This is a genomic window from Alphaproteobacteria bacterium HT1-32 (assembly GCA_009649675.1).
In the GTDB taxonomy this organism is placed as follows: domain Bacteria; phylum Pseudomonadota; class Alphaproteobacteria; order Rhodospirillales; family HT1-32; genus HT1-32.
This window is the reverse complement of sequence record WJPL01000001.1, coordinates 1,501,188-1,731,873: the sequence shown is the minus strand read 5'-3', so window position 1 is coordinate 1,731,873 and position 230,686 is coordinate 1,501,188. Positions and strand designations below refer to the sequence as shown.

The 230,686-nt window shown below is 59.5% G+C and carries 225 protein-coding genes and 1 riboswitch (2 of these 226 only partly in view); of the genes, 114 read left to right on the top strand and 111 right to left on the bottom strand.

Features of this window, described 5'->3' with window-relative positions:
- The 5 genes in view from addA to tsaE are tightly spaced (at most 53 nt apart) and all read right to left on the bottom strand, a layout consistent with a single transcriptional unit that may run on beyond the window.
- Positions 1-939: the start of a double-strand break repair helicase AddA gene (gene addA / locus GH722_08230; protein MRG71753.1), read on the bottom strand. 2,505 nt of this gene lie to the left of the window's left edge; the window shows 939 of its 3,444 coding nt (coding positions 1-939); the start codon lies at positions 937-939; the stop codon falls past the left edge of the window.
- On the bottom strand, positions 936-3,935 hold the full coding sequence (gene addB, locus GH722_08225; GenBank protein MRG71752.1) for a double-strand break repair protein AddB: 3,000 nt from the start codon (positions 3,933-3,935) through the stop codon (positions 936-938). Before addB ends, addA begins: the two co-directional genes overlap by 4 nt.
- A complete protein-coding gene (locus GH722_08220; GenBank protein MRG71751.1) occupies positions 3,932-4,609 on the bottom strand; it encodes an NTP transferase domain-containing protein in 678 nt (225 codons plus the stop codon). The genes addB and GH722_08220 overlap by 4 nt, the downstream gene beginning before the upstream one ends.
- Positions 4,610-4,662: 53 nt before the next feature.
- Positions 4,663-5,664: a phosphotransferase gene (locus GH722_08215; GenBank protein ID MRG71750.1), complete on the bottom strand. Its 1,002-nt coding sequence runs from the start codon at positions 5,662-5,664 to the stop codon at positions 4,663-4,665.
- Positions 5,657-6,256, bottom strand: coding sequence for a tRNA (adenosine(37)-N6)-threonylcarbamoyltransferase complex ATPase subunit type 1 TsaE (tsaE, locus tag GH722_08210; GenBank protein MRG71749.1), 600 nt, complete (start codon positions 6,254-6,256; stop codon positions 5,657-5,659). The genes GH722_08215 and tsaE overlap by 8 nt, the downstream gene beginning before the upstream one ends.
- 37 nt (positions 6,257-6,293) lie before the next feature.
- On the opposite strand from tsaE, the gene GH722_08205 reads away from it, so the two are divergent.
- From GH722_08205 to GH722_08165, 9 genes are all read left to right on the top strand, one after another.
- Complete coding sequence (locus GH722_08205; GenBank protein MRG71748.1) at positions 6,294-7,319, top strand: ferredoxin--NADP(+) reductase; 1,026 nt, start codon at positions 6,294-6,296, stop codon at positions 7,317-7,319.
- Positions 7,319-8,491: an aminotransferase class V-fold PLP-dependent enzyme gene (locus tag GH722_08200; GenBank protein ID MRG71747.1), complete on the top strand. Its 1,173-nt coding sequence runs from the start codon at positions 7,319-7,321 to the stop codon at positions 8,489-8,491. Before GH722_08205 ends, GH722_08200 begins: the two co-directional genes overlap by 1 nt.
- A 234-nt stretch (positions 8,492-8,725) precedes the next feature.
- A complete protein-coding gene (locus GH722_08195) occupies positions 8,726-9,583 on the top strand; it encodes an EamA family transporter (GenBank protein ID MRG71746.1) in 858 nt (285 codons plus the stop codon).
- Positions 9,584-9,621: 38 nt separating this feature from the next.
- Positions 9,622-10,485, top strand: a complete 864-nt coding sequence (locus tag GH722_08190) for an EamA family transporter (GenBank protein ID MRG71745.1) — start codon at positions 9,622-9,624, stop codon at positions 10,483-10,485.
- Between the two features lie 81 nt (positions 10,486-10,566).
- On the top strand, positions 10,567-11,772 hold the full coding sequence (gene coaBC, locus GH722_08185) for a bifunctional phosphopantothenoylcysteine decarboxylase/phosphopantothenate--cysteine ligase CoaBC (protein MRG71744.1): 1,206 nt from the start codon (positions 10,567-10,569) through the stop codon (positions 11,770-11,772).
- A gap of 18 nt (positions 11,773-11,790) precedes the next feature.
- On the top strand, positions 11,791-12,246 hold the full coding sequence (locus GH722_08180) for a dUTP diphosphatase (protein ID MRG71743.1): 456 nt from the start codon (positions 11,791-11,793) through the stop codon (positions 12,244-12,246).
- Positions 12,247-12,250: 4 nt separating this feature from the next.
- Positions 12,251-12,706 carry an Rrf2 family transcriptional regulator gene (locus GH722_08175; protein ID MRG71742.1) on the top strand — a complete coding sequence of 152 codons (456 nt, stop codon included), beginning with the start codon at positions 12,251-12,253 and terminating at the stop codon, positions 12,704-12,706.
- A gap of 21 nt (positions 12,707-12,727) precedes the next feature.
- Entirely contained in the window at positions 12,728-13,678 is a 951-nt protein-coding gene (gene cysK, locus GH722_08170; GenBank protein MRG71741.1) for a cysteine synthase A, read from the top strand.
- A 12-nt stretch (positions 13,679-13,690) separates the two neighbouring features.
- Positions 13,691-14,320, top strand: a complete 630-nt coding sequence (locus GH722_08165; protein MRG71740.1) for a LysE family translocator — start codon at positions 13,691-13,693, stop codon at positions 14,318-14,320.
- A 211-nt stretch (positions 14,321-14,531) separates the two neighbouring features.
- On the opposite strand, the gene pnp is transcribed toward GH722_08165, so the two are convergent.
- The 20 genes from pnp to GH722_08065 form a co-directional block, all read right to left on the bottom strand.
- Entirely contained in the window at positions 14,532-16,649 is a 2,118-nt protein-coding gene (pnp, locus tag GH722_08160) for a polyribonucleotide nucleotidyltransferase (GenBank protein ID MRG71739.1), read from the bottom strand.
- 119 nt (positions 16,650-16,768) lie between these two features.
- On the bottom strand, positions 16,769-17,038 hold the full coding sequence (gene rpsO, locus GH722_08155) for a 30S ribosomal protein S15 (GenBank protein ID MRG71738.1): 270 nt from the start codon (positions 17,036-17,038) through the stop codon (positions 16,769-16,771).
- 19 nt (positions 17,039-17,057) lie between these two features.
- Complete coding sequence (truB, locus tag GH722_08150; GenBank protein ID MRG71737.1) at positions 17,058-17,984, bottom strand: tRNA pseudouridine(55) synthase TruB; 927 nt, start codon at positions 17,982-17,984, stop codon at positions 17,058-17,060.
- Positions 17,974-18,393: a 30S ribosome-binding factor RbfA gene (rbfA, locus tag GH722_08145; protein ID MRG71736.1), complete on the bottom strand. Its 420-nt coding sequence runs from the start codon at positions 18,391-18,393 to the stop codon at positions 17,974-17,976. Before rbfA ends, truB begins: the two co-directional genes overlap by 11 nt.
- Positions 18,394-18,468: 75 nt before the next feature.
- Positions 18,469-21,036, bottom strand: coding sequence for a translation initiation factor IF-2 (gene infB / locus GH722_08140; GenBank protein MRG71735.1), 2,568 nt, complete (start codon positions 21,034-21,036; stop codon positions 18,469-18,471).
- Complete coding sequence (locus tag GH722_08135; protein ID MRG71734.1) at positions 21,036-21,659, bottom strand: RNA-binding protein; 624 nt, start codon at positions 21,657-21,659, stop codon at positions 21,036-21,038. Before GH722_08135 ends, infB begins: the two co-directional genes overlap by 1 nt.
- A 15-nt stretch (positions 21,660-21,674) precedes the next feature.
- Positions 21,675-23,234, bottom strand: a complete 1,560-nt coding sequence (gene nusA / locus GH722_08130) for a transcription termination/antitermination protein NusA (GenBank protein ID MRG71733.1) — start codon at positions 23,232-23,234, stop codon at positions 21,675-21,677.
- Between the two features lie 4 nt (positions 23,235-23,238).
- Positions 23,239-23,736, bottom strand: coding sequence for a ribosome maturation factor RimP (gene rimP, locus GH722_08125; GenBank protein MRG71732.1), 498 nt, complete (start codon positions 23,734-23,736; stop codon positions 23,239-23,241).
- A 132-nt stretch (positions 23,737-23,868) separates the two neighbouring features.
- Positions 23,869-24,594 carry a tRNA (guanosine(46)-N7)-methyltransferase TrmB gene (gene trmB / locus GH722_08120; GenBank protein MRG71731.1) on the bottom strand — a complete coding sequence of 242 codons (726 nt, stop codon included), beginning with the start codon at positions 24,592-24,594 and terminating at the stop codon, positions 23,869-23,871.
- Between the two features lie 79 nt (positions 24,595-24,673).
- Positions 24,674-25,840, bottom strand: coding sequence for a methionine adenosyltransferase (locus GH722_08115; protein MRG71730.1), 1,167 nt, complete (start codon positions 25,838-25,840; stop codon positions 24,674-24,676).
- Between the two features lie 225 nt (positions 25,841-26,065).
- Positions 26,066-26,533 (bottom strand): helix-turn-helix domain-containing protein, encoded by a 468-nt coding sequence (locus tag GH722_08110; GenBank protein MRG71729.1) that lies wholly within the window; start codon positions 26,531-26,533, stop codon positions 26,066-26,068.
- 100 nt (positions 26,534-26,633) lie between these two features.
- A complete protein-coding gene (gene lnt, locus GH722_08105; protein ID MRG71728.1) occupies positions 26,634-28,199 on the bottom strand; it encodes an apolipoprotein N-acyltransferase in 1,566 nt (521 codons plus the stop codon).
- A gap of 3 nt (positions 28,200-28,202) precedes the next feature.
- Complete coding sequence (locus tag GH722_08100) at positions 28,203-29,123, bottom strand: CBS domain-containing protein (protein MRG71727.1); 921 nt, start codon at positions 29,121-29,123, stop codon at positions 28,203-28,205.
- 1 nt (position 29,124) lies between these two features.
- On the bottom strand, positions 29,125-29,622 hold the full coding sequence (gene ybeY, locus GH722_08095; GenBank protein ID MRG71726.1) for an rRNA maturation RNase YbeY: 498 nt from the start codon (positions 29,620-29,622) through the stop codon (positions 29,125-29,127).
- Positions 29,606-30,625: a phosphate starvation-inducible protein PhoH gene (gene phoH, locus GH722_08090; protein ID MRG71725.1), complete on the bottom strand. Its 1,020-nt coding sequence runs from the start codon at positions 30,623-30,625 to the stop codon at positions 29,606-29,608. The genes ybeY and phoH overlap by 17 nt, the downstream gene beginning before the upstream one ends.
- On the bottom strand, positions 30,616-31,974 hold the full coding sequence (gene miaB, locus GH722_08085; GenBank protein ID MRG71724.1) for a tRNA (N6-isopentenyl adenosine(37)-C2)-methylthiotransferase MiaB: 1,359 nt from the start codon (positions 31,972-31,974) through the stop codon (positions 30,616-30,618). Before miaB ends, phoH begins: the two co-directional genes overlap by 10 nt.
- Before the next feature lie 185 nt (positions 31,975-32,159).
- Positions 32,160-33,011, bottom strand: coding sequence for a 1-acyl-sn-glycerol-3-phosphate acyltransferase (locus tag GH722_08080; protein ID MRG71723.1), 852 nt, complete (start codon positions 33,009-33,011; stop codon positions 32,160-32,162).
- Positions 33,008-33,817, bottom strand: coding sequence for a GNAT family N-acetyltransferase (locus GH722_08075; GenBank protein ID MRG71722.1), 810 nt, complete (start codon positions 33,815-33,817; stop codon positions 33,008-33,010). Before GH722_08075 ends, GH722_08080 begins: the two co-directional genes overlap by 4 nt.
- 151 nt (positions 33,818-33,968) lie before the next feature.
- Positions 33,969-34,394, bottom strand: a complete 426-nt coding sequence (locus tag GH722_08070) for a transcriptional repressor (protein ID MRG71721.1) — start codon at positions 34,392-34,394, stop codon at positions 33,969-33,971.
- A gap of 103 nt (positions 34,395-34,497) precedes the next feature.
- On the bottom strand, positions 34,498-34,917 hold the full coding sequence (locus GH722_08065) for a MucR family transcriptional regulator (GenBank protein MRG71720.1): 420 nt from the start codon (positions 34,915-34,917) through the stop codon (positions 34,498-34,500).
- A 115-nt stretch (positions 34,918-35,032) separates the two neighbouring features.
- On the opposite strand from GH722_08065, the gene GH722_08060 reads away from it, so the two are divergent.
- Positions 35,033-35,302 carry a sulfurtransferase TusA family protein gene (locus GH722_08060; GenBank protein MRG71719.1) on the top strand — a complete coding sequence of 90 codons (270 nt, stop codon included), beginning with the start codon at positions 35,033-35,035 and terminating at the stop codon, positions 35,300-35,302.
- A 9-nt stretch (positions 35,303-35,311) separates the two neighbouring features.
- Here GH722_08060 and GH722_08055 read toward each other — a convergent pair whose 3' ends face one another.
- Positions 35,312-36,202 (bottom strand): LysR family transcriptional regulator, encoded by an 891-nt coding sequence (locus tag GH722_08055; GenBank protein MRG71718.1) that lies wholly within the window; start codon positions 36,200-36,202, stop codon positions 35,312-35,314.
- A 117-nt stretch (positions 36,203-36,319) separates the two neighbouring features.
- On the opposite strand from GH722_08055, the gene GH722_08050 reads away from it, so the two are divergent.
- The 4 genes from GH722_08050 to GH722_08035 all read left to right on the top strand — a co-directional run bounded on the left by GH722_08050 (position 36,320) and on the right by GH722_08035 (position 40,528).
- Positions 36,320-37,654, top strand: coding sequence for an FAD-dependent oxidoreductase (locus GH722_08050; protein MRG71717.1), 1,335 nt, complete (start codon positions 36,320-36,322; stop codon positions 37,652-37,654).
- Between the two features lie 3 nt (positions 37,655-37,657).
- Positions 37,658-38,935, top strand: a complete 1,278-nt coding sequence (locus GH722_08045; protein MRG71716.1) for a TRAP transporter large permease subunit — start codon at positions 37,658-37,660, stop codon at positions 38,933-38,935.
- A 39-nt stretch (positions 38,936-38,974) separates the two neighbouring features.
- Positions 38,975-39,967: a hypothetical protein gene (locus GH722_08040; protein ID MRG71715.1), complete on the top strand. Its 993-nt coding sequence runs from the start codon at positions 38,975-38,977 to the stop codon at positions 39,965-39,967.
- Between the two features lie 72 nt (positions 39,968-40,039).
- Positions 40,040-40,528, top strand: a complete 489-nt coding sequence (locus tag GH722_08035; protein MRG71714.1) for a TRAP transporter small permease subunit — start codon at positions 40,040-40,042, stop codon at positions 40,526-40,528.
- A gap of 14 nt (positions 40,529-40,542) precedes the next feature.
- Here GH722_08035 and rimI read toward each other — a convergent pair whose 3' ends face one another.
- Positions 40,543-41,001: a ribosomal-protein-alanine N-acetyltransferase gene (gene rimI, locus GH722_08030; GenBank protein MRG71713.1), complete on the bottom strand. Its 459-nt coding sequence runs from the start codon at positions 40,999-41,001 to the stop codon at positions 40,543-40,545.
- Positions 40,998-41,702, bottom strand: a complete 705-nt coding sequence (gene tsaB, locus GH722_08025) for a tRNA (adenosine(37)-N6)-threonylcarbamoyltransferase complex dimerization subunit type 1 TsaB (GenBank protein ID MRG71712.1) — start codon at positions 41,700-41,702, stop codon at positions 40,998-41,000. Before tsaB ends, rimI begins: the two co-directional genes overlap by 4 nt.
- Before the next feature lie 59 nt (positions 41,703-41,761).
- Here tsaB and GH722_08020 point away from each other — a divergent pair, with 59 nt between their 5' ends.
- The gene (locus GH722_08020; GenBank protein ID MRG71711.1) at positions 41,762-42,793 is read left to right on the top strand and encodes a polysaccharide deacetylase family protein; all 1,032 of its coding nucleotides are present in this window, start codon (positions 41,762-41,764) and stop codon (positions 42,791-42,793) included.
- Positions 42,794-42,804: 11 nt separating this feature from the next.
- On the opposite strand, the gene GH722_08015 is transcribed toward GH722_08020, so the two are convergent.
- Positions 42,805-43,323, bottom strand: coding sequence for a L,D-transpeptidase family protein (locus GH722_08015; protein MRG71710.1), 519 nt, complete (start codon positions 43,321-43,323; stop codon positions 42,805-42,807).
- Between the two features lie 45 nt (positions 43,324-43,368).
- On the opposite strand from GH722_08015, the gene GH722_08010 reads away from it, so the two are divergent.
- From GH722_08010 to xth, 3 genes are all read left to right on the top strand, one after another.
- Entirely contained in the window at positions 43,369-43,989 is a 621-nt protein-coding gene (locus tag GH722_08010) for an outer membrane lipoprotein carrier protein LolA (protein MRG71709.1), read from the top strand.
- Entirely contained in the window at positions 43,907-44,740 is an 834-nt protein-coding gene (locus GH722_08005; protein MRG71708.1) for a gamma-glutamyl-gamma-aminobutyrate hydrolase family protein, read from the top strand. The genes GH722_08010 and GH722_08005 overlap by 83 nt, the downstream gene beginning before the upstream one ends.
- 288 nt (positions 44,741-45,028) lie before the next feature.
- On the top strand, positions 45,029-45,820 hold the full coding sequence (gene xth, locus GH722_08000) for an exodeoxyribonuclease III (GenBank protein ID MRG71707.1): 792 nt from the start codon (positions 45,029-45,031) through the stop codon (positions 45,818-45,820).
- Between the two features lie 35 nt (positions 45,821-45,855).
- On the opposite strand, the gene GH722_07995 is transcribed toward xth, so the two are convergent.
- Positions 45,856-47,151, bottom strand: coding sequence for an MFS transporter (locus GH722_07995; GenBank protein ID MRG71706.1), 1,296 nt, complete (start codon positions 47,149-47,151; stop codon positions 45,856-45,858).
- A gap of 100 nt (positions 47,152-47,251) precedes the next feature.
- Here GH722_07995 and GH722_07990 point away from each other — a divergent pair, with 100 nt between their 5' ends.
- From GH722_07990 to GH722_07940, 11 genes are all read left to right on the top strand, one after another.
- A complete protein-coding gene (locus GH722_07990; GenBank protein ID MRG71705.1) occupies positions 47,252-49,549 on the top strand; it encodes a bifunctional salicylyl-CoA 5-hydroxylase/oxidoreductase in 2,298 nt (765 codons plus the stop codon).
- Positions 49,546-50,310 (top strand): SDR family NAD(P)-dependent oxidoreductase, encoded by a 765-nt coding sequence (locus GH722_07985; GenBank protein MRG71704.1) that lies wholly within the window; start codon positions 49,546-49,548, stop codon positions 50,308-50,310. The genes GH722_07990 and GH722_07985 overlap by 4 nt, the downstream gene beginning before the upstream one ends.
- A gap of 2 nt (positions 50,311-50,312) precedes the next feature.
- Positions 50,313-50,807 (top strand): MarR family transcriptional regulator, encoded by a 495-nt coding sequence (locus GH722_07980; GenBank protein ID MRG71703.1) that lies wholly within the window; start codon positions 50,313-50,315, stop codon positions 50,805-50,807.
- A gap of 5 nt (positions 50,808-50,812) precedes the next feature.
- The gene (locus GH722_07975; protein ID MRG71702.1) at positions 50,813-51,616 is read left to right on the top strand and encodes an enoyl-CoA hydratase family protein; all 804 of its coding nucleotides are present in this window, start codon (positions 50,813-50,815) and stop codon (positions 51,614-51,616) included.
- Positions 51,617-51,618: 2 nt separating this feature from the next.
- The gene (locus tag GH722_07970; protein ID MRG71701.1) at positions 51,619-52,815 is read left to right on the top strand and encodes an acyl-CoA dehydrogenase; all 1,197 of its coding nucleotides are present in this window, start codon (positions 51,619-51,621) and stop codon (positions 52,813-52,815) included.
- The gene (locus tag GH722_07965) at positions 52,812-54,452 is read left to right on the top strand and encodes an AMP-binding protein (protein ID MRG71700.1); all 1,641 of its coding nucleotides are present in this window, start codon (positions 52,812-52,814) and stop codon (positions 54,450-54,452) included. Before GH722_07970 ends, GH722_07965 begins: the two co-directional genes overlap by 4 nt.
- A gap of 18 nt (positions 54,453-54,470) precedes the next feature.
- Complete coding sequence (locus GH722_07960) at positions 54,471-54,860, top strand: RidA family protein (protein ID MRG71699.1); 390 nt, start codon at positions 54,471-54,473, stop codon at positions 54,858-54,860.
- 13 nt (positions 54,861-54,873) lie between these two features.
- Positions 54,874-55,728 carry an alpha/beta hydrolase fold domain-containing protein gene (locus GH722_07955; GenBank protein MRG71698.1) on the top strand — a complete coding sequence of 285 codons (855 nt, stop codon included), beginning with the start codon at positions 54,874-54,876 and terminating at the stop codon, positions 55,726-55,728.
- A gap of 7 nt (positions 55,729-55,735) precedes the next feature.
- Positions 55,736-56,071 (top strand): tRNA-binding protein, encoded by a 336-nt coding sequence (locus GH722_07950; GenBank protein ID MRG71697.1) that lies wholly within the window; start codon positions 55,736-55,738, stop codon positions 56,069-56,071.
- A 75-nt stretch (positions 56,072-56,146) separates the two neighbouring features.
- On the top strand, positions 56,147-57,130 hold the full coding sequence (gene speB, locus GH722_07945) for an agmatinase (protein MRG71696.1): 984 nt from the start codon (positions 56,147-56,149) through the stop codon (positions 57,128-57,130).
- Positions 57,127-58,758, top strand: coding sequence for an AMP-binding protein (locus GH722_07940; GenBank protein MRG71695.1), 1,632 nt, complete (start codon positions 57,127-57,129; stop codon positions 58,756-58,758). Before speB ends, GH722_07940 begins: the two co-directional genes overlap by 4 nt.
- Before the next feature lie 22 nt (positions 58,759-58,780).
- Here GH722_07940 and GH722_07935 read toward each other — a convergent pair whose 3' ends face one another.
- Positions 58,781-59,962 (bottom strand): FAD-dependent oxidoreductase, encoded by a 1,182-nt coding sequence (locus tag GH722_07935; GenBank protein MRG71694.1) that lies wholly within the window; start codon positions 59,960-59,962, stop codon positions 58,781-58,783.
- A 109-nt stretch (positions 59,963-60,071) separates the two neighbouring features.
- The gene (locus GH722_07930; protein MRG71693.1) at positions 60,072-60,590 is read right to left on the bottom strand and encodes a hypothetical protein; all 519 of its coding nucleotides are present in this window, start codon (positions 60,588-60,590) and stop codon (positions 60,072-60,074) included.
- A gap of 121 nt (positions 60,591-60,711) precedes the next feature.
- Here GH722_07930 and GH722_07925 point away from each other — a divergent pair, with 121 nt between their 5' ends.
- The gene (locus GH722_07925) at positions 60,712-61,350 is read left to right on the top strand and encodes a hypothetical protein (protein MRG71692.1); all 639 of its coding nucleotides are present in this window, start codon (positions 60,712-60,714) and stop codon (positions 61,348-61,350) included.
- The gene (locus tag GH722_07920; GenBank protein MRG71691.1) at positions 61,347-61,796 is read left to right on the top strand and encodes a hypothetical protein; all 450 of its coding nucleotides are present in this window, start codon (positions 61,347-61,349) and stop codon (positions 61,794-61,796) included. The genes GH722_07925 and GH722_07920 overlap by 4 nt, the downstream gene beginning before the upstream one ends.
- Positions 61,797-61,823: 27 nt before the next feature.
- Here GH722_07920 and GH722_07915 read toward each other — a convergent pair whose 3' ends face one another.
- From GH722_07915 to cobS (GH722_07875), 9 genes are all read right to left on the bottom strand, one after another.
- Positions 61,824-62,381: a hypothetical protein gene (locus GH722_07915; GenBank protein MRG71690.1), complete on the bottom strand. Its 558-nt coding sequence runs from the start codon at positions 62,379-62,381 to the stop codon at positions 61,824-61,826.
- Positions 62,382-62,455: 74 nt separating this feature from the next.
- Positions 62,456-63,922 carry a cobyric acid synthase gene (locus tag GH722_07910; GenBank protein MRG71689.1) on the bottom strand — a complete coding sequence of 489 codons (1,467 nt, stop codon included), beginning with the start codon at positions 63,920-63,922 and terminating at the stop codon, positions 62,456-62,458.
- A gap of 100 nt (positions 63,923-64,022) precedes the next feature.
- Positions 64,023-64,721 (bottom strand): hypothetical protein, encoded by a 699-nt coding sequence (locus GH722_07905; protein MRG71688.1) that lies wholly within the window; start codon positions 64,719-64,721, stop codon positions 64,023-64,025.
- An 81-nt stretch (positions 64,722-64,802) separates the two neighbouring features.
- Positions 64,803-65,411, bottom strand: coding sequence for a cob(I)yrinic acid a,c-diamide adenosyltransferase (cobO, locus tag GH722_07900; protein ID MRG71687.1), 609 nt, complete (start codon positions 65,409-65,411; stop codon positions 64,803-64,805).
- On the bottom strand, positions 65,404-69,138 hold the full coding sequence (gene cobN, locus GH722_07895; protein ID MRG71686.1) for a cobaltochelatase subunit CobN: 3,735 nt from the start codon (positions 69,136-69,138) through the stop codon (positions 65,404-65,406). Before cobN ends, cobO begins: the two co-directional genes overlap by 8 nt.
- Positions 69,139-69,161: 23 nt before the next feature.
- On the bottom strand, positions 69,162-70,193 hold the full coding sequence (gene cobW / locus GH722_07890) for a cobalamin biosynthesis protein CobW (protein MRG71685.1): 1,032 nt from the start codon (positions 70,191-70,193) through the stop codon (positions 69,162-69,164).
- Complete coding sequence (gene cobU, locus GH722_07885; protein ID MRG71684.1) at positions 70,190-70,807, bottom strand: bifunctional adenosylcobinamide kinase/adenosylcobinamide-phosphate guanylyltransferase; 618 nt, start codon at positions 70,805-70,807, stop codon at positions 70,190-70,192. The genes cobW and cobU overlap by 4 nt, the downstream gene beginning before the upstream one ends.
- A gap of 24 nt (positions 70,808-70,831) precedes the next feature.
- Positions 70,832-71,473: a histidine phosphatase family protein gene (locus GH722_07880; GenBank protein MRG71683.1), complete on the bottom strand. Its 642-nt coding sequence runs from the start codon at positions 71,471-71,473 to the stop codon at positions 70,832-70,834.
- Positions 71,470-72,213, bottom strand: coding sequence for an adenosylcobinamide-GDP ribazoletransferase (gene cobS, locus GH722_07875; GenBank protein ID MRG71682.1), 744 nt, complete (start codon positions 72,211-72,213; stop codon positions 71,470-71,472). The genes GH722_07880 and cobS (GH722_07875) overlap by 4 nt, the downstream gene beginning before the upstream one ends.
- Before the next feature lie 195 nt (positions 72,214-72,408).
- Here cobS (GH722_07875) and cobT (GH722_07870) point away from each other — a divergent pair, with 195 nt between their 5' ends.
- The 6 genes from cobT (GH722_07870) to GH722_07845 all read left to right on the top strand — a co-directional run bounded on the left by cobT (GH722_07870) (position 72,409) and on the right by GH722_07845 (position 76,837).
- Positions 72,409-73,434, top strand: a complete 1,026-nt coding sequence (gene cobT / locus GH722_07870) for a nicotinate-nucleotide--dimethylbenzimidazole phosphoribosyltransferase (protein MRG71681.1) — start codon at positions 72,409-72,411, stop codon at positions 73,432-73,434.
- Positions 73,431-74,159, top strand: coding sequence for a hypothetical protein (locus GH722_07865; protein MRG71680.1), 729 nt, complete (start codon positions 73,431-73,433; stop codon positions 74,157-74,159). The genes cobT (GH722_07870) and GH722_07865 overlap by 4 nt, the downstream gene beginning before the upstream one ends.
- Positions 74,156-74,497: an AzlD domain-containing protein gene (locus tag GH722_07860; protein ID MRG71679.1), complete on the top strand. Its 342-nt coding sequence runs from the start codon at positions 74,156-74,158 to the stop codon at positions 74,495-74,497. The genes GH722_07865 and GH722_07860 overlap by 4 nt, the downstream gene beginning before the upstream one ends.
- 154 nt (positions 74,498-74,651) lie before the next feature.
- A complete protein-coding gene (gene comD / locus GH722_07855) occupies positions 74,652-75,155 on the top strand; it encodes a sulfopyruvate decarboxylase subunit alpha (protein MRG71678.1) in 504 nt (167 codons plus the stop codon).
- Positions 75,152-75,706 carry a sulfopyruvate decarboxylase subunit beta gene (gene comE / locus GH722_07850; protein MRG71677.1) on the top strand — a complete coding sequence of 185 codons (555 nt, stop codon included), beginning with the start codon at positions 75,152-75,154 and terminating at the stop codon, positions 75,704-75,706. Before comD ends, comE begins: the two co-directional genes overlap by 4 nt.
- Before the next feature lie 12 nt (positions 75,707-75,718).
- Positions 75,719-76,837, top strand: a complete 1,119-nt coding sequence (locus GH722_07845; GenBank protein MRG71676.1) for an alpha-hydroxy-acid oxidizing protein — start codon at positions 75,719-75,721, stop codon at positions 76,835-76,837.
- Here the strand turns inward: GH722_07845 and dusA are convergent.
- Entirely contained in the window at positions 76,799-77,851 is a 1,053-nt protein-coding gene (dusA, locus tag GH722_07840; GenBank protein ID MRG71675.1) for a tRNA dihydrouridine(20/20a) synthase DusA, read from the bottom strand. The two genes, GH722_07845 and dusA, sit on opposite strands and share 39 nt — an antisense overlap.
- Before the next feature lie 189 nt (positions 77,852-78,040).
- Here dusA and napE point away from each other — a divergent pair, with 189 nt between their 5' ends.
- Genes napE through GH722_07810 form a run of 6 tightly spaced genes read left to right on the top strand, consistent with a single transcriptional unit; the run spans position 78,041 to position 82,435 of the window.
- A complete protein-coding gene (napE, locus tag GH722_07835; GenBank protein MRG71674.1) occupies positions 78,041-78,187 on the top strand; it encodes a periplasmic nitrate reductase, NapE protein in 147 nt (48 codons plus the stop codon).
- A 29-nt stretch (positions 78,188-78,216) separates the two neighbouring features.
- A complete protein-coding gene (locus tag GH722_07830) occupies positions 78,217-78,504 on the top strand; it encodes a 4Fe-4S dicluster domain-containing protein (protein ID MRG71673.1) in 288 nt (95 codons plus the stop codon).
- Positions 78,494-78,865: a hypothetical protein gene (locus GH722_07825; protein ID MRG71672.1), complete on the top strand. Its 372-nt coding sequence runs from the start codon at positions 78,494-78,496 to the stop codon at positions 78,863-78,865. The genes GH722_07830 and GH722_07825 overlap by 11 nt, the downstream gene beginning before the upstream one ends.
- On the top strand, positions 78,862-81,360 hold the full coding sequence (gene napA, locus GH722_07820; GenBank protein MRG71671.1) for a nitrate reductase catalytic subunit NapA: 2,499 nt from the start codon (positions 78,862-78,864) through the stop codon (positions 81,358-81,360). The genes GH722_07825 and napA overlap by 4 nt, the downstream gene beginning before the upstream one ends.
- 2 nt (positions 81,361-81,362) lie before the next feature.
- Positions 81,363-81,806, top strand: a complete 444-nt coding sequence (locus GH722_07815; GenBank protein ID MRG71670.1) for a nitrate reductase cytochrome c-type subunit; periplasmic nitrate reductase electron transfer subunit — start codon at positions 81,363-81,365, stop codon at positions 81,804-81,806.
- Between the two features lie 11 nt (positions 81,807-81,817).
- Positions 81,818-82,435 (top strand): cytochrome C, encoded by a 618-nt coding sequence (locus GH722_07810; protein MRG71669.1) that lies wholly within the window; start codon positions 81,818-81,820, stop codon positions 82,433-82,435.
- Positions 82,436-82,499: 64 nt separating this feature from the next.
- On the opposite strand, the gene GH722_07805 is transcribed toward GH722_07810, so the two are convergent.
- On the bottom strand, positions 82,500-83,174 hold the full coding sequence (locus GH722_07805) for a TetR family transcriptional regulator (protein MRG71668.1): 675 nt from the start codon (positions 83,172-83,174) through the stop codon (positions 82,500-82,502).
- 163 nt (positions 83,175-83,337) lie between these two features.
- On the opposite strand from GH722_07805, the gene GH722_07800 reads away from it, so the two are divergent.
- From GH722_07800 to GH722_07780, 5 genes are all read left to right on the top strand, one after another.
- A complete protein-coding gene (locus GH722_07800; protein MRG71667.1) occupies positions 83,338-84,195 on the top strand; it encodes a shikimate dehydrogenase in 858 nt (285 codons plus the stop codon).
- Positions 84,196-84,232: 37 nt separating this feature from the next.
- Positions 84,233-85,246 carry a DctP family TRAP transporter solute-binding subunit gene (locus tag GH722_07795; protein ID MRG71666.1) on the top strand — a complete coding sequence of 338 codons (1,014 nt, stop codon included), beginning with the start codon at positions 84,233-84,235 and terminating at the stop codon, positions 85,244-85,246.
- Positions 85,247-85,312: 66 nt separating this feature from the next.
- Positions 85,313-85,831, top strand: coding sequence for a TRAP transporter small permease subunit (locus tag GH722_07790; protein ID MRG71665.1), 519 nt, complete (start codon positions 85,313-85,315; stop codon positions 85,829-85,831).
- A 3-nt stretch (positions 85,832-85,834) separates the two neighbouring features.
- Complete coding sequence (locus GH722_07785; protein ID MRG71664.1) at positions 85,835-87,109, top strand: TRAP transporter large permease subunit; 1,275 nt, start codon at positions 85,835-85,837, stop codon at positions 87,107-87,109.
- Between the two features lie 4 nt (positions 87,110-87,113).
- A complete protein-coding gene (locus tag GH722_07780) occupies positions 87,114-88,997 on the top strand; it encodes a TIM barrel protein (GenBank protein MRG71663.1) in 1,884 nt (627 codons plus the stop codon).
- Positions 88,998-89,015: 18 nt separating this feature from the next.
- Here GH722_07780 and GH722_07775 read toward each other — a convergent pair whose 3' ends face one another.
- From GH722_07775 to GH722_07760, 4 genes are all read right to left on the bottom strand, one after another.
- Entirely contained in the window at positions 89,016-89,378 is a 363-nt protein-coding gene (locus tag GH722_07775) for a DUF1850 domain-containing protein (protein ID MRG71662.1), read from the bottom strand.
- A 2-nt stretch (positions 89,379-89,380) separates the two neighbouring features.
- Positions 89,381-91,492 (bottom strand): TRAP transporter fused permease subunit, encoded by a 2,112-nt coding sequence (locus tag GH722_07770; GenBank protein MRG71661.1) that lies wholly within the window; start codon positions 91,490-91,492, stop codon positions 89,381-89,383.
- 194 nt (positions 91,493-91,686) lie between these two features.
- Positions 91,687-92,613, bottom strand: a complete 927-nt coding sequence (locus GH722_07765) for a TAXI family TRAP transporter solute-binding subunit (protein MRG71660.1) — start codon at positions 92,611-92,613, stop codon at positions 91,687-91,689.
- Positions 92,614-92,851: 238 nt separating this feature from the next.
- Positions 92,852-93,613: a methyltransferase domain-containing protein gene (locus GH722_07760; protein ID MRG71659.1), complete on the bottom strand. Its 762-nt coding sequence runs from the start codon at positions 93,611-93,613 to the stop codon at positions 92,852-92,854.
- A 170-nt stretch (positions 93,614-93,783) separates the two neighbouring features.
- On the opposite strand from GH722_07760, the gene GH722_07755 reads away from it, so the two are divergent.
- The 4 genes from GH722_07755 to GH722_07740 are packed head-to-tail and all read left to right on the top strand — an operon-like array spanning position 93,784 to position 98,753.
- Entirely contained in the window at positions 93,784-95,052 is a 1,269-nt protein-coding gene (locus tag GH722_07755) for a peptidase (protein MRG71658.1), read from the top strand.
- The gene (locus GH722_07750) at positions 95,053-96,576 is read left to right on the top strand and encodes a c-type cytochrome (protein ID MRG71657.1); all 1,524 of its coding nucleotides are present in this window, start codon (positions 95,053-95,055) and stop codon (positions 96,574-96,576) included. It abuts the gene before it with no gap.
- Positions 96,576-97,652: a hypothetical protein gene (locus GH722_07745; protein MRG71656.1), complete on the top strand. Its 1,077-nt coding sequence runs from the start codon at positions 96,576-96,578 to the stop codon at positions 97,650-97,652. Before GH722_07750 ends, GH722_07745 begins: the two co-directional genes overlap by 1 nt.
- Before the next feature lie 3 nt (positions 97,653-97,655).
- A complete protein-coding gene (locus GH722_07740) occupies positions 97,656-98,753 on the top strand; it encodes a DUF1513 domain-containing protein (GenBank protein ID MRG71655.1) in 1,098 nt (365 codons plus the stop codon).
- A 3-nt stretch (positions 98,754-98,756) separates the two neighbouring features.
- On the opposite strand, the gene GH722_07735 is transcribed toward GH722_07740, so the two are convergent.
- Positions 98,757-100,358 carry a benzoate-CoA ligase family protein gene (locus tag GH722_07735; protein MRG71654.1) on the bottom strand — a complete coding sequence of 534 codons (1,602 nt, stop codon included), beginning with the start codon at positions 100,356-100,358 and terminating at the stop codon, positions 98,757-98,759.
- Positions 100,355-101,485 (bottom strand): NAD(P)-binding protein, encoded by a 1,131-nt coding sequence (locus tag GH722_07730; GenBank protein MRG71653.1) that lies wholly within the window; start codon positions 101,483-101,485, stop codon positions 100,355-100,357. Before GH722_07730 ends, GH722_07735 begins: the two co-directional genes overlap by 4 nt.
- A gap of 65 nt (positions 101,486-101,550) precedes the next feature.
- Between GH722_07730 and GH722_07725 the strand changes: the two genes are divergently transcribed.
- A complete protein-coding gene (locus GH722_07725; GenBank protein ID MRG71652.1) occupies positions 101,551-102,318 on the top strand; it encodes a helix-turn-helix domain-containing protein in 768 nt (255 codons plus the stop codon).
- A 23-nt stretch (positions 102,319-102,341) separates the two neighbouring features.
- Here the strand turns inward: GH722_07725 and GH722_07720 are convergent, their stop codons facing one another.
- From GH722_07720 to GH722_07685, 8 genes are all read right to left on the bottom strand, one after another.
- Positions 102,342-103,271 (bottom strand): SMP-30/gluconolactonase/LRE family protein, encoded by a 930-nt coding sequence (locus GH722_07720; protein ID MRG71651.1) that lies wholly within the window; start codon positions 103,269-103,271, stop codon positions 102,342-102,344.
- Positions 103,268-104,122, bottom strand: a complete 855-nt coding sequence (locus GH722_07715; protein MRG71650.1) for a citryl-CoA lyase — start codon at positions 104,120-104,122, stop codon at positions 103,268-103,270. The genes GH722_07720 and GH722_07715 overlap by 4 nt, the downstream gene beginning before the upstream one ends.
- A gap of 35 nt (positions 104,123-104,157) precedes the next feature.
- Positions 104,158-104,706, bottom strand: coding sequence for a hypothetical protein (locus tag GH722_07710; GenBank protein MRG71649.1), 549 nt, complete (start codon positions 104,704-104,706; stop codon positions 104,158-104,160).
- Between the two features lie 26 nt (positions 104,707-104,732).
- On the bottom strand, positions 104,733-105,263 hold the full coding sequence (locus GH722_07705) for a hypothetical protein (protein ID MRG71648.1): 531 nt from the start codon (positions 105,261-105,263) through the stop codon (positions 104,733-104,735).
- Between the two features lie 116 nt (positions 105,264-105,379).
- Positions 105,380-105,862: a hypothetical protein gene (locus GH722_07700; protein ID MRG71647.1), complete on the bottom strand. Its 483-nt coding sequence runs from the start codon at positions 105,860-105,862 to the stop codon at positions 105,380-105,382.
- 190 nt (positions 105,863-106,052) lie between these two features.
- Positions 106,053-107,255, bottom strand: coding sequence for a CoA transferase (locus tag GH722_07695; protein ID MRG71646.1), 1,203 nt, complete (start codon positions 107,253-107,255; stop codon positions 106,053-106,055).
- A 5-nt stretch (positions 107,256-107,260) separates the two neighbouring features.
- The gene (locus GH722_07690) at positions 107,261-107,959 is read right to left on the bottom strand and encodes a methionyl-tRNA formyltransferase (GenBank protein MRG71645.1); all 699 of its coding nucleotides are present in this window, start codon (positions 107,957-107,959) and stop codon (positions 107,261-107,263) included.
- Positions 107,960-108,022: 63 nt separating this feature from the next.
- The gene (locus GH722_07685) at positions 108,023-108,754 is read right to left on the bottom strand and encodes a transporter substrate-binding domain-containing protein (protein ID MRG71644.1); all 732 of its coding nucleotides are present in this window, start codon (positions 108,752-108,754) and stop codon (positions 108,023-108,025) included.
- Positions 108,755-108,973: 219 nt separating this feature from the next.
- On the opposite strand from GH722_07685, the gene GH722_07680 reads away from it, so the two are divergent.
- Positions 108,974-109,945 carry an NAD-dependent epimerase/dehydratase family protein gene (locus GH722_07680; protein MRG71643.1) on the top strand — a complete coding sequence of 324 codons (972 nt, stop codon included), beginning with the start codon at positions 108,974-108,976 and terminating at the stop codon, positions 109,943-109,945.
- 16 nt (positions 109,946-109,961) lie between these two features.
- Here GH722_07680 and GH722_07675 read toward each other — a convergent pair whose 3' ends face one another.
- Positions 109,962-111,146: an aminoacetone oxidase family FAD-binding enzyme gene (locus GH722_07675; GenBank protein MRG71642.1), complete on the bottom strand. Its 1,185-nt coding sequence runs from the start codon at positions 111,144-111,146 to the stop codon at positions 109,962-109,964.
- A 140-nt stretch (positions 111,147-111,286) separates the two neighbouring features.
- Here GH722_07675 and GH722_07670 point away from each other — a divergent pair, with 140 nt between their 5' ends.
- Positions 111,287-111,688: a DUF1801 domain-containing protein gene (locus GH722_07670; GenBank protein MRG71641.1), complete on the top strand. Its 402-nt coding sequence runs from the start codon at positions 111,287-111,289 to the stop codon at positions 111,686-111,688.
- Here GH722_07670 and GH722_07665 read toward each other — a convergent pair.
- The 3 genes from GH722_07665 to murJ form a co-directional block, all read right to left on the bottom strand.
- On the bottom strand, positions 111,682-112,302 hold the full coding sequence (locus GH722_07665; protein ID MRG71640.1) for a pyridoxamine 5'-phosphate oxidase family protein: 621 nt from the start codon (positions 112,300-112,302) through the stop codon (positions 111,682-111,684). The two genes, GH722_07670 and GH722_07665, sit on opposite strands and share 7 nt — an antisense overlap.
- Positions 112,303-112,407: 105 nt before the next feature.
- The gene (gene trpS / locus GH722_07660) at positions 112,408-113,406 is read right to left on the bottom strand and encodes a tryptophan--tRNA ligase (protein MRG71639.1); all 999 of its coding nucleotides are present in this window, start codon (positions 113,404-113,406) and stop codon (positions 112,408-112,410) included.
- Between the two features lie 69 nt (positions 113,407-113,475).
- On the bottom strand, positions 113,476-115,023 hold the full coding sequence (gene murJ, locus GH722_07655; GenBank protein ID MRG71638.1) for a murein biosynthesis integral membrane protein MurJ: 1,548 nt from the start codon (positions 115,021-115,023) through the stop codon (positions 113,476-113,478).
- Between the two features lie 62 nt (positions 115,024-115,085).
- Here murJ and GH722_07650 point away from each other — a divergent pair, with 62 nt between their 5' ends.
- Positions 115,086-115,982 carry an EamA family transporter gene (locus tag GH722_07650; GenBank protein MRG71637.1) on the top strand — a complete coding sequence of 299 codons (897 nt, stop codon included), beginning with the start codon at positions 115,086-115,088 and terminating at the stop codon, positions 115,980-115,982.
- A 6-nt stretch (positions 115,983-115,988) separates the two neighbouring features.
- Positions 115,989-116,267, top strand: a complete 279-nt coding sequence (locus tag GH722_07645) for a hypothetical protein (GenBank protein ID MRG71636.1) — start codon at positions 115,989-115,991, stop codon at positions 116,265-116,267.
- Positions 116,268-116,297: 30 nt separating this feature from the next.
- On the opposite strand, the gene GH722_07640 is transcribed toward GH722_07645, so the two are convergent.
- Positions 116,298-117,755 (bottom strand): chloride channel protein, encoded by a 1,458-nt coding sequence (locus GH722_07640; GenBank protein ID MRG71635.1) that lies wholly within the window; start codon positions 117,753-117,755, stop codon positions 116,298-116,300.
- A 47-nt stretch (positions 117,756-117,802) separates the two neighbouring features.
- Here GH722_07640 and GH722_07635 point away from each other — a divergent pair, with 47 nt between their 5' ends.
- Both GH722_07635 and GH722_07630 read left to right on the top strand, forming a co-directional pair.
- Positions 117,803-118,609 carry a methyltransferase domain-containing protein gene (locus GH722_07635; protein MRG71634.1) on the top strand — a complete coding sequence of 269 codons (807 nt, stop codon included), beginning with the start codon at positions 117,803-117,805 and terminating at the stop codon, positions 118,607-118,609.
- A gap of 52 nt (positions 118,610-118,661) precedes the next feature.
- A complete protein-coding gene (locus GH722_07630; protein ID MRG71633.1) occupies positions 118,662-119,594 on the top strand; it encodes a diguanylate cyclase in 933 nt (310 codons plus the stop codon).
- 4 nt (positions 119,595-119,598) lie between these two features.
- On the opposite strand, the gene GH722_07625 is transcribed toward GH722_07630, so the two are convergent.
- The gene (locus GH722_07625) at positions 119,599-120,363 is read right to left on the bottom strand and encodes a tetratricopeptide repeat protein (GenBank protein ID MRG71632.1); all 765 of its coding nucleotides are present in this window, start codon (positions 120,361-120,363) and stop codon (positions 119,599-119,601) included.
- A gap of 48 nt (positions 120,364-120,411) precedes the next feature.
- On the opposite strand from GH722_07625, the gene GH722_07620 reads away from it, so the two are divergent.
- On the top strand, positions 120,412-121,284 hold the full coding sequence (locus tag GH722_07620; GenBank protein MRG71631.1) for an SDR family NAD(P)-dependent oxidoreductase: 873 nt from the start codon (positions 120,412-120,414) through the stop codon (positions 121,282-121,284).
- Here the strand turns inward: GH722_07620 and GH722_07615 are convergent.
- The gene (locus GH722_07615; protein MRG71630.1) at positions 121,266-122,057 is read right to left on the bottom strand and encodes an alpha/beta fold hydrolase; all 792 of its coding nucleotides are present in this window, start codon (positions 122,055-122,057) and stop codon (positions 121,266-121,268) included. The genes GH722_07620 and GH722_07615 overlap by 19 nt on opposite strands.
- Before the next feature lie 15 nt (positions 122,058-122,072).
- Here GH722_07615 and GH722_07610 point away from each other — a divergent pair, with 15 nt between their 5' ends.
- Positions 122,073-123,266 (top strand): glycosyltransferase, encoded by a 1,194-nt coding sequence (locus GH722_07610; GenBank protein MRG71629.1) that lies wholly within the window; start codon positions 122,073-122,075, stop codon positions 123,264-123,266.
- Positions 123,263-124,198: an ADP-heptose--LPS heptosyltransferase gene (locus GH722_07605; GenBank protein ID MRG71628.1), complete on the top strand. Its 936-nt coding sequence runs from the start codon at positions 123,263-123,265 to the stop codon at positions 124,196-124,198. The genes GH722_07610 and GH722_07605 overlap by 4 nt, the downstream gene beginning before the upstream one ends.
- Before the next feature lie 27 nt (positions 124,199-124,225).
- On the opposite strand, the gene GH722_07600 is transcribed toward GH722_07605, so the two are convergent.
- From GH722_07600 to GH722_07570, 7 genes are all read right to left on the bottom strand, one after another.
- Positions 124,226-124,480 (bottom strand): flagellar motor switch protein FliN, encoded by a 255-nt coding sequence (locus GH722_07600; protein ID MRG71627.1) that lies wholly within the window; start codon positions 124,478-124,480, stop codon positions 124,226-124,228.
- A gap of 54 nt (positions 124,481-124,534) precedes the next feature.
- Positions 124,535-125,041, bottom strand: a complete 507-nt coding sequence (gene mobB / locus GH722_07595; GenBank protein MRG71626.1) for a molybdopterin-guanine dinucleotide biosynthesis protein B — start codon at positions 125,039-125,041, stop codon at positions 124,535-124,537.
- A 9-nt stretch (positions 125,042-125,050) separates the two neighbouring features.
- Positions 125,051-125,776, bottom strand: coding sequence for a sel1 repeat family protein (locus tag GH722_07590; protein MRG71625.1), 726 nt, complete (start codon positions 125,774-125,776; stop codon positions 125,051-125,053).
- Positions 125,777-125,847: 71 nt separating this feature from the next.
- Positions 125,848-126,096, bottom strand: coding sequence for a hypothetical protein (locus tag GH722_07585; protein ID MRG71624.1), 249 nt, complete (start codon positions 126,094-126,096; stop codon positions 125,848-125,850).
- Positions 126,097-126,183: 87 nt separating this feature from the next.
- Positions 126,184-127,185 carry an acryloyl-CoA reductase gene (locus GH722_07580; GenBank protein ID MRG71623.1) on the bottom strand — a complete coding sequence of 334 codons (1,002 nt, stop codon included), beginning with the start codon at positions 127,183-127,185 and terminating at the stop codon, positions 126,184-126,186.
- An 87-nt stretch (positions 127,186-127,272) separates the two neighbouring features.
- Positions 127,273-128,151 carry a mechanosensitive ion channel gene (locus GH722_07575; GenBank protein ID MRG71622.1) on the bottom strand — a complete coding sequence of 293 codons (879 nt, stop codon included), beginning with the start codon at positions 128,149-128,151 and terminating at the stop codon, positions 127,273-127,275.
- Positions 128,152-128,181: 30 nt separating this feature from the next.
- Positions 128,182-128,982 carry a tetratricopeptide repeat protein gene (locus tag GH722_07570; protein ID MRG71621.1) on the bottom strand — a complete coding sequence of 267 codons (801 nt, stop codon included), beginning with the start codon at positions 128,980-128,982 and terminating at the stop codon, positions 128,182-128,184.
- 344 nt (positions 128,983-129,326) lie between these two features.
- On the opposite strand from GH722_07570, the gene GH722_07565 reads away from it, so the two are divergent.
- The 4 genes from GH722_07565 (at position 129,327) to rlmJ (ending at position 133,281) form a co-directional block, all read left to right on the top strand.
- The gene (locus GH722_07565; GenBank protein ID MRG71620.1) at positions 129,327-130,793 is read left to right on the top strand and encodes a succinate-semialdehyde dehydrogenase; all 1,467 of its coding nucleotides are present in this window, start codon (positions 129,327-129,329) and stop codon (positions 130,791-130,793) included.
- Between the two features lie 101 nt (positions 130,794-130,894).
- Entirely contained in the window at positions 130,895-131,386 is a 492-nt protein-coding gene (locus GH722_07560; protein ID MRG71619.1) for a hypothetical protein, read from the top strand.
- 158 nt (positions 131,387-131,544) lie between these two features.
- On the top strand, positions 131,545-132,474 hold the full coding sequence (locus GH722_07555) for a methyltransferase domain-containing protein (protein ID MRG71618.1): 930 nt from the start codon (positions 131,545-131,547) through the stop codon (positions 132,472-132,474).
- 3 nt (positions 132,475-132,477) lie between these two features.
- A complete protein-coding gene (gene rlmJ / locus GH722_07550; protein ID MRG71617.1) occupies positions 132,478-133,281 on the top strand; it encodes a 23S rRNA (adenine(2030)-N(6))-methyltransferase RlmJ in 804 nt (267 codons plus the stop codon).
- Between the two features lie 25 nt (positions 133,282-133,306).
- Here the strand turns inward: rlmJ and GH722_07545 are convergent, their stop codons facing one another.
- Together GH722_07545 and GH722_07540 are read right to left on the bottom strand one after the other, a co-directional pair.
- Complete coding sequence (locus GH722_07545; protein ID MRG71616.1) at positions 133,307-133,801, bottom strand: GNAT family N-acetyltransferase; 495 nt, start codon at positions 133,799-133,801, stop codon at positions 133,307-133,309.
- A gap of 62 nt (positions 133,802-133,863) precedes the next feature.
- Entirely contained in the window at positions 133,864-135,066 is a 1,203-nt protein-coding gene (locus GH722_07540; protein MRG71615.1) for an aminotransferase class I/II-fold pyridoxal phosphate-dependent enzyme, read from the bottom strand.
- A 197-nt stretch (positions 135,067-135,263) separates the two neighbouring features.
- Here GH722_07540 and GH722_07535 point away from each other — a divergent pair, with 197 nt between their 5' ends.
- Genes GH722_07535 through GH722_07525 form a run of 3 tightly spaced genes read left to right on the top strand, consistent with a single transcriptional unit; the run spans position 135,264 to position 138,896 of the window.
- The gene (locus GH722_07535; protein ID MRG71614.1) at positions 135,264-137,495 is read left to right on the top strand and encodes a marine proteobacterial sortase target protein; all 2,232 of its coding nucleotides are present in this window, start codon (positions 135,264-135,266) and stop codon (positions 137,493-137,495) included.
- A complete protein-coding gene (locus GH722_07530) occupies positions 137,492-138,067 on the top strand; it encodes a class GN sortase (GenBank protein ID MRG71613.1) in 576 nt (191 codons plus the stop codon). The genes GH722_07535 and GH722_07530 overlap by 4 nt, the downstream gene beginning before the upstream one ends.
- 52 nt (positions 138,068-138,119) lie before the next feature.
- Positions 138,120-138,896, top strand: a complete 777-nt coding sequence (locus GH722_07525) for a hypothetical protein (protein MRG71612.1) — start codon at positions 138,120-138,122, stop codon at positions 138,894-138,896.
- 4 nt (positions 138,897-138,900) lie between these two features.
- On the opposite strand, the gene GH722_07520 is transcribed toward GH722_07525, so the two are convergent.
- Positions 138,901-139,827 (bottom strand): 2-dehydropantoate 2-reductase, encoded by a 927-nt coding sequence (locus GH722_07520; GenBank protein ID MRG71611.1) that lies wholly within the window; start codon positions 139,825-139,827, stop codon positions 138,901-138,903.
- A 113-nt stretch (positions 139,828-139,940) separates the two neighbouring features.
- Between GH722_07520 and GH722_07515 the strand changes: the two genes are divergently transcribed.
- On the top strand, positions 139,941-141,299 hold the full coding sequence (locus GH722_07515; protein ID MRG71610.1) for a PDZ domain-containing protein: 1,359 nt from the start codon (positions 139,941-139,943) through the stop codon (positions 141,297-141,299).
- Complete coding sequence (locus tag GH722_07510) at positions 141,296-142,609, top strand: PDZ domain-containing protein (GenBank protein ID MRG71609.1); 1,314 nt, start codon at positions 141,296-141,298, stop codon at positions 142,607-142,609. Before GH722_07515 ends, GH722_07510 begins: the two co-directional genes overlap by 4 nt.
- A gap of 15 nt (positions 142,610-142,624) precedes the next feature.
- Here GH722_07510 and GH722_07505 read toward each other — a convergent pair whose 3' ends face one another.
- Positions 142,625-143,389, bottom strand: a complete 765-nt coding sequence (locus GH722_07505) for a competence/damage-inducible protein A (GenBank protein ID MRG71608.1) — start codon at positions 143,387-143,389, stop codon at positions 142,625-142,627.
- A 101-nt stretch (positions 143,390-143,490) separates the two neighbouring features.
- Here GH722_07505 and GH722_07500 point away from each other — a divergent pair, with 101 nt between their 5' ends.
- Positions 143,491-143,667, top strand: coding sequence for a hypothetical protein (locus GH722_07500; protein MRG71607.1), 177 nt, complete (start codon positions 143,491-143,493; stop codon positions 143,665-143,667).
- 93 nt (positions 143,668-143,760) lie between these two features.
- Positions 143,761-144,723, top strand: coding sequence for a GAF domain-containing protein (locus tag GH722_07495; protein MRG71606.1), 963 nt, complete (start codon positions 143,761-143,763; stop codon positions 144,721-144,723).
- Here the strand turns inward: GH722_07495 and mutT are convergent.
- Positions 144,720-145,118, bottom strand: a complete 399-nt coding sequence (gene mutT / locus GH722_07490; protein MRG71605.1) for an 8-oxo-dGTP diphosphatase MutT — start codon at positions 145,116-145,118, stop codon at positions 144,720-144,722. The genes GH722_07495 and mutT overlap by 4 nt on opposite strands.
- Positions 145,119-145,276: 158 nt before the next feature.
- Between mutT and queG the strand changes: the two genes are divergently transcribed.
- Entirely contained in the window at positions 145,277-146,326 is a 1,050-nt protein-coding gene (gene queG / locus GH722_07485; protein ID MRG71604.1) for a tRNA epoxyqueuosine(34) reductase QueG, read from the top strand.
- Here queG and GH722_07480 read toward each other — a convergent pair.
- The 4 genes from GH722_07480 to GH722_07465 form a co-directional block, all read right to left on the bottom strand.
- On the bottom strand, positions 146,308-146,688 hold the full coding sequence (locus tag GH722_07480; protein ID MRG71603.1) for a hypothetical protein: 381 nt from the start codon (positions 146,686-146,688) through the stop codon (positions 146,308-146,310). The two genes, queG and GH722_07480, sit on opposite strands and share 19 nt — an antisense overlap.
- A 14-nt stretch (positions 146,689-146,702) precedes the next feature.
- Positions 146,703-148,547 (bottom strand): cobaltochelatase subunit CobT, encoded by a 1,845-nt coding sequence (gene cobT, locus GH722_07475; protein ID MRG71602.1) that lies wholly within the window; start codon positions 148,545-148,547, stop codon positions 146,703-146,705.
- 4 nt (positions 148,548-148,551) lie between these two features.
- Positions 148,552-149,520: a cobaltochelatase subunit CobS gene (cobS, locus tag GH722_07470; GenBank protein ID MRG71601.1), complete on the bottom strand. Its 969-nt coding sequence runs from the start codon at positions 149,518-149,520 to the stop codon at positions 148,552-148,554.
- Positions 149,521-149,601: 81 nt separating this feature from the next.
- On the bottom strand, positions 149,602-150,192 hold the full coding sequence (locus GH722_07465; protein MRG71600.1) for a DnaJ domain-containing protein: 591 nt from the start codon (positions 150,190-150,192) through the stop codon (positions 149,602-149,604).
- 116 nt (positions 150,193-150,308) lie between these two features.
- Here GH722_07465 and GH722_07460 point away from each other — a divergent pair, with 116 nt between their 5' ends.
- Genes GH722_07460 through GH722_07450 form a run of 3 tightly spaced genes read left to right on the top strand, consistent with a single transcriptional unit; the run spans position 150,309 to position 155,511 of the window.
- Positions 150,309-150,578, top strand: a complete 270-nt coding sequence (locus GH722_07460) for a BolA/IbaG family iron-sulfur metabolism protein (protein MRG71599.1) — start codon at positions 150,309-150,311, stop codon at positions 150,576-150,578.
- A 22-nt stretch (positions 150,579-150,600) separates the two neighbouring features.
- Positions 150,601-152,268, top strand: coding sequence for a tetratricopeptide repeat protein (locus tag GH722_07455; GenBank protein MRG71598.1), 1,668 nt, complete (start codon positions 150,601-150,603; stop codon positions 152,266-152,268).
- A 30-nt stretch (positions 152,269-152,298) separates the two neighbouring features.
- Positions 152,299-155,511, top strand: a complete 3,213-nt coding sequence (locus tag GH722_07450) for a tetratricopeptide repeat protein (protein MRG71597.1) — start codon at positions 152,299-152,301, stop codon at positions 155,509-155,511.
- 54 nt (positions 155,512-155,565) lie between these two features.
- Here GH722_07450 and GH722_07445 read toward each other — a convergent pair whose 3' ends face one another.
- The 4 genes from GH722_07445 to GH722_07430 form a co-directional block, all read right to left on the bottom strand.
- Positions 155,566-156,999: a sulfatase-like hydrolase/transferase gene (locus tag GH722_07445; protein ID MRG71596.1), complete on the bottom strand. Its 1,434-nt coding sequence runs from the start codon at positions 156,997-156,999 to the stop codon at positions 155,566-155,568.
- 95 nt (positions 157,000-157,094) lie between these two features.
- Positions 157,095-158,072, bottom strand: a complete 978-nt coding sequence (locus GH722_07440; GenBank protein MRG71595.1) for a hypothetical protein — start codon at positions 158,070-158,072, stop codon at positions 157,095-157,097.
- A 39-nt stretch (positions 158,073-158,111) separates the two neighbouring features.
- Positions 158,112-159,623: a C4-dicarboxylate ABC transporter permease gene (locus GH722_07435; GenBank protein MRG71594.1), complete on the bottom strand. Its 1,512-nt coding sequence runs from the start codon at positions 159,621-159,623 to the stop codon at positions 158,112-158,114.
- Positions 159,624-159,635: 12 nt separating this feature from the next.
- On the bottom strand, positions 159,636-160,124 hold the full coding sequence (locus GH722_07430; protein MRG71593.1) for a hypothetical protein: 489 nt from the start codon (positions 160,122-160,124) through the stop codon (positions 159,636-159,638).
- A 182-nt stretch (positions 160,125-160,306) separates the two neighbouring features.
- On the opposite strand from GH722_07430, the gene GH722_07425 reads away from it, so the two are divergent.
- Positions 160,307-161,134: a GntR family transcriptional regulator gene (locus GH722_07425; protein MRG71592.1), complete on the top strand. Its 828-nt coding sequence runs from the start codon at positions 160,307-160,309 to the stop codon at positions 161,132-161,134.
- Here the strand turns inward: GH722_07425 and GH722_07420 are convergent.
- The 6 genes from GH722_07420 to GH722_07395 all read right to left on the bottom strand — a co-directional run bounded on the left by GH722_07420 (position 161,131) and on the right by GH722_07395 (position 170,186).
- Positions 161,131-165,948 (bottom strand): PAS domain S-box protein, encoded by a 4,818-nt coding sequence (locus GH722_07420; GenBank protein ID MRG71591.1) that lies wholly within the window; start codon positions 165,946-165,948, stop codon positions 161,131-161,133. The genes GH722_07425 and GH722_07420 overlap by 4 nt on opposite strands.
- A 45-nt stretch (positions 165,949-165,993) precedes the next feature.
- Positions 165,994-166,953: a 2OG-Fe(II) oxygenase gene (locus GH722_07415; protein ID MRG71590.1), complete on the bottom strand. Its 960-nt coding sequence runs from the start codon at positions 166,951-166,953 to the stop codon at positions 165,994-165,996.
- A gap of 28 nt (positions 166,954-166,981) precedes the next feature.
- Positions 166,982-167,566 carry a peroxidase-related enzyme gene (locus tag GH722_07410; protein MRG71589.1) on the bottom strand — a complete coding sequence of 195 codons (585 nt, stop codon included), beginning with the start codon at positions 167,564-167,566 and terminating at the stop codon, positions 166,982-166,984.
- 86 nt (positions 167,567-167,652) lie between these two features.
- The gene (gene grpE, locus GH722_07405; GenBank protein ID MRG71588.1) at positions 167,653-168,402 is read right to left on the bottom strand and encodes a nucleotide exchange factor GrpE; all 750 of its coding nucleotides are present in this window, start codon (positions 168,400-168,402) and stop codon (positions 167,653-167,655) included.
- Between the two features lie 27 nt (positions 168,403-168,429).
- The gene (hrcA, locus tag GH722_07400) at positions 168,430-169,482 is read right to left on the bottom strand and encodes a heat-inducible transcriptional repressor HrcA (GenBank protein ID MRG71587.1); all 1,053 of its coding nucleotides are present in this window, start codon (positions 169,480-169,482) and stop codon (positions 168,430-168,432) included.
- Between the two features lie 68 nt (positions 169,483-169,550).
- Positions 169,551-170,186, bottom strand: coding sequence for a malonic semialdehyde reductase (locus GH722_07395; protein MRG71586.1), 636 nt, complete (start codon positions 170,184-170,186; stop codon positions 169,551-169,553).
- A 131-nt stretch (positions 170,187-170,317) separates the two neighbouring features.
- Here GH722_07395 and GH722_07390 point away from each other — a divergent pair, with 131 nt between their 5' ends.
- From GH722_07390 to GH722_07380, 3 genes are read left to right on the top strand one after another with little or no spacing between them, the layout of a single operon-like run.
- Complete coding sequence (locus tag GH722_07390) at positions 170,318-170,530, top strand: hypothetical protein (protein ID MRG71585.1); 213 nt, start codon at positions 170,318-170,320, stop codon at positions 170,528-170,530.
- The gene (locus GH722_07385; protein MRG71584.1) at positions 170,527-171,939 is read left to right on the top strand and encodes an Asp-tRNA(Asn)/Glu-tRNA(Gln) amidotransferase GatCAB subunit A; all 1,413 of its coding nucleotides are present in this window, start codon (positions 170,527-170,529) and stop codon (positions 171,937-171,939) included. Before GH722_07390 ends, GH722_07385 begins: the two co-directional genes overlap by 4 nt.
- 25 nt (positions 171,940-171,964) lie before the next feature.
- The gene (locus tag GH722_07380) at positions 171,965-172,810 is read left to right on the top strand and encodes an alpha/beta hydrolase fold domain-containing protein (GenBank protein ID MRG71583.1); all 846 of its coding nucleotides are present in this window, start codon (positions 171,965-171,967) and stop codon (positions 172,808-172,810) included.
- Between the two features lie 157 nt (positions 172,811-172,967).
- Here the strand turns inward: GH722_07380 and GH722_07375 are convergent, their stop codons facing one another.
- The 6 genes from GH722_07375 to mdh all read right to left on the bottom strand — a co-directional run bounded on the left by GH722_07375 (position 172,968) and on the right by mdh (position 181,918).
- Positions 172,968-174,389: a dihydrolipoyl dehydrogenase gene (locus GH722_07375; GenBank protein MRG71582.1), complete on the bottom strand. Its 1,422-nt coding sequence runs from the start codon at positions 174,387-174,389 to the stop codon at positions 172,968-172,970.
- A gap of 36 nt (positions 174,390-174,425) precedes the next feature.
- Complete coding sequence (odhB, locus tag GH722_07370; protein MRG71581.1) at positions 174,426-175,736, bottom strand: 2-oxoglutarate dehydrogenase complex dihydrolipoyllysine-residue succinyltransferase; 1,311 nt, start codon at positions 175,734-175,736, stop codon at positions 174,426-174,428.
- Between the two features lie 46 nt (positions 175,737-175,782).
- Complete coding sequence (locus tag GH722_07365; GenBank protein MRG71580.1) at positions 175,783-178,761, bottom strand: 2-oxoglutarate dehydrogenase E1 component; 2,979 nt, start codon at positions 178,759-178,761, stop codon at positions 175,783-175,785.
- A gap of 53 nt (positions 178,762-178,814) precedes the next feature.
- Entirely contained in the window at positions 178,815-179,690 is an 876-nt protein-coding gene (gene sucD, locus GH722_07360; protein ID MRG71579.1) for a succinate--CoA ligase subunit alpha, read from the bottom strand.
- Positions 179,690-180,886, bottom strand: coding sequence for an ADP-forming succinate--CoA ligase subunit beta (gene sucC, locus GH722_07355; protein ID MRG71578.1), 1,197 nt, complete (start codon positions 180,884-180,886; stop codon positions 179,690-179,692). The genes sucD and sucC overlap by 1 nt, the downstream gene beginning before the upstream one ends.
- Before the next feature lie 69 nt (positions 180,887-180,955).
- Positions 180,956-181,918, bottom strand: a complete 963-nt coding sequence (mdh, locus tag GH722_07350; GenBank protein ID MRG71577.1) for a malate dehydrogenase — start codon at positions 181,916-181,918, stop codon at positions 180,956-180,958.
- 240 nt (positions 181,919-182,158) lie between these two features.
- Between mdh and GH722_07345 the strand changes: the two genes are divergently transcribed.
- The 3 genes from GH722_07345 (at position 182,159) to GH722_07335 (ending at position 184,531) form a co-directional block, all read left to right on the top strand.
- Entirely contained in the window at positions 182,159-183,103 is a 945-nt protein-coding gene (locus tag GH722_07345; protein MRG71576.1) for a GNAT family N-acetyltransferase, read from the top strand.
- Positions 183,104-183,168: 65 nt separating this feature from the next.
- A complete protein-coding gene (locus GH722_07340; GenBank protein ID MRG71575.1) occupies positions 183,169-184,002 on the top strand; it encodes an EamA family transporter in 834 nt (277 codons plus the stop codon).
- Positions 184,003-184,216: 214 nt separating this feature from the next.
- Positions 184,217-184,531: a hypothetical protein gene (locus tag GH722_07335; GenBank protein ID MRG71574.1), complete on the top strand. Its 315-nt coding sequence runs from the start codon at positions 184,217-184,219 to the stop codon at positions 184,529-184,531.
- 248 nt (positions 184,532-184,779) lie between these two features.
- Here GH722_07335 and GH722_07330 read toward each other — a convergent pair whose 3' ends face one another.
- The 5 genes from GH722_07330 to GH722_07310 all read right to left on the bottom strand — a co-directional run bounded on the left by GH722_07330 (position 184,780) and on the right by GH722_07310 (position 190,022).
- On the bottom strand, positions 184,780-186,294 hold the full coding sequence (locus GH722_07330) for an aminotransferase class V-fold PLP-dependent enzyme (protein ID MRG71573.1): 1,515 nt from the start codon (positions 186,292-186,294) through the stop codon (positions 184,780-184,782).
- Positions 186,291-187,634 (bottom strand): aminomethyl-transferring glycine dehydrogenase subunit GcvPA, encoded by a 1,344-nt coding sequence (locus GH722_07325; GenBank protein ID MRG71572.1) that lies wholly within the window; start codon positions 187,632-187,634, stop codon positions 186,291-186,293. The genes GH722_07330 and GH722_07325 overlap by 4 nt, the downstream gene beginning before the upstream one ends.
- Complete coding sequence (gcvH, locus tag GH722_07320) at positions 187,634-188,005, bottom strand: glycine cleavage system protein GcvH (GenBank protein MRG71571.1); 372 nt, start codon at positions 188,003-188,005, stop codon at positions 187,634-187,636. Before gcvH ends, GH722_07325 begins: the two co-directional genes overlap by 1 nt.
- A 10-nt stretch (positions 188,006-188,015) precedes the next feature.
- A complete protein-coding gene (gene gcvT, locus GH722_07315) occupies positions 188,016-189,125 on the bottom strand; it encodes a glycine cleavage system aminomethyltransferase GcvT (protein MRG71570.1) in 1,110 nt (369 codons plus the stop codon).
- Between the two features lie 170 nt (positions 189,126-189,295).
- Positions 189,296-189,384, bottom strand: a riboswitch (glycine riboswitch).
- 107 nt (positions 189,385-189,491) lie between these two features.
- The gene (locus GH722_07310) at positions 189,492-190,022 is read right to left on the bottom strand and encodes a hypothetical protein (protein ID MRG71569.1); all 531 of its coding nucleotides are present in this window, start codon (positions 190,020-190,022) and stop codon (positions 189,492-189,494) included.
- A gap of 180 nt (positions 190,023-190,202) precedes the next feature.
- On the opposite strand from GH722_07310, the gene rnhA reads away from it, so the two are divergent.
- Positions 190,203-190,640, top strand: coding sequence for a ribonuclease HI (rnhA, locus tag GH722_07305; GenBank protein MRG71568.1), 438 nt, complete (start codon positions 190,203-190,205; stop codon positions 190,638-190,640).
- A 7-nt stretch (positions 190,641-190,647) separates the two neighbouring features.
- Here the strand turns inward: rnhA and GH722_07300 are convergent, their stop codons facing one another.
- Positions 190,648-191,538, bottom strand: coding sequence for a taurine dioxygenase (locus GH722_07300; protein MRG71567.1), 891 nt, complete (start codon positions 191,536-191,538; stop codon positions 190,648-190,650).
- Between the two features lie 180 nt (positions 191,539-191,718).
- The gene (locus tag GH722_07295) at positions 191,719-192,705 is read right to left on the bottom strand and encodes a LysR family transcriptional regulator (GenBank protein ID MRG71566.1); all 987 of its coding nucleotides are present in this window, start codon (positions 192,703-192,705) and stop codon (positions 191,719-191,721) included.
- A gap of 84 nt (positions 192,706-192,789) precedes the next feature.
- Here GH722_07295 and GH722_07290 point away from each other — a divergent pair, with 84 nt between their 5' ends.
- Complete coding sequence (locus tag GH722_07290) at positions 192,790-193,179, top strand: 4-carboxymuconolactone decarboxylase (protein MRG71565.1); 390 nt, start codon at positions 192,790-192,792, stop codon at positions 193,177-193,179.
- A gap of 69 nt (positions 193,180-193,248) precedes the next feature.
- Here the strand turns inward: GH722_07290 and GH722_07285 are convergent, their stop codons facing one another.
- Together GH722_07285 and ettA are read right to left on the bottom strand one after the other, a co-directional pair.
- Entirely contained in the window at positions 193,249-193,722 is a 474-nt protein-coding gene (locus GH722_07285) for a hypothetical protein (protein MRG71564.1), read from the bottom strand.
- Positions 193,723-193,908: 186 nt separating this feature from the next.
- Complete coding sequence (gene ettA, locus GH722_07280) at positions 193,909-195,588, bottom strand: energy-dependent translational throttle protein EttA (GenBank protein ID MRG71563.1); 1,680 nt, start codon at positions 195,586-195,588, stop codon at positions 193,909-193,911.
- 144 nt (positions 195,589-195,732) lie between these two features.
- On the opposite strand from ettA, the gene GH722_07275 reads away from it, so the two are divergent.
- The 10 genes from GH722_07275 to GH722_07230 all read left to right on the top strand — a co-directional run bounded on the left by GH722_07275 (position 195,733) and on the right by GH722_07230 (position 207,070).
- Positions 195,733-196,398, top strand: coding sequence for an MBL fold metallo-hydrolase (locus GH722_07275; protein MRG71562.1), 666 nt, complete (start codon positions 195,733-195,735; stop codon positions 196,396-196,398).
- Positions 196,367-196,849, top strand: a complete 483-nt coding sequence (locus GH722_07270; protein ID MRG71561.1) for a YaiI/YqxD family protein — start codon at positions 196,367-196,369, stop codon at positions 196,847-196,849. The genes GH722_07275 and GH722_07270 overlap by 32 nt, the downstream gene beginning before the upstream one ends.
- Before the next feature lie 94 nt (positions 196,850-196,943).
- On the top strand, positions 196,944-197,213 hold the full coding sequence (locus GH722_07265; protein ID MRG71560.1) for a hypothetical protein: 270 nt from the start codon (positions 196,944-196,946) through the stop codon (positions 197,211-197,213).
- Positions 197,143-198,105 carry a TauD/TfdA family dioxygenase gene (locus tag GH722_07260; protein MRG71559.1) on the top strand — a complete coding sequence of 321 codons (963 nt, stop codon included), beginning with the start codon at positions 197,143-197,145 and terminating at the stop codon, positions 198,103-198,105. The genes GH722_07265 and GH722_07260 overlap by 71 nt, the downstream gene beginning before the upstream one ends.
- A gap of 226 nt (positions 198,106-198,331) precedes the next feature.
- Positions 198,332-198,745, top strand: a complete 414-nt coding sequence (locus GH722_07255) for a GFA family protein (GenBank protein ID MRG71558.1) — start codon at positions 198,332-198,334, stop codon at positions 198,743-198,745.
- An 88-nt stretch (positions 198,746-198,833) separates the two neighbouring features.
- Positions 198,834-199,733, top strand: a complete 900-nt coding sequence (locus GH722_07250) for a glycine--tRNA ligase subunit alpha (protein MRG71557.1) — start codon at positions 198,834-198,836, stop codon at positions 199,731-199,733.
- Positions 199,733-201,802: a glycine--tRNA ligase subunit beta gene (locus tag GH722_07245; GenBank protein ID MRG71556.1), complete on the top strand. Its 2,070-nt coding sequence runs from the start codon at positions 199,733-199,735 to the stop codon at positions 201,800-201,802. Before GH722_07250 ends, GH722_07245 begins: the two co-directional genes overlap by 1 nt.
- Before the next feature lie 16 nt (positions 201,803-201,818).
- Positions 201,819-204,482, top strand: coding sequence for a pyruvate, phosphate dikinase (locus tag GH722_07240; protein MRG71555.1), 2,664 nt, complete (start codon positions 201,819-201,821; stop codon positions 204,480-204,482).
- Positions 204,374-205,429: a methylmalonyl Co-A mutase-associated GTPase MeaB gene (locus tag GH722_07235; GenBank protein ID MRG71554.1), complete on the top strand. Its 1,056-nt coding sequence runs from the start codon at positions 204,374-204,376 to the stop codon at positions 205,427-205,429. The genes GH722_07240 and GH722_07235 overlap by 109 nt, the downstream gene beginning before the upstream one ends.
- A gap of 12 nt (positions 205,430-205,441) precedes the next feature.
- A complete protein-coding gene (locus tag GH722_07230; GenBank protein MRG71553.1) occupies positions 205,442-207,070 on the top strand; it encodes a diguanylate cyclase in 1,629 nt (542 codons plus the stop codon).
- Between the two features lie 12 nt (positions 207,071-207,082).
- On the opposite strand, the gene GH722_07225 is transcribed toward GH722_07230, so the two are convergent.
- Entirely contained in the window at positions 207,083-207,949 is an 867-nt protein-coding gene (locus GH722_07225) for a folate-binding protein (GenBank protein MRG71552.1), read from the bottom strand.
- Between the two features lie 114 nt (positions 207,950-208,063).
- On the opposite strand from GH722_07225, the gene GH722_07220 reads away from it, so the two are divergent.
- From GH722_07220 to GH722_07190, 7 genes are read left to right on the top strand one after another with little or no spacing between them, the layout of a single operon-like run.
- Positions 208,064-209,113: a glycosyltransferase gene (locus GH722_07220; GenBank protein ID MRG71551.1), complete on the top strand. Its 1,050-nt coding sequence runs from the start codon at positions 208,064-208,066 to the stop codon at positions 209,111-209,113.
- Positions 209,110-210,069 carry a glycosyltransferase family 9 protein gene (locus GH722_07215; GenBank protein MRG71550.1) on the top strand — a complete coding sequence of 320 codons (960 nt, stop codon included), beginning with the start codon at positions 209,110-209,112 and terminating at the stop codon, positions 210,067-210,069. The genes GH722_07220 and GH722_07215 overlap by 4 nt, the downstream gene beginning before the upstream one ends.
- Positions 210,066-210,821 (top strand): glycosyltransferase, encoded by a 756-nt coding sequence (locus GH722_07210; GenBank protein MRG71549.1) that lies wholly within the window; start codon positions 210,066-210,068, stop codon positions 210,819-210,821. Before GH722_07215 ends, GH722_07210 begins: the two co-directional genes overlap by 4 nt.
- 3 nt (positions 210,822-210,824) lie before the next feature.
- On the top strand, positions 210,825-211,859 hold the full coding sequence (locus GH722_07205; protein ID MRG71548.1) for a glycosyltransferase: 1,035 nt from the start codon (positions 210,825-210,827) through the stop codon (positions 211,857-211,859).
- A 14-nt stretch (positions 211,860-211,873) separates the two neighbouring features.
- Positions 211,874-212,896 (top strand): glycosyltransferase, encoded by a 1,023-nt coding sequence (locus tag GH722_07200; GenBank protein ID MRG71547.1) that lies wholly within the window; start codon positions 211,874-211,876, stop codon positions 212,894-212,896.
- Positions 212,896-214,665 carry an asparagine synthase (glutamine-hydrolyzing) gene (asnB, locus tag GH722_07195; GenBank protein MRG71546.1) on the top strand — a complete coding sequence of 590 codons (1,770 nt, stop codon included), beginning with the start codon at positions 212,896-212,898 and terminating at the stop codon, positions 214,663-214,665. The genes GH722_07200 and asnB overlap by 1 nt, the downstream gene beginning before the upstream one ends.
- Positions 214,666-215,997, top strand: a complete 1,332-nt coding sequence (locus tag GH722_07190) for a dihydroorotase (GenBank protein MRG71545.1) — start codon at positions 214,666-214,668, stop codon at positions 215,995-215,997. It begins immediately after the preceding gene.
- Between the two features lie 37 nt (positions 215,998-216,034).
- Here the strand turns inward: GH722_07190 and GH722_07185 are convergent, their stop codons facing one another.
- Positions 216,035-216,733: a glutathione S-transferase gene (locus GH722_07185; protein MRG71544.1), complete on the bottom strand. Its 699-nt coding sequence runs from the start codon at positions 216,731-216,733 to the stop codon at positions 216,035-216,037.
- Between the two features lie 111 nt (positions 216,734-216,844).
- On the opposite strand from GH722_07185, the gene ltaE reads away from it, so the two are divergent.
- The gene (gene ltaE / locus GH722_07180) at positions 216,845-217,912 is read left to right on the top strand and encodes a low-specificity L-threonine aldolase (protein MRG71543.1); all 1,068 of its coding nucleotides are present in this window, start codon (positions 216,845-216,847) and stop codon (positions 217,910-217,912) included.
- 48 nt (positions 217,913-217,960) lie between these two features.
- Here ltaE and GH722_07175 read toward each other — a convergent pair whose 3' ends face one another.
- The 3 genes from GH722_07175 to GH722_07165 are packed head-to-tail and all read right to left on the bottom strand — an operon-like array spanning position 217,961 to position 220,347.
- A complete protein-coding gene (locus tag GH722_07175; protein MRG71542.1) occupies positions 217,961-218,599 on the bottom strand; it encodes a carbonic anhydrase in 639 nt (212 codons plus the stop codon).
- Between the two features lie 36 nt (positions 218,600-218,635).
- Entirely contained in the window at positions 218,636-218,803 is a 168-nt protein-coding gene (locus tag GH722_07170; GenBank protein MRG71541.1) for a DUF2256 domain-containing protein, read from the bottom strand.
- Positions 218,803-220,347, bottom strand: a complete 1,545-nt coding sequence (locus GH722_07165; protein ID MRG71540.1) for a deoxyribodipyrimidine photolyase — start codon at positions 220,345-220,347, stop codon at positions 218,803-218,805. Before GH722_07165 ends, GH722_07170 begins: the two co-directional genes overlap by 1 nt.
- Before the next feature lie 70 nt (positions 220,348-220,417).
- On the opposite strand from GH722_07165, the gene GH722_07160 reads away from it, so the two are divergent.
- From GH722_07160 to GH722_07140, 5 genes are read left to right on the top strand one after another with little or no spacing between them, the layout of a single operon-like run.
- Positions 220,418-221,281, top strand: a complete 864-nt coding sequence (locus GH722_07160; GenBank protein MRG71539.1) for an N-formylglutamate amidohydrolase — start codon at positions 220,418-220,420, stop codon at positions 221,279-221,281.
- Positions 221,282-221,339: 58 nt separating this feature from the next.
- The gene (locus GH722_07155) at positions 221,340-223,121 is read left to right on the top strand and encodes an SLC13 family permease (protein ID MRG71538.1); all 1,782 of its coding nucleotides are present in this window, start codon (positions 221,340-221,342) and stop codon (positions 223,119-223,121) included.
- Positions 223,121-223,579, top strand: coding sequence for a hypothetical protein (locus tag GH722_07150; GenBank protein ID MRG71537.1), 459 nt, complete (start codon positions 223,121-223,123; stop codon positions 223,577-223,579). Before GH722_07155 ends, GH722_07150 begins: the two co-directional genes overlap by 1 nt.
- Positions 223,580-223,594: 15 nt before the next feature.
- Complete coding sequence (locus tag GH722_07145; protein ID MRG71536.1) at positions 223,595-224,590, top strand: sodium-dependent bicarbonate transport family permease; 996 nt, start codon at positions 223,595-223,597, stop codon at positions 224,588-224,590.
- Between the two features lie 17 nt (positions 224,591-224,607).
- On the top strand, positions 224,608-224,919 hold the full coding sequence (locus GH722_07140) for a transcriptional regulator (protein ID MRG71535.1): 312 nt from the start codon (positions 224,608-224,610) through the stop codon (positions 224,917-224,919).
- A gap of 22 nt (positions 224,920-224,941) precedes the next feature.
- Here the strand turns inward: GH722_07140 and GH722_07135 are convergent, their stop codons facing one another.
- Positions 224,942-227,137: a primosomal protein N' gene (locus GH722_07135; protein MRG71534.1), complete on the bottom strand. Its 2,196-nt coding sequence runs from the start codon at positions 227,135-227,137 to the stop codon at positions 224,942-224,944.
- Positions 227,138-227,214: 77 nt separating this feature from the next.
- Between GH722_07135 and fsa the strand changes: the two genes are divergently transcribed.
- The 5 genes in view from fsa to GH722_07110 are tightly spaced (at most 54 nt apart) and all read left to right on the top strand, a layout consistent with a single transcriptional unit that may run on beyond the window.
- Positions 227,215-227,874, top strand: coding sequence for a fructose-6-phosphate aldolase (gene fsa / locus GH722_07130; GenBank protein ID MRG71533.1), 660 nt, complete (start codon positions 227,215-227,217; stop codon positions 227,872-227,874).
- Positions 227,875-227,893: 19 nt separating this feature from the next.
- Positions 227,894-228,637, top strand: a complete 744-nt coding sequence (locus GH722_07125; GenBank protein ID MRG71532.1) for a DUF484 family protein — start codon at positions 227,894-227,896, stop codon at positions 228,635-228,637.
- Complete coding sequence (locus tag GH722_07120) at positions 228,616-229,560, top strand: tyrosine-type recombinase/integrase (protein ID MRG71531.1); 945 nt, start codon at positions 228,616-228,618, stop codon at positions 229,558-229,560. Before GH722_07125 ends, GH722_07120 begins: the two co-directional genes overlap by 22 nt.
- 54 nt (positions 229,561-229,614) lie before the next feature.
- Positions 229,615-230,406, top strand: coding sequence for a molybdopterin-synthase adenylyltransferase MoeB (gene moeB / locus GH722_07115; protein ID MRG71530.1), 792 nt, complete (start codon positions 229,615-229,617; stop codon positions 230,404-230,406).
- Between the two features lie 24 nt (positions 230,407-230,430).
- Positions 230,431-230,686, top strand: the 5' portion of a protein-coding gene (locus GH722_07110; protein MRG71529.1) for a hypothetical protein. It continues 170 nt past the right edge of the window; 256 of the gene's 426 nt are visible here — the first part of the coding sequence; the start codon lies at positions 230,431-230,433; its stop codon lies off the right edge, out of view.

The window sequence follows — 230,686 nt, the reverse complement described above, 5'->3', positions numbered from 1 at the left end:
ACAGAGCTTTGCCCGAATCTCGTCCTTGCCGGTAAGATAGATACCCAGATAATCGTCAGTCATCGACCGCCGGGCAACGGGGTCGGCAGACAACCAGCGGGCCAGAACAGGCTGGTTTTTCTGATCCGTCTTGCCACCCTGATCCAGCACATCCAGTGCCCGGCGTAACCCCGCATCATCAAAACTGGCGCTGGCGCAGAACTGTTGTTCCAGCCCTTCCGACGTCGTAGCAGGGTCAAGACCGAGAACATCACAGACCGCATCATGCAGCGATGTCGCATCAGCATGGCGTTCGAGTATCCGGGCTATCCGTCCCCGTTCACCCATCAGGGCCGAGATCAGATCAGGAAATGTCGTCTCATGGGTGCGGCGGGTCAGCACCGCCATGGCCTCACCCAGCACCGGGTCGCCACCGGAACCGGCCAGCGCGATCAGATCATCAATGGCAGATTTCAGCAGCACCCGGGCATCACGTTCATCCAGCACGACAAAATTCGGGCTGATCCCGGCTTCCAGCGGAAACCGCTGCAACACGGACTGGCAGAAAGCGTGAACCGTCTGGATTTTCATACCGCCCGGCGTATCCAGCACCGTTGCAAACAGGCGGCGGGCGCGAATCTGTTCGGCGTCCGTCGGCGCACGACCAAGGAGTTTTGTCAGGTCAGCAATCAGCGCCGCATTGTCCGGCAGCGTCGACCATTTGCCGAGCTGAGCCGAGATGCGGTTCGACATTTCCGCCGCTGCCGCCTTGGTAAAGGTAATGCAGAGCACCCGTTCCGGGGCAGAACCTGTCAGCAACAGGGTCAGCACCCGGTCGGTCAGAACCTTGGTCTTGCCCGACCCGGCAGAGGCCGACACCCAGACCGACGCCCGGGGGTCCGCCGCCTTGCGCTGCTGTTCGTTCGGATTGGGGGCACCCGGTGGCAGAATGCTGTTCATTCACCGCCCCCATTGTCACTGACCGACCATTCCCTCACCCGCGACAGATGTTCATAGTCGCTGTATTTTGGCGCGAAGGCAGGATAGGGCCGGGCGATATAGGGCGTTTCCGGACGGGCAAATTCAGCAATCCGGTCGGTCAGACCCTCAAGAGCATCTGTCGCGAGATCACCCGCTGCTCCCTTCGCCACATCAATGATCTTTCCTGCCTCTTCACCGCCGGACACCCGCCAGTATTCAAGGTCGGTCACTTCCACCGGCCCGAGACCGGGAAATCCCCCGGCCCGGGCAATCGCAGCCTCCAGGGGTAGTTGTGGCGCAAACCCGGCTTCGACTTCCTTGCGGGGCGGCGGCGCACCGGTTTTGTAGTCGATAATGGTGGCCCCGCCACCGACCAGCCGGTCCAGCCGGTCTGCCGTGCAGGTCAGCAGAAACGTGCCCGCAGGCGACGCGATGGCCAATTCGCCCCGTAATTCCACCAGCGCATTTTCGATGCCGGTCCAGCGGCTCTGTTCGGTCAGGACAAACCATTCGGCAATCCGTTCGAACCGGGGTTGCCAGAATGCCATCACCGCAGGGCGCGCGGCCTGTGCGGCAAAGATATCCCGGCCGATCCGCAGCAACTGTTCGATTGCGTCCGGCGGAATATTGCCCTGATAAATCTTTGTGAACTGTTCCAGCGCCGCATGAATGGCAGTGCCGTAATCCGCCGCGCTCGGATCTTCCTCCAGCTCCGGCAAGGCCCGCAGACCCAGTATTTTCTCAGCATAAATCGCATAGGGATCGCGCATCCAGGTCTCAACCCGGGTGACGGACAACTGGGTCGGACGGGCTGCAACAGGCGGGCGCGGTGCCGGTGCCGTGACCGGCACTACCGCAAGGGGACGGTCCATGATGCGCAACCAGGCGAGGTAAGTTGCAGTCTGTCCCTTGATGGACAGTGCCATCTGTCCATCGCTGTCGTGGAAGCCATCCAGCAGATTGGTCAGCCGGTCGATCCAGCGCGACGCCACCGTCGGCGCACCGTCGCGGCGGTCGGCACGGGTCATGATAACATCAGGCTGACTTGCCAGCTGGGCAAAATCATGTGCGGCCAGCCCGACCCGGCGGTCCGCCGTGGGCAAACCGAAATCCCGCCGCATCGGGCGGCTCATCCAGGGATCGGCACGGTCTGCCGGAGGCCAGACCTGTTCATTAAGGCCACCCAGAATGACCTGATCGAACTGTTGCAGACGGGCTTCCATCGGACTCAGGATCGACAATCTGGGATGCTGCCCGAACCGCCGCCGGACAGTCGACCCGGCCAGCAAGACGGTCAGCAGTTCCGACCAGTCATCCGCCACGATCGGAGGAAGATCATCCGCCGCGTCACGCATATCCTCCAGAAAGGCCGAGGAGGCTTCACCATCATCACCCCGCCAGAGACGCGCCGCACCGGTTTCTTCATCTGTTGCTGCCAGTGCTTCCATCGCTGCGATATGGGCGGTCAGCATGGCGCTGATATCGCCACCGCCGGAGACCAGTGCCGCATATCCGCCCAGCGCCTGTTCCAGCCGGTCGATTATCTGTTCAATGCGCGCCCGTCGATCCGGCTTCAGCACCGAGGCCACCACGCGCAGGCCGTCAAAACCTTCTGCCGGGGCAGGGCCACGCAGGACCGCGACTTCCAGTGCCCGCACATCCCGCCGGAACCGTTCCGGTGACAGGCCGAGCGCCGACAGCGGATGCTTCAGCAGGGACAGCAGTGGCACCGGCGCAAAGGCAGCATCCGCCGCTTCTGCCAGCAACAGCAGAAAACTGCCGACCGGGGTCGATGCCAGCGGCTGCCCGGCAGAATCATCAACCTCCAGATCCCAGCGCTCCAGCAGACTGGAAACCCGTCGGGCCAGTGTACGGTCCGGCGTGACCAGCGCCACGGTGCGCGCCGGTGTCTCCAGCGCCTCACGCATCAGCAGGGCAATAACCCCTGCTTCTTCCTGCGGCGTCGGACAGGTCAGCAACTCAAAGCCCAGCAGGGCATCAGCCCGCGGTGGCTTCAGGTCCCGCCACCGTTCCGTCGTCTCTGCCGGGCGCAGTGCTTCACTGATCAGCCTGCGGCGGTCCATATCCGCTGCTTCCGCAACCGCACCGGGCCAGAGTTCTACCTGATCCGGGGCAACCCCCATATGATCGACCAGCCGCAACATACCGTACTGGGGATGGGTCTCACCCACCACACGGGCTTCTGCGGCCTCCATTTCACGGTCAAATCCCGGCAGCACCACCCGGCCCAGCGGCAGCCCGGCAATCACCCGCAGCAAATCCGCCGTCGCCGGTACCGACCCGGTCGAGCCGGCAGCAATCACCGGATAGGGTGGCGGGGTCGCCGCCCAGGCATTTGCCTGATTTTCAATGATCCGGTTCCGGCGAACCGCCCGGTCCAGCAAACCGCTGTCCTTCAGAATCTCCGGCCAGGAGGCGGTGACGATTTCGAGAAAAGTCAGGGTCTGCTGCCAGTGCCCGGCATAGCTGTCCGGCGCCAGTCCCGCGAGATTGGCAAAATCCAGCCGTTCCGTCTGTGTCTCGTCGAGCAGTCGCGCCAGTTCGCGGGCCAGTTCAACCGATTGCGCCGGTGTCTGCGGCCCGGTGCCCCGGCGTTCGGCAAAGGCCCGGATCAGCGTCGACAGAATCAGAATACGCCGCAGTTCGGCAATCGCCGGTGGCGCGGCCAGATCGCTCTCTCCGTCTACAGGAGCCGCATCCGATAACAGTGCCTCATCTTCATCCAGATCACCCAGCGGGGTCATCCGGGGTAACAGCATTGCCGTGCCGCCGCCAAGCCGCAGGAAGGCTTCCCGCAGGGAACGGCAGGCACGGCGCGTCGGCAGAAATATCCGGTAGCTGCTGAGGACAACCGGGTCACCCCCGGTTTCCTCCAGCACGGCGCTGGCAAGCAGATCAACAAAAGGCTGTCCCGCCGGGATTGTATAGAGACCGGGGCGGAACAGCTCCGTCATTTGCCGCTGGTCGGGGCGTTGTCGCCGAATCGCAGATTGGCATCTGCAAGCTGTTCGGGAGTGCCCACATGATGCCATTCACCGTCATGGACGATGCCATAAAGGCGCTCGTTCTCAATCACACGGTCGAACAGCAGGTTCATGGAAAACGGCCCGTCCGGTGTGTCGGCAAACAGGTCCGCCGTCAGAATTTGCACGCCGGTATAGACGAAAGGGGCGACCAGGGTTTCCTCGCGCCGGGCGATCTTGCCATACTCATCCATGGTGAAATCGCCGACACCTTCATAGCCCCAGGCCGCCGCGCCGGAATGCAGCATCAGCAATGCATCCATGATATCCGGATTCCATTCATCGGCCATCCGTTGCAGGGCCTCTGTCGGGCCATCCAGCCAGACCGTATCGGAATTGGCCGCGATGAACGGTCCGTCACCAAGCAGCGGCAAGGCCTGTTTGATCCCGCCCCCGGTTTCCATCAGCTCCGTTTCTTCGGAAAACAGAATCTCCACGTCCTTCCGTCCGGCAAGGTGATCGCGGATCATCTCTCCCTTATAGAACAGATTGACGACAACCCGCTCCACCCCCGCATCAATCATGCGGTCCAGCGCACGGTCCAGCATGGCACGGCCACCAACTTCGATCAGCGGCTTCGGGCGCTCGCTGGTCAGCGGCTGCATGCGTTTGCCGTAACCGGCGGAAAGCAGAATGGCAGTTCTAGGTATTTCAGATGTCACGGGCTTCTCGGTATGATTCTGTCTTGTTTCTGAATATGGGTATCGAACCAGCGGGCCACAGGGTCAAGGGCAGGATGCACCAGAGCTGATTCGAGCAGCCGCCAGAGACGCGGCATATGACGAAGATAGTCCGGTTTTCCGTCACGGACACAAAGCCGGGTGAAGATGCCGATAACCTTGGTATGGCGCTGTGCCGCCAGTACCGCGTAGGCGGCTTCGAAGGCGGTGCGGTCGGTATCCGGAAAGGCTGCAAGATAGCGGTCCAGACAAAGTCTCTGGACGTCAGGTGCCACGTCCCTCCGGGCATCCTGTAACAGGCTCATCAGGTCATAGGCCGTCGGGCCATGCACCGCATCCTGAAAATCCAGCAATCCGCATTGCCCGATATTCGGGCGGTCCGGCAGCAGCAGCAGATTGTCGACATGGTAATCACGCAGGACCAGCGACCAGGGTGCCGCATCTGTCACGGCGGAGACCTGCCGCCACGCCGCCTCGAATGCATCCCGGACAGAGGCATCGGTTTCCCTGCTGAAGACGGCCGGCATATACCAGTCGGTCAGCAGGGAGGCTTCACGCCACAGCAGATCAGCATCATAGGCCGGTAAATCAGGAATGACGGCATCCGCCCGGCGATGCAGATGGATCAGGACATCGGTCGCCAGCTCATAGAGCGCCGCCTCATCTGCACCCGGTTCCGTCAGCAGCCGGGTGTAGGTCGCGTCGCCCAGATCTTCGAGCAGCAGAAAACCGTCGCCGGTATCCTCTGCCAGTATTTCCGGCGCGCTCAGTCCGAGTGACCGGAGATGCCGGGCAATCCGCACGAAAGGCCGCACATCTTCCTGCGGCGGCGGGGCATCCATGAGCACCGTTATCTCGTCCGCCCTGCGGACACGGTAATATTTCCGGAACGAGGCATCCCCGGCGAGCAGCGACACGGCGGCTCCTGACCGGCCGGCCCGCTCAAGAAACGGTGCGTGAAGCGCCAGACGGTCAGCCATCACCGGGCAATCCCTTCAGGCGGTCAGTCCAGGACGGGCCACCGGACAGGCTGGCCAGCCGCGCTTCATCCGGCTGAATTGTCAGAGTGATGGTCAGCCGGTCCGCAGGGATGGCGCTGCCGCCATTTCCCGGCCATTCAAACAGGCTGATGCCTTCATCAAAGGCATCCTCCACCCCCAGTTCCCAGATTTCGTCGGGGTCTTCCAGCCGGTAAAGGTCGAAATGCCAGACCACGGCAGTAGGTGTTTCATAAGTCTGCAACAGGGTGAAGGTCGGGCTTGGGACATCGATATCCTGCCCCGCCAGCGCCCGGATAAAGCCACGTGCCAGCACAGACTTTCCGGCACCAAGATCACCGACCAGCGCGATGACATCGCCGGGCCGGGCCAGTGCGGCCAGATCAGCACCCAGATTTGTGGTGTCAGATTCAGTATGGAGCAGGCGTGAAAACAACGGGAACCGATGCGTGATGAAATGATAAACAGAGCGACCCCGGAAGGTCTGACAGGCAGAGTCTACAGGGCCGGATATCTGTCGCAAAGCGTCAAATCCGCTATCGCCAGCCTTGCAATGCTCTGCCGCTGACGCCATCACTGCCGTCAGTATTGCCGCTGAGAGGGATTCTGCCATGACCACCACACCCCATCAGACTGATGTCGCGATTATTGGCGCAGGCCCGGTCGGACTGTTCGCCGTTTTTGAATGCGGCATGGTCAGGCTGAAATGTCATGTCATCGATGCGCTGGATGCGGTCGGCGGGCAATGTGCCGCGCTGTATCCGGAAAAGCCGATTTATGACATACCGGGCTTCCCTTCAATTGATGCCGCTGACCTGATCGGCAATCTTGAACAGCAGGCAGCCCCCTTCGATCCGGTTTATCATCTGGGCCAGCAGGTTACCGGGCTGGACTCTCTGCCTGACGGTCGCTGGCGGCTGACCACATCAAAAGGCACGGTAATCGAAGCGACGGCGGTCATTCTCGCTGCCGGTGTCGGCGCCTTTGGCCCGAACCGCCCGCCGATGGACGGGCTGGAATCCTATGAAGGTGGCGCAGTGCAATATCTGGTCAAACGCCGCGCCGACTATACAGACAAGCGTGTGGTCATCGCGGGCGGCGGGGATTCCGCTGTGGACTGGGCCATCTCGCTGGCAGAAGTCGCCCGGAAAATCTACGTCGTCCATCGCCGTGACAAGTTCCGCGCCGCGCCGGAAAGCGTGGAGCGGATGCGGGCACTCGCCACGGCCGGGGGCAAGGTCGAGATGGTCATTCCCTACCAGCTGCACAGCCTGCAGGGCGATGGCACGACACTGACCGGTGTGGTCGTTCAGACACTGGAAGGGGAAGAACGGGTGCTGGAAGCCGACAGCCTGCTGCCCTTCTTCGGGCTGTCCACCAATCTCGGACCGATTGCCGACTGGGGTATGGAAATGGCACGCAAACATGTCACCATCGACCCGGCGACCAGTCAGACCAGCCTTCCCGGTATCTTCGCCATCGGTGATATCGCCACCTATCCGGGCAAGCTGAAGCTTATCCTCTGCGGCTTTTCCGAAGCTGCCATGGCCGCCCATGCCATCTATCCCCTCGTCCACCCGGATGAGGCGCTGCATTTTGAATATTCGACCACCAAGGGACTGCCGGGAGAAGCCTGATCATGGATATCGAACGCCTGCGCCGGGACACACCGGGGACCGGACATGTGCTGCACTTCAACAATGCCGGTGCCGCCCTGATGCCGCAGCCGGTGCTGGATGCCGTGAACACTCATTTCCAGCGTGAAGCCCTGACCGGCGGGTATGAGGCAGCGGGCGAAGCTGCCGCACAGCATGCTGCTGTCTACTCCTCCATCGCCACGCTGATCGGCGCTCAGGCCAGTGAGATCGCGCTGGTGGAGAATGCGACCGTTGCCTGGCAACTGGCCTTCTATGCCTTCGCCTTCCAGCCCGGCGACCGTATCATCACGGCACAGGCGGAATATGCGGCAAACTATGTCGCCTATCTGCAGGTTGCCCGTAAATATGGCGTCAAAATCGACGTCGTCCCGAACGATGAAAGCGGCGCCCTGTCTGTCGAGGCGCTGGCCGGGATGATAAGCAAACGCACGAAACTGATCAGCATTACCCATGTGCCGACCAATGGCGGGCTGGTCAATCCGGCTGAAGAAATCGGCAAGCTGGCAAAGGCTGCCGGTATTCCCTACCTGCTGGATGCCTGTCAGGCCGTCGGTCAGTTACCCATCGATGTTGACCGGATTGGCTGTGACATTCTGACTGCGACCAGCCGGAAATATCTGCGCGGACCGCGCGGTGCGGGCTTCCTGTATGTCCGGGACTCGCTGCTGCAAACGCTGGAACCGCCCATGCTTGACCATCACGCCGCCCCCTGGGTGGCTGCCGGGGAATACCGGGTCCGCCCGGATGCCCGCCGGTTCGAGAACTGGGAGAACAATATTGCCGGTCAGCTGGGGCTTGGTGCCGCCGTCGATTATACGCTGGCGCTGGGGCAGGATGCGATCTGGGAACGCATTCAGCATCTTGCCACCCGGCTGCGCCAGCGGCTTGGGGACATTACCGGCGTGACCATCCGCGACCTCGGCCCGAATCCCTGCGGAATCGTCACCTTCACACTGGATGGCACGGACCTGCCGAAGCTGAAGACAGACCTGCGGGCAGAACAGATCAACATCACCGTCAGTGACGCCGCCTCAACCCGGCTGGACATGGAAGCCCGCGGCCTGGCCAAACTCGGCCGCGCCTCTGTTCACTGCTACAATACGGAAGATGAGATCGAGCAGTTCTGCACCGCTGTGGATCGCCTGAAATAGGACTTAATGCCAGACCAGTGTTGCACCCTTCTAGACGCCGCGTTGCTGCTCCTCAGGGTGCGGCTGTTGTTATCCGATGCCTCAGTCTGAGTAAGCATCTGGCGCTGCCTTGAAGGATTATAACAAACCCCCGGTCAGTGAGATGTTGCCAGCCTTCCCCTCACTGATAGTCTCGGGATCACCTTCCACCTCTTTTGGTACTGCCTCTTGCGCCCCATTCATATCCTCCTTGTGTTGGCTATCTGCGCGATCTGGGGCGGAAATTTTGTCGTAACGAAGCTGGGGCTGGTCCATTTTCCACCAGTTTTCTTTTCGTTCCTGCGGTTTGCCGTCCTGATACTGGTGCTGTTTCCCTTTCTGAAAATCATTCCCGGACGCATGCGCCGGTTACTGCTCTTCGCCTTCACGCTCGGCGTCCTGCATTATTCAACCATCCTGCTGGCGATCAGCTGGACCGGTAACACCGCCTCGCTGGCGATCATCAATCAGATCCATGTGCCGTTTTCGGTCATTCTGGCTGTCGTTATCCTGCGTGAACAGGTCGGCTGGAAACGCTGGTTTGGTATCGGCCTCGCCTTTTCCGGCGTGATGGTCATGGGTTTCGATCCGGAAGTCCTGAAATACCCGGACGCCCTGATCATGATGATCGTGACATCCTTCATTCTGTCCTGCGCCAATGTCATGGCCCGCGGGCTTGCCGACATCAGCCCGATGACCATCAATGCCTGGGTCAGTCTGGTTGCTCTGGGTCCGTTGCTGGGGCTGAGCGCCATACTGGAGACAGGACAGGTGGCCGCCCTCACCGGTTCCGGGCCCTGGCAATGGGCTGCGATTGCCTATACCGCCCTTCTGGTCACCCTCGTCGGACATGGCTCGTTCTATTATCTGCTGCGCCATTACGGTGTCGCACAGGTCACACCCTGGTTTCTGCTGCTGCCGTTCTTTGCGGTCGCACTTGGCGTTGCCATTCTGGGTGATGTGCTGACCCTGCGTATTCTGGCCGGCGGCGGCATCCTTCTGGCGGGAGTCGCGGTCATCACCTTCAGATCGGCAAAAAAGGGCGCTGTCCACGCGCTGCCGAAAGCGCAATAATCCGGACATATCAACGCGCATTCGCGCCGGAGAATTCAGTGACCCTTCCCCATCTCATCCTCATCCTCTCTATCAACGTGATCTGGGGCATGATGTATGTCGCGGGAAAACTGGGGGTCGATCAGTTTGAACCGCTGTTCTTCACCGGCCTGCGATTTGCCCTGCTGACTGTCTGCCTGCTGCCGTTCCTGCGTATCGTCCCCGGTCGCATGAAACGCCTGCTGACCTTCTGCCTTGTCATGGGCGTGCTGCATTACACTTTCATCTACTACGCCATCGACCATGCAGAGAATGTCGGCTCCATCGCCATCCTGTCGAAGCTGTCGGTCCCCTTCTCGGTCATTCTCGCGATCATCTTCTTTGGCGAGCATGTCGGGCCCTGGCGGGTTGCCGGTATCGGCACCGCCTTCATGGGGGTGCTGGTCATCGGCTTTGATCCGGTTGTGTTCAATAATCTGGATTCCGTTATCATGGTGCTGGCGGCAGCCCTGATGTTTTCCATCGCTGCCCTGATCGTCAAATCACTGAAAGACGTCAATGTCTTCACCATCAATGCCTGGATATCCGCAGTCTCTTTCGGGCCCTTGCTGGGCCTGTCCTTCCTGTTTGAAGAAGGTCAGATCAACTCACTGGTAACAGCGGACTGGTTCGACTGGTCCATGCTGGTCTATTCCGCCGTACTGGTATCCATCTTCGGGCATGGCGGGGTTTATTACCTGCTGCAACGCTATCCCGTTTCACTGATCACACCCTGGCTTTTACTGGTGCCGATCATCGGTGTTGCCGGCGGCATTCTGTTCCTCGGCGATGAAATGACCTGGCGGCTCGGGATTGGTGGCATCCTCACCATCAGCGGCATTGCCATTGTCTCGCTCCGGGAAGCGCAGAAAAAAGCCATTTAAAGGCTGCATTAGAAAATCTAGACCTATCCACAAACTCATTACGTAATTTTGATTGTTCTACGAAATGGAAACGCTAAACTTATGTCCATGAACGGCAAACGTATCCTGCTCATCATTTCCGGCGGCATTGCCGCCTATAAATCGCTCGAACTTATCCGTGAGCTGAAACGCCGCCGTTATGCGGTCCGGTGTGTGCTGACCAGGGGCGGTGCCCAGTTCGTCACACCGCTGTCCCTGTCCGCCCTGAGCGAAGACAAGGTCTATCAGGATATCTTCTCGCTGACCGATGAAGCCGAGATGGGCCATATCCAGCTTTCCCGCAATGCCGACCTTCTGGTCGTCGTTCCGGCCAGCGCCGATATTCTGGCCAAGATGGCACAGGGTCTGGCCAGCGATCTGGCGACCACCGTGCTGCTGGCCACAGACAAGCCGGTCATGGCGGTGCCTGCGATGAATGTCCGGATGTGGGAACATGCGGCGACACAGGCCAATGTGGCAACCCTCGGCAGCCGTGGTGTAAAAATGCTGGGCCCCGTCGACGGCGATATGGCCTGTGGTGAATTTGGCCCCGGAAGAATGATCGAGCCGGTGCAGGTTGCCGACGCCATTGATGCCCATTTCACGACCAGCCAGCCGCTCGCCGGAAAGCGTGCGCTGGTGACCAGCGGCCCGACCCATGAGCCGATTGATCCCGTGCGCTACATCGCCAACCGGTCTTCCGGCAAGCAGGGGCATGCCATCGCAGCCGCACTGGCACGGCTGGGGGCAGAAACCGTGCTGGTCAGCGGCCCGACCAGTCTGGCCGATCCCGCCGGGGTCAAAGTGCATCATGTAGAGACCGCCAGCGAAATGCTGGATGCCTGCCGGGCGGCCCTGCCCGCAGATATCGCCGTTTGCGCCGCTGCCGTGGCCGACTGGCGTGTCGCCAACCGGCAGGACGAGAAGGTCAAGAAAACCGATGGTGCCGCCGTCCCCGCACTGGAACTGACACCAAACCCGGACATTCTGGCGGAACTGTCAGCGCCCGGTAAGCAACGGCCCCCGCTCGTCATCGGCTTCGCCGCCGAGACCGAAAATGTGATCGACAACGCGACCGCCAAACGGGCGCGCAAGGGATGCGACTGGATCCTGGCCAATGATGTATCCCCCGCAACCGGCACCTTCGGCGGTGACCGCAACAGCGTGCATCTGATTGATGCGGCTGGTGTCGAAAGCTGGCCCGCGCTGGCAAAAACCGATGTCGCCGACCGTCTCGCCGACCGCATTGCCGACAAACTGACCTCATAAATTCCGGAACAGCTGCTGATGACCACCACGACCAACATTCGCGTTACCCGCCTGCCTCACGGGGCCGATCTCGACCTGCCGGCCTATGCCACGGCACAGTCGGCGGGGATGGACCTGCTGGCCGCCATCAGCGAGCCGAAAACACTGCAACCGGGTGGCCGCGCCATCATCCCCACCGGCCTTGCCATCGCACTGGAGCCGGATTTCGAAGCACAGGTCCGCCCCCGTTCCGGCCTCGCCGCAAAGAATGGTGTGACCGTCCTCAACAGCCCCGGCACCATCGATGCGGATTATCGTGGCGAAGTCGGGGTCATCCTGATCAATCACGGTGATCAGGCTTTCACCATCGAACGCGGCATGCGAATTGCCCAGATGGTCATTGCACCGGTGACACAGGCCCGCTGGCAGGAAGTCGCCAGCCTGGATGAAACCGCACGTGGCGCGGGTGGTTTCGGATCAACAGGAACCGCGTGATCCCATGCTGAAGCTTTCCCGGAAAATGCTGTACGCCATCGAATCCATGGTTGATATCGCCTACCATTCGGGCGGCCAGCCGGTACAGTCGAAGGAAATCACACGGCGACAGGGCATCCCCAGCCGCTATCTGGAACAGACCCTGCAACAGCTGGTCCGTGACGAGATTCTGATCGGCATGCGAGGCCCCCGTGGCGGCTATCGGCTGGCCCGCGAACGCCGTCGCATCACACTCGGTGATATCGTCCGGTCCGTTGCCGCCATCGAAACCGCCGAAGATCCCATCGAATCCCCCACCGCGTCAGAGATCGCAAAGAATGTCGTCCGCCCACTCTGGCAGGGCCGTCAGCAATCGCTGATGGCGGAACTCGACGCAATCACCGTCGAGGAACTCTGTATCAACGCACACAAATCGGGCATCCACAGCGAAGCCCGTGAACGTCTCGACTATACCATCTAACTCAACAGAAGGACTTCCCCCATGTCCGGCGAATTCAGAGGCAAAGTCTACGATTCCATTCTCGATACCATCGGCGCAACGCCGCTGGTAAAGCTCAACCGTATCGCAGAGGAAGCTGGCGCAAAGGCGACGGTGCTCTGCAAATGCGAATTCTTCAATCCGCTGGCCTCGGTCAAGGACCGTATCGGCTTTGCCATGATCAAGGCGCTGGAAGATGCCGGCAAGATCGGCCCGAATACGACCATCGTTGAGCCGACTTCCGGCAATACCGGGATCGCGCTGGCCTTTGTCTGCGCCTCGCGCGGGTACCGGCTGATCCTGACCATGCCCGAAAGCATGTCGGTGGAACGGCGCAAGATGCTGGCTTTCCTTGGTGCAGAGCTTGAACTGACACCGGCCGAGAAAGGCATGAAGGGTGCTATCGCACGGGCTGAGGAACTGGTCAGCGAAATCGGCGATGCCGTCATTCCCCAACAGTTCCAGAACCCGGCCAATCCGGCAATTCATGATGTCACCTCGGCAGAGGAAATCTGGGCAGATACCGGTGGCAATGTAGATGTCATCATCTCCGGTGTCGGTACTGGCGGAACCATTACCGGTATCGGCCGGACGCTGAAGCCGCGCAAAGCCGGTCTGAAAATGATCGCTGTAGAACCGGAAGACAGCCCCGTCCTGTCCGGCGGCCCTCCGGGACCGCACAAGATTCAGGGTATCGGTGCCGGGTTCATTCCCGACATTCTGGACCGTGACCTGATTGATGAAGTGCTGGTGATCGCCAACGAAACCGCCTTTGCAACCGCCCGGAAGGCCGCCCGCCTGGAAGGGCTTCCGGTTGGGATTTCCTCCGGGGCGGCTATTTCCGCCGGTCTGGAGGTTGCCTGCCGTGACGATATGGCGGGTAAGACAATCGTCGTGATTGTTCCGTCTTTCGCCGAACGATATCTTTCCACAGCTCTGTTTGACGGACTGTAAGGAAGCAACATCATGGCGACTGAAGTCTGGCTGGCCTATGTCGCGGCAACCACCTTGCTGCTCATCATTCCCGGCCCGACAATCATGCTCGTCATCTCCTACGCCATCGCCGAAGGCCGTCGTGCAGCTTTATCGACGGTGATCGGCGTTGGCCTCGGTGATTTTGCCGCCATGACCCTCTCTCTGGCAGGCCTCGGGGCGATTATGGCGACCTCCGCCGAACTGTTCACCCTGCTGAAATGGATCGGTGCCGCCTATCTGGTCTGGCTTGGCATCAAACTCTGGCGTGCCCCTGCCATTCTGCCGTCCTCCGACGGATCGGAAACCGAGGGGAAATCAGGCCGGGCCATGCTGACCCACGCTTTCCTTGTCACCCTGCTGAATCCCAAGGGCATCGCCTTCTTCATTGCCTTTACCCCGCAGTTCCTTGATCCGGCAGCCCCCCTGCTGCCGCAGCTTGCGATTATGGAAGCGACCTTTGTCACCCTCGGCGTCGCCAATGCCGCAGCCTATGCCTGGCTTGCCAGCTCCGCCCGCGACCGGATCCGTCGCCCGGCCACCCTGCGGACCATCAACCGCCTCGGCGGCACCGTCCTGATCGGCGCCGGCCTGGCCACCGCCGCCATCAAACGGGCCGCCTGATCAGATTCCGGGAGACCATCAGCCTTATCCTGAGGAGCGCTGAAAGCGCGTCTCGAAGGATGGCAGGAGACCTTTGACTGTCACCGAATGTCGCCACGTCCTTCGAGACGGCGCATAGCGCCTCCTCAGGAAGAAGCTGATGTCGTAGTTTCCCAACAAAAAAGGCGACCCCGAGGGGTCGCCTTTTCCGTTTATCGGGATGAAAGACCGATCAGTCTTCAGCTTCCCCGGCAATTTCCTTGCCGGTTTCCTGATCGACGACCTTCATCGACAGCTTAACCTTGCCGCGATCATCCAGGCCGATGCACTTGACCCAGACTTCCTGACCTTCGGACACCACGTCACTGACTGCCTTGACCCGTTCCGGGCGCATTTCAGAGATGTGGACGAGGCCGTCACGCGGACCGAGGAAGTTCACGAAGGCGCCGAAATCGACACATTTCACGACCTTGCCACGGTAGATCGTACCAACTTCCGGCTCAGCGGAAATCGCCATGATCATATCAACGGCTTTCTGTGCGGCATCATTGTCAACAGCAGCAACCTTGACGGTGCCATCATCATCAATATCAACCTTCGCACCGGACACTTCACAGATTTCACGGATCATCTTGCCACCCGGGCCGATGATTTCGCGAATCTTGTCTTTCGCAACATGGATCACGGTGATCCGCGGTGCATTGTCCGAGACGCCCTCACGGGAGTTGGTAAGTGCCTTGGCCATTTCGCCGAGGATGTGCAGACGCCCACCCTTTGCCTGACCGAGTGCGATCTGCATAATTTCTTCGTTGATCGAAGTGATCTTGATATCCATCTGCAGGGCGGTAACACCGGCTTCGGTACCCGCAACCTTGAAGTCCATGTCGCCGAGATGATCTTCATCACCAAGAATGTCGGACAGAACGGCGAAGTCGTCGCCTTCCTTAATGAGACCCATGGCGATACCGGCCACCGGACGTGCCAGAGGCACACCGGCATCCATCAGCGACAGCGAGGTGCCGCAGACAGTCGCCATTGAAGACGAGCCGTTGGATTCAGTGATTTCGGAGACAACCCGGAGCGTATACGGGAAGGCTTCCTTCGACGGCAGCAGCGGGTGAATGGCCCGCCAGGCAAGCTTGCCGTGGCCGATTTCGCGACGTCCCGGCGATCCCATGCGACCGGCTTCGCCGACCGAGTAAGGCGGGAAGTTATAGTGCAGCATGAAATGCTCGCGATATTCGCCTTCAAGCGCATCAATGATCTGCTCGTCCTGACCGGTGCCGAGGGTGGCAACAACCAGGGCCTGGGTTTCGCCGCGGGTAAACAGGGCGGAACCATGGGCACGCGGCAGAATGCCGACTTCGGAAACGATCGGGCGAACGGTTTCAAGATCGCGGCCGTCAATGCGGCTTTTGGTCTTGATGATATCGCCACGAACCACGTCTTTTTCGAGCTTCTTGAACATCGCGCCGGTGAGGCCTTCGTCGAAGCCTTCCTCGACAACCGTGTCGATGGTGCTCTGACGAACAGCGGCAATCGCGTCCTGACGTTCCTGCTTCGCCTTGATGGCATAGGCATCACGCAGGCCGGCTTCGGCCAGTTCGCCAACGCGCTTCTTGACCGCGTCGTAATCGGCAGGCTGTTCAGCCAGCGGCCACGGGTCTTTGGCACAGGCTTCGGCGAGATCGATGATCGCGTCGATGACCGGCTGGAAACCACGATGACCAAACATCACCGCACCCAGCATGACTTCTTCCGACAGCTCTTTCGCTTCGGATTCAACCATCAGCACACCGTCCTGGGTACCGGCAACGACGAGGTCGAGCTCGGACTTTTCCAGATCGGAAGCTGTCGGGTTCAGCATGTATTCGCCATCGGCATAACCGACACGTGCCGCGCCAAGCGGACCCATGAAGGGAATACCGGAAATTGTCAGGGCAGCCGAAGCGCCAACCATGGCAGCGATGTCCGGATTGTTATCCAGGTCATGGGCCAGCACGGTGCAGACAACCTGTGTTTCGTTACGGAAACCGTCAACAAACAGCGGCCGGATCGGTCTGTCGATCAGGCGGGATGTGAGGGTTTCTTTTTCCGTCGGACGACCTTCACGTTTGAAAAAACCGCCGGGGATTTTACCGGCGGCGAAGGTCTTTTCCTGATAATTGATGGTCAGCGGGAAGAAATCGATTCCCGGTTTCGGCTTCTTTGCGCCGACTGCGGTGCAGAGAACCTTCGTATCGCCATAGGTCACCATGACGGCGCCATCGGCCTGGCGGGCAATCTTGCCCGTCTCAAGGACGAGCTTGCGGCCGCCCCAGTCGAGTTCCTTACGATGAATTGTAAACATGTACTCTCTTTCTTTTCCATACAACGGATCAGCCCTATGCCATCCGCCGGCCTGCGGTCATTCCGCAGGGCTTGCAGCGGCCGCAGCACGGGCTGCGGCCGCCGGAGCAAGGCTCGCCCTTAGCGGCGAATACCCAGCCTTTTAATCAGCGACGTGTAACGGTCGTCGCTTTTCTTCTTGAGATAGTCGAGCAGACGACGGCGCTGGCCGACGAGGATCAGAAGTCCACGGCGTGAGTGGAAGTCCTTCTTGTGTTCCTTGAGATGCTCGGTGAGGTTCGTGATCCGTTCGGTCAGGATAGCAACCTGTACCTCGGGAGAACCGGTATCGCCTTCAGCCTGGGCGTACTCGGAGATAAGCGCTGTCTTGCGCTCTGCAGTAATCGACATCGTGTTTTCCTTCCTTGATCTAGAGGTTCAACACGCGCACCGGAAGGACGTTTCCGCCTTCAACCCGGGCCAATGCCACCGGTACATCGCCGGTAATTGCACAACAAACCACATCAGGACCAATCGGTCCCAGGTTGGATCTGCCGGCAACCTTGAGCCAGGACACTGCCTGACCACAACGCATTCGTCGGGCTTCCTCGTCAGTCAGGGCCAGAGCCGGGATGTCGTCCAGCGCGGTCTTGACCGGGAGCAAGTGCTCGCTTGCGGCGGGAATATGGTCGAGTTCTTCAAGTTTTTCCAGCGGAATTGCGTCTTCTATCGTAAATCCGCCAACCGCCGTCCGCCGCAGCGCAGACACATATCCGGCTGACCCAAGCGCACGGGCAATATCACGGGCCAGCGCCCGCATATAGGCACCCTTGCCACAGGTCACATCAAAGGAGGCATGATCCGCGTCAGGACGCTCCGCCAGCCGAACCTCATCAATCCGGACAATCCGCGATTTCATCTCGACATCTTCATTCGCCCGCGCCAGATCATAGGCGCGTTTTCCGTCAATCTTGATCGCCGAATAAATCGGCGGAACCTGCTCTATTTCCCCGGTAAACTGCGACAATACCGCTTCAATTTCACTGTCTGAAGGCCGCACGTCAGAGCGGGCAGAAACCTCTCCCTCAGCATCGTCCGTGGTCCGTTCCTCACCAAAGCAAAGGGTGAAACGATAGGATTTTGTTCCGTCCATGACGATGGAAATGGTCTTGGTCGCCTCACCCAGCGCGATGGGCAGCAGACCTGTCGCCAGCGGGTCCAGGGTTCCGGCATGGCCAACCTTCGCGGCGTTGGTCAGCCGGCGGATCCGGCCAACCGTCTGGGTCGATGTGACGCCAAGCGGCTTGTCGATGATAATCCAGCCATGGATCGGCAGGCCGCTTTTCTTACGCCCCATTATCATCGTCCTCGTCGTCATCCTTGCCGAGATCCCGGATAACGTCGGGCTGGCGCAGCAGATTATTCATGTAATCCGCATTATCGAAGCTTTCGTCAGCCTTGAAGCTGAGATTCGGTGCGGTCCGCAGCTTGACGATCGCAGCAATGCGCCGGCGCAGATAAGGCTTGGCCCGCTGCAGGGCCTCCAGCATGGGTGTCGGATCACCGCCGCCAAGCGGCGTTGCGAAAACCGTCGCATTTCGCAGATCCGGGCTGACCCGGACCTCGGTGATGGTCACCGGTGTCTGTTGCAGCACGGGCTGATGCAGTTCGCCGCCTTCAAGAATTTGCGCCAGCGTGTGACGGATCAGTTCTCCGACACGAAGCTGACGCTGATTCGGCGCACGGTCATTACGTTGTTTGGCCATAATTTCGACTCCTGTCGTAACGCGGACCGCATGGCCCGCGCCGGGGTGTCGCCCCTGGGTTGAGGATACGCCCGCTTAAAGCTGGGTCGCAATTTCCTCGACATTGTAACATTCGATGAAATCACCGACCTGGATGTCGTTGTAACGCTCGAACGCCATACCGCATTCGTAGCCTTCCTTGACCTCCTCGACCTCATCCTTGAAGCGCTTGAGGGTGCTCAGTGTGCCTTCATGAATCACCACATCGTCGCGGAGCAGGCGAACCTTGCCGCCACGGCGCACCAGACCTTCGGTAACCTCACAACCTGCAACCTTGCCAACCTTGGTGATGTTGAAGACTTCCTTGATCTTGGCGTAACCCAGCAGGGTTTCCTTGATCGTCGGCGCCAGCATGCCGGTCAGCATCTGTTTCACATCATCAGCAACGTCATAGATGATCGAGTAATAACGGATATCGATGGCATTCGCCTTGGCGAAGTCACGGGCCTGCGGGTTCGCGCGGACATTAAACCCGATAACCAGCGCCTGCGAGGCCTGCGCCAGTGTCATATCCGATTCATTGATACCGCCGACGCCGGAGCTGAGCACCCGGACATTGACCTCATCATTCCCCATGGCTTCCAGCGCACCGACAATGGCTTCTGCGGAACCCTGCACGTCTGCCTTGATGACCACCGGCAGCTGCTTGACGTTGCCTGCATTCGCGCTGGCAAAGAAGGATTCCAGTGTCCCCGGCCGCGCCAGATTGGTCCGCGCCGTGCGGGCCTTTTCCTGACGGTAGCTGGTGATTTCACGTGCCCGGGCTTCATCGGCAACAACGATAAGATCGTCACCGGCCATCGGCGTGCCCTGCATACCCAGAACCTCAACCGGATCAGACGGACCCGCCTCGGCAACCTGATCGCCACGTTCGTTGATCATGGCGCGGACACGCCCCCATTCGTCTCCGGCGACAAACACGTCACCGACACGCAGCGTACCGCGCTGGACCAGCACAGTGGCGACAGAGCCACGGCCCCGTTCCATCTTCGCCTCGATCACCACGCCTTCGGCAGGGCGATCCGGGTTGGCACCCAGTTCCAGAAGTTCAGATTGCAGCAGAATGGTTTCTTCGAGCTTGTCCAGACCGGTTTTCGCTTTGGCAGAAACTTCCACGGCCAGCACATCACCACCGAACTCTTCGAGGATGATTTCATGCTGCAGCAGTTCGCTGCGGACCTTCTCCGGATTGGCATCTTCCTTGTCGATCTTGTTGATGGCGACAATCACCGGCACTTCGGCTGCCTTCGCATGGTTGATCGCTTCAACCGTCTGCGGCTTCACACCATCATCGGCTGCGACAACCAGCACGACAATATCTGTCGCCCGGGCACCGCGCGCACGCATGGCCGTAAAGGCGGCGTGACCCGGCGTATCGATGAAGGTGATCCGCTGACCACCTTCAAGCCGGACCTGATAAGCGCCGATATGCTGGGTAATGCCCCCGGCTTCCCGACCCGCCGTGTCGGTTTCCCGAAGTGCATCAAGCAGCGAGGTTTTGCCGTGATCGACATGACCCATGATGGTGACAACCGGCGGACGCGGCTGCTTGTCGGTATCATTATCCGCTTCTGCCACCAGTCCGATTTCAACATCGGATTCGGAAACACGGCGCAGTTTATGGCCGAATTCAGCAACGACCAGTTCGGCCGTATCTGCATCAATCGTCTGATTAATCGTCGCCATAACACCCAGTTTCATAAGAGTTTTGACGACTTCTACGCCACGTTCGGCCATACGGTTGGCAAGTTCCTGAACCGTGATGGTTTCCGGCACAACAACATCACGGACCTGTTTGCGGTTTTCACCACCGGACTGCTTCATCTGACGCCGGCGCTCACGTTCACGGGCGCGGCGAACCGCCGCATCAGACCGGGCGCGCTGACCATCCTGATCATCCAGCGCGCTGGTGACGGACAGTTTGTTCTGGCGACGACGCGGTTCACCCTTACGGCTTGGTGCCGGGCGTTTGGTATCCAGCTTCACCTTGCCGCTGCGCTCGTCATCAGGCTCGGTAACCGCTTCCGGTGCCCGGACACGGGTTGCGACGGCCACCTTGACGGCTTCGGCTTCTTTCTTTGCCCGGTCGAGAGCAGCCTGCTTGCGGGCGGTCTCTTCTTCCTTCTGACGGGCCTGTTCCTCAGCAGCCTTGCGGGCAGCCTCATCAGCATCCCGACGCTGACGGTCTTCCTCTTCCTGCAGGCGCTTCTTCTCTTCTTCGGCGCGGCGGGCAGCAGCACGCGCAGCCTCTTCCTCACCACGGGCGCGGGCTTCGATTTCCATCTGCTGCGCCTGCTTCAGGGCGCGCATCCGGACTTCCCGTTCCTGTTCGGTCAGGCGGCGTTCTTCCGTTGATACGGCAGGTGCGGACACAGCTTCTTCAAAAGCCTGATCACCCTGCCTGACTTCTTTCAGCCGTCCGCTGGTGCCACGTTCAAAGGTGCGCTTCTTCTTGACCTCAACGGTAACCGCCTTCGAGCGGCCGTGCGAAAAGGACTGACGAACCGTTCCGGTCTCGACGGTCTTGTTCAGCGTCAGCTTGCCGGGCTTCGACAATCCGAGCGTCTTTTTGCCGTCGTCAGTATTATCTGTTTCGTTCGTCATTACCTGTCGCTTCCTTCAGGGGCATCGATTGCCCCGTTCTCTCTGAATCCTGCAAGCTTGCGCGATGTCAGCACCAGCCGGTCGGCAAAGGTGCTGCGTTCGATAAAGGCATGAACCAGGCCGTCACGACCAAATGCCATGCCAATTTCCGCATCATCCAGCAGATCGATTTCTGCGGCGATACGGCTACGGTTGAGTTTCCGCCTGCCACCGGCGGGAGCGCCGCTGGCGGTCAGCAACACACCTTGTATGCCGCCATCCAGCTTTATCTTCACCTTGGCAAATCCGCCGACGGCACGATTGGCCCGGCGCGCCAGTCCGATGATGCTGATGCATCTGGAGACCAGCAGTTTCTCGACCATATTGTCGAGATTGTCCGGCACATCAACCCGGCGACGGGCGCTGCGCGCGAACATGTTCTTCTTCATGGCGATCCGCAGACTGCTGCGGTCCGGGCAAAGCCAGATACCACGACCGGGCAAGCGGCCGTCAACATCTGGCACAATTCCCCCTTCAGGCCCGACGACGAATCTGATCAGATCGTCACGGGGCGCTGTTTTACCCGTCGCGATGCATCTTCGCTCGGGCGTCAGTTGGTCGAACTCGGGGGAAGCGTATCCCATTAAAATTCCAGTACCTCACCCTTCCGACGCCGTCGGCTGGTCGGCGCTTTCCTCACCGTCTGCCGTCTCTTCGTCGGCAAACCAGTGAGCGCGCGCGGCCATAATGATCGCATTGGCGTCGTCTTCAGTCAGTTGCTCGCCACCGACAATCTCGATCAGCTCATCACCGGCAAGATCGGCCAGGTCATCGCGGGTTTTGACACCCGCATCACCAAGAGCCACCAGCATGGCGCTGGTCACACCTTCGACCTCGCCAACTTCATCCTCGACGCCAAGCTCAACCCGGCGGGCTTCCTGTTCGGCAGCAACCGTTTCGAGATGGACACGGGCGCGGTTACGAAGCTCTTCGGCGATGTCTTCGTCAAAGCCTTCGATTTCAGCCAGGTCAGCGACCGGCACAAAGGCAACTTCCTCGACCAGGCGGAAACCTTCGGTCACCAGCAGATGCGCGACAACTTCGTCGACATCCAGGGCTTCAACGAACATTTCCGACATCGACAGGAATTCACGGTTGCGACGCTCGGATTCGACTTCTTCCGTCAGAATATCGATTTCCCAGCCGCTCAGCTGTGAGGCAAGGCGGACATTCTGCCCGCGCCGGCCAATTGCCAGACTGAGCTGCTCGTCCGGCACAACGACTTCAATGCGGTTGGCTTCTTCATCCAGGACCACCTTGCTGACTTCTGCCGGGGCAAGGGCGTTGACGATGAAGGTCGCCGTATCCGGGGAGAACTGGATGATATCGATCTTCTCACCCTGCAGTTCACCAACAACGGCCTGAACGCGGGAGCCGCGCATACCGACACAGGCACCGACAGGGTCGATGGAATGATCATGTGACAGAACGGCAATCTTGGCGCGCGATCCCGGATCACGGGCAACCGCCATGATGTCGATGATGCCGTCATAGATTTCCGGCACTTCCTGTGCGAACAGCTTGGACATGAATTCCGGGCGTGTCCGTGACAGGAAAATCTGCGGGCCACGGGGCTCTTCGCGCACGTCATAGATATAGGCGCGCACCCGGTCTCCCTGACGGAAATTCTCCCGGGGGATCATCTCATCGCGGCGGATGATACCTTCGGCACGACCCAGATCGACCATGACATTGCCAAACTCGACCCGCTTGACCAGACCGTTGACGATTTCGCCAACCCGGTCCTTGTATTCCTCGTAATGACGCTTGCGCTCGGCATCGCGGACATTCTGCACGATGACCTGCTTGGCGGTCTGTGCGGCAATACGTCCGAAATCGATCGGCGGCAGCGGATCAACCAGAAATTCGCCAATCTCGGCGTCGGCCTTCTTGCGGCGCGCCTTGGCCAGCGAAATCTGGGTTGCTTCGTTTTCGATTTCCTCGGCGACCTCAAGATAGCGGGCAAGCCGGATTTCACCGTTCTTCCGGTCGATGGTCGCACGGATATCGTGCTCCTGACCATATTTCGACCGGCCGGCCTTCTGGATTGCCATTTCCATGGCTTCGATGACTTCCTCGCGCTCAATTCCCTTGTCGCGGGCCACCGTGTCAGCGACCGTCAGAAGCTCCGGGCGTGGATGTGTTGCCACTTGTTCCATCTCGTTATCCTTCAACCTGCCTGTTTTTTGTCGTCCAGGCGATCAGTTCGTCCGTCAGCAGCAACTTCGCCTTGGCTATACCGGCAAAGGGAAGTGCCACCTGCTCATCTTCGACATCGATCTTCACGACATCACCGTCTGTACCTCTGAGGCGACCGGAAAACCGGCGCCTTCCGGCAATCGGTTCCGCCATCTCAACACGCGCTTCAAACCCTGACCACTGATCGAAATCCTTGATCCGGGTCAACGGCCGGTCGACGCCCGGGCTGGAAACCTCAAGGCTGTAGGCTTCCTTGATCGGGTCTTCAACATCCAGCAGGGCCGACACCATCCGACTGACCTTGGCACAGTCATCAATGCCCATATCCCGACCGTCAGACGGATCAGCCATGATCTGCACCGTCAACTGGCGTTTGCCGTTGATCGTGACGCGCACGAGGTCATACCCCATGTCCGTCATCGACGGTTCAATCATCCTGCTTATGCGTTCCGTCAGATCCATGCCTCTACCCGCCGGTTTCAAATCACCTGTCATACAAACAAAAAAAGCGGGCCGGCGGGCCCACTTTAATTACTCCCGAAAGAGCACGCCGAATTAAAGTGCGAGCGGAATATACCCGGAAACGCCGTGGTTTCAAGCAGCTTCCCGTCGACGGAAGCAGAGATAGACCGAGCTTCGCCCGGCGCGACGCGCTTTCGCCTCATATCGGCTCTCCGGCCAGTCACTCGGACGGACCCGCCAATCATCCCGGGATTGCGCCATCCATTCGAAAGCCGGATGCCGCAACAACAACGGCAGGCTCCACCTGATATATCCCATATCGTCACTGCCGAGCCGGAATTCACCCCCCGGCTTCAACAAACGTGCGATAACATCCAGTGTCCGGGTCTGCACAAACCGGCGGCTGGCATGGCGGGTCTTCGGCCAAGGGTCCGGAAACAGCAGAAAATAGCGCTCGATACAGGCATCCGGCAGGGCATCCAGCACAACCCGCGCATCATCCGGGTGAATACGGACATTCGTCAGGTTACGGTCTTCAATGTAGGAGAGCAGCCCGGCAACGCCGTTGACGAACGGTTCGCAGCCGATAAAGCCCACATCCCTGTTCTGCTCGGCCTGCCAGGCCAGATGCTCGCCGCCGCCAAACCCGGTCTCCATCCAGAGCGCCCGAACATCCTGATCAAACAGGCTTTTCGGATCGGCCATCATCTCCGCGTCATCCACCGGCAGCGAAAGATGCGGCAGCAGGCTGTCCATCAGCCCGGCGCGACGGGGGCGCAGGGCACGACCCTTCCGGCGGCCCTTGAAGCGATCACCCGGCCCTTCAATCAGGGGCTGTCTGTCAGTCTTCTGTGTCATATCCCATGTCCGGATTGCAGATGACAGAAAGCCCGCCCCGCCGGAACGGCAAGACGGGCTTTCAGGGTCATTTGTCAGATCAGAAACGGCTCTTCAGCTCGTCGACCAGGTCCGTCTTCTCCCAGGAGAAGCCGCCATCAGCTTCCGGCTTGCGGCCAAAGTGACCATAAGATGACGTCCGGCGATAAATCGGCTGATGCAGTTTCAGATGCTCGCGGATACCACGCGGGCTCAGATCCATGACATCCTGAAGCACATTACACAGCTTGGCCTCGTCAACCTTGCCGGTGCCATCGGTGTTTACATAGACCGACAGCGGCTTGGAGACGCCGATCGCATAGGCGACCTGAATCGTGCAGCGGTCTGCAAGGCCGGCGGCAACCACGTTCTTTGCCAGATACCGCGCACCGTAAGCGGCCGAGCGGTCAACCTTCGACGGATCCTTGCCGGAGAACGCACCACCGCCATGCAGGGCGGCGCCACCATAGGTATCGACGATGATCTTGCGACCGGTCAGGCCGCAATCGCCGTCCGGACCACCAATGACGAAACGACCGGTCGGATTGACGTAAAACTCGTCTTCATCACACATCCAGCCTTCCGGCAGAACCTGCTCAACGAAGGGACGCACGATTTCCTTGATTTCAGCCTGTTCCAGACCTTCGACATGCTGGGTGGACACAACCACAGAAGTCGCCTTCACCGGCTTGCCGTTTTCATACAGCAGGGTGAACTGGCTTTTCGAGTCAGGCAGCAGTTCCGGGGTCTTGCCGGCATGGCGTGCTTCGGCCATCAGGCGCAGCACTTCATGAGAATAATGAATCGGAGCCGGCATCAACTCTTCTGTTTCGTTACAGGCAAAACCAAACATGATGCCCTGATCACCAGCGCCTTCATCCTTGTTGCCGGCGGCATCGACGCCCTGTGCAATGTCGACGGACTGGCTGTGGACATGCACCTGCACTTCGGAATTGGCCCAGTGAAAGCCATCCTGCTCGTAACCGATCTCGCGAATACATTCGCGGGCCAGTTCTTCCATCCGGGCCTTGCTGACTTCTTCCGGTCCGCGGACCTCACCCGCCAGCACCACCAGATTGGTTGTGCAAAGCGTCTCGCAGGCAACCCGCGATCCCGGGTCTGCCGCCAGGAACGCATCGACGATGGAATCGGAAACCCGGTCGCTGACCTTGTCAGGATGACCTTCGGATACGGATTCGCTGGTAAACAGATAGCTGGAATTGGTCACGGAGCACCTCGTTCGATCAAATTTCGGACGCCGGACCGGGATTACATCTGTGCAACATTTCTGTCGCCGGGGGAAATCTCCGCTTAGCCCTTCAATTATCGTGGCGGCAAGCGGATGAAATCAATCCACGGAACCCTCGGGTCCGATCTGCCCGGCTTTTGGCAACACAGACCCGTACTGTCAAGGATATTCGATTTCATCCCGTCGCAGTCATGAGGAATCTGCTCAGCTGTTGTTCTCTTCTTCCGAGACAGCGATGGATTTTGCCATTTCGAACAGACGGCGGCGGACATTGACATCCGGAATCCGGTAATAGGCGCGGACCAGTTCCAGTGTTTCCCGCCGGGTCAGGGGGTCACCTTCAAGTTCGAATTCCGGGTCTGCCTTCAGGCCTGCGATCTTGCGCGGGCTGGAGTCGGCGACATTCTCGGGCATGTCTTCAAAGAAATAGGCGACCGGAACATCCAGCACCAGGCTGAGGTCAAACAGGCGGCTGGCCCCGATCCGGTTCGCGCCGCGTTCATATTTCTGAACCTGCTGAAACGTCAGACCGATGGACTCACCCAGTTTTTCCTGGCTCATTCCAAGAAGTGTGCGGCGTTGGCGAACGCGGCTGCCAACATGAACATCAACCGGATTCGGTTGACCTGTGGCGGTGCGTCCGCGACGGGACCCACGACGTGCTGCTGCCATAACAATATCCTCCGAAAAGGGTTTGAGCGGACCCGGGATGCCACGGCATCAGCGCTATAACGCTGCAGTCAGGGCCCCAAAGGGTCTGCACCTGCTGTAATCAGTCTCCGCTCGCGCTCCGCCGTCTCGACTGAAGAACAGACCCGATCGCAACCAAAACGATAAGACCCGCCAACAGAACGGGGACGACATTCCCGAACAATGAAAAAATCGTAGGCGACGATGCCGGTTTTGGCAAGCGAAGGTCAAGCGTTCCGCGCCGATCAAGATCAAGTCTTTGAAGTTCTCGCCCAAACGGGTCAAAGGCGACTGTAATCCCCGTATTCGTTGCCCGGATCAGGGGTAATCCTTCCTCAATCGCACGCATTCGTGATGACGCGAGATGCTGATGCGGACCGGCACTGACTCCAAACCAGGCATCATTGCTGATGTTCAGAATCCACTCCGGACGATCTGATGCGTCAACCGCAACGCCCGGAAAAATTGCTTCATAGCAAATCAGGGGAGAAAAAGATGGCAGTCCGGGGAGGCGAAGCGTGCGCGGCCCCGGACCGGCTGTGAAGTCTCCCCGCCCGGCCACAATCCGGTCAATCGGCAGCCAGTCCCGCAATGGCACATATTCCCCGAAGGGCACGAGATGGGCCTTGTCATAGCTTGCCAGTATCTCGCCCGCTCCGCTGATCGCCTGCAGACTGTTGTAATAGACCGGCAAACCATCCCGTTTCGCCTGACGCGGCGCGCCCGTCAGGACGGCACCGCCCGATGGGGCAACACTGGCAATCGCACGGACGACTTCCGGGTTTTCGGACAGAAAAAATGTTGCCGCCGTCTCCGGCCAGATCACATGCGTTACCCAGTCCGGCCGCTGGTCTGTCGATAAAGCCAGCAGACGGGTCAGATTCGGCACCCGCAAGTCCCGCCGCCATTTATCACGCTGGTCAATATTCGCCTGCACCAGACGCAGCCCGACATTCTCCACAAGAACTGTCGGATTCTGCTGCAACCGGTAATAGCCACTGCCCGTCCATCCGGCCATGCCGACCAGTGTGATGGCAATGATTGCCCCCCGCACCGCACCGGAGGTCGTGACCAGAAGCAGCGGCAGACCCGCCAGCAGCAGCGTCAGCAGGCTGAGACCAAAGACACCGATGACCGATGCCGGCTGCACCATGATATCGGCAAACCCCCAGACCGACCCGACCGGATTCCAGGGGAATCCGGTGAAGGCCCAGTTCCGGCACCATTCCAGCAGCGTCCAGCCCCCCGCCAGTGCCAGCAGGGCAGATATCCAGCCACCGCCCAGCTTCCGGACTGCCCAGGCCGGCAGACAGGCAACTGCACTGAACACAGCCAGTATGGCAGCTATACCGAACACAGCGACGGGCAGCAGCCAGGCAAACCGTGCGGCTTCGACCAGCAGAGCAAAGCCAATCCAGTACAACCCGATTGCATAGAAGCCAAAGCCGAAGGCAAAACCGGTCAGCAGAGCCTGTCGGGGTCTGGTGCAGCTGCCGAGCAGCAACAGCAGAACGGGAAAGGCGATCAGGAATACCGGCAGAATATAAGCAGGCGGCAATGCCAGCGATGCCAGCCCGCCGGCGGCGAGAGCGGCCAGAAAGCGCCGCCAGCCCCGCAGGCCGGCAATCAGATCGAAAGGACGGGGCACTGCCTAGTCTTCGCTCTGCTCATCGGCTGTATCCTGCACCGGAAGATTGCGAATCCGCAGTCGCCGGACACGACGGGGATCGCCATCAACAACTTCAAACACGAGACCGCTCTCATGTTTTATCAGCTCACCCCGGACCGGTACCCGGCCTGCAAGCGCGAAAACAAGACCACCGAGCGTATCGACATCTTCCTTGTCGTCTTCACTGAAAATTTCGCCGAACCGGTCTTCGAATTCTTCCAGTTCCACCCGCGCATCCGCCAGCAGCGCCCCGTCCGGACGCTCCACCATCTGGGGTTCCGGTTCGTCGTCATGTTCGTCCTGAATTTCGCCAACGATTTCCTCAACCAGATCTTCAATCGTCAGCAGACCGTCGATGCCGCCATATTCATCCACCACCAGCGCCATATGCGTGCGCTTGACCCGCATCTCCAGCAGCAGGTCGAGCACCCGCATGGACGGGGCAACAAAAATCACCGGGCGAACGATGTCCGACAGGCGAAAGGCGCCATCTTCTGCCGTGCTGCCAAAACTGACGCCCAGCACATCACGGATATGGACCATGCCGATGCAGTCATCGAGGCTGTTGCGATAGACCGGCAGGCGGGAATGGTTCTCTGTCTTGAAGCGGACAATCAGGTCATCAATGCTGGTTTCAGTATCGACGGACACGATATCAGCACGGGGTACCATCACGTCGACAACCGTGAGATCGCGCAGATTCAGCACATTGTTCAGGAGCAACCGCTCCATTGGCTCAACCGGCGCCTCATCCTCATCGAAATCCTCGATCAGTTCCTCAAGGGTATCGCGCACCGTCGCTTCGCCGGGTCCACGACGCCGCAGTGCCCGCCAGACCCCTTTCCACGAAGGTCCCCGACCGTTCGAGCCATTGGTTCGTGATGTCTTACTGTCGTCGTCCATATCAGATCTCGTTGCGGGCATAGGGGTCACTGATCCCCATTTGCGCCAGTATAGCCGTTTCCAGGGCCTCCATCTCAACTGCCTCATCTTCGATCTCGTGATCGTAATGCAGCAGATGCAGGGTGCCATGCACGATCATGTGGCTGGTGTGATCGGCAAGCGAAATGCCAGCGCTCTCCGCTTCGCGCTGAACTGTCTCAAAGGCGACGACGATATCGCCCAGCGGCAGGGCTTCACCTTCCGGCACCGTCGTTTCGTCATCCGACGTGGCAAAGGACAGCACGTTCGTCGGTTTGTCCTGATGCCGGTAATCACGGTTCAGAGCCTGCACATCCGTATCGGAGGTCAGCAGGATACTGATTTCCACATTATCGTCATCCCATCCAGCCGCCGACAGAGCCGCCCGGGCCGCCGTCTGACAAAGTATGTCGGGGTCGCCGGGCAGTTGCGCCCAGTGGTCGTCATCGATGCGAACCAGAATGTCAGCCCTGTTCACCATCGATCCTTCTGCCGGAGTTATAGGCGCTGTAGGCGTCATAAGCCTTGACGATATCCGCCACCAGCTTGTGACGGACCACATCCTTGTCGGTAAACCGCACTGTTGAAATCGACTCCACGTCCCGCAGGACTTCCAGTGCTTCGGCAAGACCGGACCGCTGATTTCCCGGCAAATCGACCTGACTGAGATCGCCTGTAACCACCATGCGGGAGTTTTCGCCGAGCCGGGTCAGGAACATCTTCATCTGAACCGCGGTGGTATTCTGCGCTTCATCCAGAATGACGAAGCTGTTCTTCAGGGTCCGTCCGCGCATGAAGGCCAGGGGTGCGACCTCAATCGCGCCACTTTCCATACGCTTTTCCAGTTCACCCTCGCGCAATGTCTCGCGCAGGCCGTCATACAGGGGCTGGAGATAGGGATCGACCTTCTCTTTCATATCGCCGGGCAGGAAGCCCAGACGCTCTCCCGCCTCAACCGCCGGGCGGGACAGAATGATCCGGTCAATATCGCCGGTCGACAGCATCTGAACCGCCATCGCAACCGCCAGATAGGTCTTGCCCGTCCCAGCCGGTCCGACACCGAAGACCAGATCATTCGCCTGCATGGCCCGGATATAATCAGCCTGTAACGGGGTGCGTGGTGAAACCGGCTTCCGGCGCGTGCGAATGGTCAGTCCGGTCGCGGCTTCCGCTTCAACCGGATCGTGATCGATCAGCCGCACCATGGCATCCACATCACCCGGCTCGATCTCTTCATTACGTTCCAGGCGGGCATACAGGCTTTCAAGGGCAGCACGCGCCACCTCGACCTCACCGGCGGCACCGGCGATGGTCACCTCGTTGCCACGGGCGTTGATTGCCACATCCAGCCGTTGTTCGATCCGGGCCAGATTGCGGTTATGAGCACCAAACAAGGGCACCAGCAACCTGTTGTCAGCGAAGGCAAGGGTAACCGAGTCGCCGGCCTGGTCTGCCCGGCGTACAGTGCCTCTGGTCAAGCGCATGCCCTCTCTTGGTCGGGTCCGGCCAACTGACCGGACAGGGAATTTGGATTGGCTGTCGTAATCTCGATATTCAGGATGTCACCGATATGGGAGGCATCCATATCTGCATAAAGCGGCTGCAGAAATGGTGTCCGGCCAACCAGCTGACCCGCATGGCGTCCCGGCTTTTCAAACAATACCGGCATGACTTTACCAACACAGGACTGGTTGAAAGCTGTCTGCTGGCCGAGCAGTTCTTCCTGCAGCGCCGCCAGCCGCGCGGATTTGACCGCCTCATCAACCTGAATTTCATCCGCCGCCGCCGGTGTACCGGGGCGCGGGCTGTATTTGAACGAGAAAGCCTGCACGAAACCGACATCGCGGATCAGTTTCAGGGTCTGCTCAAAATCGCGGTCACTTTCACCGGGATAGCCGACAATAAAGTCCGAAGACAGGACCATGTCGGGCCGTGCGGTCCGCAACCGGTCAACGATACGGCGATAGTCATCTGCACTGTGACGGCGGTTCATCGCCGTCAGAATGCGGTCTGATCCTGACTGTACCGGCAGATGCAGGAAGGGCATCAGGGCATCAAGATCACGATGCGCCGCGATCAGTTCATCATCCACATCACGGGGATGCGACGTGGTGTAGCGAATTCGCTGTAACCCGTCGATATCCGCCAGTGCCCGCAGCAGACGACCCAGCCCCCACTCGCTGCCATCCGGCCCCACGCCATGATAGGCATTGACGTTCTGGCCAAGCAGCGTGATTTCGCGCACGCCCTGACCGGCCAGCGCCTCGGCCTCCGTGATTACCTGGCTGGCAGCACGGGAATATTCACCACCCCGGGTATAGGGCACGACACAGAAGGTACAGAACTTGTCACAGCCTTCCTGAATGGTGAGGAATGCCGTGACGCCTGATGCTTTCGGGGCTGCCAGTTCGTCAAATTTCGGGTCTGCCGGGAAATCCGTATCCAGCACGCCGCCGCCCTGACGGGCAGCACGCGCCACCATTTCCGGTAGACGGTGATAGGTTTGCGGACCAAAAACCATATCGACCCAGGGGGCGCGACGGAACACTTCCGCACCTTCAGCCTGAGCGACGCAACCGGCAACGGCGATCATCATGTCACCGGCCCCGGAGTCATTTCGTTCCTGTCGCATGTCGCGCAGGCGACCCAGCTCGGAATAGACCTTATCCGCCGCTTTTTCCCGGATATGACAGGTATTCAGAATCACCATGTCAGCGTCTGCCGGGGTATCGACAGCCGCATAGCCCAACGGGGCCAGCAGTTCCGTCATACGATCTGAATCGTAGACATTCATCTGGCAGCCGTAAGTTTTTACGAACAACTTCTTGGTCAACGCACCATCCTGCGACAAAACACGGCGTTGAATACGTCCCGATTACTGGACATGGACCGGTAGCGGCCTCTCAAATCTTCAGTGATCCTCGATAACTAGCATTGCCCGCTACCCTGTCAAGCAAACTGCCGTTTTTCAGGTAATTTTCGGCATTCGACCGGACTTATTCAGCCGTCCCGCCGGACTTACCGTCCTGTCAGTGATTTCCGCAGGCCATCAGCGACCGACTGACGACAGATTGCGGCCAGCTGTTTGCGGTCACCGGTCTGCTCTGGCCGGACCGGGTCATGCAGGGTCACTTCAACCGTGGCACGGCCGATATGCAGCAACTGCCAGAGATGCGGTGCCAGGTCCATATCGCCATACCAGGCGAATAATGGCCGCTCAACCAGTGACATCGGCACATTATACAGATGGGTATAGGCAATGGTTACGGGCTGGACGATCCGGGTCATGCCCTGGGAACGCCCGACCGCAGCGAACAGGGAGCTCTTGAAAGGCAGCACCCGGTTGCCATCGGTGCTGGTACCTTCCGGAAACAGAATGATGGACCGGCCTTTTTCAAACTGTCCGGTCATCTGGCGGGTCTGTTCGCCGCTGCGTGCCGGGCGGCGTTCAAAAAACAGGGTGCCGGTCATCCGGGCCAGCGGCCCCAGTACCGGCCAGCCGGACACATCATGGCGGGACACAAAGGTTGCATCCAGAATTGCCCTGAGGACCGGAATATCGAGATAGGAGCAATGATTGGCGACATAAAGGCATCCCGGCCCGCCAGCCGGTGTTCCCCGGATCACCAGTTGCAAGCCGCAGATCCGGCAGACGATCGCCGCCCATAACCGGTAGATCCGGTCTGGCAGACGGCGCAGGCGCAAACCGGTGACCGGCAGATAGATCGCCGCCAGCAGGGCGGTAACGATCAGGATCAGTCCCAGCCGGGTAATCGCCAGCAGGTGCAGCGGCAGGCTGGCAAGACGACCGCGCGGTGCGCCACCGGCAAGCCAGCCCGCATCGTCCATTGCCTCAGCGGCGGGCGTCATTCGCCACCCCGGTCGAGATAGTGGTTGCGATAGCGTTGGGTAATGGTGGCCGTGCGGACAATCAGACAGACATCCGTGGTGTTGAAATCATGATCCAGCACTGCCCCTTCGCCCACTTCACCGCCAATCCGCAGATAGCCCTTCAGCAGGGGCGGCAGCGCGGCAAAGGCGCGTCTGGCATTCAGTTCGCCCGCATCAAGCGGCGTGAAGGGTGCCCTGACATGATCTCGGGCAACCGGGCACCAGTCAGCCGGGGCCAGATGGTTGTGGTGAAGATATGACAAGGCCGGTGCCAGCCTGATGATATCCGTTCCCGGCAGGCTGGCGCAGCCAAACATCACATCAATCCTGTGTTCGGCAACATATCCGGCAATTCCCTGCCACATCATCTGCATGACAGCGCGGGTACGATGTCCGGCACCAACACAGGACCGGCCAAGCTCAAGCTGGTTGCCGCCCTGCCGGATCAGACCATCAATGTCGAATTCGGTCGCGGTGTAGAAACATCCGACCCGTTCTGCCACATGCCGGCGAATCAGCCGGTAGGTCGCCACAATGCCCCGGTTCTCAGGCCATGCCGGATCGATGGCGACAAGATGGTCGCAATCCGCATCATAAGCATCCACATCAAGTTTCCGGCGCCGGACCAGATCTCCGGAACGGGCACCCATTTCTTCGTGAAACACCTGATAACGCAGCGCCTGACAGGCTTCGACTTCAGCGCGGCTTTCAGCCAGCCGGACCGTGAGGCCGGCGGCGGCAGGTTGCAACTGACCGGCGACCGACTGTGCCAGTTCCTTGACCATGACATTTCCTTCCGGTTACAGGCAGCCGACCTGTAAAACAGGCGGCGAACAAACCGGAAGATAGGCCCGTCAGACGACAGTGCCGTGACGGGTAAATGTCAGATCAGTGAAAGTTTGACTGCATCATGATGACAGCCGCCAGTACTCAGAATTACTTCTTGAGCGGGATGCCATAAAGTTCGAGCCGGTGATCGACCAGCTTGTAGCCATGCTTGCGGGCGATCTCGATCTGAAGACGCTCAATTTCGTCATTGAAGAACTCGATGACATCACCGGACTTCAGATCGATCAGATGATCGTGATGATCATCGGAAGCTTCTTCGTAGCGGGCACGGGTCTGGCCATCGCCGGTGCGGAATTCATGACGTTCCAGAATACCGGCTTCCTCAAACAGGCGGACCGTGCGGTACACGGTCGCAATCGAGATGTTCGAGTCGTGGCTTGAAGCACGACGATAAAGCTCCTCGACATCAGGATGGTCTTCGGATTCCGACAGGACACGGGCGATAATCCGGCGCTGGCCGGTCATCTTCATGCCTTTTTCGACACAAAGCTGCTCAATTCGATCTGATTGCATGCCGGTTCTCCCTTGCTTCAACCGCCATCCCGTAGCGTTGCCTCACCATAAACAAAAAACGCCGCGGCTCCAAGCCGCGGCGCAGATGTTTATTGCAACGAAATCAGCGCCGGGCTTTACGGTTCTTCGGCTTGGTGCCCAGGCCGATCTGCTTTGCCAGATTACTGCGGTGCGCGGCATAGTTCGGCGCAACCATCGGATAGTCTGCGGGCAGGCCCCAGCGTTCCCGATAGTCTTCCGGTGTCATGTCATAAGATGTCTTGAGGTGGCGTTTCAGCATTTTCAGCTGCTTGCCGTCTTCCAGACAAATGATGTAATCGGGCGTGATCGACTTCTTGATGGGCACCGCCGGCTGCGGGCGCTCCGGAACCACCGGTGTGCTGCCTACGCTTGAAAGGGTTTTGAATACTTCCTGAATCAGCGTCGGCAGATCATTTACTGCAACCGTATTGTTCGACACATGTGCCGATACGATATCAGTGGTCAGAGTCAGAAGTTCACTTGAATTATTTTCGTCAGTCATTCACGTTCGTCCGGATATTTGGATTTCTGTGAGAAGATATATAGATGGACCCTGTGTTCTGCAATACAAAAGCCCTGCATTTACTTTAATATCCTGTTCAAAGCAGCTCATTTTCATGACAAACAACGTAATACAGCAGAACAGTAACCCGGTTGTGAACGAACAAATAGATATTACCGGCGACATTTGCCCCATGACATTTGTCAGAACCAAGCTCCGGATGGAACGGATGTCTGTCGGGGAGGTGCTGGAGGTTATCCTGAATGAAGGTGAACCGCTGGAAAATGTCCCGCGTTCCGCCCGTGAAATGGGCTGGGAAGTTCTGGCCATCGAAGAGATGCCGGCACGGCCGGGGCAACGACGGATACTTATTCGTAAAACCTGAAACCTGTCTTCAGCTTTTTGATGCTGCCAGATCGCTGACAATATTCAGAAACCGCTCTGCATTGAATGACACCGGCGCTTCCGGCGCATGAACAACATTCAGCGAAATGGGAATGTCTTCGACCAGCGGAATAGCCACGACACCCGGCACCACATCACCTGTGATGGTAAAGCTGTCCATCAGGGTGACACCGAAACCCTGACGCACCAGAAAACAGGCGGTCACGACCAGCCGCACCCGGACATCAATGGACAGCCGGACACCGGTCTCTGTCGCCAGCCGCTCGATCAGCTGCTGCTGAAACGCCCGTTCTTCAAAGCCGATGAACGGATAGGCAGCGAGATCAGCAAAAGCGACCACTGCCCGGTCAGCCAGAGGATGCCCCTGCGGCACCAGCGCCATCATCCGTCCCTGCCCCAGCCGGGAGACTGTGACCCGCGGGTCCTGCATGTCAAAAATCGTCAGTGCAAGATCTACCCGGCCAAGCAGCAAGCCCGGGACAATTTCATCGAGATGCAGGGTATCCACGAACAGCCGGAGGTTCGGCGCCGCCTGATGCAGCCGCCGCAGGGCTTCGGGTGCCACCGACAGGCCAAGGCCGGGCGAGGTACCAATCGCCAGTCGCTCATCAGTTGCCTCGCCAACACCTTCAATCCGGCGGTTGATGCGGAGGATACGGTCATGGATTTCTTCCAGATCACCCAGCAGGGCCCTGGCCTCCGGCGTCGCTACAAATCCTGAAGGACCACGTTCAAAGAACCGGACCCCCGCCGCGGATTCCGTATGTTTCAGCATCCGGCTGACACTGGGTGGTGAGACATTCAGCATTGTTGCTGCACGGGTGATCGACCCGGTCAGCATGACCGCGCGAAGCATTTCGATCTGACGCAGACTGAGCATGAGGACATCCTCCTCATATTAACATGATGCTAATCTCAACAGAAGGAAAGTTAATTGACGGTTTTCGCCTGAAAACCTTAGGTTTTGAAGTGAATATGGATACCGCGTCATTTCAGAATGCGGACCATCGGGAGAGAGACACTGAGCCAGACGCAGCCAAAGCCCGCACCGTATCCGTCGCCTGCAGATGCCGACGTCGTCATTATTGGCGGTGGTATGTCCGGCATTGCCGCCGCCCTTGCCGCGCGGCAGGCAGGCAGCCGCGTGCTGCTGGCCGAACGGCATGGCTTTCTTGGTGGTGCTGCAACAGCCGGATCGGTCGCCCAGTTTGTCGGCTGGACGACGCGCAGTGGCCGCAAGGTTATCCGCGGTGTCGCTGAACAGATTACAGAACGGCTGGTCAGGGAAGAAGGCGCTCACGGTCTCGGAACCTTTGTCATGTCCACCGGTCATCTGATGAACCGGGTTGAATATGATCCTGAAATTCTGAAAACCGTTCTTGATGACCTGCTGGCTGAAACCGGCGTGACTGTGCTGTTTCATGCAACCCTCTGTGGGGTCCGGATGACCGGCAACCATCTGACGTCGGTCCAGATCGCCAGTCAGAAAGGCCCCCTTGATCTGCGGGCACGCTGTTTCATTGATGCGACCGGCGACATGGCCCTGCTGGGTGCAACCGGTGCCCGTTTTCTGGAAGCCGGAGCCGCCGGGCCCCAGCCGGCAACGATGATGTTCGCCATGTCACCGGTCGATTTCACCCGGCTTGACAAGGTAAGTGCCGAAGAGCGCCGGCATATCGTTCAGCAGGGGCTGGCATCCGGCGACCTGCCGCGGGCTGCCCTGCATTACAGCCGGGTGCCCGGTGCCGATGTTGCCTGGTTCAATATCAGCCGGGTGACGGTCGATGCCACCGACCCGTTCTCGATGAGCGCCGGTGAAATGGAAGGCCGCCGTCAGGCCCGCCGCATCGCCCGGTTCCTGCGCCACAACCTTCCGGGATGTGAAGCGGCAAGACTTTGTCAGACAGCGCCGCAGCTTGGCGTTCGTGACACCCGCCGCACCGCCGGTGATTATGTGCTGACCGCCGACGACCTGCGGGCCGGGCGGGTGTTCGAGGATACGGTCTGTTGCGGTGCCTATCCGATCGACATCCACCACGCCGATGGCGCAGGCCTTACGATTGAAGAATTCGGTGAAGATCATTTTTATCGCATTCCCTATCGCTCGCTGTTGCCGGTCGGCCTCAACAATATCGCTGCTGCCGGACGGGGTATTTCAGCGGAAGCCGACGCCTTTGCCGCCGTCCGTGTGATGCCGACCGCCATGGCCATTGGTCAGGCCGCCGGGTTTGCGGCGGCACTGGCCGGGCGCGATCAGGGTGATTTTCGCAGCGTCGATATTGCAGAACTTCAGGCCGGACTGCGTCAGCAGAACGCCTTTCTGGGGAACTGACTGATGACCATGACAGTCCTGTTCCTGACCTTTGGTTTCTTCATGCTGCTCGGCACGCCGGTCGCACTTGCCATGGGCATCGCGTCGGTCGCCTGCATGCTGGTCTCCGATATCCCGGCGACGGTACTGATCTTTTCCATGGTCGACAGCCTTGGTGGTATCACCCTGCTGGCGATCCCGTTCTTCGTGCTGGCCGGTGAAATCATGAATTCCGGCGGTGTGACCAAACGTATCTTCGGGTTTGCTGACCTTCTGGTCGGCCATGTCCGGGGCGGACTGGCGCATGTGAACATTCTCTCCAGCCTGTTCTTTGCCGGTATTTCCGGCTCGGCCGTCGCCGATACCGCCGGGCTGGGCCGGATCGAGATCAGGGCGATGACAGAAGCCGGTTATCCCAGGCCGTTTTCTGCTGCCGTGACGGCCGCGTCGAGCTGTATCGGGCCGATCATTCCGCCGTCGATCCTGATGGTCCTCTATGGCACCATGGCCGATGTCTCGATCCCCGGCCTGTTCCTCGGCGGTCTTATTCCCGGCCTGATGCTGGGCCTGTTCATGATGGTCTATGTCTGGGTCGCCGCCCCGCCGGGTGTGAAACGGCGACAGCGCGCCGGACTGATCGAGATCCTGCGCAGCCTGCGCACCAATATCCTACCGCTGATGACGCCGCTCGTCATTCTCGCCGGTCTGGTCTTCGGCATTGTCACCCCGACCGAAGCAGGCGTAGTTGCCGTGGTCTATGCGCTGGCCGTCTCGCTGATCCAGGGCGACCTCAACCCGTGGGCCATTCCCGCCATGCTGGAAGAGGCGCTGATTACCACGACCCAGATCATGTTCATTCTGGCGCTGTCCTCGCTGTTCGGCTGGCTGGTAACAACCGAGCAGATTCCGGAAGCACTGGGAAAGATATTTCAGGAAAGCGGTTACGGAAGCTGGGCTTTTCTGGCTGCTGTAAATCTCGTGCTGCTGCTGCTCGGCACCTTCATGAGCCTGACCTCAATCCTGATTATCTTCACCCCGACCCTGATCGGCATGGGAACCGCACTGGGTGTTGACCCTGTGCATCTGGGCGTCGTGGTGGTCCTGAACCTGACGGTCGGCCTGATAACGCCGCCGCTGGGATGGGCACTTTATATTGTTACCGAGATTGCGGAAATCCGGTTCATCGACACGGCCCGTGCCATCGTGCCGTTTCTGATCCCGATTCTGCTCGTGCTCGGGCTGATTACCTATATTCCGGCGCTGGTACTGCTGCCGGTTGAACTGCTGCTGACTGTTAACTGACGGCCTGCTGAACAGGCCGGAAAACCAGAGAGGGAGAAGATGACCATGAAACTTGTGAAACTTGCCATTGCCGCCGGTATGACCGCCGGTCTGTTTGCCACGGCCTCCACGGCCAGTGCTGCCACCACCTTGCGGCTGGCCTGCCCGTCGGCACCGACCAACCCGACCTGCCTTGCCGCAACCCGTTTCGCGGACGAGGCGGCGGCCCTTTCCAACGGCTCGCTGGAAATCAAGGTCTTCCCGTCCGGGCAACTGGCCAAGGGCAAAGCCGCCATTCAGCAGACATCTGCCGGAATTATCGACCTTGTTGTCGAAGACATCTCGAATTACGGCAACTTCAATGCCGATTACAATGTGGTGAGCTGGGGCTTTACCTTCCGTGATGCCGGACATTTTGACCGGTTCCTGAAATCACCGGTTCATCAGCGGATGGCAGATGCTCTCCGTGACCAGCACGGCCTTCGCCTGCTCGCCGCAAACTGGCGCAAGCTGCCGCGGGTTGTGGTCTCCACCAAGCCGGTTTTCACACCGGCTGACGTCAAGGGTCTGAAATTCCGGGTGCCGGGCATTCCGTCCTATATCAAGACCTGGGAAACCGTTGGTGCCAACCCGGCTTCTGTCCCCTGGGGTGAAAGCTTTCAGGCGCTGAAAACCGGTGTCGTCGACGCAATGGAATCACCCTTCGATTCCGTCGTCAGCCAGAAATTCCATCTCGCTGCTCCCTATGTCACCCGGACCAATCACGTCTATGCGGCGATCAGTCTGGCCATCAATGAAACCAAATATCAGGCGCTGACAGAAGACGAACAGGCTGCGCTGGCTGAAGCCGCCAGCCGGGCCACCGATTATTCCGTCGAACTGGCAGAAGCCAGCGCCGCGCAGGTGGCTGCAAAAATCACCGGTGACGGCGGCTTTGTCATTGCCATCAATCCGGCTCCGTTCCAGCACCTGCTGGCCGAAGCCGCTGAACAGCAGGAAACCGATGGCCTCTGGGCCAAGGGACTGATGGCTGAAATTCAGGCTATCGAGTAACGCCTCGCCGGGGCGGGCACCCCCCCTATCCGGCCCGCCCCGTACCGATCTGAGAGAAGGACGACATACTGAATGTTCGCTGCGCTGGATCACCTCCTCGACCGCCTGTCGATGCTCTATCTCCGTCTCAGCCAGTTGTTGCTGGCAGGGCTGGTGCTGGCTGTGTTTGCGCAGGTGATCTGGCGTTACGCCTTCGAGAAATCATTCCTCGGCCTTGAGGAACTGACCGCACTGGCGCTGGTCTGGGTGGTGTTTCCGATGAGCGTGATTCTGCACCGGCGCGGACGCCATATCTGCGTTTCCGTGCTGTCCGATCTGTTTGGCCCCGGCCTGAAACGCCTTGCCGGGATCATCATCTCGCTTGGTGTGATCTTACTGGTTCTGTTCGTGCTGTATCAGCTCTGGCAGGTCTGGCCCTATCTGCGACTTAAATCACCGGTTTTCGGTATCCCGGACATTGCCTTCAAGGTCGCCCCGGCCTTTGCCTTCATCCCCATTGCCTTGCAGGAATTGCTGCATCTGGCCGGGCGGCGATCAGATGCAAGGCCTCCCGCTGCCTGAACCACCAGAAGAGTTCAGGTTTGCAGCCTGCGCGACATCAACAGCGCATCAACCGGTTTTCCGTCATGATGGTAATAACCGGGGCGTCGTCCGGACTCTGCAAACCCGCCCTGCCGGTACAGGGCAAGTGCCGCCGCATTATCAACTGCCACTTCAAGATGGATCACTTCAATATCCCGGTCTCGGCAGATATCCGTGAAGACCGTCAGTAACCGGCGGCCCCATCCCTGTTTCCGGAATGCGGGATTGACGATCAGGGCATAAATCTCCGCCTCTCCGGCAATGCCTGAGCCGATAATCGCACCGGCGACTTCCGCACCGACCTCTGCAATCAGGGCCACCGCCCGTTGTTCACGCATCAGCCACTGCACATTCTCCGGCGTCCAGGCATCCAGATCGGAAAACCGGAACAGGCCGGAAATCTGTGCGGCATCGGCCTCGCCCGCAGCGCGGATCTGCGCCGGGGATGTCATTCGCCCCGCTTTGCCCGCCGGGCAGCTTCAGCATCCGCCTGGGTGACAGCATCGGGCGGGCGGATATAAAGCGGATCAGCCGGTGACAGGTCGATCCCGGATGTCCGTTGCCGATGCGCCAGCAACGCCATTTCTGCCGCATCCGGCATCACGTCGATTCGTCGCAACGGGAGGCGCGGCAGCATCGGCTCTGCCTTGTCGCAGCCGTCACCGGCAAGAATGAAAGGTGCTTCCGCAATAACCCCTGCAATGCTGTCAGGCGTCGCGGCGATGATGTCAGAACAGGCCGTACCGTCGGGAGCAAACATCTGCACATAAGGCTCTGCCCGGCGGCCATCGACCGCTGCCAGAACAAAAGACGGGTTGTCTTCACCACGCTGGATGCCCGCCGCAATCACTTCTGTCGTCGTCAGACCAAAGACCGGTTTTCCACAGGCCAGACCAATGGCCCGGGCGGTCGCAAGCCCGATCCGCAAGCCGGTGAAAGCTCCCGGTCCGCGGGTCACGACAATGCTATCGAGCTCCGGAAATCCGACGCCGCTTTCTGCCATCGCAGCCTCAATCATACCAATCAGATGCTCTGACTGCCCGCGCCGCATTTCCTGATACAACCGGGCGACAATCTGCTCTCCGTCAGAAACCGCAACCGAACAGGCCCCGGTAGCGGTATCAATCGCCAGCCGTTTTTGCATATCAGCCATCACTGCACAGTTTCACGGAAGGGCTTTTTTGCCAGCCCCGGGACGGGTAACCTGACGACATGACGAGATTAATCCTGTTTCTGCTCATCGCGGTGCATCTCGGCCTGTCGACCCGGATCACCTTCGCCTCGGACGCGGGCCGTTCAGCCGTTGTCGTTATGTATCACCGCTTCGGCGAAGACCAGTTTCCATCGACAAATATCCAGATTGAACAGTTCGAGGAGCATCTGCGGATTCTGCAAAACGAGGATGTGCCGGTGCTGCCGCTGTCGCATGTCATTGACCGGCTGTCGGCCGGTGAAACCCTGCCGGACCGCGCCGTCGCCATTACGGTTGATGATGCCTATAAAAGCGTGATGACCGAGGCATGGCCGCGTCTGAAAGCTGCCGGTTATCCGATGACCCTGTTTGTCAGCACCGACATGGTCGATTCTGCGTCCCCCGGCGTCCTGTCGTGGGATGACATACGGCAACTGGCAGACGAAGGGATGGAGATTGCCCATCATACCACGAGCCATGCCCATCTGACCCGCATCACCCCGGAAGAGGTTGTCGCCGAGCTGGATCGTGCCGCAGAACGCTTCAAAAGCGAGCTGGGGCATGTCCCCGCACTTTTCGCCTATCCCTATGGCGAGGCCAGCCTTGCCGTCAGGGAAGCCGTCCGGGCCTACGGGTTCAAAGCCGCCTTCGGCCAGCATTCCGGCCCCACCCATGCGGGCAGTGACTTTCACTATCTCCCAAGATTCGCCCTGAATGAACGTTATGGCGAGACCGACCGGTTTCGTCTTGCGATTGGCACATTGCCGATTCCGGCCACCGATATCAGCCCGAAAGACATGGCCCTGACTGCCGCAAACAATCCGCCGCAATTTGGCTTTACCCTGACGCAGCGGCTGGATAACAGCGACCTGATGAATTGTTTCGCGTCACATCTGGGACAGGTTGCCGTCAACCGGCTGGGCGCAAGCCGGGTGGAAGTCCGGTTCGACAAACCCTTTCCAACCGGGCGCGGGCGCATCAACTGCACGGTGCCGGCAACCGGTGGCGGCTGGCGATGGATCGGCACCCAGTTCGTGATCGACCCGCAATAGCCCGGACGAATTCAGTCCTCTGGCAAAATTTCAATCTCGTCGTTTTCCCGGACTGTCGCCAGCACGGCCAGCAGATCCTTTCTGGCCAGCGCAACGCAGCCTTCGGTCGGGCCATAATCCGGACGGGCCAGATGCATGAAGATCGCACTGCCGCAACCCGGCACCGGCGGGGCGTCGTTATGGCCGAGGATCACGACCAGATCATACAGATGGTCATCGCGCCACATCACTTCATGACCCGCGTCAAAAGGCAGCCGGACCGGGCGGTTGTAGGCAGCGTGGGCCGGGTCGTCGCACCATCCGTCCAGCCGGTCGATCGGGCTGGACGGCAGCCCTGTGACAAGGTCATTCACGGCGATCCGGTCGGTCCGAACCAGCAGGCGTCGTAAGGGCCAGACACCGGCAGGTGTTGCGCCATCACCTTCCTTTTTTGTCCTGGTGACACCACCCCGGCCAAGCGCGCAGGGAAAGCTGCCCGCGCCTGAGTCAATTAGCCCCTTGCAACCCTCGGGGTGAACGATCAATTTCATGGCTCGTTCGTCTGATTAACCAGACAGCAAACGGAATTTCTGCTCATGCGTTTTATCTTCGTCCTGTTTTCACTGATGCTCGCGACTCCCGCATTTTCGGCGACCCCGCCTGAAGATGCCGCGGATATTGCGCGGATCGAGACCTATCTTAACGATATCACCACATTACGCGCCCGCTTTTTGCAGGTCGCACCCGACGGCGGCATGGCGGAGGGATCGCTGGCGCTGAAACGACCGGGCCGGATGCGCTTTGAGTATGACCCCCCGGCGCAGATCGAAGTCATCGCTGACGGATTGTTTGTGCATTACCACGACAAGGAACTGAAACAGGTCACCGCGGTGCCGATTTCCACAACCCCTCTGTCCGTCCTGCTGGATGACAAGGTTGTGCTCGACGGCAGCAATGACGGGATTGTGGTGACCGCGCTGGAACGCCGTCCGGGCCTGATCGCGGCAACCGTCGCCGACAAGGATGATCTGGGAAATGGTTCCGTCACCCTGATCTTTTCCGACCAGCCGCTGCAACTGCGCCAGTGGGTCGTGCATGACGCACAGGGACTGTCGACAAAGCTGACCCTGTTTGATGCCCGTCGGGGCGTTTCGCTGGAAAACGGCGACTTCTATTTTGCCAATCCCTATACAGCCGGTGGCGGCGGAGGTAACTGATATCATGGCGCTTGTTGTTCTTCCCTGCTGCGTTGGCGAAATCGACGGACATCAGCAACAAATCGTAAAACACAAATATGTCCGCGCCGTTGTCGATGGCGCGGGTTGCGGCGCCATTCTGGCCCCGTCCATGACGCCCCGGCAGGATGTCGGCCCGCTGCTTGATGCGGTCGATGGCGTCATGCTGACCGGATCAACCTCGAATGTGCATCCCGACAATTATCAGGGTGTCGCCCCCCGTGAAGGTCTGGCGCTGGATGTCATCCGTGATGAAAGCAGTCTTGCCCTGATCCGCGAGGCGGTCAGCCGGGATATTCCGCTGCTGGCGATCTGTCGCGGTATTCAGGAACTTAACGTCGCGCTGGGCGGCAGCCTGCATCAGCATCTGCAGGAAGTTGACGGCCGCATCGACCATCGTGCCCCGGAAGGTGAGCCGCTTGATGTCCAGTATGGGCCGGCCCACGGCGTTACCCTGACCGCAGGCGGTGTGCTGGCCGGGCTGAATGGTGACGAGACGGAACTTGAGGTCAATTCGATCCACCAGCAGGCCATTGACCGGCTGGCCGACGGACTGACCGTCGAGGCAATGGCCGCAGACGGCACGGTTGAAGCCGTCCGGATTACCAAAAGCCGGACCTTCCAGGTCGGCGTCCAGTGGCATCCGGAACACCGGTTTGGCGAGAACCCGTTTTCCCGGCATTTGTTCTCGGCGTTTGGGCGTGCCGTCAGGGCGCACAACGCCCGGCGCTGACACCGGCACAGATCGCGGATCAGCATTGCAATAATTGCACATCTTATGTGCAGCCTGCCTATTGATTAACCGATTATTCCTCCTTATCTGTTGTTCAAGAGAGAGCGGCATACCGCTCAAACCCAAAGGAGGTCTCCCCTACTTCCTTTGCTCCGAAGAGGAGCTAAATCGAGCGCCCGGTTATCCCCCTGACCGGGCGTTCTCGATTCCCGGTCAAAAATCCTCGCCAGCACCCGGCCTGCAACCGCTGGATTATCATCATCCGGCTGATAAAGTGCCGCGATGAAAATCAGAATCACCACCTGGAACGTCAATTCTGTCCGGCTTCGTGCAGACCGTCTGGCGCAACTCGTTGAGACCGCCCGTCCGGACGTTCTCTGTCTTCAGGAAACCAAGGTTACGGACGACCTGTTTCCGGTTGATGCCTTTGCCGAACTGGGATTTACCCATCACGTCATTCGCGGCCAGAAAAGCTATAACGGCGTCGCGATTCTGAGCCGCCTGCCTTTTGCAGAAACCGGTGGTGACATCTGGTGTGGACGCGAGGACTGCCGTCATATCAGTGCGCGACTGGAAGCCGGACCGGAAATCCATAATTTCTACGTCCCCGCCGGTGGCGACATACCGGATCGCGAACAGAACGAGAAATTCGGCCACAAGCTGGACTTCATCGCCGAGATGACCGCCTGGTCAGACCGCCGCAAGACCGACGGTGTGCCAAAGGTACTGGTTGGCGACCTGAACATTGCCCCGCTGGAAGCTGATGTCTGGTCGCATAAACAGCTGCTGAAGATTGTCAGTCATACGCCGGTTGAAACCGAAGGCCTGAACGGTGTCATGGCCGCCGGTGACTGGGTTGACGCCATCCGCCATATCCACGGACCGGACGAAAAGCTGTTCAGCTGGTGGAGCTATCGCAGCCCGAACTGGCAGACCAATGACCGGGGCCGTCGCCTCGACCATGTCTGGGTGACACCTGACCTTTCGCCCGCCCTGTCAGAAGCCAGCATCCTGCGCGATGCCCGCAGCTGGGAAAAACCGTCAGACCATGTGCCGGTAACGGTGCAACTGGACCTGTAGGCGCCTCCGGCTGCCCTTCATCCTTCGAGACAGCCTTACTTCTCGACCGGGTCGCCTTTACGTTCACCGATGATCAGCAGGGCGACCGGGCCGATGATGACGCCAAGGCCCATGGCGGCAAAGCCGATAACCCAGGACATGACAGTCGCCCCGTTGCCGCTGAGATCCAGTGCCAGTCCGAAGGCAATCGGGCCGATGGCGCTGCCGACGAATCCGAGCGAGGTATGCAGCGCCATCGCAGCGCCCGCATAGCCCGGCGGTGCATTGGCCACCATGCCCGAGGTAATCGCCGAGGAATCACCGGCGATAAAGGCGGCATAGATTACCAGAGCCGCAACCACCATCAGCGGCGACAGATTTGCCGAGAACCCGAAAAAGCAGGCGGCAATGGCGGAGCTTGTCATCACGATCAGCAGCCAGCGGCGACGGCCGATACGGATGGCGATCTCGTTGCCGATAACGCTGGCTGGCAGGGCAACAAGGCTGATGATCCCGGCAATATCGGTGGCCCGCACCGGAACCTCCCCGCCTGTCGCGCTGCCGGTCACAAAAGCAAAGGCGGTAAACACCACCATGCGCGAGCGGAAACCGAACAGCTCCCAGTTATGGCCGAGATAACAGATGATATAGGCCATGCAGCGACGGGCGCGCAGAACCGGCATGAAGTCAAAGCTGTGACTGGTACGAACCGGGGTACGTTCACGGTCAATCGGTGGTACGACAATCAGCACGATCAGGAAGGCCAGCACTGACCCCGCACTGAGCAGGATGAAGGACATCTCCCAGCCCAGAACCGTATTCAGCCGCCCGGCAAGGAAATAGGAAACCGCCGTTCCCACACCAAAACTGGAGGTATAGATCGCCACCGCCCGTGACTGCCGGGCACCTTCCAGCTTGTCCGTCAGGCATTTCAGGCCGGGCATGTAGGAACCGGCCAGCGCAAAACCCAGAACCGCATGCAGGATCAGGGCGCTGACAAGGCCGCTGGCAATCAGCCCGAAGCCGACCGCCGACAAGGCGGCAATTCCTGTTGAGAAAAGATAGATGCGTTTCGGGTCAATACTGTCGGTGCGGGTGACCAGCAACAACCCGCCCCCGATATAGCCGACAAAGAAAACCCCGCTGATCAGACCGGATTCGGTCTGGCTGATGCCCCAGGCCGCCTCGAACACATCAATCAGGGCGACGAAGGCGAACATACTGGACATGCTCAGCACATGCGCGATGCAGACAGCAATAATCAGATGCAGGGGCGACAGCTTCAGGGGCATGACAGAACAACCATCAGAAGGCGGGAGCGGAATGCTAGCCGATCCGATTACGAAACGCATGTAAAGAAAGACATATTTCTGTCGTTCAGAGAATTTCCGGATTCATTGACGGAGCAAGTATTTTAAGCTTAAAATATATCTGTGTTACAGGGGGACTGACGTGAAGATCATCTGTATCGGAGGCGGCCCGGCGGGACTCTATTTCGCGATTTCGATGAAGCTGCGCGATCCGTCACATGATATCACCATTCTGGAACGCAACCGCCCGGACGATACCTTCGGATGGGGTGTTGTCCTGTCAGACCAGACCCTTGGCAATCTTCGCAACACCGACCCGGTCAGCGCAGCAACCATTGGTGAGAACTTTTATCACTGGGACGATGTGGAGACCCATTTCAGGGGTCAGGTAGAGCGGTCCGGCGGGCATGGCTTCTGCGGCATCGGCCGGATGAAGCTTCTGAATATCCTGCAGGCACGGGCCGCAGAACTTGGCGTCGATATCCGTTACGAGGCCGAGGTCGACGGCACAGAAACCTTTGCCGACGCCGATCTGGTCATCGCCGGAGACGGGGTCAACAGCCGCATCCGCAACGCCCATGCCGAACATTTCCGTCCGGATATTGATGTCCGTGCCAACAAGTATATGTGGCTCGGAACCCATCAGAAATTCGATGCCTTTACCTTTATCTTCGAGCAGACAGACGCTGGCTGGATCTGGATACACGCCTATCAGTTCGATCAGGAAACCTCGACCTTCATCGTTGAATGCGGAGAGGAAACCTGGCGCGGACTTGGCTTCGACAAGCTGGATACCGACGAGACAATCACAAAACTGGAAGAGATTTTCTCCGGCTGGCTGGGTGGCCACAAACTGATGAGCAATGCCCGCCATCTGCGCGGTTCGGCCTGGCTGAACTTCAACCGGGTATCCTGCGAAACATGGCGGCATAAGAATATCATCCTGATGGGAGATGCGGCACATACCGCCCATTTCTCCATCGGTTCCGGCACCAAGCTGGCGCTGGAAGATGCCATCGACCTGTCCGCCCGCCTGCATGAAGGCAAACCGCTGGATCAGGCGCTGGCCGACTACGAAGATGCCCGGCGGACCGAGGTGCTGCGCCTGCAAAGCGCCGCCCGGAATTCGACGGAATGGTTCGAACATGTGGAACGTTATGTCGGCCAGTCGCCGGAACAGTTCAATTATGGCCTGCTGACCCGCAGTCAGCGGATCAGCCATGAGGAACTGCGCCTGCGCGACCCGGACTGGCTGGCCCGGCTGGAAGACTGGTTCCTGACAAATGCCGGTGGCAGACGGACAGACAGCAGCACCCCCACCCCCCCCATGTTCGCCCCCTATCGGTTACGCGGCATGACCCTGACCAACCGGGTCGTGGTCTCGCCCATGTCGATGTATTCCGCGACCGATGGTCTGGTCGACGATTTTCATCTCGTCCATTACGGATCACGGGCACAGGGCGGGGCCGGACTGGTGATCACCGAAATGACCGATGTCAGCGCCGAAGGCCGGATCACGCCGGGTTGTGCCGGTCTTTATTCAGAGGCTCATGTTACGGCGTGGAAACGGATTACGGATTACGTCCACCGGCACAGCAGTGCAAGGATCGCCCTGCAACTGGGACATGCCGGGCCGAAAGGATCGACCCGGATTGGCTGGGAAGGCATGGACCAGCCGCTGCCGCAGGGTGAAAACTGGGACCTGCTGGCCCCTTCTGCCCAGCCCTGGAGTGCCGGCAACGCCACCCCCCGGGAAATGGACCGCGCTGATATGGACAGGGTGCGCGGCCAGTTCGTTGCCGCTGCCCGCCGGGCTGATACTGCCGGGTTCGACATGCTGGAACTGCATTGCGCCCATGGCTATCTGCTGTCCGCTTTCATCACCCCGCTGACCAACCACCGCCGCGATGAATACGGGGGCTCACTGGAAAACCGGCTTCGGTTCCCGCTGGAAATTTTCACGGCGATCCGCAATGTCTGGCCAGAGGATAAGCCGGTTTCTGTCCGGCTGTCGGCCCATGACTGGGTTGAACAGGATGGCCTGACACCGGACGACGCGGTCATCATCGCCGGTCTGCTGCGGGAAGCCGGCTGCGATATCATTGATGTCTCCTCCGGACAGACCTCACCGGACGCAAAACAGGTCTACGGGCGTATGTACCAGACCCCTTTCGCCGACAGGATCCGCAACGAGACAGGCATTGCGACCATGGCCGTCGGCAATATTTTTGAAGCCGACCATGTGAATTCCATTCTGGCCGCCGGACGGGCTGACCTCTGCTGTCTTGCCCGGCCACATCTGGCCGATCCGAACTGGACCCTGCGGGCAGCAGCTCAGCAGGGTTTCCGGGGTATCGACTGGCCAAAGCCTTATCTCAGCGGACGTGATCAGATGGAGCGGAACCTGCAAAAGCAAATGGAAGCGGGATTCAGGATATGAGCGGACTGGCAGGCAAACATGTTGTTGTGACCGGCGGCGGCACCGGTATCGGGCTGGCGGTTGCAAAGGCCATGACGCAAATGCGGGCAACCGTCACCATCATGGGGCGCGACCGCGACCGGCTGGAACAGGCCGCGGGTCGCCTGATCGGTACCCGGGCCATTGCCTGCGATGTCTCCAAAGCAACCAGCGTCGCCCAGGCCTTTCGTCAGGCACAGGCCAACAGCGGCCGGATTGACGTGCTGGTCAACAATGCCGGTACGGTCGAGACCGCGCCCTTCGGCAAAATGGATGAAGATGCCTTCCGCCGCATGCTCGATGTCAATCTGATGGGCGTTTTCCATGCCAGCCAGGCGGCCCTGCCCGGCATGCTGGAAAGTGGCTGGGGCCGTATCATCAACGTGGCCTCCACTGCCGGGCTGAAGGGCTATGCCTATGTTTCCGGTTACGTCGCGTCAAAACATGCGGTGATCGGCCTGACCCGCTCACTGGCACTGGAAACTGCGAAGAAAGGCATCACGGTCAATGCGGTCTGTCCGGGCTATACGGAAACCGAGATCGTCACCACAGCCATCGACAGGATTGCCTCAAAAACCGGACGCAGCACCAGCGAGGCGCGGGCCGATCTGGAAGCCAGCAATCCGCAGGGACGGCTGATCCAGCCGGAGGAAGTCGCTGCCACCGTTCTGTGGCTGGCCGATCCGGCGCAGTCTGCCCTGACAGGTCAGGCCATCGCCATTGCCGGCGGCGAGGTGATGTAATCATGCCGGATAATCACAAGACATCTTACGACCTGCTGGACGGCCATGACCGGGATCGTCTGCGCCTCTGGCTGCGGATGCTGGTCTGCTCGACCATGATCGAACGCGAATTGCGGGCCGGGCTGCGGTCACGCTTCAACGTCACCCTGCCCCAGTTCGACCTGCTGGCCGCCCTGCATGATGCCCCGGACGGGCTGACCATGACGGAATTGTCACAAAGCATGATGGTCTCCAACGGCAATATAACCGGTGTTGTCGAGCGGCTGGAACGGGACGGCGATGTCCGCCGTGAAGCCAAACCCGGCGACCGGCGCAGCTCGGTTATTCATCTGTCGGAACAGGGCCGGGAAAAGTTCGTCACCATGGCGCGGGAGCATCATGGCTGGGTAGCCGACATGCTGGGCGGGCTGGATGACACGGAAATCGGACAACTCTCCGACCTGTTATCCCGGGCACGGAAATCGGTGAAAAATAACATCGGGAAGGGAGCTGCGTAATGTTGATGGCCGATCTGAAACCGGGGCATTTCAAATGGCAGATGCAGGGTGATGTGGCGATCATCACGCTGAATCGGCCGGAAAAGAAAAACCCGCTGACCTTCGACAGCTATGCCGAACTGCGCGATACGTTCCGCGATCTGGTCTATGCAGATGATGTGAAATCGGTCGTCGTCACCGGTGCCGACGGGAACTTCTGTTCCGGCGGCGATGTGTTCGAAATCATCGAACCGCTGACCAAGATGAACATGAAAGACCTGCTGGCCTTCACCCGGATGACCGGCGACCTGATCAAGGCCATTCGCGCCTGCCCGCAGCCGGTCATTGCCGCGCTGGACGGTATCTGTGCCGGGGCCGGCAGCTGTATCGCCATGGCCGCAGATATCCGTCTTGGCACACCGACAGCCAAAACCGCCTTCCTGTTCACCCGTGTCGGCCTCGCCGGCTGTGACATGGGGGCCTGTGCCATCCTGCCCCGGATCATCGGGCAGGGCCGGGCCTCCGAACTGCTGTTTACCGGGCGCTCCCTGTCGGCAGAGGAAGGTGAGCGCTGGGGCTGGTTCAACCGGCTGGTACCATCTGACGAGCTGCTGAATGAAGCCATCGCCTTCGCCGCCCGGCTGAACGAAGGCCCGACCTTTGCCCATGGCATCACCAAGACCATGCTGAATCAGGAATGGTCGATGACCATTGATCAGGCGATTGAGGCCGAAGCACAAGCACAGGCCATCTGCATGCAGACCGACGACTTTACCCGGGCGTTCGAGGCCTTTGCCGCGAAACAGAAACCGGTCTTCGAGGGGAACTGACCATGGCGGACCAGAGCTTCCTCAACTGGCCGTTCTTTGAAGACAGACATCGTGATCTGGCAGGTCAGGTTGATGACTTTGCCGCCAGTCAGGTGCGCGATAACCTTCATGGTGACAGCGATCTCGATGATGATTGTCGTGAACTGGTCCGGCGGATGGCCGCGGAGGGTCTGTTGCGCCATGCGGTTCCGGCCGCCTGGGGCGGGGTCTCCGACAAGCTGGATGTCCGCAGCCTCTGCCTGATCCGCGAAACACTGGCCCGACATAACGGTCTCGCGGACTTCGCCTTTGCCATGCAGGGGCTGGGGGGCGGCCCGATCAGTTTTTATGGCAATGATGACCAGCGCCGTCGCTGGCTGCCGGCCATTGCCGCAGGCAAGACCATTCCCGCCTTTGCCCTGTCTGAACCTGCCGGTGGCTCAGACGTCGCCGCCATGGCGACAACAGCCGTCAGGGATGGCGACAGCTTTATCCTGAATGGTGAGAAGACCTGGATATCCAACGGCGGTATCGCCGATATGTATGTCGTCTTTGCCCGGACCGGCGAGGCTCCCGGTGCCCGTGGCCTCTCGGCTTTCATCGTCGAGGCGGATAATCCCGGCCTGAAAATCGCCGGGCGGATTGATGTCTCTGCCCCGCATCCGCTGGCCCGGCTGGTATTCGAAGAATGCCGGGTCGACGCCGGGGCCATGATTGGCGAAGGTGGCGCGGGTTTTCGCATCGCCATGGGCACGCTGGATGTCTTTCGCTCCACCGTCGGGGCCGCCGCCCTTGGCTTTGCCCGCCGTGCCCTGGATGAAGCACTGGACCGGGCGTCATCCCGCGAACTGTTTGGCGCACCGATGGCCGAATTGCAGATGGTTCAGGGCAAGATCGCGGATATGGCGGTCTCCGTCGATGCGGCCGCCCTGATGGTCTACCGGGCGGCCTGGACCAAGGATAACGGTGCCGAGCGGGTCACCCGCGAAGCCTCGATGGCCAAGCTGTTTGCCACGGAAGAGGCGCAGAAGGTTGTCGATCAGGCGGTGCAGATCATGGGCGGGCATGGCGTGGTCGCCGGTAATCCGGTGGAACGGCTCTATCGCGACGTCCGGGCCTTGCGGATCTATGAGGGGGCATCAGAGATTCAGCAGGTCGTGATTGCCCGGCAGACACTCAGCAACCATTCAGCAGCTTCACAGTCCGGAGGTGCCGCATGACCGCCTATACCGCTCATCTCGACACATTCGCCCGCGACAACCTGCCGCCGCCAGATCAGTGGCCGGTCATGGATCTGGCGAAAGCCGGGCTGAAATATCCCGAACGCCTTAACTGCGCCACCGAGTTGCTGGATAACAAGGTGCAGGCCGGACTGGGCCCAAAGCCGGTTTTCTACACACCCCGGGAAACCTGGACCTATGCCAATCTGCAGGACCGGGCGAACCGGATCGCTCACGTGCTGGTGGATGAGCTGGGCCTGAAGCCGGGCAACCGGGTGCTGATCCGCGCCGCCAACAACCCGATGTTCGTCGCCTGCTGGTTTGCCATCGCCAAAGCCGGCGGCATTGTCGTTGCCACCATGCCGCTGCTGCGTGCGAAAGAACTCTCGGTCATCATCGACAAGGCAGAGATTGATTTCGCCCTTTGCGATGAACGCCTGTCTGAGGAAATGGAAAAAACCCCTGCGCTGACCAGCCGGCTACAGCGCATCTGCTATTTCAACGGCTCCGGCGAACCGGGGGCGGGCGCCGAACTGGAACGGCTGATGTCCGATAAGTCGCCGAACTTCGATACCGTACAAACCGCTGCCGAAGATGTCGTCCTGATCGCCTTTACGTCCGGCACGACCGGGCTGCCGAAAGGTACGATGCATTTCCACCGTGACGTCATGATCATCAACGATGCTTACTGCACGAAGATGCTGCGCCCCGGCGTGACCGACATTTTCATCGGCTCACCGCCCATTGCCTTTACCTTTGGCCTTGGCGGACTGGTGACCTTTCCGATGCATGTCGGCGCGGCAACGGTGTTGCTGGAGAAGGCATCACCACCGGTTCTGGCTGCTGCGATTGATGACTTCCGGGCCACCATCTGTTTCACCGCACCCACTGCCTACCGGGTCATGACCGATCTCAGCCAGGATTTTGCCCTGACCTCGCTGCGCAAATGCATCTCTGCCGGGGAAACCCTGCCGGTCCCCATCCATGAAGACTGGAAACGCGCCACCGGCATCGGGATCATGGATGGCATGGGTGCTACCGAGATGCTGCATATCTTCATCAGCTTCCCTGAGGAAATGGTCCGGCCCGGCGTAACCGGCATGCCGGTACCCGGATATGAAGCGATGATCGTCGATGACAATATGAATGAAATGCCGCGTGGCGAAGTCGGCAAGCTGGCGGTACGGGGACCGACCGGTTGCCGTTATCTGGCCGATGACCGGCAGAAGAACTATGTCCGGGATGGCTGGAACCTGACGGGGGATGCGTTCCTGCAGGATGAGGACGGTTTCTTCCGCTTTGCCGCCCGGGCCGACGACATGATCATTTCTTCAGGCTACAACATTTCCGGGCCGGAGGTCGAAGAGGCGCTGCTGTCTCATGATGCTGTCGCTGAATGCGGGGTGGTTGCCGCCCCCGACGCGGCCCGCGGCCATATCGTCAAAGCCTATGTGGTGCTGCGCGAAGGCCAGTTCCCGTCGCCGGAACTGGTGAAGCATATGCAAGATTATGTGAAAAATGCCATCGCCCCCTATAAATATCCCCGCGCCATCGAGTTTCTGCCAGCCCTGCCCCGCACTGAAACCGGCAAGGTCCAGCGGTTCCGTCTGCGCCAGATGGCCGAGGGCAAGGAATAAGTTAAGGAGACTATCCGTATGAAGACCCTGTTACCCGAAGGCTGGCCACAGCCGCGCGGTTACGCCAACGGCATCAAGGCCTCTGGTGAAATCATCTTTGTCGCCGGTCAGATCGGCTGGACCCCGGAAGGCCTGTTCGAGACTGATGACTTCGCCGCGCAGTTTCGCCAGACGCTGGAAAACACGCTCGCCGTGCTGAAAGCCGGCGGGGCCGGACCGGAGCATGTCGTCCGGATGACCTGGTTCATCACGGACAAGCCGGCCTATCTCAGCAATCTGAAACAGATCGGACAGGCCTGGCGTGACCTGATGGGACGCAACTATCCGGCAATGGCGGTGGTTGAGGTTTCGGCTCTGATGGAGGATCGTGCGCAGATCGAGATTGAGACGACCGCAGTGATTCCCTGAAGGAGCAGTGCCGATGGGCTGGCGCGATCTGGCGAAAACCGAACTGGTCCGGCAATACAACAACCGTGGTCTGGTGCCCGACCATCAGGATTTTTTTGCGACCTGGGACGACTGGAGCGAGGATTACCGCAAGCGCGCCCCGAAATATGTCCCGGACATCTCCTATGGCCGGTCGGATGCGGAAAAGCTCGATCTGTTCTTGCCAGATGCCGAGAATCCGCCCCTGCACCTGTTCATTCACGGCGGCTACTGGCAGGCAATGGGCCGCAAGAATTTCAGCTTCATTGCCGAAGGCCTGAACGATCACGGGGCTGCTGTCGCCGTTATGAGTTACGGGCTCTGCCCGGATGTGACGATTTCGGATATCGTCGGGCAGGTACGCAGATGCGTCGCCTTTTTGCTGAAATCCGGCCAGACGCTTGGGGTTGATTCCAGCCGCCTGTCGATTTCCGGGCATTCAGCCGGTGGTCATCTGGGTGCCGTACTCTGTGCCACAGACTGGTCAGCCTACGACCCCGGGCTTCCCAACCATCCGATTTCCGGTGCCGTCCTGATCAGCGGTCTGTACGAGCTGGAACCGATCATCCACACCCCGATCAATGACGCCGTCCGGATGACCGCAGACTCCGCTGAAGAAAACAGTCCGATCTTCATGCCGCCCCGTACCCGTGCCAGCATCAGTTGCGTCGTCGGCGGGGATGAAAGCCCGGAATATCACCGGCAGTCGGATGATTTCACTGCCAGCTGGGCCGCCTCCGGCGCCCATATAACCAAAAGCTCCCTTCCCGGAACCAACCATTTTTCGGTTGTCGAAAGCGCCTTTGACATGAACGGGCCGATACTCTCGATGATCGACTCCCAGAGGTAACCGAACCATGTCCCTGTCATTTGATGATTTTCTGAAAACCGATATCCGCGTTGGAACGGTCATTCAGGCCGAACCTTATCCGGAAGCCCGAAAGCCTGCGATCAAGCTCTGGATCGATTTTGGCGAGGAGATTGGCACCCGGAAAACCTCGGCACAGATCACCGTGCATTATACGCCGGAAAGTCTGATTGGCCGTCAGGTTGCAGCCGTCGTCAACTTTCCGCCAAAGCAGATCGGCAAGTTCATGTCGGAATGTCTGGTTCTGGGCTTCCCCGATGACTCCGGTGCCATTGTGCTGATTGCACCGGACCGGAAAATTCCGAACGGCGGGCGGCTCCACTGATTTCTCCGATCCGGTGCTTGCTGGCATAGGCGTTTGCCGTCAGCATACCGGCAATGCGATATCAGGGGGAGGCCGATGTCAGATAACAGCTATGAGAAGGGACGGCTGAACCTGCCCTTTGTCGGGCATTGCACCTTTGCAAAATCCCCGCCGCTCACCGACTGGGACAAGATCGACGCCGACGTGGCCGTGCTCGGTGTGCCCTATGACATGGGAACCCAGTACCGGTCCGGTGCCCGGTTTGGCCCGCGTGCCATCCGCGAGGCATCGACCCTGTTCTCCTTCGGCCATGCCGGTGCCTATGACTTCGAGGACGACGTGGTCTATCTGCCGGATGGCGAGGTCAGGATTGTTGATGTCGGGGATGCCGACATCGTCCATACCGATACAATGCAAAGCCACGCGAACACGGAATTCGCGGTGCGTAAAATTCTCGAAGCGGGTGCCCTGCCGGTCATTCTTGGCGGCGATCATGCGGTTCATGCCCCCTGCATGGCGGCCTATGCCGGTCAGGAACCGGTTCATATCATCCATTTCGATGCCCATCTTGATTTCGTCGATGAACGGCATGGCGTGCGCTATGGCCATGGCAATCCGCTGCGCCGGGCCTCCGAAATGGTCCATGTCACCGGCATGACCCAGATGGGTATCCGCAATGTATCCTCGTCGAACCGGTCAGATTATGACGCCGCACGCGATGCCGGATCCGACATTCTGTCCGTCCGCGATGTGCGCAGACTCGGACCGCAGGGCGTTCTGGACCGGATCCCGAAGAATGTCCGCTATTACGTCACCATCGATATCGACGGGTTCGATCCGTCTATCGCTCCGGGAACCGGCACACCCAGCCATGGTGGCTTCCAGTATTATGAAGTCCTCGAAATTCTTCAGGGGCTGACAAAGCAGGGCGACGTGGTCGGTATGGATCTGGTCGAGGTAGCACCGGCTTACGACCCGTCCGGCATCACCGGCATTCTCGCCGCACAGTTGCTGATGAATTTTCTCGGCTTCATCTTTCACGAACGCAAACTCAGGGCAGGCAAGAGCTCATCGGAATGACGGATATCTTTGAACAATCACTCGGACAGAACGCGGCCAACCATTTACCGCTGTCACCCATCAGCTTCCTGCGCCGGTCCGCCATGGTCTATCCGGATAAAGCCGCCATCATTCATGGCCGGATCCGCATTACCTACAGCCAGATGCTTGACCGCTGCCGGCGGTTTGCCTCTGCCTTGTCCGCACGGGGCATTGGCCGTGGTGATGCCGTCAGTGTACTGGCAATGAACACGCCCTGCCTGCTGGAATCCCATTACGGCATTCCAATGGCCGGTGCCGTACTGAATGCCATCAATACCAGACTGGATGCGGCGACGATTGCTTTCATTCTGGAACATTCCGAAGCGAAGATGTTCATCGTCGACCGCGCCCTGTCTGCGGTTGCGCGTGAGGCCCTGTCGCTGACCACGGCCCGCCCCATCGTCATTGATTATGACGACCCGGAATATACCGGACCGGGCGACCTCATCGGAACCGGCGAATATGAGGCAATGCTGGCCGCCGCCGATCCGGATTATCCGGTCACCCTGCCGGAAGACGAATGGCAGGCCATCAGCCTGAACTATACCTCCGGCACGACCGGTAATCCGAAGGGCGTGGTCTATCATCATCGCGGGGCCTATCTGAATTCGGTCAGCAACGCCTTCGCGTTCGAACTGAATGACCGCAGCACCTATCTGTGGACCCTGCCGATGTTCCACTGCAATGGCTGGACCTGTACCTGGGCGGTTACCTTTGCCGGGGCAACGCATGTCTGCCTGCGGGCCGTTGATCCGAAAGAAATCTTCCGGCTGATTGTCGACGAGCAGGTTACCAATATGTGCGGAGCACCGATTGTCCTGAACATGCTGGTCCATGCTCCGGCTGCGGTGAAACGCAGCTTCGGTCATACCGTCAAGGTGGCGACAGGTGGTGCGGCACCCCCAAGCGCCATCATCTCATCAATGGAAAAGATGGGTTTCAGTGTCTCGCATCTCTATGGCCTGACAGAAACCTACGGCCCGTCGACAGTCTGCGTCTGGCAGCCGGAATGGGATGACCTCGATATCGATGACCGGGCGGTCATGATGTCGCGGCAGGGCGTACAGACCGTCGCCTTTGAAGATGTGCGGGTCTTTGATCCGGAGACCTTCACCGAAGTGCCCTGGGACGGTCAGCAGATCGGTGAAATGTTCATTCGCGGCAATGCGGTGATGAAGGGGTATCTGAAGAATCCGGATGCAACAGAAGCAGCCCTTGCCGGCGGCTGGTTCCATACCGGCGATCTGGCCGTCACCCATCCCAATGGCTATATCGAGGTCAAGGATCGCTCAAAGGACATCATTATTTCCGGTGGCGAGAACATCTCCTCACTGGAAATCGAAGAAGTTCTCTACAAACATCCGGACATCATGGAGGCCGCCGTTGTCGCCCGCCCTGATGAAAAATGGGGGGAAACGCCCTGCGCCTTCGTCACCCTGCGGGAAGAGGCCGGGCCGGTAACAGACGCCGATGTGATTGCTTTCTGTCAGAGCAAGATGGCCCGCTTCAAGGCCCCAAAGACCGTCATCTTCGGCCCGCTGCCCAAAACATCAACCGGGAAGATCCAGAAATTTGTGCTGCGGGAACGGGTACTGGAGCTGTCGTAAAAATACCGGACCGACCAGATAACTAGACGACGTTCCTTTCCAGCACGAGATCCTGTCTCCGGAACCGGGCTGGCGAAAAGCGTGACAGGTCAAGTGACTGGAAACCGCCCGTCAGCAGCAGTTCCGCCATGGCACGGCCGACCGCCGGAGCCTGTTGCAGGCCGTGGCCGCTGAAACCGGAGGCGACGTGCAGATTTTCGAATTCCGGAACCAGCCCGAGGACAGCATTCTGGTCGACCGGATTATAATCATAATGCCCGACCCAGGCATTGATCACCTTCACCGCCTCGAACAACGGCGCGCGTTCGGCAAGGACAGGCCAGATATCTTCCTCGAACTGGCGGTAATCAACCGGATCCTCAACGCGCCAGCCCGGCGGGTCATCTGCCGCATCCGGTGACTTGCCACAGATAAAATATTTCCCCTCAGGCCGGAAATAAACACCGGCGGGATCAACTACCAGCGGGCAGTCCGGGATTTCCTGCCGGGCATCGATGACGAAAACCTGACGACGACGCGGCTCCACCGGAATATCCGCACCGGCAAGGCGGGCAACCGTGCCACTGTCCGGGCCGGCGGCAATAACCACCTCGCCACACCGGATCACGTCACCAGACGCCAGGGACACCCCGTTCACCCGGCCCGCCGCCTGTTCGATGCCGATCACCCTGTCGTCTATCAGCAGCGCCCCCTGTTCGCGGGCTTTGCGCCGGAAGGCCTGTAGCAGGCTGGCCGGATCGATCCAGCCTTCGCCGCTTTGTCCAAGCGCGCCGGCAGCCAGCCCCGCCGGTGAAAGCCAGGGAAAACGGATACTGATTTCGTCTGGTGACAGCAGCCCAATATCCGCACCCATCGATTGCTGAAGTGCCGTATTACAGCGAAGAATATCTTCACCTGCCGCACTCGCCAGCATCAGATAGCCATTTTCCCGGAACGTCACTTCCGGCTGCTCATTCCCGACCGCCAGCAAAATCCCGGCATCCCGGACAAACCGGGCGGCATAGAGTGACATTGCGATATTTTCAGCGGTGGAGAACTGTTGCCGGATCCCGCCAACGGAAAGGGTAGTGCTGGCCTGTGTGAAACAGCGGTCTTTCTCGATCAGGGCAACTGTCGGCGGGTCAGGAGCCTGCGTCAGGAACCAGGCAATCGCACTGCCTATGACGCCTCCGCCCACAATAGCGATATCGACAGACTGTTTCATGATCTGATCATGACAACGCCGCGACAGAAATCAATCCGCGCGGCGTCATATATCCCGTAAGATCATCCGGCACTTCCGGACAGAACCGGAAGTGCCGGCAATATTCTGTCTATTTTTCCCGATAAGCTTTATGGCAGGCACCACAGGCACCGCCCAGCTGCTTGAAGGCCGCACCAAAGGCAGCCATGTCACCGGTCTTCGCGGCTGCCGCTGCATTGGCGGCAGCTGTGTCAAATCCTGCGAGCACTTTCTTGAAGCCTTCCGGATCGCTCCAGATTTCCGCTTTTGCCTTGGTCTCACCCGCATCAGGACCAGATCCTTCCGGGAACAGGCTGGGGGCATTCGCGGCGATCATGGCCAGCGCATCAGCATGGCCGGCAAGCTGGTCCTTATGTGCGACCTCACCTTTGAGAATAGCCGCCATCGCCCCCATATGAGCCCCAACAGCCTTGTAGTTTGTCTGCCGGTATTTGATGTCATCTTCGCCCGAAGCGCTGGCCGCGGTGGCACCGAGCAACAGGGTAGAAGCAGCGATCAAAACTGCCGCAGTTTTCTGAAACGTGAACATCGGGAGAGCCTCTCTGTTTGATTCTTTTGTTATCCTGACTGCAAAAAAACAGCAGTCCATGTAATTACAGGAGTTTCAGTCTAGTTTGGTATCACGATTAATTTATTCACCCGGTCCTTTGCAGCTTTTCAGGTTTTGCAATGTTTGATGGGGTACTCAAAACGACAACAGGAGTCCGACCGTGTATTACCTCCGCCTCTGTGCCGCCGTGACCTGTCTGGCCCTGACCCTTCCCGGTGTTGCCGCCGCCACCGGTGCAGCCAGCGCGCTGATGATGATCCAGACCCGGGCACCGGATACCCCCGGCGGTCAGGGGCTGCTGGCAACGGTTTATGGCGAAGCCCGTAATGTTGAACGTCATGCACGATATGCCGCCAGCAAGACCGATGATCTGGACTGGATGAGGACACAGGCACGCCATGTCATTCATGCTATCGAACCGGAACCGGCATTCAATGGTCGCGGGCTGGGCTACGGACTGAAAAAGGGGCTGGCCGGGCTGTCACTTGCCGTCGGGCGGGCGGCCGGCGCCGAGGATGCGACGGAGGGCGTGAAGATGCACGCAGCCCATGTCGCGGCGGCGGCATCCGACAGCATGACCCGCGCAGACACCATCCGGGCGCTGGCTGACAGCATCATCCGGGCCCCGGACCCGCATGTGGCCGCACCGCTGGTGCTCAAGATGCGTGACCTGTCCCTGCAACTGATGACCGGTGTCGATCTGGACCGGGATGGCAAGATTGCCTGGACCGGCGGCGAAGGTGGTATTGATCAGATTGCTGCTCACGTTCAGCTGATGGCTGACGCCCTGTCGCAATGACGCTGCCGGGACGAACCCTGATACTGGCAATCTGTCTGCTGGTTTCGGCTGGCACAGCCACCGCGCAGAGTGTCGTGGAGACCCGGCAACAGGGTATGCAATTGCTGCAGAACAGCGTGAACCGGCTGCTTGTGCTGGAATCAGCCGACCCCGCCGCCTACCGGCCCCGCGAGGTCGCCGAGCAGTTCTACATCATGACTGAAGTGTTGAAGAGCGTCAGCCGCCTGTTCCCCAACAGCCGGGCATCCCATGGCGGGCGGGCAAGTCCGGTCATCTGGCAGTTGCGCCGGAATTTTGACCGGCTGTTCACCGAGGCCCAGCGGCAGTCAGACAAGGGCTTTGTTGCCGCCCGTCGCATGGGCGGCGCCCGTCCTGCGGTGAAGGCGGCGCTGTCCGAAGTCGTTCAGACCTGCACCACCTGTCACACCCAGTTTCTGAGAAACTGACCCGGAATCTCCGGGCCGGTACCTGTCTCAGCTCACAACCACCAGACGGGCAAATTCCTGAATTTCGTCATCTGTCGGCTGGAACGGATCATCCTTCCGGCCGGTCAGGCTGGCGATGATCCGGCTGGCCACAACCTGTGTAAACAGGGCAACCGCCTGGGCATCACTGAGTTGTCCCTGCCCCTTGCCTGCTTCCTGCTTGTCATGCAGATCTTCCAGCGCCTCGATCAGGCCGTCCAGAGACTCATGCACGGAAGCTTCGGCGCGCTCTGCCGGCAGGCCGAGACGCTGATACATGCCGAAGGACAGTTCTGCCCCGAACATGATCGCATCTTCCGCCTCCAGCTTCAGGGTACGTGCCCCCAGAAAGAAGCCGAGACCCGACGCATAGACGCCATGATTGGGATAAACGGGCAGCCCGCCCTTGACGAATTCCTTCAGGGCTTCCGGCGTTACGCCCTTTGGCCCGTCCCGATGTACGACCGAAGCCACAACCGACAAACGGAGAATATGTTCCTCCAGTTGCTTCCTCAGGGATTCACGATATTCCGCATCCGTTCCAGCGTTGGCTGTCTCATCACTCACATAAGTCTCCTGTCTGTTATTGCGCGGACTATGCGATAAATGGTCCGAAGACTCAAAACTTCGCTCGGGAAACCCTATCTGGCCGCTGCCAGAAGCCCGTCCAGATCCAGTGAAGACTCCAGATGCCGGGCAAGCGCATCAAGGGTTTGCTCTACTTCCTGATCATATCTGACCGTCGACCGGATTGCCGGGTTCAGCCGGCGCAGGATGTCTGCCCGGCAGTCATCCCCGGCAAACAGACCGTGCAGATAGCAGCCGGAAACCAGTCCGTCGGCACTGACGGCACCGTCATTGCGGCCATCACTGAAAGTCAGCACCGGGCGGGCACAGTCCGGGCCGCTTGTCCGGCCCATATGCATCTCGTAGCCGGTGACCGGCAAACCGGTGGCCAGATGCGTCGCCGTACGTGCAACCAGTGCCTTGTCACCGCCGATCACCGTCTCGACATCCAGCAGACCAAGTCCCGGCTCACGTCCTGCCGGACCTTCGATACCGTCCGGGTCGCTGACGCTCTGGCCCAGCATCTGATAACCGGCACAAAGCCCGATGACGGCACCACCACGCCGGACATGAGCCAGAATATCGATATCCCAGCCATTATGCCGGAGGTCACGCAGGTCAGCCATTGTCGCCTTGGAACCGGGCAGCAGCACCAGATCCGTTTCCGCCGGAATAACGTCGCCGGGCTGAACGATGGTCAGCGCAACAGCCGGTTCAGCCGTTAGCGGGTCGAGATCATCGAAATTGGCGATCCGCGACAGCCGGGGCACCGCAACCCGGATCAGCGCGTCTTTCCCGACTGCGGGAGATGACAGGGAAGCCGCATCTTCTGCCGGCAGACGTGAGGCGGCGGCAAAGAAGGGCACAACCCCGAAACAGGGTTTGCCCGTATGCTGGCCGATGATGTCGATGGCGGAATCGAACAGGCTGACATCACCCCTGAACTTGTTGATGATATAGCCTGCGATCCGGTCACGCTCTGCCTGCGGCAGAAGTTGCTGTGTGCCGACAATCGAGGCAATCACCCCGCCGCGTTCGATATCGCCGATCAGAACAACCGGAATATCCGCGGCTTCGGCAAAGCCCATATTGGCCACATCACCCGCCCGCAGATTGACTTCCGCCGGGGATCCCGCACCTTCAATCAGGACTATGTCTGCCTCATCCTGCATCCGCTGAAAACTGTCGAGGATACGCGGCAGTAATTGCGGTTTCAGATCATAGTAATCACGGGCACGGGCATTTCCGAAAACCCGACCCTGTATAATAACCTGCGAGCCCACATCCGACTGCGGCTTCAGCAGTACCGGATTCATATGAACCGATGCCGCGACCCCGCAGGCCCGGGCCTGCAATGCCTGCGCGCGGCCAATCTCGCCACCATCAGACGTCACCGCCGCATTGTTCGACATGTTCTGTGGTTTGAAGGGGCGAACCCTGAGACCGCGCATTGTCAGGGCGCGGCAAAGGCCGGCCACCAGCAACGACTTGCCGACATCCGAGCCGGTGCCCTGAAACATCACTGCTGCGGTTCTGGACATTCGGACGATATCCGGTCGGTTCAGGGACTCTGTTCACTGCCGCCGGTCAGCCGGCAAGTCGGGTCAGTCTGTGGCAGAAAAAGCAGGAAAACAGCCGGGGTCAGCGCAGATCAAGCGCCTTGCGCAGCTCATCTGCTGCCGGGTTCTGGGCCAGCTGTTCGATCACGATGGTTTCCGCCGTGACCGGACGACCGTAATATTCCTCATTCCAGGACGCCCGCGAACCGATGACAGCGCCTTCAAAGGCCGCGCCGCCAAACAGGCCGACCGCCTTGGAATAGGAAATGATATCTGCACCAAGACTGGTGGTGGTCGACGCTTCCGCGCCTGCGCCAACCGGGCCGATTGCGATGGAGACATCGGCCCCCAGCTTGACCTGATGATTGATGACAGCTTCGAGACCCTGCTGATTCATGATCAGAAACATGACCTCGGAACTTTCTACCCCGGCCTGAAAGCCGAGACTGCCCGCACCGAGAGTGTAAAACGCCGGGTAGCTCCATTTGCCCGTATCGTCACGGGCCAGCAACACACCATTGCCGAATTCCGCACCAAAGATAAAACCGGCTTTCAGCAAGCCGGGAACAATCAGCACGCCCTTGGCCCGCCCCAGCTGTTCATGAAGGCTGCGATAATCCCGGTCAGCCAGAAATTTCTCAACCGTCAGCAGGGATTTCTGAACCACTTCCTGACCGGAGGATTCCGCATGAGCAGCAACGGGACGAAACCCCGCGACCATTGAAAAAACCGCCAGCGACAAACCTACCGCTACCAGACTGCGCCGCATCAGATTATTCATGAGCCACCCGCGTTAATATCCATTCCCCCGAAGCAGCCCCGACACTAGCCGGGAAAGATTAAGTATTCAAGAAAACAGGGGTCAGTATTCCACGCCCGGCTGCGCTTTAACGCCATCCCGGAACGGATGTTTGACCAATGTCATTTCTGTAACCAGATCAGCCGCTTCAATCAGATCTTCATGTGCATTACGTCCGGTCACCACGATATGCAGATCCGGGCGACGGGATTTCAGCACCGCAAGCACATCATCAATTGCCAGATATTCATAGCGCAGCGCGATGTTCAGTTCATCCAGAACGACCATCCGCATGGCCGGGTCCGCAATCATTTCCTTTGCCATTTCCCAGGCTTTTTCGGCAGCAGCGACATCACGTTCACGGTCCTGCGTCTCCCAGGTAAAGCCTTCCCCCATTGCCCTGAAGGTGACCAGTTCGGAGAAGCTTTCAAATACCCGGCGCTCTGCCGTATCCCATGCCCCCTTGATGAACTGGACAACCCCGACCGGCATACCGTGACCGACACAGCGCAGAACCATGCCGAAGGCAGAGGATGATTTGCCCTTGCCCTTGCCGGTATGGACAATCAGCAGGCCACGTTCATCGGTCTTGCCCGCCATCATCTTGTCACGCGCTGCCTTGATCTTGGCTTTCTTGGCCTTGTGGTCGCTGTTGGTGCTGTCATCACTCATTGGAATGCTCCTCTGTCAGGCTGGTCAGGCGATCATAGACCGTATTACGGCGGGGTTGCCACAGGCCCCGGTCAATTGCCTCACGCAGCCGGTCTGACAGTTCACGCAGGGCGGCAGGGTTTTCCTGTTCCAGAAAGGCCAGAACCTCGCTGTCTTCCAGATAGGCGTCGAACACCAGATCAAAATGATGATCCCGGACACAGCGGGCCGTCGCAGCAAAGGCGAACAGATAATCCACGGTCGCCGCCATCTCGAACGCGCCCTTGTAGCCGTGACGCATGACCCCGCTGATCCATTTCGGATTCACCACACGGGCACGCACCACACGGGCGACCTCTTCCTCAAGACTGCGGATACGGGGTGATTCCGGTCGTGAATGATCGGGGTGATAAGCCGCAGGCTGCGACCCGGACAGCACCCGGACCGCCGCCGTCATACCGCCTTCAAACTGATAATAGTCGTCGGAATCGAGCAGGTCATGTTCCCGGTTATCCTGATTCTGGATGACCGCCTGCACGGTTTTCAGCCGGTCACGGAAAGTATCATGGGCGGCCCGGCCGGCGGCTCCCGCACCATAGGCATAACCGCCCCATTCCACATAAGCTGCCGCCAGGTCCGCGTCACTTTCCCAGCATTTCTCGTCAATCAGTGCCTGCAGGCCCGCGCCATAGGCACCGGGTTTCGATCCGAATACACGATGACCCGCCTGCTGTTCGGCCATGGCCCGGTCAAGGCCATCCGCCTGCAGGGATGACGATGCCAGACGCCAGGCCGCCGCCGCCGGGTTCTGACTTGCCGGTTCATCCAGTTCAGCAACAGCACGGGCAGCCGAATCAAACAGGTCGATCAGGCCCGGAAAGGCATCACGGAAGAACCCGGAAATCCGCAGCGTCACATCAACACGGGGCCGGCCCAGTACATTCGCCGGGATAATCTCGAACCCGATGACGCGCCCCGATCCTGTCTCCCAGGACGGCTGGACCCCGATCAGGGCCATCGCCTGTGCAATATCGTCACCACCCGTACGCATGTTCGACGTGCCCCAGGCCGACAAAGCCATCGACTTTGGCCAGTCCCCGTTATCCTGTACGTATCTGTCAATCAGCAGGGAAGCCGACTTCCAGCCCAGCCGCCAGGCGGTTGGTGTCGGCACTGTACGTGTGTCGACAGAATAGAAATTCCGCCCCGTCGGCAATACTTCAGGCCTGCCCCGTGTCGGTGCACCGGACGGGCCGGGGGCGACAAACCGCCCGTCCAGCCCCGTCGCCAGCCCCTCAAGTTCCGCCGGGCCACAGGCATCAACCGCCACCGCAATCCGGTCGGTGATTTCCGTCAGGACAGCTGTCGTTGCCGTCCAGTCTGCCGGACAGTCCAGATCACCACCGACAAGCCCGGCCGCCAGCAGTTCAAGGCGCTCCACCGTATCACCTGCCGTCCGCCAGCGGTCATCGGTCAGGCCGTCGAGAAGCATTGGCTTCCGACCCGGCCAGATTGCCGCCATCTCACAGTCCAGCGGGTCAAAACCCAGATCAAGATCCGCCGCCAGCGCCCGCAGGATCGACGCATTCGCGGCAGCCCCATCGCCCCGGGGTATCCGTGTCAGGGCCACCAGAAGGTCCCGGCGAAGCCGGTCTTCCGGGGAATGGCCAAAGATATGCAGCCCGTCGCGGATCTGCATTTCCTTGAGTTCACAGAGGTGGTTGTCGAGTTTCTGCAACCGGCTGGCCTCGTCGTCATCTGCCGATATGCCACAATCCAGATCAAGACCGCTCTGTTCTGACAGTTCGACAATTTCCCGACCCAGTTCCCGCATACGCCGCGGGTCGACATTTGCCGCCTCATAAAACTCATCCACCAGCCGTTCCAGCTCCCGCAACGGGCCGTAGGATTCGGCGCGGGTCAGGGGCGGGGTCAGGTGATCAATGATGACCGCCTGCGCCCGGCGCTTTGCCTGCGTTCCCTCCCCCGGGTCATTGACGATGAAGGGATAGAGATGCGGCATCGGGCCAAACACTGCTTCCGGAAAGCAATCTGCCGACAGGGCGACAGACTTGCCCGGCAACCATTCCATATTGCCATGCTTGCCCATATGAATGACCGCGTCAGCCTCAAAGACCTGCCGGATCCAGGCATAGAAAGCGAGATAGGCATGCGGCGGCACCAGCGCCGGGTCGTGATAGGTTTCTTTCGGGTCGATATTATAGCCACGGGCCGGTTGCAGACCGATGATCAGCTTGCCGCACCGATAGGCCGATACGGCAAAAGCCTGCCGATCCGCGAGGAAGAACGGATCGGCTTCCGGCTCTCCCCAGCGATCGCTGACGGCACTGCGTACAGCCTCCGGCAGATCCGACCAGAAGCGGAGATACTCATCGCGGCTGATCATCTCGGTCACCGTCCGGGAGGTCAGGGCCGTATGATCATTGGTCGGCCCGTCCATCAGCCGTTTGATCAGCTCGGCGCCCGTCGCCGGGGCATTCTGAACATCATAGCCGTCTGTCGCCAGCCGTTCGATCGCCGCCACCGCTGCCGCCGGTGTATCCAGCCCGACACCATTGCCGATCCGGCCATCCCGGTTCGGATAATTGGCCACAATCAGCGCAACATGCCGCTGACCGGCTGCCTTCCGGCGCAAGGTCACCCAGTTCCGGGCCAGTGTCGCGGTGAAGGCAATGCGATCGGCAACCGGCTTGTAGGTGACGATATCCGTCTGGGTCAGCGCATCACGTTTCGCCGATGACTTGAATGAGACGGCGCGGGCCAGAACCCGGCCATCGACTTCCGGCAGGGCAACATTCATGGCGATATCACGTGCGCCCAGCCCGTTATCGGACTCTCGCCAGGCCGCTTCGTTCGAGCCGGAAAACACCACCTGCAACACAGGACAATCGGTGACATCCAGTGGCGAGGCACTGGTTGGCGCACCCGGGGTGGATAGCGCAAACCCCGTGGCATTGAGGATAATATCCGGCTGATGATCTGCCAGCAGGGCCTCAACCGTCCCCGCCGCCACCGCATCCCGCAGGCTGGCTGCATAGACCGGCAGCGGAGCCAGCCCCTCATCACGCAGGGCACGGCTGAGCGCATCAATTACCGCCATATTGCCGCTTTGCACCAGCGACCGGTAAAACAGGATCGCCGCAACCGGGCGGTCGGCATCTTCCGGCAGAACCTCGCCATAACGCCCCCCCCGCAACAGGGGCGCCGGTTCACGCCACTCACGCTCGCGGCCCAGCAGACTGGTTGCGAAATTCAGCATCTCGGCGGCGTTGTCGACACCCCCGTGAACGGCATATTGCCAGAGCCGGTGACAATCGCCCGCAGGCAGGGTGCAGTAATCCGACAGCACCGGGTCCGGCTGATCATCACCCGGCAGAACTGCCAGTTTTGCACCCGTCCGGCGGGCCACTTCCAGCGCCTGGTCAAGGCCATAAGGCCAGTAGGAGGCACCGCCCAGCAGGCGGATGACTATCAGCTTTGCTGATTCCAGAATGGTCTCGGTGTAGAGATCAACGGACATGTTATGTCCGAGCTGCAACAGGCTGGCGAGACGCAGGGATGGCTGGCCATCACCATGCCGCTCCACCAGCTGGTGCTGTGCTGCCGCAAGACAGGCCAGTTCGGATTCTGCGGCGGACAGGATGACGATATCACCCGGCGTCTGGCCGAGATCAACCGCTTCCGATCCGTCTGCGACGATGCCCGGCTGCGCGGCGAGAAGATGCATGAAACTGCCTCTCTGCGCGCCGCTCAGGCAGCGGTCAGCGCGGCCTCGATGGCTGTCTTGTCCATACCCGCCAGACCGATCACAACCAACTGGCTTGAGCGTGATTCACCTGATTTCCAGGGCCGGTCGAAATAGGTCTGGATACGACTGCCAACACCCTGAATCACCTGACGCATCGGCTTGCCCGGTACATCGATGAAGCCCTTGATGCGCAGAATGTCGAACTGATCGACCGTGGTCCCGATCCGCGTCGTCAGCGCGGCAACATCATCAACCTGACCGAGATCGACGATGAAACTGTCAAAATCATCATGGTCGTGGTCATGCGGACCATCATGATGCGAAGGCCGTGCATCCAGATCGTCTTCTGCCGAGGCATTCACGCCCAGCGCCACAGCCACATCGACCCGGCCTTCCGTGGCCCGCAAAATCTTCACACCCGGTCGCAACCGTGCTTTCAGGGTCTGTTCAACCCCGGCAATCGTTGCTTCATCCAGCAGGTCGGTCTTGTTCAGGATAACGATATCGGCGGCGGCAAGCTGGTCTTCGAACAGTTCCTCCAGCGGATTGTCATGATCCAGCATCTCATCGCTTTCGCGGATCGCCTGCACAGCCGCCGGGTCATCGGCGAAGCGGCCATCGGCAACGGCGGCGGCGTCGATCATCGCAACCACGCCATCAACAGTGGTACGCGACCGTACTTCCGGCCAGGCAAAGGCCTTGATCAGCGGTTTCGGCAGGGCCAGACCCGAAGTTTCGATGACAATATGATCCGGCGGATCAGCCCGGCCCAGCAGGGTTTCAATGGTCGGCAGGAAATCGTCGGCCACGGTGCAGCAGATGCACCCATTCGCCAGCTCGACAATATCGCCTTCCTCGCAATCCGGAATCCCGCAGCCCTCAACGATACCCTTGTCGATACCGAGATCGCCGAATTCATTGATGATCAGCGCGATTCGCCGTCCATCCGCATTCTGGAGAAGATGGCGGATAAGCGTGGTTTTTCCCGCGCCGAGGAAGCCGGTGACGATGGTCGCCGGGATACGTGCGTTCATTTTTGCATGCCCTTGAGTATGAGGGGGAGACCAGCCGCGACGAATACCACCTGCTGCGCCACAAGGGCAACCCGCTGGTTCAGCAGCCCGATCTGGTCCCGATAGCTGCGGGACAGCGCGTTGTCAGGGACAATACCCAGCCCGACTTCATCGCTGACCAGCACGACCGGGCCATTGATCCGCATCAGTGATTCGGTCAGTTCATCAACTGCCGCGGCGACATCCCCTTCGCGATAGATCAGGTTGTTCAGCCACATGCCAAGACTGTCGACCAGCATCGGCTGACGATGGGAATCAAGCTGCAGCAGGGCTTTCGGCAATTCCAGCGGTTCTTCCCGTAAAGACCAGTTCTCTCCCCGGCGCGCCTGATGCTGTGCGATCCGGGCCCGCATTTCATCATCCATGGCTTCTGCGGTCGCCAGATAGATCGGGTTGCGGTCTTTCGGGATCATGCGTTCTGCAAACCGGCTTTTGCCCGACCGGACACCACCAAGCACCAGCGTGACCGCCGGCAGCGAACCGGATTGCAGGAGGCGGTTTTCCGGCGCCAGATAGAGACTGTCCAGAGCGATCTGCTGCAGACCGGCATCATACGGATTATCAAAATCTGTCATCGCGGACCGGCCATCCTGTTACGGTCAGAAGTTCTGCTGGGCCGATTGTGGACGAAGAACACGATTCACGAAAGGAATTCGCCACGCACCGCCATGTCGCGCGTCATCAATATGTTCCATCTTCGTGATCGACACATTCTCCACCTGAAACGCCAGAGCCGCTTCCGGCTCGACATTCAGCGCCAGCGACAGCGCCGCCCGGATGGTACCACCATGGGTAACAGCAATGATGGTCTGCCCGCGATGGGATTCAAGCATCCGGTCAATGGCGCGACGGGTGCGGTTCACCAGATCTGTAAAGCTTTCACCACCCGGTGGCGCGACGGAAGCCGGCGCAACCCAGAACCGGTGGGCAATACGTTCATACTTCTGGTCGATTTCATCCCATGTCTGGCCCTGCCAGTCGCCCATATGCTGTTCATCCAGATCTTCATCCTTCAGAAAATCTCCTTGTACGGCACCCGCAGCAATCAGCGCTTCTGCGGTCTGGTGGGTCCGCCGCAGCGAGGATGTCAGCCAGACGGCCTGACGCGGCAATTCAGCGGCAACTGCGCTGAACAGGCCTGCATTGCCCGTGTCACAATCCACATCATTGCGGCCATAGATACAGCCGTTGAGATGCACAACCGGCGCATGCCGAACCCAGTAGAACTCCGTAACCGTCATGTTATCGCCACCACTAATGTCAAAAGAATAACCATCTCGCCAATCTGCTCCATACCGCCCAGCACATCCCCGGTCTGCCCGCCAAGACGGCGTTTTGCCCAGATCGAAGTCAGCCAGAGAGCAAGGGCGGTCAGGGCGGCTGCCGTCAGCCCGGCTTCAAAACCGGCGAACAGCAACACCAGAAAAATACCGATCCCGGCGCTTAGCAGCGCGCTGCGGTCATCCGGACTTCCTGCCGTCACCGACAGTCCGTCTGTTCTGGCGCGGGGCAGCAGCCGCATGACCGCAGGCAGCCCGGCACGCCCGCCGACATGTGCCGCAACCAGCGCCGCTGCGCCAAACCGGGGGTCCGGAAAGGCTGCAAGACAGGTAACGCGCAGGCCTGCGGAAAAGACAATTGCCAGAACGCCATAGGCACCAATCCGGGAATCCCGCATGATCTCCAGCCGGCGTTCCCGGTCGGCACCCGCCCCGGCACCATCGGCCATATCCGCCAGGCCGTCCTCATGCAGGGCGCCGGTCATCAGCACCCCGAGACCGATGGTCAGCACTGCCGCAGGCAGGACAGGTAATCCGGTATCGCGCAAAACCAGCCAGAAAATGGCCGACAGACCACCCGTTACCAGCCCGACAACCGGGAAGGTCCGGGATGCGGCGGCCAGCGTGACGGCATCACCCCCGGCGGGCCAGCCGACCGGCAGGCGCGTCAGGAAACAAAGCGCCACGCGGGCGTCACGAATCCAGGCGGAGACAGAATTCCCTGACTTTGTTGTTTCCTGATCTGCTGACAATTCGATAGACCTGCCGTCGCTGATATTTTAAGGCTCACGGGGGTTATAGATCAGCACCCCATCCGGTCCAGCAATTCCACCCTGCCGGCCGGTCAAATATCCTGTTTTCCGACGGGGTCCGCGCATTATTCAGGAGACAATTGCTTGTCCGATACCTTACCCATCCAGTCCTTTGATGAACTTCGCGCCAGTCTGGCAGACCTGCCGGGACCGGATACCGACCGTCTGGCCGAAGTCCGCGCCCGTGAACCACAGCTCACCAAACCACCGGGGTCGCTCGGCCGGCTGGAAGAAATCACCGAATGGATGGCCGCCTGGCGTGGTCAGTATCCACCGCTGCTCGGTAATGTGCGGGCCGCCGTCTTTGCTGCCAATCATGGCGTCGCCGCTCAGGGCGTTTCAGCCTTTCCGCCGGAAGTAACGGCCCAGATGGTTGCCAACTTCCAGACCGGCGGTGCTGCGGTGAACCAGCTTTGCGGGGAATCCGATGTCGGGCTGACGGTCTATGAACTGGCGCTGGAAGTCCCGACAGCGGACTTCACCCAGGGCCCGGCAATGTCGGAAAAAGAATGCCTGCAGGCGATGATTTTCGGCATGGGCGCGCTGGAAGAACCGGCGGACCTGATCTGCCTTGGCGAAATGGGCATCGGCAACACAACGTCAGCCGCCGCCATCTGCCACGCGCTCTATGACGGCAAGGCCGAAGACTGGACCGGACCGGGAACCGGCGTTCGCGGCTCTGCGCTGGAAAACAAGATTCGTGTGGTGCGTGAAGGGGTCGCCCGCAATCGCGATATGATGACTGATGGTCTGGATATTCTCCGCGCTGTCGGTGGCCGCGAACTGGCGGCCATTGCCGGGGCTATTCTGGCCGCACGCTGGCAGCGCTGCCCGGTTCTGCTGGATGGTTTCATCTGCACCTCGGCTGCCGCCGTTCTGCAGGCCATCAACCCCTCTGCCCTTGATCACTGCATGGTGGCCCACAGCTCTGCAGAGCCGGGCCATCGCCGGCTGATCGAAAAGCTTGGCAAGGAACCCCTGCTGGATCTGGGCCTGCGTCTCGGCGAAGCCTCCGGTGCAGTGCTGGCGGTTCAGGTGGTCCGGGCCGCCATCGCCTGCCATACCGGCATGGCCACCTTCGGCGAAGCAGGTGTCGCAGATAAAGAATGAGCACGAAGCCTGATAGATCTCCATGGTGGCGGGGGCTGATTGATGCTGCCCGGGCGCCCGGCATTGCCCTGGGTGCGGCCCTTATCGGATATGGGGCACAGGCCGCGACCAACGGACTGGATATTCCGACAATGCTGGCCGCAGCGGTGCTGATCTGGGCACTGCCGCCAATGATGGCCTTCACCGAATTATACAGCGCCGGGGCATCAGTTTCCGCCCTGATCATTTCCATCGGACTGATCAATGTGCGCGCCCTGCCCATGATTGTCGCCTCCCTGCCGCTGGTCCATGGCGGAACCGGTTTCAGGCTCTGGCATCTGATTCTGGCGCAGGTTGCCTCACCAACCAGCTGGGCCCAGATGGAACTGATGCGTGGAGAACTGACACAGCATCAGCGCATCCCCTATTATTCCGGTTTCTGTTTCATCCTCGTCAGCTTCGGCCTTATCGGGGCACTGATCGGATATCTGTTCGTCAACGATGTACCGACGGCACTCCGGCTGGCGGCACTGTTTCTCACCCCCTTCTTCGTCCTGCTGATGATGGGAACCGCCAAACGACGCCCCGGTCAGGCAGCCGGGATTTGTGGTGCGATCGGGGTTCCGGTCTGTATCGACCTGATCCCGGATTTCGGCATGATCGTTGGTGGTGTCCTGTTCGGGACCGTGGGTTATGTAGCGGGTTCACTCATTCGCCGCTTTGAAGAACGGAGCCAGCGGTCATGAGTGACACCAGTGTCTGGATCATGCTGCTCGCCGCCTTTGGTGCCACCTTTGTCTGGCGATTTGCCGGAGCTGTCCTTGCCGGTCGCATTCAGGTCGATTCCGCCCTGTTTGAATGGGCGGGATGCGTTTCCTATGCGCTGGTTGCCGGGCTGATGGTAAGGGCCATCTTCTTTACAGAGGGGCCTCTGGGGACCGTACCGATGACCGACCGGATCATGGCCGTCGGGGTCGGTCTGGTCGTCTTTCTGCTGACCCGCCGCAGCGTACCGAAATCGGTCTCTGTCGGAACCGCCCTGTTTGCCGCACTGGCATTCTGGCGATCCGGGTTCTTTGGCTGACAATTTCAGCGATGATTGGGAGACAATCCCCATATTCCGGTTTTTCTAAAGCAGGGATTAAGCGAGATTCAATAATTTATGACTCGCAGAAAAGTCTTTGTTGAGGCACAAATCAGGCTTCACCTGAATTAATCCCGGGATTGGAATCATCCGCATGTCAGTAAATGACAAGATTGTCGGCGACCTCGTTGCCAACAAGGTCGAGTTCATCACGACCGTACCCTGCAAGCAGCTTGCAGGCGTTATCGACAAAATCAATCAGACCCCGTCGATCCACCATGTTCCTGCGAACAAGGAAGACGAGGGCATGGGGCTTTGCGCCGGTGCCTTCATGGGCGGCAAACGGTCTGCCATCATCATGCAGAACACGGCGATCGGTGTGACCATCAATACGCTGGTGACGCTGATCCAGTATTACCATTTCCCACTGCCGATGATCATCAGCTATCGCGGTGAGCTGGGCGAGCCGGTGGCCTGTCAGGTCGAGATGGCTGTTCACACGAAAGCGCTTCTGGCGCAGCTGAACATCCCGACCTACCACTTCCACAAGTCAGACGATGTGAACGAACTCGACGCCATTCTGAAACACACCTACATGGCGAAGAAACCGACCGCGATTCTGACCGACGCCAGCTTCTGGAAAGGAGGCCAAGAATGATCCGCAGTGAAGTCATCAAGAGCCTGATCCCGGTCATTTCCGATCAGCTCGTCATCTGCAATATCGGCCTGCCGTCGCAGGAACTGCACATGCTGGACGACCAGCCGACCAATTTCTACATGCTCGGCACCATGGGTCTGTCCTCTTCCATCGGCCTCGGTCTGGCGCTGGCGCAGAACAAGAAAGTCATCTCGATTGACGGTGACGGCTCGGTTCTGACCAACTTCGGCACCCTGCCGACCATCGCCAACAATGTCGCCGACAACTTCATCCTGCTGATCATCGATAACGGCAGCTATGGATCAACCGGTGACCAGCAGACCTATGCCGGTCTCAAGACCTCGCTGACCGAGGTCGCGAAAGCCTGTGGCTGTGAAAATGTGGTCGAGTGCAAGGCCGAAGACACACCGGACGTCATGAAAGCGGCGCTGGCATCGGACAAGATGACCATCATCGTCTGCAAATGCGAATCCGGAAACATCAAGGTGCCGGTTATCGACATGGACCCGGTCGTCATTGCCGACCGGTTCATGAAAGAGGTTCGCGCGTAACAGCAACCGGTGATGTTTCAGACACGCCAGATATGTTCCTGGGAAGATGCCCGCCGGCTGGCCCGGCGGCGTCTGCCCTGGATGGTGTTCGACTATATCGACGGGGCCGCCGGTGAGGGTGGTGCAGATCGCCGTAACCGGCAGCGGCTGAATGACATTCAGCTGCAACCCCGTGTGCTGAAGAATGTCGAACATCGCAGCCTGAAAAGTTCTGTTCTGGGTAAGGAAACAGGCTTGCCCTTCGGCATCGCACCGATGGGCATGTGCAACCTGTCGACACCCGGTGCCGATCTGATGCTGGCCCGCCTTGCGGCCAAACATAAAATTCCGCTCGGCGTCTCAACCGCCGCCTCCACGGCGCTGGAACCAATGATCGAGACGGCTGACGGCAACGCCTGGTTTCAGCTCTATTTTGGCGGTGACGAAGATGTCAGCCACAAGCTGCTCGACCGGGCCGGGGCCGCCGGATACGAGACCCTGATCTTTACAGTCGATGTGCCGGAAGTCGGTCGCAGACCGCGGGAATTGCGCCGCGGCTTCAAGATGCCCTTCAGGATCGGCCCCAGCCAGTTTATCGACTTTGCCCTGCATCCCTGCTGGTCGCTTGCCACACTGGCAAAAGGCGCGCCGGACCTTGCCAATTTCAAGGCACCGGGCATGGATTTCGACCGCACCAAAAGCCGCGCCCGCGCCGACTGGGATTTCCTCGCCCGTGTCCGCGATAACTGGAAAGGCCGGATGGTGCTGAAGGGTGTGACTTCATCCGAAGACGCCCTGCTGGCCCGTGATGCCGGGGTGGATGCGGTGGAGGTCTCGAACCATGGTGGCCGGCAACTGGAAAGCGCCCCCGCCGCCATTGACGCGCTGGCCCGCATCCGTGCAGCCGTCGGGGATGACTATCCCCTGCTGTTCGATTCCGGCCTGCGCGGCGGCGAGGATATTGTAAAAACCTGTGCCGTCGGTGCTGATTTCACCATGGTTGGTCGCGTCCTGCTCTACGCCCTGGCAGCTGATGGCGAACGCGGTCTCAACGACTTCACCGACCTGCTGGCTGAAGAGATCAGCCTGACCCTGGCCCAGCTGGGGGCAACTTCAGTTGACCAGATCAGCCGCGAGATGCTTGTCGGCTGAAATCAGCCGCTGACGGTCGGCCTGCCGGCGGACTTTTTCCAGCGCCTCCCTGACCACATCGGCACCGGCTTCCGGCTTGTGGGCGTTCTCGCTGAGATGCCGGCGCCACTGCCTTGCGCCGGGCTGGCCCTGAAACAGGCCGAGCATATGGCGGGTGATGCGGCTCAGCCAGACACCTTCCGATGTCCGGCGTTCGATATAGGGCAGCATTGCCTCGACCAGATCAAACCGGTCCTGACCGGATGGTGTCTCGCCATAGAACCGGCTGTCGACATCGGCCAGTATCCAGGGGGTCTGATAGGCGGCACGGCCAATCATTACGCTGGCCACATGGTCAAGGTGGGTCGCCGCCTCATCGAGGGTGACCACCCCACCATTGATCCCGACCGGAAAGCCCCGGTTTTCTGCCGCAATATCATAGACCAACGGATAATTCAGTGGCGGCACATCCCGGTTTTCTTTCGGGCTCAGGCCGGACAGCCAGGCCTTGCGGGCATGAACCGTCACCCCGTCACAGCCGGCATCACGGACCTGCGCGATCAGGCTGCGCAATGCCGGTCCTTCCGGCTGGTCATCAACGCCGATCCGGCATTTCACCGTCACCGGCACCTTAACCACCGCCTTCATCGCCGCAACACAGGCCGTCACGGTTTCCGGCTCCCGCATCAGGCAGGCCCCGAAAGCTCCGGACTGCACCCGGTCTGACGGACAGCCAACATTGATATTGATCTCGTCATAACCCCATTGTTCGGCCAGACGGGCACATTCCGCCATTGCCTCCGGCTCGCTGCCTCCCAGTTGCAGGGCGACCGGATGCTCCGACGCGTCATAATCCAGATGTCGCGCCGCATCGCCATGCAGCAGCGCACCCGTTGTCACCATTTCTGTATAAAGCAGCACCCGCCGTGAAATCAGCCGGAGAAAATAACGGTCATGCCGGTCCGTCCAGTCCATCATCGGAGCGACGGATATGGGGTGCGGCTGGAGGGGGCGGTTTTGCTGGCTGCCGGTCATAAGCACTCAATACCGGTCACAAGCCTGAAGAATCAAGCCTGCCGGATTACATGGCCGTACTTGATGCATATCAATGTTCTGCTCCCCAAACTGCTGTAAGTACGGCAACTGAACAAAAGAAATGCACAGCATTCAGGTTTACGGAGGCCCGAGGTGACCATTCAGCCAGAAACTGAAACAACAGGACAATTGTCCGAGACCAGAAAGTCTGACGAATTGCAGACCTTTCTGTTCCTGACCATTCTTCTGGCTCCCATTGTCGCTGTTGCCGGTGTTGGCGGGTTCGGGTTTCTCGTCTGGATGAGCCAGATCATTCTCGGCCCCCCGACGGGCTGAAGCTTTGATTTGAGGTGGGAAAACAATCAATGCACCAGAACAACCTGAGCCGGCGGGGCCTGCTGACGGGAAAAGTGCGCGCCCGCGAAGAACAGGCTGCGGTTCTGGCGATCGAACCACATTGTCTGGCCTTTGCAGGCACCGCCTGCCGGTCCTGTGAAGACGCCTGCGAACCACGGGCGATCCGCTTCCGCCCCCGGACCGGCGGTCATTATCATCCGGAGATCACCAGCGACTGTACGGGATGCAGCGACTGTATTCCGGTCTGTCCGGTTGGCGCCCTGACCTTCACCACAGGAAACCGTGATGCAGTTTGACCATCCCGACAACCGGCTGAACGTTCCGCGCACCCCTGACAGGAAAAACAGCCCGGCAGAAATTCATTTCACCAGCCTGATTGTTTCAGCTCTGCCAGAAGCTGCCGATGACATTGCCGCGACCATTGTTCAGGACAAACGGGCTGACATCGAACCCGACCCGCATAACGGCAAGCTGATCGTGACACTGGAAACCGACAGCCTGTCAGAGGTAACCGAGTTCGTAGACCATGTCAGCCGCCTGCCCGGCGTCATCAATGCCGCCATGGTCTATCACCATGCCGAGCCGGTGGCGTCACTCGACCTGCCTTTTGAAGACACCTCTGCCCCAGAAGATAACCAAACCGGAACAGCGCCATGAAAATGACCCGCCGTGAATATATCAAGGCCACTGCCGTTGCGACGGCCGCTGCCGCCGCCGGACTGCCGGGTGGCGAGGCAAAAGCTGCCAATATTGTCACTGAAGCCGACAAGATCGGTCTGAAATGGGACAAGGCACCCTGTCGTTTTTGCGGTACCGGCTGTTCAGTAATGCTGGCAACCAAGGGCGGGCGCCTCGTCGCCTCCCATGGCGATGTGAAATCCCCGGTGAATCGCGGCCTGAACTGCGTGAAGGGTTATTTCCTCTCCAAGATCATGTATGGCGAGGACCGGCTGACCCAGCCCATGCTGCGCAAGCGCAATGGAAAATATGACAAGGAAGGCAGCTTCGAGCCGGTTTCCTGGGACGAAGCCTTCGATATCATGGCGGAAAAGTTCAAGGACGCCCTGCGCAAGAAAGGCCCGACCGCCGTTGGCATGTTCGGGTCCGGCCAGTGGACCGTGTGGGAAGGCTATGCCGCCTCGAAACTGTTCAAGGCCGGGTTCCGGTCGAATAATATTGATCCGAACGCCCGGCATTGCATGGCGTCAGCGGTCGGTGGTTTCATGCGGACTTTCGGCATCGACGAGCCGATGGGCTGTTACGACGATTTCGAGCATGCCGATGCCTTCGTGCTCTGGGGGTCGAACATGTCGGAAATGCATCCGATCCTCTGGACCCGCCTGACCGACCGCCGGCTGAGTTATCCGCATGTAAAAGTCGCTGTGCTGTCGACCTTTGAACATCGCAGCTTTGACCTTGCCGACATTCCAATGGTCTTCAAGCCGCAGACCGACATGGTGATCCTGAATTATATCGCCAACCACATCATTCAGTCGGGCCGTGTGAACAAGGCGTTCGTCGAGAAGCATACCAATTTCCGGATCGGCAATACCGATATCGGCTATGGCCTGCGCCCGGAGCATCCACTGGAAATGGCTGCAAAGAATGCCGACAAGGCGGGCGGGTCCAAAGAAGCCACGTTTGAGGAATATGCGGCCTTTGTTTCCGACTATACCCTCGACAAGGCGCATGAAATGTCCGGGGTGCCAAAATCCCGGCTGAAGGAACTGGCTGAACTTTATGCCGACCCGGACCGCAAGGTCATGTCGCTCTGGACCATGGGGGTCAACCAGCATACCCGCGGTGTCTGGACCAATAACCTGATCTATAACATTCACCTGCTGACCGGAAAGATATCGCAACCTGGCAACAGCCCGTTCTCGCTGACCGGCCAGCCCTCAGCCTGCGGCACGGCACGGGAAGTCGGTACATTCTCGCATCGTCTACCCGCGGATATGGTCGTCAACAACCCCAAGCACCGGGCCGTTGCGGAAAAGATCTGGAAGCTGCCGGAAGGGACCATTCCGGAGAAGCCGGGATATCACGCCGTCGAACAGAACCGGATGCTGAAAGACGGCAAGCTGAACGCCTACTGGGTGCAGGTAAACAACAACATGCAGGCCGCACCGAACATGATGGAAGAAGGCTTGCCGGGTTATCGGAATCCCGAAAACTTCATCGTGGTGTCCGACGCTTACCCGACAGTCACCGCACAGGCCGCCGATCTGGTGCTGCCGACCGCCATGTGGGTCGAAAAAGAAGGGGCCTATGGCAATGCCGAGCGCCGGACCCAGTTCTGGCACCAGCTTGTCGATGCCCCCGGTGAATCAAAATCCGATCTCTGGCAGCTGATGGAATTTTCAAAGCGGTTCACGACCGAAGAAGTCTGGCCGGCAGAGCTGCTTGATGCCAATCCCGGCTATCGCGGCAAGACCCTGTTTGATGTGCTGTACGCCAACGGACAGGTGAATGCCTATCCGGTCGAGGATATCGAAGCAGGCTACGCCAACCATGAAGCAGAGCATTTCGGCTTTTACCCGCAGAAGGGCCTGTTCGAGGAATATGCTGCTTTTGGGCGGGGCAAGGCACATGATCTCGCACCGTTCGACACCTATCATCAGGAACGGGGGCTGCGCTGGCCGGTGGTTGATGGCAAGGAAACCCAGTGGCGTTTCCGGGAAGGATCAGACCCCTATGTGAAGGCCGGGGCCGGATTTGAATTCTATGGCAAGCCGGACGGGCGGGCGGTTATTTTTGCGCTGCCTTATGAACCACCGGCGGAAAGCCCGGATCAGGATTATCCTTTCTGGCTGTCCACCGGGCGGGTGCTGGAACACTGGCATTCCGGATCGATGACCCAGCGGGTGCCGGAACTGTACCGGGCCTTTCCCGATGCGGTCTGCTTCATGCATCCACAGGATGCCGAGGAGATGAGCCTGCGCCGGGGTGACCAGATCCGTATTGCCTCGCGGCGGGGGGATATGCTGACCCGGGTTGAAACCCGGGGCCGCAACAAGCCTCCCCGCGGTCTTGTCTTTGTCCCCTGGTTTGATGCCAGCCAGCTGATCAACAAGGTCACGCTGGATGCGACAGACCCGTTGTCAAAGCAGACTGATTTCAAGAAATGTGCCGTCAAGATCGAGAAGGTATGATCATGAAATACATCCTGTCATCGATTGTCATCCTGACCCTTGCCGTCAGTGCCTGGGCGGCAGATATCAGCAAGACCGGCCTGCGTGACACGCCGCTGGATCAGAACCCGCCACCGCCGCTGATGTCGCAGCAGTCCAACGATGATCTGCGCAAAGCCCGGAACTATCCGGAACAGCCGCCGATCATCCCGCACAAGACCGAGGATTATCAGGTTGATGCCCGGGTCAACGAATGCATGACCTGCCACAGCCGCCGGGCCGTCGCGGAAAGTCAGGCACCGATGGTTTCCATCACCCATTTCATGGATCGGGAAGGCCAGTTTCTCGCCTCCGTGTCACCGCGACGCTATTTCTGCAATCAGTGCCATGTGTCACAGCATGAGGTCAGGGTCCCGGTCAACAACAGCTTCGTCGACATCGACCACGTCCTCGCGCAACCGCAATAGGGAGCCTGAACATGATAGCGCGCCTGAAACGGTTCTGGACGACTTTATGGCGGCCCAGCGTTCATTACAGTCTGGCCTTTCTGACAGTCGGCGGCTTCATTGCCGGTGTGATTTTCTGGGGTGGCTTCAACACAGCCATGGAACTGACCAATACCGAGAAATTCTGTACCGGCTGTCACGAGATGCGCGACAATGTCTTCGCCGAACTCAAGACAACGATCCATTATAGCAACCGGTCCGGCGTCCGCGCCATCTGTTCCGATTGTCATGTGCCACACAACTGGACGGACAAGATCGCCCGCAAGATGCAGGCATCAAAGGAAGTCTGGGGGAAAATCTTCGGCACCATCAACACGCCCGAAAAGTTCGAGGCGAAACGCCTGGAAATGGCACAGCGCGAATGGATAAGGTTCAAATCAAACGACAGCCTGGAATGCCGCAACTGTCATTCTGAAAAGTCGATGGATTTCACCCGCCAGAGCCTGCGGGCCTCGGAAGCCCATCAGCGTTTCCTCGTCAGCGGCGAGAAAACCTGTATCGACTGCCATAAAGGCATCGCCCACGAACTGCCGGACATGAGCACCTCCATGGGCCACGGCCATCCGTCAGTCGCCAGGGCCGGCAATTAGACAACAGATTTTCACGGACTCTCTCCCGGGGCGGCGACAAGGCCGAAGACCGCAGCTCCGGGGGTTATGCCTTATCGATGATCATCACCGCGCCCAGAACCGCACGCACCGTTTGCTCCCGCAAAACAGACTGGCCTTCTTCATCCGCAAGGTTTTCACCAAAGATCTTCGTGAAGGTGTGGCGGTTTGAAACATTGAAAAAGCTCATGGCGCTGATTTGCCAGTGAACAACCATCGGGTCAGCATCCATGCGGAAAATCTTGCGGTCCTTGCCCCGCGCGATCACTTTTTCAAGCTGGGTAATTGCACCCTGATTGAGCTCGCGGATTTTCTCTGACTTCTCCAGATACCGGCCGGCGTGAATATTCTCGATCATCACCAGCCGGATGAAATCCTTGTTCTCCCGATGGTGATCGAAGGTGAACTCGATCAGTTTTCTCAGGGCATCAACCGGGTCGAGACCGCCAAGGTCCAGCTCATCTTCCTGCATGCGGACGCTGTGATAGGCATCCTCCAGAGCCCGCAGGTAAAGCCCCTCCTTGTCGCCAAAGTAATAATAGATCATCCGCTTGGATGTCTCGGTACGGGCGGCAATCTCATCAACCCGGGCACCTGACAAACCGCTTTGGGAAAAAATCTCCCGTGCGACGCGCAGGATATTTGCCTGAACCGCCTCCGGATTCTGCTTCCAGCTTGAACGGCGTGATCGCCTGCTGCTGGTCGGCGTTGTGTCAGGCATTGCTCAACCTCCTGTAAACTATTGCTATTTTTACAAATTTAACCGGTCAGTTCAATCTTCTTGACTAAATTAACTGTCTGGAACATTATGCCTCCGACATGATGGCACAGAACGACTGTCATGCTGGTACTGGGAGGTGATCGCCATGCCTGCGAATGAGGCGATGGTGCAAACAAACGAGATCAGGGCAGGGCTTGTGGGGCGCGGTATCGCACGCTCACGCACCCCGGCCATGCATATGGCGGAAGGCAGGGCCCAGGGCTTTGACTACGCCTATGAAATCATCGACATGGACCAGCATGGCGGCAGTCTTTCAGACGTGATTGATGATGCCGGGCAGCAGGGATTCGCCGGGCTGAACATCACTTACCCGTTCAAGGTAGATGTCGTCGCGCTGCTTGATGACCTGTCCGACAACGCCCGGGCACTTGGTGCCGTCAATACGGTTGTCTTCCGGAACGGGAAACGCTTCGGACACAACACAGACCTCTGGGGTTTTTCCGAAAGCTTCCGTCTCGGCATGACAGACGCACCAAAAAATGAAGTGCTTCTGATCGGGGCCGGCGGCGCCGGTATGGCTGTCGGGCATGCGTTGCTTCTGCTCGGGGTCGGCAAGCTCTGGGTATTCGATACCGACCGGATACGCGCAGAAGCCCTGACCACTGCACTGATGATGCGATTTGGTAACCATCGCGTCGCCATCACAAACCAGGTCGAACAGGTTCAGGCCGGCCTGGACGGAGTCGTGAATGCCACGCCGGTCGGGATGGACAAGCTTCCGGGCTGCCCTTTCCCGAAGAACCTGCTGCGGCATAACCTCTGGGTTGCCGATATCATCTATTTTCCACTCGATACCGAACTGATCACAGCCGCCCGCAAAGCGGGTTGCCGCGTGCTCACGGGCGATGGCATGGCCGTCTTTCAGGCGGTCCGTGCTTTTGCGCTCTTTACCGGCATGGCTCCGGACCCGAACCGGATGCGCCATGCTTTTGAGGCCCTCGGGCAGGACAGCCCATCATAAATCAACCCTAAGCAAACAAACCCAAAGGGAGGAAGTCATGCGTATTAAACTCAATTCCATAGCCATTGCAGCCACAGTCACTGCCGGTCTGCTGGCATCCGCCGCCAATGCACAGCAGACAATCCGGTTCGCCCATGTGGATCCCGCGGACTGGCAAAGCTCCAAAAAAGGCGCTGCGGCAGAAGTCTTCAAAAATATCGTCGAAGGCGAGACCAGCCTGACCGTGGAACTTTTCCCGGCGGGTGCGCTCGGCAACGAGGACGCACTGGTTGGTCAGGCGCAGGACGGTGTAACCCAGGTGGTCATGGTTTCCGGGGCAATGTCGAAAGCCTGCAAGGCCGCATCCGTGCTCGACATTCCCTACACCTTCCCGTCAGCCCCTGTGGCATGGAAGGTTCTGGATGGTCCCTTTGGCGCCGAACTTGCTGCACATTGCCTGAAACAGACAGGTCTTCGCACTCTGGCCTATGGTGAAACCGGTTTTCGGAATTTCACCAATGGCAAACGCGAGATCCGCACACCTGCGGACATGGCGGGACTGAAATTCCGGGTTCAGCCGATCCCCCTCTATATCGAGATGGTGAAAGGTCTTGGTGGCGAGCCGACACCGATCGCATGGACAGAACTGCCGAACGCGCTTTCAACCGGCGTGGTTGACGGACAGGAAAACCCTGTCGGGGTGATTTACAACAACGGCTTACATAAACTACAGAAGTTCATGACCCTCGACGGTCATGTCTATGCCGCCGATTTTCTGCTGATCTCCGACGACTTCTTTCAGTCTCTCAAGCCCGCTGAACAGGCCGTCATCCAGAAAGCCGCTGTCGTCGCCGGTAATATGGGCCGTTCCATCCAGCAGTGGAGCACAGCCGCCGGTGTAAACGCTGTGCAGGCCGAAGGCATGCAGGTCTATTCACCCACTGCCAAGGAACTGGCTATGTTCCGTGATGCCGCACAGCCCGCCGTGAAGAAGTGGCTGGCCGGTGAACTGGGCGGTGATGCCGTCTGGATTGAAAAGCTTGACGCTGCCGTGGCTGGTGCCAGCAAATAAACCTGAAAGCGGGTGGCGGTTGCCGTCACCCGCCCTTTCCGGAAACCGGAACAACCGAGACCAGTCATGACCGCAGTCAGCCGGATTTATCAGCGCCTTCTGGCATCGGGCGCAGGTCTTATGATGGCACTGGTCTTTGCCATCATTTTTGTAAATTCTCTTCGTCGCTACACCACCGGAAAGTCTCTTTCCTGGGGTGAGGAACTGCCGATCTATCTGGCAATCTACGGGGTAATGTTCGGCATAGGCCTTGCCTATCTTCAGGACCGCCACATCCGTTTCACTCTGCTGACCGACATCATTTCGCCGCTAACCCGAAAGTGGCTCTTTGCAGCCATGGACGCGGCGACGATCGTCATCGGCCTCACCCTCGCATGGTCCGGCCTGGAATTCGCTTCGAGACGACCGCAAATCGAAGCCTCCGGCCTGATCTCCGGTGCCCGGGAGCTTGCCGGATCAACGGGGCTTCTGTGGCTCGAATGGCTGGGCCGTATGGGAACCTGGCAGTCAGCCATTGTCTTTGGCGGGATCATTCTGGCGGTTGCCGCCCTCATCAGGCTGCTTGTCCGGCTGCAGGAGAGCTGAACAATGGTTTATGTCATCCTGATTGGCGGACTTCTGCTCGGTCTCCCCGTTGCTTTTGCCATTATCGCCGCCCTGTCATGGTTCATGGCAACCGGCGACGCGCCCTACAGCATGCGGATCATCGCCAACGAGATGTTCAAGGGTCTCAATTCCTATCCGCTTCTCGCTATTCCGCTTTTCATTCTCGCCGGTGAACTGATGAACGAGAGTGGCATTACCACCCGCATCATTGCCTTTGCCAATGTACTGGTTGGCCGTTTTCGCGCGGGCCTTGCACATGTCAATATCTGGGCGTCGGTCATCTTTGCCGGCCTGTCCGGTTCCGCCGTCGCCGATACATCGGCACTCGGACGGGTGTTTATCCCGGAGATGGAGAAACACGGTTACGACCGCAGCTTTGCGGCGGCCCTGACCGCTGCATCATCTGTCATCGGCCCGATTATTCCGCCATCCATTCCGGTCATCATCTATGCCCTGATCGTTTCGGGTGTCTCGGTGCCGGCCCTGTTTCTGGCGGGCATCATTCCCGGCCTCCTGCTGGCTCTTTTTCTCTCGGCATATGTCGCACTCACTGTCCGGGTGAAAGCAGTCACCGCCGACCCCGGCCTGGCAGGCCCCGGCACCCGGCAGGCCCTGCTCGGTGGAATTCTGCCCCTTCTGATGCCGGTCTTTGTGGTCGGGTCAATACTGCTGGGGGTCGTGACACCAACCGAAGCCGCAAGCTTTGCTGTCGCCTATGCACTCGTACTCGGCACAGCCGTCTACCGCCGTATAACGCTGGCCAGCCTGTGCCGGATATTCTGCAACGCCATGCGCGACAGCGCCGTGATCCTGATCATCATTGCCACGGTTGCCGCGGCCAACTGGTTACTGACCTACAACCGGGTCCCCAACATGCTGACGGACTGGGTCATCGGGAATGTCGACAGCAAGACCATGTTCCTGCTGGCGACAATCATGCTGTTCCTGTTTGTCGGCCTCTTTCTCGAAGGCATTGCGGCAATGCTCGTCCTTGTTCCCATCCTGCATCCGATTGCCGTTTCGATGGGCGTTGACCCGGTACATTTTGGAATTCTTGTCATCTTCAATCTCATGATCGGCCTGATTACCCCGCCGCTGGGCTTGTGTCTTTTCGTCGCCGAAGAGATCGCCAAGGTTGGAATGGTCAGACTCACCCGGTCCATCCTGCCCTTCTTCCTGGTCGAGGTGCTGGTGCTGCTGATCCTGACATTCGTTCCGCAAACCGTAATCTTCCTGCCGCAGTTACTGGGCTACTGATTCAATGAAAACCTCCATAGCCACAGTCTCGATCTCCGGGAATCTCGAAGAAAAAATAGATGCCATAGCACAGGCTGGTTTCAGGGGAATCGAGATATTCGAGCAGGATTTCATTGCTGACAGCCGCACCCCCCACGAGGTCGGTGCGCGTATTCGCGATGCCGGGCTGGATCTTCTGCTTTTCCAGCCTTTCCGGGACTTTGAAGGGCTGCCGAACCCGCTCCGTGCCCGCGCCTTTGACCGCGCCGAGCATAAGTTTGACCTGATGCAGGAGCTTGGCTGCGACCTGATGCTGGTTTGCTCAACCGTCCATGCTGAATCACTTGGCGGCATTAGCCGCGCCGCAGACGATTTTGCCGAGCTGGGTGAACGCGCGGCCAAACGCGGCCTGCGGATAGGCTATGAGGCCCTTGCCTGGGGCAGCCATGTCAATGATCACCGCGACGCCTGGGAAGTTGTGCGCCGGGCTGACCATCCCAGTGTGGGCCTGATCCTCGACAGCTTTCACACCCTCGCGCGGAAGATTGATCCTGACACCATCCGGCGCATCCCCGGCGACAAGATATTCTTCGTACAGCTTGCCGATGCCCCTTCCATCAGCATGGATATGCTGTACTGGTCCCGTCATTTCCGGAATATGCCCGGTGAAGGCGATCTCGACGTTATCGGTTTCATGCGCGCTGTGATGGCAACCGGCTATGCTGGCCCGGTCAGTCTGGAAATTTTCAATGATCAGTTTCGCGGCGGGCCACCCAAGACAATTGCCGGTGACGGTTACCGGTCGCTTGTCGCCCTGATGGACGACGTGCGTCGCATCGAACCCGACATCAAAATCGACCTTCCCGATATTCCCGAACGCATCAGGGTGAAATCGGCGGCCTTTGTTGAATTCGCCACCCGGGATGATGAGAAAGAACGGCTGGAGGCCCTTCTGGCGTCAATGGGTTTTCGCTGCGCCAGTCACCATGTTTCAAAATCACTGGCGGTCTGGCAGCAGGGTGACATCCGCATTGTTGTGAACGCCGAAACGAAAGGACACGCCCACAGTACATGGCTGACGCGGGGAACGACGGTCTGCGACATCGGCATTGAAGTTGCCTCGGCCCGGGACACGCTTCAGCGCGCAACAGCCATGGGAGCCAAGGCGTTCAGCCAGCCCCTGGCACCCAACGAGATCAATATTCCTGCCATTCGAGGGCTTGGTGGCAGCCTGCTTCATTTTCTCGATCAGAGTTCGGGACTGGCCGATGTCTGGTCAGTCGAATTCAGTTCCGATACTGACGACACCCACAGCGATGCCGGACTGGTCTGCGTCGACCACCTCGCCCAGACAATGAGTTACGATCAGATGCTCAGCTGGTCGCTTTTCTACACAACGCTGTTCAGCATGAACAAGGCAGAGATGGTTGACGTGATTGACCCTGACGGGCTGGTCCGCAGTCAGGCCCTGACCACAAAGGACGGAACGTTCCGGATTACCCTGAACGGAGCTGAAACGCACCGGACCCTCGCCGGCGGCTTTCTGGCCGAAACCTTCGGTGCCTCAGTGCAACATATAGCACTCGCAACCGACGATATCTTCGTAACAGCCCGTGCACTGGCTGCCCGGGATTTTGATCCGCTGCCCATGCCGGAAAACTATTACGCCGATCTGGCAGCAAGGTTCGACCTCGCACCACCGCTGATCGCGGAATTGCGGGCGTTGAATATCCTTTATGACCGTGATGAAGGCGGCGAATTCTTTCAGATCTATTCGCAACCATTCTCCGGAGGGATGTTCTTTGAAATAGTCGAACGCCGTGGCAGCTATATCGGTTTTGGTGCCCCTAATGCACCCTTCCGGATTGCAGCGCAGAAACGTCTGATGCGTCCGAGGGGCATGCCATAACCGCGCGCCCCCTGTTATCTAACCGCAGGGTTGCAGGATGACAGGCGGGCCGGGTTCTGCGCCGAGGATGGTACAGCCCCCGTCGTGACACAGTGACCAGCCGCCGGCGGTTGCGCCTGATGCAGCCAGCACCAGTTTCGGAATTGGCGGCCCGTCGACCGGCCAGACCCACCAGCCGTCCTGAAGCCGGGCACCGTCACCCGGATCCATACCGGCACCGGACCCCCTGACCCGGGCTTCCACCAGCTTCAGCCCGTCCTGCCGGACGACCCAGTTTTCCTGCCAGCCGGTTTTCTCAACGGAATGAGACCAGCTCAGTACAAAGGCTGCCGATGCCATCAGCAGCTGCTTTGCCCCGATCATCAGGCAGGCACCACCCATGATCAGCTGCCGCCGTCACTCTTTACCGGGTTGTCGGTAACTTTACGTGACCGCATCCAGAGCACACCGGCGAAGGCCAGGGTCAGGGCGAAACCGATCTCGTCGGTCAGCGGCAGGGCCGCAACAAGGCTGAGGGCTGCCGCCAGCGCCAGACCACGTTCCGGCCAGCCAAGTTTGCAGCCCGCGCCATACCCAATCACCGCCATCCCCGACAGGCCGATGGCCAGCACGGTCTTCGCCAGAATATAGAGCACTGCCGGGATATACCCGATGCTTTCAGCCAGCGGACCGCCGTCCTGCAGCATCAGGGCGGGGGTATAAACCGCCATGAAGGGAATAACGAAACCGGCTGAGGCAGTCTTGATGGCTTCCATCGAAATCCGCAGGCCGCTTTCCCGCGCAATCGGAGCAGCAGCAAAACAGGCAAGTGCCACCGGCGGCGTCAGATCGGCCAGAATACCGAAATAGAACACGAACATATGGCTGACGATCAGCGGCACACCCAGTTCCAGCAGGGCCGGGCCGGCAATCGACGAGGTGATGATATAGTTCGGGATGGTCGGGATGCCCATGCCCAGCACAATGCAGGTGATCATGGTCAGGACCAGCGACAGAAACAGGCTCTTGTCACCAACCGAGACGATGAACTGGCCGAAGGTATTGGCGGCCCCGGTCAGGGTCATGGTGCCGATGATGATGCCGACGATGGCACAGGCCACGCCGACCGGCAGGGCGGTCTTGGCGCCATCAGCCAGCGAATCACGACAGATCAGCAAGGTCTCACGGCCACCTCTGGTAAAGGCATTCCAGAGAATCAGAATCACAACGGCTGCGGCGACCACGCCAATGCCGAATTTGAAGAACGCAGCCGCGACAAGCCCGAGGCCGATCCAGAAGATGATCCGGATGATGCCTTCCGGCAGGCCAAGGGCAACCGATCCGCCGAGGATCAGCAGCACCGTCAGCGCCAGTCCGATGGTTCCCGCGAACAGCGGCGTGTAGCCGGTGAACAGCAGGTAGACCAGAACCGCCAGCGGCAGGATCAGATGCCAGCGCTGTTTGATCGCCTGCCAGGCAGATGGCAGTTCCGCCTTGTCGAGGCCGGACAGGCCGCGCTTACCCGCTTCCAGATGGACAATCCAGAAGGCGGACAGGAAATACAGAACCGCCGGAATAACCGCCGCCTGAACCACCTCGTAATAGGCAACGCCCAGTGTCTCCGCCATGATGAAGGCGACCGCCCCCATCACCGGCGGCATGATCTGTCCTCCCATCGACGCCGTGGCCTCGACCCCCCCGGCAAAGGCCGGGCGATAGCCGAAGCGTTTCATCAGCGGAATGGTGAACTGGCCGGTTGTGACCACATTGGCGACACCGGAACCGGAAATGGTGCCCATCAGACCGGACGAGAAGACAGAAACCTTGGCCGGGCCACCCTGTTTATGGCCAACAAGGCCGAGCGCCACATCAGTGAACAGGGTGATCATCCCGGCCTTTTCCAGAAAGGCACCGAACAGGATGAACAGGAAGATATAGGTCGAGGAGACATAGGTCGGAATGCCGTAGATACCCTCGGTCCCGTAAGCCATATGGTCGATGACCTGAGAGAAATCATAACCCCGATGATTCAGCGGTGACGGCAGATACTGGCCAAACAGACAATAGGCGAGGAAGAAACCGCAGATGACCGGCAGGGCCGGGCCCATCATCGCCCAGCCGGCAATGAACACAATGGCGATGGCAATGACGCCCAGAATGATGTCACGCGGCAGCGGATCACCGGCCCGCAGCAACAGATCCGTATATTCCACCCACTGATACAGAGCCACACCAACACCGGCGGCAGCCAGTATCCAGGCCAGTGCCCGCACGGATGCCGGCTTGTTACGTGCGGCGGCAATCAGCGGGAAGGCCAGCAGGGCCAGAAACCCGACATGGACAGCACGGACAACCTGACTTGGCATATCGATCAGATGCGCAGCTGTGGCGATCTGGAATGCCGAGAAGGCGACCGCAATCCAGAACAGCAGACGGCCTTCTCGGGATTTCGGGAATGCAGTTTCGTGAGGATTGTCGACGGCCTGACCGTCATCGCCTGTTGTTGTCTGCTGCATTTTTCCCTCCCAGGGGGTCCGCCGCTGAAAGCCGTCAGACCAGTTTGTCCGGTTTACCGGTTTTATGTCCATCCTTTGAGACACAGCAACGCCGGTCCCCGGAGGAAACGGCGATTCAGACTATTCCCGAAGAATGAGTTCAGTAAAGAAAACCGGACGCAGCCCGCACGGGGGCTGCGTCCGGCAATCAGGCCTTACAGGAGGCCTTTTTCCTTGTAGAAACGCTCAGCGCCGGGATGCAGCGGAACCGGCATTCCCTTCAGGGCGTTCTCAAGCTTGATCTGGGCAGCGGCCTTGTGGGCGGCTTCCAGTGTGTCGAGGTTCTCGAACAGCTGCTTGGTCATCTGATAGGCGGTCTCGTCAGAGACATCAGAATGCGTCACCAGGAAGTTGACGACAGCAACGGTTTTCACGTCAGCGGTCTGGCCGTTATAGGTACCGGCCGGAATGGTTGCGCTGATATAGGGCGCGCCCAGTTTTGTGACCACGTCTTCCGGAACTTCAACCATCGTCACGTCGAGCGAGGTCGACAGATCCTTGATCGAGGCAACGCCGAGGCCGGCAGACTGCAATGTCGCATCAAGCTGACGGTTCTTGATCAGCTCGACAGATTCAGCAAACGGCAGATATTCGGTCTTTGCGAGGTCGGAATAGCTCATGCCGGCGGCTGCGAAGATGGCGCGGGCATTCAGTTCCGTACCGGATTTTGCAGCACCAACCGAAATGCTTTTACCTTTCAGGCTGGCCAGCGACGTGATGCCGGATTCCTTGGAGGCCACAATCTGGATGTAGTTCGGATAAACAGCCGCAATACCGCGCAGCTTGTCGAGCGGGGCCTTGAAGCCGGCATCCGCGTTGCCTTCCCAGGCAAGTTTCACGGAATCACCAAGTGCCAGGGCAATTTCGCCCTTGCCCTGCTGCAGCAGGTTCAGGTTTTCCACCGAAGCCTTTGTCGACTGGACCTGCGTCCGGGCACCGGGAATTTTGTCGGCATAGATTTTTGAAAGGCCGACACCGAGCGGATAGTAAACGCCCGAAGTACCGCCCGTCAGGACGTTTATAAATTCATCGGCCTTCGCGGCGACACCGCCAAAAGCGACGGAAGCTGCGACAATGGCCATACCGGCCAGCCGGGTGGAAGTTCCAACCATAAGATTTCCTCCAGTTTCTGGGTTTTCAGCACAAAGCGGAGTCTTGAAGCTCCGCTGGCATAAGGGAATGAGCAATCACCATGCCAAACGCCAAGTATCTGATTTGAATATGTTTATCTGAAAGTACTGAAGGTCTTGTGGCGGAAATCCGCCAGATTTACGGGCGTGATGGCGGATTTCCGCCACCGCTGTTCCCGACAGCCGGAGACTACAGCCTGCGCGCGATAAAGCGGATCCGCACATAATCTGCGGTCCAGTTGCCCTGATGATCCCGAAGCGACGGTGCCAGCAGGGCAACCGCATGGGCCAGCACCCGTCTCGCGACATCTTCAGCAAGGCCGTCGACAAACGGATTTCCAAAGGTTGCCAGCCAGCCTTCAATGCCCGTCGGCAAGGGGGTCGGGCGTGGAATCAGGGCGATCTGTTCAACGGCAAATCCCGCGCCTTCCAGCATCCCCGTATACTGGGCAGGCGTCGGGAAAAACCACGGATGCCGGTCAGCCCCGTCAATGCCCTCGGCCTGTAATGCCGCCAGCAGGGCCGTCACGATAGCCGCGACATTGCCATGGCCGCCGAACTCTCCGACCAGGCGGCCACCCGGTTTCAGGGCACGGGCCATACCGGCAACCACCGCCTCCGCATCAGGCATCCAGTGCAGGGCTGCATTGGTCAGCAAGCCATCAAATTCCGCCTCGAAACACAGGGCCTGACCGTCCATCTGCCGGACATCCAGCCCCTGTGCCTTTGCCGCCTGAAGCAGGTCTGCAGATGCATCAACCCCCACTACAGCCGCACCTGTTGCCGCAATTTGCGCTGTCAGCGCACCGTCACCACAACCGAGATCCAGAATTCTCTCTCCCGGCTTCGGATCCAGCAAGCCGATCAGAGGCACTCCGTAATCCGCAACAAACCGGGCATTATCGGCATAACCGGTGGCAGACCAGCTTTGGTCAGGATCAATCTTCATCATGCTTTTGCTTCCGGAAATGGCCCCATATTGAGGCAATGCTATCGATTATCCCTGCCGGAACAATGCGGCAATTTGCGGGAGCCGGTGTTGACATTAACGGCTTCGCGCAATTAATTAAGAACGCTTCGCATAATTAATTGCATCCTTTCCCACGCCCAGCCGAGGTCTTCATGAAGTTATTCACGCCCGCCCTTATCGCCCTGTCCCTGACCGCCTTCGGTTCATCCGGCGCACAGGCAGATGACCGGCCTGCGGTCCTGAAAACCTATGCCGATATCGCTGAAGCCGTCTATCAGGACAGCCTGACGACCGCGAAAAGCCTGGATACCGCCATCGACGCGCTGATCGCCAGTCCCTCACCGGAAAGCCTGTCAGCGGCAAAGGCCGCATGGCTTGCCGCCCGTGTTCCCTATCAGCAGTCCGAAGCCTTCCGGTTCGGCAATCCGATTGTTGATGACTGGGAAGGCCGGGTGAATGCCTGGCCACTGGATGAGGGGCTGATCGATTATGTCAGCGCCGGTTATGGTACGGTTTCCGATGCCAATGACCTCTATACAGCCAATGTCATCGCCAATCCGAAACTGATGGTTGGTGGCAAGCCGGTTGATGCCTCGGTCATCAATGCGGAACTGCTGACCGGTGTGCTGCATGAAGCAGGAACGGTCGAAGCCAATGTCGCCACCGGCTATCATGCCATCGAATTCCTGCTCTGGGGTCAGGATCTGAACGGCACCGACGCCGGTGCCGGCAACCGACCCTATACGGATTTCGACACAGCCAACTGCACCAACGGCAATTGCGATCGCCGGGCAGCCTATCTTTCTGCTGCCTCAGACCTGCTGATTGCCGATCTTGAGGAAATGGTCGCTAACTGGAAAGACGGTGGCGCAGCCCGGCAGGAAGTCACAGGCGGTGACGCGGATGCCGGGATTGCCCGCATTCTGACCGGTATGGGCTCATTGTCTTACGGCGAACTGGCCGGGGAACGGATGAAGCTCGGCCTGCTGCTGCATGATCCGGAAGAAGAGCATGACTGCTTCTCTGACAACACCCACAACTCGCATTACTACGACGCACTGGGCATTCAGAATGTCTATCTCGGCAGCTACAGACGCACGGATGGCAAAATTGTCTCAGGCCCATCGCTCTCCGGGCTGGTCGCTGCCAAAGACGCCGAACTGGACAAGGCGCTGCGTGCCGCACTTGATCATACAATGACAGCCATGAAAGCGATGAAGGACCGGGCAGAGAAAACCGAAGCCTATGACCAGATGATCGGTCAGGGCAACGAGGCCGGGAATGCAGTTGTTCAGGCGGCCATTGATGGACTTATCGCCCAGACCCGTGATATCGAACGGGCTGTTCGTGTCCTCGGCCTGAATGGTGTCACCGTCGAAGGGTCCGACAGTCTGGATAATGTGAACGCCGTGTTTAAATAAATGAATAGCAGACTCACTTCCGTTGCTGTTCTCACGGCGGCGCTTGCTTTCGCAGGTGCCGCCGTTTGCGTTGCTGCAGGCGCGATGGATTATCGTGACGACCTGACAGCGGAAGACCGGTTGCGGGTCGCTGATGTCACCCGTCCGGCCAGTGACTTCAGCAAGGCAGAACCCTCCGAAGGCCTGCCCGGCGGGGCCGCGACATCGCAGAAGCGTATCAACCGGGATGCCTTCTCGAACGCCTCTGCCAATCTTGGCTTTGAGGAAGAACAGAGATTCAAGATCGGCAACGGGTTCTTTCGTAAACTCTGGATTGCCTCGCCTTCCTCGACCCTCGCCTCTGACGGGCTTGGCCCGCTCTACAATGCCCCCTCCTGTCAACGCTGCCATCTGAAAGACGGCCGTGGCCATCCGCCGGAGGGTGACAGTGCCACCACCATGCTGCTGCGGCTGTCAGTTCCCGCGCAGACCGCAGAACAGGCTGCCAGCCTTGCCGGGCATCGCACTCTGTCCATTCCTGACCCGGTCTATGGCGGTCAGTTACAGGATTTCGGCACCACCCAGGTTCCGGCCGAAGGGCGGGTGACCGTCAGCTATCAGGAAGAAGTCTTCCTGTTTCCGGATGGTGAGCGGGCCAGCCTGCGCAAACCGGTCTTCGGCATCGCCGACCCGGCCTATGGCCCGTTACGCGATGACCTGATGATCTCGCCGCGGGTTGCACCCCAGATGATCGGGCTTGGTCTGCTGGAAGCCATTCATCCCGGCGACATCACCGCACAGGCCGATCCGGAAGACCGCAATGGCGACGGTATCTCCGGGCGGGTCAGTCATGTGCCTGACGAGGCAACCGGAATAACTGGCATTGGCCGTTTCGGCTGGAAGGCAGAACAGCCGACGATCCGCCAGCAATCCGCCCATGCCTTCGCCGGAGACCTGGGTATCTCGACCGATCTGATGCCGGATGTCTGGGGTGATTGCACGGAAACCCAGACGGCCTGCCGCGCCGCCCCCCATGGCGAACAGGAAAGTCAGGGTCCGGGCGAGGCGCCGACCATGGTGCTAGACCTCGTCACTTTCTATTCCGCCAATCTGGCGGTCCCGAAACGTCGTCGCCCGAACGGACCGGACCGGCTGGCAGGCAAGCAACTGTTCTACGCCAGTGGCTGTGCGTCCTGTCATACCCCGAAATATGTGACCAGCCGCAACGCCGAGCGTGCCGCCCACCGGTTCCAGCTGATCTGGCCCTATACCGATATGCTGCTGCATGACATGGGCGAGGGTCTCAGCGACCACCGGCCAATGGCCAATGCCACCGCAACGGAATGGCGGACAGCCCCGCTCTGGGGTATCGGCCTGACCCCGACCGTCAACGGACACAGTTATTATCTGCATGACGGCCGCGCCCGTAATCTGACAGAAGCCATCCTGTGGCATGGCGGCGAAGCCCTCGCTTCACGGGATGCCTTTGCGGCGCTGACCCGCGAAGAACGCGCCCAGCTGCTAACTTTTCTGGAGTCCCTGTGATGCGACCGCTTCTGACCATTCTGACCCTGCTGATGCTGGCCCACCCACTGGCGACCCCTGCGCAGGAGACGGCAAAGCTGCCGGACGCCGACTATGAAGCTTTCACGGAACGGGCGATCACCGGCTATATCCGCCCGGCAATGAACCGGTTTGCAGAGGCCACGGGAGCGCTTGAGCGCGTGACCGGCGGTGGCTGTACGGCGGTCGCCCCGATACAGGACAGCTTTACCGGCGTCGTCCGGGCATGGTCGGGCATCTCCTTTCTGCGATTCGGCCCGCTGTCGGCTGACAACCGGGCCGAGCGCATCCATTTCTGGCCAGACCGGAAAGGAACCGGCCTGCGCCAGTTGCAGCGCGCACTGGCCAAGCGTGACCCTGCCCTCACCGATCCGCAGCAGCTTGCAGAACAAAGCGTTGCCCTGCAGGGTCTGGGCGCGCTGGAATTCCTGCTCTATGGCCTGCCGGTACCGGCTGAAGAAGATACTGCGGCCTGGCGCTGCAAGGTGATCCGGACCATCGCCACAAATCTTGCCACTATCGGACAGGCGCTGGTCGCGGACTGGACAGACCCGGAGGGCTATTCGGCCCGGCTGCTGTCACCGGGAGCCAATAACCCGGTCTACCGGGCCGCTTTTGAACCGGCCAACGAAGTTCTCGGCTCGATGACCTCGGCCCTGCAATCGCTGGCGCAGCTGAAACTGGACCATCTTGCCCCGTCGGAAGACGGCAAACCCCATCCGAAGAATGTTGCCTTCTGGCGCAGTCACCTGGCACGGGTTGCCCTCGCCGCCGATTTTGCCGCACTGGAACGCTATACGGAAGAATCCGGACTGACTGCCCTGCTGCCCGCTGATGACCAGCCGATGATGCGCGCCCTGAGCATCGAATTCCAAAATGCCGCCCGCTCCATCGACAGGCTGGAGCATCCGGTAACCGAAGCGGTCAGCATCGAAGAAGATCAGATCCAGCTTCGTTATCTCCGACGGATCGTCGAGGGGCTGCATACCATTATCGCCGGGCAGGCCGCACCGGCGGCAGGTCTTGGCGTGGCTTTCACCGCGCTGGACGGTGATTAGGCCATGACCCCTCCTGTCAGTCGCCGGGCCTTCCTTCAGTTAACAGGCGGACTGGCCCTGCTGACAGCCTTTGAAGGCGGACCGGCAGTTGCCGCAACAGGCAGCGAGTATTTTGCCGCCGCCTATCAGTCAGCCGAGGGGGGTTACGGTGTTGCCGTCTTCACCGCCGATGGCCAGCTGATCCGCGATATCGGCCTGCCGGGACGTGGCCATGATGTCACCCTGTCCCCCCGGAGCGGCCATTGCGTCGCCTTTGCCCGACGACCGGGAACCTTTGCGGTGGTTTTTGATATCCATAGCAAACACCCGCCCCAGACGCTGACCAGTGCCCCGGGCCGGCATTTCTACGGACATGGGGTGTTCAGCCCCGACGGACGCCTGCTTTATACGACCGAAAACGATTATGACGCCGGAGACGGTATCATCGGAGTTTATAATACGGCTGATGATTTCCGTCGCATCGGCGAGTTCCCCTCCCACGGTGTCGGCCCGCACCAGCTGGCGCTGATGGCGGATGGCACAACACTTGTCATTGCCAATGGCGGGATAGAAACACATCCGGATTTTGGTCGCCGCAAACTCAACCTTGCCACCATGCAGCCCAACATTGCTTTCATGAACCGAGACTCCGGCGATCTGCTGGACCGGCAGTCGCTGCCTGCTGATCTGCATCAGCTGTCGCTGCGTCATCTCGCGGTGGCAGCGGATCAGACGGTCTGGATTGGTGGCCAGTATGAAGGCCCGGTCACGGACCAGCCGCCGCTGATCGCCAGTCTGCGACGGGACGGGCAGATCGACATGATCAACCAGCCGGATGTCACGGCAGGCCTGAAAAATTACATCGGATCGGTCGCCGTCAGCCGGGACGGTGCGCGGGTTGCCACCTCCGCGCCGCGCGGTGACAGGGTGCTGATCTGGTCAGCCCGTGACCGCCGCCTGATCCGGGAAATTCCCGTCGCGGCAGGCTGTGGTGCAGCCCCCGCCACTACCGGCTTTCTGCTGTCCGGCCCGACCGGCGAGATTCTGTCGACCGATACCGGGGCTGGACAGCAGGTCAGTGGCCATCGCTGGGACAATCACATCAGTCGCCTTCAGGCCTGAAGATCATTCCCGGCTGCGTAATGCCTGCCGGTCGATCTTGTCTGTGCCGGTCTTTGGCAGACTGTCCAGATAGTCGATACTGCGCGGATATTTGTAGGGCAGAAGTTCGCGCTTCAGATAGTCCTGAAGCTGTTTCGTCAGCGCCGGACCGGATACGGCATCGCGTTCGGCAACCACCCAGGCCTTAAGCGTCGTCCGCCGGTCCGCCATTTCGATGGCCAGCACGGCACATTCCCGAACCATCGGATGCTCCGCCAGCGCCAGCTCGATCTCCAGCGGATAGACCCACTGGCCGGAAACCTTGACCAGATCATCCGCCCGGCCCCGGAAAAAATAGAACCCGTCTCCATCCCGCATGAAGCGGTCACCGGTATAAATCCAGCCGTCCCGCATGGTCTCCGCCGTCTTGTCCGGACGGTTCCAGTAGGTCAGCGCGTTCGACCCGCCCCGCACCCACATGATGCCTTCTTCCCCTTCCGGTACAATCACGCCGTCGCTGTCAGCCAGCTTCACTTCATAACCCGGCGCGCATTGCCCGGCCGATCCCGGTTTCTGCCAGTCTTCGCTGTTCGTCAGATAGATATGCAGAACCTCTGTAGAGCCAAGCCCTTCCACAATACGATGACCAAATCGTCCCCGCCATGACTCGAACACGTCTTCGGACAGGATCTCCGCCGCCGAAATACAGAGCCGGACGGAAGTCAGATCAGCCAAAGCTGCGGAGTCATCCTTGATCATTGCCGTATACAGCGTTGGCAGGCCAAACAGAATTGTCGGCCTGTGCCGGGCGATCTGGTCATAGATACGCGACGGTGTCGGGCGACCGGACAAAAGCAGGGCAGATGCCCCGACCGAAAACGGAAAGGTCAGTGAATTGCCGAAACCATAGGCGAAGAAGATCTTCGGAATCGAGAAACAGCAATCTTCCTCAGTCATCGCGAGAACCGGGCGGGCGTAACCTTCGACCGTATAGGCCATGTCACAATGACGATGCACCACCCCTTTCGGTCGACCGGTCGATCCGGATGAATACATCCAGAAGGCCATTGCCTCCGGCCCGACCGGAACGGCGGCAAGCTCTGCCGGAAATGTTTCGATCCATGTCTGCCCGTGACAACCGGCAGAGGCATCGCCATTGGTAACAATCACCGTCTCGCAAGACGTGCCAGCCAGCGTCTCCGGACTGAACAGGTCAGTGAAAACAGCATCAACAACGGCGACCCGGGCGTCCGAATCCTCCAGAAAGAACCGCACGGAATCTGCCGGTGACAGGGTATTGATCAGCATCGGCACCAGCCCGGCCCGCAACGCCCCGAAGAAGGCGGCGGCATAGACCGGCGTGTCATCGAGAAACAGCAGCACCCGGTCGCCCGGCGTCAGGCCCAGCGACAGCAGCGCATTTCCGAACTGCCCGGCATCAGCGCAAATCTGATCATAGGTCCGGTCCCCGAGGTCAGAGCGCAGGGCGATACGCCCTCCCCGCCCGGCGGCCAGATTGTCGAACAGGATGGCGCTGGCATTGTAATCTTCCGGAAACTCCGGGGTCAGCGGATAGAGGCTGCCCTTATCGTGATTGGGCGCAACCGATTTTGGCTGAAGCGTCATGTCAGCCCCCGTGCGGCCAGACCCGCCGCAAATTCAGGCGCGATCAAGGCCAGCCTTTCCGGGGTGATCCGTCCGCTCCGCTGGAGATAGGCATGAGCAAAACGCCAGGGGTCCTGCGTCATATGACTGGCGAAGTTTTCATACCAGTCTGCACTGGCATTCGCCGCCCGGACGATCTTCTCGACGACGGGTTTGCGGGCTTCCTGATAAGCCGGCAGGGCCCCGGGCAACGAGAAATCATGTGCCTTCAGTGCTTTTACCAGCGCGATCACATCCTCCAGCGCCAGACGGGTTCCGGAGCCGATGGAAAAATGCGCCGTATGCAGGGCGTCACCAACCAGCACCCGGTTGCCCGCATACCAGTTGTCGTTCCACAGCTTCGGGAATTGCCGCCAGATTGAGCGGTTGCCGGTCAGTGGTGTTCCCTGCAGCTGATCCGCAAATATCGCCTCGCAGCAGGCTTTCGACCGGGCTTCCGACATGTCGGCAAACCCCATTCGTTCAAAAGTCGGGGCGTCACATTCAACGATGAAAGTGCTTTTGCCCGGTGCGTAGCGGTAGTGATGGGCGTTGAAGAACCCGCCATCGTGACGCCGGAACGTCTGGGTCAGGGCATCAAATTCCCGGTCCACGCCATACCAGACAAACCGGTTATTCAGGTGACTGAGGCTTTCTCCGAAAGCCCGGGGGTCAGATTGCCGCACCAGCGAGTTCAAGCCATCAGCCCCGATAATCAGGTCCGCCCCCTGCAACGCGTCCAGATTATCAAGATGCCGGTTCCATTCCGGTTCTATGCCAGCCGACGCCGCCCGGGCCTGCAACAGTTGCAGCAGATGCAGGCGGCCAATCGCCGCAAAACCGATACCGTCGAGCCGGATCGCCTCGCCGTCATGGTTCAGGATGATGTCGCTCCAGCGCTGCATATGCGGCACAATCGCGTCATGGGTCTCCGGGTCATCTTCCCGCAGGAAGGACAAGGCCTGATCCGAAAACACCACACCAAATCCGAAGGTCGCGTCTGGCGGATTCTGCTCGATGACCCGCAGGGAAATGTCAGGCCGCGCCCGCCGAATCAGATAGGCCGCGTAAAGGCCCGCCGGACCTGCTCCCACAATGGCAATCTGCACGCGACCTCCCGATTTTATTATATACAATCATTTTTATATTAGTGAATATAACGACGAATCATCGAATGAGGCAAGAACCGGACATGACCAGCACCAGCCGCGGCATTCAGTCCGTCGATATCGCGCTTGCCGTCCTGTCCGGCCTCTCCGGTGCATCGGGGCCGCTCAGTCTTGGCGAGCTTGCGACTGTGACCGGAATGCCGCCGGCGAAGCTGCATCGCTACCTCGCCAGTTTTGTCGCAGCCGGTTATGTCACCCAGCGCAAACGGTCGGGAGCTTATGATCTCGGGCCGGCTGCCTTGCGGCTGGGTGTCGCCGCCATGGCCCGTAAGGATATCATCAATGATGTCGCCAGCGCCCTGCCTATGCTGACCGCGGAAACCGGGGCCACCGCACTGCTGGCGGTCTGGGGCGATCAGGGGGCGACAATCGTGCGCTGGGAACGGGCGGCATCCTTTATCGTCACCACTCTCGGGCTGGGGACCACCCTGCCGCTGTTACCCTCGGCAACCGGCCAGGTTTTCCTGACCTATGCGCCTCCGGCGCTGACAAGCACCCGGCTTGCACAGGAACTGAAAGATATGCCGGCAGCGGACCCCGCCGCCCTGCAAACGCTCACCCGGTCGCAGGGTTATGCCCGGACGGACGGGCGGTTCATCCCCGGCCTCGCCGCCATCAGCGCCCCGGTACTGAACTGGCAGGGTGAAATCGAGGCGGCGGTGACGCTGGTTGGGACCGACCCCCGCATGGTCGCCGACGACAGTCCGGAACTTCTGGCCTTACTGGATTTCTGCCAGCGCCACTCCCTGAATTCCGGTACGCCGGCGGATTGAAATGAAGCTGCCGGTCACGCTGTCTAGAGATGCGAATACATCGGCTGTCCCGCCACATCGAGATCCGCCCTGAGGATCGTGCCGGTATCGCTTTCCGTAATGAAAAGCTGCCGGTTATCCGCACCTCCATAAGCAAGGTTGGTGGTGGTCAGCCCGCCGGTACAGGAGCGGATGCGCCAGCGTGGTTCCCCAAGATAACTGAACTGCCAGGCCGACCCCATACCGGCCTGACAGACTGTCAGATTACCATCGACATCCATTGCCAGACCGTCCGGGCCGCCAAGGCTGCCCTGTAACTGCACGAACAGACCGACCTTGGAGACCGTACCATCCTGCATGATCGGCAACCGCCAGACCGCATTGGCCCGGGTAACCGCCACGTAAAGAATCGTCTCCTCCGGATTCAGCACCAGCCCGTTCGGGGACGGCACCGTGTCGATCAGCAGGTCCAGCTTACCGCTGTCCAGATTATAGCGATAGACCCGGCCCGTCGGATCATGCAGCCCGGTCTGGCCCTGATCGGTGAAATACATGTCGCCATTGGTGGCAAAGACCAGATCATTGACGCCCTTCAGCCCCTCTGTCTTCACATGCCCGAGGATTTCCGTGACCACTCCCGTTTCCGGGTTCAGCTCGACAATGCCCCGGCGGTAGTCAGTGATGAAAATACGACCATCACGATGGATTTTCAGACCGTTCGGCCAGCCGTCATATTCGGCGACCTGCGTCCAGCTGCCCGCCGGGTCGATCCGGAAAATCCGGCCAAAGGGGATATCAACCACATAAAGATTCCCCTCCCGGTCAAAGCTCGGGCCTTCCAGAAAGGAATGGACGCTCTTGCCGAACTTGTTGACCCGCCCCCAGGCGCTTTCCGTATTCTCGCGACGCAGTTCAGCCGGAATTTCCGTGAAGACTTCGGTGATAAGGTCCTTCGGTGGTGCAAACAGGCTCATTCGGTGTCTCCCCGGTCGGGCAGAGGACGCTCCGGCGGGCCGTCATAGGTTCCGATATAGGCTTTCGGGGTGACGCCCTTGATCCGGACATCCTGATTCATCTGTTCCCAGGCATGGGCCATGATACCGACGGAGCGGGACAGGCAGAACAGCCCGCGGGCCAGCGGCTGCGGAAAGCCCAGCTCCGCATAAACCACCGCCGTCGCACCATCGATATTCATCGGCACCGGCTTGCCCTTGGCGGCGTCTATCTGCACCTGAATTTCCCGCCCGATAGCCAGAAACCGTCCGTCAATATGACCGTCCGAGACAGCCTGCTCCGCCAGCGCGAACATGCGCGGTGACCGGGGGTCTTCCGGGCGGTGGAACCGGTGGCCAAACCCGGGCAGGAACCGGCTGCGTTCTGCCTGATACCAGGCAATTCCATCAGCCACAGCAGTTTTCAGATCATCCCCGTCATCCATACGCCGGGCAATGTCATGCAACAGCTCCATACATTGCTCGCCCGCACCGCCATGCACGTCACCCAGCACATTCACCGCTGACCCCATGGCGTTGTTCAGGCCCACACCACAGGTGATGGCCATCCGGGCAACGCCGATGGAAGGTGCCTGCGGCCCGTGATCGACACCGGCAACGAGGGCCGCTTCCAGCAAGGCCGCCTCCGGGCGGGACGGCAGTTCTCCCCGTGTCAGCAACCAGACCATATCCGGGAACGAGACATTGCCCATCAGGTCCTGAATCGGATAGCCCGAGAACCGGATCGTCCCCGGCGCCATTTCAACGATAGAACTGCGCCAGTAGTCGCGAATTTCCTGTTCTACATCCGCCGCCGTGCGGTTCTCGATCATGCCGTCATCCCCTGTTTATCAACAATAAGCCTGAGTCAGACTTCCGAGACCTGGTCAAAAATCGTCAGATCCGAAAGCCGGCCCAGAAAGCCACGATCAAAGTAGTGGGCAATCAGAAAGTAATCGACCGCTTTTCCATCGCTGGCACAAGGCAGGGTCAGCCGGTCACAGTTCAGCCATTTCCCGTCATTCTGCCGGCGATAGCGATCATGGACAGCGCAGTTACCGGCCGCACTTCTTTGCAGATTGATAACAGCAAAATCATAAGCTTGTTCCGGGACATACTGCTTCGGCGTCTTGCCGGTAGGGTCGACCCCGTTCAGATCAATCATCGCCACAGAAGCCAGAGTGACCCGGTATTCAGGCGGTGTGCCCCGATATTCGATCATGCTGATATTCCGCCCCCAGGGCAGAAACTCCTCAATCAGAAAATCAGTGCGGGATGGCAGCAGATCACCGGAACGACGGTCCTGCCAGAGTTGCCACAGGGACTGCAGTTCCGGACGCTCAATGTCGCTGGCCGACTGAATGTTCCAGTTTTTATAGTTCGGGTCATCGATGAAGGAGTGCGCGCGTTGTGACATTCCAGCCTCTTCAGGGCGGCAATATATCAGCCCGGGTTAACCAGTCCGACCTGCAGGGGAGTTCGGTCAAACGGTGTTTGTGGTCGGCCAGTATAGTGCAGAGCCGTCGCATAATAATCTACATCCTGACCATTGGCCGACATGGGCAGGACCAGCAATTCCAGATCAGCCGGTGTCACTTCCCCGGAAATAACAATCTGCTGCTGGGTGGCAACCCTGCGGACCGCTGCTGTCCGGTACGGCTCCAGCACATCTTCAAGGACTTCCGGATGACAGATATCTTCAAGGAAGGCACCGGTGATCTCCTTGTTGTTCAGCTCTATCATTGCCTTGCAGGCCAGTTTTACCCGCAGCTTTCCTGTCTCCGGATCCACCTCGAACATGCCAATATAACGGCTCCAGTCGAGGAATTCCTCAATGGCAAAGTCTGCCCGAGCCGGCAGTTGCCCTGCCTTCATCCGGCCAGCCCACAGCCGCCAGAGCGACCTGAAGGCAGCAAAGCGGATATTCTGTTCTTCTCCGATCAGGTCGGTACGAAATTTTGTCGTTACGGGCATACGTACCGAAACTGGCAAAGGGTTCAACACCCGGAGATCACAAGCTAGCCGGAGATGACGATGTTCTCAAACAAAGGGGGTGCCGTTACCTTGAAATTCAGCGCCACAGGCAGGTTTCAATCGTCCCGGACAACACCCGCAATGCTGTTATCAAAAAACCGGTCGTAAAGCGTCTCCTGACGAATCGGAGAAACGAACCCCGGATCATAATAAATGGCGATGACAAAATAATTTACCGGCCCGTCACCATCAGCACAGGGCAATACCAGCCGCCGGAATGAACGATCACCGTGGGTATGTGAAATCAGACTGTCTGTAATCGCGACCCGGTCAGCCATAGCCATCAGGTAAGGCCGGCACCCAAACTCCAGTGCGCCGGGCGGCATATATTCATCGAAATACTTGCCTGTCGCATCAATCTTGTTGAGATCAATCATGGTCTTGTTGGCCATGGTAACTAAAAACCGGACCGGGTCTCCTTCCGGCTTCACCATGCCGACATGCCCTGCCCAGGGCAGAAATTCCTCAATCAGAAAGTCCGCCCGGGACGGCAGTTTGCCGTTACCGCGTTCCTGCCAGAACGCAAAAATCTGCTGCATCGGCTCAAACGATAATTCGGCCGCCTCTGTGACAGGTTTGATTATGACGCCCGCAGAAAAAGACATAGCGAAGATTTTCAACCTCTGATGATATCAGCAAGCCTTATCTGAGTGAGGCTCCGTTATACGATACACTCAACAGGCTTGCTGATCTTATCATATAACAGTTACCCGATTTCAGCCGCAGATATCATGCACCTCCGGAAACCACCCCGCTGGCATAAAGCCGGTCGATATCTGCGGTTTCCAGTCCGATCTCCTCAAGCAACTCACGGCTGTGCTCGCCAACAGCAGGAAGATCCCGGCGAACGCCCGGCCGTTTGCCATCGATCGCCAGGGGCAATGACGGAATCCGGGTTGCCTTGCCGTCCGTGTCGAGATGCAGCTCGGTCAGCCCATCCGACTGATTCAGATGCGGGTCGTCATACAGGTCCTCGGGACGGGTGATTGGTGCATGCGGCAGACCGACCGCCTCGCATTTCGCAATCAGGTCTGCCTTGCTGTAGCGGCGGCAGATATCGGCAATGACAGGAATCAGCGTCTCACGCGATGCAACCCGCTGGTTGTTTGTACGCAGACTGTCGTCCGCCGCCAGTTCCGGTGCGTCAAAGGCTTCGCAGAACACCGGCCATTGCTTGTCGCTGACCACGCCCAGGAAAACCTGTTCATCGTCCGAGGTGATGAAAACGTCATAGATCCCCCAGGCAGAAATCCGGTTCGGCATCGGGTCCGCTGCTTTGCCGGTCACCGCGAACTGGGCCATATGCTGGGCGACCAGAAAAATGTTGTTCTCAAACAGAGCGCTTTGGACATGCGCCCCCTTGCCGGTTGCATCACGTTCCCGCAATGCCGCCATGATGCCGATGGCACCGAACATGCCACCCATGATGTCATTGACCGAAGTCCCCGCCCGGAGCGGACGACCCGGCGGGCCTGTCATATATGCCAGACCACCCATCATCTGCACCACCTCGTCCAGCGCCGTGCGGTTTTCATAAGGGCCCGGCATAAAGCCCTTCATGGAACAGTAAATCAGATCCGGCCTGATCCCCTTCAGCGTTTCATAACCAAGCCCCAGACGGTCCATCACCCCCGGCCGGAAGTTTTCCGTCACCGCATCTGCCGTCCCGACCAGCCGGTGCAGCACCTTCAGGCCCTCCGGATCCTTGATATTGATTGCCAGACTTCGCTTGTTCCGGTTGAAGGTCGGGTGGAACCCGGCACCGGAACCCAACAGACGACGGGTTGAGTCACCGTCGCCAACCGCTTCGATCTTGATCACATCAGCACCAAGGTCAGCCAGAATCAGCCCGCAGCTTGGTCCCATGACCATATGGACGAATTCCAGAATACGCAGACCGGCCAGCGGGGTGCGTGTCGGGGTCTCATTCATGCTTTTCAGATCTCCACTTTTTCGCCGCCGATGACAATGTCGCCCATATCGCCAACATCCAGCGCAAACTTCTGACCATGCAGATAAAAATGCAGCGCATGTTCCGGCCCGACCCCGACGGCCCGCAATCGCCGGTGAAACTCGAACGCATCGACATCCGGCGGCATCTCCAGCAGGGCCTCGTAATCCCGGCGGGTTGTCTTGCGACCACTCCACGGAATGCCGACCGGTTCCAGCCTGCCATCCGCAGTTGCCAGCAGCGGAACAAGTTGCCGGAACAGGTCACGCATCAGCTCATGGGTCAGGCTGTCGACTTCAAGAATGGTCATCTCCGGTTCGATATCGAACCAGCCCAGCCCGACAACCGGACCGCTGTCGACTGTTGCAGCCATCTCATGCACGGTCGCACCAAACCGCCGGTCGCCTTCATACAGCGCCCAGGTGCCCGGATACAGGCCGGGACGGCTGGGCGGTCCCGGATGGAAGTTATAGGCCGGACCAATGGCATCCAGAATATCCGCCGGAACGATGACGCTGGTGTGATAGGAAATCAGCCGCTGGCGCCGGGACGGATCAATGACCCGGCGCAGTTTTGCCAGCGTATCGGCGTGATGAATGACCAGTGCCGGATTGGCACCGGTCAGCATCGTCACCAGCGGGTCAGTGTTGATGCGCTCGGAAAGCAGAATGATATCGTCAGGCATGACAGCAGGGTAACCCTGTAACCCTGAACCACGCAAACCCCGTCAGGTGAAAAGTGCCGCCGGTCAGGAACCGGGAATCTGCAACTTGCCGGTCATGTCGTGACGGTCAAGGATATCAGCCATTCTGCCGCTGGCCTTCAGATCAGCAACGACAGCATCAGCAAAGGCATGCAATGCCGCATGGCCCGGACGGACGGCAACGGCCTGTCCCATGGTCGTGAAAGACCCCGGCAGGATGCGTGACCCCGGATAATCCTCAGTATATGCCACCAGCGCAGGCGCCAGACCGGCAAACGCATCCAGCCCCTCCGCCACGAACAGGTCAAAGGCAGCACGATGGTTTGCCGCACGATGCAGCGTTGCATGGCGCAGATTCCGGGTCAGAAAATGATCATAACCTGCGCGGGCAGGCAGGGCGATCCGGGCACCGGGCTGATCCAGTTCCGCCGGGGCCTGAAATTTGCTGTCCGGCGCGACCAGATAGGTTGCCGCCACTTCGATGAAGTTGGCCGTGAAATCGACAAGTTCTGCCCGTTTTGGCTCAAACGCCATTTGCGCGATGTCCCAGCTGCCATCAGCAAGTGCATCCGTGATATCACCGGGCATGGCAAAGGGCTGAATCTCGATGCGAACACCCAGCGCCTCGGCAACAGACCGCAACACATCCGGCCCGACCCCCTGCGGCACTCCCTGTTCGTCCAGACCACTGGACAGCAGCTTGTTGCCCATATTCATCGCCGCGCGCAGCACCGAAGGGTCAGCAAGTTGGGCAAGAGCATCCGCATTCATTTGCATATCAGGTCAGCCTGTCAGTTTTCGGGCAATCGACAGGACATCAGCGTCCGGTCAACATCTTCAGGTTTCAGGTCCGGCCCGTTGAAAGTAAAGGATTTTTCATCTCTGTAAGAGAAAATCATATCGGGCACTGTCAGAAGAATTATCCCGGCAATCTCTGTTCGTTACCCTGCGAAATGCTATGCTCCCTCTCCCAACCGGAATTCAGGTGATTATTCGATGCATATTCTCATAACCGGTGCCGGCGGCATGATCGGTGCCAAACTGCTTGCTGCCTTTGCCCGGGGTGAAGGGCCCCTGATGATCGGGAAACTGACCCTGGCCGACATCACGCCGCCGCCGGTGCCTGATGGTTTCACCTGCGATATCAAACCGGTTGCCTGTGACATTACCAGCCCGGCGGACATCGCCCCCCTGATCGCCGACCACCCTGACCTGATTATCCATCTCGCTGCTGTTGTCTCCGGCGAGGCGGAAGCCGATTTCGAAAAGGGCTACCGGGTCAATATGGACGGCACCCGGAATCTGCTGGAGGCCATCCGGCTGGAAGGGGCCAACTCACCCTACTGCCCGCGCTTTATCTTCACATCATCGGTCGCCACTTTCGGTGGTCCCTATCCGGAAAGCATCCCCGATGATTTCATCAATTCACCCCAGAACAGTTACGGGGTACAGAAGGTCATCGGGGAAATGCTGCTGTCCGACTACACCCGTCGCGGCTTCATCGACGGCATCGGCATTCGCGTCCCCACAATCTGCATCCGGCCCGGCAAGCCGAACAAGGCAGCTTCAGGCTTCTTCTCGGGGATCCTCCGCGAACCCCTGCAAGGCCGCGAGGCGATCCTGCCGGTCAGTACAGAGGTACGCCACTGGTTCGCCAGTCCGCGTGCTGCCGCCGGCTATCTGGCACATGCCTGCGTGATGGACAGCAGCCAGATCGGCAACCGGCGCATCCTCAACATGCCGGGCGTCAGCGCCACCGTTGGTGAGCAGATCGAAGCCCTCCGCCGGCATGGCGGGGACGCCGCCGTCAAACTGATCCGCCATCAGCCGGACCCGGCGATCCGGCAGGTCATTGCCGGCTGGCCGGAACGGTTCGATGCCAGCCGGGCTCTGGCCCTCGGCTTCACCGCCGAACAGAGCTTTGACGATATTATCCGGGTCTTTCTGGACGAAGATATCGAGAAATAGGGCGCCAGGCCCAACATCAGGCGACCAGACCGGCCGCGTGACCGCTCGACCAGGCCCACTGAAAATTATAGCCGCCAAGCCAGCCCGTCACATCAACCGCCTCCCCGATGACAAACAGGCCGGGAACCGTGCGGGCCTCCATGCTTTTCGATGACAGGGCATCGGTCGAGACGCCGCCCAGTGTCACTTCGGCCTTGGCATAACCCTCGCTTCCGGCCGGGGTCAGGCACCAGTCATTCAGCATCTGCCCGAAAGCCCGGAGGTCACGATCCGGAATATCCCCCATCGGTTTCGCGGGCAGCCGGTCCGCCAGCGCCGCCGCCAGCCGGGAGGGGAGCAGATCGGCAAGGACCGTCTTTACCTCGGCGCGGGGCCGCGCAGCCTTCAGATCAACCAGCCTGTCTGCCGCCACCTCACCCGGCAGCATGTCGAGCCGGATGTCGCCGCCATGTCGCCAGTAAGAAGATGCCTGCAAAATCGCCGGGCCGGAAAGGCCACGATGGGTAAACAGCATCGCCTCCTGAAACGCTGCTGTTCCGGCCGTTGCCACACAATTCAGCGCCACGCCACTAAGGCCCGTCATCAGGTCGCGGGTCTCCCCGGCAAAGGTCAGTGGCACAAGGCCGGGGCGAATATCGGTCAGGGGCAGGTCAAACTGCCGGGCAATCTGATGCGCAAACCCGGTTGCTCCCATCTTTGGAATCGACAGCCCGCCGGTTGCCAGAACCAGAGAATCTGCGGTGAAACTTCCCTGACCGGTTTCAACCCTGAAATGGTCTGACCGGCCGATCGCTCTCACCTCGCAACCGGTGCGGGTTTCCACTCCTGCCGCGTCGCATTCCGCGGTCAGCATGGCGACGATCTGGCGCGCAGATTCATCACAGAACAGCTGCCCCAGCGTCTTCTCATGCCAGGCGATACCGTGACGATCCACCATCTCCATGAAGTCATACTGGGTATAGCGCGCCAGCGCCGACTTGCAGAAATGCGGGTTCTCCGAGAGGAAATTCCCGGGCTCGCAATACAAATTGGTGAAATTGCAGCGCCCGCCACCGGATATCAGGATCTTCTTGCCAACCTTCTCCGCATGATCCAGCAGCAGAACCCGGCGACCACGGCCACCGGCTGTCAGCGCGCACATCATCCCGGCAGCACCGGCACCGATGACGATCACGTCAAATTTTCGCGCAGCAGATGACATGAAGATAAACCCTGAATGATAAGGCAGATAGCCGGATGCGGGCGGAGACTAATCGGTCACGGCATCAGGATAAAGCGATGTCGAGAAACCGTCTCATTCCTGATATCATCCGGCGATCACCTGAGGACAGCAGAAGCAGCATGGACCCGGATATCAAAGCCGCCTTCGACCAGATGCCGTCAGATATCCGGCAGATGGCGCTTCAGATACGCGACCTGATCCGCGACACCGCCCGGACCCTGCCGGAGACCGGGGGTGTGACGGAATGCCTGAAATGGGGACAACCCGCCTGGCTGCCGCTCAGCAAGGCCGCCGGCACAACGGTAAGAATCGGGGCAGATGACGGTGGCCTTGCCCTGTATGTGCACTGCCAGACCGGCCTGATTGAGGAATTCCGGCAGCATTACGGCGACAAGTTCAGGTTCTCAGGCAACCGGGCCCTGCTGATTGACGGTTCACAACCGCTGCCGGACAGCGAGCTTGCGCACTGCATCGCGCTGGCGCTGACCTATCACGCACGCAAGAAACAGCGGCGTCAGTAGATCGTCCGCTTCATCCGTTCCGGATAGTCAGCGTCATACTGGCGGTTATCAAATTCTGCCGGAGTCAGTTCCTTGATGATATCACCGGCGCTGGGCAGTGACGCCCGGTCAACCTGTGCATCTGCCTGCCACAGCCGTGAACGGGCAAGCGCCTTCTGGCACTGGAAATAGATCCGGTCGACCGTCACCACCAGCACGCTTTTCGGCAGCTTTCCCCGTATCGCAAAGCCGGCCATCAGGTCAGGGTCGGTGCTGATCACCGCCTCGCCGTTGATCCGCAGCGTCTCTCCCATGCCGGGGATCAGGAACAGCAGCGAAACACGGGGGTCACGGACGATATTACGCAGCGAATCGATCCGGTTGTTACCAGGCCGGTCCGGCAGGGCTACCCTGCGGTCATCCAGCACCTGCACAAAGCCCGGCGGGTCACCCCGGGGCGAACAATCCGTCCCCTCCGGCCCGACCGTCGACAGCACGACAAAGGGCGAGGCCCCGATCATCTGCCGGTAATGCGGGGTGATATGGTCCACCTCCTTGTCCAGCGCCGTGAAGACCGGCTGACCATAGAGCGATTCAAGCTGCTCTGCGGTGGTGATGTGATGGGAATCGGACATGGCAATAGCCCCGGACGGGTTCAGACGACCGTCAGACTAGCATTCCGGTGATGACAAAAGAAAGCCGTCCCCGCCGCGTTACAGGCGGCGGGGACAGTAATTGATTTACGGATGCAGGAAACCCACGATGTCCTGCACTTCACGCAGGACTGGCCGGGCCAGTTCATTGGCCTTTTCCGCACCGGAACGCAGGATGCCGTCGAGATGATCGGGATCATCCATCAGGCGCTTCATATCCGCCGAGATCGGCGCCAGCTTTTCCACCGCCAGTTCCGCCAGCGCCGGCTTGAACGTGCCAAAGCCCTGACCGCCAAATGTCCGCAGCACTTCCTCTGCCGAGATGTCCGCCAGTGCGGCATAGATACCGACCAGATTGCGGGCTTCCGGACGACCTTCGAGACCAACCGGGTCAATCGGCAGCATCTCGGCGTCGCTTTTTGCCTTCTTGATCTTGCGGGCAATGGTATCGGCATCATCAGTCATGGTGATGCGCGCCGCATCCGACGGATCGGATTTGCTCATTTTCTTCGCACCGTCCCGCAGGCTCATCACCCGCGTTGCCGGACCGGAAATGATCGGCTCCACCACAGGCAGACAATCAACCCCGTAATCATGGTTGAACTTCTGCGCGATGTCGCGGGCCAGTTCCAGATGCTGTTTCTGATCTTCGCCGACCGGTACATGGGTCGCCTTGTAGGTCAGAATATCCGCCGCCATCAGGTTCGGATAGACATAAAGTCCCGTTGAGGCGCGTTCCTTGTCCTTGCCGGCCTTCTCCTTGAACTGGGTCATCCGGTCGAGCCAGCCGAGGCGCGCAACACAGTTGAAAATCCAGGCCAGTTCGGCATGTGCCGAGACCTGGCTCTGATTGAACAGAATGTTGCTCGCCGGGTCGACCCCGGCGGCGATCATGCCGGCAGCCACTTCCCGGGTATTATGACGCAGTTCCTTCGGGTCCTGCCAGACGGTGATCGCATGCATGTCGACCATGCAGTAGATGCATTCATAGTCGTTCTGGAGGCGGGCGAAATTACGGATCGCACCGAGATAGTTCCCGAGATGCAGATTACCGGTCGGCTGAACGCCAGAGAATATACGCTTCATTGCGATGTAACCGTCTGTTGAAAATCATGTCTTGCAGGCGGCGGGTTATGGCGCGGGACGCCCACAATATCAAGGCGTCCGGCGCATCATCCCCCGGATTTCCGCCAGCCGGGCGGCCCCGGTAATCTGTGCCAGCAGACCAAAGGCAGCCATTCCGGACAGAATCAGCATCGCCAGCCCCAGCGCCCGCATGGCCGTCGTGCCGTCGTCCCAGGCCTGTGCATAAGGCATCAGGAACCAGAGCAGCGCCGCCATACCAGCCGTTGCGATCAGAATTCGTGGCAGTCGTGACAGCAGCCGGGCATCAAGGGTCAGACCACCGCGACGGCGCAGCGTAATCGCCAGCAGAATGACATTCAGCCAGGCACTGATCGCTGTCGCCAGCGCCACACCGACATGACCAAGCGGCCCCATCAGCGCCAGATTGAGGACCACATTTGCGATCAGGGCGACGATGGCAATACGGACCGGGGTGCGGGTGTCTTCACGGGCGAAGAAGCCCGGTGCCAGCACCTTGATCAGGACATAGGCCGGCAGACCAACCGCAAAAGCCGCCAGCGCCCCGGCGGTTGCCGCGGTGTCGGCGGCATTGAACCGGCCATGCTCGAACAGGGTGGCGACAATCGGCAGGGGAATGACGACCAGTGCCACCGCCGCCGGCAGGGTGAACAGCAGCGACATCTCGATGGCGCGGTTCTGGTTCGCCATTGCCTCAGCCTCACGGCCCGCCCGTAACTGACGGCTGAGCAGCGGCAGCAACGCCGTGCCGATGGCGACACCAACCACACCAAGCGGCAACTGCGTCACCCGGTCAGCAAAATACAGAAAGGACAGCGCACCATCTGCGACCAGTGTTGCAATGACCATATCGACGATCAGGTTGATCTGATAGACCCCGGCCCCGATGACCCCCGGGATCATCCGCACCAGCATGGTTTTAACATCCGGGGTCAGACGTGGCCGCTGAAACCGTGGCATCACGGTCGCGGCCCGACAGGCATTGGCGACCCACAGGAACTGCAGTACCCCGGCCACCGCAACCCCCCAGGCCAGCGCATGTCCCGGTGTTTCCGCCCGTCCTGCGAACAGGGTAATGGCCGCGATCAGGGTCAGGTTCAGAATGATCGGGGTTGCCGCCGCTGCACCAAACTTGCCGACGGAATTCAGAACCCCGGACATCATCGCCACCAGCGAGATCAGCAGAATGTAGGGAAAGGTGATCCGTGTCAGATCTGTCGCCAGTTCCATTTTGCCCGGAATCAGGGCAAAGCCCGGCGTAATCACCTGCATCAGCCAGGGCAGCCCGGCCTCTATCAGAATCACCAGTCCGATCAGCACCGTCGTCATGATGGTGAAGACCGCATCCGCAAAGGCCTGTGCATCCGCCGCACCGTCACCTTCACGACGCCGGGCATACATCGGGACAAAGGCCGCATTGAAAGCCCCTTCAGCAAACAGGCGGCGGAACAGGTTTGGCAGCTTGAAGGCCGCAAAGAAGGCATCCGCGACCGTTCCCGCACCCAGCGAGGAGGCAATCAGGATATCGCGGGCAAAACCGAGAACCCGGCTGGCGAGGGTATTGGAGGCAACAGTGGCAAAGGATCGGAACAGGGACATCAGGCGACAGGGCTTTCACGGACGTGACAGGCGCGGTATAGCAGAAGTGTCTTTAATCGGGGATGAATATGGCGACAATTATACCCGCACGCGCATCCGGCAAGGGGATTGCGCTGGTTCTGTTCGCCATGCTGGTCCTCGCGACCATGGATGCGATCAACAAGCTGCTGGTCGAACATTATGCGATTCCGCAGTTGCTGTGGATCCGTTTTGCCATTTTCTGCCTGTTTGCGCTGGTCTGGACAAGAACCAATCCCCTGCGCCTTGCCCGGCAGTCCCTGCGGCCGAAACTTCAGATCTTTCGCGGCGTCCTGCTGGTTTTCGAAATTGGCGTCTTTGTCCTCGCCTTTTCCTATCTGCCGCTAGCTGACACCCATGCCATCGGGGCGACGGCGCCGCTGATTGTCACCATTCTTGCCATTCCGATGCTGGGTGAGCGTGTCGGTATTCATCGCTGGACCGCTATTATTGTCGGATTTTTCGGTGCCATGATCATTATCCGGCCGGGATTCTCCGAAGCAGACCCGGCCATGCTGATCGCCGTTGCCGCCGCCGTCATCTTTGCGCTCTATCAGGTACTCAGCCGCATGGTCGCCGTTGATCCGGGCCGGATTACGCTGATCTATACGGCAACCGTCGGGTTTATCCTTCTGTCATTCGTCGCCCCCTTCTACTGGAAGCCCATGACCGCAGAACATTGGGGCCTGATGATCTATTCCGGCATTATGGGCGCTGCCGGACATTTCAGCCTGATCAAGGCATTCGAGATAACGCCCGCCTCCAGCCTCCAGCCCTTTACCTATGCCCTGCTGGTTTTTGCGGCGATTGCCGGATGGCTCGTCTTCGGCCATATCCCTGACGGATTTACCTTCCTGGGTGCGGCGATCATCACCCTGTCCGGTCTCTATGTCTGGTTCCGGGAGCATCGCGATGCCCTGCGGGCATCACGCGAAAGCTGAAGGCCCATGTCCGACAGCAAACCAACCCTCTATATCTGCACCAACCAGCGCCATGGCGGACAGCGCAGCTGCGGCGGTTCGGGCTCGGAACGACTGCTGTTCCGTTTGCAGGACGAGTTGGGGAGCGAGGTTCTGATCGAACAGAAGAAATGCATGGGCTATTGCCGCTTCGGACCGGTGATCAAGATTGTCGGCGGCGAGCTGTTCATGAACGTTACCCGCGACCAGATTCCGGATATCGCCGGGAAGGCCCGCGCTGCCGAACCGGACGCAGAGGATATCTGATCCTCCACACCCGGCATGGCGACAGCCGGTTTATTCCTCTGCTTTGCGCTTCTTCGGCTCGGCATAAAGCCGCAGCCGTTTGGCAATCATGTAGGTCAGCACACAGGAAACAATCGCCGGGGGACCAAAGGTCGCGCCGAAAACTTCCATGACGAAGGCAATCGCCGCCAGCGGCACCTGAACAACAGCAACCAGCGCGGACGCCAGACCGGCGACCACATAAAGCGCCGGATCACCGGAGGACGCATAACCGAGCGAGTTGAGCAGGTGGTAGACACCACCGCCCATCAGGCCGCCCATGAACATGGCCGGCACCAGCGCCCCGGCTGAACCGCCGGAACCGAGGGTAAGACCGGTCGCAACCGCCTTTGTCGCGACCAGCAGGAACAGCACCCACCAGACCTGCAACAGGGCATTGCCTTCACCGCCCATCACCATCGCAATGGTTTCCTCGCCAACACCCAGAATGTGGAACGGCTCGATCCCGAGCCAGCTCCAGACACCCAGCGCCAGCAGCCCGGCCAGCCCGACGCCAACCGCCCCCCGGAACAGGGACGGTATCGGCTTCAGGGCTGTTTTCGTGATTCTGAAAACCCAGCCGACACCCAGCCCCGCCGGCGCCGAACAGATCAGCGCCACAGCTGCAATTTCGGCATATTCGAACAGGTTATAGGCATGGCTGTGCCCCTCTGTCGTGAACAGCGGCTGGAAATCAAGAAAGTGATTGTTCAGGGCATAGGCGACCAGCGCCGCAACCAGGGAGTACATCAGCGTCCGGTAGAGCACCCGGTCCGTATAGATAACCTCGGCCGCAAACAGGGCCGCCGTGAAAGGAGCATCCAGCAGGGTCACAACTGCCGCCGCAATTCCCGCCATCTGGAAAATCCGCAGGTCATCCGGGTTCGGAACCTTCAGTAACCGCGACCAGCCGGCTCCGATACATTCCCCGATCGGAACAACCGGTGCTTCGATACCACCGGAACCACCCGTCCCGACCGTCAGCGTCGTCATCACCGCCCGGCGACCGGCCTGCGCGAAATCAGACTGATCATACCGCGGCTGATGGCCTTCCTCCGGATGATCGTAAGTAGCGTGGAAATGTTCCAGCGATGTTCCCATGCCATCACCTTCGGAACTGCGCCAGGACGGCAGCTGGATCAGCAAACCGCGCAGCAGACCCCCGCCAACCAGTACCCCGAACAGAATAAGCCAGGCGGTTGTCATATCCCCGTCTTCAGCTTCAGCTTCCGCCGCTTTCTGCCCGGTATGGCCTGCCGCAGGCTCCTCCACCTCAAAGGGGGAGAAAATGAAATGTGAGCCGTAACCGATACTGAACCGCACACCACTGACCAGCACCCAGACCGACGCCGCCACAAGGGCCACAATCAGGAAATTGCGCAGCAGGTGACCCCAGCTTTCCTGTACCAGATGAGACTGATCGCGCGTCGCGCTGCCCCGCTTTATTTCCGCACTCGGCCCACCTGCCATATCGACAATCCCCCCTGAAATATGTTCTCTCTGCCCATGATCCGGTCATGCTGAAAACAGAGCGCCATTTCGTGTCACTGTACCATGAAACCTATGATGTAAGAGCAGTATTTGATTCGCCGCTGATCGGCGATCATGCCGGATATTACCTGCGGCTGGCAGAGCGGTTTGGCGGACCCGTTCTGGAACTGGGGGCCGGTACAGCGCGTATCTCACGGCAACTGGCAGCTTCCGGCATAGATGCTGCCGCGCTGGAAATTTCCGATGACATGATTGATGCCGGAAACCGGTGGGGTCAGCCTGCACCTGCGGACAAATTCCGGATAATCCGGGGTGACGCCCGCAACCTGCCCCGGGACCGGACCTATGCGCTGGTCATCGCACCTTTTCGCATGCTGCAGGAACTGGACAGCGAGGCCGATGTTATCCGCACATTTCAGGAAGCCTTCTCTGTATTGCAGCCGGGCGGGCTGTTATGTTTCGACCTGATTGATATCGCGGCGGCTCCGGCCCTGATGCGTCCTGACAGGACAATTCAGCGACTGCCCGATGTTCCGCATCCTGAAACTGGTAACAGGGTCAGGATCAGTGCCTGTGAACGATTGGTTAACCCTGACCTGCGACAATATCGGGAAAAATGGCTGTTCGAGGAAGTCGATGCAGCGGACCAAACGCTTCGACTGGAAGAAAACTGGCAGGTTCACTGCTGGTATCGACGCGATGATATCGCCCGTCTTCTGCGACAGGCAGGATGCCGGTCAGCCATCTGGTACGGGTCCTTCACCGATCTTGAACTGGAACAGCCATGGCATCCGGGAAGAGACCAGATCTGGCTCTGCCAGAGTGACTTTTAACAAGGCCGCAGCACCTGTTATGCTGCGCCCACCAAAGCAGGGAGCCTGACGAATGCCTTTCAGCAAGACCGGCGGCGTGATCCGCGTTCTGATGCTTGACGACAACGAGGACGATTACCGGATTACCCGCAAGCAACTCGCGGAAATTCGCCGTGAGCGTTACGAACTGGACTGGACCAGCAATAACGAAGACGCCCTGACGGCAATGGCGAACAACAGCTATGACGTCTATATCATCGATTACCTGCTGGGCCCGAAAACCGGACTGGATGTGCTGCGGGAAGCCATCGAGAAAGGCTGCGTCAAACCGGTCATCATTCTGACCGGTGTTGAGGACTGGGTTGTCGATAATAATGTCATGGAAGCCGGTGCCGCCGATTATCTGGTCAAGGGCGAGATCACCCCGGAAGTGCTGGAACGTTCCATTCGCTATTCCATCCAGCAGGCCCGCATGGCACAGCGGCTGTACCATATGGCCCATCATGACCAGCTGACAGGTCTGGCCAATCGCGCCCTGTTCTGGGACCGGCTGGAACATCTGCTGAAAGTCGCCAAACGAACCAAGCAGATCGTTGGCGTCGCCTATCTCGATCTGGATGGCTTCAAGCGGGTAAATGACGAAATGGGTCATAATGTCGGTGATGAACTGCTGAAGATCGTTGCCGACCGTCTGGTCGAGTCCATGCGTGACAGCGATACAATCAGCCGTTTCGGCGGTGACGAATTTGTCGTGCTGATCGAGAACATGCCCGAACGCTGCCATTCGCAGATCGTCGGCAAGAAGATCGTCGACGTCATCAAACAGCCGATTGTCATTGATGGCTTTCAGGCCGATGTCTCTGCCAGTGTCGGAATTTCGCTCTATCCCGATGGCGGACAGTCTGCCGACGATCTGATCAAGAATGCCGACACAGCCATGTACGAAGCCAAGAACGGCGGCAAAAACCAGTTCCAGATCTTCGATCAGCCGCTGGCGGCCGAATAATCGCCTACTGAACTTTTATATCCATCTTCTCGATATTCTGCCGGGCGGTCTCGCCGGTTGGCGAATTCGGCGTGATCCGCAAGACCTCGATCCAGTCCTGCCGGGCGCCACTGGTATCGCCCCTTGTCCGGCGTATCGCCCCGCGTTCCAGCAGGGCCTCGGGATTTTCGGGCTCTTTCTCCAGCGCCAGATTGACGTCATCTGCCGCCGCTGCCAGCCGTTCGGTCTGTCTGTAGGCCGCCGCCCGCAGGGTCAGTGCATCGATCCGTCCGGGCGCCAGCCGTAATGCCTGACTGAGATCCAGTATGGCCCCGTCATAATCGCCAACCCCCGCCCGGACCACGGAACGGTCTATCCAGACCGACGGGTCTTTCGGAATGATGACAATGGCATCACTGAAGGCACCTTCTGCCTTGTCCGGCATACCTGCCTGCAACCAGGCCTGACCGGCCTGCGCCATGACTTCCGCCCGCAGCGTTGCATCAAGGCTGGAATTGATCGCCAGCATCTCAAACCGTTTCGCCGCCTCGACAAAATGACCGATATGAAACAGCGCAACCGCCGCGCAATGGCGTGCCGGTTCGTCACCGCCCAGATTCTGCCAGGCTGTCGCCGCATCGAAAGCCTTTTCCGGGTCTTTCCGGGCCAGTTCCATGCAGTTTGCGTACTTCTTTTCGTCCGTCACCTGCGCGCCCGAGGGAGACAGAGTCATCAGAACAATGAAAAAGGCTGCCGCTGCGGCAATCCATCGGTTGTGGTGCTGGTTCATGGCTCCTACTTTCAACGGGCACCATCCACGGTCAAGCGATAAGGGGCCATGCCGAACAGCAAACGACTATTTTGTTTCGGGCTGGGATTTTCCAGCCTGGCTGTCGCCCGGCGCATGCTGGATCGCGGGTGGGAGGTGGCCGGCACCTGCCGCACCCCGGAAAAACAGACGCTGCTGTGGCGGTACGGCATCGAAGCGCATCTGTTCAATGACGAGCAGGATATAAAAATGCCGTCTGCCGCACTGGCCGGGGCGACACATATCATCGACTCGATACCGCCCGGCCGGGACACCTGCCCGACCCTGACCCGGCATGGCCCGGACATCATGCGACTCGAGTCGCTGCAATGGGCCGGCTATCTGTCGACTACTGGCGTTTATGGCAATACAGACGGGGCCGAAGTTGACGAAACCGCCCCGCTCCGTCCGTCCGGGCGACGCGGACAGGCGCGGGTCGAGGCAGAGGATCACTGGTATGCGCTGGGCCTGCCGGTTCACGTTTTCCGACTGGCCGGCATCTACGGGCCCGGTCGCAGCACATTCGACCAGATCAGGGCCGGGCGGGCCCGCCGGATCGACAAACCCGGCCACTGTTTTTCACGCATCCATGTTGAGGATATTGCCGCAACCCTGACCGCCTCCATTGATCGCCCGAACCCGGCAGCCGCTTACAATGTCTGCGACGACAAACCGGCACCACCGGCAGAGGTCACCGCCTATGCCTGCGAACTGATGGGCATTGACCCGCCGCCGTTGATTCCCTTCGAGGAAGCCCGGGCCGGAATGTCCGACATGGCGCTGAGCTTCTGGAATGACAACCGGCGGGTCAGCAACCGGCGCATCCGCACCGAACTGGCCGTTGAACTGGCCTACCCGACCTATCGGGAGGGCCTGCGGTCTGTTTATGAGGATGATTTCTGAAGCAGTTCACCGACCGCCCGGCAGATCATCGCAATATCCTGTTCCCGTGACAGCCGGTGATCACCGTCCTTGATCAGCTCGACATGCACATCGTCAGAAGTCAGTTTCTCTGAAATCCGCAGGGCCGTACGCCAGGGCACATCCGGATCCTCCATTCCCTGCAACAGCCGGACCGGACAGTCGATCGCCAGCCGGTCATCTGCCAGCACGAGATTCTGTCGGCCATCTTCAATCAGACGCCGGGTGATGACATAGGGATCATCCCCATATTCGGTCGGAATTTCGAGACGGCCCTTATCCGTAATCTGCCGGCGCTGATCCTCCGTGAAGGAAGGCCACATCAGGTCTTCCGTAAAATCAGGAGCCGCGGCAATGCCGACAATCCCGCAAATACGTGACGGGTCGCGCCGGGCTGTCAGCAGGGATATCCATCCGCCCATGCTGGACCCAACAAGAATCTGCGGACCTTCCGTCAGCTGTTCAATGGCCAGCCGGGCATCATCCGCCCAGTCGCCAATGCAGCCATCCTCAAATCGTTCCGACGACTGCCCGTGTCCGCGATAGTCAAACCGCAGAAAGCCGACATTCCGCTCCCGGCACCAGTTTTCCAGTGCAACGGCCTTGGTGCCATCCATGTCGGACATGAAGCCGCCGAGAAACACAACACCCGGTGACGTGCCTCTGCTACGATGGAAGGCGATTGTCGCGCCGTCCGGTCGTGCTAGACTCTCCGGCGGCTCACCGCTATGCGACGCTTCTATTGATTCAGACATGACAGACAGATCCTGATGAATAACGGCGACCACCCTAGCACTTCCCAACCGGCAACGGAATTGCCACCGGCACCGCCCTGCGTACTTCAGGTCCTGCCGCGCATGGAAGCAGGCGGCGTGGAACGGGGAACCGTAGAAATCGCCCGCGCTATTGTCGAGCATGGTGGTATCGCGCTGGTCGCCTCGGCTGGCGGTGCCATGGTGCGTGAACTGGAACGCGCCGGGGCTGAACATTTCACCATGCCGCTGGCCAGCAAGAATCCGCTGACCATCATTCGCAACATTCGCCGTCTCGCCGATCTGGCGCAGACCCGTAACGCACGGATCATCCATGCCCGCTCACGCGCCCCCGCCTGGAGCGCGATGTATGCCGCACGGCGGCTGGGCCGGGCCTTCGTCACCACCTATCACGGCGCCTATAACGATAACGGTCCGGTCAAACGCTGGTACAATAGTATCATGGCGCGGGGTGACCGGGTGATCGCCATCTCCGAATTCATCGCCAACCGGATTGAGCGCAAACACGGTGTCGGTCGTGACATGATGCGGATCATCCATCGCGGGGTTGATCTGGCGCGGTTCGACCCGGCCACTGTCAGCGCCGAACGGATCATCCAGCTGTCAAACGAATGGCGGCTGCCGGATGGTGCGCCGGTGATCATGCTGCCCGGCAGGCTGTCGCGCTGGAAGGGCCAGTTGCTGCTGATCCGCGCACTGGCTGAACTGGGGCGGCCAGATGTCCGGTGCCTGATTGTCGGCAAGGGGGCTACGGCTTCTTATCGGCGGGAGATGGAAAAGCTGGTTGAGCAACATGATCTCGGACAGGTCGTGCATATTGTCGATCACTGCAACGACATGCCCGCCGCCTACATGCTGACCGATGTTGTCGTCTCCGCTTCGACAGATCCGGAAGCCTTTGGCCGTGTGGTCGCCGAAGCGCAGGCGATGGGCCGTCCGGTGGTTGCACCGGCTCACGGCGCTGCACCGGAAATCATCGGCGGACGGGATACGGGCCGCCTGTTCAAGCCACGTGACCCCTCCTCTCTGGCCGAGGCCATCAGCTCCATCATCACGATGGACACAGCACAGCGCGAAGACCTGTCCCTGCGGGCGATCCAGAATATCAGGGACAACTTCTCGCTGGAGCAGATGTGCACCAAGACACTCGATGTCTATAACGAAGTCTATTACCTCAACCCGGACCAATGACCAGCGATGCCCTGCCCCGCATACTGGTGATCAAACTCGGCGCACTCGGAGATTTCACCCAGGCTTTCGGCCCCTTTCAGGCCATCCGGAAGCACCATCCCGATGCCCGAATCAGCCTGCTGACAACCCGGCCATTCGCCGGTCTCGCAGCGGCCTCTCCCTGGTTCGATGAAATCCTGACAGACCGGCGGCCGGGACGGCTTGACCTGTGCGGCTGGCTGGCCTTGCGAAAGACGCTTCGGGCCGGCCGTTTCTCCCGCGTCTACGACCTGCAGACATCTGCCCGCTCGTCCCGCTACCGGCGCCTGTTCTTTCCTGATCCGTCACCGGAATGGTCGGGTATTGCGCCGGGCTGCTCACACCCTCACCGCAACCCGGACCGGGATGACATGCATACCATCGACCGTCAGGCCGAACAGCTTCGCGATGCCGGAATTCCCGAGACGCCGCCCCCCGATACGGACTGGATCACCAGTGATCTCAGCCGGTTTGAACTGCCCGGCCGGTTTGCCCTGATCGCCCCCGGCGGGTCCGCCCACCGGCCCGAAAAACGCTGGCCGGCGGAACATTATCAGGCACTGATCGCTGCACTGGCGGAGCGCGGCCTGACCTCTGTGCTGATCGGCAGCCCGGACGAGGCTGCTTTGCATGACAGTATCGTCACCAGCCAGCCGACGGCTGTCAGCCTGGCCGGGCGCACGGAATTTCAGGATATCGTGGCACTGGGCCGGTCGGCGACGCTGGCCGTCGGCAATGACACAGGACCGATGCATCTGATTGCCATGTCTGCCTGTCCGACAGTCGTTCTGTTTTCCGGTGCATCAGACCCGACACTTTGCGCGCCACGGGGCGAGGCGGTCACGCTGCTGCGGTCGCCGTCACTCAGCGACCTGTCGCCTGACCGGGTGATCGCCGCCCTGCCCGCAATCTGACATCACTGATCTTTAATCGCGGTTTGTTCAGAAGGTTTTTTTGACCATTTCCGTGATGGTCAGGCCGATCTTGTCGTCGACAACCATGACTTCACCACGGGCAATGAGATTATCGCGCACCAGCAACCGGGCTTCATCGCCCACACGGGCGTCCAGCTCAATCACGGCACCGCGACCAAGTTTCAGAATCTGCGACACAGTCATGGTTGTTGCCCCAAGCAGGGCAATCACCTCGACCACCGCATCATTGATGGCATCTTCTGCTTCTTCACTATCAGCCATATCGGCTCCTCGACTCGACGCACTATAGCAGATCAGTCAGCCGTCGTGGTCAAATCATTCAGTGGTCATTACCCGGGCACAGCGCATTACCATATCGGCTATCCCGGCGATATCTTCCAGACCAAAGACCTGCCGGTCCGGCGCGCTGATATCACGGTCTGTCGCTATCCCGAGGATCTGCGGGTCATCAGGATAAAGCAGCGGCTTGCCGGTTTCCTCCCGATGTATTTCCAGCTTCGGATGGGGATAGGCCTTGAACCCCTCAACCAGCAGCAGGTCGATCGGCCCGATGGCACTGACCAGTTGTGACAGAGGCGGGTCATCCACACCGTCATGCCGGCTGTCGATGGCAAAGCGCCGGGCACCGAACACACCGACTTCCCGTGCGCCGGCATCACGATAGGCGCGGGCCGCCGGTTCATCGCGCAAAACATCAATATAATGATGCGTATGCTTGACCGAGGCCACGCTGACACCACGGGACACCAGCTCGGGCAGCAGCTTCAGGATCAGCGTTGTCTTGCCGCTGCCACTCCACCCGGCGAGCCCGAACACCCGCATTGTCATGTTTCAGTTACCCGTCACGGGCGGGTTGTTGAGACCGTTCAGTTCAACCCATTGCCGCACAAGGTCCATGGCGGCCTCAACCTGGCCGGGTGTCATCTGATGTGCCAGCGACGTTCGGGCTGCCGAGGCTTCTGACCAGCCGTTACGCACCGCAAGTTCCAGCCACATCATCGCCAGCACCGGATCCTGCGGAACACCAACACCGCTGAGGTAAAGCACACCCAGGTTATTCTGTGCCTGCGCCAGCCCAAGCTGCGCCGCCTGCTCGTAATATTCAGCAGCCCGCGCTGCATCCTGTTCTACACCCAGGCCTTTTTCATACAGCAGAGCCAGATTGAACTGTGCCGTGGAAATATTCCCTTTGGCAGCTATTTCCAGCCAGCTCGCCGCCACCGACGCATCGGCAGGAACCCCCTTGCCGGAAAGGTACATCACCCCGAGGCTGAAGGCCGCCTTGGCATGACCCTGCAACGCTGCGGCTTCAAACCAGCGGGCGGCTGCCGTATCGTCAGCCTCCCCAAACACACCCCGTTGCAGCAGAATTGCATAGAGAAACTGCGCCCGGGCATTGCCTGCCGTCGCCTGCTGTTCATACCAGCGCAAGGCATCGCCATAATTTGAGGGCGGTGACGCGGCCAGAACAGACGAACCGAGGCTGACAGACAGGAAAAGGGGCAACAAAAACTTCATGCGGCAATCTAGACGAAGAACCGGCACGAAACCAAGCATTTACCGCAATCGCTGGTGGTGTTTTCCGCCCATCTGGCGGCAAGAAATGCCGATCGCGGCTATCCTTCCGGCTACTGGTCGATATTACGGCCAAACCCCAGCGGCGGCGGCGCAGTGACCGGCAACAACGGGTCATCTTCCTTCGGCGGGACACCGACAAAACCTGTCAGCCGCCGACGATCCCGCTCATAAGCTGCTGAATAACATGTGATATCCGACAGACTCTTGTAACAATAGAGCGGCCCGTCCTCTGGTGAGGCACCGGTGGAGCGAATAATTTCCGGTCCGCATCCGGCCAGAAAAGCGGCAGCTGTCAACATTATGGAAAGTCTGAACATCGGGGTCTCACTGGTTGAAGTCTGAACAGATCAGCCCTCAACCAGCAGATTCCGTGCCAGACAGCCGTTTCAGCCGCCGGCGATGTCGATAACAACCCGGCCCTGCACCTGACCTTTCAGAATATCGTTTGCCAGCTTCGGCAGGTCATCGAAGGCCGCAACGGTGGTAATGGCCTCCAGCTTGTCCATCGGCAGGTCACTAACCACCCGCTGCCAGGCTTTCACGCGGTTCTCGTAAGGCTGCATGACAGAATCAATGCCCAGCAGATTGACGCCCCGTAACAGGAACGGCAGCACAGTCCCTGAAATCTCTGCCCCGCCAGCCAGACCGCAGGCAGCGACGGAGGTTCCATAGCGCATGCCGGCCAGCGCGTTGACCAGTGTTGTTCCGCCGACCGCATCGATACAACCGGACCAGCGTTCGGTCAGCAGCGGGCGTTTCTGCGGTTCGGAAAGTTCTTCCCGGCGGACAATTTCGGTCGCTCCAAGTTCCCGGAGATAATCATGCGTACTGTCGCGGCCGGTCGAGGCCGCCACCTTATAGCCAAGCCTGGCCAGTATCGCGACGGCAACACTGCCGACACCACCGGCAGCACCGGTTACCAGAACCTCACCGGCATCCGCTGCCGTCAGGCCCTGTGCTTCCAGTGCCATGACCGCCAGCATCGACGTAAAACCCGCCGTGCCCACAGCCATCGCCTGCCGGGTCGACAAACCCTCCGGCAACGGCGCCAGCCATCCCGCCTTCACTCGTGCGAGACCGGCATAACCGCCCCAGTGCATCTCACCAACCCGCCAGCCTGTCAGAACCACCCGGTCACCCGGCTTGTACTGATCACTGTCCGAACTGACCACGGTACCGGCAAAATCCACTCCGGGAACATGCGGGTATTTGCGCACCAGACGGCCAATCCCGTTGATGATCATCCCGTCTTTATAATTCAGGGTCGAATATTCGACAGCGACGGTGACATCACCCTCAGGCAGGTCACTGGTCGTCAGTGTGCTGAAGCTGTGGCTAACCTTGCCATCCGTTTCATCAAGCACCAGAGCGCGAAAGCTATCGGTCATGATTGTTTCCTCATCAACTGTTTCAGCGACCCTAAGCGGCCCTGCCGGTCGCCTCAAGCAATCCGGACGCCAGAGCAGGTGACCGGGTCAGGTCTTGTCTGGCGCAGCATCCGGTGACGGGATCAGATGCACATCGCGCTGCGGGTAGGGAATGGTGAACCCGTTCGCTTCCAGCCGCAGTTTTGACTGCCGGTTGAGACGGAACAGCAGGGTCCAGTAATCCGCGCTTTTGCACCAGGCCCGCAGGTTCAGATCGACCGAACTGTTGTTCAGGGTTTTCACCAGCACTTCCCGTTTCGGTTCTGCCAGAACGAGATCCTGTTCATCCAGCAGGTCTTCGAGACAGCTGATCGCGGCTTCCAGATCATCATCATAATGCAGACCGACAACCACATCGAGGCGGCGTCTCGGGTTGCGGCTGTAATTGGTGATCGGGCGTTTCCAGATTTCCGAATTCGGGACCGAACGGTAAAGGCCGTCAAAGGTCTCCAGATCAGTGGTGAACAGTCCCACTTCCTTCACCGTGCCGGCGATACTGTCAGCCTCGATATAATCCTCAACCCGGAAGGGACGCAGGAACAGCAGCATGATCCCGGCGGCGATGTTCGACAGCGTCCCCTGCAGGGCAAGGCCAATGGCGAGACCCGCAGCACCAAGGGCCGCGACAATACTGGCCGTCTGCACACCGAATTCGGCCAGCACCGCAATCAGCACAAAAAGCAGGATTGCGTATCGCACGGTCTTGGCAATCAGCGGCTTCAGCAGGGCATCGACGCGGGCGGTGCGGCCAAGTGCCCGGCGAATAAGCCGATAGACCCAGCCGGCAACCAGCCAGCCGATGATCAGGGTCAGAATGGCCTGCAGGACAGTCAGCCCCAGGGTCGCCCCGCGGTCGACCAGTATCCCGACAATCTTTTCCTGATGTGCCAGAATATCGGATAATTTCAGATTTGTTGCTTCATTCATCAGTCTCGTCCCGGTTGGTCTGACTCTTGTCTACCTGATGGAGCCGGACAAAACAGCCCGCGCCCGCTCCGCCGGACCGAGAGTCTGCAAAGCCCGGTAGAACCGGATGTTCTGCGACAGTTCAGAGCCTGAAAGATCACCGGAGGCAACATGCTCTGCCGCATCAAGGTCGCCTGCCAGCGCATGAATCAGGGCCAGTGTCTGACGGTCCCTGCGGCTGGCGGCGGGTTTTCCGGCGAGCCGGTTCATCAGGTCCGCCGCCTCATCAAACCTGCCTGCCAGCGCCAGTGACAAGGCATGGTTATTGTTCAGGGCGGCATCATCCGGTGAGGTTTTCAACCCCGTCCTGTAGGCCATTTGTGCTTCAGCATGGGCGCCCGTCAGGTCCTGCGCCACCCCCAGCGCATTGAAAATTGCGGGGTCATCGGGCCGCATCGCCGCGGCCATATCAAGATGCTGTATCGCTGTCTCCGGTTCATTCAGACGCAGCAGGGTCAGTCCCAGCCCGTACAGGGCGTCGGCATTGTCCGGCGCCAGATCAAGCGCCGCCTGGTAGGCGGCACGGGCAGATTCATAGTCTCCGAGACGCCGCAGCGAACGTCCGAGGCCGATTAGCGGGGCTGGTTCTTCCGGCGCAATCCGGCTGGCGCGGGCAAACAGATCGGCCGCCGCATTCTCATCACCGGCCTGCGATGATCCTTCGGCGACCCGCATCAGCTGGCCAACGCGGGCGTCACTGCTGCCAGTGGCAACATCGGTTCGCTGGTCTGTGGAACAGGCACCGGTCAGCAGGAACGATGCCAGTATCAATGCCAGTCTGTGAGAACGCATGGACGGGCCTCCCGGCACTAGTTGTACCGGCGATTCTATCCTGCGTTGGTAAGGGAAAGGTTAGCGGAGCAGCCGGGGCGTGTTGTCACGCAGTACAGCAATGCGTTCCCGCGGGTGAAATCCGAGAAAACTGAGCAAGGCATTTAACATGGTTCAATCCTTTTCAGACGGGCTGTCTGCCTGTTGCCCCCTTTATGGCCTGAACCCGGAGACCGCGCAGTGACCTGGATCACAAAACCCGCAGCTTTTTGACAGAAACCGGAGCGCCCCCTAGAGTGCGCCTCACTGGCCGGGCAATGGCCCCCTGATCATCAAAATTCACGTCAAATCGCTGGAGAAACGCCATGAACATCTCGGATTCATCGCTGCTGCGCTCACAAGCCTATATCGATGGCGCCTGGGTTTCTGCTGACAACGGCAAAACCTACGCCGTTACCAACCCGGCAACCGGTGAAAAAATTGTGGATGCCCCCCGGATGGGCGCGGCAGAAACCCGCAAGGCCATTGATGCCGCCAACGCTGCCCTGCCGGCCTGGCGTGCCCTGCCCGCGAAGGAACGGTCAAAGATTGTCCGTAAATGGGGCGATCTGATGCTCGACAATATCGATGATCTGGCCGCGCTGATGACCCTGGAACAGGGCAAGCCGCTGGCCGAAGCCAAAGGCGAGGTAAACTATGCCGCCAGCTTCTTCGAATGGTTTGCCGAGGAAGCCAAGCGCGTCTATGGCGATGTCATCCCCAGCCCGACAAATGATCGCCGTCTTGTGGTCATCAAGCAGGCCATTGGTGTCTGCGCCGGCATTACCCCGTGGAATTTCCCGTCTGCCATGATCACCCGCAAGGTCGGTCCGGCAATCGCCGCCGGCTGTACCGTGGTCGTCAAACCGGCGGAACAGACCCCGCTTTCCGCTCTCGCGCTGGCTGAACTGGCCGAACGCGCGGGCATTCCGAAAGGTGTCTTCAACATTGTCCTCGGCGACGCCGAGGATGCACCGGCCATCGGCGGTGAGCTGACCTCGAACCCCATCGTCCGCAAGATCAGCTTCACCGGCTCGACCGAAGTCGGCAAGCTGCTGATGCGTCAGTCTGCCGATACCGTGAAGAAGGTCTCTCTGGAACTGGGCGGCAATGCACCGTTCGTCGTCTTCGACGATGCGGATATTGATGCCGCAGTTGAAGGTGCGATGGTCTGCAAGTTCCGTAATACCGGCCAGACCTGTGTCTGCGCCAACCGGATCTATGCACAGGCCGGTATCTATGAGGAATTCACCCGCAAGCTGGCAGAAAAAGCCGGAGCCATGAAGGTCGGCAGCGGCTTTGAAGCCGATGTCACACAGGGCCCGCTGATCGATGTTCAGGCGCTGGAGAAAGTCGAACGCCATGTCGCCGATGCGACAGCACAGGGTGCTACCATTGTCACCGGCGGCAAGCGCCATACACTGGGCGGCACTTTCTACGAGCCGACAGTCCTGTCCAATGTGACGATGGATATGGCCATGGCACAGGAAGAAACCTTCGGCCCGGTTGCTCCGGTCTACAAATTTGAAACCGATGCCGATGTCATTGCGATGGCAAACGACACGCAATACGGCCTCGCCGCCTATTTCTACAGCCGCGATATCGGCCGGGTCTGGCGCACGGCCGAGGCCCTGGAATATGGCATTGTCGGCGTCAATACGGGCATCATTTCCAACGAAGTTGCCCCGTTCGGCGGCATCAAGGAATCCGGACTTGGCCGGGAAGGCTCGCATTACGGCATCGATGACTATGTCGAAGTCAAATATATCGCCATGGCCGGTCTCGACAGCTGATCTGTCAGACCTGACCCGGAGATCAGCGGGCGGTTTTTTCCTGCACAGGGAAACGTCGCCCGCTATACTCTCCTTCAACCGGCAGAGCAGGAGAGTGTGGCTTGGCTAAATCAGACAGAAACCTGCCACAGCGGCAAACCGGAAAATCCCACATTCCCGGCGCCTATCATATGGGCCGTGAACCCGCGTCGATGATTCCGACTACCCGGAAACGGGATCTCACCGGGCCACTTTATCTCGTTAATCTGGTCGGGGCCGTCTCGGCGGCGGTCTATATCGGCCTGCTGCTGCGGGGCAATGCATCGGTGATGTATGCGCTGATTGCGGTCTGCGTTTACACGCTGGGGCTTCTGGCCCCGTTTTTTGCCGAATATCTCAATGTCTCGAAAGGCTTCGACAAGGTCGACCAGACCTTCCGCGACCGCCATATCAACCCGGATCAGGATGTTGAGGTCTATTCAGACAGTCTGGAAACCGACCCGACCTGGAATAAATACTACAAGGTCAATATCGGTGCCTTTGCCGGGGCCATCATCGGCAGCGGCCTGTTTGCAGCTGATATCGTGATAAATTTCGTACTTGATCGGGCCTGAACCGGCCCCCCTTTCCGGCAGCATCGTTCCGGCACGACGAATGTCGCTTGCTTTAACCGTGGCAGGGATTACATCGTCGCGCCCTTTTACAGTCCGATGGTTTCGCCACAGTGAAATCCCATAACGTCCTTGCCGACCGTCGGCTGCAATTCGCCAGAATGCTGTCTGAACGCGGTGACCATGAAGCTGCCCTTTCGCTTTGCGAAGAGACACTGGCACTCGCGCCGGACTGGGACATTCCCCATTTTCTCATGGCCGAGACTTTCGAGGCGCTAGGCCGACATCAGGATGCCGTCACCAGCTACACCGATTATCTGAGGCTGGCAGCCAGCGACATCATGGGTGCCGAAATCAGGCTGGCCCTGCTGGGCAAGGCACCGGTTCCCGAAACCCTGCCCGCACCCTATGTCGAGGCCCTGTTCGATGACTATGCCGTGCGCTTTGATCAGGCCCTGCTGACCCGTCTTGATTACCGGGCACCCTGGCAGCTGCGCTCCCTGATCGACCGGCTGTTTCCGGATCAGCGGGCCTTTGCCAGACTGCTGGACCTTGGCTGTGGCACCGGTCTGGGGGGCGAGGCTTTCCGTGATCTCGCGGGCTGGATGCGCGGCGTTGACCTGTCCGGGAAAATGATCGCTGAAGCCCGGCGAAAAGGGCTCTATGATGAACTGGCTCAAGGGGATATTCTGCTCGGTACGGAGGCATCCTCACCAGCCTTTGATCTGGTTCTGGCCGCTGATGTGCTGGTTTATATCGGGGATCTTCAGGCTGTGTTCCAGACCGTCCATAACACACTTCAGCCCGGCGGAATTTTTGCGTTCTCGGTACAATGTTCGTCTGACAGCGGCTACAAGCTGGGACAGGAATGCCGCTATTCGCATCACCCCGATTATCTGTTCCGCCTCATGGAGCTTACCGGTTTCGAGGCTCTCGCCAGCGAGGAGGCCGTCTGCCGGCAGGAAGCCGGGAAAGATGTTCCCGGCATGATCGTCGTTGCCCGCCGCCCGTTGCTGCCGATCGGGCTGCCGGAAATTTCAGGTGATCTCCCGGCAGACATCCCTCTGCCGCCGAAACCGCTGATGAACTGATCCATGCTCTCCTACCAGCATATCTACCACGCAGGTTGTCTGGCAGATGTGCATAAACATGCGGCACTTGCGGTCCTGCTCGCCCGCCTGACGGAAAAGCCGAAGCCGCTGACCTATATGGAGACCCATGCCGGGCGCGGTGCCTATGATCTGCAGGCTCCGGAAGCTCAGAAAACCGGCGAGGCAAAAGCCGGTATTCTGCGGCTGCTGACCAATGGCTCTGTTCCGGATACACATCCCTATCTGCAGGCCATCAGGGCAACGCAAACCCGGCTGGGCGCAGACTGGTATCCCGGTTCACCAATGGTTGCCCGCTCCCTGCTGCGCGCCGGAGATGGACTCCACCTGATGGAACTGCATCCGCAGGAACATGCTGCCCTGAAACGCATGATGGCCCGTGACAGGGCGCAGATTCACAAGCGGGATGGTTATGAAGGAGTGCTCGCCATATCACCGCCGGCCGCCCGGCGCGGGCTGGTGCTGATCGACCCCAGTTATGAAATCAAAAGCGAATATGATCAGGTCGGCGACTTCATCCTCGCCCTGCATCGCAAATGGGCTGAGGCGACGATTCTGCTCTGGTATCCGATCCTGAAACAGGGCCTTCACAAAACAGTCGCCCGGCGGCTCGAAACAGGCGGCCTGCCGGACGTCTGGCGACGGGAAGTCAGCTTCCGCACGGAAGCAGGCAACACCGGCATGCAGGGCAGCGGCCTGCTGATGATCAACACACCCTATGGTGTGGAGGCGGCACTGGCCGGTGCAGAGGAAATTCTGGCACCGGCACTGGTGAAGTCCGCAGGATAAAACCTCTCCGGGGTCCGGGAATTTCCTATCCAGGCCCTCCGGTTTCCAACCGGTATTTGAGAAACCGGGCACCTTCCTGCCTTGTCTCACCGACAAAGACCGCACCAAGCCTTGCCAGCGCACCCAGGTTCCTGCGAGAGGGAGGCAAAAGGAAAGTCACGAAAGGCAGACGATGATCGGTCCGCGCAAACGCCAGTGCTTTCCGTAAGACTGGTCCGCCAAGTCCGAAATATTCCGGCTTCAGGACCAGCCCGAAATCCCACTCGTCACCCTCTTTCTGGAATCCGCCCCACCCGGCATAGCGGCTGTCACAGAATATGGCCCAGTGTCCCAGCCCGTCATGACGCCAGCAGGCCTCTTTCGCAGCAATAAAGCTGACAGCCCTGTCCTGATCCCATCCCGAGGTCAGAAGCGGCATATGTTCAGCAACCCGCGGGTCTGACATATGCGCCGCAACCACCTCCGGAGAGACCTCTGACAGACGGGAAAAGATGATCTGGCGCTCAGACAGGACAGACATCACCGGAACTCATATCCGGGCGTCTGAAAGGCATGTCACAGAGCCCCCCGCCCGAAACCAGATCAGCGCAGGTTGGCGCAGGCCCGCTGGATACGCTGGCAGGCATCTTCCAGCACGTCCGTTGCCGTGGCATAGGAAATGCGGAAATGCGGGGACAGGCCGAAGGCTGCGCCATGAACGGCGGCGACGCCTTCTTCTTCCAGCAGGTAGGTGACGAAATCCTCGTCATTCTCGATCACCTTGCCGCCCGGCGTTTTCTTGCCCAGCACGCCCTTGCAGGACGGATAGACATAGAACGCACCTTCCGGGGTCGGGCAATCCAGACCGGTTGCCTGATTCAGCATCGAGCAGACCAGATCACGGCGTTCCTTGAAGACCGCATTATGTTCAGCGATGAAATCATGGGTGCCGTTCAGTGCCGCAACGGAGGCCGCCTGGCTGACCGATGACGGGTTGGAGGTGGACTGCGACTGCAACATGTTCATGGCCTTGATCAGCACCAGCGGCCCGCCGGCAAAACCAATGCGCCAGCCGGTCATGCAATAGGCTTTGGAAACGCCGTTGACGGTCAGCGTGCGGTCGTAAAGGCCGGGCTCGACCTCAGCCGGGGTGCAGAATTTGAAATCGTCATAGACCAGATGCTCATACATATCGTCGGTCATGACCCAGACATGCGGATGTTTCATCAGCACATCGGTCAGGGCCTTCATCTCATCCCAGGAGTAACCGGCACCGGTCGGGTTCGACGGTGAGTTAAGGATGATCCACTTGGTTTTCGGGGTGATCGCTGCTTCCAGCGCCGCCGGCTGCAGTTTGAAATTGTCGGCCTGCGGGCAGTCGACAAAAACCGGCTCGCCTTCGGCCAGCAGGACCATATCCGGATAGCTGACCCAGTAGGGAGCCGGAATGATGACTTCATCACCCGGATTCAGCGTCGCAACCAGTGCGTTATAGAGCACCTGCTTGCCGCCTGTGGAAACCGTGATCTGTTCCGGTGTGTAATCAAGATTGTTATCGCGTTTGAACTTCGCGGAAACGGCCTTGCGCATCTCGACCGTGCCGGGAACCGCTGTATAGCGGGTCTGGCCACCGTCAATAGCGGCTTTTGCGGCATCGCGGATATGCTGTGGCGTGTCGAAATCCGGCTCGCCAGCGCCCAGTCCAATGACGTCACGGCCGGCTGCTTTCAGTTCGGCTGCCTTGGTGGTGACGGCAATCGTCGGTGACGGTTTAACCCGGGACAGGCGGTTGGCCAGTATCGACATCTTAAAGCTCCGAAAGGGTGATTGTCTGCAGGAAGCCGCACGGTACGCCCGTGCCCCGCCCTGTTCAAGGCTACAAGCGCCAGTGCCACAGTTTTGCCCGGATTGATCACTGAATCGCCCTGTTATCGGTACGGTTTCTGCCCAAACCGGGTCGCTAACTGTTGTCATCGCATCGATCAGAGCATCGGAGACAGACAATGGACGGCCACTTTGCCCAGCACGAACCCGACCACAGCGGGGACAGAATATCTGCCGCACAGCGATTTGAACTCGCCACGCTCCGGGAATCCGGAAATATCAGGATTGATCCCCGGATACTGATCCGGGCGGCCTTGCGGGTTGCGGCGGCCATTCTGTCACTGACCGCCCTGCTGGCCATCGGCCTGACCGCAACAGCCCATGCCGCCGGGGCAGACAGCGAACGCCCCGGCCTCTATTTTGACAGCCCGCCGACAGCACGCAGTCAGGCCCCGACAATTGTTGCGGATTACGATATCCGGGTGGACGGACCGGTTGCCCGCGTCTCGCTGAAACAGCGGTTCCTGAACCCCAACAGCAACTGGGTCGAAGGTGTGTATCTTTTTCCGCTGCCGGACGGTGCCGCACTGGATGCCATGTCGGTCGAAGTGAACGGGCGTCACATCACCGGACGCATTGCAGAACGGGCAGAGGCAACGCGACAGTACGAAGCAGCAAAGTCCGACGGCAAGGCGGCGGCCCGGCTCGACCAGCAGCGTCCCAACATGTTCACCATGCATGTGGCGAACATTCCGCCGGGCGGGGATATCGCCATTGATATCGCCTACTGGCAGATCGCCCCGTTTGCCGATGGCGCGTTCGAGCTGCGGACGCCACTGGTTGTCGGCCCCCGCTATATTCCGGGAGAGGCGCTTTCTGCTGGAACAGAACCGGCTTCCTTTGCCACCCGTGACGTGCCGGATGCCGCCAGCGTGACGGCACCGGTGCGGCTCGATGGTACGGGAAACCCGGTGCGGCTGACCGCCACCCTGAATGCCGGGTTCGATCTGGACGATGTCCGCACCCCCTACCACAGCGCCACGATCACACAGGACGGCGAACGGACCCGGGTGACCCTGGAAGGTGATGCCGTGCCCGCAGACCGGGATTTCGTCATGGTCTGGAAACCGAAAGCCGGGGCCGAACCAACGGCAGGGCTGTTTACCGAGACGGTCGGCGATCAGACCTACATGCTGCTGATGCTGACACCACCCAGCCTTGAAAAAGCCGCTGCCGCCCCGGCCCGGGATATCGTTTTTATCATCGATACCTCCGGTTCCATGCATGGCGATTCCATCTTTCAGGCGAAGACAGCCCTGATCGGCGGCCTGGAACGGCTGCAGGAAGGGGATCGTTTCAACATCGTCCGGTTTTCCGACACCACCTCGCGACTGTGGAGTGAAAGCCGGGATGCGACACCGCGCAATCTGGCCGCTGCCGTGGACTGGATATCCGGTCTGGACGCAGATGGCGGCACCGAAATGCTGCCCGCCCTGTCGCTGGCCTTTGCATCACGCAAACCGGATACGGAAAGGCTGAGCCAGATCGTACTGCTGACCGACGGTGATATTGGCAACGAAGCCGACCTGTTCGGCCTGATCCGTCAGAATCTGGGTGACACAAGGCTGTTCACGGTCGGAATCGGCAGTGCGCCAAACGGGTTCTTCATGCGCCGGGCCGCCCGCTTTGGCCGGGGTGCTCACCTGTTCATCGGCCAGACATCCGATGTCGCAGAAAAGCTGGCACAACTGTTCGACAAACTGGACAGCGCCGTGCTGACCGATGTTGTCGTGCAGTGGCCACAATCCGATGTGGAAATGCTGCCCCGTCAGATTCCCGATCTGTATCTGGGTGAACCACTGCTGATTACCGCCCGCATTCCCTCCGCAACGCTTTCCGGACGTCTGGCGGTCACCGGGGCACTGGGCGGGTCTCTCTGGCATGGTGGCGTCGACCTGACCGCCGGTGCAGAAGCGCCCGGCATTGCCCGCCTGTGGGCACGGGCAAAGATCGAGACGATTATGGATGCTGCCGGGCATAATGACAGCACGGCACGTCGCGATGTCCTGCCACTCGCCCTGAAGCACGGGCTGCAAACCCGTTACACCAGTTTTGTCGCCGTTGATGAAACGCCGATCCGGCCGGAAGGCGAAGCTCTGGAGACCCGCCAGACGCCGGGAAACCTGCCAAAAGGCTGGACGCGGCCGGATACCGCACCCGGACCTGACATACAGCGGGCATCTGCGGCCACCGCCATACCGATCCGGCTGGATGGGCCGGGCATCTCCCTGCCCCGCACGGCGACACCCTCCGGGCTTTACCTGGCCCTTGGCCTGCTGCTGATTCTGACCGGTCTTGCCCTGCTGGGCCTGCGTATCCGGTCCGGTCGCAGAACGGGAGAACTGTCATGAACCGCAAGATGACACTGGCCGTTGCTGTTCTGTGTCTGGCAGCGGGCGGCGCACTGGTCGCCGATGCGGTCTGGATTCAGACCAAAGCCGCCGCGGCCAACATCATGATCCGCTCGGCCTGGATTGATGCGAAAGCCGGTGGTGCCTCACCCCGCCCGTGGCCCTGGGCCGATACCTGGCCGGTTGCCCGTCTGCGGGCACCCGCGCTGGGGGTGGATCAGATCGTGCTGGCTGGTGCGTCCGGCCGTACACTGGCCTTCGGTCCGGCTCATGTTTCGGGTTCTGCCCGACCGAACGAAACCGGCAACACCGTTATCGGCGGTCATCGCGATACCCATTTCCGCTTCCTGCGGGATGTCGGTGCCGGATCCCGCCTGATCCTGACCTCAGCCGACGGGCGCGAAGTTTCCTACACCGTAACCGGTACAGCCGTTGTCCGCGCCGAAACGCAGCTGCCAGTTGCCGCCTCATCGCGGAAATTGTCGCTGGTGACCTGCTGGCCGTTTGATGGCCTGACCTCTGCATCAAGTGATCGCTATGTTGTAACCGCCATCGCAGACGAACCGGCATGACCCGAACCGGTCTGGCTGTCGTATAAAGCAACAGACAGGCATCAAGGGGGGCATGACCGTGAAATCAGCAGCAGATATCGAACTGTTCCAGTTCGCCCATTCACATTTCAACGAAAAGGCCCGCTGGGCGCTGGACTGGAAAGGCGTTCCTCATAAACGCACCTCATTGCTGCCCGGACCCCATGTTCCGGTGATCCGCAAACTGACCGGCCAGACGGCAACGCCGGTTCTGCGGATTGGCGATGAAATCATCACCGGTTCCGGGGAAATTGTGCTGCGACTCGACGAGATATTTCCCGACCGGCCCCTGCTGCCGGCAGATCCGCAGCTGGCCGCGACAGCCATCGAACTGCAACGGACCATTGATAACGGACTGGGTCCGGCTATCCGTCACTGCGCTTTCGTTGCTTTCCGCGATGAACCGGGATTTCTCTGCGACCTGATGGCAGGGCATGTTTCGCTGCCCAAACGACTGGCCTATCGTGCCGCCCTGCCGGTGCTCATGTGGAAGATCAATCAGGTGCTGAATCTGGATGACCGTGACCTGTTTGAAAAACAGTGCACGGAGATCACCCGCGCCCTGGATATGATCGCCAGTCGCATCAACGCCCACGGCTATCTGGCCGGCGAGCAGTTTACCCTGGCGGACATGGCGGCAGCTGCCATCGCAACCCCGCTGGCGAGGCCGCCGGAGGCGCAGACAAGATGGCCGGAGAACCCTCCCGCCCAGGCCGCAGACTGGAACCGCAGATGGCGCGATCACGCCGCCTGCGACTGGGTTCGGGAGATGTTCGTCAGACATCGCGGCACGAGCGCCGCGACGGATTAGCCGGTCAGCGCAGTCCGGCGCGACGTTCGCGCACCCGGATGGCCCGGCTCAGGGTCGTATTGACCGGTGCCGAGAACCCGAGCGCTTCTGCTGCCGGAGGAATGGCACCGTTGATCACATCGATCTCGGACATACGGCCTGCTTCGATATCCTGAAGCAGAGACGGTTTCGAGTTCGGGATCTTTGAGGCGAAGTTCCGCACATAGGCAACCGGATCATCAAAGTCGAGTTTGATATTGCGGCCCTTTGCCACGGCAAAGGCTTCCGTAACCGCAGCTGCGGTCAGACCAAAGGCATCTTCATCTTCCAGCAGCTCACCAACAGAATAACCGGTGATACCGCAGGGGCCGGACAGACCGACATTACAGATCAGCTTTTCCCAGATCAGCTGGTCGATATCGTCAAAGCATTTCACCTTGAAGCCGCCGCTGCGCCAGGTTTCGGCAACGGTTTCAAGACGCGGTGTGACCGGACCAACCCGCTCACCAAGACGCACCAGTTCCATTCCGGCATGACGGGCATGGCCGGGGCCGACCATCGACGCGCCGAAGCCGCCCACCACGCCGACCATGACCCGGTCTTCACCGAGCAGGGACGCCGCGACGTCCGGTCCGCCAAGACCGTTCTGGATCGATAGAACCATGCTGTCCGGGCCGATCAGGGACGTGGCCGACTTACAGGCTGCGGCAACATGCATGCCCTTGGTGGCAATAATCACCAGATCACAGACACCGGCATCTGCCGCCTTCGTTGTTGCATTGACCTTCACAACCCGGTCGCCGCTGGCACCTTCGACGCGCAAACCCTTGGTCTGCATCGCTTTTACATGCGCTTCATTGACATCAATGGCCCAGATCTCATGGCCTGCATCAGCCAGCAGAGCCGCGTAAATGCAGCCCATCGCGCCGGTTCCGACAATAGCAATCTTCATCTCTTGGTATCCTCCTGATATGGTCGCGGACGTTAGCTTGCGAAAAGTTTACTACGCAAGGCCCTAAAGCATCTGAATTTCGCTGGACGGAAAGGCAACTCACAGAAATCATCATGTCCATGATTGCCAAACTGCCTGTCCGACTGCTGCGGATCATCACCATCCTGCCACTGGTCCTGTTGCTATGGACCTGTTCCTCCACCAGCGGAGGGGTCCGGGAACGCGCCACCGACCTTGGCGTTCCGCTGACCGATCAGGATATCGAGCTGGTCAATTCCGTGATGTCCCGGGTTGTCTCGAATGCGCTGGTCGACAAAAGCAGCACCCATCTGATCGACGACGCACTGATAAAAATCCGTGATGCAGAAGACATTCCGGCAGACCGCACAAGGGTCGATGTCGGACTGAATGCAGCCCTGAAAGACCTCGACCCCTATGCCGTTTATCTGAATGCCGACCGTACACGCCGCATGCGGGAGCGGCTAAGCGGAAATTTTGAAGGCATCGGTGTCTTTATCGGGATCCGGGATGAAAAACTGACTGTCACCTCGCCGATTGAAGGCTCTCCGGCCATGGCCGCGGGGCTACAGCCGCAGGATCATATAACCCATGTCAACGGCACCCCGACACAGGGGCTGAGTGTCGGCGAGGCGGCGGCCCTGATGCGCGGTCGCAGGGGCACCGATGTCGCCATCACGATTCAGCGCAAGAACGAGTCACCTTTCGATGTCTCGATTACCCGTGCGCTGATCACCGTGCCCACGGCCTCGTCACGACGATATGGTGATATCGGATATCTCCGGCTGACACAGTTCACGGAAACCACCGAACCCGGTCTTGAAGAAGCTGTGAACAAACTGGTGCTGGATCCTGCCGGGATTCCCAGCGGCTTTATTCTCGATCTGCGGAACAATCCCGGCGGGCTGACCACACAGGCCACGGCTGTCGCCGATGCCTTCATGGAGACCGGCCTGATCTGGTCGACCAGCCGCCGTGGCGGTCAGGAAACACGCCGTTACTCTGCCACATCCGGTGATATCACCCTTGGCCGCCCGCTGGTGGTGTTGCAGAACCGGGGCAGCGCCTCCGCATCGGAAATTGTGGCCGGTGGTCTGCAGGGCAACGGGCGGGCTGTCGTGCTGGGGACACGCAGTTTCGGAAAAGGGGTCGCCCAGTCGCATTTCCGTCTGGGCAGCAACGGTACGCTGCGGCTGACTACCCTGCAATTCTACAAACCGGACGGCAGCTCTGTACATAAGGTCGGGATACAGCCCGACATACTGGTCACCCAGCCGGAAGACGACACTGAAGTCACCGATGAGTCGAAACCCCGGCTCGGCGAGGCCGATGGTTCCAGTTGCCCGGAAGTGGATGCGGTTGAGGCCGATGACTTCCAGCTCCGCTGCGCCATCGCCCTGTTGCGGGCCGGCGGCACACCCGCCTTCATGGCGCTGCACCGCGCCGGATCATGAACCGCCGGCTGACATTACCGGTCTGTCTTGTCTGCTTCCTTGCCGTCCTTGCCCATCCTGCCAGTGCCGGGATCAGCGATACAGACCGTCAGTTCATTGAAGAAGTCGTCGGGCTCATCAAGGAGCATCATGGACAGGAACATGACCGTGATGACCTGATCCGACGGGCCACTGATGCGGTGGCGACGGCTTATGAGAAATCGGCAACGGTCGCCGGACCACCACCGGTATCCCCCGCAGAACTGGGCATCAAGACCTTCGTTGCCTCGCTCGGCCCACATAATTTCTATGCCACCGGTTCACAGGCCCGACAGCGCCGCGCCTGGTTTTCAGGGGCGCCAAAGGCACGGCTGGGGCTGATCGGAACAACAACGGCAAACGGCTTCGCCATCCGGCTGATCTATCCGGATGGCCCCGCGGAAAAAGCCGGCCTGCTGCCCGACGACCTGGTCATCGCCATCAATGGCCAGCCCCTTCCGGGAAAATCCCGCAAACAGGTCGCAGACCTGTTGCAGGGCAAGGATGGGGAACAGATCAGCCTGACCCTCCGGCGCGGTGACGCAACTCTGAACCTGCCAGCCGTTTTTGATCAGACGGACACTGCCTCGGTTCTTTCCCGCCGGTTCGGGGACAGGGGATATCTCTGGATCAGCCGCTTCAACCAGCAGATGGAAAAAGGCTTCCAGCGGGCAGTCGGTGATCTGACACCGTTCGGCCCTGCTACCGAACCTGTCACCGGTCTGATCATTGATCTGCGAAACAACCAGGGCGGTTATCTGCGGCAGGCCATATCACTATCGGACAGTTTTCTGGCCGGGGGTCGTATCGCCAGGGTCGACGGGCGTCACGAAAAGGCTCCCCGCCTGTATGACGCCCGGCCCGGCGAAGACTTCAGGGGACTTCCTGTCGTCATACTGGTCAACGCGGTCACCCGCTCCAGCGCCGAAATTTTTGCCGCGGCCCTGCGCGATAATGACCGCGCCGTACTGATGGGACAGACCACCTATGGCAAGGGGGTCGGCCAGCGTACCTACAAGGTAGACGCAACCGGCGGGTCGCTGACGCTGGTCCGGACGGTCGTCACACCGCCGTCCGGCAAGGTTTTTGACGGGGTTGGCCTGACACCCGACATTCTGCTTCGTACTGACAAGACCGACGGATTTAACCCGTCACTCTGTCCGCCACTGCCTGCTTCACCCTTTAGCGACAGCGACATCGCCTGCGCCATTGCCTATCTCAAGGCGGGGTCAGTTCAGGAGTTTTATGAAAGTCTCGGCGGCATCGCCGGGCCCGGACAAAAGCTGCCATAGGCCTGTCAGCTGTGGTCACGCCGGCGGTAATTCACCTTCAATCGGCTCAACACCCAGCCCGCGCATCACATCGCGAACCTTCTCGGCAGCGACCTTCAGTTCGTCCTGATCGATTCCCCGGAGAACGATACTGGAGCCAACCTGACCGGACCGGTAAAACGGATAACTGCCGATATCCAGTCCCGGATGGGCGTTCTGAACCGCTTCCAGCCCCTTGGCCATGAAGCTTTCGCCAATTGTTGCCGTCACGGTAACCGAATGCACTTTGGCGCCGCTTCTCAGGCCCGCTTTCAGGCCATCGAACATCGCCTGCATGATGCGCGGAACACCTGCCATCACATAGACGTTGCCAACAATAAACCCGGGAGCCGCACTGACCGGATTATCGATCAGATCTGCGCCAGCCGGGATTTCCGCCATCTTCAGACGCGCTTCCGTCAGTTCACCCGTGGGATAATGGTTTTCCAGCAAGGCCACGGCCCGGGGATCACGGATCAGGTCGCGTTCAAAAGCCAGGGCGACACAACGGGCGGTAATATCATCATGGGTCGGCCCTATGCCGCCGGTCGTAAAGACATAGTCGAACCGGCTGCTGTGATCGCGCAATGTGCTGACAATCACTTCCTCGATATCGGGAATGACCTTTGCTTCCCGCATCTGCACGCCAATTTCGGTCAGGTTTGCCGCCAGCCAGCCAAGGTTCTTGTCCTGTGTACGGCCAGAGAGTATCTCGTTGCCAATAATCACAAGACTGGCGGTGACAGTTTCCGGCGTTTGCATCGTTCAGTTGCTTTCAGCATTGTTTCGGCAGAAAAGTACCGGGACCATCAATCCACCGCAATCATCTTGATAACCTGAAGACAGGCACCGGAGACCAGACCTTGGGTAACGCTGCAAAGCTTCCAGACAATGAAAACCAGCGTATGGCAACTCTGCGTGATCTGCAGATACTCGATACGCCGGGGGAAGAAAGCTTTGACGTTCTGACCCGGTTTGCGGCTGATATTTTCCGCACGGAAATTGCGCTTGTCTCTCTGGTTGATGAAAAGCGTCAGTAGTTTCTGTCACATCATGGTCTGGACGCACGGGAAACCCCGCGCGAAGCCTCGCTCTGCAACCATGCCATTCAGGCCCCTTCAGAGGTTATGGTGGTGCCCGACGCATTGCAGGACAAAAATTTCCGGGACAATAAACTGGTAACCGGAGAGCCAAAAATCCGCTTCTATGCCGGTGCTCCGATCATCGCCAGTGACGGCATGCCGATCGGCGCCTTCTGCATCATCGACAGACAGCCGCGTCCCCCTCTTGATGACCGCCAGAAAGACCTGCTGCGTCATTTTGCCCAGATGGCCATGCGGGAAATAGAGCTGCGCAAGTCCCGCGAGGAGGCGTTGCAGCGGAACCGGATACTGGAGACCAAGCAGGAACAGCAGCAACGCCTGTTGTCGATGATCGGCCACGATCTCCGGGGGTCTTTCAACGCCATTCTCGGATTCTGCAAAATTCTCTCCCGGCTGGACCCGGAGAAAGAGCCGAAAAAAGTCCTCGAATATGTCGATATCGTCGGCAAGGCGGGAGATCGCGCGCATCAGCTCATGGACAACCTGATTTCATGGACCGCCGCCAGCTTTCAGGACGGTACACCCGAGTTTCAGACAGTTGATATCAAGGGAATCATCGCCAATGCGGTCGGCGCGGTGCGTCACGGAGCAGAACTGAAAGGGGTGGCTATCGTCGATGAAAGCCAGGCGGCGCGTGTTCATGTCAATCCGGAACAGATCGAAACGGTCATCCGGAATCTGGTTTCCAACGGCCTGAAATATACCCCGCCCGGCGGTTCTGTTTTTATCCAGACCAGCAACAGGGCGGAGGGGATAACCGTTACCATCCGCGATACGGGTATCGGCATGGACGCCACGACACTGGGCCGCGCCCGCAGCCCCGATATCGGGGCGTCGAGTCCCGGAACCGGCGGCGAAAAGGGGTCAGGTCTTGGCCTGCTGCTCTGCCGCGATTTCCTGAAATCGCATGGCACTAACCTGATGATCGACAGTCAGCCGGACGAAGGCTCAACATTTTCATTCACCCTGCGCACCGGCATCGCCGAGGCCTAGAGAAAATCCCGCAACATGGCAACCAGCGGGATATCCGCAGGCGGCATGGGATATTCTGACAGCCGGTTCGGTCGTACCCAGGCCAGTCGCTGACCTTCCCGCCCTTCCGGGGTACCCCGCCAGACCCGGCAGAGATAAAGCGGCATCAGCAGATGAAAATCATCATAGAGATGGCTGGCAAAGGTAAAGGGGGCGAGACAGCTTTCGGTGATGTCGATACCGAGTTCTTCATCAAGCTCGCGCACCAGAGCGGCTTCCGGGGTTTCCCCGGCGTCGATCTTGCCACCTGGAAACTCCCACAATCCGGCCAGCGACTTGCCGGCAGGCCGTTCCGCGATCAGCACCCGATGATCGATATCAACCAGCGCCGCCGCCGCAACAAACACGGTGCGCACCGGCCCGGCCGGGCTGGCATTCGGAAGGGACAGGCATCCCTGATCGGCATTCTGTTCAGTCATGACGTCGCTATAGCACATCGGGCCTGCCTGCACAGCGATCTGTGCAGGATCGGGAAGCCGATGATCTGGCGGGCAAACCATGCTATGCCAGCGCCATGATTGATTTCGCCGATATAAACGCACAGGCCAGAGCAGCAGGCTTTGACGCCGTGGGCATTGCCGCCGTTGAAATCGGCGAACGCGAACGGCAGCGGCTCGAAGGTTTCATCGCCACCGGACAGCATGGCGACATGGACTGGATGGCAACCCATCTCGATCGCCGCCGGTCACCCCGCGATCTCTGGCCGGATGTCCGGAGCGTCATCGTGCTCGGCATGAATTACGGACCGGACGAAGACCCCCTCAGCGTTCTTTCACAACCGGACCGTGGCGGTATTTCCGTCTATGCCAGACACCGGGACTATCATGACATCGTCAAGAAACGCCTGAAGCAGGTTGCCCGCTGGCTGGTGGCGACAGCCCCTTGCGAGGTCAAGGTTTTCGTCGATACAGCCCCGGTACTGGAAAAGCCGGTTGCCGCGCGCTCCGGTATCGGCTGGCAGGCAAAGCATACCAACCTGGTGTCGCGGGAATTCGGCTCATGGTTGTTTCTGGGAGAGATTTTCACCACCCTCGACCTCGCTCCCTCCGTGCCGGAGACCGATCATTGCGGGTCCTGCCGGAACTGTCTCGATGCCTGTCCGACAAACGCTTTTCCGGCGCCTTATCAGCTCGACGCCCGACGCTGTATTTCCTACCTCACCATCGAACATAAAGGCCCGATCCCGACTGAGTTTCGCCGGGCGATGGGGAATCGCATCTATGGTTGTGATGACTGTCTGGCGGCCTGTCCCTGGAACAAGTTTGCGGTGGAAGCACGAGAGCTGAAATTGCAGGCCCGCGATGACTTGCGCGCACCCCGCCTCATCGACCTGCTGCAGTTCGACGATAGCAGTTTCCGGGCCTTCTTCTCCGGCTCACCCGTCAAGCGTATCGGCCGCGACCGGTTCATCCGCAATGTACTGACGGCAGCAGGAAACAGTGGCGACAGCGAGCTTCTGGCGGATGTCGAGCGACTTCGCGCAGATCCGTCTGACGTGGTAAGGGATGCGGCTGACTGGGCGGCGGCAGAAATCAGGGCTGCCGGTCAGGGGCGCCGGGAATAGCCCTGTTCAGGCACATAGAACTGTCTTTGTCTTGCTGCCTCGCCGGTTGCCGGATTTACCAGACCGGGCGTTCCCACCGGCTTTGCCGTTGAGTAATTCCGTGGTTCTTCCGGCTGCGCCGTTGCCCCGTCACAGGCGAAAGTCATCATAACCGGGCTGAAAGCCGGGCAATAGAAAAGCGTCTGGTCTGTCAGCCTGGCGCGACCGCCATATCTGGCACATTCGTCGCGACCCATCGCCAGCAGATCCTGCGGATCAATCGTGGCCTTGTTATAGCAGATATCGACGCCTTCCGGACCGGACCGGTCGATAAAGGCCGGGCCGCACCCGGCAAGTGCCAGCAGACCCAGGCCCGCGACCATATGCCGGACCATCATCATCCCGCCCGGCGCCTTCGGCTGTTCTGCTCACTGAACAGATCAGCCATTTCCTTCATCATCGTGCCGCCGAGTTCTTCTGCATCAACAATGGTCACCGCCCGGCGATAATAGCGGGTCACGTCATGACCAATACCGATGGCAACCAGTTCAACCGGTGACTTGTTCTCGATATAGCTGATGACGTCGCGCAGATGCCGTTCCAGATAATTGCCGGGATTGACCGACAGGGTGGAATCATCAACCGGTGCCCCGTCAGAAATCACCATCAGCACCCGGCGATGTTCGGGACGGCCAACCAGACGGTTATGCGCCCATAACAATGCCTCGCCGTCGATATTCTCCTTCAGCAGACCTTCGCGCAGCATCAGGCCGAGATTCTTGCGGGCCCGGCGCCAGGGAGAATCGGCATTCTTGTAGACGATATGACGCAGGTCATTCAGACGACCCGGCCGGACCGGCTTGCCGTCGGCGATCCACTTTTCCCGTGCCTGCCCGCCTTTCCAGGCGCGTGTCGTAAAGCCGAGAATCTCGACCTTCACGCCGCACCGTTCCAGCGTCCGGGCGAGAATATCTGCGCTCATCGCCGCGACCGAAATCGGCCGGCCGCGCATCGAGCCGGAATTGTCGATCAGCAGCGAGACCACTGTATCGCGGAATTCGGTATCTTTCTCATGCTTGTAGGACAAGGCGTAGGTCGGGTTCGTGACCACACGGGTCAGACGCCCCGCATCCAGAATGCCTTCCTCCAGATCGAATTCCCATGACCGGGTCTGCTGTGCCATCAGGCGGCGTTGCAGGCGGTTGGCAAGGCGCGAAACCACACCCTGCAAATTGGTCAGTTGCTGGTCCAGCTGATGACGCAGCCGGTCCAGTTCTTCCGGATCGCAAAGATCTTCCGCCTCGACCACTTCATCATGGGCGATGGTGTAGGGGATATAACCATCCCCGCCGGAATTTGAATTCAGCCCGTCATCACGCCGTTCGGACGGACCGGCAGGTGCATCCTCACCCATCGCATCCGACATGCTTTCATCCGAATCCTCGAACGACCCCTCGGCTTCGTCGCCTTCCGGGCCTTCCATGCTTTCAGAACCAAACATGGCTTCGGCTTCGGCGGTGCCGGTATCGCCGGACTGGTCCTGATCACCGTTATCGGCCTGATCATCGGACTCGTCGTCATCTTCCTGATCGTTCTCCGGCGGCAACTCGTCTTCCATCAGTTCAAGCTGGCTGATCAGCCCGCGCACTGCGTCGGCAAAGGCTTCCTGATCTTCAATCAGTTCCGGCAGCCGTTCCATATCGCCACCAATCCGGGTGGTGATATAATCGCGCCACAGATCGACCATCTGTTCTGCACTGGCCGGTGGCGCCTTGCCGGTGATCTTTTCACGGACGATCAGGCCCAGAGCATCCGCCATCTGGGTTTCGGCCCGCTCGGCAATCCGTTCATAGCCACGAAGCTGGCATTTGTCTTCCAGCACCGCATCCAGATTGCGGGCAACACCCGCCATGTGACGGGAGCCCAGAGCCTCGACCCGCACCTGTTCGACCGCGTTGAAAACTTCACGGGCAATCGGTGATTTCGGGCTGGATTGCTGATGACGTTTGGCATCGTGATAGCGGATACGCAGGGCCAGAGAATCAGCCGTGCCGCGCAGCAGGCTGATCTGATCACGATCCAGTGCCCGGCCGGGCAGCGGCAGACGAACGGTTTTGCCGTTTACGTTCGGTGTACCGGCCGAGAAGGTAACATCCAGTTCACCTTCGTCCGCCAGCGCACGCAGAGTCGACGCGGTAACCCGCTTGAACTCTTCGACCGGACCGTCCGCCTGATTACTCATGGCTTCAGTTCATCTTGATGAGGGACGAATCCGCCGGCAGTTCGGCGTCGAAGCAACGCTGGTAATATTCAGCCACCGTCGCCCGTTCGACCTCATCACACTTGTTCAGGAAAGTGACCCGGAAAGCATAGCCGATATCGCCGAAGATATCCGCATTCTCAGCCCAGGTAATTACGGTCCGGGGTGACATGACGGTCGACAGATCGCCATTCACGAAACCGGAACGGGTCAGACCCGCCAGCGCCACCATCGAGGCAATCTGGCCGCGGCCTTCTTCGGTCTGATACTGCGGAACCTTGGCCAGAACGATATCCTGTTCCTGTTCTTCCGGCAGATAGTTCAGGGTCGCAACGATGTTCCAGCGGTCCATCTGACCCTGGTTGATCTGCTGTGTGCCGTGATACAGGCCGGTTGTATCGCCAAGACCCACCGTGTTGGCGGTGGAGAACAACCGGAACGACTTGTTCGGGCGGATAACCCTGTTCTGATCGAGCAGCGTCAGCTTGCCGGAAACTTCCAGCACGCGCTGAATCACAAACATCACGTCCGGGCGACCGGCATCATATTCGTCAAAGACCAGCGCAACCGGGCTTTGCAGCGCCCAGGGCAGAAGACCTTCACGGAATTCCGTCACCTGCATGCCATCGCGCAGCACGATTGCATCCTTGCCGATCAGATCAATACGGCTGATATGGCTGTCGAGGTTGATCCGGATACAGGGCCAGTTCAGACGGGCCGCGACCTGCTCGATATGGGTCGACTTGCCGGTACCATGATAACCCTGGATCATCACCCGGCGGTTATGGGCAAAGCCCGCCAGAATCGCCAGTGTGGTTTCCGGATCAAAACGATAGGTGTCATCGACATCCGGTACGTGATCCGTGGTTTCGCTGTAGGCCGGGACCTGCATATCGATGTCGATCCCGAAAAGCTGACGCACACCGACCATCATGTCCGGTTCGCCAACAGGCATTTTTACATCCGCGTCGATGACAGAAGTCACGCTGTCGTCTCCCTCGATAGATAAACACTCAGGTTGAATTGGGTTGGGATACTATGAACTCAAAGACTTAACCAGCGTGTTATACGCCTGATTTATACGTTTAAGGCGATCTTCCGCCTTGCGGTCCCCACCATTGAGGTCCGGGTGATATTTTTTCGCCAGATCACGGTAACGCAGCTTAACATCTGCCCGTGTAACCGGCGCTTTCAGCTCAAGCTCTGACAGGGCTTCACGTTCCTCCGCTGTCAGCAGACGGCCGTCAGAATCGCGATCACCGCCAATCTGGGTCTGGCCATCCTCCGGAAACAACTGAAACGGATCGTTGAAAATGCTGTAGCGCTTTGAGCGCCCGGGCGTGCCCAGCATGCCGAGCGGCCAGGTCGGCCGGTCCCAGATGACGTCCCGCTTGCGCGACGCCTCGACCTCGTCGTCGGACATGCCGTCATAATAATTCCAGGCCTTGTTGTATTCCCGGACATGATCGAGGCAGAACCAGTAATATTCTTCCAGCCGGTCACGGGATACCGGCGCCCGGTGTTCGCCACCGGCCATACAGGTCGGATGGTCGCACATGCGCAGTCCCGCCGCCGGTGGTTCCGGCGGGGCAAGGCGGTTACGGGCGCGTTGTCGTGACGTCGTCATCAGACCAATATGTCCGCTTTGCATGACCGTCTCAAGGTCTGCTGCATGACGGATTTGCATCCGGCCCCGGGAACGCCATATCTTGCGCCTGACAATCCCTTTGGAGAACAGATGAAATGAGTGTCGCCGAACGTATCCGGGAAAAGCTGCAAGCCGGTTTGTCTCCTGCCTCTTTGAACGTCATCGACGAATCTCACAAGCATGAAGGCCATGCCGGTCATCGTCCCGGCGGGGAAACCCATTTTCATGTGGATATCGTCTCGGACGCCTTCGCCGGTCAGAACCGCGTGAACCGTCAGCGACAGGTCTACAAGCTGTTGGCTGACGAAATGGCTGACCGGGTTCACGCCCTGTCGCTGACCACGCGAACACCCGACGAGGTCTGAACCACCGGCTGCAGAACCCGCTGTGGGCGCCATATCTGATGACAGGGCAGAAGCCTTCTCCCGCATTGTGGAGCTGCATCGTGCCGGCGATCATGTCGCAGCGATTGCCGGTTATCAGCAACTGCTCGAAGACGATCCCGGATTCCATGATGCCCGGCTGAATCTGGGTGCCGCCTGCCTGGCGACCGGGCGGCATGACGAGGCTGAAGCCGCCTACAGAACCATTCTGGCCGCAGATCCAAAACATGCGGGTGCCCATTACAATTTCGGCAATCTCTGCCGTGACTGGGGACAGCAGAAGCAGGCAGAACAGCATTATCTTGCGGCCCTGCATGCCGAGCCGCTGAACATCAGAACCATGGTCAATCTCGGCCAGCTGTTCATTGATACCGGCCGGCTGGAAGAAGCGCGGCGACTGCTGGCCAAAGCCACCCGCCACGCCCCCGGCAATCCGGCTGTCTGGAACGCCCTCGCCATCGCTCATATGAACGCGGACCGTCTGTCAGCTGCCGCCAGCTGTTTTCGCCGGGCGCTGGCAATCAATCCGGCATCGGCCGGGGCCTGGACCAATCTGGGCAGCTGTTACCGCATGTCCGGCCAGCTGGATGAAGCCGTCACCTGCCATAGCAACGCCCTTGCCCGGCAGCCGGAGAATGCGAAGGCCTGGACCAACCTTGGCGTCACCCAGGTCGATTTCAACGCCATAGACACGGCTCTTGAATCCTACAACCGGGCCCTGTCGATCAATCCGAAAAGCACCGCTGCCCTGTTCAATCGCGGCATCGCCCACCTGCTCACCGGCAATCTCAGGCAGGGGTTCGATGATTACCGGGTCCGCTGGCAACGTCCTGATATCCCGGCCCTGCCGGACGGCGCACCCTTCTGGGAAGGCGAAGACCTGAAAGGCCGCCGCCTGCTGCTGTTTTCCGAGCAAGGCTTTGGCGACACCCTCCAGTTCGTCCGCTATGCCCCGCTGCTGCGGGCCCGCGGTGCAGAGGTCATCCTGCATTGTCAGCAGGCCCTCGTCCGGTTGCTGACCACCGCGCCGGGAATATCTGCCGCCATCCCGCGCAATGATCCGCCCCCGCCGCATGACCTGCGGGCGGCCCTGCTGGAACTGCCCCGGCTGATGGAAACCTCGCTGGACTCGATCCCCTTTGCCGATGGCTATCTGCCGCGACCGGCGGCCGTTGCGCCGCCCGCCGACCGGCGGCTGCGCGTCGGGATCGTCTGGGCGGGCAGCCCGTCTCATAAGAATGACAGCCGGCGATCCTGTAAACTGACCGAGATGTTCTGTCTGTTCGACATTCCCGGCATTGATCTGTTCAGCCTGCAATTTGGCAAAGCCGCCGGCGCACTCGGGTCCGCAGAACAGGCTCTGGTCCGCAATGCGGTCTCCGGCTGTACCGACTTTCTCGACACGGCAAAAGTCGTCTGCAACCTTGATCTGGTGATAACCGTAGACACCTCGGTTGCCCATCTTGCCGGGGCTCTGGGGATCAGGGTCTGGGTAATGCTTCCACATGCACCGGACTGGCGGTGGATGCTGGAAAGGAATGACTCTCCGTGGTATCGGACAATGCGGCTGTACCGTCAGGCCAACCCTACAGAGGGGTGGGAGCCGGTGATACAGCAAATTCGTCACGACCTGTCCGGGCTGGCGGATAGTCATAACGCCGCCGTCAGATAACAGGTCGGCACAGGAGGTCCGGGGGGACAGATGGCGCGCAAGGCGGCGACGAAACGGAAGACCCGTAACACCGGCAGCAAATCACCGGCCAAGACAGCTGCACGGAAGAAGGCAGCCCCGCCCGATCCGGCAAAAGCCCGGGAGGTTTTTACGCAGGCACTTGAACTGCATCGTACCCGCGATTTCGATAAAGCCGCTGACGCCTACACGCAGGCCGCCACACTGGATCCCGCATTTGCAGAACCCCTGATCAACCTTGGCGTTCTGTTGCGCAGTCAGGGCGACCTTGCAGGCGCCGTTACCCGGTATGAAGCGGCGCTGGCCATCCAGCCGGACCATGCCGGAGCACATTACAATCTGGGCAATGCCCTGAAAGACAGCAATGACCCGGCCGGTGCCGAAACCCATTTCCGGCAGGCGCTGGAGATTGAGCCGGATTATCACACGGCACGGTCGAATCTTGCGATCCTGCTGAAAGATGCAGGAAAACTGAAAGAAGCCGAGTCCCTGTTCGACAAGGCGCTGGTCGCGCATCCGGATAATGCCGACCTGCGGAATGCACTTGGTGTGATCCTGTGGGAATCCGGTCGCCGTGAAGCGGCCATTGCCTGTTACAAGCGGGCCATGGCGGCGGCCCCCGCGATGGTTCATGCACCGTTCAACCTGGCCAACGCCCTGATGACCATCGGCCGGTATGACGAGGCGCTGGCACTGTATCGCAGGGTCATCGAACTTGATGACGGATATGTCGGCGCCTATTCCGGCATGGGTCAGACGCTGACCGGGATGGGCCGCCCGGATGAAGCCCTGAATTATCTGCGCAAGGCACAGGAAATAGATCCGGATCATCTCGACACGCATCTTGGTCTGGCCCGGGCTTATCTGCTGAAAGGCGACCTGCTGGCCGGCTGGGACGAATATGAATGGCGCTGGCAGCGGGTTGACCGGCAACCCCGTTATCAGGACCGTCCGGTCTGGGACGGCAGGAAATCCCTGAAGGGCAAGACGGTTCTGCTGCAAAGCGAGCAGGGTCTTGGCGATTCGATCCAGTTCGTCCGTTATATCCCGCTGCTGCGCGAGAAGGGGGCGACCATTCTGCTGGAAACCCAGCCCGGTCTGATGCGGCTGTTCCAGTGTCTGGACGGGGTTGAGAAGATCATCCGGGAAGGTACTGCCGCCCCGGATTTCGACTTCCGCATTCCCATGCTGACCCTGCCAAAGCTGTTCGGCACCACCCTCGACAACCTGCCGGTGCAGAAACGCTATCTGACACCACCACCGCAACCGGAACTGCGGCTGAAGCCCGCCGTCAACCGGGCGCTCCGGATCGGGATTGCCTGGGCCGGGCGACCGGAACACAAGAACGACCATAACCGCAGCGTCGATCTGAACCGGTTCATGGAGCTGACCGAGATCGACGGCATCGAGTTCCGTTCCCTGCAGAAAGGCCGGGGCGAGAGCGATATCGCCAAACTGTCCTGCGCCACCGTGCTGGCCGATTGTTCGCCGGAACTGTTCGACATGGCAGATACGGCTAACATCATTGATCAGCTTGATCTGGTGATTACCGTCGATACGTCGATTGCCCATCTGGCAGCCGCCCTCGGCAAGGCGGTCTGGGTGCTGACACCACATGCCCCGGACTGGCGCTGGCTGCTGAACCGCGAAGACACCCCCTGGTATCCGACCATGAAACTGCTGCGCCAGCCGTCCCCCGGCGACTGGGACAGCGTATTCACGCGGGTAAAACGTGACCTTGAGGATATTGTCCGCCGCCGCCGCAATCTGGCGCTGAGTGCGGTTGAAGATCGCGGTGATGTCATTATCGCCCCTTCGGCCTTCCGCTTCCCGGACGGACGGCCGACCTTCCGCATGCCGGTCCCGAAAAGCTATCTGTCCGATGCCGGTGTCGGCTTTCTGGTGCGTCACGAGACCCAGTTCGGCGGCTATGAGTTTCCTGCCCGGCGTTTCATTATCGAACATCTCGAACCCGGTGACCTGTTCATCGATATCGGTGCCCACTGGGGTATCTTCACCTTGTCTGCGATCTCGGCGCACCCCGGCAAAATCAAGGCGCTGGCGATTGAACCCCTGCCCGATAATGTCGCGCATCTGCGCCAGTGGCTTGCCTTCAACAACATGCAGAATCAGGTCGATGTGGTGCAGGGTGCCGCCGGTAACGGCTATGGTGAGGGCGTGCTGTTTGCCAATTCGACGATGGGACACAGTCTGGTCGAAGGCAATATGGCGCCGGGGGCAAAGGGTCGTGAAATCCGTGTACCCATTGCCTCGGTCGATGACCTGCTGGCCGCCCGGCCGGACCTGCAGGGCCGCCGCACGATCCTGAAGATCGATGTCGAAGGGGTCGAGCCGGAGGTTGTCGACGGTGCCTGGAATCTGGTTGAGGCCGGGCTGGTCAAGGCGATCATGTGGGAGAAAGGCCGGAACTACGACGAACAAGAACGCTTTGACGCCATGATGCGCATGGCAGACAAGCTGTCCCGCGCCGGCTTCCGCCATTATCGCTTCCCGCATGAACAGGCCGGCGGGCCGCTATTACCCTGGATCCCGACGAACGAGATGCTCAACGTCTTCTCCGTTGCCGGCGATATCCAACTGAAAACCCGCTACGCCAAACCCTTCACGCCGACACCGAAAGTGTTTGGCGCCGACCGCGCCAATCTTCCCCCGGAACAGGCGATCCGGGTGAGTGAGGAACTGATCAGGCGGCGTGGTACGGATGCGGCGCGCTGGGGCATGCCGGAACTGCTGCCGGCCGATGCGGATATCCGGGCCGCCGCCGCCGCAAAATATCTGCCGAAATCCGGCACCATTCTGGATGTCGGTTCAGGCGCGATGGTCCTTCGCAAACATATCGATCCGGCCTGCGGCTATGCACCAATCGATCTGACGCCAACCGCCAGACAGACCATCGTCATGGACCTTAATCGCGGCCATTTCCCGGATGGCAGCTGTGCGGCAATCGCCGCCCTGCATATCCTGCCCTATATCCATGACATCAACGCCCTGCTGACCCGTCTTCACAAAGCGGCTGACCAGCTGGTTCTGACCTATCCCGTCTGGGAGGAAGGACAAGACCGGCGCGCCCGGCGTGCACTCGGCTACTTCAATGACATGACCGCCGATGCCCTGAAAGAACGCCTTGTCGCAACCGGCTGGCAGGTAACAGGCGAAGAAGCAGCCGGTGATGACCTGCTGCTGGTCTGCAAACGGGCAGGATAAGATCGCTGCCCGGCCTGTTGTACATCTTACAAACGGGCAGGGCAGCGAATCAGTCTAGTTGAACTGGGGTTCAACTCCCGGCGGCATCGAGAATCCCAGATCACCGCGTTTGATGATCTTCTCCTTGCCACCGTTTTCTTCAATCATGCGGGCCTGGCTTTCCCGCACTGCCTTGTCCACCTCGACCGGGTCACAGATCCTGCGAAGTTCACCCAGCATTTCAGCCTTGATCGCGGCGCTTGCGGGATCATCCGTCAGGTCCGAGACCTCTTCCGGGTCATCATCCAGATTGAACAGCTGGGCGGGATAATCCGCGTAATAAACCAGCTTCCAGGGGCCTTTCCGAACCATGAAGGCGGCCGTCTTTGACCCCATCGCATGATATTCAGAGAAGGCGACGCGTTCCGGCACATCCTTTTCGATCAGCTCGAACAGGCTGGTCCCCGGAATATCTTCAGCCACTGTTTCCGCGTCCCGTTCACCGACGCAATCCATGATGAACGGATAGACATCAGCAATCGTCGACGGCGTCTCGACGACACGGCCTGCCGGGATACCCGGACCGGCTGCAATCATCGGCACCGCAACGGCTTCTTCATACATCAGCGACTTACCCCACGCGCCGCGGGTACCCATATTGTCGCCGTGGTCGGTGGTATAGACGATACGTGTGGAGTCACTGAGGCCCGCTTTCTCAAGCGCCCCGAGAACCAGCCCGACCTGTTCGTCCATGAACGAGATCAGGCCGAGATAGCCAGCCTGGGCGCGTTTGACCATGTCCGGGGTCTCAAAGTACTCGTCATAGGCAAAGATCTTACGGTAATCATCGACATAGGGATGAATCGACTCATGACGCTTGTCATATAGTTTCGGCGCCGGGAGATCCTGATTGTAATACCGGTAGAAATGCTCTGACGGGGCGGTCAGCGGAAAATGCGGTGCCACCCATGAGACAAACAGAACCCATGGTTTGTCGGTATGTTTCGGCGCTTCTTCGTAAAGCCAGGTCTGCGCATCAGACGTGATATCCCGGTCGTACCGGGTGTACATGGATTCCCCCGGCCCGGCCATTTTGGCCATTTTCCAGGAGGCACCACGTTTCACCGTGTCTTCATCACGGATCAGGCCGAGCAAATCGCCCTTGGCCTCGATCAGATGCATCGGGATACGCTCGTCCGAAAAGCCGTTATCGTCCTGATCGGAGCGGAAATGCAGCTTCCCGATGGAGACCGTCTGATGGCCCCGGTCACGAAGCAGGCTGTGCCAGCTGGGAATTGAGCCATCGAAGGCCTTCGCATTATCCCAGGTTTCTATCTGGTGGACATATTTGCCCGTCGCAAATGAAGCCCGTGCCGGCACACAGACCGGACAGGTGGTATAGGCATTGTTGAAGCGCGCGCCGCGGGCGGCAAGTTTATCCAGATTAGGTGTTGAAACGATTCCATGCCCATAACACCCGGCAACGCTTCGGGTATGTTCATCGGACATCAAAATGATCAGATTTGTGTTTTCCACGATGTCTGGTCCAGTTGTGGGTAGTGCAGGAATATCCGGCAGGCGCCCTGCACCTGCCGGATGATGAGTTATTTGATGAACTTGTCGTAGGTTGACTGATAGAAGGCTTCGCCCGCTCTCATGTCAGCTTCGAATTCCGGGCCGGGAATCCATTCCGGCGGGAAGCCGAATTTCTTGCCGAACTCGATGAATTCCGGGTCCTTCGTCGCAGCCTCCGTCCAGGTAGCGAGCTGCTGAACAACCGCATCGGGGGTGTCCTTCGGTACAAAGATGCCACGTACAGCGGAAACACTGATCGGCTTGCCCATGCTTTCCAGTGTCGGGATGCTTCTGAGCGGTGCATGTTCGATATTCTTTAGCGACCCACCCGTCGTCAGTACATCGATGAGACCGGCCTTGGCTTCTTTCAGAAGAACCGGCGAGTGAATAACCCCGGCATTAACCTGATTGGCGAGCAGTGCCTTTTTCAGATCGGCACCACCGGAATAAGGTACAATACGGACATCAAGGTCATAGGCACCCTTGATCGCCGCTGCCATCACCATATGAGCGCCGGCCGCACCGCCAACACCGATGGTCACCTTGCCCGGATTTGCCTTTGCGTCATCCAGGAATGCCTGAAAATCCTTATAGCCGCGCTCTCTGTTCGCCAGCATCCAGGTCGGCGTCGTGAAGAAACCACCCACGAAGCGGGCATCATCCAGACTGAATGGCAGGCCCTTTGTGAAGGTCATGAAGGCCAGAATTTCGCTGGTCCCGTTCATCAGCAGGGTACAGCCGTCCGGCTTTGACTGAACTGCCTTGATCGACCCGGTGGCGCTGCTGGCACCGCTGATATTATCGACGATAACGGACTTGCCGGATTGTTTCTCCAGAGCTGCTGCCAGTCCGCGACCGATCCGGTCCGTTCCGCCACCGGCTTTCCAGGGCACAACCATACGGATGGTGTCGCAGTCCAGATCAGCTGCACTGCCGGGCGTGGCCGCAAATGCGACACCCGCCGCAAATGCGGTTATCAAAGCCACAGGCTTCATAAGTTTTATCATGGGGAATCCTCCTTGGTTTTTGTTTGAATACTGCTTCGACTAATCGCTGATACCGATCCTGCTGCGCCTGCCCGCGGCGGCATCACGTATGCCCGTGAACAACTCCCAGCTCAGAACAACGACAATCAGTGCGACAAGAACCTGTCGCGGGGTCGTGGCGACGAATGTCGTCCAGTCATTTGCAGACAGGACAAGGGCCAGACGCAGGTTGGCTTCGATGATCGGGCCCAGAATGATTCCCAGCACAACCGTCACCACCGGGAATTTGCGTTTCTCAAGGAAGTAGCCAACGACACCGAAGAAGATGGCGATATAGATGGCGTAGACATTATTCACCGTCGCAAAGGCACCGATGGTTGCCAGCAGCAGGACAAAGGGGAACAGCCAGGCCCGGTCCTGTTGCAGGACGATGATGAACAGGGAAATCGCACGCCAGGCGATCAGGAACATGAAAATCGTCGAGATCAGCAGGCCGGCGAGAATGCCGTAAACCAGATCTCCGTTGGTCTGGAACAGCATGACGCCCGGCTCGATGCCGTGGAGAATCAGCGCACCGAGAATCACCGCTGTCGAGCCGTCACCGGGAATCCCCAGCGTCAGCATCGGAATCATCGTGCCGCCGGTTGTCGCATTGTTTGTGGCTTCCGGCGTGACGATACCGTCGGGCTCACCCTTGCCCCAGTCATCCGGATTCTTTGCCTGACGCTTCATGGTGCCATAGGCAAGCCAGGTCGCCCCTTCGGCACCCACCCCCGGCACAGCCCCGACGCCGGTGCCGAACAGACTGCCGACGACAACTGCTTTCCAGCGTTTCATCATGTCCCGGATACCGGGCAGCGCCATATTGCCGGCACCGGAAATGACCTCACTCCGGCTGCCAACCAGTTTCAGGTCGCTGAGCACCACCGCAATACCAAAGAAACCTGTCAGCGCCGCTGCAAAGGGAATGCCCGACATCAGATCGACAAAACCAAAAGTATAGCGCAGCGTCGCATCAACCGGGTCGAGACCGATCGTCGAGATCAGCAGTCCCAGAAGCACCCCGATCAGCCCCTTGAGGGTGGACCCCCTGACAAAGGAGGACACCATGAGAAGACCCAGAATGCCGACCAGAGCGATATCGGCATTGCCCGATTTCAACGCGACGGAGGCCAGCACAGGGATAAAGGTGACGGCGATGATCCAGCCAAAGATTCCGCCAAAGGTGGAACCCATGACCGCATAACCCAGTGCCAGCCCGGCCTCACCCCGCTCTGCCATCGGATGCCCGTCCAGCGCGGTACAGGCCCCTGCCGGAGTTCCCGGCGTTCGCAGCAGAATGGCAGAGAACGACCCGCCCAGTTTGGTCCCGACATAAACGCCGATCATCACCAGCAGCGCCTGCAACGGCTCCATGGTGTAAGTGAGCGGTAACAATATGACGATCGCCATGGGCGAGCTCAGGCCGGGCAGCGCCCCGACCAGAATACCGAGTGCCGTACCTGCAAACACAAGCAGCAGGTTGAACGGATGAAGAATTTCCTGAAATCCGCCGATGAGACCTTCGAACATATCCTGACCTTCCTAGTTCAGCGGCAGATCAAGGATCAGGATGAACAGCCCGTGAAACAGCCCTCCACCCAGAATGGCGATCACACCCATACGCAGAAGGTTCGTCTGCCCGAAGATGAAGAACGCAATGAAGAGAAATATGCTGGCCAGAATGAAGAGCGGGAGCATCCCGATGGTCAGCGCAAATACGACGAGCAAACCGATCAGGCCGACAATCCGCGCCGCGAGGTAAGCCGGTCCCGGGGCTGTAACGCCCGTATCATCACCGTCCGTACCTGCGTTCCTCGATCTGACCCAGGCCGTAAAGCTGGCACAGGCATAAATCCCGGTCAGCAGCATCAGCAGGCCGGAGATAACCGTCGGGAAACTGCGAAATGTAATCTGGGCATCACGGCTGTTTTGCAAAGCTTCGCCCGGCCCATACTGAATATACAGCAGACCGGCGAGACCAACCGAGAACAGAATAAGTGCTAAAAAACAGTCTTTTACAGACTCATTCATGGCCGCTTCCTACCCACTGGTTCAATGCCACACCGCTATCGCTTTCTTGCCGCTTCAACGCGTTTTGCTTACTATTGCGATATTGATGCATAGCTATAATGCTATGTCTTATTATTGCTATATAGCATTCATGATAAAATTAAGTCAAGATGGGCCTTGCACCCACTTGAAAGGTCGGGGAGATGGGAAAAATCAGTGAATCAGCACAACGCAGCAACCCTGTCCGGGCAGCCCGGGTCATTACCGATCTGGATGAATTTCTGAAGCAAACCCTGCCGCGCAGCGCGGATTCCGGGCCGAAATATGCGCAACTCCATGCCGCCCTGGTGCAGGCTATCGAGTCCGGCGTTGTTACCGAAGGAGACAAGCTGCCAAGCGAGATCGAGCTTACCTCCATGACGCCGTTCAGCCTTGGCACTGTTCAGAAGGCACTCAAGGCACTGATGGAAGACGGGCTGGTTGTCCGCAAGATTGGCGCCGGGACAATTGTCAGGCAGCCAGACGAAAGAATGAAGCAGCCGCTTCATTGCAGATTTTCGGGCCCTGACGGGGTTTTCCTGCCGGTCTTTCCGACACTGGTGAACCGTCAGTCCGTTGACGAGACCGGCCCCTGGACATCGGCGTTACCGGAGAATGCCAGAATTGTGCGACTTGATCGTGAAATCCGCATCAGTGATGCCTTCACCATGGTCACCCGTTTCTATGTCGATGCCCTGGCGTTTCCGTTCTTCATGGAAAAGGACTTTGCCGAACTGCATACCGAAAACTTCAAATCGCTGATGCAGAAAGAAGCAAATATCGTCGTCGCAGCCATTGACCATAAACTGACATTCATCCGGCCAGACCCGGACATCGCGGCCCGCATTGGCGTCGCGCCATCGGACCAGATTCTGAAAATCAGCGTGGTCACCAGCATCACAACCGGTGAGGCAATTTACTATCAGGAGTTTTTCATCCCGCCGAACGATCTCGACCTGGCAATCGAGAGCAGGCTGCAAAGTAAGTTCTAGTCCGTGATCTCATTCTGGAGACGGGAGAGAAAATCCTGAATGTCCGTATCATCTTCAGGTTCCGGCTTCTTTTCCTCCGCCGGGTCTTCGACGGAAATGGCTGTCGGCGCCTGCTGCAGGCTGCCGGTATGGATTTCCTCATCCAGAGAGCGATCGATTGCCGCGAAAAGGTCTGACCGGTCAATCGGTTTCATGACACAGTCTCTCATACCCGCATCAAGGTAATGCTGTTTGTGCTCCACCGTCACATCTGCGGTGCAGGCAATGATCGGAATGTCGCAGAACGGTGGCGGCAATTTGCGTATCTGCCGGGTTGCCTCCGGACCATCCATAACCGGCATGCGAACATCCATCAGGATCAGTTCAAAATCACCGCTCTTCGCAGCCTCAACCGCCAGCTCTCCATTCTCGACCATGTAACAGACATGACCGACATCGCTGAGGATCCTGTTGATCAGCATCTGGTTGATCTGGTTGTCCTCGGCCACGAGAATATTCAGGGGACGGCTGGCTTCGAAATGCGTCACCATCACATTATTGCGTGAAGATACCGGCCCTTCGGCTTCCTGCAATGGCAGCTCAAACCAGAAGATGCTGCCTTCACCCGGCAGACTCGAAACCCCGATTTCACCACCCATCAGCTCAACCAGCTGCCTGCAAATCGCCAGTCCCAGTCCGGTGCCGCCAAAGGTCCGGGTTGTCGAGACGTCGGCCTGACTGAATTTCTGGAACAGGGTTTCAATCACCTCCGGGCTCATACCAATGCCGGTATCACTTATTTCAAACCGCAGGATGTCGGCTCCGCTCTGGCCCGGTCTGCGTTTGATATGCAGGGTTACCGTTCCCTTTTCGGTGAATTTCACTGCATTCCCGATGAGATTGATCAGCACCTGCCGCAACCGTGACGGATCACCGGACAGGCCCTCCGGTACATCATCATCGATCATCTGTGTCAGCTTCAGTTCCTTGGCTTCCGCCCGGTTCATCAGTGAGCCGACCGCTGATCCCGCCTCATCAGCAAGATTGTAATCCACAGTCTCGATCTCCAGCTTTCCGGCCTCCAGCTTTGAGAGATCAAGAATATCATTGAGAATGGTCAGCAAGGCCCGGCCCGAACTCAGGATTGACTGGCCAAACTCCCGCTGCTGCGGCGAGAGGCGGGTTTCCAGCAACAGTTCGGCCATACCCAGAACGCCGTTCATCGGCGTACGGATTTCATGGCTCATCGTCGCCAGAAAATCTGACTTCGCCCGGTTTGCATCATCCGCCAGGTCTTTCTGCTGGCGATAATCTTCTGCCAGGTCACGCATCATTGTCGCCTGTTCTTCAAGCGTCTGCTGCGCTGTTTCCAGATCGGTGACCGTCTTGGTCAGCTCGTTCTCTTTCTCTTTCAGCGTGGAAATATCTGTCCGGATCCCGACCAGTCCGCCACTCGGGGTGCGGACTTCGGTCACGCGCAACCAGCGACCATCTTCATTCTGGCGTTCAAATGGTTCGCGGGCGCGACGCCGGCGTTGCAGTTCGGCCCGGAGATAGTCTTCTTCCCTGCCAATTGCCTTCGGTTCATGTCCCAGCCTGAAACGCTTGCCCAGAACATCCTCGCGTCTGGTCCCGGGGACCAGAACATCCACAAGATCGGGGAACATCGCCTTGTGACGGCTGTTGGCCGCAACCAGAACGTCATCCGCATCATAATAAATGAAGCCTTCATCGATCGCCTCGATCGCTTCATGCAGCATACTGCGCGACTTCTCGGCCATTTCGTAGAGGCTGGCCAGCCGCTCCTCACTTTCCTTCATGTCTGTAATATCGCTGAGGATCGCCACGATCCCGCCATCACTGGTACGCTTTTCCTTGATCCGGAGCCAGAGACCATTTGCCAGTGACCGCTCTTCCGGGTCGCCTGGATTCAGATGAAGCGCCAGCCGCCGCTGGATCCATGCCTCCTTGTCCGCGTCCCCCAGCCGGATCCTGTCGGCCTCAACCACATCACGGAGCATTTCTTCAAAGGTCCGGCCCACCTGGATCATTGTATCCTGCAGATGATAGTAGCGGGCGAAATTGCTGTTGAAGACCACCAGCCGGTCATTGGCGTCATAAAGAGCAAACCCGGTCGGCATTGCATCAATGGCGTCCTGCAGCCTCTGACGTGCCCGATAGAGCTCGGTGATATCGACCCGGGTTCCAATTATCTCATCGGCGGCTGTTCGGGCTTCGTAAACACTGACAACGCGCCCGTCACTGAAGATCAGGTCAAGCGGCGTGGAGGGCGGATTGCGATGCCCCCGGCAGCGTTCCTCGACAGCCTGATCAATATCTCTGCCACCGGGTGTCGGAAATGCACCTGTTTCATAGCCTCGGCGAATGATTTCGGCGTAGGTCAGACCTGTGATTGACGGCAAGTGGTCAAGATAGGAATAGAGCTTGCGGAAGGCCTCGTTATAAAGGACCAGCCGGTCGTCGGAATCATACAGGGTAAAGGCTCCCGGCATGTTGGCAATGGCAATCCGCAACCGTTCTTCCGCGCGTTTTTCTTTCGTGATGTCGTAGCGAATACCAACGATGCCACCACCTGCTGTCCGGGTTTCCGTGACACGGAACCACCGGTCACCGGCAAATTTCAGGTCAAAAGCCTCACCTGTCGGATTGAGATGCGCAGTAACCCGTTCTGTAATCCAGGCACCCAGTTTGTCAGGTTCAACATCCGGGACCAAAACACCATTATTCAGACTGGAACGGAGCATATCTTCATAGCTCAGCCCGAACAGACTGTCGAATTCCTCCAGATGCGGGAAGTGCTGCACGACCTTGTCATTATACAAAACGATACGGTCTTCACGATCGTATAGCGTGAAGGCTGCCGGAATCGAATTGATCGCATCGCGCAGCAACTGCTCCGCCTGCTTCAGCGCAGTGATATCAAGTCTGATGCCAACAATGCCGCCGTCTTCTGTCCGTCTTTCCGTGGTCTGAAACCACCGGCCCTTAATAATGGTCTCGATTGACTGACCATCTGCCGCATCATGGGCTTTAATCCGGTTCTCACGCCAGGCCAGTCTCGAGGTCTCATCATCGAACTGCATATAATCGTCGATTTTAAGAAACTGGTCGAGCAACTCCGGATAGGTCAGGCCCAGAAGGGGAAGATTGATGCCAGCTTCCTCGAACGGTTTTTTAAAGTCGCTGTTGTGCAATATCAGACGGTCATCTGCGTCGAACTTCGCGAAAGCCCCCGGCAGCTGTTCGATTGCCTGATGCAGCAACATTTCAGCCTGTTTCTGCTTGGTGACATCAATGCCGACACCAATCAGCCCGCCATCTGCTGTCCGTGCCCGGAAAACATGTCTGTATTGCCCGGATGCCAGCCTGACCTCAATGGCCCCACCATCCGCGTCCCGATGGTTTTTCAGCCGCCCGGCGAGCCATTCCTCCCGTTCTTTCTCCGTTGCAAATGGCGGGTAGGCACCGGCAGCATCACGCATCCGGAGGAGTTCTTCATAGGTCCGGCCAATCAGATCGTCAGTGATTCCAAGTACTGAAAAATCATTCCGGAAATGACTGTTGCAGAGAACCAGCCGGTCCTCGGGATCAAACCGGGACAAGGACCCGGGCATCTGTTCAATGACTTCTTCAAGCAACCCTTCGGCCTGCCTGCGGGCGGTGATGTCTTCACGCAAACCGATGATCGACCCCGTCGCGGTCCGGTACTCCGTGAACCGGTAATACCGGCCATCCGACATCTTTCGCTCAAACGGTGGCTGATCGGCAGCCAGATGCCCGGCAACCCGCTCTTTCACCCAGGATTCTTTGTTTTCGGCCTGTGTATAGCCGGGGAATTTTCCCTTGCGGGCCCCAAGCAGCAGCAACTCTTCATAGGTCCGGCCCTCGATATTCTCTTCATCCTTCAGGTACGGGAAATATTCCACATACTCCTTGTTCCAGAGGACCAGACGGTCTTTCTGATCATACATGCGGAAAGCCATCGGCAGCTGTTCGATGGCTTCACGCAAAATGATCTCGCTGCGTTTATAGGCGGTGATATTACGACCGATCGACAAAACTTCGGTCAGTTCACCCGCCTGATTGAAATATCCAATATTGCTCCAGCTTTCCCAGATCACTTCTCCGTCCGGTAATCTGGTTTCCTGCACATGGCTGGATTCCGGGGCTTCAACCGTGAGGTTTGCCACATCTGCCTTGAACTGCTCGTAAATCTCGTCGGGCAGCAGTTCACTGATATGAGTGCCGATCACCTCGTCCTGCCGCACCCCGTGTCGCCAGGCGTAGGCATCATTAACAAACATAAAGGCGCCGTCAGCAGACTCACGGCTCACCATCTCGCGTTCATTGTGCCGGATCGCTTCGAAGTTCAGGGCGGCATCGTCATAGACTTTGGGACGGACAACCGTCTCTGACAGTCTGCGGGAGAGGCCGCTTAAGACCGGCTCGCCGCCTTCCTCCGAACGTTTCGCACGCACATCGAACGTGACGATATGACCGTCATGATGCCGCAGTTTCTGCTGAAACCGCGCCTCCTCATCAATGCCATCGAGAAGCGGCTGAAGTGCCGACATGGTCGACTCAAACTCGCCTGCCGGAGATCGCATCTGCCAGACATCAAGATTGCCTGCCAGGTCATCATCTGAAAAACCGAGTACCCGTTTCCATTGCGGCGACAGCCAGAGCTCGCCGGTCCGGGGATAATACTCCCAGAAACCGTCATCCGAGAGACTGAGCAGGCGGGACTCCATTGACGCCGTCACAACGCTTTGTGTTTCGGTGTCAGCACCGGACTTTGAAGTCCGCCTGTTCATCAGACAGTAACCCGGAGATCAGGGGGTTTGGATCCAATCATCACATCAGGACTTCCGGCGATAGGCAAAGGCGTGATCATATCGTTTCAGAACGTAATCACCGCACAGGACGGGCGGATATGATACATCGCCCCCCTCACGACAGACATCCTGCGGATCAATCATTGTCTCATAGTTCGGATCAACAAACACCGCCAGGGACAGCCGCTCACGCCCTGACCGGTTGACCACCCGGTGTGGCGTCGAGGCAAAACGGTCGTTGGTCCAGCGTGCCAGCAGGTCGCCCACATTCACGACGAAAGTTCCGGGAACCGGAGTGGCCAGCAACCATTCACCCTGCTTGCTGCGGACTTCCAGGCCCCCGATCGGATCCTGATAAACCAGGGTCAGACAGCCATAGTCCGTATGCGGACCAACCCCGAACTGATCACTGTCCAGATTAGCCGGCTGTGGCGGGTAATAGACCGCTGCTCCGCGGCTGATGGGGTAATCAATATTCCGGCGGAATGTCATTTCAGGCAGATCCATCGCCACCGCAAAGGCCCGCATCAGGTCAAACCCCACATCATTGCAGGCGGCATAGAAATCATTGAATGCCGCCGCCATTCCGGGTCGCCCCTCCGGCCAGTTGTTCGGTCCGATGAAAGGATTGTCCGGATCCATGGCCACCGGGTCATCCGCCGGTGTCTCGCGCCCCCAGACAAAGCTCTCCTTCAGGTCGGGAAGCCGGTTACCTTCCATCTTTGCCTCACCGACACGCAAAAAGCCCCGGTGCCGCTGGTTGATTGCCGTCTCCAGTTTTCTTTCAAGCGGTTCAGCAAAGAAATTCCGGGCCTCCCGGTCGGTCCGGTCAATGAGTTCCTGCGGGACGCCGTGGCCACTGACATAGAAAAAACCGAGATGAGCGGCCGCTGCCAGCATTTCGGACGCAACGGAATCTCTGGCGTTTGTGTCACCACTTCGCAACCCGCTGATATCGATCACCGGAATATCCGTGACGTTGATTTCAGTTGCTGTCGCATAAGCCATGATTTCAGTCCTTCTCTGCCGGATAATAACCGATCCGGTCACCCTCTGTCGTAACGCCCAGCCCGTTCAGAACCCGGTTGGAGAAGGCAAAATAGGCGGCAACCTGATTGACCTCCAGAATCTGTCCGTCATCTGCACCGGCAGCCCGGCAGGACTCAATGTCCCCTGCCGACATCTCGCCGATTGCGACCGTCACCTTCCGGGCATAACGCAGCAATGCCAGTTCGAGACCACTAAAAGCATCCTCTGGCCGGTCACAGGCCAGTGCTGCGAACATGGCCTGGCCTTTTGACTGATCAGGCGCCAGACGTCGCATGTTCGCACCATGATGGGCCGTCGCATAATGACAGCGGTTCAGCAGGCTGACATAACTGGCAACAGCTTCAAGGAACCAGAACGGTAACGCATTATCCGGATTGTGCAGCACGCTTCTGTACAGCGCAACATGGCCCGCCAGTGTTTCCGGACGCAGGGAATGCGCCCGCATCACATTATCGACGGTGCCATGCGGCGTCGTCGCGGCATCATACAGCTCCCGAAGCCTGCCGGTCGCAGACTCCGGCGGAATCATTTCGATCCAGCCAGACATAACCCTAACTCCAGTATTCTCACAGAATAAAGGAGCAGCTTATACCGGACAAAAACTTACAGATAGGTAATTACCACAAGTGCCGGTCAGACTGTCTGATTAAAACGTCCGCCAGAGGAGGGATCACCCGGTTCCAGATCAATGGTTGCGTCATTTGCAGCATTGGCCGGCTCGCCTTCTGTCTTCGGCGCGGCTTCCGGGGCAGCACCCGGTTTCGGGCCTCCTTTTGCCACACCAACCATTGCCGGTCGCAGCAGGCGGCCATGCAACACATAGCCGGGAGCCATTTCCTGAACCACGGTACCTGCGGGTTGTGCCGGGTCTTCAACTTCGAACATCGCCTGATGGAAATTCGGATCCATCGGCTTGCCGATGGCCTCGACCTTTGAAATGCCGTGCCGTTCAAAAACGGAATCAAGTTCCTTGCGGGTCATCTCAATGCCGATTGCCAGGTTCTTGACCGGACCATCACCGTCCTTGATGCCTCCCGGCAGGCTCTGCAGGGCCCGGCCCAGATTGTCACCAACCGCCAGCAGGTCCTTTGCAAAGCCGGAGACGGCAAACTTGCCTGCATCTTCCTTCTCGCGCTGGGTGCGTTTACGCAGATTGTCCATTTCGGCATGCTGGCGGACCCATTTGTCCTTCCATTCGGCAATCTCTGCCTCAAGTTCGGCAATCCGGTCAGCCGCAGAAGCTTCCGCCGCAGCCGGCTCTTCAGGAACAAACAGCGCCTCTTCCGGGCTTGCCACAGCCTCGGCCTCCGGTGCGGCTTCTTCGAAACCAGTGTTTGGCGGGGGTGTCCCTGCGTCCGGCTTCTTGTCCTGTTCGTTCTGCATCTGCCTGTCCTCTCTTCTTTCTGTGGCTCAGCCGAGTATCCGGCCAACCACCCGGGCCGTGTAATCAACCATGGGAATGATACGTGCGTAATTCAGCCGCGTCGGGCCGATAACGCCGATTGCCCCGATTATCCGCTCCTGTGTATCGCGAAATGGCGATACGACAACTGAACAACCGGACAATCCGAATAATTTATTCTCTGCCCCGATGAAAATCTGTACGCCTTCCGCGATATGCGCGAGGTCCAGCAGCCGCAGCATGGTCTGCTTTTCCTCCAGCGCCTGAAACAGACCCCGGATGCGTTCCAGGTCCTCAAGGGCGCTGACATCCTCCAGCAGATTGGCCTGACCTTTGACAATCAGGGCCCCGTGCTTTGCATCACCCGACCAGGTCGCCAGACCTGCATCAATCACACTACGGGTCAGGCCATCCAGTTCGGTCTGATGGGCGTCCAGATCAAGACGTACCTTCTCTGATGCTTCGCTCAGTGTCCGGCCCCGCAACTGCATGCTGAGATAATTGGCTGCCTCTGTCAGGGCGCTTTGCGAGATACCCATTGGCAGGTCAAAAACGCGGTTCTCGACAACCCCGTTCTCTGACACCAGCACAGCCAGGGCGCGACCGTCTCCCAGCGGAACAAACTCGATCTGCCGCAGCGGCGATTCCCGTTTCGGCGACAGCACCATGCCGGCACAGCGGGACAGGCCGGACAGCGCCGATGTCGCTTCCTCCAGCACATTTTCCATCGAACGGTTCTCGGCATTGCACTGGGCATCAATCGAATTGCGTTCGTTCTCTGTCAGCTGACCGACCTGCAGCAGGCCGCTGACAAACATCTGCAATCCCCGGTCAGTCGGAACCCGCCCGGCAGAGGTATGCGGCGAAAACAGCAGCCCCGCATGCTCCAGATCCGACATTACATTGCGGATCGTCGCTGGTGACAGCTGCATCGGCAGGGCGCGCGAAAGGGTTCGCGATCCGACCGGCTCCCCGGTCTCGACATAAGTCTCGACCAGTCGCCGGAAAACTTCGCGGGACCGTTCATTCAGTTCGATAACGCCGCTTTTCTGCTCGTCCATCATTACGTCCAAGGTTGCGGGCGCAACATAGGTTTGCCTATGGCCCGCGTCAACGAGCCCCGGTCATATCAGACTATGCTGCAAACCTCGCCAAAGTCCGGTCGCGGGCTGCGGTCGAACAAGGCGTCCGGATCACCATAACCCAGGCTGCAAAGAAAGTTCGACCGGATATCGGTGCCATCGAAGAACGTCTTGTCCACCGCCGCATTGTCAAAGCCCGACATCGGGCCGCAATCAAGACCAAGCGCACGGGCGGCAATCATCAGATAGGCACCTTGCAGTGTCCCGTTACGAAAGCCCGTCACTTCCGCCAGCGCCGCATTTTTACGGAACATGTCGGCTGCACCCTTGCTGTGTGGAAACAGCACCGGCAGCCTTTCAAAGAAACGGGTATCCGTGCCAATGATCGCGCAGGCCGGGGCGGCCATGGTTTTCTCCCGGTTGCCCTCCATCAGCAGCGGTTCAAGTTTCTTTTTGGCCTCGGAAGACTTGACGAAAACCACACGGGCAGGCGAGCAGTTCATGCTTGTCGCCCCCCATTTATAAAGATCATAGACCTGTTTCAGCAGATCATCCGGGACATCCCGGTCCTGCCATTTGTTGTGTGTCCGCGCATCGCGCAGGATCAGGTCGAGACCATCAGCGTCAAGGGCAGAGATCCTGCGGCGCACATCTTCAACGGCAGCTTTCGCTGTATCGGTCATATTCTGATCCTTCGGATGACGTAAAGTTCAGGTCTTCATATGGTTGCCTGCCAGCGGGGATCAACGGTGCTTTCACCGGGCAGATGAAGGGACTAGACTCCGCGCCAAAGAATAACGAGGAACTCTCCCTGATGACTGATACGGAACGGGCGGACTGGATTCGCCAGACCTATGGTATTGATGTTACGCCTGAAATGATCGCTGAACCGGCGCGCGTTTCCGCCGCAAACAGTGCTGTCGTACGCAGGCTGGCGACGCGGCTGTCGCTGGAAGCCGAGCCTGTAGATTATCTGCGGGAACTCGAAGCCCTCGCGCCCGGAACAACCGGAGGTGGCGGCAAATGAGCATCGACCCCTATCTCTCCCTTGAAGCCGCCGCCGCCGGTATCCGAAAAGGTGACTTTACCTCCGTCCAGCTGACAGAAGCCTGTCTCGCACGGATTGACGCACTGGGTGACAGGCTGAACTGCATCGCCGGTGCGGACCCTGAGACGGCACTGGCCGGTGCAGCAGATGCAGATGCACGGCTGGCAGCCGGTAAGCCCGTCGGCCCGCTGCACGGTGTGCCGCTGGCACATAAGGACATGTATTACCGTGAGGGCCGAATTTCCGCCTGTGGCGCCATCATCCGCAAGGATTATCAGCCCACGACAACCGCCACCGCCCTCCATCGCCTTGATGCGGCGGGTACGCTGGATATCGCCCGTCTCAACATGGTGGAATTTGCCCTCGGACCGACCGGCCATAACCAGCATACCGGCGCTGTACGCAACCCCTGGAACACCGACCATATTACCGGGGGGTCGTCCTCCGGTTCCGGGTCGGCGGTTGCGGCGGGGCTGGCCTTCGGTGCTCTCGGCTCCGATACGGGCGGGTCTATCCGCACCCCTTCAGCCTGCTGCGGGCTGGTCGGCATGAAACCGACCTATGGCCGGGTCAGCCGGTCCGGCGCAATGCCGCTGTCCTTTTCCCTCGATCATGTCGGGCCCCTGACCCGCACCGTCCGCGACAACGCCCTGATGCTTCAGGCTATTGCCGGCGGTGACCCCCGTGATCCGACGACCAGCCATCTGCCAGTCCCCGATTTTCTGGAGGGAATTGAAAAGGACATCCGGGGGCTGCGAATAGCTGTCTGCGAAGATTTTTTTGGTGACAGTCTCGACGACGAAGTTGCCGCTTTGACCAATACCAGTCTGGATGTCTATCGCCGCCTCGGCGCGACCATCGTTCCCGTCCGGTTCCCGGAAATGCAGGATCTGGTCGCCCTGACCACGGTACTTTCAAGCTCGGAATCTGCCGGTTATCACGCCAGCGGTCTCGCCTCGGACTGGGATCGCTATGGGCATCAGACGCGCGGACGCATGCTGGCCGGGCTGTTTTACCCGGCGGTGACCTATCAGCAGGCGCTAAAGCTGCGGGCCCCGATCTTGCGGGCTTTCTGCAAGGCGATGTTCGCCAATGCCGATGTCATGCATGCGCCGGGTCTCGACACCCCCGTGCCGACAATAGCCGAAACCGATCATTCTGACGGGCCGGGCTTCCTGCAGGCACTGATACGCCTGACCCGCAATATCCGGCCCTTCAACTATCTCGGTGTGCCGACAATGGCCGTTCCCGCCGGTTTCACCGCCAATGGTCTTCCCGCAAGCTTCCAGCTCGCCGGACGGCCATTTGACGAGGCAACAGTTTATCGCACAGCACGCGCCTACGAGCGCGCAACCGGCTGCACCGATGCCCATCCGCAGCTAGACTGACATATCCGACAGGAGAGAGACGATCATGAGCTTTGACTGGAAATCCCTGACCGCCGAAGAACTTGAATTACAGTTCAACCCACGGGCCGTGCCGGCCAACCGCGGCGACTTTGACCGCATATTCGCCGAACTGAGCGCCACTGCCCGGGCCAGCCTGAAACATGAAATGGGCGTCCGCTATGGCACTGCCGACCAGATGCTGATGGACATCTTCCCGGCCGATGATCCCTCGGCACCGACCATGATCTTCATCCATGGCGGTTACTGGCGGGCCCGCACCAAGGACGAATTCGGTTTCGTCGCCGGTGCCTTCACCCCGCGTGGCGTCACCACCATCAATCTGGATTACGATCTCTGCCCGAAAGTGACACTGGATGACATCGTCGCCGAGATCATCGAAGGGGTGGACTGGATCGCCCGGAATTGTGCTGCAAAGGGGGGCAATCCCGACCGGCTCTATATTGCCGGTCACTCTGCCGGAGCGCATCTCGCTGCCATGGTTCTGGCGACCGACTGGGCCGCACGCGGCCTGCCAAAAGACCTCATCAAGGGTGCCACGCTGATGAGTGGTATCTATGACCCGGAACCGGCCCGCCATATCAGCGTCAATAACGACCTCCACCTGACCGAGGAAATGGCCGCACGCTGCAATGCACTGGCTGCTACCCCGACAACGGATTGTCCGATTCTGACCACAGTTGGCGGGGTGGAGCCTGAGGGCTGGATCGATCAGTCCCGGCAGTATCAGGAAAAATTCGGCGGTGACCTGATAATTTCACCGAATGACGGTCATCTGGGCCTGCTGCAAACCCATTGCGACGGCAAGAGCGACCTGTTCAAAGCACAGCTGTCACAGATGGGTATCAGCTGAGCCGGGTTATCCGCTGTCTGATTTTTACTGCGATCCTTCGAGACGCGCTTTTTGCGCTCCTCAGGATGAGGTTTTACCATAACCAGACCTCATCCTGAGGAGCAGCGTAGCTGCGTCTCGAAGGATGCAGAAACCCTGAAGTCTGGCAGACAGAACCCTAGGCGTGAATTGCCTTGCCGGTCCAGGCGGCCATGGCGGCTTCCTTGACGGACTCACCCATCTGCGGATGCGCGTGGGAAATACGGGCGATATCTTCTGCCGACGCACCGAATTCCAGCGCCATCACGGCTTCCGCGATCAGGTCACCGGCCAGCGGGCCGACAATATGTACGCCAAGGACCGTATCGGTTTTCTTGTCGGTCAGGATTTTCACAAAGCCAGCTGTATCCGAAACCGCACGGGCGCGGCTGTTGGCGCTGAACGGGAACTTGCCGACCGCATAGTCGATACCGGCTTCCTTCAGGGCTTCTTCGGTTTTGCCGACAGAGGCGATTTCCGGTGTGGTGTAGACGACACCCGGCACCTTGTCGTAATCAACATGACCGGCTTCACCGGCCAGCATTTCTGCAATGGCAACGCCGTCTTCTTCTGCCTTATGGGCCAGCATCGGGCCAACAATCGCATCACCGATTGCAAAAATGCCTTCAACTTCCGTCTGGAAATACTCGTCTACGGCAACCCGGCCGCGATCATCCAGCTTCACGCCGGCCTTCTCAAGGCCGAGGCCTTCCGTGTAGGGGCGACGGCCAATGGCAACCAGCACCACATCTGCCTTGAATTCTTCTGCATCCCCGCCTTTGACCGGCTCCATGGTCAGAGTGACGGCAGTCTTGGTTTTCTTCGCGCCGGTCACCTTCGTGCCCAGTTTGAAATTGATCCCCTGCTTGCCCAGAATACGCTGTGACTGTTTCGCCAGTTCACCATCCATCCCCGGCAGGATACGGTCGAGGAATTCGATCACCGTCACTTCTGCGCCAAGACGGCGCCAGACCGAACCCATTTCCAGTCCGATGACGCCGGCGCCAATCACGGCCAGCTTTTTCGGCACTTTCTTCAGGCTCAGCGCTCCGGTTGAGGAGACGATCTGCTTCTCGTCGACATCAACGCCCTTGAGCGGTGTGGATTCAGAACCCGTTGCAATGACGATGTTTTTCGTCGACAGCGTCTTGTCTTCCGAACCGTCGAGACCCTTTACCTTCTCGACCCTGACACTGGTCGCAGATTCAATGCTGCCGCGGCCCTTGAAATAATCGACCTTGTTCTTCTTGAACAGAAACTCGATGCCCGAGGTCAGGTCGACAACGACCTTGTCCTTGCGGGCCAGCATCTTGTCCAGATCGACCTTCGGTGAACCAACCTCAATGCCATGCTCGGCAAATTCATGCTGTGCCGATTCATAGAGATGCGAGGAATGCAGCAGCGCTTTCGACGGAATGCAGCCGACATTCAGGCAGGTGCCGCCAAGGGCGCCGCGCATTTCGACACAGGCCGTCTTGAGGCCAAGCTGGGCGGCCTTGATGGCACAGACATAACCACCCGGCCCACCGCCGATGATCACAACGTCATAGGTATCACTCATATTTCTCGCTCCCGGCAGTCGGGTTGGGTTTCAGGCTCAGACGTCCAGCAGGATACGGCCCGGATCTTCGATGCACTGCTTGATCCGCACCAGGAAGGACACGGCTTCGCGGCCATCAATGATGCGGTGATCATAGGACAGGGCCAGATACATCATCGGGCGGATTTTAACTTCGTCACCAACAGCAACCGGGCGCTTTTCGATCCGGTGCATACCCAGTACCGCAGCCTGCGGCACATTGATGATCGGCATCGAGTTCATTGACCCGAAAACGCCACCGTTTGAAATGGTGAAGGTGCCGCCCATCATCTCATCCATGGTGAGCTTGCCGTCACGGGCACGACGGCCAAAGTCGGAAATCGATCCTTCAATGCCGGCGAAGCTCATGTCATCGGCATCCTTGAGAACCGGCACCACCAGTCCGTTCGGTGTACCGACCGCAACGCCGATATTGTAGTAGTTCTTGTAGATGATTTCGTCGCCGTAGATCTCGGCATTTACCGCCGGCCATTCGCGGAGCGCAATGCAGGCCGCACGAACGAACATCGACATGAAGCCAAGGCGCACGCCATGCTTCTTCTCGAAACCGTCCTTGTACTTCGCCCGCATTTCCATGGCCCGTGTCATATCGACATCGTTCCAGGTGGTCAGCATGGCAGCCGTGTTCTGGGCTTCCTTCAGACGCGACGCGATAACCTTGCGCAGCCGGGTCATCTTCACCCGCTCTTCCAGCGGGTTTTCCGGGCGCGGCGGCAGAGCGTCAAAAGACGGACGGGCCGGGGCGCTCCCCGGTGTCGCTGCCGGGCGGCTGGCCGGCTTGGAGCCGCCCTGCATGAAATTCACCACGTCGGCCTTGGTCAGACGACCGTCTTTGCCCGAAGCCGGAATGTCGGCTGCGTTCAGGCCGTTATCAGCGATCATTTTCTTAACCGCAGGCGGCAGAGGCTTGGACAGGTCGGGCTTGTTGCCGGCCGGTACAGAAGCCGCAGGAGGTGGTGGCGGTGAAGAAGGTTTGGCTTCCTGCTTCTCCGGCTTTGCTTCCGCCTTTTCCTCTTTCGGGGCTTCTTTCTTGTCTTCCTTCGGTGCCTCGGCACTGGCAGAGCCTTCGGCTCCTTCCTCGATCATCGCCAGCAGGGCGCCGACTTCAACTTCTGCGCCTTCCTCGGCAATGATTTCACCCATCGCACCAGCGACCGGCGAATTGACTTCGAGGGTCACCTTATCGGTTTCCAGCTCGCAGATTGCCTCATCGACAGCGACCGCGTCGCCGGGCTTTTTCATCCAGCTGGCAACGATTGCTTCGGTCACTGATTCGCCGAGCTGCGGCACCTTTACTTCAACGGCCATGGTTCAGGATGCTCCTCAGATTACAGGTTACCGGACGCCGCTGGCGTCAGGACTTCTTTTTTGCGGGTGATTTGCGGGTTGCAGGCTTCGAGGCGGACCGGCTGCGGGCGGCCGCCTTCGGCGCTTCACCCAGAGCTTCGTTCACCAGTGCGGCCTGCTCGATGGCATGCTTTTTCGCGGACCCGGTTGCCGGTGATGCCGCCGGCTTACGACCGGCATAGGCAATTTTCTCACCGTCGCGGCCCATTTCGCTCAGCATTTCATCGAAATTCTCACCCAGGAAATGCCATGCCCCCATATTTCGGGGCTCTTCCTGACACCAGACAAGTTCGGCCTTCGGGAAGCGTGAGAGTTCGGCGATCAGCGCTTTCTTCGGGAACGGATAAAGCTGTTCGAGACGCAGAATGTAGACATCCTTGCGGCCCGTTGCCTCACGCTCGGCGTCCAGATCGTAATAGACCTTGCCGGAACACATGATGACCCGTTTGACATCCTTGTCCTGCCCCAGCGCATATTCGTCCCAGAGCACACGATGGAAGGTCGTGCCATCGCCCATTTCCTCCAGCTTGGAGACCGCCTTCTTGTGGCGGAGCAGCGATTTCGGCGTGAACAGGATCAGCGGTTTACGGAAGTTCCGGACCACCTGACGACGCAGGATGTGGAACAGATTCGCCGGGGTCGTGCAGTTGCAGACCTGAATGTTGTCTTCAGCACAAAGCTGGAGATAACGCTCGATGCGGGCTGAACTGTGCTCCGGCCCCTGTCCTTCATAGCCATGTGGCAACAGCATCACGAGGCCGTTCATCCGCAGCCACTTCGCTTCGCCCGAGGCAATGAACTGATCGATAACGACCTGCGCACCGTTGGCAAAGTCACCGAACTGCGCTTCCCACATCACCAGCATATGCGGCTCTGACGAGGCATAGCCATATTCAAAGCCCAGCACGCCGGCCTCTGACAGGGGTGAATCAAGCACCTCGAACGGGGCCTGCCCGTAACGGAGATTGTTCAGCGGAATATAACGATCTTCGGTTTCCTGATCGATCAGCACGGAATGACGGTGCGAGAACGTACCGCGTCCTGAATCCTGACCGGACAGACGTACCGGAGAGCCATCAAGCAACAAGGTTCCGAAGGCCAGCGCCTCACCGGTTGCCCAGTCCAGCCCCTCGCCGGTTTCCAGCATCTTCTTTTTGGCTTCAAGCTGGCGCACGATCTTGGAATGCGGATGGAAGTTTTCCGGAACCCGGGTCAGGCCTTCCCCAACTTCACGCAGACGATCAATGGAAACACCGGTTTCGCCGCGCCGCTCGTCACCATGAGCGACCGACAGGCCGGACCAGACACCATCGAACCAGTCCGCCTTGTTGACCTTGTAGGATTTCGAAGCCTCGAATGCCGCATCAAGCTCGGCATTCATCTTGTCGACCACGGCTTTCGCCTGCTCTTCGGTGATGACCTTTTCACGGATCAGCTTCTTCGAATAGATTTCGCCGACTGAATCATGACCACTGATTTTCTTGTACATCAGGGGCTGCGTGAACATCGGCTCGTCGCCTTCGTTATGACCGAAGCGACGGTAGCAGATCATGTCCACCACCACGTCTTTCTTGAACTTGTGCCGGTATTCCACTGCCATACGGGCACAATGGACAACCGATTCCGGGCAATCCGCGTTCACATGGAAAATCGGGGCTGCGACAGTTTTTGCCACATCCGAGCAATAGGGTGATGAACGGGAGAATTTCGGCGAGGTCGTGAAGCCGATCTGGTTGTTGACGATCACATGGATCGTACCGCCGGTCTTGTAGCCACGCAGATGCGACAGATCGAGCGCTTCCGGAACCAGTCCCTGCCCGGCGAAAGCCGCATCGCCATGCATCAGCAGACCCATGACCTTTTCGCGGTTGGTATCATTACGCTGGCGCTGCTTGGCACGCACCTTGCCCAGCACAACCGTATTGACCACTTCCAGATGGGACGGGTTCGCGGTCAGCGACAGATGGATGGAACGGCCGTCAAAGACCCGGTCAGCAGAGCTGCCGAGATGGTATTTCACGTCACCGGAGCCACCCACGTCATCCGGCTGGGCGGAGCCACCCTGAAACTCATTCAGGATCGCGGCATAGGGTTTGCCCATCAGGTTGGCCAGCACGTTCAGGCGGCCACGATGCGGCATCCCGATAACGACTTCTTCGATGCCGAGCTGTGTGCCCCGCTTGAGAATCTGCTCAAGCGCCGGGATCAGCGATTCACCGCCATCCAGACCAAACCGTTTGGTGCCGGTGAACTTCTTGTCGAGATACTTCTCGAAGCCTTCGGTTTCGACCAGACGGTCATAGATCGCTTTCTTGCCGCGGTCCGTGAAATGCGCCTGATTGCGGATTGATTCGATGCGCTGCTGGATCCAGCTTTTCTCATCCGGGTCCTGAATATGCATGAATTCAACACCGATCGTCCCGCAATAGGTCTCCCGCAGGACGGTGATGATTTCACGCAGGGTCGCTGTCTCCAGACCCAGAACGTAGTTGATGAAGATTTCCTTGTACTGGTCCTTGTCCGTAAAGCCGTAAGTTGCCGGATCCAGTTCGGGATGCGGCTCCTTCTTGTCGAGCTTCAGCGGATCGAGATCGGCTTCCAGATGACCACGCACCCGATAGGCACGGATCAGCATGAGAGCGCGGATTGAATCCAGCGTAGCCGCGCGAACCTGATCGGCCCCGACACGCTGGGCAACGGCCTTGTTGAATCCGCCGGGCGCGGGAGAGCCGTCGCCCTGTTCTTCGGACATCTGTTCGGAAAGCGGGGTCAGCCCCATCTCGCCAATGACGTTGCTTTCCTTCGGCGCCCAGGGGGCACCCTTCATCTCACGGACAAGGCCGCCGGCATCATCTTCGAGATCAGCAAAGAAGTCCTGCCAGCCAGGATCAACGGAACCCGGATCGTCGAGATACCGCTCATAAAGCTGGGCGATATAGACCTGATTGCCGGTAAACAGGAAGGAATCGATATCAGTAACTGCCATTCCGCTGAAGCGCTGCCGCGCTCTCCCTTATCACTTTGACGCTTGTGGGCCGATCAGCCCTTGAGCAACTCAACCATGGTGCTGCCCAGAGCCGCCGGTGACTTCGCCACCGAAATGCCTGCGCTGCGCATGGCTTCCATCTTGTCGTCGGCCCCGCCCTTGCCACCGGAAATGATGGCGCCGGCATGACCCATGCGGCGACCCGGAGGGGCCGTCACACCGGCAATGAAACCGACAACCGGCTTCTTCACCTTCGACTGTTTCAGGAACTCGGCGGCGTTTTCTTCTGCATCGCCACCGATTTCGCCGATCATGACGATACTTTCCGTTTCATCGTCGCCCAGGAACAGGTCCAGGCAATCGATGAAGTTGGTCCCGTTTACCGGGTCGCCACCGATACCGATACAGGTCGACTGGCCAAGACCGGCTGCTGTGGTCTGAGCGACAGCTTCATAGGTCAGGGTGCCCGAACGGGACACGATACCCACCGATCCGCGCTTGTGGATATGGCCGGGCATGATGCCGATCTTGCAGGCATCCGGTGTAATCAGACCCGGGCAGTTCGGCCCGATCAGGCGTGAACTGGACGTTCCGAGCGCACGCTTCACCTTCACCATGTCCAGCACCGGAATGCCTTCGGTGATGCAGATGATCAGCGGCACTTCCGCATCCAGTGCCTCAAGGATTGCATCGGCGGCGAATGGCGGCGGCACATAGATGACTGACGCATCGCAATCGGTTGCTTCGCGGGCCTGGGCCACCGTGTCATAGACCGGCAGGCCGAGATGCTTGGAGCCACCTTTGCCCGGCGTTACGCCGCCGACCATCCTGGTGCCATAGGCAATGGCCTGTTCGGAGTGGAAGGAACCCTGCTGGCCGGTAAAGCCCTGGCAGATGACCTTGGTATTCTTGTCGACGAGAACGGCCATCAGTTTGCCTCCTTCACCGCTTTGACCACCTTCTCGGCCGCATCGGCGAGATTTTCGGCGGAAATGATATCGAGACCGGAGGTGGCGAGGATTTCCTTGCCGCGCTCCACGTTGGTGCCCTCAAGACGGACAACCAGCGGCACGCTGAGGCTGATTTCCTTCGCAGCGGCAACAATGCCTTCCGCGATGATGTCACAGCGCATGATGCCGCCGAAGATGTTGACCAGAATGCCTTCGACATTCGGATCGGAGGTGATGATCTTGAAAGCCACCGCCACCCGTTCCTTGGTCGCGCCACCGCCAACATCCAGGAAGTTGGCCGGTGATCCGCCATAAAGCTGGATGATATCCATCGTCGCCATGGCCAGACCGGCACCGTTGACCATGCAGCCGATGGCGCCATCAAGCTTGATGTAGTTCAGGTCATGCTTGCCGGCTTCGAGTTCGGAAGGATCTTCTTCGTCTTCGTCACGCAGTTCAGCGACATCCTTGTGCCGGAACAGGGCGTTGTCGTCGAAGTTCATCTTCGCATCGAGGGCAATGACATCACCCGCGCCGGTCACGACCAGCGGGTTCACTTCAAGCAGCGAAGCATCGAGGTCTGTGAAGGCCTGATAGACCGACAGCAACAGCTTGGTTGCCGAGCGGACCTGATTGCCTTCCAGCTTCAGGCCAAAAGCAATTTCCCGCGCATGAAACGGCATCATCCCCGTGATCGGGTCGATGAATACCTTCACGATCTTTTCCGGCGTTTTCTCGGCGACTTCCTCGATATCCATACCGCCTTCGGTCGAAGCCATCACGACAATGCGCGACGATCCGCGGTCCACCAGCATCGACAGATACAGTTCGCGGGCGATGTCGCAGCCTTCTTCAATATAGAGGCGCTTGACTTCCTTGCCCTCCGGTCCGGTCTGCTTGGTGACCAGAACCTGATTGAGCATTTCGCCGGCATTCGATTTGACATCATCGACGGACTTGACGACGCGCACGCCACCCTTGCCGTCCGGGTCACTCTTGAAGCGACCGGCACCGCGACCACCTGCGTGAATCTGGGATTTGACGACCCAGACAGGACCGCCCAGTTCATTGGCTTTTTCAACAGCTTCATCGACGGAGTACGCCACGCTGCCACGCGGTGTGGCGACGCCATACTTACCGAGTAGCTGCTTCGCCTGATATTCGTGAATATTCATGATCGCTTTCCGGGTCGTTAGAAAGAAACGGCGCGTCCCTGTCCGGGGCGCGCCGTGTTGATCGGCTGCTTATTTTGCGCCTGCCATAAGGCCTTTTGTCGCCTCCAGCAAACCCTTAACCGCCTTGACTGAATTATCGAACATCGCCCGCTCATCAGCGTTCAGTTCGATCTCGACAACCTTCTCGACGCCACCGGCACCGATAACGCAGGGCACACCGACATAAAGGTCATCAAGACCATATTCGCCGCTGAGATTCGCTGCGCAGGGCAGAACCCGCTTCTTGTCCTTGAGATAGCTTTCGGCCATCTGCACGGCGGAAGAGGCCGGAGCATAGAATGCGGAACCGGTTTTCAGCAGGCCGACGATTTCGGCACCGCCGTCGCGGGTACGCTGAACGATCTGTTCCAGCTTTTCGTCTGTGGTCCAGCCCATCTTCACCAGATCCGGCAGCGGAATGCCGGCAACCGTGGAGTAACGGGTCAGCGGCACCATGGTGTCGCCGTGGCCACCCAGTACGAAGGCGGTGACGTCTTCAACGGACACACCGAACTCTTCAGCCAGGAAATAACGGAAGCGCGCACTGTCGAGGACACCGGCCATGCCGACGACCTTGTTATGCGGCAGGCCGGAAGCTTCGCGCAGCGCCCAGACCATCGCGTCGAGCGGGTTGGTGATGCAGATGACAAAGGCATCCGGCGCATTGTCGCGGATACCCGCGCCAACAGAGGCCATGACCTTGGCGTTGATGCCGATCAGGTCATCGCGGCTCATGCCCGGCTTGCGGGCAACACCGGCGGTAACGATGATGACATCTGCACCGGCGATGTCGGCATAATCTGTCGACCCGGTTACGCTGGCGTCAAAGCCTTCAACCGGCGAGCTTTCAGCGATGTCGAGTGACTTGCCCTGCGGAATACCGTCTGCGATGTCGAACAGAACGACGTCGCCGAGTTCCTTCAGGCCAATAAGGTGAGCGAGGGTGCCGCCAATATTGCCGGCGCCGATGAGAGCGATCTTGTTGCGTGCCATGGAAATTCCCTTAACGGATCAAGTCCCGGAAAATCTGCTCTTCGGACCGTCATCAGGACGGTCATCCCGAACAGCCATTTGCCGGGTTCATTTGCGCGCCAGTATGCCCCATTCCATCCATCGGGCAAGTGTGGATACCCACAAGAACGCCCCGGATCAGGCAACTTTTGCATATTTGATCCATCAGAGCCGATTTTTTTAATTGCTTTTAGCAACTAATTTATTGACGATTACATTATTATGACCGTTTCACCTCCAAATGACCCTGTCTCCGGCCCGCATATCGAGGCGGTGCGACAGTTCAACCGGTTCATCACCGTTCAGGCCGGGTTATTACGCGAAGGATTGCTCGACAGCCCCTGGACCCTGACGGAAGCCCGGATCATTTTTGAGCTGGCGCACAGTTCAGGACTGACAGCCCGCGACCTTTGCCAGCTGCTGGATCTGGATCCGGGATATGTCAGCCGCATTCTCAAGCGATTGCGCAATGCCGATGTCATCGACCGCCAGCGCAGCGAGCAGGATGCCAGACAGATGCTGCTGCGGCTGACCATCGCAGGGCGGGAAGTCTTCGACCGGCTGAACCGCGCGTCCGTTCGCCAGACCAGCAGACTGCTGGCCCCGCTGGCCACCAGCGACCGCGAGCGCCTGATCGCCTGCATGAAATCGATAGAGGATATCTTCCGGCCACAGCCTGACTCTGCTCAGGGCTGGCTGCTGCGTCCGCATCGCAGCGGTGATCTCGGCTGGATCGTCGAGGCGCATGGACGCCTCTATTCAGAGGAATATGACTGGGACATTACCTTTGAAGCACTGGTGGCAAAGATCACATCGGAGATCATCGACAATTTTGATCCGGACCGGGACTGCATCTGGATCGCAGAGCGTGACGGCCAGCGGGTCGGATCAGCCGTCGTTGTCGCCCAGGATGACATCACCGCCAGACTCCGGCTGGTTCTGGTCGAGCCGAGGGCCCGCGGGCAGGGTATCGGCAAACGGCTGGTTCAGGAATGCCTGCGCTTTGCCCGTGAAGCCGGCTACCGGCGCATGACCCTCTGGACCAACAGCATCCTGACCGATGCCCGTCAACTTTATGAAGCACTCGATTTCCGGCTGGTTCATGAAGAACCGCATACCAGTTTCGGCCATGACCTGACCGGTGAAACCTGGGAGCGTGACCTGTGAGCGACAGCCCCTCCGTCACCACCTCGCTCGCCGCTGCCATCACCGGGATTCAGGTCGGAGCAGCGATGGTCGCCAGCCGGTTCGTCCTGCCGGATATCGACCCGGCCTCACTGGCCATGATCCGCTATGGCGTCGGCGCGCTTTGTCTGCTTCCGGCCTATTACACGATCCGGCGCGCCCGCATCGCGACAGCAGACATGGCGCCGATTGCCATTCTTGGCATCCTGCAATTCGGGGTCCTGATCGCCGTGATGAATTACGGCCTCAGTCTCATTCCCTCCGGACGGGCGGCCGTCATCTTCTCCTCCTTTCCGCTGCTGACCATGTTATTTGCGGCCATGCTGGGCCGCGAACGCCTCGGCTTGTTCCGGTCGGCCGGGGTGATCCTGACCATGGGCGGCGTGGCACTGGCGCTCAGCCACAAGCTGCTGACGGAAGGGATCGGTAACGGCGACTGGCGGGGTGAGATCGCGATCTTCATCAGCGCCGCAACCGGGGCACTCTGCAGCGTCCTCTACCGCCCTTATCTGCAACGCTATCCGACTGTGCAGGTCAGTACCCTGGCGATGGCAGCCTCGGTTCTGTTTCTGGTGGTTTTCGCCGCATATGAAGGATTCTTCACAACCGCGCCCCGGCTCGATCAGACGGGGTGGATCATTGTCATCCTGATCGGCCTGTCGTCGGGGGGAACCTATTTTCTCTGGCTCTGGGCGCTGGGCCGTGCCTCACCCACCCGCGTCACCATATTTCTGGCGCTGGGGCCGGTCACCGCAACCGCACTGGGCTGGGCCTTGCTGGATGAACAGGTCGGCCCGTCCTTTCTGGCCGGTCTGCTGCTGGTCGCCACCGGCATTATCATCGCGCACCGACAGCCAAGAAGTCCAATTCTGCTGGGATAAAGGAAAGGTTGATAATTTTGATCTTGAAGAGGGCCAATGACACGCTTTGAAGGACGACAGACACTCCTATCACCCAGCTTAACCTATTCGACATAATCGATTTATGTTCAGGTATTGACCTGGGTCCAAATGCGCCGCCCCACATTTACTATAAAGATTATTTAAATCTATTATAATTCATAATAATATATGTAATTAAAGTTTGGAGTGAAAAATGACTGATATTGAGATGCCGCCGACCATCAAACCAGAAGAGGAAACTGATCTCAGATCATTCTGGACATACCTATCAACCCCCTCGGGGCATGAAGTTGCTATTCGTGTTGTCGCAATTATCGAAGATTTGAAACGATTTGGGATGGAGCGAAATGCAGGACACCAAAAAATCAACATTATTGGAAAATATATTCTTGTCTTTACCGTAATTATTGCAGCCGTACTTCTATCGTTTTATGATAAATTTGACTCTACAATAGGTGTACTATTTGGGACATTGATTGGGTACTTCTTTGGCCGGAGTAAGAAATAAAAATTAATAATCATCACATTTTCGTAATTAAGTTTTATGAGTCCACACAGTTAAATATTAGAGAAAGGTCAATATTTTTCTCGATTTAAACTTCAACAACCCAAGTCGATGCACTTCACTTAACTCATGCTCAAAATTTATAAAGTAAGTAGCAAATATATTAATAAACAGTAGCCTGAACAGCCTCGAAACGACTGTCGAGACAGTCACCCCCCTCCCCCACCTCACCGCAGGAGAGGGGGGCTGTTTCATTCGGCAGCCTGCTGGTCCGGCTCCAGCGGGGTCCAGCGCAGCACCGGCTTGCGGGCTGCGCCAGTTTCGTCGAGACGGCGCCAGGGGGTGAGTTGCGGGGCGTTCTTGAAACGGTCCACATCACCGGCCTTTGCCTTTTCAGCCAGAAACCGCATGGAGCCGATGAACTCGTCCAGCGCCTCCCGGCCTTCGGTTTCCGTCGGTTCCATCAGCATCGCGCCGTGCACCACCAGCGGGAAATACATGGTCATCGGATGGAAACCCTCGTCGATCATTGCCTTGGCAAAATCCAGTGTCGACACACCAGTATCCTTCAGGAAGGCATCATCGAACAGGGCTTCATGCATGCAGGGACCACCGAACGGAGCGGTCATCACATCCTTCAGACTGGCGAGGATGTAATTGGCATTCAACACCGCATCACCGGAGACCTGACGCAGGCCGTCCTTGCCGTGGCTCAGCATATAGGCGATGGCGCGGACGAACATGCCCATCTGGCCATGAAAGCCCTTCATCCGGCCGAACGGTTTTTCGTCCGCATCGCCGGGATGTTCGACCAGCCGGAACCGGTCGCCGTCCTTCACCACATAAGGCAGGGGAGCAAAAGCCGACAGCGCATCGGACAGCACCGTCGGGCCGCTGCCCGGGCCGCCGCCGCCATGCGGGGTCGAGAAGGTCTTGTGCAGGTTGATATGCATGCAGTCGACGCCGAGATCGCCCGGACGCACCCGCCCGACAATGGCGTTGAAGTTCGCCCCGTCACAATAGAAGTAACCACCGGCTTCATGAATCATCGCAGCCAGTTCGATGATATCGTTCTCGAACAGGCCACAGGTGTTCGGGTTGGTCAGCATCATGCCGGCCACATCGTCACCCAGCTTGGCCCGGAAGGCTTCGAGATCGACCCGGCCACGCTTGTTGGCGGGGATCGGATCAACGGTAAAGCCGCAGGCTGCGGCCGAGGCCGGGTTGGTACCATGTGCCGATTCCGGCACCAGCATCCGCATACGATGCTGCTGGCCGTCGCTGTCCAGCTTGGAGCGGATCGCCATCAGGCCACAAAGTTCGCCATGCGCCCCGGCAGCCGGGGACATCGCCACGGCCGGCATGCCCGTCAGCTTCATCAGCCAGTCTGCCAGATCGTCGATCAGGCGCAGCGCACCCTGAACCGTCGATTCCGGCTGCATCGGATGCAGATCGCCCAGACCACCAAGCCGCACCACCTTCTCATTGATCCGGGGGTTATGCTTCATGGTGCAGGAACCGAGCGGGAAGAACCCGGAATCAATACCATAGTTGCGCTGGCTCAGCCGGGTGAAGTGGCGCACCACCTGCGGCTCTGACAGGCCGGGCAGCGGTACACTGCGCCCGCGGGCACAGTCACCGAGGCGGCTTTTTACCGCCGCCGGCTCCGGCAAATCAACGCCGGTACGGCCTTCCTGCCCCTGTTCAAACAGCAGCGGTTCTTCCAGCATCAGGCCGCGATGGCCGGTGAAAGTATCCTTGGTCATGCCAGGGCCTCCTTCAGGCTGGAAACAAGATGGTCGATATCTTCCGCTGTCGCGGTCTCCGTTGCTGCCAGAATGAGGCAGTTATCCAGACCGGCACCCGGCATCATGCGTGAGACCGGAACCCCGCCCAGAATGCCTTTACCGGCAAGTTTCTCGACGACTGTATCCGCAGGCTTTGACAGCTTGATCGTGAATTCATTGAAGAAAGTGTCGTTCAGCAGTTCAACGCCGTCCAGAGCTTCCAGCTTCTCCGCCAGCGTCACCGCTGCCGCATGGTTCAGCTTCGCCAGCCGGTCGAGACCGGCCTCGCCCAGCAGCGACACATGGATCGTAAAGGCCAGCGCGCACAGACCGGAGGCCGTGCAGATGTTGCTGGTCGCCTTCTCGCGCCGGATATGCTGCTCGCGGGTCGACAGGGTCAGCACATAACCACGGCGGCCATCTTCATCGACAGTCTCGCCGCAGAGACGGCCCGGCATGTTGCGGACATATTTCTGACGGGTCGCAAACAGCCCGACATAGGGTCCGCCATAGCCCAGTTGCACACCAAAGGACTGGCCTTCACCGGCAACAATATCCGCCCCCATTTCACCCGGCGATTTCAGCGCACCAAGGCTGACGGCCTCGGTTACGATCATCACCAGCAGCGCGCCTTTTTCATGGCAGGCCGCAGCAAGGTCGGAATAGTCACGGACATGACCGAAAATTCCCGGATTCTGCACCACGACACAGGCCGTCTGATCATCGATCAGGGCTGAAAGGTCCGTCCCGTTCAGCGGATCTGCCGGTTCCGAATGAATTTCCGTTCCCAGAAAATGCGCATTGGTTTCGACCACTTCCCGATAATGCGGGTGCAGCCAGCCGGACAACACGGCCTTGCTGCGCCTGGTGATGCGCATCGCCATGGCGACCGCCTCACCGCAGGAGGTCGCGCCGTCATACATGCCCGCATTTGCCACATCCATCCCGGTCAGCATGGCCACCTGGGTCTGGAATTCGAAGACATATTGCAGGGTGCCCTGGGCGATTTCCGGCTGATAGGGCGTGTAGGCGGTCAGAAACTCGCCCCGCTGAATCAGATAATCCACCGAAGACGGCACGTGATGATGGTAAGCACCGGCACCCAGGAAACAGGGCACCGAATTGGCCCCAAGATTTTCGTCGGCATAACCCCGCAGAAGGCGTTCAACCTCCAGCTCTCCCTTGAAGTCAGGCAGGTCGAAATCACCGTCATGATAGGCCTGCTCCGGCACATCCCGGAACAGGGCATCCACCGATGGCGCGCCGATGCGCGCCAGCATTGACTGGCGATCCGCCTCCGTCAGCGGCAGATAGCGCATCAGTCCAGCCCTTCCAGAAATGCCTTGTAGGCAGCATCATCCATCAGTTCTTCCAGTTCGCTCTCGTCTTCCAGCTTGATCTTGAAGAACCAGCCATCACCCTGCGGGTCATCGCCGACTGTTTCCGGCGCATCCGGCAGGCTGTCATTGCTTTCGACCACTTCGCCGGAGACCGGGCTGTAGATTTCACTGGCCGCCTTTACGGATTCGACCACCGCCGCATCGTCACCCTTGGCCAGGGTCTTGCCGACTTCCGGGACTTCAACAAACACCACATCGCCCAGCTGTTCAGCGGCATAAGCGGTAATGCCGACGGTTCCGACTCCGTCTTCGACTTCAATCCATTCATGGTCTTCTGAGTAATAGATCATCGGTTTTCTCCTAGCCTCTGTAATAGCGTTGTTGAACGAATGGCATTTTCTCGACCTGCGCCGGCGCTTCCTTGCCACGCACAATCAGGGTGACCGGGGTTCCGGCCCTGGCAAACTCTGTCTCCACATAGCCCATGGCGACCGGGCCACCGACCGTCGGGCCGAAGCCGCCGCTGGTGATCTCGCCGATCTTGCGGCCGCCACTGTGTATTTCCGTATGGGCCCGCGCCGGGGCACGGCCTTCCGGGCGGATACCGACGCGTTTACGCGCTGCGCCCTCGGCAAGCTGTCTGGCGACAACATCCGCGCCAGGATAGCCGCCTTCGGTGCGGCGACGCTTGCCGATGCTCCAGACCAGTCCCCCTTCGACCGGGGTCGTGGTCTCGTCGATATCTGACCCGTAAAGGCAGAGACCGGCTTCCAGTCGCAGGGAATCACGAGCCCCGAGACCAATCGGCTCGACTTCCGGCTGATCCAGCATCAGACGGGCCAGACGTTCTGCCTGATCGTTCGGGATGGAAATCTCGAACCCGTCCTCACCGGAATAACCGGACCGGGTTGCCAGACAGCTGACGCCGTCGATCTGAACCTCGGCGGCGGTCATGAAGGTCATCGTCGCCATTTCCGGTGACAGCCGTGCCATCACCTCACCGGCTTTCGGACCCTGAATGGCCAGCAAGGCCCGGTCGTCAATGATCTCCAGCTCCGCCTTGCCGGCGAGCTTCGATTTCATATGTGCGAAATCTGCATCCTTGCAGGCTGCATTGACGACGATGAACAGATGATCGCCCATATTGGTGACCATCAGATCGTCCAGAATGCCGCCCTGGTCGTTGGTGAACTGGGTATATCGCTGCTGTCCCGGCTCCAGCGCCTGCAATTCGGCAGGCACAAGGGTCTCCAGTGCGGCAGCCGGGTTGTCGCCGGTCAGCCGCGCCTGACCCATATGCGAGACATCGAACAGTCCCGCCGCGTCACGTGTGTGGTTATGTTCTTTCAGCACGCCGGCCGGATATTGCACCGGCATGTCATAGCCCGCGAACGGCACCATCTTCGCGCCGAGTTCGACATGCAGGTCAAACAGCGCGGTCTTTTTTAAAGTTTCACTGGGGTCGCTCATCAGGTTTCTCCCGTTATGACAGTCTTTCAGGCGACCAGCAGTTCCCTGTTACCGGAACCCTGTGGCCACCCCCCTCTGTCACGGAACCTGAAAGATTCGCCGCCGGGGATTCTCCCGCCGTCTTACATCTTCGGTGGGATGGCCTTGTAGCCATCCACTCTCCAGAGCTTCATCACCTGACGGTCCTTTTGCCTGAGAGTTTCGCGGGGGCGATTTGCTCCTTCGGCGCAGGCGGACCTGACTCTCCCGCCAGGGTCATCTGTATGTCCGGGCCTCTTTTCTGCGCCCGGTCCGGCCAATATGTCCGCGATACGGATTCAAATCAACTGAATGTGGAGATAAAGATCCACAGCAGCAGTCCGGATTTTAGCGGGCGATTGAGGCCCGGTTGTACTGAAGCTGCTCTTCGGTCAGCTGAAAGCCGGTTTTCACTTCGATCATGTTCGGGCGCAGGTTTTCCGAAAGCGGGATCTCGATATCCACAAAACCATCAATAAACCGCATGCGGGAGGCGCGCTCGGGATAGGTCAGCTGGGCCAGAAACGACTCTTTCCGGATGATCTTCTGGTCCTTGGTCACGATCGCGACATAGTAGGGAACATCTTCAGTCTGGGTTCTTGCCGTCGGGCCCCGTTCAATATCGAAGACGACCTGAAGCGAAATGATCATCCGGTCTTCGTCATCCGGGTAGATACATTGTCCGACCGGGTCAGCCATCACTGCCTTGAAGTCGATATCCGTGATGTCCCGTCCCGGGCCGTCGCGGAACTGGGTGATCCGCGCATGATCAATCAGCTTGTTCTGAGGCGGACAGGGCGGGGCTATCCGCTGCGTACAGGCCACAAGCAGGGCAGAGGCGATCAGGCAGACGGCGAAGGACGGAATATGGGGGCGCATGGGTCAGGTCCGGTTATGCATGCCGGTGCAGGGTGGGGTCCTGTGACCCGTCATCGGGCGATCACCACACATGACTTCCTGCTCCTGCAATCGGGTTGTCTTTATCACTGTTACCGCCTTGGCAAGGCGGGACCGGGAGTGTAGGGAAGCCGCCTCTGAACAACAAGCCGCTGGACGATCATGACCAAGGACGCCATCGAAATTTTCACCGACGGCGCCTGTTCCGGAAATCCCGGCCCGGGCGGCTGGGGGGCCATCCTGCGCTGGCGCGAGACGGAAAAGGAACTCTCCGGCGGTGAGGCATCGACCACCAACAACCGCATGGAGCTGATGGCGGCGATCTGTGCACTGGAAACCCTGAAGCGCCCGTCCTCCTGTGTGCTCTATACCGACTCGACCTATGTCCGTGACGGAATCACCAAGTGGATTCACGGCTGGAAACGCAACGGCTGGAAAACAGCCGCCAAAAAACCGGTGAAGAATGCCGAACTCTGGCAGCGTCTCGAAAAAGCCTGCGCCACCCATCAGGTTGACTGGCAGTGGGTCAAGGGACATGCCGGGCATCCGGAAAACGAACGCGCCGACCAGCTGGCCCGCGACGCCGTACCGGGCCGCTGACCAAACCCTAGAACGGTTTGTCGCCGGCAATCGTGACCCGGTGCATCACCCGCTTGAAGCCGTGATAATCGTTGACCGGGTTATGCTGTGAGGCCCGGTTGTCCCAGAATGCGGCAGCCCCTTCACGCCAGACAAAACGGCAGGTGAATTCGGGCCGGGTCTGGTGCGCGAACAGGAAGTCCAGCAGGGGGCGGCTTTCTTCCTCCGTCAGTTCCTTGAAACCGATGGAATGACCACTGTTCACGTACAGGGCCTTCCGGCCGGTTTCCGGATGCGTACGTACGGCCGGATGCTCGGCCACATAAACCGGGGCAGTCTTCGCATCCCGGCCTTCCTCCTCGATCCGGGCCTTGCGGCTTTGCGCCACCGCACCTTTGGCTGAGGACTGAATCACCGTCAGCTTGTCGAGCATCTCGCGCAGCGGTGCGGACAGGGTTTCATAGGCCAGGTACATGTTGGCGAACAGGGTATCACCCCCATATGGCGGCAACTCCCGCGCCAGCAGGATCGAGCCCAGCGGCGGAACATCCATATAGGTGGTGTCCGTGTGCCACATGCCGCCGAAATTATGTTTCTCATGCTCCAGCTTCACCACCGGCACGATTTCCGGATAGCCTTCCAGCCCCTTGACCATCGGATAGGGCACAATATCACCGAAGCGGCGGGCAAAAGCGATCTGCTGGTCCGGGGTCACATGCGCCTGACCGTCAAAGAATATCACCAGATGATCAAGCAGCGCCTGACGGATTTCACCAATCACCTCATCATCCAGATCCTCTGCCATATCAACATTGCCAAGCAGGGCGCCGATGGACCCGGATTGCGGTGTGACGGTGATCCGGCGATAGCGGTTATCGCCGATTTTCGGCGCATCTGCGGGCTGTGACTGGTTCGTCATGATGGATGTTTCCTGTTATTCCCTGCCCCGATTATAGAAACCGGGACGCAGACGGAAAGTTCAATTTGTCCGGACAGTATATCAGCGGACCGGAAAGTCCGGCAAGGCCCCGCCCTGCGCCGGGAAGACAGGCAGAACGAGGGAAGATCAGACCACCGGATTGTCTGATCCGGCCCGGTGCTATGCAGGCTTTACAGACGGATGGGTTCTGAACAGGGTTTCCGCTTCCCGGATAAAAGCCGTCGCCGCCCGTGACGTGATGGTATCCGCCGCCTGAATGATGCGGAAACCAAAGGGAATCGAAGGCTCGAACGGGCGAATGACCAGCCGGTTCGGGCCATAGAAAGCCGCCGTCAGCGGATCAACCAGGGCCACCCCGATTCCGCGTACCACCATGGAACAGGCAATCGCCGAGGGCTGGGTCTCCAGCCGTATCTGACGCCGGATATTTGCATTTTCAAACGCCCGGTCGATCTGAACAGCCGCCCGCGTATGCTGTGCCAGCGCGACAAAGGTCTCGGTCGCCAGATCACCGGGCCGGATGACGTCACGCTCCGCAAAAGGGTGGCCGAGCGGGCAGACCACAACACAATCCGTCCGGTAGGACTGCACCACGTCGATCCCCGGCTGGTCGAGCGAAAGCTGGGCAATTCCGATATCGAACTGCCGGGCCGCAACCCATTCGACAATCCGGACAGAGGTGTGGGATTCTATGGTCAGCCGCATTTCCGGATGATTGGCCAGAAACCGGCTGGTGATATCCGGCACCAGATCAAGTGACAGGGCCGGCATGACGGCGATCCGGAGGTTCCCCCGCCGCATGTCACGGATTTCCGTCGCTGTCTGTTGCAGCCGCTCCATCCCGACAAAGGACCGCTCCAGCTCTTCATAAAAGCTGGCGCCTTCCGGCGTCGGGCGCAGGCGACCCCGCTGGCGGGCAAACAGCTTGAACCCGATTGCCCGCTCCAGATCACCGATCAGCCGGCTGATGCCCGGCTGCGAAACGCGCAGCATCTGTGCCGCACCGGTGGCACTCCCCATCACCATGACGGCGCGGAAAGCTTCAAGCTGACGGATATTGAGGGCCATGAACGCCGGGGTGAAAATTGCGACAGAAAGCCAGCTTAGCGAAATCTGCCGGTTCGGCCAGCCGCCGAACGCTTGCATATCATCCGGCCATCCGACACCGTCTCGGCCAACGCCGGTCGGCTGACGCACCGGCAGCAATCAAAACAAACGGAGACTGAAAAGATGGATCAGGCACGCTACGATCTGGGGATGAAACTGCGCCGTGAAGTCATGGGCGATGCCCATGTCGACAGGTCATTGGCCGCCGCTGACGAGATGACGAAACCGCTGGTTGATCTGGTCACGGAAATTGGCTGGGGCGCAACCTGGGGACGGCCCGGCCTGCCGAAACGCGACCGCAGCCTGATCAATATCGGCATGCTGACGGCGCTGAACCGTCCGGACGAGCTGCGCGGTCATCTGCGCGGCGCCCTGAACAACGGTGTCACCCGGGAGGAAATCGTCGAGGTTATCCTGCAAACTGCAATCTATTGCGGCATGCCTGCCGCGCTGGACAGCATGCGCCATGCGAAGGCGGTTTTTGCCGCCGCCGATGAAGAAGCCGCAGGCTGAACCCCGAAACAGGAAAACCCCGGACCAGATGGCCCGGGGTTTTCCGTCGGGGAAAGAGGCGCTGTCAGATCAGCGCGGAGTGCATTCAAAAATCGCCGTCCGGCTGCCGTCAGTGTTCGTGCTGACGCTCGACTTGGCCAGTGTACTGCCCTGTTCCAGGCAATAGCGCTGGGCATTCTGCGAAGCCGCAACAAGCTGCTGATCCGTGTGATAGGTCTTCGTCATCACAGGAATTGACGGCGGCAGGGTCGCAACCGGGCGCGGCAGCGGGCGGTCACAGTCAAACCGCACTTCGGTCTTGCCGTTCTGGCCGGTGCTGACAACCGCATTACCGGGTGCCGAATTATACTGGGCGCAGAAGTCCATCGCCCGCTGGTTCGCGTTGATCAGCTGGTCATCGCCGCGATATTCGTATTTCACGCTCGGCGTATCCGAACTGACCTGCGTCGGCGGCACGCTCTGCGGTGCGACACAGGCGGAAAGCAGAATTGCTGCTGCGATTGAGGTGGAACCAAGGGTCATCATTTTCGTCATGCGAGCCATTTTGTGCTCCTTTTCTGTTGGGGCAGGCGTCTTGCCCGCATCCGTTGAAAGAAGAACGAAGACCAGCCCCGTTGGTTCCGGGAAAAGAGTCAGAAATGATAAAACCCCGGTCCGCACAGAAGCGCAGACCGGGGTTTCAGGCAGATCACATAACCTCAGAAGTTCCCCGTCTGACCGGGGAGGATATCAGCGGGCCAGCGGCTTGTACTTGATGCGATGCGGCTGATCGGCGTCGGAGCCAAGCCGGCGTTTCTTGTCCGCTTCATATTCCTCGAAGTTGCCTTCGAACCATTCCACATGGCTGTCGCCTTCAAAGGCCAGAATATGCGTGGCGATACGGTCAAGGAACCAGCGATCATGGCTGATGACCACGGCGCAGCCGGCGAATTTCTCCAGCGCATCTTCAAGCGCACGCAGCGTCTCGACATCGAGATCGTTCGTCGGTTCATCGAGCATCAGCACATTCGCGCCGGAACGCAGCATCTTGGCCAGATGAACGCGGTTACGCTCACCGCCCGACAGATTGCCGACTTTCTTCTGCTGGTCCGGGCCCTTGAAATTGAACCGGCCGACATAGGCGCGTGACGCCATCGTCGCCTTGCCGAGCGAGATTTCGTCCAGCCCGTCTGAAATTTCTTCCCAGACATTCTTGGAATCATCCAGTGAATCGCGGCTCTGGTCGATATAACCAAGCTGCACCGTCTCACCAACGCGGAAGGTGCCGGAGGTCGGCTGTTCCTTGCCGGTAATCATCTTGAACAGGGTCGTCTTACCGGCACCGTTCGGGCCGATGACACCCACAATGCCACCCGGCGGCAGCCGGAAGCTGAGATTATCAATCAGCAGACGATCACCGAACGCCTTGGTCAGGCCTTCCGATTCAATCACCACATTGCCAAGCCGTGGCCCGGCGGGAATGACAATCTGGGCACTTTCAATCTTCTGTTCCTGCGCAGCGGCCAGCAGATCTTCATAAGCCGTGATACGCGCCTTGCTTTTCGACTGGCGCGCCTTCGGTGACTGCCGGATCCATTCCAGTTCGCGGGACAGGGTTTTCTGACGGCCCGCCTCGGCGCGCTCTTCCTGTTCCTGACGTTTCTGTTTCTGTTCCAGCCAGGCCGAATAGTTGCCTTCATACGGATAGCCGCGCCCGTGGCTGAGTTCGAGAATCCAGCCCGTCACATTGTCGAGGAAGTAACGGTCATGGGTCACGATCACGACGGTGCCGGTATATTCCTCAAGGAAATGCTCCAGCCAGGCGACGGATTCCGCATCGAGATGGTTGGTCGGTTCATCGAGCAGCAGCATGTCGGGCTTCGACAGCAACAGCTTGCAGAGCGCAACCCGGCGTTTTTCACCACCCGAAAGCGGTCCCACATCCGCATCACCCGGCGGGCAGCGCAGGGCGTCCATGGCGATTTCCACCCGGCGCTCCAGCTCCCAGCCGTCCGCAGCGTCGATCTTTTCCTGCAGGTCAGCCTGTACGGCCAGCAGGTCATTCATCTCGTCGTCAGTCATCGGCTCGCCGAACTTCATCGAGACTTCCTCGAACTTGTCGAGGTATTCCTTGATCTCGCCAGCGCCTTCCAGAACGTTTTGCAGCACGTTCTTGGACTCATCCAGTTTCGGCTCCTGCGGCAGGTAGCCGACCTTCACACCATCAGCGGCCCAGGCTTCACCGGTAAATTCGGTTTCAATGCCGGCCATGATCTTCAGCAGCGTCGATTTACCCGCGCCGTTGATACCCAGCACCCCGATCTTCGCACCCGGCAGGAACGACAGGCTGATGTTCTTGAACAGCTCCCGTCCGCCCGGATAGGTCTTGGACAGGTTTTTCATGGTGTAGATATACTGATAGGCGGCCATTGGCTGGATCCGTTGAGTCTGAGGTAAAGTGAGAATGCTGGGCCGGTATGTAGCCCGAGCAGGCGTTTGCTGCAACCTGTGCGTCTGATCCGGCCCTGTGCGACGCCTCTTTAACAGGGCGGCGCGGGAGGTTATGTTCCGCCCATGACTGAACCAACCATCAATATCCGCATCCTGCCCGTCACCCCTTTCCAGCAGAACTGTTCGCTGGTCTGGTGCCGTGAGACCATGGAAGGCGCCTTTGTCGATCCCGGTGGCGAGACAGACAAACTGATCGCCCAGGCCGACGCCGACGGGGTGAAAATCACCAAGATTCTCGTCACCCACGGGCATCTGGATCATGCCAGCGCCGTCGCCGACATGGCCGATCACTATCAGGTACCGATTGAAGGCCCGCACAAGGAAGAGGTCTTCTGGATCGACCAGATTGTCGAACAGGCAGCGCAATACGGTTTTCCGCCTGCACGATGCTTCACGCCCGACCGCTGGCTGGATGATGACGATCAGGTCACGCTGGGTAACCTGACCTTCGATATCGTCCATTGCCCGGGACACACGCCCGGCCATGTGGTGTTTGTCGACGCGGCCAACCGGATCGCCTTTGTCGGCGATGTGCTGTTTCAGGGCTCCATCGGCCGGACCGATTTTCCGCGTGGCGATCAGGACAGCCTGATCAGCGCCATCCGCGACAAGCTGTTTCCGCTTGGCGATGATATTGCCTTTGTCCCCGGCCACGGACAGGTCTCGACCTTCGGCCATGAGCGGGCCTCCAACCCCTATGTGGCAGACCGGGCACAGGGCCGTGGCTGAACAGCCGGAAATCTATATCGACGCCGACGCCTGCCCGGTGAAGGACGAGGTCGAGAAAGTCGCCGACCGGCATGGTCTGGTTGTCCATATGGTCTCCAACGGCGGCATCCGCCCGTCACGCAACCCGCTGATCCGCAATGTGGTGGTGCCGGAAGGCCCGGATGTGGCCGATGACTGGATTGCCGAGAACTGCACCGAGCGGGATATTGTCATCACCCGCGACATACCGCTGGCTGACCGCTGCGTGAAACGCGGGTCCGGCGTTATCGACCATGGCGGCAAACGTTTCGACGAAGCCAGTATCGGCATGGCACTGGCCACCCGCGACCTGATGACCCATCTGCGCGATACCGGCACCATCACCGGCGGCGGGCGCAGCTTCAGCAAACAGGACCGGTCAAATTTCCTGAATGAACTGGAAACTGTCGTCCGGATGAAACTGAAGGGCTGAAACGGCTCTTTCCTCTGCTGAAACACGGCAGTCGGCAGGCACTCCAGCCCACATCCCGCTTGACCCGGGGCGGTGCGGATTGCATCAAGGTTGCATGTTCGGTTTACCCAGTCTTTCAAAGCTGCTTGTCCTTGGCCTGATCATCGCTGCGGTCTGGTACGGCTTCAAGTTTCTCGGCCGCCTCGACGCCCAGCGAAAGGCGGAGGGCGGGGTCAGGAAACGCCGTCCGGCACCCGAGGCCGAGCCGGAGCCTGAAACCGTCGCCATGGTAGCCTGCCGGCAATGCGGGGCCTATGTCGCCGACACGGGCAAAAGCGCCTGCGAGCATGAAGGCTGCCCGATGCTCACAACCCGGCAGCGCTGACCCCTTCCCCATACTCCCTGTCTGCTGTTATGCTTTCCGGAAAAGTTGTTCAGGGAGGACATCCATGCAGGTTAACCGGTTATCTGAGAATCAGCTCGCCGCAGAGGTGGTGGACGCAAATCTGGCCGGGTCGGGCTGGGAGACAACGGTCTCTGACACTTTCAGCCGTCATCCCGTGCTTTGCCTGCGCAATCAGCCGGTAACACCGGATATCTATGTCGGTGCCATGTCAAAGCTGGGACAGCCCAAGCCCCAGCTTCATGAACAATACCGCCACCCCACCCGGAACGAGATCATGATCCTGTCCAGCGATCAGGTCGACAGCAAGGGGGATGGCAAGAAGATCGTTATCGGGAAAGCCTGGCATACGGACGATTCCTACACCGCTGAACCCTCTGCGGTGACCATCCTGCAGGCCGAAATTCTGCCGCAGACCGGCGGCGACACGGAATTTGCCGATATGCGGGCCGCCTATGAGGCCCTGCCCGCCGCCCGAAAACAGCAGATTGACGGCCTGACGGCCGAACATCGCTATTTCTCACGCCGCAACCTCGGCAAGGTCGCCTCCCGCACACCGGAAGAAGAAGCCCTGACACCGCCGGTTTTCCATCCACTGGTCCGCACACACCCGGTCACCGGGCAGAAGGCGCTCTATATCAACCCGAACCGGGTGCATCAGATCTGCGATCTGCCGCTGGAGGAGGGCGATGCCCTGCTGGACGATCTGATTGATCACGCAACTCAGCCGCAATTCACCTACCGCCACCGCTGGCAGGCGGGTGATATCCTGATGTGGGATAACCGCTGCACCATGCATCGCGCCAATCATGACTATGGAGACCAGCCGCGACGCATGAACCGGATCCTGCTGGCCGGGGATCGGCCGGTCTGAGTCGTTAACTTTGTTCGTTCAATTTTTGTTCTTGATAAGCATTTGAATTTAAATGTCTTTTTGACGTTTACCAAATCGCTTAACCATGTCGCGATTTGCGAGAACATTAGACGAACGTTTTCAGTTGCATCAACGGAAAAACCGGGAGACCATGACCTTGGTCCGTTATCGGGAAATCCTGCCCGGCCGGCGGGCAAACTGCACAGAAGCCGAGGAACAGTGACCAATGAGCAGCCTGCATTCCGGTTCCTGCCTTTGTGGCGACGTTGCCTTCACCCTGTCCGGTGATCTGGCACCCGTCTCCTGCTGCCACTGCACACAATGCCGCAAGGCAACCGGGCATTACCTGGCATCGACCGAAACCGCGGCCGACACTCTCTCCTTCACGTCGGATTCCAGCCTGAAATGGTATCAGTCCAGCGACTATGCAGAGCGCGGGTTTTGTGGAAACTGTGGTTCGACCCTGTTCTGGCGCGTCATCGGCAGCCGCGACATCTCCATCGCCGTTGGCAGTCTGACCAGCCCGACAGGCCTGAAAACCGCCCGGCATATCTTTACAGCGGATAAAGGCGACTATTATCAGACGCCTGATGATGCGCCCTGTTTCGCGACTTTTCCGGGCGCGTCCGGTGCATTGTAACAGACAGAGTGACCGGGTTGCTTGACCGCGTTTGAGCAACTGACTAGGTTGCACCGCAACATTTTCCGCGGCGACAAACCGTCACATCATGAGCCCGCTAGATCCTGACCGTAAAGACTTCCAGAGCCTGATCCTCAAACTTCAGGCCTACTGGGCCAACTATGGCTGCGTTATTCTGCAGCCTTATGACATGGAGGTAGGTGCCGGCACCTTCCATCCGGCCACCACGCTGCGCGCCCTCGGCCCGGACCCGTGGAAGGCCGCCTATGTCCAGCCGTCGCGCCGTCCGACCGATGGACGCTATGGTGAAAACCCGAACCGGCTGCAGCATTACTATCAGTTCCAGGTGGTCCTCAAACCGTCACCGGAGAACGCGCAGGAAGCCTATCTCAACAGCCTCTATGCGCTGGGCCTGAACCCGGACATGCATGATTTCCGCTTCGTCGAAGATGACTGGGAAAGCCCGACGCTGGGCGCCTGGGGTCTGGGTTGGGAAGTCTGGTGCGATGGCATGGAAGTCAGCCAGTATACCTATTTCCAGCAGGTCGGCGGCATCGACTGCAGCCCGGTGACCGTTGAATACACCTACGGCCTTGAGCGGCTGGCGATGTATATTCAGGGCGTCGAGAACGTCTATGATCTGGACTGGAATGGTCAGGGCGCCCGCTATGGCGACGTCTACCACCGCGCCGAAGTCGAATATTCCCACCACAATTTCTCGCGCGCAGACACGGATATGCTGTTCCGTCAGTTCCGCGATGCCGAGAGCGCCTGCCAGTCGCTGATTTCACCGGACGGCACCGGCGGCCAGCTTGTGCTGCCTGCCTATGACCAGTGCATCAAGGCCAGCCATGTCTTCAATCTGCTGGATGCCCGTGGCGTTATCAGCGTGACCGAACGACAGGCCTATATCGGCCGTGTCCGCGCACTGGCCAAGGCCTGTGCGGAGGGCTGGGTTACCACCCGGACCGGGACGGAGCAGGACTGATGGCTGAATTGCTGCTTGAGATTTTCTCAGAGGAAATTCCGGCCCGTATGCAAAACCGGGCGGCGGAGGATCTTGCCGGTCTCATCACCTCACGGCTGGCCGCTGCCGGTCTGGAGACAGGGACGGCACGGACATTCGCAACGCCGCGACGCCTGACCGTCGTGCTCGACAATCTCGCCGTCGCGACAGCCGATACCAGCGAGGAGCGCCGCGGCCCGAAAGTCGGCGCACCGGAGAAAGCTGTCGAAGGCTTTCTGCGGGGCAGCGGCATCACGCTGGATCAGGCGATCACCCGCGACACGCCGAAGGGTGCGTTCTATTTCGCCGTGATTGAACGGCCCGGTCGCCCGACCGCCGAACTGCTGGCCGAAATCCTGCCGGGCGTCATCGATGATCTGCCCTGGCCGAAAAGCATGCGCTGGGGCAATCATTCCCGGCGCTGGGTGCGCCCGCTGCAATCCATCCTGTGCCTGTTCGACGGCAAGGTTGTGCCCTTCACCGCAGACCCCGTGTCATCCGGCGATACAACCCGCGGCCATCGTTTCATGGCTCCGGACAGCTTTGCCGTCACCGGCTTTGACGATTATCGCGACAAACTGCGTGCCGCGCATGTCATGCTCTCTGCCGATGATCGCAAGACGGCCATTCTGCAGGCTGCCGAGAAACTGGCTTCCGACGCCGGGCTGACCCTGCGGCTTGATGCCGGGCTGCTGGATGAGGTTGCCGGGCTGGTTGAATGTCCCGTGCCGCTGATGGGGCGGATTGATGACGCCTTCATGGATGTTCCGCCAGAGGTGCTGGTAACTTCCATGCGCAGTCACCAGAAATATTTCTCGGTCGAAACCGAAGACGGCAGGCTGGCTCCCCGGTTTATCCTCGTCGCCAACCGCGAGACCGCGGATGACGGCGCGACGGTGACCAGCGGCAATGAACGGGTGCTGCGGGCCCGGCTGTCCGACGCCAAGTTCTTCTGGGATCAGGACCGGGCCTCAACGCTTGAATCAAAGGCATCCGGCCTCGACAGCATCGTGTTCCACGCCGACCTCGGCACTGTTCAGCAGAAGGTCGACCGCATGGCCGGGCTTGCCGAATGGCTGGCCGGGCATCTGCCGGATTGCGATCCGGCGATGGCACGTCGCGCAGCGGCCCTCTGCAAGGGCGATCTGGTCAGCGGCATGGTTGGCGAGTTCCCCGAGTTACAGGGCATCATGGGGCGGTATTACGCCCTGCAGGACGGCGAGCCGGCGGCTGTGGCCGATGCCATTGCCGAACATTATTCACCTGCCGGCCCGGCAGATGCCTGCCCGTCTGCGCCGGTCTCTGCGGCGCTGGCGCTGGCTGACAAGATCGATACCCTCGTCGGTTTCTGGGGTATCGGCCAGACCCCGACCGGATCGAAAGATCCCTATGCGCTGCGCCGTGCGGCCCTCGGTGTTATCCGTATCCTGCTGGAGAACGGTTTCCGGCTGCGGCTGTCAGACGTTTTCGCGAAAAGTTTCGACCTTTATCAGGGCCGTCTGCCGGCATCGCTGGCAGATATCGACCGTGATCTCATGGCTTTCTTCGCCGACCGGCTGAAAGTCCATCTGCGCGGTGAAGGTGTTGCCCACGACCATGTCGCCGCAATCTTTGCGCTGGGCGGTGAAGACGACCTGGTGCGCCTGACGCGCCGCGTGGGCGCCCTGTCCGGTCTGCTGACCAGTGACGACGGAACCAACCTGCTTGCGGCCTACCGGCGTGCCAACAATATCCTCCGCATCGAGGAGAAGAAGGACGCCACCAGCTTTGGCCCGGAACCGGACAAGGCGCTGCTGGCGCAACAGGAAGAACAGCAACTGTTTGATGCTTTGACCGATGTTGCAGCACAGTGCAAAGCGGCACTTCGTGACGAAGATTATGCTCAGGCCATGACGGCCATGGCGATGCTTCGCAAGCCCGTCGACAGCTTCTTTGAGGTCGTCACGGTGAATGCAGATGAAGCGGATGTCCGGATCAACCGGCTGAAACTGCTGTCGCAAATCAGATCGGTCATGGAATCCGTGGCGCTCTTTTCAGAAATCGAAGGCTAACACAGGGTACAGGCATATGACCAAATGGGTCTACAGCTTCGGGGACGGCACTGCCGAAGGCAGCGCGGAGATGAAGAATCTGCTCGGTGGCAAGGGGGCGAACCTGGCCGAGATGTGCAATCTTGGTCTGCCGGTGCCGCCCGGCTTTACCATCACCACCGAAGTCTGCACAGCCTATTACGAGAACGACCGGACCTATCCGTCCGATCTTGACGATCAGTTGCAGGCCGCCCTCAGCCAGGTTGAAGCCGCCGTCGGCATGAAATTCGGCGATGCCGCCAACCCGTTACTGGTTTCTGTCCGTTCCGGCGCCCGTGCCTCCATGCCGGGCATGATGGATACCGTGCTTAATCTTGGCCTCAATGACGTAACCGTCGAAGGTCTGGCTGCCGCCAGCGGAGATGCCCGCTTCGCCTATGACAGCTATCGCCGCTTCATCCAGATGTATGGCGATGTGGTGCTGGGCGTCGATCACGGCCTGTTTGAGGAACTGCTCGACCTTGCCAAGGACGACAAGGACTATGCGCTCGATACTGACCTGACCGCCGATGACTGGCGCGTACTGGTCGACCAGTACAAGGCCAAGGTCGAGGAAGAACTGGGCGAACCTTTCCCGCAGGACCCGATGGTTCAGCTGAAAGGGGCCATTGACGCGGTGTTCGGATCCTGGATGAATGCCCGGGCGAAGACCTACCGCCGTCTGCATGACATCCCTCAGGAATGGGGCACAGCCGTCAATGTGCAGGCCATGGTCTTCGGTAATATGGGCGAGGACTGCGCCACCGGCGTCTGCTTCACCCGTGACCCGTCAACCGGTGCCAATATTTTCTACGGCGAATATCTGGTGAATGCCCAGGGCGAAGATGTCGTTGCCGGTATCCGCACCCCGCAATATCTGACGACCGCAGGCAAGGAAGCCGGCGGATCGGACCTGCCGTCCATGGAAGAAGTCATGCCGAAAGTCTTCGGCGAGCTTTGCGCCATCCGCGACCGGCTGGAAAACCATTACGGCGACATGCAGGACATGGAGTTCACGGTCCAGAAAGACAAGCTCTGGATGCTGCAGACCCGTGCAGGGAAGCGCACCGCACAGGCCGCCCTGAAGATTGCCATCGACATGGCCCGTGAAGGCATCATCGACCAGAACACCGCCATCCGGCGGGTGGAACCCGGTCAGCTCGACCAGTTGCTGCATCCGACGCTGGATCCGAAAGCGCCGCGCAATGTCATTCTGCGGGGTCTGCCCGCATCACCCGGCGCTGCTTCGGGCAAGATCGCCTTTACCGCTGATGAGGCAGAAGAACGCGCCCAGAAGGGTGAAAAAGTCATTCTGGTACGGCTGGAAACCAGCCCCGAAGATATCAGCGGCATGCATGCCGCGCAGGGTATCCTGACAGCACGGGGTGGCATGACCAGCCACGCCGCCGTGGTGGCCCGTGGTATGGGCCGGCCCTGCGTTGCCGGTGCCGGACAGCTGAACATCGACGAGCAAAGCCGCACCGCCCGTATTGGCGAACTGGTCCTCGGCGAAGGCGAAATCATCACCCTTGATGGCGCCTCCGGTGAGGTCATGCGCGGCGAAGTGCCAACCATCCAGCCGGAACTGACCGGCGATTTCGGCACCCTGATGGAATGGGTCGATGCCGTCCGCCGACTGAAGGTCCGCACCAATGCGGAAACCCCGCTGGACGCCGCAACCGCGATCAAGTTCGGGGCGGAAGGTATTGGTCTGTGCCGGACCGAACATATGTTCTTTGAACCGGCCCGCATTGTTGCTGTCCGCGAAATGATCGTCGCAGATTCCGAGAAAGACCGCCGCAAGGCGCTCGACAAGATCCTTCCCTACCAGCGCGAAGATTTTATCGAGCTGTTCCGGATCATGGAAGACCGTCCGGTGACCATTCGCCTGCTTGACCCGCCCCTGCATGAATTCCTGCCGGTTTCAAAATCGGAAATGCAGGAAGTCGCCAATGCCGCCGGGGTGAATGTCGATGTTGTCGTCCAGCGCGCGCAGCAGCTCAGCGAAACCAATCCGATGCTGGGTCATCGCGGCTGCCGGCTTGGTATCAGCTTCCCCGAGATCTATGAAATGCAGGCCCGCGCCATTCTTGAAGCCGCACTGGCCGTGAAAGCCGAACGGGGTGTCGAGACCGGACTGGAAATCATGATTCCGCTGGTTGGCGCCCGCAAGGAACTGGATATCCTGACCGAACGTGTCCGGGCCATCGCTGAAGATGTGTTCACGGAAACCGGTGAACGCACGGCCTTCCTGGTCGGTACCATGATCGAGTTGCCACGGGCCTGCTTACAGGCCGCCGAGATTGCACAAACCGCAGAATTCTTCTCGTTCGGCACCAACGACCTGACTCAGACCACCTTCGGCCTGTCCCGTGATGACAGCGCAAAATTCCTTGAGCGCTATCAGGCCATGGGTATCTACGAGACCGATCCGTTTGTGTCTCTGGATCAGGAAGGTGTTGGCGAACTGGTCAAAATTGCTGTTGAGCGGGGTCGCTCGACACGGCCTGACATCAAGCTTGGTATCTGTGGCGAGCATGGCGGAGACCCCTCATCGGTCTTCTTCTGCCACCGCATCGGCCTGGATTACGTCTCCTGTTCGCCTTACCGCGTTCCGGTGGCCCGCCTTGCCGCCGCCCACGCAGCCCTGGACGATATGTGATCGAAGCAGCTGTCACGCCGGAGACCCTGCGTCTGGGTGGAAAGACGGCAATATCCCGGGCCCTGGCCCGGGCGGAGGTTCCTGACCCGGGAACAGAGGTCACCGATCTGCTGGACAGGGCATGGCAGCAACCACAGGCGCATGTCATTGGCCTGACCGGGCCGCCCGGTGTCGGTAAATCGAGCCTGCTGGATGTCATGATCCGTGACTATCGGGCGCTCGGCAAAACCGTTGGTGTTGTCGTCATCGACCCGTCTTCAAAACTCAGTGGCGGCGCCCTGCTTGGTGACCGTATCCGGCTGCGGCTGGACCCGGAAGACGACGGTGTTTTCGTCCGCTCGCTGTCGGCAGGAGACCGGCTGGGCGGGTTGTCAGTGGCCACCTTCCCCGTGGTCGCGCTGATGCGCAGCCTGTTCGATATCGTGCTGGTCGAAACCGTTGGCGTCGGCCAGTCGGAATCCGATGTCATTGGTATTGCCGACACGGTTCTGCTCTGCATTCAGCCAGCATCCGGTGACAGCCTGCAATTCATCAAGTCCGGGCTGGTCGAACTGCCGCATATTCTGGTCATCAACAAAGCCGACATGACCATCGAAGCCCGCCGCGCCAAAGCCGATGCAGAAGGCGCCCTTTCCGTAACCGGGAACAGGCGCGGTGGCTGGCAGACCGGTATTGTTTCTGTTTCCGCGCGTGCCCGGACAGGACTGACGGAGCTGAATGCCGCCATCGACCGGCATGCTGGATGGCTGGCGTCAGGGAGCCGTCTGCAACAGGGTCGCGACGAACAGGCGAAAGCCTGGCTTCAGGATACCGTTCGCGATGCGTTCGGAAAGCGTGGCCTGGCAGACCTTCCGGAACTGACAGCAGAGAGGCTCAAAGCTCCGTTCCGGACACGCCATTGCTTGTGCAATCCGTCATCCGGCACACATAATGGCCCGAGTCGGTGAGCAGGAGAGCAAGTGGTGAGCAACGATATCGAGAATCGCCTCGCCAAGTTGCGACAGGATTATACAGATACCATCAGTGAAAAGATCGGTATCATCACGGCAGCCTGGCAGGCCCTGCTGGGCGGCGGTGAAAAGTCACCGGTTGTCATGGCCAACATCCGTTATCATGCCCACCGGCTTGCCGGCGGAGCCGGCTCCTTCGGGTTCACGCAGCTTGGTGCCGTAGCATCCGGCCTTGAAGAAGCCGTAACACCGCTGCTGGAAAAGCCGCGACTGAGCAATATCGATCATGACCGGATCAGCGAGCGCATCGCCCTGTTGCGGGAAGCAGCGGCAAGCATTGCCGACCCCGAAACCACAGAAGGCCCGGAAAAACTCTCCGACCATATTGTCACGAATACACTGTTGCAGGTGGGTGATCTGGACTCAGACACCACCGAGGCACTGGGAAATCTGGGCAGCTTCGGCTATTCGGTTGTCCGCAAATCCGCTGCCGAAGTTGAAGACGGTCTGGAGGATATCGATAATCCGACAGCCATCCTGATCGATATCTCGCTGCTGGATTACGGCGCAGGGGTGATTGAACAGCTGACGGACCGGAACAACTGGCGCGCCACACCACCGCCGCTGATTATTCTGTCTGACCATGACGACTTCAAATCCCGGCTGAAGGCCCTGCGGTGCGGCAGTAATGCCTTTCTGGTCTGGCCGGTCACGGATGTCGATATCGTCGACACGCTGGACCGCCTGTCGCCGCCATCAGGGCAGGCACCGATCCGGGTGCTGATCATTGATGACGATGCCAGCCTTGCCGACTACTACACCATGATCCTCGAAGCCGCCGGGATGGAATGCCGCAGCATCACCGACCCGACCGAAGTGCTGGTTGCCAGTACGGAATTCGATCCGGAAATGATCGTCACCGATCTCTATATGCCGATTTGCAGTGGCGACGAGATGGCAGGCACCCTGCGTCAGAAGGAAGAATTCGACGGGGTTCCCATCATCTTTCTGTCCGGTGAACATGATATCGACGCCCAGTTTCTGGCATTGCGGCGGGGCGCCGACGATTTTCTGAACAAGCCGGTCAGCGCATCGGATCTGGTTTCTGCCGTCACTACACGCGCCCGGCGGTTCCGCAATCTCCGGGCCCGGATCAGTCAGGACAGCCTCACCGGTCTGCTGAATCACACCACCATCAAACAGCGGCTGGAGGTCGAAATCTCGCGATCCGTGCGGACCGGACAGCCCATGTCCTTCGCCCTTATCGACATCGACCACTTCAAGCAGGTGAATGACAGTTACGGCCACCCGACCGGCGACCGGGTCATCAAGACCCTGTCACGGATGCTGGTTCAGCGGTTACGCAAGACGGATATCGTCGGGCGCTATGGTGGCGAGGAGTTTGCCGCTGTTCTGCCCGGTGCCGACCTGGAGACCGCCCGCAAAATCCTCGACGACTTCCGCGAAAGCTTCTCGCAGGTTGCCCATAACAGCAGCGAAGGCACCTTCACCTGCAGTTTCAGCTGTGGCGTTGCCGAATTCAGATCTGAAGACCAGGATCTGACCGAAATCGCCGACGAGGCCATGTACAAGGCCAAGCAGTCCGGCCGGAACAGGGTTGTCGCCGCAGACAACTGACCCAGCCCCGGATCAGCTTGCCGCTGGCGTCACCTTCAGGCCAGCTGCTGTCAGTTCTCCCGCTTCCAGCGCGTCCAGCCGCACCAGCGCCATTGCCAGATCACCGCGACCCGACCGGATTTCACCAACATCACGGTCACCGGCCATGATCGCTGTACCCGGCTCCGGCAGATCACCTGCAATCCGGACCGGCATCAGGCGTTTTTTGACCAGCCCGCGATATTTCGTGCGCGCCGTCAGCTCCTGGCCCATGTAGCAGCCCTTGTCGAAATCGACGCCGTTCAGGGCCTCGAAGCCGCTTTCCAGCAGAATTGCCTTCTCGACCACCATGTCGCGGCTGCCATCCGGCAGACCCAGCGACAGACGCCAGCGATCATAATCATCCGCCGTTGCCGCCGAGACAGGCAGATCGCCGGTCTCCGGAGATGTTCCGGCAGGCAGAATGTAGCGCAGACCGGCACCGGCAAGGCGGGGATCAACAAAACTGACACCCTCACCGTTCGGCATTGCCTGACCGGCAGACGGATTTTCTCCGGCGAGCCCGGCTGCCCCTTTACCGAAGGCCGCATGAACCGCCAGTTCTTCCGTCACATCCGTCAGCTCAACCTTTGACCGCAGACGATACAGGCGCAGGCGACGGAACAGGTCATCCCGCCGGTCGCCCTCGCAGTCAATCAGCAGGCTGTCCCCGATGGCGGCGATGAAAAAATCATGCAGGAACTTGCCCTGCGGTGTCAGCAAAGCAGCATAAATCGCCCGGTCTGCCCCAACCCGGCTGACATCATTCGAGACCAGCCCCTGCAGAAAGGCGACCCGGTCTTCGCCATCAATTCGCAGCACACCACGGTCCGGCAAACCCGCTAATTTTACGTCTGACATTACCTTCCTGCTCCTTTGATCGGGGGAGATTGTCCTGTGATCCCCATAGGTGGAACGTATGACCGGGCCTGACAAGGCTTGCCCGGCTGTTACCGGCGTCATAATAAATCAGACATGCGTATCACAATGATCGACGATTCCCTGTCTTTTGACGGCTACACCCCGGCCTCGCAGCCGCTGGGAGCCGCCGAAAAGATTTTTGCCAGCCTTGCCGGTGCCCTGGCGCAGCTTGGCCACGAGGTCAGTGTCTTCAATCGCTGCGGCTTTCCGGTCAGATGTGACGGCGCGCAATGGACACCGCTGGCCCAGGCCAACCTGAGCAGTTGCGATCTGCTGATCGCCCATCGTAAACCCTCGCTTCTCAAGATGGTCGCAGACGCGGATTTAAAGGCACTGCTGGTCGCCGCCCCGCCCGGTTACCTGACCAAACCGAAGGCGCGCGAGGCCATTCTGAGTACCCGGCCCCATCTGATCTTTCAGAGCCAGATGCAGACGGACGATATCCATCCCTCAACCTTCGACACAATCGCCGATCTGCCCCGGTTCGTCATGGCCCCCGCCGCCCGCCCGTCCTACCTGGGGGACCGGCCTGAAGCCCAGCCTGCCGCGCCGGTTGTCACCACGACAGCTCATCCGCGGCACGGGCTGACGGATATCCTGCGGCTCTGGATTGAGCGCATCGCGCCGGAAGCCCCGACCGCACAGCTGCGGGTCTATTCCATGCTGCTGGATCACGCCCTGCTGGGGGCTGACCATGACGAGGATATCGCACCCTGTGTTGCAATGGCACGGCTGGCCCGGGAACATCGTGTCACCGTTCATCGTCCGATGGGCGATGCCGCAATGGCAGATGAACTGCTGTCTGCGCGGCTGCATCTGCATATCGGCCAGAAGAATGACATGCTGGCGCTGGGCGTCCACGAAGCCCAGGCCGCCGGTGTGCCTGTTGTGGCGCTGCCCGGCGGCGCTGTCAGCGAACGGATCGTCGATGGCGAAACCGGCTTTATTGCGCCGGATGAAGATGCCTTCGTCAATCTGGCCCGGCTTGTCATCAGTGATGATGGCACGCATGCCGCTGCTCAGGCCGCCGCCCGCAAACAAAGCCAGAAGCGAAGCTGGGAAAATGCCGCACGGGAACTGGTGGATTTTGTGGCCAGCCGATGAAAATTCTGTTCATCACCTCAACCCGGATCGGCGACGGTGTGCTGTCTACCGGGCTGGTTGATTACCTCTGCCGTCTGCATCCGCAAGCCCGGATCACAATTGCCGCCGGCGAACATGCCGCGCCGCTTTTTGAAGCGACCCCGAATGTCGAGCGGGTCATCGTCATGGTGAAACAACGCCATGCCGGCCACTGGCTGGGATTGTGGCGTGAAACGGCTTTTACCCGGTGGGATATGGTGGTTGATCTCCGTCGTTCTGCCATTTCCTGGCTGTTGCTGGCAAAACGGCGCTTTATCCTCAAGCGAACAGACGAGCAGGTTCACCGGGTTCGCCAGCTTGGCGACCTGTTCAACCTGCCCGAGCCACCGGCACCCCATGTCTGGACAACCGATCACCATCATGACGAGGCCAGGAAACGGCTGCCCGACGGCCAGCAGATTATCGGCATCGGGCCGGTGACGAACTGGCGGGCAAAAACATGGCGCCCCGCCCACTTCATTGAACTGACCGAACGGCTCACCGCCAGTAACGGGCTGTTTCCGAATGCCCGAATCGCCGTTTTTGGTGGCCCCGACGAACGCGATGATGCCCGGCCCGTGCTCGACGCCATCCCGGCAGGCCGCCTGATCGACCTGGTCGGGGCGATCAGCCTTCTGACCGCAGCGGCCTGCCTGAAACGCTGTGACATCTATATCGGCAATGATTCAGCCGTCATGCATCTGGCCGCAGCAGCCGGAATTCCGACCGTCGGCCTGTTTGGCCCCAGCAACGAGCGACATTATGCACCCTGGGGGTTCGACAGCCGGGTCGTCCGGACGAAAGAAGATTTCGACAGCATCTTCCCGGCAGATTTCGATCACCGGACGTCCGACAGCCTGATGGACAGCCTGACGGTCGATGCGGTTGAAACGGCCGTCAGTGACCTGTGGCAGAATGTCAGGATGCGCGCAGCATGACCACGCTCTCGATTGTCATTTCCGTTCATAACGAGGAAGCCCGCCTCGACCATTGCCTGACCCATCTGAACTTTGGCGATGAACTGGTGGTGCTCCTCGACAAATGCACAGACGGATCGCGCGAGATCGCCGCCCGCCATACTGACCGGCTGATCGACGGTTCCTGGGAAATTGAAGGCGATCGCCGGAATGCGGGAATCGACGCCTGTCAGTGCGACTGGATACTGGAAGTCGATGCGGATGAGACCGTCAGCGCAGAGCTGGCGGCTGAAATCCGGCAGACCATTGCCACCACAAGCTTCGACTGGCACGAAATTCCGGTCGATAACTATATCGGCAACCGGCTGGTCCGCCATGGCTGGGGGGCCTCTTTCGGAAAAGCGGCCTATCCCGGCCTGTTCCGGCGCGGCGTCAAGAAATGGGCCCGGCAGCGGGTCCACCCGCCACTGGAATGGTCGGGCCGGAAAGGACCCATGCTGAAATCGCGACTGCGCCATGATGTCGACAAAAACATCTCCAGTATGATCCGCAGGCTCGACAATTATTCAACCGCCCGTGCCCGCGACCTGCGGGATGCCGGTGAGACATGGGGTTCGACGGCAAACAATGTACGACGGCTGTTTTCACGCTTTTTCAAATGCTACATCTCCCGAAAAGGTTATCGGGAAGGCGGATATGGTTTCCTCATTGCCCTGTTCGCCGGTATGTATCCGCTGATGTCGCATCTCAAAGCCAGGCTGGAGAAGGAATAGCTGATGGCCCGTATCGTCATGGCCGACGACGGAATCCGCTTCGACGGCCGCGTTGCAGAAGCATCCCCCCTTGGCGGGGCAGAATCCGCCTTCACCGCTCTGGCAGAAGAATTTGCGGCGCGTGGTCACGATGTCACGGTCTGCAACAACTGTGCGGAAGCCATCACCCATAAAGGCGTGAGCTGGCGGCCCATTGCACAGGGTCTGCCGGACGGGCCGGACATGTATATTGCCAATCGCGGCGACAAGCTGATCGACGCCCTGCCATCTGCCCGCAAGCATGTGTTCTGGACGCATAATCCATCGACCTACATGGTCAAGATGCGTTACATGGCAAAGCTCTGGAAGGTTAAGCCGGACATCGTCTTCATCGGCGATTATCACGCCACGACCTATCCCCGCTGGGCACCCGGCGGCAAACGTCATGTCATCCCCTATGGCATTACCCGGCTGTTTCTCGACCCCGAACCGGCCAAAGACATTCCGCCGCCCCGTGCCATTTTCACCTCGAATCCCCTGCGCGGACTGGACTGGCTGCTGGATGTCTGGAATGAGCGGATCAGACCGCAGGTTCCGGCAGCAGAACTGCATCTGTTCTGTGGCCCCGGCACCTATGGCCAGGCCGGTATCGACAAGGCCGGGCCCATGCGCAAGGTCCTGCAGCGTGCCTGGGGAATGGCCGAGAGCGGTGTCGTGCTGCGCGAACCGGTCCGCAAGGCCGAACTGATCGATGAATTGCTGGCCTCCCGGGTGATGCTGTACCGGGGCGATATCAATGAAACCTTCTGCTATGCGCTGGCCGAAGCACAGGCGCTGGGCCTGCCCTGTGTCGTCCAGCCCATCGGCAGCGTCATAGAGCGGGTGGTTGATGGCGAAACAGGTTATATTCGCGGTGACGATGCCGGCTTTGCAGAAGCAGCAGTCAAAATCCTGACCGATGATGCACTCTGGCGTCACCAGCAACAGGCATCGCTGGCCAGACAACGCCTGTGGGGCTGGCCGGAAGCGGCAGCCCGATTTGAACAACTGCTGCCCTGAATGCGGAGAAACCAATGAGACTGATGCAAGCCATGGCCGGGGCAGAGTTCGGCGGGGCGGAAGAGTTCTTCGTGCGGCTGGCGAGTGCCGTTACCCGCACCGATATTGAGCAGCGCGTTCTTGTGCGCCCGATCGGCGACCGTCTTGAACGGCTGCGTATTGCCGGCTGCGACGTTCGTCCCGTCAAGTTCGGAGGGGCCATGGATATCGGGTCCCGGCTGGCATTCCGCCGGGAAATCCGCGACTTCAAGCCGGATGTTGTGCTGACCTGGATGAACCGGGCCAGCCAGTTCTGTCCGAAGGGTAAATATGTCCAGGTCGGCCGCCTCGGCGGTTATTACGATCTGAAATATTACGAGAGCTGCAAGCATCTGATCGGCAACACGCAGGATATTGTCGACCATATCATCGGCAAAGGATGGCCGGCTGACCGGGCACATTACCTGCCGAATTTTGTCACCGCCGAACAGGCTGAACCGGTGGCCCGTGCACCGCTGCACACTCCGGACGGAGCACCGCTTCTGCTGGCACTCGGAAGACTGCATGAAAACAAGGCCTTCGATGTCCTGCTTCATGCGCTGGCCAAACTGCCGGACGCCTATCTGTGGCTGGCCGGTGAAGGCCCGCTGAAGGAAGACCTGCAGGCACTGGCGGAGCGCATCGGGGTGCGTCCCCGCGTGCGCTTCCTCGGCTGGCGCACCGACATGCCCGCTTTGATGGCGGCCTGCGACTATTTCGTCTGCCCGTCACGGCATGAACCCCTTGGCAATGTGGTGATTGAAGCCTGGGCACATGGCCGCCCGGTCATTGCTGCGGATTCTCTCGGCCCCGGCATGCTGATTACCGAAGGTGTCAATGGCCTGCTGGCACCGGTTGATGATTCAACCGCACTGGCGAAGCAGATCAAGCGCCTGTTGCGGGATGATGACCTGGCCGAGCGCCTGGCAACCAATGGCTGGAAGAAATACAAGGCAGAATACACCGAGAAGGTTGTTGTCGAACAATACCGGCAGTTCTTCGAGAAGGTTCTCAGCTGATGTGTGGTATCGCCGGCCAGATTCGCCGGCCGGGCGATACCGTATCGCAAGGCATCCTCGACCGCTTTGCGACTGCACTGGCTCATCGCGGGCCTGACGGGCAGGGACAGTGGCTGGCAGGGAATGTCGGCTTTGTGCAGACCCGGCTGGCAATCATTGATCTGGATACCGGCGACCAGCCCCTGCACGGCCCGGAGGACACCCATCTCGTCGCCAATGGCGAGATCTACAATTATCTCGAACTCCGCGACATGCTGGCCCCGCAGGACTGGCAGACCCGTTCCGACTGCGAACCCCCCCTGATTCTGTATAACCGAGACGGGGCAGGTTTCCCGGCGGCCCTCCGCGGGATGTACGCCATCGCCCTGCATGATCAGGCAACCGGCGATGTCATCCTGTCCCGCGACCCCTTCGGCATCAAACCGCTTTATGTGAAATCCGGCAGTGACGGTGTCAGCTTCGCCTCCGAGCCGCAGGCGCTGCGGGACGGTGATACCGGTGCCGCAGATATCGACCCGGAAAAGCGGGCTGAATTGCTGCAGCTTCAGTTCACCACAGGCAGCCAGACGATATTTCCCGGTATTGAGCGCCTGCTGCCAGGCGAAACCCTGACCATCCGGGATGGCCGGATTGCGGAACGGCAACGCCTTCCCGCATGGCCTCAGGAGCCGGGGCCGGCCCTGACCTCTGAATCAGAGGCACTGGCGGCGCTGGATGATGCGCTGATGGACAGCGTTGAACTGCATCAGCGGTCGGATGTTCCCTATGGCCTGTTTCTGTCCGGCGGCATCGACTCCACCGCTGTTCTGGCGGCCATGCGGCGGCTGAACGACAAACCGGTCCAGGCTTACACGGCCTGGTTTCCGGAAACCGCTGCGCGTGACGAACGTTCCCACGCCCGCAAGGTTGCAGAAGCCGCAGGCGCAGAAGTAATCGAAGTTCCCTTTGGCGAAGACGATTTCTGGTCCCTGTTGCCTGAGGTCGCTGCCGCACTGGATGACCCGGTGGCCGATTATGCCACCCTGCCGACCTGGAAACTGGCTGCCACCGCCCGGCAGGATCTGAAGGTTGTCCTCAGCGGCGAGGGGGGAGACGAGCTGTTCGGTGGCTATGGGCGCTATCGGCGCGCGCTGCGCCATCGCTGGCTTGGTGGCCGACCCATGCGGGCGAAAGGTACTTTTGACGGGCTGGGCCTGTTGCGCCCCGACCTGACAGGCTGGCGCGACGGCATCGCCCTGAGTGAAGCCGCCGCCGGGCAGCGTGCTGACCTGACGCCGCTACAGCGACTGCAGACGATTGATTGCGATGACTGGCTGCCCCATGACCTGCTGACAAAACTCGACCGCTGTCTGATGGCGAATGGTGTCGAGGGACGCACACCCTTTCTTGACCCTGCTGTCGCTGCCGTTGCGGCAAGACTGCCCGACGGGATGAAGATACGTGGCAAACAGGGAAAATGGTTGCTGCGCCGCTGGCTGGAACAGCAGATGCCGGAGGCCGAACCCTTTGCACCGAAGCGCGGTTTCACTGTTCCCGTGGGGGAATGGATCGCCGCAAAAGGCCGGCATCTTGGCGAGCTGGTTGCACGCCAGCCGGGAATCGGACAGATTGCCGACTCACAGGATATCGTCCGGTTCTTTTCCTCCCTGAAACCCGAACAGGGTTTCGCCGCCTGGAGCCTGCTGTTCTATGCGCTCTGGCATCGGCGGCACGGATTGGGAATGCTGCCGGATGGTGATGTTTTTGATGTATTGGCGGAGGCTGGTTAAATGGACGACAAGTTTGATCTGATTGTACGCAAGGGTACCTGTGTTTTGCCGGGCCGCGCGCTGGCTGCCGCTGATATCGGAATTCGCAATGGCCGCATCGAAGCCGTCGGTGCCCTTGGGTCCGCCAAGGCCGAACACACTTTCGACGCGATGGGTTTGCATGTTCTGCCGGGGGTGATCGATACCCAGGTCCATTTCCGCGAGCCGGGACTGGAACATAAGGAAGATCTGGCAACCGGGTCCGCCGCCGCCGCAATGGGCGGTGTCACCGCCTTCTTTGAAATGCCGAACACGTCACCGCTGACGCTGACTGCCGAGGATTTCCAGCACAAGCTGGATCGTGCCAAAGGCCGAAGCTGGACCGACCATGCCTTTTTTATTGGCGGATCCGCCGGTAACGCGCACCGGCTGCACGAACTGGAAAAGCTGCCCGGCTGCTCTGGTGTGAAAGTCTTCATGGGGTCTTCGACCGGCGATCTGCTGGCAGAAGATGACGAGACGCTGGAAGCGATCCTGTCGAACGGCATTCGACGGGTGGCTATTCACGCCGAGGACGAGCCCCGTCTGCGGGAGCGCTTCGAACTGGTGCGTGGCGGTGCCGACGTGGAAATGCATCCGGTCTGGCGCGACGCCGAAACCGCCATCCTTGCAACCAAACGCATTCTTGCGCTGGCAAAGAAAACCGGCCGCCGGGTGCATGTGCTGCATATCACCACCGGCGACGAGATGGAGCTGCTGAAAGACGCAAAGGATTACGCGACCGTCGAATGTACGCCGCAGCACCTGACGCTGACCGCGCCTGACTGCTATCGCGAACTCGGGTCACTGGCCCAGATGAACCCGCCGATCCGCGATGCCAGCCATCGTGACCGGCTGTGGCGCGCTCTGGCAGAGGGCGTTGTCGATGTCATCGGCTCCGATCACGCACCACACACGCTCGAAGAAAAAGCCGGGAAGTATCCGGCCAGCCCGTCAGGTATGCCGGGCGTACAGACACTGGTGCCGATCATGCTGGATCATGTCGCCGCCGGGCGCCTGACCCTGCAGCGGTTTGTCGATCTGACCAGCGCCGGCCCGCAGCGTATCTACAACATCGCCGGCAAGGGCCGTATTGCCCGTGGCTATGACGCCGACCTGACCATCGTCGACCTGAAGGCGGAACGCACCATCAGCAATGACTGGGTCGCCAGCAAATGTGGCTGGACCCCGTTCGACGGGCGCAAGGTACGCGGCTGGCCAATGGCAACGGTGATCCGCGGCAATGTCGTCATGCGTGATGGTGAATTGCAGGGCGAACCTGCCGGTCAGCCGGTCCGGTTCCAGGGCGTCTGAAACCGGGACCGTCTGAATTCGGTGTCACCAGGCCCGGTCAGGCCGGGACGGCAAGGCCTTTCTGCACCGCCGGGCGGGCAAGGCAGCGTTCCAGATAGGCGGTGACGTTGGTCCGGCTTTCCAGCTCGGTTTCTTTCGCCGCGCCATAAAAGCCGCCCATCACCCGGATCCACGGGAAGATTGCAATGTCGGCGATGGTATACTCATCACCCATTATGTAGTTGCGGTCTGCCAGACGCTGATCAAGCACGCCCAGCAGGCGCTTTGATTCATTGAGATAGCGTTCAGTCGGGTAGGTGTCGGTAATCTTGTCAGCGGCAAATTTGAAGAAATGCCCGAACTGGCCAAACATCGGCCCGACGCCACCCATCTGGAACATCAGCCACTGAATGGTTTCGTAGCGTGCTGCCGGGTCTGCCGGCAGAAACCTGCCCGTCTTCTCCGCCAGATAAATCAGGATGGCAGCACTTTCGAACAAGGGCAGCGGCTTGCCGCCCGGGCCATCCGGGTCAATGATCGCGGGAATCTTGTTGTTCGGATTCAGTGACAGAAATTCCGGGGTCATCTGATCATCCGTCCCGAAGGAGACCTTGTGCGCCTCATAGGCAAGGCCGGTTTCCTCCAGCATGACCGACACCTTCACACCATTCGGTGTTGCCAGCGAATAAAGCTGAATACGGTCCGGATGCCGGGCTGGCCAGCGACCGGTGATTGGAAATTCTGAAAGATCGGACAAATCTGTCCCCTTTGTTTCTGTTCATGTAATCCGGTAAATGGGGTCGAAGCTGGCTCTTTCAATTCATCTGCCAGCCTGTAACTTACCCGAATTCAAAACAAAGAGAATGACATGAACATTTACGCAGGCTCAAAAGCAAACACCGGGATTACGGACCGGAGCCAGTTCATTGACCTGCGTTCAGATACTGTCACCCGGCCCTCTGACGCCATGCGGGCCGCGATGGCCGAAGCCATTGTCGGTGATGATGTCTATGGCGAAGACCCCACGGTTACCCGGCTGGAGGAGGTTGCCGCTGACCTGATGGGCAAGGAAGCCGGTCTGTATCTGTCTTCCGGCACACAGAGCAATCTCACCGGTGTGCTGGCCCATTGCGGGCGCGGTGACGAAATCATCATCGGTGACGCCTATCACGTCTTCCGCTACGAAGCGGGCGGGGCCTCTGTGCTCGGCAGCGCGGTTTACCAGATTTTGCCCGTGCAGCCGGACGGGTCGATCCGCGCAGAAGATGTCGCCGCCGCCATCAAGCCCGATGACCCGCATCATCCGGTCAGCCGCCTGCTGTCGCTGGAGAATACGGTCTCCGGCATGGTGCTGTCTCCGGCCGTACTGGCCGCCTCTGCCGCACCTGCCAGAGCCGCCGGGATGGCGGTGCATATGGACGGCGCCCGGCTGTTCAACGCGGCTGTTGCGCTGGGCTGTGCGCCCCGGGAAATCGCAGATGTCGCCGATACGGTGTCGATCTGCCTGTCGAAAGGTCTGGGCGCGCCGGTCGGCTCGGTGCTGGTCGGACCGGCGGACCTGATTGCCAGGGCACGGCGCCTGCGCAAGATGCTGGGCGGCGGTATGCGCCAGGCCGGTATTCTGGCGGCTGCCGGTCTTTACGCCCTGACAGAAAACATCGACAGCCTGTCGGAAGACCATCGCCGCGCCGCCATCCTTGCCGATGCGCTGCAGGACATGCCGGGGATTGTCACAGACCTTCGCCGGACACAGAGCAACATGCTGTTCGCGACACTGGCTGAGGGCAGGGGCGATGACTTACGCGAACATCTCGCCGGACATGAAATCATTGTCGGCGGGGGTGATGTAGTCCGGATCGTCCTGCATCGCGACATCGACGACAACCGCCTCGACCGGGTAATCAGCGCCTTCCGCGGCTTCCATAACAAAATCTAGAGACGCCAAAGCAGCCCCGGAGAGGGTCGGAAGGACGGCGGCGGAATATCAGATTTCGCTGAACTCGTTGGTTTTTTCATCCAGCGCCAGCAGCCGTGACGGCCCGATATCGAAATACCAGCCATGCAGGGCAATCTCGCCGGCGGCTTCCCGGTCGGCAATCCACGGAAACGTCCGGAGATTGGCCAGCGACAGCCGGACAACTTCCCGTTCGACCTCCGGTGCGACTTCCTCAGCAGAACAACAGCTGCCGGCAACCCGCTGATAGGCATCACGGGCAATGCTGATCCATTGCGGGATAAACTCCCCGACATCGGTTGCCCCCCGCTGATCTTCAATCAGGGCACGGACCCCGCCGCATTTGGCGTGACCCAGAATAATGACATTCCGGATACCAAGACCGCAGATGGCAAATTCCAGGGCCGCGCTGGTGCCGTGATAACCGCCATCCGGGTTATAGGGCGGCGCAATATTCGCCACATTGCGGATCAGAAACAGCTCGCCCGGCTCCGCCTGGGTGATCAGGGTCGGATTGACCCGTGAATCACTACAGGCGATGACCACCGCCTTGGGTGATTGTCCAATCTGTGCAAGCTGCGCATAACGCTCATGAACTTCGGCAAATTCAGGGCCTTTGAAGCTCTGATATCCTCGCCGCATTCGTGTGATAAAATTGTCGTCTGCCAAAAGTCATCCCCGCTGAAAACCCGGTCCCGGCGATGCTCAGGGCTTTACAGACCGCCGGCAGCGCTCGGAACAGTAACGCACACTGTCCCAGTCGCGTGCCCACTTCTTACGCCAGACAATCGGGAGACCGCAAGCAACACAGGGCTTTCTTGGCAAATCGGCTTTCCGGACCACCTTGCCATTTCCTTTCGTGCCCCGCCGCATCAGAGCTTGAACTCTGTCTGACGGGGGTTCGGCGGGGGTGTGCGTTTTCGTTTCGCCTGCGACGATGTACGGCTTTTGCGGCTGCCATGCTTGGCCTGAATGGCCCCGGCTTCATCAAAGAAGTCGCGGCCCCGCCGGACCGCGTAAAGCCTGTCTCTGGCCTCTCGCGCCGCCTGTTGCAGATCGACGACGGGAGCAGGGTAGGAAATACCCGGACGAAAACCGGCACTGGCCAGAATCAGCGGAGAGGCAAGCCATGGTTCATGCAGGTCTTCCGCCGGCAGGCTTTCCAGTTCGGGCACCCAGCGGCGGATGAAACGGCCTTCCGGATCCTGTTCCCGGGACTGCTTCACCGGATTGTAGATGCGGATGGTGTTGATGCCGGTCGAGCCGGATTGCATTTGCATCTGCGACCAGTGGATACCCGGTTCATAGTCGGTAAACCAGCGCCCCAGAACAAATCCCGGCTCCTGCCAGTGCATCCAGAGGTGATGTGTTGCAAAAGAGGCCAGCATGGCCCGCATCCGAAAATTGATCCAGCCGGTCTGCCGCAGTGACCGGAGGCAGGCATCGACAAACGGATATCCGGTCTCACCGGCTGCAAAGCGTTGCAGGCGGACTGGATCTGTCTGGCGCAGACCGCGATAGGCCGGATGCATATCCCTGAATTCAATCGACGGTTCATCCTCCAGTTTCTGGATAAAGTGGCAATGCCAGGCCAGCCGGCTGGAAAACGAAGACAGCGACTGTTTCCAGGCTGTGTTACCCGGTCCGTCGAGTTCCGCCTGGCGCTGCCGCAGGGCGGTCACGATTTCCCGGATCGAGAGGCTGCCCAGCGCGATATGCGGACTGAGCCGTGAACAGGCCTCAGCACCTTCCAGTGGTCCGGACATCGACCGGCGATAGGTCTCTCCGCGATATTCAAGGAAGCTCTGCAGGCAGCTTATGGCCCGGACACGACCACCGCGCTGGATCTGGCCGCTCTCCGGACTGTTCCCCGCGCCGGACTGACGGGACGTTACGGTTTCGGGCAAGGGGTCCGTGCTGACATCCACAGCCGGAGTCACGCCTGCGGGAAGGTCCGGAACCGGCTGAAACATGAAACGGTTCCAGCTTGCAGCCCGGCCGTCCCGGTTTTTCAGCCGCCGGATAACACCGGACTGACGGCATTCCCGCAACCGGATACCCGTCGCCCGGCACCAGGCAATAACCTGCCGGTCGCGGGCGTAAGTCCAGGCATTGCCGGTCTCTTCATGCGCCCAGATCGTGTCGACCGGCTGTTTTGCCCGCAACTCCTCCAGAACCCGGATGATATCACCCTGCCGGATGATCAGGGTCAGCCCGAGTCCGGCGAGATCTTTGCGGAGGCCGGACAGGCAATCGCGGGTAAACTGCCACTGCCGGTCAGATGTGTCCGGCAGCTGCCAGTAGTCCGGCTCGACCACATAAAGCGGCAAAACCGGCCCGCGTCGCGATGCTTCGGCAAGCGGCGCATGATCGGTGATGCGAAGGTCGCGTTTGTACCATACGATCTGTATACCCATTCGGTTTATCTGGTAACAGGGTGATGCGAATCCAACGACGAATCACCAGCATGGAAACGAGAACAGCGACATGAGCAGAAAGACAGAAATACCCGGCGTGCTTTATCTGCAGGAACCGACAGGCGACCCTGCTCCTGTGGTGTTCGACAGCCCTCACAGCGGTGAGGTCCTGCCGCCGGAATTCGAATATGTTGCCTCGCTCCATGCCCTGCGAACCGGCGTCGACATGTTCGTCGATGAGCTGTTCAGTGCCGGACCTGCCGAAGGGGCGGCCCTGCTGGCAGCCCATTTTCCGCGCATGTTCATCGACGCCAACCGCTCCGAGGATGACATTGATCCGGCGATGATTGACGGCAACTGGACACGTGGCCTCAACCCGACTGACAAAAGTGCGAAGGGGTTTGGCCTGATCCGCACCCTGGCGCTGCCTGACCAGCCGGTCCATGGCCGTCCGCTGACTGTCGCCGAGATCGAAGACCGCATTGATCGCTACTTCACCCCCTACCACACCGCCCTGAAGCAGCTGATCGACCAGACCCGGGACCGTTTTGGCGGCGTCTGGCATGTGGATTGCCATTCCATGAAGTCCATGGGCAACAAAATGAATGACGATGCGGGAAAACCGCGGCCGGACTTTGTCATCAGCGACCGGGACGGTACAACCTCGGACCCGGCATTCACGGCCTTTGTCGCCGGACAGCTGCAATCCGCCGGCTATGACGCCAGCATCAACTGGCCCTACAAGGGGGCGGCCCTGATCCAGAAATACAGTGACCCCGCCGCCAACCGCCACAGCATCCAGATCGAGATCAACCGGCGTCTGTATATGGATGAAGAGAATTATCTGAAGTCATCCGGTTTCGATCAGCTGAAAGCCGACCTCGACAAACTGGTGCGTGATGTGGTGGCTTATGCCAGAGATCAGTTGCGCTGAATAATCCTCCGGTCCGGCTCCCGAATGACTGTTTTCCCGGCATGATAAGGTCTGCCTCATGACGACGCCCCAGATTATGCTTACCGGCCTGCTCGTGCTGATGTTCACCCTGTTTCTGTGGGGGAAATATCGGTACGACCTGGTCGCCTTTGGCGGCCTCATGCTGGCTGTCGTTCTTGGTCTTATTCCCTCGGCGGAAGCGTTCAGCGGTTTCGGGCATCCGGCGACCGTTACCGTGGCGGCGGTCCTGATCCTCAGCCGTGCCCTGTCCAACTCCGGCGTGACCGAAATGCTGGCACGGCTGATCACCCCGATGACCGGCACAACCACAACCCATATCGGTGGTCTGGCGGGAATTGGCGGTCTGTTGTCCGGTTTCATGAACAATGTCGGTGCCCTGGCCCTGCTGATGCCGGTTGCGATACAGACCGCCATCGCGGCAAAGCGCCGGACTGCGCTGATTCTGATGCCCCTGTCTTTCGGGTCAATTCTGGGCGGCCTGATCACCCTGATCGGCACACCCCCGAACGTCATCATTGCCAACTATCGTGCCGTCAGCGCGGGTGAGCCGTTCGGTATGTTCGACTTCACCCCGGTCGGGTTCGTGCTGGCCGTCTCAGGCATTCTGTTTGTCGCTCTCATCGGCTGGCGGCTGATGCCTAAGGAACGCAGCGGCTCGGCAGAGAACGGGGATCTGGTCCAGATTGATAACTACATCTTTGAATTCGTGATCCCGAAGGAAAATGACTATATCGACAAATGCTGGGCCGACGTCGAAGCCGATGCCGAAGAAAGCGATATACAGGGCCTTGCCATCATCCGGCGCGGGCGACGGCTGTCCGGGTTCCCCAAACGCGAGCCCCTGTTTGCCGGTGACATCCTGCTGATCGAAACCAGCGCCGAACAGGCTGACAAATTCGCTACCGAAACCGGCTTCACAATCAGCGGTACGGAAACAAAAGGCCGTTCTGCCCTTGAGTCCGACGATCTTCACCTGATGCAGGGTGTGGTTCAGCCCCGGACCCGGCTGGATGGTCGTACCGTCGAGTCAGTCCGGTTCCGCAGCCGTCATGAAGTCCATCTCCTCGGCGTCTCCCGACAGGGCCGCCAGCAGGTTGGCCGTCTGCGGGATTTCAGACTGCAATCCGGTGATGTGATGCTGCTCTATGGTGAGCAGGAACGCCTCGACGGCGCGGCAAAGCGCCTCGGTATTCTGCCGCTGATGGCCAGCGCGGTGACACTGGGGGCGCGTCGCAAAGCCATCGCAACCATCGGCATCTTTGGTCTGGCTGTGCTGCTGGCCTCGCTGAAACTTGTCGCCCTGCCTATTGCACTGGGTATCGCTGCCCTGCTGGTGGTTCTGATGAATGTGGTGCCGGTCCGTGACCTGTATGACGCTGTCGACTGGCCGGTCATTGTGTTGCTGGCCGGGATGATTCCGGTTGGTGGCGCGCTGGAATCGACCGGCCTTGCCGACCTCGCCGCCAATGCACTGGCGGGCTCACCCATCGGACAGTCACCGGTACTCGCCCTGATTCTGATTTTTGCCGTCACCATGACCGTCTCTGACGTGCTCAACAATGCAGCCACAGCCGTCCTGATGGCCCCGATCGCAGTGCGCACGGCAACCGGGATGGACGTCAATCCGGACTCTTTCCTGATGGCAGTTGCCATCGGTGCCTCCTGCGCCTTCCTGACCCCGATCGGGCATCAGAACAACGCCCTCGTCATGGGCCCGGGCGGCTACCGGTTTGGCGATTACTGGCGCATGGGGCTGCCGCTGGAAGTTCTGCTGATCTCTGTCGGCACGCCCATGATCCTGCTGGTCTGGCCTCTGTAATGACGGCATTCAAGACCTTCTGGCTGGGGCTGCTCCTGACATTCATATCAGGCTTCGCAGCTTCCTTGCAGGCTTCTGAACTTCGTGATTTTGCGACGGCCATCATTGATTCGCGCACCTTCAGCATGAGTGGTGTTGAAGTCCGGCTCTACGGGATTGTCTCTCCCGGCAACGGCGAGGAGGGGGCAGCTGCTGCACAGCGCGAGTTGTTCAGGATTGTCGGCAATCAGCTGGTCACCTGTCGCCTGACGCAGAAGATCAGTGCCCGGCGGCATTTCGGTATCTGCAACAGAAACGGCATTGATGTTGCCCGTGAACTGGTGACTTCCGGCTATGCGAGGGATTGCGAACGTGAATCACAGGGACAATATGGTGACGCAGAAAGACGCGCCCTGATGCTGGGCAGGGGCGTGGTCAGGGAAATTCCCCTGCCGCCACGCTGCAGATGGGCAAACTGAGACAGAGGGCCGGGAATGCAGGGAATCATTGATATCGCGGCGGCCAACCTGCTGGCCCCCATGGTGCTGTTTTTCGCCCTCGGCTTTATTGCCTCACTGGTCCGGAGCGATCTCGCCATTCCGGAGGCCATTGCCAAGGGCATCTCGCTTTATCTGGTCATGGCCATCGGCTTCAAGGGCGGGGCAGAAGTCGCGGCCAGTGGCATCAGTCTGTCACTGGTTCTGGCGCTGATTGCCGGGGCACTGCTCAGTACGGTGATTCCGTTCATGGCCTTTATGGTCCTGCGGTTTGCAACCGGTCTGTCACGCATTGATGCCGGCGCGGTTGCGGCCCATTACGGCTCCATCAGCATTGTGACCTTCATCGCCGCAACCCAGGCCCTGAACCAGTTCGGTATTGGCTATGACGGCCATATGGTTGCAGTTGCCGCGGTTATGGAAGCCCCGGCCATCCTTGCCGGTCTGCTGCTGGCCACCGGCCTCAGCCGGGCGGGCGATACCGGTGGCACGGGGGGCGGGGGACTCGACCGCGAGTTACTGCGTGAAATCGCCGTGAACGGCAGCATCCTTCTGCTGGCCGGCTCGTTCCTGATCGGCTGTATCACCGGCCATGACGGCCTGACCATGATCGCACCCTTCATTGTCGACCCGTTCAAGGGGGTGCTCTGCATCTTCCTGCTGGATATGGGCCTGATTGCCGGACGCGGCTTCTCGCGCAGCGGGTCGAAGCTGGACTGGCGGACAATCGCCTTCGGCCTTTACATGCCACTGATCGGTGCCGCCGTGGGATATCTCGCAGCCTCCCTGACGGGTATGGAGCCGGGCTCTGCGGCGCTGCTGATGACCCTGTCCGCCAGCGCCTCCTATATCGCTGTCCCCGCCGCCATGCGCCTTGCCCTGCCGGAAGCTGACCCGGCGATATCGCTGACCCTGTCGCTGGCCATCACCTTCCCCTTCAACCTGACCCTCGGCATTCCGCTTTATGTGGCAATCGCCGGTATGGCCGCCTGAGACCGGGAGAAGACATCATGCAGACTCATACGAAGAAACGCATTGAAATCATTATCGAAGCCCCTGTTCTGAACCGGCTGGTGAAACTGCTGGGCGAACAGGGTGTGCGCGGCCACACCGTCCTGCCGGTCATGCAGGGCAGCGGTGCCGCCGGTGACTGGGAACGGCAGGGTATGATCATTGATGCCGGACGCATGGTCATGGTGATCGCCATCGTCGATCCCTCTGTCGCCCGCGAGGTACTGGAAGCCGTCCATAATCTGCTGTCCCGTCATATCGGGGTCATCAGCATGACCGACACCGAAGTCATCCGCGACGAGCATTTCTGAACGTCAGCCGTCAGTCTCCGGACTACATGAACGAATAGGGATCGACGTCGATCTGGACCCGGACACTGGACGGAATCTCTGTCGCCTTCATCCAGGCCCGCAATGCAGCCTGAATATCAATCCGGCGTTCCGTGCACATCAGCAGCCGCATCCTGTGCCGGCCACGCAGCACGGCCAGCGGGGCAGGGGCCGGGCCCCAGACTTCCAGCCCGGCGTCCCGCGGGGCCGTCCCCGCGAGGGACCGTGCAGTACGTTCAACCGCGCCGAAATCCTTGCCCGACACGACAAGGCCGGCCAGCCGCCCGAAGGGGGGCATGCCGGCGGCTTTACGGCCTTCGCTTTCTGCCGCCATGAAACCATCGCGATCACCCGACGCCAGCGCCTGAATGACCGGATGATCCGGCTGATAGGTCTGCAGCAGGACCTTGCCCGGACGATCTTCCCGCCCGGCGCGACCCGCCACCTGATGCAGCAACTGATAGGTTCGCTCTGCCGCCCGGAGGTCGCCGCCTGCCAGCCCCAGATCCGCATCAACCACACCAACCAGCGTCAGCAGGGGGAAATGATGCCCCTTGGCGATCAGCTGGGTTCCGACCAGCAAATCAACTTCGCGATCCGTCACCTGTCGTACCATTTCAGCCGCCGCATCCGGTCCCCGCACCGTATCGGAGGTTGCGATCAGCACATTGCGTTGCGGCCAGAGGCCGATGGCCTCCTCCGCCAGCCGTTCAACCCCCGGACCACAGGCAGCAAGGGTATCTTCCGCCTCGCAGGACGGGCAGTTTTTCGGCTTCCGGGCCGCATAACCGCAATGGTGACACTGCAACCGTCCGGCCAGCCGGTGTTCAACCAGCCATGACGTACAGCGCGGGCATTGCATCCGGTGACCACAGGTGCGGCAGAGTGTCAGGGGGGCATAGCCGCGGCGGTTGATGAACAAGGCTGCCTGCTCGCCTGCCTCGAAGGTTGTTTCCAGTGCCTCCGTCAGCTTCGGGGACAGCCAGTGCCGCCGGTCTTCCGGCCCCTGTTTGCGCATGTCGATCACCTCGACCTCCGGCAGGGTTGCCCCGCCGAACCGGGCCGTCAGACGATGACGGGCATACCGGCCGGCCTCTGCATTGGTGATGGTCTCCAGCGACGGCGTGGCAGAAGCCAGGACAATCGGGATATGTTCAATACGGGCCCGCACCACGGCCATGTCCCGGGCATTGTAGATCACCCCCTCTTCCTGCTTGAAGGCGGCGTCATGTTCCTCATCAATGACCATCAGGCCAAGTTCGGCAAACGGCAGAAACAGGGCAGACCGGGCACCGACAACCACCCGCGCCCTGCCATCTGCCACCGCCCGCCAGTTCTGACGCCGGGCAGTCTGACTGATTTCGGAGTGCCAGAGGGTCGGGCAGACACCAAAACGGCGCGCAAAACGGTCCAGTGAAGGCGGGCTCAGGGCAATTTCCGGCAGCATGACGAGAACCTGCCGGTTCTGGCGCAACGCCTCGGCAATCGCCTCATGATACACTTCGGTCTTGCCGGCTCCGGTCACCCCGTCGAGCAGATGCACCGAGAAGCCCTGGCCGATAGCCCCGGCAAGAGCATCAGCAGAAACCCGCTGATCGGCCGAAAGCCCGGGAGCCAGCCTGTCCGGATCGGGAGCGATGATGCGCGGGTCCGCCGGCTGCAGAAGTTCCTGCAGGGCACCTGCCTGCCAGAGACCTTTGACGACGGACTGACCAACACCCGCCTCTTCCGCCAGTTCGCGCATTGTCCGGGGCGGACCATCCGCCGCGATATCCAGTATTCGCTGCCGCGCCGGGGTCATGCGCAGGCTGCTCAGGTCAAACCCCGGTTCTGTCAGGTAGGCACGCTGAACCGGCGGTGGCTCCAGCGCCCTGGGCACGCTGAGCGCCATGCGGAGAACAGCCCCCGGCGGGCTCAGGGTATAATCGGCAATCCAGTCGACCAGCCGCAATACGGCATCGGGCAGACGCACACCGTCATGCTTCAGAATGACATCTTTCAGACGCCCGTCAGTGACATCACCCTCTGCCATGCCCCAGACCACGCCGATGCGTTTCTGGTGCCCGAGCGGCACCTCGACAATATCGCCCGGTTGTAATCCAAGACTAATATCGGCGCGATAGTCGTAGGCGCCGGACAAGGGCAAGGGAAGCAGAACAGAGACCCGGGTCTGACCTTGATTTACGTTGCCGGATTCCATGAGCTATACTATAGGTTCCAAGTAATTCTGTCGCACTCGCAAAATAATGCGGATCCAGACCCCGAAGTGGAAAACAGATGAAGTTCTTTATCGATACCGCCGACGTCACCGAAATCCGGGATATCAACGAAACCGGCATGGTTGACGGTGTAACCACCAACCCGTCCCTCATCGCCAAGTCTGGCGCAAAAATCGCTGATGTCATCGCCGAAATTTGCGACATTGTCGATGGCCCTGTCAGCGCCGAAGTCACCGCAACTGATTATGCGGGCATGATGAAGGAAGGCCAGTACCTCGCAGCGATTGCAAACAATGTCGCCGTCAAGGTGCCCCTGACGGTTGATGGCCTGCGCACCTGCAAGGCACTGACCGGAGCCGGGACCATGGTCAATGTAACGCTCTGCTTCTCCTCGGCACAGGCCCTGCTGGCTGCCAAGGCAGGGGCAACCTTCATTTCACCGTTTGTCGGCCGGCTCGACGATATCGGACAGGACGGAATGGAGCTGATCGGCGATATCTGCGACATCTACGCAGCCTACGATTTTGCAACGGAAGTGCTTGTCGCTTCCGTCCGTTCACCCCTGCATGTGGTCCGTGCCGCCCATATGGGCGCCGACGTCGCGACCCTGCCTCCTGCAACTTTACGTCAGCTTTACAACCATCCGTTAACGGATAAGGGGCTAAAAGCATTCCTGGACGACTGGGAAAAGACCGGTCAATCAATTCTGCCGCAGTGACCGGATCGGGTTGCCGGGCATGACAAAAGGGGTACGGGGAATGCCAAAGCCAGCAGAAAACCTGGAACAGCAGACCGAAATCGATCTCGATTCGATGCGGGTTGCGGACTATCTGCGGACCAATCCGGATTTTCTTGACCGCCATCCGGAAGTGCTTGCCCAGATGGGCGCACCAAAACGGTTCAGCGATGGCGAGCCGGTCATCGACATGCAGCAGTTCCTGCTGGAACGGATGCAGTCGGAAATGGGCCGGTTGCAGTTCTGTGCTTCCGAAATCATCGCAGCCAGCCGCAGCAACATGTCAATTCAGGCGCGCAGCCACGCTGCCGCACTGGCAATGATCGGCGCCAGCGAACTTGACCAGTTCCTTGAAATCATCTCGGGAGAACTGCCTGTTCTGCTGGATATCGATGTCGTGACCATCGGCTTCGAATTGCAGGGGCCTGTCCGGCACGAGCTTCAGGGTGCGCTGGTGCGCCGGCTGCCGACCGGCACCGTCAATGCGCTGATTGGCCCGGGTCAGGATGTCATGCTGGAAAGTGAAGCCTTCGGGTCATCTGTTATTTATGCCGGTGCCGCAGGTCTGGTCCGTTCACAGGCTCTGGTACGTCTTCATGAAACGCCGTCAGTTCCTGCGGGCATGCTGGCCCTGGGATCCCGCGAAGCGGGCCTGTTCCAGCCCGGGCAGGGGACTGAACTGCTGTGTTTCCTTGCCCATGTTGCTGAAACACTGCTGCAAAAATGGCTGCAGCCGAAAAGCTGAAACTGATCGCCGAACCCGCCGTCCTCGACGCAATCGGGGAATGGCGGCGATGGCTGGCCGATGAGAAACGATCATCCGGCCATACGATTGACGCCTATCAGCGCGATATTACCGCCTTCCTGAACTTTCTCTGCCAGCATCTCGGCCACCCGCCGGGCATACCCGATCTGGCACGACTGGGGGCCACCGATTTCCGCAGCTATCTGGCGGAACGGGCCTCCCGGAATCTGGCCCGGACCTCAACCGCCCGGGCAATGTCGACGCTGCGGGGATTTTTCCGTTTCATGGAGAAACGCGGCATCGCTGAAAATTCCGCCATCGCCGGTGTCAGAACTCCGAAACTGCCGCAGGCCGTCCCGAAACCGCTGTCGACTGATGAAGCGCTGGATGCCATGACGGTGATTGGCGAGATCAGCGACAAGCCGTGGATACAGGCACGGGACATGGCACTGATGACGCTGCTGTATGGCTGCGGGCTTCGTATCTCCGAAGCGCTGGCCATGAATGTCGGCGACCTCCCGGATCGCGATGCGATGACCATTACCGGGAAGGGCAACAAGCAGCGGGTTGTCCCGGTACTGCCGATTATCCGCGAGGCGACAGAGCGCTATCTGAAACTCCGGCCCTTTCCGGCCGAAAAGGGTGATCCCCTGTTCATCGGTGCCCGTGGCAGCCGGCTGAATCCCGGTGTCGTGCAACGCCAGGTCAGGCGCCTGCGCGATCTCATGGGCCTGCCGGACTCTGCCACACCACATGCCCTGCGGCACAGTTTTGCCACCCATCTGCTGTCCGGGGGAGGTGATCTGCGCACGATTCAGGAACTGCTTGGCCATGCCTCGCTGTCGACCACCCAGCGTTATACGCAGGTTGATGGTGCCCGCATGATGACCGTTTATGACGGAGCCCATCCCCGCGCCCGGTGATCGCTGCCCTGCCGCTGTTGGCGCAGACTGCCCCGGTCGGTATAGACTGTCCCCATGGAATTCACCGAAACACAGATTCAGCGTTATGCCCGCCATATCATCCTGCCCGAAATCGGCGGGATAGGTCAGGAAAAGCTTCTCAATGCCCGCGTTCTGGTGATCGGGGCCGGTGGTCTCGGATCGCCTCTGCTGCTGTATCTTGCCGCTGCCGGAGTCGGCACCCTGGGTGTTATCGACGACGACCATGTCGACCTGTCCAACCTGCAGCGCCAGATCCTGCATCAGACAGACAGCGTCGGCCGGGCCAAGGTCGACAGCGCCGCTGACCGGCTGCGGGCAATCAACCCGGATATCCGGACAGAAACCCATGAACAGCGCCTGACCGCCAGAAACGCCCTCGATATCATCGGAAGCTACGATATCGTCGCCGATGGTTCGGATAATTTTACCACCCGTTTTCTGGTGAATGACGCCTGCTTTCTGACCCGCAAGACACTGGTTTCTGCGGCGATCCTGCGCTTTGACGGCCAGATCGCCACCTACCGGGGCTATGACGGCGTCTCACCCTGTTATCGCTGCCTGCAATCCAGCGCACCGCCGTCGGGCATGATACCCAGCTGTTCGGAAGCCGGGGTAATCGGCGCGCTGGCCGGTGTTGCCGGCTCATTACAGGCCGCAGAAGTAGTGAAGGAAATCATCGGTATCGGCGACAGTCTGGCCGGCCGGCTGATCCTCTACGATGCCCTCGGCGCAACCTTCCGGACCATCCGGCTGCCAAAAGACCCGGATTGTGCCCTCTGCGGCAAAACCCCGACCATTACCGACCTGTCCGCCCATGATGCCTGAATCAGTTTTCTGCCGGAGCCGGTGATGAGCGCAGACAAGATGCCAGAGAAACTCAGTCTCGTTTTGTTCAGCGGCAGTTTCGACAAGCTGCATTACGCACTGGCAATGGCCAGCTCTGCTGTCGCCATCAACCGTCCGGCGACCCTGTTCTTCACCATGTCGGCAACCCGTGCGCTGAGGGCCGGTGAGGGCTGGCACAACCTGCCCGCCGAAGATGGCCGCAGCGGCGCAGAGAAAGACGCAGAATATCGCGACCGGGGCATCGGCGGCTTTGATGAGC

Bases quoted from the DNA above. Each gene is read 5' to 3' on its own strand.
- addB (MRG71752.1), bottom strand. From the start codon at position 3,935: ATGACGGAGCTGTTCCGCCCCGGTCTCTATACAATCCCGGCGGGACAG.
- GH722_08220 (MRG71751.1), bottom strand. From the start codon at position 4,609: ATGCAGCCGCTGACCAGCGAGCGCCCGAAGCCGCTGATCGAAGTTGGT.
- GH722_08215 (MRG71750.1), bottom strand. From the start codon at position 5,664: ATGGCTGACCGTCTGGCGCTTCACGCACCGTTTCTTGAGCGGGCCGGC.
- tsaE (MRG71749.1), bottom strand. From the start codon at position 6,256: ATGGCGTCAGCGGCAGAGCATTGCAAGGCTGGCGATAGCGGATTTGAC.
- GH722_08205 (MRG71748.1), top strand. From the start codon at position 6,294: ATGACCACCACACCCCATCAGACTGATGTCGCGATTATTGGCGCAGGC.
- coaBC (MRG71744.1), top strand. From the start codon at position 10,567: ATGTCCATGAACGGCAAACGTATCCTGCTCATCATTTCCGGCGGCATT.
- GH722_08180 (MRG71743.1), top strand. From the start codon at position 11,791: ATGACCACCACGACCAACATTCGCGTTACCCGCCTGCCTCACGGGGCC.
- GH722_08175 (MRG71742.1), top strand. From the start codon at position 12,251: ATGCTGAAGCTTTCCCGGAAAATGCTGTACGCCATCGAATCCATGGTT.
- cysK (MRG71741.1), top strand. From the start codon at position 12,728: ATGTCCGGCGAATTCAGAGGCAAAGTCTACGATTCCATTCTCGATACC.
- GH722_08165 (MRG71740.1), top strand. From the start codon at position 13,691: ATGGCGACTGAAGTCTGGCTGGCCTATGTCGCGGCAACCACCTTGCTG.
- pnp (MRG71739.1), bottom strand. From the start codon at position 16,649: ATGTTTACAATTCATCGTAAGGAACTCGACTGGGGCGGCCGCAAGCTC.
- rpsO (MRG71738.1), bottom strand. From the start codon at position 17,038: ATGTCGATTACTGCAGAGCGCAAGACAGCGCTTATCTCCGAGTACGCC.
- truB (MRG71737.1), bottom strand. From the start codon at position 17,984: ATGGGGCGTAAGAAAAGCGGCCTGCCGATCCATGGCTGGATTATCATC.
- rbfA (MRG71736.1), bottom strand. From the start codon at position 18,393: ATGGCCAAACAACGTAATGACCGTGCGCCGAATCAGCGTCAGCTTCGT.
- infB (MRG71735.1), bottom strand. From the start codon at position 21,036: ATGACGAACGAAACAGATAATACTGACGACGGCAAAAAGACGCTCGGA.
- GH722_08135 (MRG71734.1), bottom strand. From the start codon at position 21,659: ATGGGATACGCTTCCCCCGAGTTCGACCAACTGACGCCCGAGCGAAGA.
- nusA (MRG71733.1), bottom strand. From the start codon at position 23,234: ATGGAACAAGTGGCAACACATCCACGCCCGGAGCTTCTGACGGTCGCT.
- rimP (MRG71732.1), bottom strand. From the start codon at position 23,736: ATGGATCTGACGGAACGCATAAGCAGGATGATTGAACCGTCGATGACG.
- trmB (MRG71731.1), bottom strand. From the start codon at position 24,594: ATGACACAGAAGACTGACAGACAGCCCCTGATTGAAGGGCCGGGTGAT.
- GH722_08110 (MRG71729.1), bottom strand. From the start codon at position 26,533: ATGGCAGCAGCACGTCGTGGGTCCCGTCGCGGACGCACCGCCACAGGT.
- GH722_08100 (MRG71727.1), bottom strand. From the start codon at position 29,123: ATGGACGACGACAGTAAGACATCACGAACCAATGGCTCGAACGGTCGG.
- ybeY (MRG71726.1), bottom strand. From the start codon at position 29,622: ATGGTGAACAGGGCTGACATTCTGGTTCGCATCGATGACGACCACTGG.
- phoH (MRG71725.1), bottom strand. From the start codon at position 30,625: ATGCGCTTGACCAGAGGCACTGTACGCCGGGCAGACCAGGCCGGCGAC.
- GH722_08080 (MRG71723.1), bottom strand. From the start codon at position 33,011: ATGACGCCCGCCGCTGAGGCAATGGACGATGCGGGCTGGCTTGCCGGT.
- GH722_08075 (MRG71722.1), bottom strand. From the start codon at position 33,817: ATGGTCAAGGAACTGGCACAGTCGGTCGCCGGTCAGTTGCAACCTGCC.
- GH722_08070 (MRG71721.1), bottom strand. From the start codon at position 34,394: ATGCAATCAGATCGAATTGAGCAGCTTTGTGTCGAAAAAGGCATGAAG.
- GH722_08065 (MRG71720.1), bottom strand. From the start codon at position 34,917: ATGACTGACGAAAATAATTCAAGTGAACTTCTGACTCTGACCACTGAT.
- GH722_08060 (MRG71719.1), top strand. From the start codon at position 35,033: ATGACAAACAACGTAATACAGCAGAACAGTAACCCGGTTGTGAACGAA.
- GH722_08055 (MRG71718.1), bottom strand. From the start codon at position 36,202: ATGCTCAGTCTGCGTCAGATCGAAATGCTTCGCGCGGTCATGCTGACC.
- GH722_08050 (MRG71717.1), top strand. From the start codon at position 36,320: ATGCGGACCATCGGGAGAGAGACACTGAGCCAGACGCAGCCAAAGCCC.
- GH722_08045 (MRG71716.1), top strand. From the start codon at position 37,658: ATGACCATGACAGTCCTGTTCCTGACCTTTGGTTTCTTCATGCTGCTC.
- GH722_08040 (MRG71715.1), top strand. From the start codon at position 38,975: ATGACCATGAAACTTGTGAAACTTGCCATTGCCGCCGGTATGACCGCC.
- GH722_08035 (MRG71714.1), top strand. From the start codon at position 40,040: ATGTTCGCTGCGCTGGATCACCTCCTCGACCGCCTGTCGATGCTCTAT.
- rimI (MRG71713.1), bottom strand. From the start codon at position 41,001: ATGACATCCCCGGCGCAGATCCGCGCTGCGGGCGAGGCCGATGCCGCA.
- tsaB (MRG71712.1), bottom strand. From the start codon at position 41,702: ATGGCTGATATGCAAAAACGGCTGGCGATTGATACCGCTACCGGGGCC.
- GH722_08020 (MRG71711.1), top strand. From the start codon at position 41,762: ATGACGAGATTAATCCTGTTTCTGCTCATCGCGGTGCATCTCGGCCTG.
- GH722_08015 (MRG71710.1), bottom strand. From the start codon at position 43,323: ATGAAATTGATCGTTCACCCCGAGGGTTGCAAGGGGCTAATTGACTCA.
- GH722_08010 (MRG71709.1), top strand. From the start codon at position 43,369: ATGCGTTTTATCTTCGTCCTGTTTTCACTGATGCTCGCGACTCCCGCA.
- GH722_08005 (MRG71708.1), top strand. From the start codon at position 43,907: ATGCCCGTCGGGGCGTTTCGCTGGAAAACGGCGACTTCTATTTTGCCA.
- GH722_07995 (MRG71706.1), bottom strand. From the start codon at position 47,151: ATGCGTTTCGTAATCGGATCGGCTAGCATTCCGCTCCCGCCTTCTGAT.
- GH722_07985 (MRG71704.1), top strand. From the start codon at position 49,546: ATGAGCGGACTGGCAGGCAAACATGTTGTTGTGACCGGCGGCGGCACC.
- GH722_07980 (MRG71703.1), top strand. From the start codon at position 50,313: ATGCCGGATAATCACAAGACATCTTACGACCTGCTGGACGGCCATGAC.
- GH722_07975 (MRG71702.1), top strand. From the start codon at position 50,813: ATGGCCGATCTGAAACCGGGGCATTTCAAATGGCAGATGCAGGGTGAT.
- GH722_07970 (MRG71701.1), top strand. From the start codon at position 51,619: ATGGCGGACCAGAGCTTCCTCAACTGGCCGTTCTTTGAAGACAGACAT.
- GH722_07965 (MRG71700.1), top strand. From the start codon at position 52,812: ATGACCGCCTATACCGCTCATCTCGACACATTCGCCCGCGACAACCTG.
- GH722_07960 (MRG71699.1), top strand. From the start codon at position 54,471: ATGAAGACCCTGTTACCCGAAGGCTGGCCACAGCCGCGCGGTTACGCC.
- GH722_07955 (MRG71698.1), top strand. From the start codon at position 54,874: ATGGGCTGGCGCGATCTGGCGAAAACCGAACTGGTCCGGCAATACAAC.
- GH722_07950 (MRG71697.1), top strand. From the start codon at position 55,736: ATGTCCCTGTCATTTGATGATTTTCTGAAAACCGATATCCGCGTTGGA.
- speB (MRG71696.1), top strand. From the start codon at position 56,147: ATGTCAGATAACAGCTATGAGAAGGGACGGCTGAACCTGCCCTTTGTC.
- GH722_07940 (MRG71695.1), top strand. From the start codon at position 57,127: ATGACGGATATCTTTGAACAATCACTCGGACAGAACGCGGCCAACCAT.
- GH722_07935 (MRG71694.1), bottom strand. From the start codon at position 59,962: ATGAAACAGTCTGTCGATATCGCTATTGTGGGCGGAGGCGTCATAGGC.
- GH722_07930 (MRG71693.1), bottom strand. From the start codon at position 60,590: ATGGACTGCTGTTTTTTTGCAGTCAGGATAACAAAAGAATCAAACAGA.
- GH722_07920 (MRG71691.1), top strand. From the start codon at position 61,347: ATGACGCTGCCGGGACGAACCCTGATACTGGCAATCTGTCTGCTGGTT.
- GH722_07910 (MRG71689.1), bottom strand. From the start codon at position 63,922: ATGTCCAGAACCGCAGCAGTGATGTTTCAGGGCACCGGCTCGGATGTC.
- GH722_07905 (MRG71688.1), bottom strand. From the start codon at position 64,721: ATGAATAATCTGATGCGGCGCAGTCTGGTAGCGGTAGGTTTGTCGCTG.
- cobO (MRG71687.1), bottom strand. From the start codon at position 65,411: ATGAGTGATGACAGCACCAACAGCGACCACAAGGCCAAGAAAGCCAAG.
- cobN (MRG71686.1), bottom strand. From the start codon at position 69,138: ATGCATCTTCTCGCCGCGCAGCCGGGCATCGTCGCAGACGGATCGGAA.
- cobW (MRG71685.1), bottom strand. From the start codon at position 70,193: ATGAACGCACGTATCCCGGCGACCATCGTCACCGGCTTCCTCGGCGCG.
- cobU (MRG71684.1), bottom strand. From the start codon at position 70,807: ATGACAGATTTTGATAATCCGTATGATGCCGGTCTGCAGCAGATCGCT.
- GH722_07880 (MRG71683.1), bottom strand. From the start codon at position 71,473: ATGACGGTTACGGAGTTCTACTGGGTTCGGCATGCGCCGGTTGTGCAT.
- GH722_07865 (MRG71680.1), top strand. From the start codon at position 73,431: ATGAGCACGAAGCCTGATAGATCTCCATGGTGGCGGGGGCTGATTGAT.
- GH722_07860 (MRG71679.1), top strand. From the start codon at position 74,156: ATGAGTGACACCAGTGTCTGGATCATGCTGCTCGCCGCCTTTGGTGCC.
- comD (MRG71678.1), top strand. From the start codon at position 74,652: ATGTCAGTAAATGACAAGATTGTCGGCGACCTCGTTGCCAACAAGGTC.
- comE (MRG71677.1), top strand. From the start codon at position 75,152: ATGATCCGCAGTGAAGTCATCAAGAGCCTGATCCCGGTCATTTCCGAT.
- GH722_07845 (MRG71676.1), top strand. From the start codon at position 75,719: ATGTTTCAGACACGCCAGATATGTTCCTGGGAAGATGCCCGCCGGCTG.
- dusA (MRG71675.1), bottom strand. From the start codon at position 77,851: ATGACCGGCAGCCAGCAAAACCGCCCCCTCCAGCCGCACCCCATATCC.
- GH722_07830 (MRG71673.1), top strand. From the start codon at position 78,217: ATGCACCAGAACAACCTGAGCCGGCGGGGCCTGCTGACGGGAAAAGTG.
- GH722_07825 (MRG71672.1), top strand. From the start codon at position 78,494: ATGCAGTTTGACCATCCCGACAACCGGCTGAACGTTCCGCGCACCCCT.
- napA (MRG71671.1), top strand. From the start codon at position 78,862: ATGAAAATGACCCGCCGTGAATATATCAAGGCCACTGCCGTTGCGACG.
- GH722_07815 (MRG71670.1), top strand. From the start codon at position 81,363: ATGAAATACATCCTGTCATCGATTGTCATCCTGACCCTTGCCGTCAGT.
- GH722_07810 (MRG71669.1), top strand. From the start codon at position 81,818: ATGATAGCGCGCCTGAAACGGTTCTGGACGACTTTATGGCGGCCCAGC.
- GH722_07805 (MRG71668.1), bottom strand. From the start codon at position 83,174: ATGCCTGACACAACGCCGACCAGCAGCAGGCGATCACGCCGTTCAAGC.
- GH722_07800 (MRG71667.1), top strand. From the start codon at position 83,338: ATGGTGCAAACAAACGAGATCAGGGCAGGGCTTGTGGGGCGCGGTATC.
- GH722_07795 (MRG71666.1), top strand. From the start codon at position 84,233: ATGCGTATTAAACTCAATTCCATAGCCATTGCAGCCACAGTCACTGCC.
- GH722_07790 (MRG71665.1), top strand. From the start codon at position 85,313: ATGACCGCAGTCAGCCGGATTTATCAGCGCCTTCTGGCATCGGGCGCA.
- GH722_07785 (MRG71664.1), top strand. From the start codon at position 85,835: ATGGTTTATGTCATCCTGATTGGCGGACTTCTGCTCGGTCTCCCCGTT.
- GH722_07780 (MRG71663.1), top strand. From the start codon at position 87,114: ATGAAAACCTCCATAGCCACAGTCTCGATCTCCGGGAATCTCGAAGAA.
- GH722_07775 (MRG71662.1), bottom strand. From the start codon at position 89,378: ATGGGTGGTGCCTGCCTGATGATCGGGGCAAAGCAGCTGCTGATGGCA.
- GH722_07770 (MRG71661.1), bottom strand. From the start codon at position 91,492: ATGCAGCAGACAACAACAGGCGATGACGGTCAGGCCGTCGACAATCCT.
- GH722_07765 (MRG71660.1), bottom strand. From the start codon at position 92,613: ATGGCCATTGTCGCAGCTTCCGTCGCTTTTGGCGGTGTCGCCGCGAAG.
- GH722_07760 (MRG71659.1), bottom strand. From the start codon at position 93,613: ATGATGAAGATTGATCCTGACCAAAGCTGGTCTGCCACCGGTTATGCC.
- GH722_07755 (MRG71658.1), top strand. From the start codon at position 93,784: ATGAAGTTATTCACGCCCGCCCTTATCGCCCTGTCCCTGACCGCCTTC.
- GH722_07750 (MRG71657.1), top strand. From the start codon at position 95,053: ATGAATAGCAGACTCACTTCCGTTGCTGTTCTCACGGCGGCGCTTGCT.
- GH722_07745 (MRG71656.1), top strand. From the start codon at position 96,576: ATGCGACCGCTTCTGACCATTCTGACCCTGCTGATGCTGGCCCACCCA.
- GH722_07740 (MRG71655.1), top strand. From the start codon at position 97,656: ATGACCCCTCCTGTCAGTCGCCGGGCCTTCCTTCAGTTAACAGGCGGA.
- GH722_07735 (MRG71654.1), bottom strand. From the start codon at position 100,358: ATGACGCTTCAGCCAAAATCGGTTGCGCCCAATCACGATAAGGGCAGC.
- GH722_07725 (MRG71652.1), top strand. From the start codon at position 101,551: ATGAGGCAAGAACCGGACATGACCAGCACCAGCCGCGGCATTCAGTCC.
- GH722_07720 (MRG71651.1), bottom strand. From the start codon at position 103,271: ATGAGCCTGTTTGCACCACCGAAGGACCTTATCACCGAAGTCTTCACG.
- GH722_07715 (MRG71650.1), bottom strand. From the start codon at position 104,122: ATGATCGAGAACCGCACGGCGGCGGATGTAGAACAGGAAATTCGCGAC.
- GH722_07710 (MRG71649.1), bottom strand. From the start codon at position 104,706: ATGTCACAACGCGCGCACTCCTTCATCGATGACCCGAACTATAAAAAC.
- GH722_07705 (MRG71648.1), bottom strand. From the start codon at position 105,263: ATGCCCGTAACGACAAAATTTCGTACCGACCTGATCGGAGAAGAACAG.
- GH722_07700 (MRG71647.1), bottom strand. From the start codon at position 105,862: ATGCAGCAGATTTTTGCGTTCTGGCAGGAACGCGGTAACGGCAAACTG.
- GH722_07695 (MRG71646.1), bottom strand. From the start codon at position 107,255: ATGAATGAGACCCCGACACGCACCCCGCTGGCCGGTCTGCGTATTCTG.
- GH722_07690 (MRG71645.1), bottom strand. From the start codon at position 107,959: ATGCCTGACGATATCATTCTGCTTTCCGAGCGCATCAACACTGACCCG.
- GH722_07685 (MRG71644.1), bottom strand. From the start codon at position 108,754: ATGCAAATGAATGCGGATGCTCTTGCCCAACTTGCTGACCCTTCGGTG.
- GH722_07680 (MRG71643.1), top strand. From the start codon at position 108,974: ATGCATATTCTCATAACCGGTGCCGGCGGCATGATCGGTGCCAAACTG.
- GH722_07675 (MRG71642.1), bottom strand. From the start codon at position 111,146: ATGTCATCTGCTGCGCGAAAATTTGACGTGATCGTCATCGGTGCCGGT.
- GH722_07670 (MRG71641.1), top strand. From the start codon at position 111,287: ATGGACCCGGATATCAAAGCCGCCTTCGACCAGATGCCGTCAGATATC.
- GH722_07665 (MRG71640.1), bottom strand. From the start codon at position 112,302: ATGTCCGATTCCCATCACATCACCACCGCAGAGCAGCTTGAATCGCTC.
- trpS (MRG71639.1), bottom strand. From the start codon at position 113,406: ATGAAGCGTATATTCTCTGGCGTTCAGCCGACCGGTAATCTGCATCTC.
- murJ (MRG71638.1), bottom strand. From the start codon at position 115,023: ATGTCCCTGTTCCGATCCTTTGCCACTGTTGCCTCCAATACCCTCGCC.
- GH722_07650 (MRG71637.1), top strand. From the start codon at position 115,086: ATGAATATGGCGACAATTATACCCGCACGCGCATCCGGCAAGGGGATT.
- GH722_07645 (MRG71636.1), top strand. From the start codon at position 115,989: ATGTCCGACAGCAAACCAACCCTCTATATCTGCACCAACCAGCGCCAT.
- GH722_07640 (MRG71635.1), bottom strand. From the start codon at position 117,755: ATGGCAGGTGGGCCGAGTGCGGAAATAAAGCGGGGCAGCGCGACGCGC.
- GH722_07635 (MRG71634.1), top strand. From the start codon at position 117,803: ATGCTGAAAACAGAGCGCCATTTCGTGTCACTGTACCATGAAACCTAT.
- GH722_07630 (MRG71633.1), top strand. From the start codon at position 118,662: ATGCCTTTCAGCAAGACCGGCGGCGTGATCCGCGTTCTGATGCTTGAC.
- GH722_07625 (MRG71632.1), bottom strand. From the start codon at position 120,363: ATGAACCAGCACCACAACCGATGGATTGCCGCAGCGGCAGCCTTTTTC.
- GH722_07620 (MRG71631.1), top strand. From the start codon at position 120,412: ATGCCGAACAGCAAACGACTATTTTGTTTCGGGCTGGGATTTTCCAGC.
- GH722_07615 (MRG71630.1), bottom strand. From the start codon at position 122,057: ATGTCTGAATCAATAGAAGCGTCGCATAGCGGTGAGCCGCCGGAGAGT.
- GH722_07610 (MRG71629.1), top strand. From the start codon at position 122,073: ATGAATAACGGCGACCACCCTAGCACTTCCCAACCGGCAACGGAATTG.
- GH722_07605 (MRG71628.1), top strand. From the start codon at position 123,263: ATGACCAGCGATGCCCTGCCCCGCATACTGGTGATCAAACTCGGCGCA.
- GH722_07600 (MRG71627.1), bottom strand. From the start codon at position 124,480: ATGGCTGATAGTGAAGAAGCAGAAGATGCCATCAATGATGCGGTGGTC.
- mobB (MRG71626.1), bottom strand. From the start codon at position 125,041: ATGCGGGTGTTCGGGCTCGCCGGGTGGAGTGGCAGCGGCAAGACAACG.
- GH722_07590 (MRG71625.1), bottom strand. From the start codon at position 125,776: ATGCTTGGTTTCGTGCCGGTTCTTCGTCTAGATTGCCGCATGAAGTTT.
- GH722_07585 (MRG71624.1), bottom strand. From the start codon at position 126,096: ATGTTGACAGCTGCCGCTTTTCTGGCCGGATGCGGACCGGAAATTATT.
- GH722_07580 (MRG71623.1), bottom strand. From the start codon at position 127,185: ATGACCGATAGCTTTCGCGCTCTGGTGCTTGATGAAACGGATGGCAAG.
- GH722_07575 (MRG71622.1), bottom strand. From the start codon at position 128,151: ATGAATGAAGCAACAAATCTGAAATTATCCGATATTCTGGCACATCAG.
- GH722_07570 (MRG71621.1), bottom strand. From the start codon at position 128,982: ATGCGTTCTCACAGACTGGCATTGATACTGGCATCGTTCCTGCTGACC.
- GH722_07565 (MRG71620.1), top strand. From the start codon at position 129,327: ATGAACATCTCGGATTCATCGCTGCTGCGCTCACAAGCCTATATCGAT.
- GH722_07555 (MRG71618.1), top strand. From the start codon at position 131,545: ATGCTGTCTGAACGCGGTGACCATGAAGCTGCCCTTTCGCTTTGCGAA.
- rlmJ (MRG71617.1), top strand. From the start codon at position 132,478: ATGCTCTCCTACCAGCATATCTACCACGCAGGTTGTCTGGCAGATGTG.
- GH722_07545 (MRG71616.1), bottom strand. From the start codon at position 133,801: ATGTCTGTCCTGTCTGAGCGCCAGATCATCTTTTCCCGTCTGTCAGAG.
- GH722_07540 (MRG71615.1), bottom strand. From the start codon at position 135,066: ATGTCGATACTGGCCAACCGCCTGTCCCGGGTTAAACCGTCACCGACG.
- GH722_07535 (MRG71614.1), top strand. From the start codon at position 135,264: ATGGACGGCCACTTTGCCCAGCACGAACCCGACCACAGCGGGGACAGA.
- GH722_07530 (MRG71613.1), top strand. From the start codon at position 137,492: ATGAACCGCAAGATGACACTGGCCGTTGCTGTTCTGTGTCTGGCAGCG.
- GH722_07525 (MRG71612.1), top strand. From the start codon at position 138,120: ATGACCGTGAAATCAGCAGCAGATATCGAACTGTTCCAGTTCGCCCAT.
- GH722_07520 (MRG71611.1), bottom strand. From the start codon at position 139,827: ATGAAGATTGCTATTGTCGGAACCGGCGCGATGGGCTGCATTTACGCG.
- GH722_07515 (MRG71610.1), top strand. From the start codon at position 139,941: ATGTCCATGATTGCCAAACTGCCTGTCCGACTGCTGCGGATCATCACC.
- GH722_07510 (MRG71609.1), top strand. From the start codon at position 141,296: ATGAACCGCCGGCTGACATTACCGGTCTGTCTTGTCTGCTTCCTTGCC.
- GH722_07505 (MRG71608.1), bottom strand. From the start codon at position 143,389: ATGCAAACGCCGGAAACTGTCACCGCCAGTCTTGTGATTATTGGCAAC.
- queG (MRG71604.1), top strand. From the start codon at position 145,277: ATGATTGATTTCGCCGATATAAACGCACAGGCCAGAGCAGCAGGCTTT.
- GH722_07480 (MRG71603.1), bottom strand. From the start codon at position 146,688: ATGGTCGCGGGCCTGGGTCTGCTGGCACTTGCCGGGTGCGGCCCGGCC.
- cobT (MRG71602.1), bottom strand. From the start codon at position 148,547: ATGAGTAATCAGGCGGACGGTCCGGTCGAAGAGTTCAAGCGGGTTACC.
- cobS (MRG71601.1), bottom strand. From the start codon at position 149,520: ATGCCTGTTGGCGAACCGGACATGATGGTCGGTGTGCGTCAGCTTTTC.
- GH722_07465 (MRG71600.1), bottom strand. From the start codon at position 150,192: ATGACGACGTCACGACAACGCGCCCGTAACCGCCTTGCCCCGCCGGAA.
- GH722_07460 (MRG71599.1), top strand. From the start codon at position 150,309: ATGAGTGTCGCCGAACGTATCCGGGAAAAGCTGCAAGCCGGTTTGTCT.
- GH722_07450 (MRG71597.1), top strand. From the start codon at position 152,299: ATGGCGCGCAAGGCGGCGACGAAACGGAAGACCCGTAACACCGGCAGC.
- GH722_07445 (MRG71596.1), bottom strand. From the start codon at position 156,999: ATGTCCGATGAACATACCCGAAGCGTTGCCGGGTGTTATGGGCATGGA.
- GH722_07440 (MRG71595.1), bottom strand. From the start codon at position 158,072: ATGATAAAACTTATGAAGCCTGTGGCTTTGATAACCGCATTTGCGGCG.
- GH722_07435 (MRG71594.1), bottom strand. From the start codon at position 159,623: ATGTTCGAAGGTCTCATCGGCGGATTTCAGGAAATTCTTCATCCGTTC.
- GH722_07430 (MRG71593.1), bottom strand. From the start codon at position 160,124: ATGAATGAGTCTGTAAAAGACTGTTTTTTAGCACTTATTCTGTTCTCG.
- GH722_07425 (MRG71592.1), top strand. From the start codon at position 160,307: ATGGGAAAAATCAGTGAATCAGCACAACGCAGCAACCCTGTCCGGGCA.
- GH722_07420 (MRG71591.1), bottom strand. From the start codon at position 165,948: ATGAACAGGCGGACTTCAAAGTCCGGTGCTGACACCGAAACACAAAGC.
- GH722_07410 (MRG71589.1), bottom strand. From the start codon at position 167,566: ATGTCTGGCTGGATCGAAATGATTCCGCCGGAGTCTGCGACCGGCAGG.
- grpE (MRG71588.1), bottom strand. From the start codon at position 168,402: ATGCAGAACGAACAGGACAAGAAGCCGGACGCAGGGACACCCCCGCCA.
- hrcA (MRG71587.1), bottom strand. From the start codon at position 169,482: ATGGACGAGCAGAAAAGCGGCGTTATCGAACTGAATGAACGGTCCCGC.
- GH722_07395 (MRG71586.1), bottom strand. From the start codon at position 170,186: ATGACCGATACAGCGAAAGCTGCCGTTGAAGATGTGCGCCGCAGGATC.
- GH722_07390 (MRG71585.1), top strand. From the start codon at position 170,318: ATGACTGATACGGAACGGGCGGACTGGATTCGCCAGACCTATGGTATT.
- GH722_07385 (MRG71584.1), top strand. From the start codon at position 170,527: ATGAGCATCGACCCCTATCTCTCCCTTGAAGCCGCCGCCGCCGGTATC.
- GH722_07380 (MRG71583.1), top strand. From the start codon at position 171,965: ATGAGCTTTGACTGGAAATCCCTGACCGCCGAAGAACTTGAATTACAG.
- GH722_07375 (MRG71582.1), bottom strand. From the start codon at position 174,389: ATGAGTGATACCTATGACGTTGTGATCATCGGCGGTGGGCCGGGTGGT.
- odhB (MRG71581.1), bottom strand. From the start codon at position 175,736: ATGGCCGTTGAAGTAAAGGTGCCGCAGCTCGGCGAATCAGTGACCGAA.
- GH722_07365 (MRG71580.1), bottom strand. From the start codon at position 178,761: ATGGCAGTTACTGATATCGATTCCTTCCTGTTTACCGGCAATCAGGTC.
- sucD (MRG71579.1), bottom strand. From the start codon at position 179,690: ATGGCCGTTCTCGTCGACAAGAATACCAAGGTCATCTGCCAGGGCTTT.
- sucC (MRG71578.1), bottom strand. From the start codon at position 180,886: ATGAATATTCACGAATATCAGGCGAAGCAGCTACTCGGTAAGTATGGC.
- mdh (MRG71577.1), bottom strand. From the start codon at position 181,918: ATGGCACGCAACAAGATCGCTCTCATCGGCGCCGGCAATATTGGCGGC.
- GH722_07345 (MRG71576.1), top strand. From the start codon at position 182,159: ATGACCGTTTCACCTCCAAATGACCCTGTCTCCGGCCCGCATATCGAG.
- GH722_07340 (MRG71575.1), top strand. From the start codon at position 183,169: ATGGTCGCCAGCCGGTTCGTCCTGCCGGATATCGACCCGGCCTCACTG.
- GH722_07335 (MRG71574.1), top strand. From the start codon at position 184,217: ATGACTGATATTGAGATGCCGCCGACCATCAAACCAGAAGAGGAAACT.
- GH722_07330 (MRG71573.1), bottom strand. From the start codon at position 186,294: ATGACCAAGGATACTTTCACCGGCCATCGCGGCCTGATGCTGGAAGAA.
- GH722_07325 (MRG71572.1), bottom strand. From the start codon at position 187,634: ATGCGCTATCTGCCGCTGACGGAGGCGGATCGCCAGTCAATGCTGGCG.
- gcvH (MRG71571.1), bottom strand. From the start codon at position 188,005: ATGATCTATTACTCAGAAGACCATGAATGGATTGAAGTCGAAGACGGA.
- gcvT (MRG71570.1), bottom strand. From the start codon at position 189,125: ATGAGCGACCCCAGTGAAACTTTAAAAAAGACCGCGCTGTTTGACCTG.
- GH722_07310 (MRG71569.1), bottom strand. From the start codon at position 190,022: ATGCGCCCCCATATTCCGTCCTTCGCCGTCTGCCTGATCGCCTCTGCC.
- rnhA (MRG71568.1), top strand. From the start codon at position 190,203: ATGACCAAGGACGCCATCGAAATTTTCACCGACGGCGCCTGTTCCGGA.
- GH722_07300 (MRG71567.1), bottom strand. From the start codon at position 191,538: ATGACGAACCAGTCACAGCCCGCAGATGCGCCGAAAATCGGCGATAAC.
- GH722_07295 (MRG71566.1), bottom strand. From the start codon at position 192,705: ATGCAAGCGTTCGGCGGCTGGCCGAACCGGCAGATTTCGCTAAGCTGG.
- GH722_07290 (MRG71565.1), top strand. From the start codon at position 192,790: ATGGATCAGGCACGCTACGATCTGGGGATGAAACTGCGCCGTGAAGTC.
- GH722_07285 (MRG71564.1), bottom strand. From the start codon at position 193,722: ATGGCTCGCATGACGAAAATGATGACCCTTGGTTCCACCTCAATCGCA.
- ettA (MRG71563.1), bottom strand. From the start codon at position 195,588: ATGGCCGCCTATCAGTATATCTACACCATGAAAAACCTGTCCAAGACC.
- GH722_07275 (MRG71562.1), top strand. From the start codon at position 195,733: ATGACTGAACCAACCATCAATATCCGCATCCTGCCCGTCACCCCTTTC.
- GH722_07270 (MRG71561.1), top strand. From the start codon at position 196,367: ATGTGGCAGACCGGGCACAGGGCCGTGGCTGAACAGCCGGAAATCTAT.
- GH722_07265 (MRG71560.1), top strand. From the start codon at position 196,944: ATGTTCGGTTTACCCAGTCTTTCAAAGCTGCTTGTCCTTGGCCTGATC.
- GH722_07260 (MRG71559.1), top strand. From the start codon at position 197,143: ATGTCGCCGACACGGGCAAAAGCGCCTGCGAGCATGAAGGCTGCCCGA.
- GH722_07255 (MRG71558.1), top strand. From the start codon at position 198,332: ATGAGCAGCCTGCATTCCGGTTCCTGCCTTTGTGGCGACGTTGCCTTC.
- GH722_07250 (MRG71557.1), top strand. From the start codon at position 198,834: ATGAGCCCGCTAGATCCTGACCGTAAAGACTTCCAGAGCCTGATCCTC.
- GH722_07245 (MRG71556.1), top strand. From the start codon at position 199,733: ATGGCTGAATTGCTGCTTGAGATTTTCTCAGAGGAAATTCCGGCCCGT.
- GH722_07240 (MRG71555.1), top strand. From the start codon at position 201,819: ATGACCAAATGGGTCTACAGCTTCGGGGACGGCACTGCCGAAGGCAGC.
- GH722_07225 (MRG71552.1), bottom strand. From the start codon at position 207,949: ATGTCAGACGTAAAATTAGCGGGTTTGCCGGACCGTGGTGTGCTGCGA.
- GH722_07220 (MRG71551.1), top strand. From the start codon at position 208,064: ATGCGTATCACAATGATCGACGATTCCCTGTCTTTTGACGGCTACACC.
- GH722_07215 (MRG71550.1), top strand. From the start codon at position 209,110: ATGAAAATTCTGTTCATCACCTCAACCCGGATCGGCGACGGTGTGCTG.
- GH722_07210 (MRG71549.1), top strand. From the start codon at position 210,066: ATGACCACGCTCTCGATTGTCATTTCCGTTCATAACGAGGAAGCCCGC.
- GH722_07205 (MRG71548.1), top strand. From the start codon at position 210,825: ATGGCCCGTATCGTCATGGCCGACGACGGAATCCGCTTCGACGGCCGC.
- GH722_07200 (MRG71547.1), top strand. From the start codon at position 211,874: ATGAGACTGATGCAAGCCATGGCCGGGGCAGAGTTCGGCGGGGCGGAA.
- asnB (MRG71546.1), top strand. From the start codon at position 212,896: ATGTGTGGTATCGCCGGCCAGATTCGCCGGCCGGGCGATACCGTATCG.
- GH722_07190 (MRG71545.1), top strand. From the start codon at position 214,666: ATGGACGACAAGTTTGATCTGATTGTACGCAAGGGTACCTGTGTTTTG.
- ltaE (MRG71543.1), top strand. From the start codon at position 216,845: ATGAACATTTACGCAGGCTCAAAAGCAAACACCGGGATTACGGACCGG.
- GH722_07170 (MRG71541.1), bottom strand. From the start codon at position 218,803: ATGCGGCGGGGCACGAAAGGAAATGGCAAGGTGGTCCGGAAAGCCGAT.
- GH722_07165 (MRG71540.1), bottom strand. From the start codon at position 220,347: ATGGGTATACAGATCGTATGGTACAAACGCGACCTTCGCATCACCGAT.
- GH722_07160 (MRG71539.1), top strand. From the start codon at position 220,418: ATGAGCAGAAAGACAGAAATACCCGGCGTGCTTTATCTGCAGGAACCG.
- GH722_07155 (MRG71538.1), top strand. From the start codon at position 221,340: ATGACGACGCCCCAGATTATGCTTACCGGCCTGCTCGTGCTGATGTTC.
- GH722_07150 (MRG71537.1), top strand. From the start codon at position 223,121: ATGACGGCATTCAAGACCTTCTGGCTGGGGCTGCTCCTGACATTCATA.
- GH722_07145 (MRG71536.1), top strand. From the start codon at position 223,595: ATGCAGGGAATCATTGATATCGCGGCGGCCAACCTGCTGGCCCCCATG.
- GH722_07140 (MRG71535.1), top strand. From the start codon at position 224,608: ATGCAGACTCATACGAAGAAACGCATTGAAATCATTATCGAAGCCCCT.
- GH722_07135 (MRG71534.1), bottom strand. From the start codon at position 227,137: ATGGAATCCGGCAACGTAAATCAAGGTCAGACCCGGGTCTCTGTTCTG.
- fsa (MRG71533.1), top strand. From the start codon at position 227,215: ATGAAGTTCTTTATCGATACCGCCGACGTCACCGAAATCCGGGATATC.
- GH722_07125 (MRG71532.1), top strand. From the start codon at position 227,894: ATGACAAAAGGGGTACGGGGAATGCCAAAGCCAGCAGAAAACCTGGAA.
- GH722_07120 (MRG71531.1), top strand. From the start codon at position 228,616: ATGGCTGCAGCCGAAAAGCTGAAACTGATCGCCGAACCCGCCGTCCTC.
- moeB (MRG71530.1), top strand. From the start codon at position 229,615: ATGGAATTCACCGAAACACAGATTCAGCGTTATGCCCGCCATATCATC.